Source organism: Butyrivibrio sp. FCS014 (assembly GCF_000526935.1).
Taxonomy (GTDB): domain Bacteria; phylum Bacillota; class Clostridia; order Lachnospirales; family Lachnospiraceae; genus Butyrivibrio.
This window is the reverse complement of the sequence record NZ_JAHA01000006.1, coordinates 57,517-288,202: the sequence shown is the minus strand read 5'-3', so window position 1 is coordinate 288,202 and position 230,686 is coordinate 57,517. Positions and strand designations below refer to the sequence as shown.

General features: G+C 47.2%; 174 protein-coding genes, 9 tRNA genes, 3 rRNA genes, 1 pseudogene, 2 riboswitches and 1 other annotated feature (2 of these 190 running past the window's edge). Of the genes and pseudogenes, 26 read left to right on the top strand and 161 right to left on the bottom strand.

The genetic code is table 11. The features are described from left to right. The 83 genes and pseudogenes from glnA to T456_RS0104595 form a co-directional block, all read right to left on the bottom strand. A protein-coding gene (gene glnA / locus T456_RS0105015; protein WP_024865201.1) for a type I glutamate--ammonia ligase crosses the window boundary here: on the bottom strand, positions 1 to 1,254 show its 5' portion. Its footprint begins 84 nt before the window's first position; 1,254 of the gene's 1,338 nt are visible here — the first part of the coding sequence; the start codon lies at positions 1,252 to 1,254; its stop codon lies beyond the left edge, outside the window. 136 nt (positions 1,255 to 1,390) lie between these two features. Continuing rightward, positions 1,391 to 3,169 carry an ammonium transporter gene (locus tag T456_RS0105010; protein ID WP_024865200.1) on the bottom strand — a complete coding sequence of 593 codons (1,779 nt, stop codon included), beginning with the start codon at positions 3,167 to 3,169 and terminating at the stop codon, positions 1,391 to 1,393. A 127-nt stretch (positions 3,170 to 3,296) separates the two neighbouring features. Continuing rightward, on the bottom strand, positions 3,297 to 4,781 hold the full coding sequence (locus tag T456_RS0105005) for a glutamate synthase subunit beta (RefSeq protein WP_024865199.1): 1,485 nt from the start codon (positions 4,779 to 4,781) through the stop codon (positions 3,297 to 3,299). Positions 4,782 to 4,803: 22 nt separating this feature from the next. Next, complete coding sequence (gene gltB / locus T456_RS0105000) at positions 4,804 to 9,315, bottom strand: glutamate synthase large subunit (RefSeq protein ID WP_024865198.1); 4,512 nt, start codon at positions 9,313 to 9,315, stop codon at positions 4,804 to 4,806. A 40-nt stretch (positions 9,316 to 9,355) separates the two neighbouring features. Further along, on the bottom strand, positions 9,356 to 11,446 hold the full coding sequence (locus T456_RS0104995; protein ID WP_024865197.1) for a glutamine synthetase III family protein: 2,091 nt from the start codon (positions 11,444 to 11,446) through the stop codon (positions 9,356 to 9,358). 56 nt (positions 11,447 to 11,502) lie between these two features. Further along, positions 11,503 to 13,158, bottom strand: coding sequence for an asparagine synthase B (gene asnB / locus T456_RS0104990; protein WP_024865196.1), 1,656 nt, complete (start codon positions 13,156 to 13,158; stop codon positions 11,503 to 11,505). 277 nt (positions 13,159 to 13,435) lie between these two features. Further along, on the bottom strand, positions 13,436 to 14,029 hold the full coding sequence (locus T456_RS19200) for a hypothetical protein (RefSeq protein WP_024865195.1): 594 nt from the start codon (positions 14,027 to 14,029) through the stop codon (positions 13,436 to 13,438). A gap of 54 nt (positions 14,030 to 14,083) precedes the next feature. Beyond that, positions 14,084 to 14,158: riboswitch (cyclic di-GMP riboswitch) on the bottom strand. Between the two features lie 48 nt (positions 14,159 to 14,206). Then, positions 14,207 to 15,427, bottom strand: a complete 1,221-nt coding sequence (locus T456_RS0104980) for an LL-diaminopimelate aminotransferase (protein ID WP_024865194.1) — start codon at positions 15,425 to 15,427, stop codon at positions 14,207 to 14,209. A 135-nt stretch (positions 15,428 to 15,562) separates the two neighbouring features. Continuing rightward, positions 15,563 to 15,997 (bottom strand): D-aminoacyl-tRNA deacylase, encoded by a 435-nt coding sequence (gene dtd / locus T456_RS0104975; protein WP_024865193.1) that lies wholly within the window; start codon positions 15,995 to 15,997, stop codon positions 15,563 to 15,565. 620 nt (positions 15,998 to 16,617) lie between these two features. After that, positions 16,618 to 21,663 (bottom strand): aminotransferase class I/II-fold pyridoxal phosphate-dependent enzyme, encoded by a 5,046-nt coding sequence (locus T456_RS0104965; protein WP_024865192.1) that lies wholly within the window; start codon positions 21,661 to 21,663, stop codon positions 16,618 to 16,620. Beyond that, the gene (locus tag T456_RS0104960) at positions 21,660 to 22,526 is read right to left on the bottom strand and encodes an ACP S-malonyltransferase (RefSeq protein ID WP_024865191.1); all 867 of its coding nucleotides are present in this window, start codon (positions 22,524 to 22,526) and stop codon (positions 21,660 to 21,662) included. Before T456_RS0104960 ends, T456_RS0104965 begins: the two co-directional genes overlap by 4 nt. Before the next feature lies 1 nt (position 22,527). Then, positions 22,528 to 23,226 (bottom strand): thioesterase II family protein, encoded by a 699-nt coding sequence (locus T456_RS0104955; RefSeq protein WP_024865190.1) that lies wholly within the window; start codon positions 23,224 to 23,226, stop codon positions 22,528 to 22,530. Further along, the gene (locus tag T456_RS0104950; RefSeq protein ID WP_024865189.1) at positions 23,204 to 24,742 is read right to left on the bottom strand and encodes an acetyl-CoA carboxylase carboxyltransferase subunit alpha/beta; all 1,539 of its coding nucleotides are present in this window, start codon (positions 24,740 to 24,742) and stop codon (positions 23,204 to 23,206) included. The genes T456_RS0104955 and T456_RS0104950 overlap by 23 nt, the downstream gene beginning before the upstream one ends. 825 nt (positions 24,743 to 25,567) lie before the next feature. Then, a complete protein-coding gene (locus T456_RS21070; protein WP_024865188.1) occupies positions 25,568 to 27,769 on the bottom strand; it encodes an AAA family ATPase in 2,202 nt (733 codons plus the stop codon). After that, positions 27,762 to 28,292, bottom strand: coding sequence for a GNAT family N-acetyltransferase (locus tag T456_RS0104940; RefSeq protein WP_024865187.1), 531 nt, complete (start codon positions 28,290 to 28,292; stop codon positions 27,762 to 27,764). The genes T456_RS21070 and T456_RS0104940 overlap by 8 nt, the downstream gene beginning before the upstream one ends. Positions 28,293 to 28,304: 12 nt before the next feature. Then, entirely contained in the window at positions 28,305 to 31,151 is a 2,847-nt protein-coding gene (locus T456_RS0104935; RefSeq protein ID WP_024865186.1) for a hypothetical protein, read from the bottom strand. Positions 31,152 to 31,206: 55 nt separating this feature from the next. Next, positions 31,207 to 32,892 (bottom strand): hypothetical protein, encoded by a 1,686-nt coding sequence (locus T456_RS22335; protein ID WP_024865185.1) that lies wholly within the window; start codon positions 32,890 to 32,892, stop codon positions 31,207 to 31,209. 3 nt (positions 32,893 to 32,895) lie between these two features. Further along, positions 32,896 to 33,810 (bottom strand): GNAT family N-acetyltransferase, encoded by a 915-nt coding sequence (locus T456_RS0104925; RefSeq protein WP_155838023.1) that lies wholly within the window; start codon positions 33,808 to 33,810, stop codon positions 32,896 to 32,898. 284 nt (positions 33,811 to 34,094) lie between these two features. Continuing rightward, positions 34,095 to 35,228 carry a hypothetical protein gene (locus tag T456_RS0104920; RefSeq protein ID WP_024865183.1) on the bottom strand — a complete coding sequence of 378 codons (1,134 nt, stop codon included), beginning with the start codon at positions 35,226 to 35,228 and terminating at the stop codon, positions 34,095 to 34,097. 175 nt (positions 35,229 to 35,403) lie between these two features. Beyond that, positions 35,404 to 35,706, bottom strand: coding sequence for a LiaI-LiaF-like domain-containing protein (locus tag T456_RS0104915; protein ID WP_024865182.1), 303 nt, complete (start codon positions 35,704 to 35,706; stop codon positions 35,404 to 35,406). 1 nt (position 35,707) lies between these two features. Beyond that, positions 35,708 to 36,307, bottom strand: coding sequence for a hypothetical protein (locus T456_RS21065; RefSeq protein ID WP_024865181.1), 600 nt, complete (start codon positions 36,305 to 36,307; stop codon positions 35,708 to 35,710). A 17-nt stretch (positions 36,308 to 36,324) separates the two neighbouring features. Beyond that, positions 36,325 to 36,750 carry a hypothetical protein gene (locus T456_RS0104905; RefSeq protein WP_024865180.1) on the bottom strand — a complete coding sequence of 142 codons (426 nt, stop codon included), beginning with the start codon at positions 36,748 to 36,750 and terminating at the stop codon, positions 36,325 to 36,327. Beyond that, positions 36,747 to 37,271: an RNA polymerase sigma factor gene (locus T456_RS0104900; protein WP_024865179.1), complete on the bottom strand. Its 525-nt coding sequence runs from the start codon at positions 37,269 to 37,271 to the stop codon at positions 36,747 to 36,749. Before T456_RS0104900 ends, T456_RS0104905 begins: the two co-directional genes overlap by 4 nt. 352 nt (positions 37,272 to 37,623) lie before the next feature. Beyond that, positions 37,624 to 38,091: an HIT family protein gene (locus T456_RS0104890; RefSeq protein WP_024865177.1), complete on the bottom strand. Its 468-nt coding sequence runs from the start codon at positions 38,089 to 38,091 to the stop codon at positions 37,624 to 37,626. A 16-nt stretch (positions 38,092 to 38,107) separates the two neighbouring features. Further along, complete coding sequence (locus T456_RS0104885) at positions 38,108 to 38,590, bottom strand: GNAT family N-acetyltransferase (protein WP_024865176.1); 483 nt, start codon at positions 38,588 to 38,590, stop codon at positions 38,108 to 38,110. A 132-nt stretch (positions 38,591 to 38,722) separates the two neighbouring features. After that, positions 38,723 to 39,913 (bottom strand): elongation factor Tu, encoded by a 1,191-nt coding sequence (tuf, locus tag T456_RS0104880; RefSeq protein WP_024865175.1) that lies wholly within the window; start codon positions 39,911 to 39,913, stop codon positions 38,723 to 38,725. A 138-nt stretch (positions 39,914 to 40,051) separates the two neighbouring features. Continuing rightward, positions 40,052 to 42,169, bottom strand: a complete 2,118-nt coding sequence (fusA, locus tag T456_RS0104875) for an elongation factor G (protein WP_024865174.1) — start codon at positions 42,167 to 42,169, stop codon at positions 40,052 to 40,054. A 55-nt stretch (positions 42,170 to 42,224) separates the two neighbouring features. Next, positions 42,225 to 42,695, bottom strand: a complete 471-nt coding sequence (gene rpsG / locus T456_RS0104870) for a 30S ribosomal protein S7 (RefSeq protein ID WP_013281752.1) — start codon at positions 42,693 to 42,695, stop codon at positions 42,225 to 42,227. A 151-nt stretch (positions 42,696 to 42,846) separates the two neighbouring features. Further along, on the bottom strand, positions 42,847 to 43,269 hold the full coding sequence (gene rpsL / locus T456_RS0104865) for a 30S ribosomal protein S12 (protein ID WP_022770014.1): 423 nt from the start codon (positions 43,267 to 43,269) through the stop codon (positions 42,847 to 42,849). Positions 43,270 to 43,391: 122 nt separating this feature from the next. Then, positions 43,392 to 47,120 (bottom strand): DNA-directed RNA polymerase subunit beta', encoded by a 3,729-nt coding sequence (rpoC, locus tag T456_RS0104860; protein ID WP_051464980.1) that lies wholly within the window; start codon positions 47,118 to 47,120, stop codon positions 43,392 to 43,394. A gap of 60 nt (positions 47,121 to 47,180) precedes the next feature. Next, positions 47,181 to 51,056, bottom strand: a complete 3,876-nt coding sequence (gene rpoB / locus T456_RS0104855; RefSeq protein WP_024865172.1) for a DNA-directed RNA polymerase subunit beta — start codon at positions 51,054 to 51,056, stop codon at positions 47,181 to 47,183. A 306-nt stretch (positions 51,057 to 51,362) separates the two neighbouring features. Continuing rightward, on the bottom strand, positions 51,363 to 51,740 hold the full coding sequence (gene rplL / locus T456_RS0104850; protein WP_024865171.1) for a 50S ribosomal protein L7/L12: 378 nt from the start codon (positions 51,738 to 51,740) through the stop codon (positions 51,363 to 51,365). Positions 51,741 to 51,799: 59 nt separating this feature from the next. After that, a complete protein-coding gene (rplJ, locus tag T456_RS0104845) occupies positions 51,800 to 52,402 on the bottom strand; it encodes a 50S ribosomal protein L10 (protein WP_024865170.1) in 603 nt (200 codons plus the stop codon). A gap of 23 nt (positions 52,403 to 52,425) precedes the next feature. Continuing rightward, positions 52,426 to 52,556 (bottom strand) — a sequence feature (ribosomal protein L10 leader region). A gap of 48 nt (positions 52,557 to 52,604) precedes the next feature. Beyond that, positions 52,605 to 53,840, bottom strand: coding sequence for a CapA family protein (locus T456_RS0104840; protein WP_197026857.1), 1,236 nt, complete (start codon positions 53,838 to 53,840; stop codon positions 52,605 to 52,607). A gap of 158 nt (positions 53,841 to 53,998) precedes the next feature. Next, positions 53,999 to 54,688 (bottom strand): 50S ribosomal protein L1, encoded by a 690-nt coding sequence (gene rplA, locus T456_RS0104835; protein ID WP_024865168.1) that lies wholly within the window; start codon positions 54,686 to 54,688, stop codon positions 53,999 to 54,001. Positions 54,689 to 54,702: 14 nt separating this feature from the next. Next, the gene (rplK, locus tag T456_RS0104830; protein WP_022765113.1) at positions 54,703 to 55,128 is read right to left on the bottom strand and encodes a 50S ribosomal protein L11; all 426 of its coding nucleotides are present in this window, start codon (positions 55,126 to 55,128) and stop codon (positions 54,703 to 54,705) included. 125 nt (positions 55,129 to 55,253) lie between these two features. After that, complete coding sequence (gene nusG, locus T456_RS19185; protein WP_024865167.1) at positions 55,254 to 55,910, bottom strand: transcription termination/antitermination protein NusG; 657 nt, start codon at positions 55,908 to 55,910, stop codon at positions 55,254 to 55,256. A gap of 11 nt (positions 55,911 to 55,921) precedes the next feature. After that, positions 55,922 to 56,122, bottom strand: coding sequence for a preprotein translocase subunit SecE (secE, locus tag T456_RS0104820; protein ID WP_024865166.1), 201 nt, complete (start codon positions 56,120 to 56,122; stop codon positions 55,922 to 55,924). Positions 56,123 to 56,154: 32 nt separating this feature from the next. Beyond that, positions 56,155 to 56,304: a 50S ribosomal protein L33 gene (gene rpmG / locus T456_RS0104815; RefSeq protein ID WP_024865165.1), complete on the bottom strand. Its 150-nt coding sequence runs from the start codon at positions 56,302 to 56,304 to the stop codon at positions 56,155 to 56,157. A 125-nt stretch (positions 56,305 to 56,429) separates the two neighbouring features. Then, positions 56,430 to 58,139 carry a SpoIIE family protein phosphatase gene (locus T456_RS19180; RefSeq protein ID WP_024865164.1) on the bottom strand — a complete coding sequence of 570 codons (1,710 nt, stop codon included), beginning with the start codon at positions 58,137 to 58,139 and terminating at the stop codon, positions 56,430 to 56,432. Continuing rightward, entirely contained in the window at positions 58,120 to 58,299 is a 180-nt protein-coding gene (locus tag T456_RS0104805; RefSeq protein WP_024865163.1) for a hypothetical protein, read from the bottom strand. The genes T456_RS19180 and T456_RS0104805 overlap by 20 nt, the downstream gene beginning before the upstream one ends. Before the next feature lie 135 nt (positions 58,300 to 58,434). Next, positions 58,435 to 61,056 carry a hypothetical protein gene (locus tag T456_RS0104800; protein WP_024865162.1) on the bottom strand — a complete coding sequence of 874 codons (2,622 nt, stop codon included), beginning with the start codon at positions 61,054 to 61,056 and terminating at the stop codon, positions 58,435 to 58,437. 10 nt (positions 61,057 to 61,066) lie between these two features. Then, entirely contained in the window at positions 61,067 to 61,942 is an 876-nt protein-coding gene (locus tag T456_RS0104795; RefSeq protein ID WP_024865161.1) for a GNAT family N-acetyltransferase, read from the bottom strand. Continuing rightward, the gene (locus tag T456_RS22330) at positions 61,942 to 67,083 is read right to left on the bottom strand and encodes a hypothetical protein (RefSeq protein ID WP_024865160.1); all 5,142 of its coding nucleotides are present in this window, start codon (positions 67,081 to 67,083) and stop codon (positions 61,942 to 61,944) included. The genes T456_RS0104795 and T456_RS22330 overlap by 1 nt, the downstream gene beginning before the upstream one ends. A 166-nt stretch (positions 67,084 to 67,249) precedes the next feature. After that, positions 67,250 to 69,694: an ATP-binding protein gene (locus T456_RS0104785; protein WP_024865159.1), complete on the bottom strand. Its 2,445-nt coding sequence runs from the start codon at positions 69,692 to 69,694 to the stop codon at positions 67,250 to 67,252. A 12-nt stretch (positions 69,695 to 69,706) separates the two neighbouring features. Beyond that, positions 69,707 to 69,943: a hypothetical protein gene (locus tag T456_RS0104780; protein WP_024865158.1), complete on the bottom strand. Its 237-nt coding sequence runs from the start codon at positions 69,941 to 69,943 to the stop codon at positions 69,707 to 69,709. 23 nt (positions 69,944 to 69,966) lie between these two features. Further along, positions 69,967 to 70,656: an SH3 domain-containing protein gene (locus tag T456_RS0104775; RefSeq protein ID WP_024865157.1), complete on the bottom strand. Its 690-nt coding sequence runs from the start codon at positions 70,654 to 70,656 to the stop codon at positions 69,967 to 69,969. Positions 70,657 to 70,665: 9 nt separating this feature from the next. After that, entirely contained in the window at positions 70,666 to 71,544 is an 879-nt protein-coding gene (locus T456_RS0104770) for a sensor histidine kinase (RefSeq protein ID WP_035801198.1), read from the bottom strand. Between the two features lie 16 nt (positions 71,545 to 71,560). Next, positions 71,561 to 72,217: a cell division ATP-binding protein FtsE gene (locus T456_RS19175; protein ID WP_051464972.1), complete on the bottom strand. Its 657-nt coding sequence runs from the start codon at positions 72,215 to 72,217 to the stop codon at positions 71,561 to 71,563. After that, a complete protein-coding gene (locus T456_RS0104760; RefSeq protein WP_024865155.1) occupies positions 72,214 to 72,513 on the bottom strand; it encodes an STAS domain-containing protein in 300 nt (99 codons plus the stop codon). The genes T456_RS19175 and T456_RS0104760 overlap by 4 nt, the downstream gene beginning before the upstream one ends. Positions 72,514 to 72,531: 18 nt before the next feature. Next, a complete protein-coding gene (locus T456_RS0104755) occupies positions 72,532 to 73,590 on the bottom strand; it encodes a phage tail protein (protein ID WP_024865154.1) in 1,059 nt (352 codons plus the stop codon). 21 nt (positions 73,591 to 73,611) lie between these two features. After that, complete coding sequence (locus tag T456_RS0104750) at positions 73,612 to 75,708, bottom strand: baseplate J/gp47 family protein (protein ID WP_024865153.1); 2,097 nt, start codon at positions 75,706 to 75,708, stop codon at positions 73,612 to 73,614. 11 nt (positions 75,709 to 75,719) lie between these two features. Then, the gene (locus tag T456_RS0104745) at positions 75,720 to 78,782 is read right to left on the bottom strand and encodes a hypothetical protein (RefSeq protein WP_024865152.1); all 3,063 of its coding nucleotides are present in this window, start codon (positions 78,780 to 78,782) and stop codon (positions 75,720 to 75,722) included. Further along, entirely contained in the window at positions 78,782 to 79,237 is a 456-nt protein-coding gene (locus T456_RS0104740; RefSeq protein ID WP_024865151.1) for a GPW/gp25 family protein, read from the bottom strand. The genes T456_RS0104745 and T456_RS0104740 overlap by 1 nt, the downstream gene beginning before the upstream one ends. Before the next feature lie 18 nt (positions 79,238 to 79,255). Then, positions 79,256 to 80,068 carry a phage baseplate assembly protein V gene (locus T456_RS0104735; RefSeq protein ID WP_024865150.1) on the bottom strand — a complete coding sequence of 271 codons (813 nt, stop codon included), beginning with the start codon at positions 80,066 to 80,068 and terminating at the stop codon, positions 79,256 to 79,258. A 19-nt stretch (positions 80,069 to 80,087) separates the two neighbouring features. Continuing rightward, on the bottom strand, positions 80,088 to 81,254 hold the full coding sequence (locus tag T456_RS0104730) for a phage late control D family protein (protein WP_024865149.1): 1,167 nt from the start codon (positions 81,252 to 81,254) through the stop codon (positions 80,088 to 80,090). A gap of 13 nt (positions 81,255 to 81,267) precedes the next feature. Then, positions 81,268 to 82,170, bottom strand: coding sequence for a CIS tube protein (locus tag T456_RS0104725; RefSeq protein WP_024865148.1), 903 nt, complete (start codon positions 82,168 to 82,170; stop codon positions 81,268 to 81,270). Positions 82,171 to 82,184: 14 nt separating this feature from the next. Then, complete coding sequence (locus T456_RS0104720; protein WP_024865147.1) at positions 82,185 to 83,117, bottom strand: CIS tube protein; 933 nt, start codon at positions 83,115 to 83,117, stop codon at positions 82,185 to 82,187. Positions 83,118 to 83,134: 17 nt separating this feature from the next. Next, positions 83,135 to 85,603, bottom strand: a complete 2,469-nt coding sequence (locus T456_RS0104715; RefSeq protein WP_024865146.1) for a hypothetical protein — start codon at positions 85,601 to 85,603, stop codon at positions 83,135 to 83,137. A gap of 17 nt (positions 85,604 to 85,620) precedes the next feature. Then, positions 85,621 to 88,284 carry a hypothetical protein gene (locus tag T456_RS0104710; protein ID WP_024865145.1) on the bottom strand — a complete coding sequence of 888 codons (2,664 nt, stop codon included), beginning with the start codon at positions 88,282 to 88,284 and terminating at the stop codon, positions 85,621 to 85,623. A gap of 35 nt (positions 88,285 to 88,319) precedes the next feature. Next, a pseudogene (locus T456_RS22725) lies at positions 88,320 to 88,517 on the bottom strand (DUF6760 family protein); the annotation flags it as partial. Between the two features lie 11 nt (positions 88,518 to 88,528). Beyond that, positions 88,529 to 88,891, bottom strand: a complete 363-nt coding sequence (locus T456_RS0104700) for a hypothetical protein (protein WP_024865144.1) — start codon at positions 88,889 to 88,891, stop codon at positions 88,529 to 88,531. 94 nt (positions 88,892 to 88,985) lie between these two features. Continuing rightward, positions 88,986 to 89,486: a phage tail protein gene (locus tag T456_RS0104695; protein ID WP_024865143.1), complete on the bottom strand. Its 501-nt coding sequence runs from the start codon at positions 89,484 to 89,486 to the stop codon at positions 88,986 to 88,988. A 59-nt stretch (positions 89,487 to 89,545) separates the two neighbouring features. Next, positions 89,546 to 91,249 (bottom strand): phage tail sheath subtilisin-like domain-containing protein, encoded by a 1,704-nt coding sequence (locus tag T456_RS0104690; protein ID WP_024865142.1) that lies wholly within the window; start codon positions 91,247 to 91,249, stop codon positions 89,546 to 89,548. 25 nt (positions 91,250 to 91,274) lie between these two features. After that, complete coding sequence (locus T456_RS0104685) at positions 91,275 to 91,664, bottom strand: DUF4280 domain-containing protein (RefSeq protein WP_024865141.1); 390 nt, start codon at positions 91,662 to 91,664, stop codon at positions 91,275 to 91,277. Next, a complete protein-coding gene (locus tag T456_RS0104680; protein ID WP_024865140.1) occupies positions 91,661 to 92,473 on the bottom strand; it encodes a hypothetical protein in 813 nt (270 codons plus the stop codon). Before T456_RS0104680 ends, T456_RS0104685 begins: the two co-directional genes overlap by 4 nt. A gap of 10 nt (positions 92,474 to 92,483) precedes the next feature. Next, positions 92,484 to 93,074, bottom strand: a complete 591-nt coding sequence (locus tag T456_RS0104675) for a DUF4255 domain-containing protein (protein ID WP_024865139.1) — start codon at positions 93,072 to 93,074, stop codon at positions 92,484 to 92,486. An 11-nt stretch (positions 93,075 to 93,085) separates the two neighbouring features. After that, on the bottom strand, positions 93,086 to 96,184 hold the full coding sequence (locus T456_RS21060; protein ID WP_024865138.1) for a hypothetical protein: 3,099 nt from the start codon (positions 96,182 to 96,184) through the stop codon (positions 93,086 to 93,088). A 2-nt stretch (positions 96,185 to 96,186) separates the two neighbouring features. After that, entirely contained in the window at positions 96,187 to 98,247 is a 2,061-nt protein-coding gene (locus T456_RS0104665) for a TolC family protein (protein WP_024865137.1), read from the bottom strand. Further along, positions 98,240 to 99,475 carry a hypothetical protein gene (locus tag T456_RS0104660; protein ID WP_024865136.1) on the bottom strand — a complete coding sequence of 412 codons (1,236 nt, stop codon included), beginning with the start codon at positions 99,473 to 99,475 and terminating at the stop codon, positions 98,240 to 98,242. The genes T456_RS0104665 and T456_RS0104660 overlap by 8 nt, the downstream gene beginning before the upstream one ends. A gap of 15 nt (positions 99,476 to 99,490) precedes the next feature. After that, positions 99,491 to 101,932, bottom strand: coding sequence for a hypothetical protein (locus tag T456_RS0104655; protein ID WP_155838022.1), 2,442 nt, complete (start codon positions 101,930 to 101,932; stop codon positions 99,491 to 99,493). A gap of 14 nt (positions 101,933 to 101,946) precedes the next feature. Beyond that, positions 101,947 to 102,792 (bottom strand): hypothetical protein, encoded by an 846-nt coding sequence (locus tag T456_RS0104650; protein ID WP_024865134.1) that lies wholly within the window; start codon positions 102,790 to 102,792, stop codon positions 101,947 to 101,949. Between the two features lie 11 nt (positions 102,793 to 102,803). After that, the gene (locus tag T456_RS0104645; protein ID WP_024865133.1) at positions 102,804 to 104,660 is read right to left on the bottom strand and encodes a hypothetical protein; all 1,857 of its coding nucleotides are present in this window, start codon (positions 104,658 to 104,660) and stop codon (positions 102,804 to 102,806) included. Between the two features lie 165 nt (positions 104,661 to 104,825). Beyond that, a complete protein-coding gene (locus tag T456_RS0104640) occupies positions 104,826 to 105,902 on the bottom strand; it encodes a hypothetical protein (RefSeq protein ID WP_024865132.1) in 1,077 nt (358 codons plus the stop codon). Positions 105,903 to 105,913: 11 nt separating this feature from the next. After that, positions 105,914 to 106,456, bottom strand: coding sequence for a hypothetical protein (locus T456_RS0104635; protein ID WP_024865131.1), 543 nt, complete (start codon positions 106,454 to 106,456; stop codon positions 105,914 to 105,916). Between the two features lie 43 nt (positions 106,457 to 106,499). After that, a complete protein-coding gene (locus T456_RS0104630) occupies positions 106,500 to 109,397 on the bottom strand; it encodes a hypothetical protein (protein WP_024865130.1) in 2,898 nt (965 codons plus the stop codon). Positions 109,398 to 109,422: 25 nt separating this feature from the next. After that, positions 109,423 to 110,280: a GNAT family N-acetyltransferase gene (locus tag T456_RS0104625; protein WP_081748986.1), complete on the bottom strand. Its 858-nt coding sequence runs from the start codon at positions 110,278 to 110,280 to the stop codon at positions 109,423 to 109,425. A gap of 24 nt (positions 110,281 to 110,304) precedes the next feature. Then, a complete protein-coding gene (locus T456_RS0104620) occupies positions 110,305 to 111,156 on the bottom strand; it encodes a hypothetical protein (RefSeq protein ID WP_024865128.1) in 852 nt (283 codons plus the stop codon). A gap of 12 nt (positions 111,157 to 111,168) precedes the next feature. Continuing rightward, a complete protein-coding gene (locus T456_RS0104615; protein ID WP_024865127.1) occupies positions 111,169 to 112,857 on the bottom strand; it encodes a PP2C family protein-serine/threonine phosphatase in 1,689 nt (562 codons plus the stop codon). 9 nt (positions 112,858 to 112,866) lie between these two features. Beyond that, positions 112,867 to 116,127, bottom strand: coding sequence for a hypothetical protein (locus T456_RS0104610; protein WP_024865126.1), 3,261 nt, complete (start codon positions 116,125 to 116,127; stop codon positions 112,867 to 112,869). An 11-nt stretch (positions 116,128 to 116,138) separates the two neighbouring features. Continuing rightward, positions 116,139 to 117,110, bottom strand: a complete 972-nt coding sequence (locus tag T456_RS0104605; RefSeq protein ID WP_024865125.1) for a GNAT family N-acetyltransferase — start codon at positions 117,108 to 117,110, stop codon at positions 116,139 to 116,141. A gap of 103 nt (positions 117,111 to 117,213) precedes the next feature. Beyond that, positions 117,214 to 118,266, bottom strand: a complete 1,053-nt coding sequence (locus T456_RS0104600; RefSeq protein WP_024865124.1) for a bifunctional glycosyltransferase family 2/GtrA family protein — start codon at positions 118,264 to 118,266, stop codon at positions 117,214 to 117,216. A 1-nt stretch (position 118,267) separates the two neighbouring features. Then, positions 118,268 to 120,109, bottom strand: a complete 1,842-nt coding sequence (locus T456_RS0104595; protein WP_024865123.1) for a hypothetical protein — start codon at positions 120,107 to 120,109, stop codon at positions 118,268 to 118,270. Between the two features lie 239 nt (positions 120,110 to 120,348). Between T456_RS0104595 and fliD the strand changes: the two genes are divergently transcribed. Further along, entirely contained in the window at positions 120,349 to 121,650 is a 1,302-nt protein-coding gene (fliD, locus tag T456_RS0104590) for a flagellar filament capping protein FliD (RefSeq protein ID WP_024865122.1), read from the top strand. 136 nt (positions 121,651 to 121,786) lie between these two features. Here fliD and glf read toward each other — a convergent pair whose 3' ends face one another. From glf to T456_RS0104530, 12 genes are all read right to left on the bottom strand, one after another. After that, a complete protein-coding gene (gene glf / locus T456_RS0104585; RefSeq protein ID WP_024865121.1) occupies positions 121,787 to 122,959 on the bottom strand; it encodes a UDP-galactopyranose mutase in 1,173 nt (390 codons plus the stop codon). A gap of 107 nt (positions 122,960 to 123,066) precedes the next feature. Further along, a complete protein-coding gene (locus T456_RS0104580; protein WP_022765107.1) occupies positions 123,067 to 123,402 on the bottom strand; it encodes a hypothetical protein in 336 nt (111 codons plus the stop codon). A 375-nt stretch (positions 123,403 to 123,777) separates the two neighbouring features. Beyond that, positions 123,778 to 124,416 (bottom strand): hypothetical protein, encoded by a 639-nt coding sequence (locus tag T456_RS0104575; protein WP_024865120.1) that lies wholly within the window; start codon positions 124,414 to 124,416, stop codon positions 123,778 to 123,780. 6 nt (positions 124,417 to 124,422) lie between these two features. After that, positions 124,423 to 125,910 carry a glycosyltransferase family 2 protein gene (locus T456_RS0104570; protein ID WP_024865119.1) on the bottom strand — a complete coding sequence of 496 codons (1,488 nt, stop codon included), beginning with the start codon at positions 125,908 to 125,910 and terminating at the stop codon, positions 124,423 to 124,425. Positions 125,911 to 125,934: 24 nt separating this feature from the next. Beyond that, on the bottom strand, positions 125,935 to 126,813 hold the full coding sequence (locus T456_RS0104565) for an NAD-dependent epimerase/dehydratase family protein (protein WP_024865118.1): 879 nt from the start codon (positions 126,811 to 126,813) through the stop codon (positions 125,935 to 125,937). Beyond that, positions 126,806 to 127,825 (bottom strand): tetratricopeptide repeat-containing glycosyltransferase family 2 protein, encoded by a 1,020-nt coding sequence (locus T456_RS0104560; RefSeq protein ID WP_024865117.1) that lies wholly within the window; start codon positions 127,823 to 127,825, stop codon positions 126,806 to 126,808. Before T456_RS0104560 ends, T456_RS0104565 begins: the two co-directional genes overlap by 8 nt. Before the next feature lie 27 nt (positions 127,826 to 127,852). Next, positions 127,853 to 128,935 carry a GGDEF domain-containing protein gene (locus T456_RS0104555; RefSeq protein ID WP_024865116.1) on the bottom strand — a complete coding sequence of 361 codons (1,083 nt, stop codon included), beginning with the start codon at positions 128,933 to 128,935 and terminating at the stop codon, positions 127,853 to 127,855. Between the two features lie 75 nt (positions 128,936 to 129,010). Next, positions 129,011 to 130,153: a peptide chain release factor 2 gene (prfB, locus tag T456_RS0104550; protein WP_024865115.1), complete on the bottom strand. Its 1,143-nt coding sequence runs from the start codon at positions 130,151 to 130,153 to the stop codon at positions 129,011 to 129,013. Between the two features lie 18 nt (positions 130,154 to 130,171). Beyond that, positions 130,172 to 132,739 (bottom strand): preprotein translocase subunit SecA, encoded by a 2,568-nt coding sequence (gene secA, locus T456_RS0104545; protein WP_024865114.1) that lies wholly within the window; start codon positions 132,737 to 132,739, stop codon positions 130,172 to 130,174. A gap of 185 nt (positions 132,740 to 132,924) precedes the next feature. Beyond that, complete coding sequence (gene buk / locus T456_RS0104540; RefSeq protein ID WP_035801190.1) at positions 132,925 to 133,989, bottom strand: butyrate kinase; 1,065 nt, start codon at positions 133,987 to 133,989, stop codon at positions 132,925 to 132,927. A 59-nt stretch (positions 133,990 to 134,048) separates the two neighbouring features. Continuing rightward, a complete protein-coding gene (gene ptb / locus T456_RS0104535) occupies positions 134,049 to 134,960 on the bottom strand; it encodes a phosphate butyryltransferase (protein WP_024865112.1) in 912 nt (303 codons plus the stop codon). 150 nt (positions 134,961 to 135,110) lie between these two features. Then, entirely contained in the window at positions 135,111 to 137,804 is a 2,694-nt protein-coding gene (locus tag T456_RS0104530) for a glycoside hydrolase family 31 protein (RefSeq protein ID WP_024865111.1), read from the bottom strand. 133 nt (positions 137,805 to 137,937) lie between these two features. On the opposite strand from T456_RS0104530, the gene T456_RS0104525 reads away from it, so the two are divergent. From T456_RS0104525 to T456_RS0104495, 7 genes are all read left to right on the top strand, one after another. Further along, entirely contained in the window at positions 137,938 to 139,923 is a 1,986-nt protein-coding gene (locus T456_RS0104525) for an alpha-glucosidase (RefSeq protein WP_024865110.1), read from the top strand. A gap of 18 nt (positions 139,924 to 139,941) precedes the next feature. Then, entirely contained in the window at positions 139,942 to 141,417 is a 1,476-nt protein-coding gene (locus tag T456_RS0104520; RefSeq protein ID WP_024865109.1) for an MFS transporter, read from the top strand. Between the two features lie 27 nt (positions 141,418 to 141,444). Then, entirely contained in the window at positions 141,445 to 142,131 is a 687-nt protein-coding gene (locus tag T456_RS0104515; RefSeq protein WP_024865108.1) for a transaldolase family protein, read from the top strand. Between the two features lie 104 nt (positions 142,132 to 142,235). Further along, positions 142,236 to 143,093 carry an NAD(P)-dependent oxidoreductase gene (locus T456_RS0104510; RefSeq protein WP_024865107.1) on the top strand — a complete coding sequence of 286 codons (858 nt, stop codon included), beginning with the start codon at positions 142,236 to 142,238 and terminating at the stop codon, positions 143,091 to 143,093. After that, entirely contained in the window at positions 143,086 to 143,829 is a 744-nt protein-coding gene (locus T456_RS0104505) for a sulfite exporter TauE/SafE family protein (RefSeq protein WP_024865106.1), read from the top strand. The genes T456_RS0104510 and T456_RS0104505 overlap by 8 nt, the downstream gene beginning before the upstream one ends. A gap of 27 nt (positions 143,830 to 143,856) precedes the next feature. Beyond that, on the top strand, positions 143,857 to 145,200 hold the full coding sequence (locus tag T456_RS0104500; RefSeq protein ID WP_024865105.1) for an L-fucose/L-arabinose isomerase family protein: 1,344 nt from the start codon (positions 143,857 to 143,859) through the stop codon (positions 145,198 to 145,200). 4 nt (positions 145,201 to 145,204) lie between these two features. Further along, a complete protein-coding gene (locus T456_RS0104495; RefSeq protein WP_024865104.1) occupies positions 145,205 to 146,353 on the top strand; it encodes an ROK family transcriptional regulator in 1,149 nt (382 codons plus the stop codon). 65 nt (positions 146,354 to 146,418) lie between these two features. On the opposite strand, the gene T456_RS0104490 is transcribed toward T456_RS0104495, so the two are convergent. Together T456_RS0104490 and T456_RS21055 are read right to left on the bottom strand one after the other, a co-directional pair. Then, entirely contained in the window at positions 146,419 to 146,925 is a 507-nt protein-coding gene (locus T456_RS0104490; RefSeq protein WP_051464969.1) for an acyl-CoA thioesterase, read from the bottom strand. 143 nt (positions 146,926 to 147,068) lie between these two features. Next, entirely contained in the window at positions 147,069 to 148,091 is a 1,023-nt protein-coding gene (locus T456_RS21055; RefSeq protein ID WP_024865102.1) for a glycosyltransferase family 2 protein, read from the bottom strand. A 177-nt stretch (positions 148,092 to 148,268) separates the two neighbouring features. Between T456_RS21055 and T456_RS22325 the strand changes: the two genes are divergently transcribed. Continuing rightward, complete coding sequence (locus tag T456_RS22325) at positions 148,269 to 148,424, top strand: hypothetical protein (RefSeq protein ID WP_155838020.1); 156 nt, start codon at positions 148,269 to 148,271, stop codon at positions 148,422 to 148,424. A 55-nt stretch (positions 148,425 to 148,479) separates the two neighbouring features. Here the strand turns inward: T456_RS22325 and T456_RS0104475 are convergent, their stop codons facing one another. From T456_RS0104475 to T456_RS0104465, 3 genes are read right to left on the bottom strand one after another with little or no spacing between them, the layout of a single operon-like run. Beyond that, positions 148,480 to 150,780, bottom strand: coding sequence for a hydratase (locus T456_RS0104475; RefSeq protein WP_024865101.1), 2,301 nt, complete (start codon positions 150,778 to 150,780; stop codon positions 148,480 to 148,482). Between the two features lie 47 nt (positions 150,781 to 150,827). Continuing rightward, on the bottom strand, positions 150,828 to 151,319 hold the full coding sequence (locus T456_RS0104470) for a prepilin peptidase (RefSeq protein ID WP_024865100.1): 492 nt from the start codon (positions 151,317 to 151,319) through the stop codon (positions 150,828 to 150,830). After that, a complete protein-coding gene (locus tag T456_RS0104465; protein ID WP_024865099.1) occupies positions 151,316 to 151,807 on the bottom strand; it encodes a Crp/Fnr family transcriptional regulator in 492 nt (163 codons plus the stop codon). The genes T456_RS0104470 and T456_RS0104465 overlap by 4 nt, the downstream gene beginning before the upstream one ends. Before the next feature lie 74 nt (positions 151,808 to 151,881). Between T456_RS0104465 and T456_RS0104460 the strand changes: the two genes are divergently transcribed. Next, positions 151,882 to 152,712: a TrmH family RNA methyltransferase gene (locus tag T456_RS0104460; RefSeq protein WP_024865098.1), complete on the top strand. Its 831-nt coding sequence runs from the start codon at positions 151,882 to 151,884 to the stop codon at positions 152,710 to 152,712. 1 nt (position 152,713) lies between these two features. Here T456_RS0104460 and T456_RS21050 read toward each other — a convergent pair whose 3' ends face one another. From T456_RS21050 to T456_RS0104435, 5 genes are all read right to left on the bottom strand, one after another. Beyond that, the gene (locus tag T456_RS21050; RefSeq protein ID WP_024865097.1) at positions 152,714 to 155,314 is read right to left on the bottom strand and encodes a SpoIIE family protein phosphatase; all 2,601 of its coding nucleotides are present in this window, start codon (positions 155,312 to 155,314) and stop codon (positions 152,714 to 152,716) included. A 52-nt stretch (positions 155,315 to 155,366) separates the two neighbouring features. Beyond that, a complete protein-coding gene (locus T456_RS21045) occupies positions 155,367 to 157,136 on the bottom strand; it encodes a PP2C family protein-serine/threonine phosphatase (protein WP_024865096.1) in 1,770 nt (589 codons plus the stop codon). 20 nt (positions 157,137 to 157,156) lie between these two features. Then, positions 157,157 to 158,020: a hypothetical protein gene (locus T456_RS0104445; RefSeq protein ID WP_024865095.1), complete on the bottom strand. Its 864-nt coding sequence runs from the start codon at positions 158,018 to 158,020 to the stop codon at positions 157,157 to 157,159. Positions 158,021 to 158,042: 22 nt separating this feature from the next. Continuing rightward, positions 158,043 to 158,345 carry an STAS domain-containing protein gene (locus tag T456_RS0104440; RefSeq protein ID WP_197026855.1) on the bottom strand — a complete coding sequence of 101 codons (303 nt, stop codon included), beginning with the start codon at positions 158,343 to 158,345 and terminating at the stop codon, positions 158,043 to 158,045. 211 nt (positions 158,346 to 158,556) lie between these two features. Beyond that, positions 158,557 to 159,222 (bottom strand): sugar O-acetyltransferase, encoded by a 666-nt coding sequence (locus T456_RS0104435; protein ID WP_024865093.1) that lies wholly within the window; start codon positions 159,220 to 159,222, stop codon positions 158,557 to 158,559. A gap of 194 nt (positions 159,223 to 159,416) precedes the next feature. Between T456_RS0104435 and T456_RS0104430 the strand changes: the two genes are divergently transcribed. Further along, a complete protein-coding gene (locus T456_RS0104430; protein WP_024865092.1) occupies positions 159,417 to 161,177 on the top strand; it encodes a glycosyl hydrolase family 28-related protein in 1,761 nt (586 codons plus the stop codon). Between the two features lie 17 nt (positions 161,178 to 161,194). Here T456_RS0104430 and T456_RS0104425 read toward each other — a convergent pair whose 3' ends face one another. The 3 genes from T456_RS0104425 to T456_RS0104415 form a co-directional block, all read right to left on the bottom strand. Next, positions 161,195 to 162,109: an AEC family transporter gene (locus T456_RS0104425; RefSeq protein ID WP_081748984.1), complete on the bottom strand. Its 915-nt coding sequence runs from the start codon at positions 162,107 to 162,109 to the stop codon at positions 161,195 to 161,197. A 264-nt stretch (positions 162,110 to 162,373) separates the two neighbouring features. Continuing rightward, entirely contained in the window at positions 162,374 to 163,894 is a 1,521-nt protein-coding gene (locus tag T456_RS0104420) for a GGDEF domain-containing protein (protein ID WP_024865090.1), read from the bottom strand. Continuing rightward, a complete protein-coding gene (locus T456_RS0104415; protein WP_024865089.1) occupies positions 163,891 to 164,958 on the bottom strand; it encodes a substrate-binding domain-containing protein in 1,068 nt (355 codons plus the stop codon). Before T456_RS0104415 ends, T456_RS0104420 begins: the two co-directional genes overlap by 4 nt. Positions 164,959 to 165,078: 120 nt before the next feature. Here T456_RS0104415 and T456_RS0104410 point away from each other — a divergent pair, with 120 nt between their 5' ends. Together T456_RS0104410 and T456_RS0104405 are read left to right on the top strand one after the other, a co-directional pair. Continuing rightward, on the top strand, positions 165,079 to 165,321 hold the full coding sequence (locus tag T456_RS0104410; protein ID WP_024865088.1) for a hypothetical protein: 243 nt from the start codon (positions 165,079 to 165,081) through the stop codon (positions 165,319 to 165,321). 84 nt (positions 165,322 to 165,405) lie between these two features. Next, positions 165,406 to 166,719: a serpin family protein gene (locus tag T456_RS0104405; RefSeq protein ID WP_024865087.1), complete on the top strand. Its 1,314-nt coding sequence runs from the start codon at positions 165,406 to 165,408 to the stop codon at positions 166,717 to 166,719. Positions 166,720 to 166,741: 22 nt separating this feature from the next. On the opposite strand, the gene T456_RS0104400 is transcribed toward T456_RS0104405, so the two are convergent. The 28 genes from T456_RS0104400 to T456_RS0104255 form a co-directional block, all read right to left on the bottom strand. Further along, a complete protein-coding gene (locus tag T456_RS0104400) occupies positions 166,742 to 167,080 on the bottom strand; it encodes a hypothetical protein (protein WP_024865086.1) in 339 nt (112 codons plus the stop codon). An 85-nt stretch (positions 167,081 to 167,165) separates the two neighbouring features. Continuing rightward, positions 167,166 to 168,503: an ATP-binding protein gene (locus T456_RS0104395; RefSeq protein WP_024865085.1), complete on the bottom strand. Its 1,338-nt coding sequence runs from the start codon at positions 168,501 to 168,503 to the stop codon at positions 167,166 to 167,168. Positions 168,504 to 168,676: 173 nt separating this feature from the next. Further along, positions 168,677 to 169,552, bottom strand: coding sequence for an LD-carboxypeptidase (locus T456_RS0104390; protein WP_024865084.1), 876 nt, complete (start codon positions 169,550 to 169,552; stop codon positions 168,677 to 168,679). Continuing rightward, positions 169,549 to 169,950, bottom strand: a complete 402-nt coding sequence (locus T456_RS0104385; protein ID WP_024865083.1) for a DUF3795 domain-containing protein — start codon at positions 169,948 to 169,950, stop codon at positions 169,549 to 169,551. Before T456_RS0104385 ends, T456_RS0104390 begins: the two co-directional genes overlap by 4 nt. 30 nt (positions 169,951 to 169,980) lie before the next feature. Then, a complete protein-coding gene (locus T456_RS0104380; RefSeq protein WP_024865082.1) occupies positions 169,981 to 170,451 on the bottom strand; it encodes a GNAT family N-acetyltransferase in 471 nt (156 codons plus the stop codon). A gap of 269 nt (positions 170,452 to 170,720) precedes the next feature. After that, positions 170,721 to 171,020: a hypothetical protein gene (locus T456_RS0104375; protein WP_024865081.1), complete on the bottom strand. Its 300-nt coding sequence runs from the start codon at positions 171,018 to 171,020 to the stop codon at positions 170,721 to 170,723. A 139-nt stretch (positions 171,021 to 171,159) separates the two neighbouring features. Continuing rightward, a complete protein-coding gene (locus T456_RS0104365) occupies positions 171,160 to 171,639 on the bottom strand; it encodes a DNA-deoxyinosine glycosylase (RefSeq protein WP_024865080.1) in 480 nt (159 codons plus the stop codon). A gap of 414 nt (positions 171,640 to 172,053) precedes the next feature. Next, positions 172,054 to 172,139, bottom strand: a tRNA-Leu gene (locus T456_RS0104355). Positions 172,140 to 172,190: 51 nt separating this feature from the next. Then, positions 172,191 to 172,263: transfer RNA gene (locus T456_RS0104350), tRNA-Val, on the bottom strand. A gap of 60 nt (positions 172,264 to 172,323) precedes the next feature. Next, a tRNA-Ile gene (locus tag T456_RS0104345) sits at positions 172,324 to 172,397 on the bottom strand. Positions 172,398 to 172,404: 7 nt separating this feature from the next. Next, positions 172,405 to 172,476, bottom strand: a tRNA-Glu gene (locus T456_RS0104340). 128 nt (positions 172,477 to 172,604) lie between these two features. After that, positions 172,605 to 172,677: transfer RNA gene (locus tag T456_RS0104335), tRNA-Asn, on the bottom strand. A gap of 73 nt (positions 172,678 to 172,750) precedes the next feature. Then, a 23S ribosomal RNA gene (locus tag T456_RS0104330) occupies positions 172,751 to 175,617 on the bottom strand. A gap of 235 nt (positions 175,618 to 175,852) precedes the next feature. Continuing rightward, positions 175,853 to 175,925: transfer RNA gene (locus T456_RS0104325), tRNA-Ala, on the bottom strand. Between the two features lie 74 nt (positions 175,926 to 175,999). Then, positions 176,000 to 176,073 (bottom strand) — tRNA-Ile (locus T456_RS0104320). Between the two features lie 17 nt (positions 176,074 to 176,090). Beyond that, a 5S ribosomal RNA gene (rrf, locus tag T456_RS0104315) occupies positions 176,091 to 176,208 on the bottom strand. Positions 176,209 to 176,273: 65 nt separating this feature from the next. Further along, a 16S ribosomal RNA gene (locus T456_RS0104310) occupies positions 176,274 to 177,818 on the bottom strand. The 16S, 23S and 5S rRNA genes sit together here with 9 tRNA genes alongside, the layout of an rRNA operon. A gap of 165 nt (positions 177,819 to 177,983) precedes the next feature. After that, a tRNA-Ser gene (locus T456_RS0104305) sits at positions 177,984 to 178,072 on the bottom strand. Positions 178,073 to 178,127: 55 nt separating this feature from the next. Then, positions 178,128 to 178,213: transfer RNA gene (locus T456_RS0104300), tRNA-Ser, on the bottom strand. A 135-nt stretch (positions 178,214 to 178,348) separates the two neighbouring features. Beyond that, positions 178,349 to 179,422: a glycosyltransferase family 4 protein gene (locus T456_RS0104295; RefSeq protein WP_024865079.1), complete on the bottom strand. Its 1,074-nt coding sequence runs from the start codon at positions 179,420 to 179,422 to the stop codon at positions 178,349 to 178,351. A 22-nt stretch (positions 179,423 to 179,444) separates the two neighbouring features. Then, positions 179,445 to 180,158, bottom strand: coding sequence for a 2-C-methyl-D-erythritol 4-phosphate cytidylyltransferase (gene ispD / locus T456_RS0104290; protein WP_024865078.1), 714 nt, complete (start codon positions 180,156 to 180,158; stop codon positions 179,445 to 179,447). Positions 180,159 to 180,174: 16 nt separating this feature from the next. Next, on the bottom strand, positions 180,175 to 181,269 hold the full coding sequence (tsaD, locus tag T456_RS0104285; RefSeq protein WP_051464979.1) for a tRNA (adenosine(37)-N6)-threonylcarbamoyltransferase complex transferase subunit TsaD: 1,095 nt from the start codon (positions 181,267 to 181,269) through the stop codon (positions 180,175 to 180,177). A gap of 53 nt (positions 181,270 to 181,322) precedes the next feature. Next, entirely contained in the window at positions 181,323 to 182,207 is an 885-nt protein-coding gene (locus tag T456_RS0104280; protein ID WP_024865076.1) for a ChbG/HpnK family deacetylase, read from the bottom strand. Between the two features lie 3 nt (positions 182,208 to 182,210). After that, complete coding sequence (locus T456_RS21040; RefSeq protein ID WP_024865075.1) at positions 182,211 to 182,795, bottom strand: DUF6715 family protein; 585 nt, start codon at positions 182,793 to 182,795, stop codon at positions 182,211 to 182,213. Positions 182,796 to 182,822: 27 nt separating this feature from the next. After that, on the bottom strand, positions 182,823 to 183,749 hold the full coding sequence (locus T456_RS0104270) for a ribonuclease Z (RefSeq protein WP_024865074.1): 927 nt from the start codon (positions 183,747 to 183,749) through the stop codon (positions 182,823 to 182,825). A gap of 3 nt (positions 183,750 to 183,752) precedes the next feature. Continuing rightward, positions 183,753 to 184,991 carry a tRNA (adenosine(37)-N6)-threonylcarbamoyltransferase complex dimerization subunit type 1 TsaB gene (gene tsaB / locus T456_RS21860; RefSeq protein ID WP_024865073.1) on the bottom strand — a complete coding sequence of 413 codons (1,239 nt, stop codon included), beginning with the start codon at positions 184,989 to 184,991 and terminating at the stop codon, positions 183,753 to 183,755. 9 nt (positions 184,992 to 185,000) lie between these two features. After that, positions 185,001 to 185,438 (bottom strand): tRNA (adenosine(37)-N6)-threonylcarbamoyltransferase complex ATPase subunit type 1 TsaE, encoded by a 438-nt coding sequence (tsaE, locus tag T456_RS0104260; protein WP_035801183.1) that lies wholly within the window; start codon positions 185,436 to 185,438, stop codon positions 185,001 to 185,003. Positions 185,439 to 185,592: 154 nt separating this feature from the next. Beyond that, a complete protein-coding gene (locus T456_RS0104255; RefSeq protein ID WP_024865071.1) occupies positions 185,593 to 186,384 on the bottom strand; it encodes an ECF transporter S component in 792 nt (263 codons plus the stop codon). Between the two features lie 157 nt (positions 186,385 to 186,541). After that, a riboswitch (FMN riboswitch) is annotated at positions 186,542 to 186,659 on the bottom strand. Positions 186,660 to 186,776: 117 nt separating this feature from the next. Here T456_RS0104255 and T456_RS0104250 point away from each other — a divergent pair. Further along, on the top strand, positions 186,777 to 187,862 hold the full coding sequence (locus tag T456_RS0104250; protein ID WP_024865070.1) for an HD-GYP domain-containing protein: 1,086 nt from the start codon (positions 186,777 to 186,779) through the stop codon (positions 187,860 to 187,862). A gap of 95 nt (positions 187,863 to 187,957) precedes the next feature. Here T456_RS0104250 and T456_RS0104245 read toward each other — a convergent pair whose 3' ends face one another. The 11 genes from T456_RS0104245 to T456_RS0104195 all read right to left on the bottom strand — a co-directional run bounded on the left by T456_RS0104245 (position 187,958) and on the right by T456_RS0104195 (position 201,438). Further along, positions 187,958 to 189,250 (bottom strand): UDP-N-acetylglucosamine 1-carboxyvinyltransferase, encoded by a 1,293-nt coding sequence (locus tag T456_RS0104245; protein ID WP_024865069.1) that lies wholly within the window; start codon positions 189,248 to 189,250, stop codon positions 187,958 to 187,960. A gap of 63 nt (positions 189,251 to 189,313) precedes the next feature. After that, positions 189,314 to 190,903, bottom strand: coding sequence for a M23 family metallopeptidase (locus T456_RS0104240; RefSeq protein ID WP_024865068.1), 1,590 nt, complete (start codon positions 190,901 to 190,903; stop codon positions 189,314 to 189,316). Next, on the bottom strand, positions 190,904 to 191,353 hold the full coding sequence (locus T456_RS0104235) for a hypothetical protein (protein WP_155838019.1): 450 nt from the start codon (positions 191,351 to 191,353) through the stop codon (positions 190,904 to 190,906). Positions 191,354 to 191,639: 286 nt separating this feature from the next. Further along, complete coding sequence (locus tag T456_RS0104230; protein ID WP_024865066.1) at positions 191,640 to 192,293, bottom strand: GTP pyrophosphokinase; 654 nt, start codon at positions 192,291 to 192,293, stop codon at positions 191,640 to 191,642. Continuing rightward, positions 192,293 to 193,228, bottom strand: coding sequence for a glycosyltransferase family 2 protein (locus T456_RS0104225; protein ID WP_024865065.1), 936 nt, complete (start codon positions 193,226 to 193,228; stop codon positions 192,293 to 192,295). Before T456_RS0104225 ends, T456_RS0104230 begins: the two co-directional genes overlap by 1 nt. Before the next feature lie 68 nt (positions 193,229 to 193,296). Further along, complete coding sequence (locus T456_RS0104220; protein WP_024865064.1) at positions 193,297 to 194,670, bottom strand: LCP family protein; 1,374 nt, start codon at positions 194,668 to 194,670, stop codon at positions 193,297 to 193,299. A gap of 81 nt (positions 194,671 to 194,751) precedes the next feature. Continuing rightward, entirely contained in the window at positions 194,752 to 196,230 is a 1,479-nt protein-coding gene (locus tag T456_RS0104215) for an AAA family ATPase (RefSeq protein ID WP_024865063.1), read from the bottom strand. Positions 196,231 to 196,243: 13 nt separating this feature from the next. Then, complete coding sequence (locus T456_RS19140; RefSeq protein WP_035801181.1) at positions 196,244 to 197,596, bottom strand: vWA domain-containing protein; 1,353 nt, start codon at positions 197,594 to 197,596, stop codon at positions 196,244 to 196,246. A gap of 55 nt (positions 197,597 to 197,651) precedes the next feature. Continuing rightward, entirely contained in the window at positions 197,652 to 198,593 is a 942-nt protein-coding gene (locus T456_RS19135) for a leucine-rich repeat protein (protein WP_024865062.1), read from the bottom strand. Positions 198,594 to 198,595: 2 nt separating this feature from the next. Next, positions 198,596 to 199,792 carry a DUF362 domain-containing protein gene (locus T456_RS0104200; protein WP_024865061.1) on the bottom strand — a complete coding sequence of 399 codons (1,197 nt, stop codon included), beginning with the start codon at positions 199,790 to 199,792 and terminating at the stop codon, positions 198,596 to 198,598. 11 nt (positions 199,793 to 199,803) lie between these two features. Next, positions 199,804 to 201,438, bottom strand: coding sequence for a class I adenylate-forming enzyme family protein (locus T456_RS0104195; protein ID WP_024865060.1), 1,635 nt, complete (start codon positions 201,436 to 201,438; stop codon positions 199,804 to 199,806). Positions 201,439 to 201,597: 159 nt separating this feature from the next. Here T456_RS0104195 and T456_RS0104190 point away from each other — a divergent pair, with 159 nt between their 5' ends. Beyond that, positions 201,598 to 201,990, top strand: coding sequence for a pyridoxamine 5'-phosphate oxidase family protein (locus T456_RS0104190; RefSeq protein WP_024865059.1), 393 nt, complete (start codon positions 201,598 to 201,600; stop codon positions 201,988 to 201,990). 77 nt (positions 201,991 to 202,067) lie between these two features. Here the strand turns inward: T456_RS0104190 and T456_RS0104185 are convergent, their stop codons facing one another. After that, the gene (locus T456_RS0104185) at positions 202,068 to 204,140 is read right to left on the bottom strand and encodes a M13 family metallopeptidase (protein ID WP_024865058.1); all 2,073 of its coding nucleotides are present in this window, start codon (positions 204,138 to 204,140) and stop codon (positions 202,068 to 202,070) included. A 133-nt stretch (positions 204,141 to 204,273) separates the two neighbouring features. After that, positions 204,274 to 205,140 (bottom strand): GBS Bsp-like repeat-containing protein, encoded by an 867-nt coding sequence (locus T456_RS0104180; protein WP_024865057.1) that lies wholly within the window; start codon positions 205,138 to 205,140, stop codon positions 204,274 to 204,276. Positions 205,141 to 205,379: 239 nt separating this feature from the next. Here T456_RS0104180 and T456_RS0104175 point away from each other — a divergent pair, with 239 nt between their 5' ends. From T456_RS0104175 to T456_RS0104145, 7 genes are all read left to right on the top strand, one after another. Beyond that, the gene (locus T456_RS0104175; protein WP_024864352.1) at positions 205,380 to 206,852 is read left to right on the top strand and encodes an ISLre2 family transposase; all 1,473 of its coding nucleotides are present in this window, start codon (positions 205,380 to 205,382) and stop codon (positions 206,850 to 206,852) included. 295 nt (positions 206,853 to 207,147) lie between these two features. Further along, positions 207,148 to 207,810, top strand: a complete 663-nt coding sequence (locus T456_RS0104170) for a DUF4230 domain-containing protein (RefSeq protein ID WP_024865056.1) — start codon at positions 207,148 to 207,150, stop codon at positions 207,808 to 207,810. Then, positions 207,807 to 208,529, top strand: a complete 723-nt coding sequence (locus tag T456_RS0104165; protein ID WP_024865055.1) for a hypothetical protein — start codon at positions 207,807 to 207,809, stop codon at positions 208,527 to 208,529. The genes T456_RS0104170 and T456_RS0104165 overlap by 4 nt, the downstream gene beginning before the upstream one ends. Positions 208,530 to 208,621: 92 nt before the next feature. Continuing rightward, positions 208,622 to 210,358 (top strand): indolepyruvate ferredoxin oxidoreductase subunit alpha, encoded by a 1,737-nt coding sequence (gene iorA, locus T456_RS0104160; protein ID WP_024865054.1) that lies wholly within the window; start codon positions 208,622 to 208,624, stop codon positions 210,356 to 210,358. A 145-nt stretch (positions 210,359 to 210,503) separates the two neighbouring features. Further along, entirely contained in the window at positions 210,504 to 211,079 is a 576-nt protein-coding gene (locus tag T456_RS0104155) for an indolepyruvate oxidoreductase subunit beta (RefSeq protein WP_024865053.1), read from the top strand. 35 nt (positions 211,080 to 211,114) lie between these two features. Continuing rightward, complete coding sequence (locus tag T456_RS0104150; protein ID WP_024865052.1) at positions 211,115 to 212,416, top strand: phenylacetate--CoA ligase family protein; 1,302 nt, start codon at positions 211,115 to 211,117, stop codon at positions 212,414 to 212,416. Beyond that, the gene (locus tag T456_RS0104145; protein ID WP_024865051.1) at positions 212,413 to 212,847 is read left to right on the top strand and encodes an acetolactate synthase; all 435 of its coding nucleotides are present in this window, start codon (positions 212,413 to 212,415) and stop codon (positions 212,845 to 212,847) included. The genes T456_RS0104150 and T456_RS0104145 overlap by 4 nt, the downstream gene beginning before the upstream one ends. A gap of 201 nt (positions 212,848 to 213,048) precedes the next feature. On the opposite strand, the gene T456_RS0104140 is transcribed toward T456_RS0104145, so the two are convergent. The 5 genes from T456_RS0104140 to T456_RS0104120 all read right to left on the bottom strand — a co-directional run bounded on the left by T456_RS0104140 (position 213,049) and on the right by T456_RS0104120 (position 218,848). Further along, entirely contained in the window at positions 213,049 to 214,596 is a 1,548-nt protein-coding gene (locus T456_RS0104140) for a sodium:solute symporter family protein (RefSeq protein WP_024865050.1), read from the bottom strand. A 183-nt stretch (positions 214,597 to 214,779) separates the two neighbouring features. Beyond that, positions 214,780 to 215,688 (bottom strand): diacylglycerol/lipid kinase family protein, encoded by a 909-nt coding sequence (locus T456_RS0104135; RefSeq protein WP_024865049.1) that lies wholly within the window; start codon positions 215,686 to 215,688, stop codon positions 214,780 to 214,782. Positions 215,689 to 215,732: 44 nt separating this feature from the next. Next, a complete protein-coding gene (locus T456_RS0104130; RefSeq protein WP_024865048.1) occupies positions 215,733 to 216,224 on the bottom strand; it encodes a dihydrofolate reductase in 492 nt (163 codons plus the stop codon). Positions 216,225 to 216,320: 96 nt separating this feature from the next. Beyond that, positions 216,321 to 217,172 carry a thymidylate synthase gene (gene thyA, locus T456_RS0104125; protein ID WP_024865047.1) on the bottom strand — a complete coding sequence of 284 codons (852 nt, stop codon included), beginning with the start codon at positions 217,170 to 217,172 and terminating at the stop codon, positions 216,321 to 216,323. Between the two features lie 74 nt (positions 217,173 to 217,246). Further along, a complete protein-coding gene (locus tag T456_RS0104120; protein ID WP_024865046.1) occupies positions 217,247 to 218,848 on the bottom strand; it encodes an MBL fold metallo-hydrolase RNA specificity domain-containing protein in 1,602 nt (533 codons plus the stop codon). 163 nt (positions 218,849 to 219,011) lie between these two features. On the opposite strand from T456_RS0104120, the gene T456_RS0104115 reads away from it, so the two are divergent. Both T456_RS0104115 and T456_RS0104110 read left to right on the top strand, forming a co-directional pair. Beyond that, complete coding sequence (locus tag T456_RS0104115; protein WP_051464967.1) at positions 219,012 to 220,166, top strand: DUF3048 domain-containing protein; 1,155 nt, start codon at positions 219,012 to 219,014, stop codon at positions 220,164 to 220,166. Positions 220,167 to 220,194: 28 nt separating this feature from the next. Continuing rightward, complete coding sequence (locus tag T456_RS0104110) at positions 220,195 to 221,007, top strand: TraX family protein (protein WP_024865044.1); 813 nt, start codon at positions 220,195 to 220,197, stop codon at positions 221,005 to 221,007. Here the strand turns inward: T456_RS0104110 and T456_RS0104105 are convergent. The 6 genes from T456_RS0104105 to T456_RS0104080 form a co-directional block, all read right to left on the bottom strand. Continuing rightward, positions 221,004 to 221,576 (bottom strand): hypothetical protein, encoded by a 573-nt coding sequence (locus T456_RS0104105; RefSeq protein ID WP_024865043.1) that lies wholly within the window; start codon positions 221,574 to 221,576, stop codon positions 221,004 to 221,006. The genes T456_RS0104110 and T456_RS0104105 overlap by 4 nt on opposite strands. Positions 221,577 to 221,715: 139 nt before the next feature. After that, a complete protein-coding gene (locus T456_RS0104100; protein WP_024865042.1) occupies positions 221,716 to 223,161 on the bottom strand; it encodes a TrkH family potassium uptake protein in 1,446 nt (481 codons plus the stop codon). A 3-nt stretch (positions 223,162 to 223,164) separates the two neighbouring features. Then, positions 223,165 to 224,526, bottom strand: coding sequence for a Trk system potassium transporter TrkA (gene trkA / locus T456_RS0104095; protein ID WP_024865041.1), 1,362 nt, complete (start codon positions 224,524 to 224,526; stop codon positions 223,165 to 223,167). A gap of 54 nt (positions 224,527 to 224,580) precedes the next feature. After that, positions 224,581 to 225,204, bottom strand: coding sequence for a hypothetical protein (locus tag T456_RS0104090; RefSeq protein WP_024865040.1), 624 nt, complete (start codon positions 225,202 to 225,204; stop codon positions 224,581 to 224,583). 90 nt (positions 225,205 to 225,294) lie between these two features. Further along, complete coding sequence (gene thrS / locus T456_RS0104085) at positions 225,295 to 227,178, bottom strand: threonine--tRNA ligase (protein WP_024865039.1); 1,884 nt, start codon at positions 227,176 to 227,178, stop codon at positions 225,295 to 225,297. 138 nt (positions 227,179 to 227,316) lie between these two features. Continuing rightward, the gene (locus tag T456_RS0104080; RefSeq protein WP_024865038.1) at positions 227,317 to 227,823 is read right to left on the bottom strand and encodes an SEC-C metal-binding domain-containing protein; all 507 of its coding nucleotides are present in this window, start codon (positions 227,821 to 227,823) and stop codon (positions 227,317 to 227,319) included. Positions 227,824 to 228,032: 209 nt separating this feature from the next. On the opposite strand from T456_RS0104080, the gene dapF reads away from it, so the two are divergent. Then, positions 228,033 to 228,944 (top strand): diaminopimelate epimerase, encoded by a 912-nt coding sequence (gene dapF / locus T456_RS0104075; protein WP_024865037.1) that lies wholly within the window; start codon positions 228,033 to 228,035, stop codon positions 228,942 to 228,944. Beyond that, positions 228,935 to 230,113, top strand: coding sequence for an alpha/beta fold hydrolase (locus T456_RS0104070; protein WP_024865036.1), 1,179 nt, complete (start codon positions 228,935 to 228,937; stop codon positions 230,111 to 230,113). Before dapF ends, T456_RS0104070 begins: the two co-directional genes overlap by 10 nt. A gap of 12 nt (positions 230,114 to 230,125) precedes the next feature. Here the strand turns inward: T456_RS0104070 and T456_RS0104065 are convergent, their stop codons facing one another. Then, positions 230,126 to 230,686: the 3' portion of a class I SAM-dependent DNA methyltransferase gene (locus T456_RS0104065; protein ID WP_024865035.1), read on the bottom strand. Its footprint extends 297 nt past the window's final position; the window shows 561 of its 858 coding nt (coding positions 298–858); its start codon lies beyond the right edge, outside the window — the gene reads right to left on this strand; its stop codon occupies positions 230,126 to 230,128.

Here is a 230,686-nt window from a genome sequence, read left to right as displayed (position 1 = left end):
GAACTTCTCATAGATTGACTCTCCGAGAACCTCCTTAACAAAAGCGTCACCCTCATAGGCACGAATAGCCTCTCCAAGGGTCATTGGCAGCGTCTCAAGACCTCTCTCCCGCAGCTGTTCGTAGGTGGCATGATTCAAGTTCTCATCAAGCTCACCGGGAGGTGTCAGCTTCTTTTCAATGCCCTCAAGACCTGCTGCCAGAAGAAGTGCTATGGCAAGATATGGATTGCATGTGGCATCGGGATTTCTTACCTCTATCCTTGTGCCCTCGCCCCTGTTGGAAGGGATGCGGATAAGGGCGCTTCTGTTGGAGGATGCCGATGACCAGGAGATGTTCACAGGAGCATCGTACCCGGGAACCAGCCTCTTGTAGGAGTTAACAAGAGGATTGGTAACAAGGGTCATTCCCCTTACATGGGCAAGAACTCCCGCAATAAAGCTTCTTGCTTCCTCTGAAAGAGCTCCCTTTTCCCCTGCGGAAAAGAGATTGCGGCCTTCCTTATCGGTTGCGATGATATTTATATGCATGCCTGAGCCGCTGATGCCTTCCGTGGGCTTGGGAAGGAATGTGGCATAGAGGCCGTGCTTTTTGGCAATGGTCTTAACGGCCATCTTAAAGGTCATGATCATATCTGCAGTGCGCTGTGCATCCTCTGCTTTAAAGTCGATCTCATGCTGCGCGGGAGCCGCCTCGTGATGGGAGGATGAGATGTCAAAGCCCATCTCCTCCAGGTTAAGGATTATGTCACGGCGGACATTCTCTCCCTGATCTGCGGGAGCAACGTCAAAGTATCCGCCCCTCTCCTTTGTATGGGTTGTGGGCTGTCCCTCATCATCATAATCAAACAGGAAGAACTCTGCCTCAGGGTTAACTTTGAAGCGAATGCCCATCCGGTCAGCCTTCTCAACCACTCTGCGAAGCACGTTTCTGGGGTCTCCCAAAAAGGGCTTTCTGTCCATGGTGTAGACATTGCAGTACATTCTGGCAACCTTTCCCGACTGGGGACGCCAGGGATAGATATCGAAGCTGTCAAGATCCGGGTAAAGATACATGTCGCTCTCGCCGCTCCTTACATACCCCTCCACAGATATGCCGTCAAATATGCACTCATTGTTAAGTGCGCTCTCAAGCTGGCTTGCAGCAATGGCGATATTCTTGGGAACGCCGAAAATATCGCAGAACTGAAGTCTTATGAAAGCTACGTCCTCCTCTTCAACAATACGGAAAATGTCTTCTTTTGTGTACTTGCCCATGATTCCTCCTTAAACCGTCGTTAAATGTCCTTTTACCCGGCAGAAACATGCTTTTTGTTTCTGCCAAGTAAAAGGGCGCCAGAAACAGCGAACAGAAATTTGTTCGAGTTCTGGCGCCCTTGCCCTAAAGGATATTTTACTCTACATCCTGAAGGGCTGCAACATCTTCTTCGCCGGTTCTTACTTTAACCACGCGGCTTACATTATATACAAAGATCTTTCCGTCTCCGATATGTCCGGTATAAAGAGCCTTCTTGGCTGCATCAATAACCTTCTGTACAGGAATCTTGGATACGATAACCTCAACCTTAACCTTGGGAAGCAGAGTTGAATCCACGGTAGCACCGCGGTATTTCTCGGTAGAACCTTTCTGTACACCGCAGCCCATTACCTGGCTCATTGTCATACCCGTTACACCAAGTTCATTGAGGGCTTTCTTCAAGGTATCAAACTTAGCCAGCTTGCAGACAATGGCAACCTTGTGCATGCCTGAGTCAAACTCTGCTGCAAGAGGAGCTTCCATTGCCACAGGAACAGCGGCATTCTTCTTGGCTTCGCTTGCTGCCTCAAACTCGCTCTCTCCAAGATCTGTGTTTTCGTTGACATCAACAGTAAGAGTGTTTGAAATATCCATGATACTGAAGCCTGCATAAGCGGAGGTAAGGCCGTGTTCTGTGGAATCAAGACCTGTGATCTCCTCTTCCTCTGTAACTCTAAGGCCGATGGTTGCTTTTATGATCATGAATGCGATTGTGATGGTAATTGCTGTCCATGCTGCTACAGTTACAAATCCAAGAAGCTGTATTCCAAGGGTGTGGAAGCCTCCACCGTAGAAAAGACCTACAACACCTGTTTCCTCATTACCGGGAGCAGAGGGTGTCGCAAAAAGACCTACAGCTATTGTTCCCCAGATACCGTTCATCATGTGAACCGCAACGGCACCTACAGGATCATCAACTCTGAGCTTATAATCAAGAAGCCATACACCGAAGCATACTAAAAGTCCTGCCACAAAGCCGATAACAATGGCACCGAAACAGTCCGTAACATCACAGGGAGCTGTGATGGCAACAAGACCTGCAAGGGAAGCGTTAAGGGACATTGAAACATCGGGCTTACCATATTTTATCCAGGTAAATACCATGGTGACACAGGTAGCTACTGCGGGAGCAACTGTTGTTGTAAGGAAGATGGATGCCAGCTGAGGACCGGTGGTTGCGGCTGCGCCGTTGAATCCATACCATCCAAACCAGAGAATGAAGCATCCAAGAGCACCGATGGCAAGGTTACTGCCGGGGAATGCGTTAACTTCAGTGATCTTTCCGTCTTTGTCTTTTGTGAACTTACCGATACGGGGGCCAAGAAGTGCTGCACCGATAAGGGCTGAGATACCGCCTACCATGTGGATTGCGCAGGAGCCTGCAAAATCGTGGAAGCCCATCTGTGAGAGCCAGCCGCCGCCCCAGATCCAGTGTGCCTCTATGGGATAGATAAGACCTGAGATCACACCTGAATAGATACAGTAGGAAAGGAACTTTGTTCTCTCAGCCATGGCACCTGATACGATGGTTGCTGTGGTTGCACAGAATACCAGGTTAAACACAAAGTTTGAAAAATCGAAATTCGCGTAGGATGTGAAGATATCAAATCCCGGCTTTCCGATAAATCCTGCAACGTCTTCCCCAAGCAAAAGGGAAAAGCCTATTAGAATGAACATTACGGTTCCTATACAAAAATCCATAAGGTTTTTCATAAGGATGTTTCCTGTGTTCTTGGCCCTTGTAAAGCCCGCCTCCACCATGGCAAAGCCGGCCTGCATCCAGAACACCAGCGCGGCTCCGATAAGGAACCAGATTGCAAAGATAGTTGTGGTTGAAGATTCAGATACTAAACTTCTGATAGCTTCTTCTGTCATAATTTTTCTCCTCCTTGGAACTTTTTTATGCAAAAAAGGCGCTACAGCCGGTCTTAAAAAACCTTGCTGCAGCGCCCTTGCTGCCAAAATAAAATTCTATTCTGATACAGAGCCAGACTCGATATCATCACATATTGCTGTACCCCATCAGGTACTCATCTATTTCACGGGCGCATTCCCTGCCCTCGGCGATGGCCCATACCACCAGCGACTGGCCGCGGTGCATATCCCCTGCGGAAAATACCTTTGGCACTCCGGTTCTGTAACTACCGGCCTCAGTCTTTACTACGCCCCGCTCAGTCAGCTCTGTTCCAAAGGCTTTGGCTGTGTATTCCTCGCAGCCCGTAAAGCCTGCTGCTATAAGAAGAAGGTCGCATTTGATCTCTTTTTCGCTTCCCTCAACTTCCGTGAGCTTTCCGTTTTTAAACTGCACCTTCACGGTCTTTATTGCGGTGAGCTTGTCGTTTTTGGTCACCAGCTCTTTTACCGTGGTCTCATATATACGGGGGTCATCTCCGAAAAAGGTAATGGCCTCCTCCTGGCCGTAATCTGTCTTAAGGACCTTGGGCCATTCGGGCCATGGATTATCAGGTCTTCTTACTGCGGGAGGTGCAGGCATCATCTCCAGCTGGGTAACTGACTTGCAGCCGTGCCTTATGCAGGTTCCGACGCAGTCATTGCCGGTATCTCCGCCGCCTACTATAACGACTTTCTTTCCCTTTGCACTGATATAGGTGCCTTCCTTAAGGCCGCTGTCCAAAAGGCTCTTGGTGGTGGACTTAAGGAAATCCACTGCGTAGAACACGCCCTTTACCTTATCGAAGTCCTTTACCCCAAGAGGTCTTGCCTTCTTGGCGCCGCAGCAAAGAGCGATGGCATCATAGTCTTTTAAGAGTTCCTTGACATCTACTGTTTTGCCCTTTGCTCCGGGATCTCCGACGTTAACTCCTGTCTCAAAAACAACTCCCTCTTCTTCCATGAGCTTTCTTCTGCGGTCAATGACCTCTTTCTGAAGCTTCATGTTGGGGATGCCATACATTAAAAGCCCGCCGATCCGGTCCTCCCTCTCGAAGACGGTAACGCTGTGCCCTCTGTGGTTGAGCTGATCCGCTACCGCAAGGCCTGAGGGACCGCTTCCTATTACCGCTACCTTTTTTCCGCTCCTGATCTTAGGAATACGGGGTTTCATAAGTCCCTGCTTAAAGGCTGATTCTATAAGATACAGCTCGTTGTTGTGGATGGTCACCGGGTCATCGTTCATGCCGCAGATGCAGGCCTTTTCGCAAAGGGCCGGGCAGACTCTTCCGGTGAACTCCGGGAAGTTACTTGTCTTTAAAAGTCTTGAAAGGGCGTGAGCGATATGATCGTGGTAGATCTCGTCGTTCCACTCGGGGATCAGATTGTGAAGCGGACACCCTGTCACCATGCCCTTAAGCTTTATGGCCGACTGACACATGGGCACTCCGCAGTTCATGCATCTTGCTCCCTGCTCCTTTCTCTTTTCCGGATCAAGGCTGGTATGAAATTCTTTAAAGCTTGATATGCGTTCCTTTACGGGGATTACGGCGTCTTCGCGTCTTGCATATTCCAAAAATCCAGTTGGCTTACCCATCTTAAATGCTCCCTTTCACCGGTTATTTTGTAATCTCGTTGAATGCCTCAAGTACTGCATTCTCATGGGATATTCCCTGTTCTTCGTATCTTCCGATGGCACTTATCACCTTCTGATAGTCGTGAGGAACGATCCTCTTAAAGTGAGGAAGATATTCTTCAAAGTTGTCCAGAACCTCTTTTGCAAGCTCTGAACCTGTCTCTTTTTCATAATCCTCAAGGATGTCCTTAAGTTCTGCTATGTCATACTTCTCGGAGAGCTCCTCCAGGGAAACCATCTCCTTGTTCATCCTTCTGTACAGGTCGTGGTGAAGATCCAGAACATAGGCGATTCCGCCGCTCATACCTGCCGCAAAGTTCTTGCCTGTATCTCCGAGGACAACCGCTCTTCCGCCTGTCATATACTCAAGACCGTGGTCTCCGCAGCCCTCAACAACAGCGATGGCACCTGAGTTTCTTACGCAGAACCTCTCACCTGCAACTCCGCAGATATAGGCTTTTCCTGAGGTGGCTCCGTAAAGAGCAACGTTACCGATGATGATGTTCTCCGATGCCTTGAACTTAGCTTTCTTTGGAGGTACCACCACGATCTTGCCGCCGGAAAGTCCCTTTCCGAGACCGTCATTGGCGTCACCTTCAAGCCTTAAGGTCATACCCTTTGGAATGAATGCTCCGAAGGACTGACCTACGCCACCCTTGCAATTCACGACAAATGTGTCATCTTCCAGTTCGCTGCCAAGGTTTTCGGTAATAACGGAGCCAAGGATTGTACCGACAGCTCTGTCGGTACTGCTCACCTCAAGCTCAGCCTCGTGCTTTTTACCTGACCTTATATAGCTGTCAAAGGCAGGTAAAAGAGCTGCCTCATCAACCGTGGTCTTAAGCTTGAAATCATAGATCTTGGCAGGATCAAAATGCCTTGATTCAATATTTGCATAATCCCTGTTAAGGATCTGAGTAAGGTTCACCATCTCAGCCCGCTTTGTGATCTGCTTGTCCTTGACCTTAAGGCAGTCAGTTCTTCCTACCATCTCATCAACGGTCTTAAATCCAAGGTTTGCCATTATCTCACGAAGCTCTTCGGCTATAAACACCATGAAGTTCATTACATATTCGGGCTTACCCTTGAAGCGCTTTCTTAAGCACTCGTTCTGGGTTGCGATTCCCACAGGACAGGTATCCTGGTTGCAAACCCTCATCATCATGCAGCCCATGGTAACAAGGGGAGCTGTTGCAAATCCGAATTCCTCTGCACCAAGGAGGCACGCGATGGCCACATCTCTGCCGCTCATAAGCTTTCCGTCGGTCTCAAGGATGACATGGTCACGAAGTCCGCTCTCGATAAGAGATCTGTGGGCCTCAGCCACACCAAGCTCCCAGGGAAGTCCGGCGTTGTGGATCGAACTCTGGGGTGCCGCTCCTGTTCCTCCGTCGTATCCCGAAACCAGGATGACCTGGGCTCCCGCCTTGGCAACACCGGATGCGATGGTGCCGACTCCTGCCTCAGATACCAGCTTTACGGATATCCTTGCTCTTCTGTTGGCGTTTTTAAGGTCGTATATGAGCTGTGCCAGGTCCTCGATGGAATAGATATCGTGGTGAGGAGGCGGGGAGATCAGTGATACGCCGGGAGTTGAAAATCTTGTCTTTGCAACCCAGGGGTAAACCTTCTTGCCGGGAAGGTGTCCGCCTTCACCGGGCTTTGCGCCCTGAGCCATCTTGATCTGGATCTCCTGTGCGCTTAAAAGGTATCTCTCCGAAACTCCGAATCTTCCGGAAGCCACCTGCTTGATGGCACTGTTCTTTATGGTTCCGAATCTCGAAGGCTCTTCGCCTCCCTCACCGGTATTGGACTTTCCGCCGAGGGTGTTCATGGCGATGGCCATGGTCTCGTGAGCTTCCTGGGATATTGAGCCGTAGCTCATGGCTCCGGTGTTAAATCTCTTTACGATCTCGCTTGCCGGTTCAACCTCGTCTAAAGCCACCGGCTCTTTTACCGGAACAAATTCCAGAAGGCCTCTTAAGGTGTGAGGCTTCTCATTGTCAACGATGTCGGTATATTCCTTGAACCTCTCATAGCTTCCCGACTGGGTTGCCTGCTGCAGGGCGATGATGGTCTGGGGATTGTAGAGATGATCCTCCTTGTCATTGCCGCTTCTTAGCTTGTGGAAGCCTGTGCTGTCAAGGGATGTATCCGTCACAAGTCCCATGGGATCGAAGGCGTGGTCATGTCTGAACTTAATGCCCTCCTCGATCTCCGCAAGGCCGATCCCGCCAACCCTGCTGACTGTGCCGGTAAAGTATGCGTCAATAACTTCTTTCGAAAGGCCGATGGCCTCGAAGATCCTTGCGGACTGATAGGACTGCAGCGTGGAGATACCCATTTTTGCTGCGGTCTTTACGATGCCGTGAAGGATCGCAAAATTGTAATCCTTGATCGCCGTGTGGTAATCCTTGTCCAGAATACCGATGTCGATAAGCTCAGCTATGCACTCGTGGGCCAGGTAGGGGTTGATGGCTCTTGCGCCGAATCCAAGAAGAGTTGCCATCTGATGTACGTCTCTGGGCTCGCCGCTCTCCAAGATAAGAGAGATGGCAGTTCTTTTCTTGGTCCTGACCAGGTGCTGCTCCACTGAGGAAACCGCCAAAAGTGAAGGGATTGCCACATGGTTTTCGTCTATTCCTCTGTCGGAGAGGATGATGATGTTACTGCCCTTGCTGTAGGCTCTGTCAACGCTGATGGACAGCTGCTCCAGCGCCTTTTTAAGGGAAGTGTTGTTGTAATAAAGAAGTGAAATGGTCTCAGCCTTAAATCCGGGCTGGTCCAGTGTCTTGATCTTAAGAAGGTCAACTCCTGTAAGGATCGGGTTATTCACCTCAAGTACCCGGCAGTTCTCGCTCTTTTCCTGAAGGAGGTTACCGTCGGAGCCGATGTATACGGTGGTATCCGTCACTATCTCCTCCCTTAAGGAGTCGATGGGCGGGTTTGTTACCTGGGCGAACAGCTGCTTGAAATAAGAGAAAAGAGGCTGATGCTTCTCGGAAAGTACTGCCAGAGGAACATCATGTCCCATGGAGGCTGTAGCCTCAATGCCGTTTTCAGCCATGGGAAGAATTCCGTTTTTCACATCCTCATAGGTGTAGCCGAAGGCCTTGTAGAGCTTGTCTCTCATCTCCTGGCTGTGGGTGGGGATCTTCTTGTTGGGAACGGAAAGCTCTCCAAGATGGAGGAGATTCCTGTCGATCCACTCGCCGTAGGGCTGCCTTGAAGCATAGTAGTTCTTGCACTCCTCATCGGAGATGATGCGCTTTTCCTTGGTATCCACCAGAAGGATCTTGCCGGGCTGAAGCCTTGACTTCTTCACGATGTGCTCAGGGGCAATATCAAGAACTCCAACTTCCGAGGAAAGGATCAGTCTGTTGTCGTCGGTGATGTAGTATCTTGAAGGACGCAGTCCGTTTCTGTCCAGGGTTGCGCCAAGTACGTCACCGTCGGTGAAAAGAATTGCCGCAGGGCCGTCCCAGGGCTCCATCATGGTAGCGTAGTAATGGTAGAAGTCTTTTTTGGTCTCCTCCATGAAGTGGTTGTGCTTCCAGGGCTCGGGAATGGTCATCATGACCGCGAGGGGAAGGTCGATGCCGTTCATATACATGAACTCCAGGGTGTTGTCCAGCATGGCTGAATCAGAGCCGCTCTTGTGGACTACAGGGAAGATCTTATCCAGGTCCCCGTCCTTCATGATAGGGGAAATAATGGTCTCCTCCCTGGCCAGCATCCTGTCGATGTTACCTCTTATGGTATTGATCTCACCGTTGTGGGCGATCATCCTGTAGGGATGGGCTCTCTCCCAGCTGGGTGTGGTATTTGTTGAAAATCTGGAATGTACCATCGCAATGGCTGTCTTGTAATCCTTGCTCTGAAGGTCACTATAGAAAGCCCTGAGCTGCTTAACAAGGAACATTCCCTTATAGACAATGGTTCTGGATGACAAAGATGTGATGTAGGTATCTTCGGAGCTCTGCTCGAACTCTCTTCTGCAGACATAGAGCATTCTGTCAAAGTCGATACCCTTCTTACACCCTTCAGGTCTTTCGATGAAGCACTGGCAGATACAGGGCATACAGTCCCTTGCCATGTCACCGAGGATCTCCGGATGAACCGGAACATCTCTCCAGCCAAGGAACTTCATGCCGCTCTTTTCACAGATGACTTCAAACATCCTCTTTGCGAAGGTTCTTTTAAGGTCATTTTGCGGAAAAAAGAACATTCCTACGCCGTAATCTCTCTCATCCCCAAGCTCTATACCGCACTTCTTTGCAGCCCCCGAAAAGAAGCTGTGGGAGATCTGCAGAAGGATACCAACACCGTCACCAACCTTGCCGCTGGCATCCTTACCTGCGCGGTGTTCAAGCTTTTCAACAATACTGAGGGCGTCGTCAAGAGCCTTTCCGTCGGCGTGGCCGTCGATATTGACAACCGCGCCTATTCCGCAGGCATCACGCTCTATGTTATCGTTGTACAGCATCTGTGTCATCGTAAAACTCTCCTAAATCAATAGTTTTATACTGCCTGTATTACTCTGAGAAAAGAAGATCTGAATATACGGGGAAGGGCCAGTACTGCTCATCCACAAGAAGCTCCAAAGCATCTGCGGACTTTCTTGCATCGTTCATGTCCGAAAGGATGGTCTTGTGATAGTAAGCAAGAGCTTTCCAGGGGTCTGCCGGAACCTTGTCCATATCCTTTGCAAGCTTCTGGCACTGCTTCATCAGGGAATCCGTCAGAACAGCAACTTCCTTGGATGTATCGGTTTCATAAGCTGTCACGCACCCTGCTGCCTTAAGGGTAGCCATTCTGTCGCACAGGTCTGCGGCATAGGAGGAAACAGCAGGAAGGATCTGACGTCTTATCATATCCAGCATTGTGTTTGCCTCGATGGCGATCTTGGCATTGTAGGTATCAGCGTGGATAAGAGCTCTTGCCTCAAGCTCGCCCTCAGTGTATACGCCGTTGCTTACATAAAGGTCTACTGCCTTCTTGTCAGCGTAGTGAGGAAGTGCATCTGCTGTGGAGATGAGGTTTGAAAGGCCTCTCTTCGTTGCCTCTTTTACCCAGGACTCATCATAACCGTTGCCGTTGAAGATGATTCTCTGGTGTTCAGTGAAGGTCTTCTTGATGAGCTTCTGAAGGTCTGCGTTGAAGTTCTTGGACTTCTCAAGCTTGTCGGCGAATTCCTTAAGTTCCTGAGCCATGATGGTGTTAAGAGCGATGTTGGGACCGGAGATTGACTGGGCGCTTCCCAGCATACGGAACTCGAATTTGTTTCCGGTGAAAGCCATGGGTGAAGTTCTGTTTCTGTCTGTATTGTCCTGAGGGATCGAAGGAAGTACGTCGATTCCGATCTCGATCTTTTTCTTGCCGCCATCCTTGTAGGGCTTGCCCTTGATGATGGAATCCACAACTGCCTCAAGCTCATCTCCAAGGAAGATTGAGATGATTGCAGGCGGTGCCTCCTGGGCTCCCAGTCTGTGGTCGTTTCCGGCTGATGCTACGGTGCAGCGAAGGGTGTCCTGATACTCATCAACGCCCTTTACAAAGGCTGCCAGGAAAAGCAGGAACTGTGCGTTCTGACTGGGTGTGCTGCCGGGCTTAAGAAGGTTCTTTCCGGTGTCTGTTCCAATGGACCAGTTGTCATGCTTACCTGAACCGTTAACCCCGGCGAAGGGCTTCTCGTGAAGCAGGCATACAAAGCCGTGTCTGTCGGCAACCTTCTTCATGGTGTCCATGGCGATCTGGTTGGAATCAGAAGCAGTGTTGGCATCTGAGTAAACAGGAGCCATCTCATGCTGTGAAGGTGCAACCTCGTTGTGCTTGGTCTTTGAAAGAACACCAAGCTTCCAGAGCTCGTTATCAAGGTCTTCCATGTAAGCCGCAACTCTTGGCTTGATAGCGCCAAAGTAGTGATCCTCAAGTTCCTGTCCTTTGGGAGGCTTGTTGCCGAACAGCGTTCTTCCGGTCATGATAAGATCTTCACGCTCCTTATAGAGCTTCTTGTCCACAAGGAAGTACTCCTGCTCGGGGCCGCACTGAGCGGTAACACGCTTTGTCTCTGTATCTCCGAAGAGCCTGAGAACTCTTATGGACTGCTTGCTTACCGCATCCATGGAGCGAAGCAGCGGTGTCTTTTTATCAAGAGCCTCTCCCGAATAGGAAAGGAAGATTGTAGGAATATAGAGGGAATTGTCTTTTACAAAAGCAAAGGATGTGGGATCCCAGGCTGTGTAGCCTCTTGCCTCGAAGGTGGCGCGAAGGCCTCCTGAAGGGAATGAAGAGGCATCAGGCTCGCCCCTCACCAGCTCTTTTCCCGAGAAATCCATGGCGATCTTACCGCCGCCAACGGGATCGATGAAGCTGTCGTGCTTCTCTGCTGTAACGCCTGTCATGGGCTGGAACCAGTGTGTGTAGTGAGTTGCACCCTTTTCAACTGCCCACTGCTTCATGGCCTCTGCTATCTCATTTGCAGTTGCAAGCTCCAGCGGCGATCCGTCTGTGATGCACTGCTTCCATGCCTTGAAGGATGCGCTTGAGAGACGCTCCTTCATGGTCTCTTCATTAAATACGTAGCTTCCGAAAAGTTCCGGTAAATGTGTTGCCTCGTTTTTCATACTGTTCTCCTCCTTTGCACCTTTTCTGTGCTTTCTTATTTATTCGAATTCATGATTTACGAGATCTTTTTTTGCCTTTCAGCCTCTGTCTCCTCAAGCTGTGCGCCGGAGTCGCCGTAGTTTGAAAGGACTCTTGCGGAAGGATCGTTAACATCGCATCCCTCCCACTCTTTATTGGGCATCCAGAAATCCTTGATCATTGCTGCCTGCCCCGGGTAGAACTCTTCGAAGATCTCTCTGTAAAGAAGGCTCTCCTTGGTGAAAGGTGTGCAATAGGTGTATTTCTTTCTGTGCTCCTCATATTCTTTATCGCTGTATTTTTGTTCCGCATAGGCTTTGAGATCATCCACCATGCTGTGTCCTACTGCGTCGGAGAAGGCTGCCTTCTGCCTCCAGAGGATGTTGTCCGGCAGAAGGTGGTCCTTCTCGAATGCGTGTCTAAGGAGGTATTTTCCCATATTGTATTTGTTGAGCTTTATTTCCGGGTCGATGCTCATTACATATTTGACAAAAGAGACATCTCCGAAGGGAACTCTTGCTTCTAAGCTGTTGGCGCTGATGCATCTGTCCGCCCGAAGGACATCGTACATGTAGAGCTCATCCACTCTCTTTTTTGCCTCTTTCTGGAAAGCCTTAGCATCCGGTGCAAAGTCTGTATACTTGTAACCGAAGAGCTCATCGGAGATCTCGCCGGTCATCAGGACTCTCACATCCGTGTTCTCGTGGATGGCCTTGCAGCAGAGGTACATTCCCATGCTGGCCCTTATGGTGGTGATGTCCCAGGTTCCAAGGAGTTTTATGACATTGGGAAGTTCCGCTATCACCTGCTCCGGTGTCATATAAACCTCTGTATGATCGGAACCTATGAAATCTGCCACCTCTTTGGCGAACTTAAGATCTATGGCGTCCTTTTCCATTCCTATGGCGAAGGTGCGGATTCTTTTCCCCGGTTTTCCTGTCTTTCTGGCCTTCTCATCCAGGATTCTCTGACTTATGGCACATACAAGGCTGGAATCAAGTCCGCCTGATAAGAGGAATCCAAGAGGTGCATCCGCATCCATTCTGGCTTCTACACTACTTACGAATCTGTCACGGATCTGTCTGCAGGCTTCCTCCACATCTGATGTGCTGTAGCTTTCAGGCTCTGTCAGGTTTTCGTATCTTGTAAAGTGTCCGTCTCTGTAGAAATGTCCCGGAGGGAAAGGCTTTATCTCTTTGCATACCCCTTCAAGGTTGCAGGCCTCTGAGGCGAACATTATGTGGCCGCTCTCGTCATATCCGTAGAACAGAGGTCTTATTCCCATGGGATCTCTTCCCGCCAGAAGCTCATTTGTTCTGTGATCGTATATGATGCAGGCGAACTCGCTTCCCAAAAGTTCCCACATGGCATCTCCGTACTCATGGTAGAGAGGAAGGATGACCTCGCAGTCGGAATCACTCTTGAAGGTGTAGCCTTTTCTTTTCAGCTCCTTCTTCATCTTCCTGAATCCGTAGATCTCTCCGTTGCAGACCACCTTATCTTCTTCCAGTTCAAAGGGCTGCATTCCCTCGGGGTGAAGTCCCATGATGGCCAGCCTGTGGAAGCCAAGGTAACCTATAGGGGTTTCCACCATCCTTGACATGTCCGGTCCCCTGGGGATGGTCCTGTCAAAGAAGGGACGAAGCTGATTCTCTGAAATTGACTTGGATGTGGTTCCCAGAATTGAGCACATATTGTTCTCCTATGCAGTAAGTATTTGAAACAGATTGCCACTTGCGGTATTCACGCGCCGGAGCGTTGTTTTTGTATCTACCCCTTACACGCCGGGACGCATTTTGCCTTTGTATGCAAGGCATACAAAAAGGCGCTGGTGGAAAGAGCAGACTCACTCGTCTGTTCTTCCATCAACGCCCTTGTTGATCAATTTGAATACCTGTATACAATTTTGCTTTTTCAAATAATATTACTATATGTTGTATCTTGTCAACAGTTTTTTTCAATAAATCTTTTTATCCAGGGAAACTTAAGTTGTTGGTAATAGATGCATCCGGCATTGTTCGAAGGTATGATCCGCCTGCAACATAGGGACTATGCACTTCATATACCGGGGGATTATCGTAAACAAACGGAGTAACATTATCAAGTATTTCTATATTGCCGTCCAGTGCTCCATCAAGTCCGTCAAGAACACCGAAGGACAGCATTCCTATAGCAGCTACCTTGGCGAACTCTCTTCCGTTCTTCAATGCCCTGTCATAATCCTGTGTGCAGATGGCGCCAACTGTATCGACTCCTCTGATTGCTGTATTGGCCACTCCCTTGGTGATATTTACCGCACATCCCCAGGTGGTATCAAGTACCTCCAGAGCTCCTTCCTTAGCCTTGGCAGAGTCTTTCGTAACAGCTCCGGCAACAACGCCGACCGTTCCATCCGCAAGGGATCCGATCACGCGTCCTGTATTTGCAGTGACAGCATAAGCGCCTTCACCGACCTCCTGAATAAACTCACTTCCAACCAGCTTGCCTACTGCATAAACGCCTCCACCGATCACACCACCTACTGCTTTTCCTGCAAATGTTCCAAGGCTCCTAAGAAAACCCATTTTATTTTCCCTCCAAAGAAAAAAGATATTACTGCAGCCAGTAATATCTCTCAAAGGTGCAACTGGCTGCCATCATCAGGCCCTATAGCTTTGCGTCACACGATTTCCCGTGCTTTGCCAAAATATATTATCGACAGTATATTTCCTACAGGCATTACTGTCAACACAGTTCAAATGTTATTTATAGAGTTTTAATATTCTCTCCATGGCTTTTACGGTGTTCTCCTTTGAGCCAAAGCCCGTTAGTCTGAAGTAGTGCTCACCGCCGGGGCCAAAGCCCGATCCGGGAGTGCCAACCACATTGGCCTTGTCAAGAAGCTCATCAAAGAACTCCCAGCTGGTCATATCTCCCGGAGTCTTAAGCCAGATGTAGGGTGCATTTACGCCGCCATACACCTCGAATCCCGCCTCCTTAAGGCCGTCACGGATGTAGCCTGCGTTCCACATGTAGTAAGCGATCTGCTGCTTCACCTGCTCTTTTCCCGCTTCTGAGTAGATGGCTTCGCCTGCTCTCTGGATGATATAGGGAGCGCCGTTGTACTTGGTACCGTGCCTTCTAGCCCAAAGGGGCCACAGTTTTTCTCCGTCGGTCTCAAGCTCTTTTGGTATTACAGTAAATCCAAGGCGCAGCCCGGTGAATCCCGCTGTCTTGGAAAATGACCTGAATTCGATAGCGCACTTTTTGGCACCCTCACACTCATAGATGCTGTGGGGAATACCGGGTTCCGAAATATATGACTCGTAGGCTGCGTCAAAGAGGATTATGGATCCATGCTCATTGGCGTAGTCAACGAACTTCTGAAGCTGCTCCTTTGTGGCTACTGCTCCTGTGGGGTTGTTGGGAAAGCACAGGTAGATAAGATCAGGGACTTCTTCAGGAAGCTCCGGGACAAAAGCTGATTCTTTTCCGCAGGTCATATAAACTACGCCCTTGTATCTGTCGGCCTCGGAATCGAACTCCCCGGTCCTTCCGGCCATTACGTTGGAGTCCACGTAGACAGGGTAAACGGGGTCACACACGGCGATGACATTGTCCAGACCGAAGATTTCCTGGATGTTGCCGCAGTCGCACTTCGCCCCGTCGGAGACAAAGATCTCATCCGGCGAGATATCGCAGCCCCTTGATCTGTAGTCATTTTCCGCTATGGCATTGCGAAGGAACTCGTAGCCAAGGTCCGGCGCGTAGCCTCTGAAGGTCGACTCTTCTCCCATCTCTTTGACGGCACTGTCTAAGGCCGCTATCACAGCAGGGGCTATCGGCCTTGTGACATCACCGATGCCAAGCCTTATGATTTCTGCCTCCGGATGGGCTTTCTGATATTCTGCCACCTTCTGCCCTATCCTTGAAAAGAGATAGCTCCCCGGGAGTTTCAAATAATTTCTGTTGATCTTAGCCATAGATTTCTATCCTCCGAATGTTTCCTTTTTATAACAGAAAAAGACAAAGGTGTCCCTGCACAATTTGCAGACGCCTTTGTCTTTACTGATGCTCATAATACTTCAGCAGGAACGCTATGTCAAGAATGTTCCTGCTCAGATATCCAGCACTATGGTCACCGGACCGTCGTTGACGGACTCAACCTTCATGTCAGCGCCAAAGACACCGGTGCCGACTTCGAATCCGCGGTCCCTGCACTCGGAGACCACAAGCTCATAGAGGGGCTCTGAAATCTCAGGCCTTGCGGCCTCTGTAAAGCCCGGCCTTCTTGAGCTGCAGTCGGCGTAAAGAGTGAACTGGCTCACAATAAGGAGCTGTGCCCCCGCATCCTTCGGGGAGATATTCATCTTCCCGTTCTCATCCTCAAATATCCTAAGGCCGCAGATCTTGTCGGCAATCTTTTTAGCCTTCTCCTGCGTGTCATCAACATGTACTCCGAGAAGTACAAGGAATCCCTTGTCAATCCTGGAATATTCCTTGCCGTCTATGGTTACTGATGCTGACAAAACCCTTGTGATCACTGCTCTCATGTAAAATCTCCCTCCTAAGTCAAGATTCAGGGCTTCTTTGATAGTCCCAGCTCGATTCAGCAAAATCTAATTCCTATGCCTTAACATCTGTGAACTCATTGTATATTTTATCAAAGCTCTTACGGCTTCGATAGATAGACTCTTTAAAAAGCAGCCTTTTGTTGATGTTATCGATTCTCCTTTTCTATTGTGCCATGCTTAATCTATATCTCACTGTTGATTTACTTATTTCTGTTGATTTACTTATTTCTCTTGATTTCAACAGTGCATTTTCTTTGCATTCCCTGTTGGATTTGCGCTATTCACGTTTTTCAACAGGGAATTTTAGCAGTATCTCCCTGTTGAATTTTCCATATTCACTATTCTCAACAGATAAACGTATCTATTTGCGCCTGTTGAAATCTTGATTTCATGATTTCCAACAGGATATTGCACAGTTTTCTCACTGTTGAAATTGATAATATTAGCATTTCCAACAGAGTCATCAGCATTATCCTCCTGTTGGAATTGTCCAATCTGGTATTTCCAACAGGGAACTCCAAATTAAAAATCCCTGTTGTAATCAATAAAAGTCACAAGTCCAACAGACTCTTCGCTATCGCTTGTATATGCCAGCAGAACTACAGCATTCTCGAAAGTACATCCACGGTGTATCTCATCTCTTCCTCGGTGTGCTCGCTGGAGATGAAGAACCTAAGTCTTGCCTCCTCCTCGGAAACAGCAGGGTATACGATGGGCATTACATTGATTCCCTTCCTATACAGCTTCTGGGAGATCTCCATGCACTTGTTGGAATCCTTGATGATGCAGGGAACTACCGCAGTGCCTTCCGCAAGGCCTGTATCAAGTCCCTTCTCCTTCATAAGATTCAGGAAATATTTGCTGTTGTGCTCAAGCTTCTTAACAAGCTCGGGAGTGCTCTTTAAGATGTTCAAAGCTCCCAGCGCCGCTCCTGCATTGGAGGGTGATATTCCAACGCTGAACATGAAACCGTCCGAAGTATACTTCAAAAGCTCCACTATCTCTTTGGAACCTGAGATGTATCCGCCGCAGCTGGCCAGGGACTTACTCATGGTTCCCATCCACAGGTCAACGTCCTTTCTGTCAACGCCAAAGTAGCTTCCGACGCCTCTTCCGCAATCGCCTATGGTTCCGAGGGAATGAGCTTCATCCACCATCAAAAGAGCTCCGTACTGCTTTTTAAGTCTGATGAGCTCGGGAAGGTTACAGATGTCTCCATCCATGCTGTAAACCCCCTCAACCACGATGAGCACGCGCCTGTAGTATTTCCGTACTCTCTTAAGGGCGTCCTCGAGAGATGCCATGTCGTTGTGCTTGAAGCTCATGCGCTTTGCCCCGGAGAGCCTGCAGCCTGTGATGATACTGTTGTGAGAGAGGCTGTCGTGGAGGATGAGGTCCTCGGTGGATACAACGGTGCTAATGGCGCTGACATTGGTGGTGTAGCCGCCGATGTAGACAATGGTGTCCTCAGTTCCAAGGAACTCCGTAATGGCATTCTCAAGCTTCCTGTGAAGGTCTATCTCACCCGAGATCATGCGGCTTCCTGATACGGAGGTTCCATACTTCTCCACGGCATCCTGGGCTGCCTTTATGACCTCCTTGTTTCCGTTAAGTCCCACATAGTTGTAGGTTGAATAATTGATCTTATCGCCGTCGTCAGTCTTTATGATGTCCCTGGGAACAGCGTAGTTTACCTTATAGTAAGGGTTATTTCCGGCGACATTCTCAAGTCTTTGATGGATTGCCTTGTATTCAGCAAATTCAGAAATGCTGCTCTCCTGGGCCACCTCTCCGGAGGATTCTGCCACCGCTTTAGAGGACGCCGCTTCTACGGAGGAGTCTGACTTCGCTGCTGACAAAGCTTCCCCGAACGGCGCTGCCTCCTGATCCGGAGCCATCTTTCTGACTACCTTTGCGGTCCCCACGGCAACCTTCTCGGCTATGGCAAGATTCGGCGGCACAACTATTCCGGAAGCAGCCTCCCCGGCCACTCCGCCTGCCTTTTCTATAATATCCACCAGATCGCTGATGGTGGTCTCCTCTCCTGAAGCTGCCGCAATGAGCCCCTTTATCTGATCCTTGTCAAAAGAGAATGTGGCTGTGAGGTCAGTTACCAGCTCCGTCATCATGATCGAATCGATGCCAAGGTCAAGCTGAAGCTTGTCCTCGTCATGAAGAGTGTCCACTGGATAAGCCGTCACCTTTGACAGGGCGCTGCAGACAATATCCCTGATGCTTGCAGCTGCGCCGCCTGCACCTGCGCCATGACCTGCCGCACTTGCGTCGCCCATAGCCGCGCCGTAAGTTACTGCACCGCCTGCCCCTTCGCCGGCAAATCCGCCAGTAGCTGCGCCGCCCATAGCTGCGCCGCCCGCACCTGCGCCGGCGCTCCTCTTTGCAGGCGTTATAAAGTAGCTCTCGCCCTTTTCAACTTCCGCGTTGAGCACCGAGATATCCTGCTGCCCGGCGGACTTTAGTATCACATGGCAGTTGGTACCGCCAAATCCAAAGGAGCTCACTCCCGCAACGGCAGGGGCCTTTCCGTCCTCTTTTCCAAGGTCTGTAAGTTTATCCGCAACCCTGATATTATCAACGGTCTTGATATAGGGATTCTTCTTCACATAGTTAAGGCTCTTGGGAATCTGACCCTTCGAAAGTACCAGCGCAGCCTTGATGAAGCCTGCGATACCTGCCGCAGACTCAAGGTGGCCGATATTGGTCTTAACAGAGCCTACATACAGCTCTTTTCCCGACTTCTCAAGATCCTGGCCAAAGACAGCGCCGATGGAATTAAGCTCAATGGGGTCGCCAAGCTTGGTGCCGGTGCCGTGAAGCTCGATATAATCGACATCCCCGGGACGAAGGTTTGCCCTTGAGAGGGCCTTGCCGATAACCTCCTCCTGTGCCTTTCCGTTTGGCGCGGTAAGGCCGTTGCTTCTGGCATCCTGGTTCACCGCAGAGCCCGCAATTACAGCATAGATCCTGTCCCCGTCCTTAACGGCGTCGGAATATTTCTTGAGAAGTACAACTCCGCAGCCCTCGCCTCTTACATAGCCGTTGGCGGACTCGTCGCAGGTCTTGCACTTGGAGTCAGGTGAGAGCATGTTGGCGTTTTCAAATGCCCTGGAAATTGCCGGCTCCAGAAGAATGTTAACGCCGCCGCAGATGGCCTGAGTGCACTCGCCGTTTCTAATGGCGTTTGCGCCCATATGAACCGCCACCAGTGAAGATGAGCAGGCCGTATCAATGGCGATGCTGGGTCCGTTTAAGTTAAAGATATAGGAAAGCCTGTTGGCTATGATGCTTGTGGAATTGCCTGTGCTGAAGTACAGGTCCTTGTCCTCCTCCCCGAAAAGGGAAGCGTAGTCATGATTGGACAGGCCGATGTAAACTCCCGTGCTGCTGCCGTCAAAGTCCGCCTCGGTCCTTCCGCTGTCCAGCATAAGCTCCGAAACCGTCCTCAAAAGTATCCTCTGCTGAGGATCCATTTTGATGGCCTCCTTGGGGGTTATACCGTACTTTCTGCAGTCAAACTTGTCGATGTCCCTGATATAGCCGGCCTTAAGCCTTCCAAGGTCCTCATCCCCGGTAAGCCTTACCCTCTCATCATCGGGGTAATCAATGGCATCTGTGCCGGATTCCAGCATCTCCCAGAACTTTGCAGGGCTGTCGCTCTCTCCCGGGAAGTGGCAGGCCATGGACACAACAGCAATATCCCCGTCAAAAGAGCCTTCTGCTCCGCGCTTCTTATCGTCAGCCTTTTCCCTAACAACCAAAGGCGCCTTAGCTGCCTCTTTTACCTTGTCCTTAAGATAGCCCATGAGCTTATTAAGTGTGGGATAGCTCCAGAGAATGTCCACAGACAGGGAAACTCCGAACTCCTTCTCGATATCGCTGAACATCTTCTCGATGCCGATGGAATCGATGCCAAGCTCCGCGAAGGGCCTGTCGTAGTCGGCCTCTGTAAGCTTCTCTTCCATTGAATCGGAAATGATGGCAATGAGCCTGTTCTTTAAGTCATTCTTCTCATCCTCATATTTTCTGGTAAGAAGGTAGTATCTGACTTTACCGCTGGCGGTCTTTGGAAGCTCGGGAAGGAACACCACCTTCTCGCAGGGAATGTGGAGCTTTTTAAGAACAGCATTATGAACTTCCGCAGAAAGAGCTTCCTCTGACGGATCCTGGCTCTCAACGGCGATGTAGAGCTTCTCTGTGTCCGTTGCTTCGTCGTGGACCTGGAAGGCAGCAATAGGACGCTCTCTTAAGGCTTCCACACTGCTTCTTACCGCCATCTCGATGTCGGCGGAAAAATAGTTTCTTCCGTTTACGATGATCATCTCCTTGCGGCGTCCGCTGATGAAGATCTCACCGTTATACATAAATCCGATATCCCCGGTATCAAGGTCACCGTTCGGGCGAAGGATGCCCTTGGTGGCCTCGGGATTTTTGTAATAGCCTGCGGTGACGTTGTCGCCGTGGACCATGATATTTCCTATGTATCCGTCCTCAAGGACGTTGTAGTCATCGTCGCAGATAAATACTTCGTTGCAGCTGATAAGACGTCCGCATCCCATGATGAGTCTGGCGCCTTCCGCCTTCTCTTTTCCCAGAATCCTGTCTCCAATGGCGGCATCCGCAGCTACGTAGATGGTCTGGCGCTCCTCCTTGGGGTGGCCGAGAGATACGGTAACTGTGGCCTCAGCAAGACCGTAGGCGGGAATGACGGCGCTCTCCTTAAAACCGTAGGGAGAGAGGGTCTTCCAGAACATCTCACAGCTTCCGGCGGATATGCCTTCTCCGGCGCTCACTGCTCCCTTAAAGCTGCTAAAATCAACGCCCTCATAGTCCTTCTCGTTAAAAGTCTTCATGATAAGGTTCATGGCAAAGTTGGGCATGGGTGAAAAAGTAGCACCGCGGCTTGTTACGGTCTTTGCCCAGATTGAAGGGGTCCTCAGGAACGTGGTGGGTTTCATGCAGATCTGATCGCAGCCAAGGGCGATGGGACACATATGCATTGCAAGGATAGCAAAGTCATGGGACAGCGGAAGCCAGTTAAATACGTTATCATCGTGCCCCAGGTCTATCCTTCCTGCGGTAGCAAAGGCATTGGCCACAACGTTTTTATTGGAAAGAAGAACGCCCTTGGGGTTTCCGGTAGAGCCCGATGAAAACTGCAGAACCGCCGTATCCTCCTCAGTTATCTTGATGTCGTCAAAGGCCGTAAGATCCGGCATTTCGCCGCTCTTATCCTCATACTCCGAAGGGATGATGACGGTCTGGCTCATGGCCTGTGACAGGGCAGCCCCCAGCATCATGTCCGAGTATATGTACTTGATCCCAAACTGCTGGCAAAGTCCGGCAAGGGCAGGAATATGCTGCTTGATATCAGCATTTATAGGGTAAAGAGCCGGAACCGCCCCTATAAGTATCGCTCCCCAGAAGCCCATGAAGGTATACAAAGGCTCAACGGCCTGGATCAGTATGAGATCACCCTTTCCGATCCCCGCCTGTGTGTAGCTTTTTGCGACCGCAGAGGCGTGGCAAAAGAGCTCTCTATAGCTCATGTTTATATCGTTCTCCGCAAGGTACAGGTTGTACTGCTTATCCTCGCCGGCTCTGTTTATCAGTAGATCTCTTACTATCATCCCTGTCTCCCTCTCAGCGCTCTTGCGAATTTGATGTTGTCTATCATATCTATCATTGTGTGTCCGCCATCAACCTGGACAAAATCGTAGCTGTCCATGTCAATAAGGCTCTCAATACTCTCAATCCATCTGACCGGCTTTACTATCTGTTCTCCAAGTATTGCCGGAACATTTTCCTGATACAGCAAAGGCTCAACCGATGACATGACCTTTACTTCATTTCCTTTGTCAAAAGAGAAGTCTGAAATAATCTTCTTAAACTCGTCGCAGGCAGTCTTCATATATCTTGAGTGGAAGGCACCGCTGACCTTGAGCTTTACGGTCCTAAGGCCTTTTTCCGCAATTTTCTTTTCTGCCTCTGCAATCGGCTCTTCCGGTCCGGAGATCACGATCTGGAAAGGAGAATTGTAGTTGGCAATATCTATCTCGTCAGATGCCACGGCCCTTATGGCCTCCATTATCTCATCGAAGTTTCTTCCCATGACCGCCAGCATTGATCCGCCGTCAGCCGTGGCCATTATCCGGCCTCTTTGCCTAACAAGATCAAGACCCTTTTCAAGGTCCATGTATCCGCCTGCTGTAAGGGCGCAGAGCTCTCCGAGGCTGTGGCCTATTACAAAGTCGGGAGTCCCCTCTTTATCTGTCAGTTCCCTGTAATACAGGCAGGAGGTAAGATACCCTATAGGCTGCGCATATTCGGTCTTCCCGGTATCCTCAGGCCTGTCCTTTATAATATCTGTAACGGAAAAGCCAAGAATCTCATCGGCCATCTTAAGTTCTTTCTGATTGCGGGCAAGCAGCTCCAGCTCTGCCCTTCCGAATTTCTTTCCCTGTCCGGGAAAAACATATGTCTTTTTACCCATCTCATCTCTCCTGCAAACTGTCTCGTATCCTTATAATTGTGTTTATAACGTTATCGTTGGAAGTCATAAATAGATGCGGGCCGTCAAACAGATACTCCCTTGCGCCCATGGCCGCATACGCTGACCAGTCATAGACCGATCTTCCAAGGAGACTGTCCTCCTTCCCCATAAAGTGGGATAGGGGGCACTTAAGCCGGGCCTTGAATCCGGCCTTTTCCTTTATCATCAGCTCAAGGTCCTTTTCAAGGATCGTCTTAAGATACTGGCTGTAGGAATTGTCTAAGGTTAAAAGCTCAAGATTGGAGCTCTTTTCCTCCACCTGTCGGATGTCATATTCCGATGCGCTCCTTGCGGGATCAACGGCTGCATAGATGACGTGGCCCGGGAGCCTGTCCCCTTCCTTTTCAAGCCTCTCATAGGCATTGTCGCAAAGAAATGCCCCCATGCTTACGCCGCAAAGAAGGTAGGGGCCGCAGTCCGCGGTCTTTTCCCTGATAAAGGAAACAAGATCCGAAAGTACCTCCTCGTAGCTGCCGTAAAAGTCTTCGCCGGCTCTTTTCCCGTGTCCTGCCATCTCGTAAAAAAAGACATCGCCATCTTCCGAGAGTCTCTTGATCATCCGGCCGTAGGAGAGCCCATCCCCTCCCGCGTGGGGCACCAGTACCACGGCAGGTTTTCTAGTAGCTTCTGAATTTGTCATATCTTCTCTCCACTATCTCCTCCCGGGACAAATGCCCATATCTGTCAAAAAAGTCTTCAAGCTCCGCGGACATCTGATTGCAGATCTCATCAAGATTGTCTGCGGTAACAGGTTCCGGCTCGGGAATTATCCTGTCTATGACCTTCTTCTCATAAAGTGAGGACGCGCACATGCCCATGGCATCGGCAGCCTCCTTTTTCTTCTCGCTGTCCTTCCAGACTATGCTGGCGTAGCCCTCAGGAGTAATGACAGAGTACACGGAGTGCTCCAGCATCCACACCTCGTTGGCGATGGCAAAGGCCAGGGCTCCGCCGCTTCCCGCCTCTCCCACGATCACGGAAAGAGTGAGGGTCTTAAGCTCCGATGCGCATCCCAGCATCTTTGCGATGATATCCGCCTGCCCCATTTCTTCTGCGCCTCTTCCGCAGGCTGCACCCATGGTATCTACAAAGAATACCACGGGAATATCGAATTTCTCCGCAAGCTTCATGAGCCTTATGGCTTTGTGATGACCTGAAGGAGATGCCATTCCCCAGTTTCTTCGAATAGCCTCCTGAATATCCTGTTTGCCCTTCTGCTGACCTATGGAGATCACAGGTCTTCCCTTAAAGAAGCCGATTCCGCCAACCACCGCAGGGTCATCTCCTGAAACTCTGTCTCCATGAAGCTGTGTAAAGTCGGTAAAAAGCTTGCACATATACTCAAGTGCCGTGGGCCTTGTGATCTTCCTTGCAAGCTTGACATTCTTCCAGGCTTCGCTGAAGGCATAGGCCTCCGGATCCTCGGATGGATTAGCCAGGTGATATCCGCCACCGGCAGCCGGCTTTTTAGCTGCATTCCTTCGTCCGGCCTTTCCAAAAACATCAAGAAGATTTGTAAGGTAATCCCTCATCCTTAGATTTGATACCACCTCATCCACGAACCCATGCTCCTTGTGGAAGCGGGCAGTCTGAAAGCCCTCAGGGAGCTTCTCTCCGGTGGTCTGCTCAATTACTCTCTGCCCCGCAAAGCCAATAAGTGCGCCCTCCTCGGCAATAATGATGTCCGCCAAAGTAGCAAAGCTTGCAGTCACGCCTCCAAAGGTGGGATTGGTGAGGACCGAAATATAAAGAAGTCCCTCCTTCCCATGTCTGACACAGGCCTGAGAGGTCTTCTGCATCTGCAAAAGAGATGCCATCCCCTCCTGAACTCTCGCGCCTCCCGAAGCACAGAACAGCACAACCGGGAGCCTCTCCTTCGTAGCATGCTCAAAGAGCCTCGTGATCTTCTCCCCCACATAATAGCCCATACTTGCACGCAAAAAACGGGCATCCATTATGCCGATCGCGACATCATGCCCGCCTATAGCCGCCCTTCCCGTAAGTACGGCCTCATACAATTCATATCTCTTGCGATGCCTCTCAATCTTCGCCCTGTACTCATCGTCAACAACGACTCTCCCGGTATCGATATCGTCCTCATAGGCCGCAAAAGACCCTTCATCAGTTATGGAATTCAATCTCTCATACGTATTCATGTCAGCATTATAACATGCCGGCCCCCTCAATGGGGCATGTTTCCTACTGACTTGCCGCTGCCCTTTTAAGTTTTCAAAAAGCCTCCCCGGCGCCGGTCTTACAGGGCCGCCCCGCCCCGCGTCCGCAGCCTGTAACGCAGAAAAAATTGCAAATCTTCGCGGATGTTTTTGCACCGGTTAATGGCACCCCAAAGCAGGGCTTCGTTTCTGCGGATCAAACTCCCTTCGAAAGCTCACAGGAGGCCGCAGCCAAGGTTATTTCCCGCTGGTGAGGATAGCGAGGAATGCCCATTTTCCGGCGGCCTTAGGCAGATTTTCAATGTGCGCCCGAAGGTTGTCTGACGAAGATCGGCGTGGTCATTTTCATTGAAAAAGTCATGGCTTGCGTACGCAAGCCCGGGAAAAAAAGGACTCTTCTTTCCAAGCTCGCTTGAGAAAGAAGAGTCTTTTTTATTCCCGATGCATGGCGCGCTGATAAGCGCCATGCATGACATGACGTGTTATGAAAATCGCCGATCGAGGAGTTTCCTTCGGGCGCACATAATAAAAGAAAATCTGCAAGGCCGTCTTGGAAAATGCGCGTGACGAGATCCCGAGGCAGCGGGAATAACTTGGCAGAAGGCCCCTGTGGCTTTGAAGGTCAGACAAAGATCCGCAGACAGAAACGAAGCACAGCTTTGGGGCACTCATTAGCCCTGGCGCAAAAACATGACGCTCAGATTTGCAGCTTTTTTCTGCTACCCGGCTGCGGGCGCGGGGCGGGGCGGCCGGTCAGAAGAGCGGCGCCAGGGAGGCGTCTTGCGTGATGGAAGGGGCAGCGGCGAATCAGTCCTGAAGGTAGCCCATGAGGGGGCCGAATTCGCCGGTGTTGATAAGGCGACCGAGTTTCTGATATTCGTACTGCATGGCTCTGGCTATGTGGCGCATGGAGAGAGGAGCGCCTTCGGCGCCGGCCATGTAGGCAGCGCTGTAGAGGATGGCCTTGATGTTGCTGCCGGAGAGGTCGAATTGGGCGGCCAGGAGGCGGAAATCAAGGTCTTTGTCCAGTTCAGTCTCGGGTGGAAGGATTGTGCTCCACAGCTGGTAACGCTGCTCCTCATCGGGGCTCTTTAGGTTAACGGAGTAGGTGATCCTTCTGATGAAGGCGTTGTCGAAGTTCTGGTAGTAGTTGGTGGCCAGAATGGACATTCCGTCGTACTCCTCGATTTTCTGAAGGAGGAAGGCGGTTTCGGAGTTGGAGTATTTGTCGTTGGAGCCTGAGATCTCTGTTCGTTTTGAAAAGAGGGCATCCGCCTCGTCGAAGAACAGTATCACATTTGCGCCCTTTGCTGCGTCAAAGATAGAAGAAAGATTCTTTTCCGTCTCTCCGATGTATTTGGAGAAGATCCTTGATATATCCACTCTGTAGAGAGGAAGGGACAGTTCTTTGGAAACCACCTGGGCGGCCATGGTCTTGCCGGTGCCGGGAGGCCCGTACAGGAGCACGCTGACTCCGTTTCCGTAGGCATTTTTCTTTTTGAGTCCCCACTTCTCTCCCAGTCTGTTCTTTATGCGATAGCGGTCACAGGCAGTCTTAAGTACTTTGGCCTGATCGGGAGTGATCTTAAGATCCTCCCATCCGTAAACCGCATTGACATGGCTTGCCAGGGACGAGAAGTTGACTCTGCTCTGCTTGCCAATGGCCTTAAGGCACAGGTCCTTTGTTATCACCCCGGTATTTTCAAGCCTTGCCATTGCCCTTGTCTGCAGGCAGATATTCATGATGCTGCCGTAGCTCATCTCATAGCAATCTGACAGATCTGCAAGGGAAAGGTCATCCCCTGCCTCATACTCTTTATCATGAAAAAGAAAATGCTCCCACATTTTGCATCTTAGCTCAGCCGAAGGAAGCGGCATTTTAAGCACCGCAGCAGCCCTTGAGGAAAGCTCCGGAGGTTCCTCATTTTCTCCGAATACAAATATCTTTCCAAGGTCCTTTTCATCCAAAAGTTCCTCTGACATGGAATCGTTCGTGTGATTCTTGGCTTCCCTGTCCGGCACATACAGCACTGCAATTATTCCGCCAAAAAGCTTTGCCCTCACCTTAATCGCCATAAGAGTAAGCTCTTTTTCCTCCCTGCTCATCTGCGAAAACTTCGAGAAATCAAGGACAGAAAGGCTGCTCTTTTTGTCTGTTGCAGCCTTAAACAAAATATGCAGGGGCGCCTTTTTGTCATCGCTTTCGATATACAAAAGCCCATCGCCCTCCAGGGAAAGTTCGTGATCAAGAAGGCTCTTTTCCCTGTCAAAGAAAACAGGAACAGACTCATTCTCCCGGTAGATTTCCACGGCCTTAGATCCGCTCTCATCCTCCCTGAAATTTCCCGACAGAATGTCACGTATAAGGGGATTCAGGAAAAGAGCCTGTGAAAGCCCCTCTTCTTTTTGCTTTGGGAAAAAGAATCTTTCAAGAGTATCCGAAAGTCTTATGGGATAAGTAAGAGCCATGTCTTCGGGCTTTGTGAACCTTTTTACCATGGCAAAATAAAGCCCTGTCGTAGGGCGGGGCGAAGAGATCTCATCCTGAAGGAAGCCGTAAATCCTCTCATAGGTCCTGTCAACGCATACCGAAAGAGCCATGATCACGGCAAAAATCTCATTGCGATCAAGAGAGAAGGTATCTCTGATGTACTTTACTCTGAGCATGGGAAGAATGCCGGCGCTGTCCTGCTGCTCATTGGTCTTTCCGGTGGCTTCATACCTTGAATCTATATAATCAAAGGCAGACCTTACCATCTCTGAAAGCACCGGGTCATACATGTCTTTTTGCCTGATGGCAGGCGGATTGTCGTAGAGGCCTCTAAGCTCGGACTCTGTTATCACAAGCCCGCTTGAATAGAGCTTCCTGGCGGTATGAAGTCCCTTTCTTTCAAGGAAGCTCTCGATCACCATATCCAGAAGCTTAAAATAATCAGACAGCTCCTCCGAGGAAGAGCTGTAGGGCATATCTATCTTGTTTTGATCAAAGTATTCCGGGTATTCATACATGGTCCCGCACCTTATCCTCCCTTAGCATTTTGATCATGGCAGAGGCACTCCACACCTCTTTTTCCTCATCAACCAGCGCAAAATCCGAAAAAGCGTTGGCAATAAGGAAGCTCTCGTAGGCGGTCCTTAGATCCTCCGGAAGCCTGTAGAGAGTCTTATAGAGGATGGTGTCCTCCTTTTCCTCCTCATCCCAGTTAAAAAGAGCCGACGCCACTGCCGGCACCCTTTGAAGAAGCCTTGATGCATAGCCCCTCCTTCGAAGCTCCGGCAAAGTATATATGCTGACGATATTGAGGTCCCCGTTTCCTTCCGGCTGAATTACCAGTACGGAGGCTGCCGCTATATCTTTTCCCTCTTTAAGAGCCTGACTGCAGCCGTCTTCATCCTCAGAAAGAACACAGGCAAAGCCCCAGAATCCAAGCTCGGTCTTATCCTCATTTCCCTTATATTCATCGTAAATATAAGGTATCATCATATGTTTGTAGTTATTCAGGTCCTTCTTATAGATTGGTCTGATTTCCATGATAAGCTCCGATCACCCGGGATTATAAAAGTTTCCAAGTTCGTCAAAAAATCTGTTGCCCTGTACCAAAGCATATCCGTTCATGATATTGTCCAGTTTTCCGGCGATGAATCCGAAGAATTCTTCATTTTTATGAGCAGATACCGTAGCATTAACGTACATGACCAGCATCTTCCAGAATTCCCGTATGGCAAATTCTTTAAGATCCGTAGGCAACACATCCGGTCCGTACTGGGCAGAAAGCCGGGAATAAATAGAATTCATGACCATTGTTGTAATATCGGGATGAGCCAGTATGCTCTTTATAAAATAGCTGTCAAACCATCTTATTGCTCCCTCGGTTCCTTTATCTGTTCCTGCCTCAAGTTCATTCACAACTTCAAGGGAGAGCCCTTCAGTCTTTTTATCCTGGGTGCTGATCTGATTCATGACAGTACTGATGCCGCCGAAGATTCTTTCGAATATCAGCTGCTGATATATGGCCCCGGCCGAGGACCCGGAACTGTATGCCGGTTCACTCTCCTCAAATGACTGCTCTTTGTAGGCAAGATTCATGGCATAATCAATGTCCTGCTGCGTATATGTCTTCCTCTCCAGCATATATCTGTGAGAGGCCTCAAATTCGAGTGCAAGCTCACTGTACCTGTTAATACCGGCAAGCTCCTTTTTCTGATCTGCGCTCCTTTCATTCTCGGGGATGGCGGAGAGTTCTGCCTTTCTGATAAGATCCCCCGTCGCCCTTTCAATGTCATAATTGTAGGTCTGCATATATGCTTCAAACAAAGATGGCGTTATAGTAATTACTTTTTCTTTTCCATTAATTCTGGTCCTTAAGGTTATGTTCCTGGTGAACATCCTGTTAGCCACATTGCCCAGGTCCCCTCCTGCAGAAAAGAAGCTGCTGCCTACCCTCTCACGATAGATGTTGTCCAGAAGATTGACCGCTCTCTGAAGCTGGGAAAGAGTATTCATGACCTGCGTGTTGATCCTGGCATCACCTTTGAGATATGTATAATAAAGATCCGACAGCTTATCCAGTTCGTCGCTGACATTTGCTCTGGCATCCAGTATCTCGCTGTCTGTCAGAAGTTCAAACGCATTTGCCTCTCCCTCTTTCTTTTGCTCGCTGAATCGATCCTGTATATTTTCAATCGCAAGGTCCAGATAATAGGAGCCTATGACTGACATGTTACCCACAAGCTCCTTCATTTCAGAAGGCAGATTCATGCGGTCTTCCTCTGTCAAAATACTGTCAAGTGCAATTGTAAGCGTCTCTGCATCTTTTTTCAGGGCTTCACTTATAGCCCCCAGATTTGTAGCGGTATCTACTTTGATATCTGTACTTCCGGTATATTCATAGGAACTGACAGTTCCCTGGCCGCCTTTGTTCCTCCTAAGATTCTCTCCCAATTCTGCGGGGATCAAAGTCGTCTTAGTGAAGGCGGCATTATCAACGGATCTCATATACCTGTCCGCATCCTGACGGGTCACTCTCTTATTGCCAAATCCCTGATAAGACATATCGCTCTGACCGGCGATCCTTGCCAGATGATTTTTGACCCTGGCATTGCTGTAGGTTTCAATAGCACCAAATCCTACTTTTCCGGCATTTGCAATAGGAGAAAATCTGACTTCCGACTCCCTGAAAACATCATCGCTGCTTTCAAGGATCTGGCCTGAATTTACCGTCATATCCCGCACAAAGGTCGTACAGTTTCGCTTGTAATAACTGTATCCGCCTTCTGCATAGTGCTCAGAGTCCTTAAGAATGCGGCCTACCTGAGCCATGGTTGCCGGGTATCTCTTACTGATGGAATATGCATGCCCCTTGTCACTGCGAAGCTGTCCCGGAACAATGGCATCCATAGTCATCTGAGCGCCGGTGCCTCCCCAGTCGGAGAATCCGCCTGCTGGGTAAAATCCGTATTGAAGTGCGTATCTTTCGTTTCTCTTTGTTATGTTGCTGTATCTGGTATAGCTGATCCCCAGTGACACGTGGCCCATCTCGGTGCCCTTCATACTGTTGGCGCTTCCGGTGGTGGGCTGTTCAACATATATGGTAACTTCCGGAGGAGCCGGCTCTTTCTGGCCATCCCGGTTTATCTCAGCTCGTCCCGCCGTAAGATATGACCATACAGTGGGGACTCTTCTTTCATCACTTAGTATATCCTCGGCGGATTCATTAGCAGATCTGTTAAAAACAGCGCCGTTCCACCCGGGGATATTGTCATAGTTCTTGGCCTCCTGCATCTTTTCCCTGGCCTTTGCAAGGGAATTGTTGGAGCTGACATACTTGTAGATGGCAACAGGGGAAGTCGCGATATTAACGGCCAATTTACCAACCTTGGAAAAAATGCTGCTTGCCCTGTTCCAGAATTTACTCAAAAATCCCTGCTTTTGCTCTGCCTGAGGCACTACAGCAAAATTCCACCCTCGCACCTCATTCATGGAGCTCTGGATACGCCCAAGCTCTGTTGCTGCGCTTCTTACCGCATTGGCCTCATCTCTTTTGCCTGTCATATCAAGGGTCTCTATCTTCTGATTCACCCTGGTAACAGCGTTTTGGACCATGTCGGCAGCTTTCCCCACAGCCTCGTTCCTGCTCTGCTCATCCTCTATTTCCGGGCCCTCTTCCGTATTCTGCTCATTCTCAATCTCAGAATCTATCTCATCCAAAACAGACGTGTCAACAAAGCCCCCCTGGTCGAGGATATCCTCCTCTTCTTCCTGGAGCGCCTCATTGCCGATCCTGGGTAAAAAGATCCCTCTTCCGGATGAGCCGGCATTATCGGATATTTTAAAGTTGTCGTCAATCTTCTGATTGCTTCTTTCTTCTACTGCCGGTACTACAGGTGGCATACACAGTTCCTCATTACAAAAAACGAATAATCGTTAATAGCAATATTATACTGCCTTATATCGGCGAAAGCCCAAGCTTTTGCCTTTCCGCATTATAAAGATTCTTAACATCTGTTCCGGGGCCGTAAAGCTGCCTGCCCTCACCATTGTTTTCATAAAGCTCGCTCTTGACATTTATAAGAGATACCAGCTTAGGATCCTCACTGACTATTTTCGATATGTCATCCATGGACTTATCAAAGTTCTTAACGCCTTCAAGCCCCAATTTCTTTATGACAATTGTAACGCCTGTAATGTAGGTGCTTACAGCCATTAAGGTATTGACCTTAGCCCTAAGTTCCTTTATCCTCTCTTCGTCATATTTCAGCTTAACATCCTTATCTTTGCTCTCAATTATACTCAGGTACTCTTTACTGTAGAATTCAGCTTCCATGCCGATATACGCCATAGAAAAATTACGAAGATATTTGTGTCCGAACAGTTCACCGAAATTTGTAAAATTCATACGGCTAAGGTCGAAGTTTTCTACAGTATCAAATACATGCTCCATGGACCTTACATGGGAAAGCTTTTTTTCTTTCTCCATCTTCTGGTCATAGGGAGTTTTCAGATTATGATACAGCTCAATCATCGTCCTGTCTGAATATCCATTGATAAACGCCATATTTGAAGCGGTCCTTCTGGCTTGCCTGCTCGCACCATGGGACGCAATTCCGGTTTTCTCATCCTCTCTTCTCTGAGCCTGCTCAATAAGCTCAACCTTGGAGTCTATGGCAAAGTTATAGTCTCTCATGATATTGTTGATCTTACCCTTGATAGCAGTTTCCTTAGCCTGTGCTTTTTCCTTTTGGCGCCTCTCATAATTCTTTTTAAGCTTTTCATTGCCGGGCTTGTCAAGGTCCTCGATCCTTATTCTGATTTTTTCTTTCTTCTCCTGCTTTTCTTCTGTTTCCTTCTGCCCCTCTTCTTTCTTCTTAGGGCTCTCCTCTTTTTTCTTCTGTTTTTCTTCTTTTTCCTTAGGTTTTTCCTCTTTTTTGACGTCTTCCCTTTTGGAGTTTTCTTCTATTTTACTGACTATCTTTCTGGTGCTTACGGACCCAAGAAGATCTAAAAAGGTATCTCCTTCCTGAATCAGATCTGCTCTTTCTTCAATCTCGTAGAGCTCGTCAAGTTCTTGCTTGAGTCTGTCCATTGCAGCAGATACGGCATCATATCTGTTTCTTCTCCAGAAGCATATCGGCTTTCCTCTTTTCACATAATATTTACAGGAGTTGTAAGCTTTTAAGCATAACCTCTGAATTTCTTCAAACTGTTTTATGAAATTCTCATCTTCCTTACTAACCGGTAGATTAACATTATGTCTTAAATAACTTTCATATACCCTGATGTCATGCTTGACATCTCTCATATACCCGCTGTCACCGCACCATTTTTCTTCATTTACCAGAAGGAAGTTCTGATCCCTTCTTTTTCTCAGCGTAAGCTCTTTTCCCTGTCGCTCTGATAGCTTCAGTTCATCTCTGTACTCCAGGAGTTCATCAATCTTAAGGATCTCCTGCTGCGCGCTCTCAACGTTATAATATCTCTCATCAAGCCCCGGGATATTATCCTTTGCAAACCTTACCGGAGCTCTCATTTGTTCTTTTTTATCTATCTCGTAAAAGTCTTTTTTTAAGTCTTCTTTTTCCTTATTGTTCAGTTCCCTAAGGTTCAGTTCCTTAAACTCCTGTCCACCGCTCATAGTTTATCCCTCATAATCTTCCATCTCTTCCTTACGTTTCCGGAAGCTGTCAACACTTGCCGTATAGTAGCAGACTTCATATGTATCGCCTTCAAGCTTCATCTGCTCCAAAACTTTTCCGGCAGCACTGCTGCGGAGCATGACTTCCACCAGATCTCCGGCCATTAAGCTGTCCTGAAAACGATGTAACACTGCCCGTATCAGTTCCTCCGCGTCCTCATAATTCATAGGGATAAGTCCCAGGGTGTACCAGGTTCTTCCGGATTTCATCACAAGAAATGCGCCGTTACACTCACCCTTTTCAACCCTGAGTACACTGACTGCCTTGTCTGAAGCCATAAGCATGTCCCTAACCGGGTAAACGAAGTTCAAGCCGTATTGTTTCTCGAGCTTCTCTGCATAGACATCAAGGTCGGAATCAGAAAGGTCCCCGATAGAAACCAGCTCTTTTAACCCGGAGGATAATTCATTTTTCTTTTCATCCTCCTTAAGTCTCTTTTCCAGCTGTTTTACGTTGCTTCTAAAGACGCTTTCCCCTTCCTCAACGAAGGAAAATACATCGTTTACAAAAAATCCCTCGCTGTCCCAGTCAGCTCCGTTGTCTTCATATTCGCTGCTTATTCTTGCAGCCACCTCGGTAAGGCCTCTTCCCAGTGCCTCCTCGAAGGCCAGGATCATCAGGCTGCTTGCGCATCCCTGCCCGCGATATTCCGGGAGGGTGTACATCCAGTCAATGACCAGTCTGTCCTTTTCCCGAGTACAGATCATCAGTGCTGCGGGAACATCTTCCTCTTCCTGCTCATCCACCATTCCCAGGGCAAAGGCTCCGGGCAGAGCCAGCATATCCAGCCTTTCATATGGATCCAGTTCCCAAAACGCTTTTATGTTACTTTTGTTTATACGAATTGTTACCATCATACGTCTCCTCGGTGATATGATTTTTTTCGTTTATAAAACCCCTTTGAAATTAAAAAAGCCTTGATATATCTATGTTTTAATTGTATCTATCACATTTCTCAAAGTCCACTTTTCAGAGGTGCTTTTTCGAAAATTAAGAATCTTTTTATATTTTTTCCCGATAATCCGCCCGGCCCCGGGGACGGAGTCGAGGGACCATTTTGGGGCGCGCAAACACAAAAAAGAGGGCGTTTCTTCAAACGTCCTCTTTACTCCTTAAGGCTCCGGGCTGTCGCCTTCTTTGCTTACCGCTCACCAACATATTCAAAGCTCATTCCTTCGTCATGGGACACATACAGTCCCTGTGGGTGCTTGTCCAGTTCCTCGCTGTAATAGTCCCCGGACCATGGGCTCTGGCCCGCAAGAAGGTAGATTTCTCCTCCCTCTGCCCAGACCTTCTCGGGTATGGTAAAGGGATTGTATATTGTTCCATCCGACAGTTTGACCTTAGCGGAAGGATAGTTTACCTGGACAAAAGACATACCGCCGTTATCGGACCTGAACAAAAGGCCATCGTCTCCGCCGTTATAGGTAAGGCAGGCAAAACCCAGATTTGAGTCATCAATGAATTCGATCCACTTTGCTTCGCCTCCTCTTCCGAGAAAAGGATTTGGGTTTACCAGAGTTGTTTTATTCTTTTTGTAAGCATAAAGCGAATAGTAACTGCTCCCCGCAGCCCTGTCCACCGGCACCAGACCGTAGGTTATCCCGTCCTGTGTGGTGTACGAACAATCAGGTTCAATGGAGGGAAAAAAGTCATCATCTCCATTATCTGTAAACTCAAGCGTTCCGTACGCATCGTCCTTTACAGGATAGTCTGCGGAAGTGAGTTTTTCATCCACAAAGTCATACAGCCCTTCGTAAAGGGAATCCCTGTTGTAGCCGTCCTTCAAATAAGGCGACGGATCAAAGCTTTCTTCAATGGATGGCATCATTACGATGATCTCACTGTAAAGCCAGGGTGCCTTTTCATAAGGAACTTCCTCAATACATTCTTCAAGCCAGTCGCATATGTCCTCGCAAAACCAGGAAAGATCCTGGGATCCGTTTTCATCAATCTTTGGCACCTTTACAATGCCCAGCGCGTTGTCAGAGCACTCTTTTTCCTCCCATGACAAAGACCTTTGGATTTTCTCCGGATATGTGTCCTCCGTTATCTTTACAAAATAACTTAAATAGCGGTGTTCTTCTTTCTTCTTCTGCTCAATCTCCCTGGCCTTTTCTTCATCAACTACATCATGTATTTCACTGCTGTTATCCGCTTTCCCATTCGGATCACTTTCTTTGTGTCTGATAAACTGAATCATCACTGCCAGCCCCAAAACAACGGTCAGACAAGCCACCAGTGCCACAACTAATACTCTATTTCTTTCTTTCATACATTCCTCTCCTTGTTATCCCCATATATCAGAGTATTCCAGGAAAAGAATATTTGCAATAGCCCGTAGATGGCCCACCGCTTGCCCGCCTATGGTCCCTGGGGATGGAGTCATTCCACCCCAAAAAGAGCTGCAGCACTAACCTGGTGTTGCAGCTCCCGGCACACTATTTTATTCAGAACAGCTGTCCGCTTGCCAGATACTGAAACATCAGATCTGCGCCGGCCATGCCCATGGCAAAAAACGCCAGGATAAACATCAATACTATTGCACCTTTGTCATAGACAAGCTTATCGGGACGAAGGTTTGATAACAGCACTTCCACTCCCAGCCCCACAAGTATCAGGGGCCACAGCTTAAAGATCACATCGTAGCTTATTACATTCACGAATAAGTGAAGTATGAACATAACTCCAAAGGCGATGAACACAATACCTGTCGTTACTGTCCCGACTCTGTGTATTCTTGCAGTCTCCATATCATGCCTCCTTTGAATTAAGGCTCTTATCCTCTATCTGCGCAATATCAGCCGGTGCCTTTACTTCCACTTCGCCGGTGCTATCCAGCTCTTTTTTCTTGCCCACGATCATGCGGATACCAATGACAACAAGCAGGATGGAAATTATAACCTGAGGGATATTGCTTACAGCAGGATATATGTCTTCCCAGTAATCTCCGGGGATCAGCCGATAGATCATATCGGAGAAGTAATCCCAAAGCTGGGCAGCTCCGATAACGATGAGAATAGCTGCGATCCACTTCTTTGCGTTTTTGCTTGAAAGACTATTCCACTTAAGATCCGAGAACTCTTCCCATACATATCTGTCTTCCATGGCTGCAAAGCTCTGATCATCCATTCCCGCATAGTTTCTTGCGTGGAAAAATCCGTAAAACCAAACCACGGCAGTGATCGGAATCAGGAAATCCAAACCGCCGGCTATAACAAGCGGTGAGAAAGACAAGAAGAAAATAAGCATAAGGGTGAATCCGTTTTTCATAAATCCCATATACATCTCAGCTGCTCCGGGCAGGAATGAGAATATAAAAGTAAAAAATTTGTTTTTCTTCATCTGTTTCATTTTAAATACCTCCAACCTTACTCAAACAAATTCTGAATCTGTGACTGTATGTAAGTTTCTGCTTTCTCCAGATCTAAGGCGCCGGAGCGTCTACTTAAAACCTCTTCTCTGGTCTTAACGGATCTGCTTTCAAGAACTTCATCTCTTGATATAACATTCTTCTCCGCAACAACCTCTTCTCTGGATGTAACCTTAACGCCTGTATCAGGAATAAAAGGAACTATGCACACAAGAGCGATTGCCGCAGCTACCGCGAATCCAACTCTTAGACAGTACTGACTGAATTCAACCGTCTTCCTGCGATTTTTGCGTTCAACGAAAGATATAACATTTCTCTCAATACCGGCCGGCGCCTGAACAAGCTCTTTTCCCTCTATATCCATGATCAGTTTATTAAGCTCATCATCGCTTAAGTACGGTATTATCTTATCTTTTTCACTCATGCAAGCAGGTCCTCCTTCCTTATGGTTTTCTTTAGCATTTCTCTGGCCCTGTAGATATGGGACTGTACGGTTTTTAGCGGAACTCCGATTCTCATCGATATCTCTTTTGCCGTAAGGCCCTCTTCAAAATGAAGCTTGGCAGGTGTCCTGTAGGGCTCTGAAAGCCCGTCGCAGCTGTTTCTGAAAGCCTCCATGATGTCTGCTGTCACATATTGCTCAAGTGGGCCGTCCCGGCTAAGTGCCTCGCCCTGGGGCAGTTCATCATTGGAAGTGGCTACAGCCCGCCTCTCGGCTGCCCGCATGTAATCAATGCATTTATTGCTTGCGATCCTGCACAGCCAGGCCTTTTCCGAAGAACCGTCGAACTCATTTATATGCTCATAGGCCGAAATAAAGGTCTCCTGCGTGATATCCTCCGCGGCAAAATAATCACCGGTCAGCTTAAGACATACCGAGAAAACCAGATTCTTGTATGTGCTCATCAGCTCTATTAACTTGTCCTTAGAATCTGTTTTCCCCATGTTTTTTTCCTTTATTTCGCTCTCCTCATATAATATAACGAATCAGGCACATAAAAGTCTGCAAAAAAATAACGACTTTCGGAAAAAAATTCCAAAAGTCGCATAATAAATCTCTGAAAAACCTTCTAATTATCACAATCGGATCGGAATAGAACAATGTTCCTTCTTTTTCCAATACACAAAGCTCATATCCTAAAAGCTTCTTTAATACTATACAAGCCATTAAATGTCACTCCCAAGCAGGTATCATCTCAATCTTCTGATTATTCCACATCTCCATAAGCAAGGCTTTATGTTCCTTGTACCATGCTTCTATAAACGGATTTATTCCTTTTAGTTTTTGGGGGGATTGTTATAAGATTGAAAACAGGTATTCTTTCATTTTCCGATAAATGATTTGTCTGTCATCGTCAGAAACCCTGCTGCATTTTTTCAGTGCATAATGATGAGCAAATTCCTCATCTGTGTAGGTATTATCGCCGATTACAACCGGTTTACTGTATCTTGGGCGACAATGTAAATGCACATGAGGATTTGGATCATCATCCTTGTAGAAGTTATTGAGCAAGCAGGTCCAATTACATAAATCCGCTCCAAGTGCAATCTTTAAGCAACCTTCTATCCTTCTGATAATGAGCTGAAGATCAGTCCATTCTTCACCACTAAGTTCTGACAAAGTGCCGGCATGTCTCTTTAACACAAGTATGCATCGTCCGATATAATCCTGCTCATCAGCAAGATATGCAGCCCAGTACTCATCATCAAACAGTAAATATTTTCTATCTTCATCAGATAAATTGCACCATTCACAGTTACTCATAAAACAACATCATTTTCTATAACTTCAAAGCCCCAATTATCTCTTCTCCGTCCATCTCCCCGGTCTCAACAAATCCAAAAGACGCATAAAGCTCTTTTGCCACCTTATTCTCCGGTTCATATGAAAGCCAACAGTACTCAGCCTTCCCACAAGGAAATGTCTTAATGAATTCAAGAGCAAGTTCTATTGCTTTTCTGCCATAGCCCTTTTGCTGATATCTCCTGTCTATCATCAGACGCCATATATTATAGTTATTGTCTGCTATAGCAGGCGCATCATCCCAATAATCATCTTTGTCATATCCGATCATAACAAATCCAACAAGTGTATCATCTTCATAAATTCCAAAAGGAAACGCGTAGCCATTATTGGTGACAGTTGTATAAGCCTCAATGATACTAACCTCATTAGAAGCAACGAATTCTCTCTGGTCGTCATTAACAGATAGTTTTAAAATATCCCAAACATTTTTACCATTTATCTTCTCAAGTCTTAACATCTGGTGCTCTCCCTATGCAATTTGGGCTTCCCATATTAATTATCAATATGCCCTTTATTGTACGTAAAAAGGGTTCCAAGCACAAGGCTTGAAACCCTTTATAAATTCAGTGATCATGCGATCTGATAAGAATTACTCAACGATTGTAGCAACCTTACCTGATCCAACTGTACGTCCACCCTCACGGATAGCGAACTTAAGACCCTGCTCCATAGCGATGGGGTGAATAAGCTCGATAGACATTGTTACGTGGTCACCAGGCATGCACATCTCAACACCATCGGGAAGGTTGCAGACACCTGTAACGTCAGTTGTTCTGAAATAGAACTGAGGTCTGTAGTTTGTGAAGAAAGGTGTATGACGGCCACCCTCGTCCTTAGTAAGAACGTAAACCTCAGCAGTAAACTTTGTGTGGCATGTTACTGTGCCGGGCTTTGTAACAACCTGTCCTCTCTGGATGCCATCACGATCAACACCACGGAGAAGAAGACCAACGTTATCACCAGCCTCGCAGTAATCCATAGTCTTTCTGAACATCTCGATACCGGTACATACAGACTTAGAAGTCTCTTCCTTGATACCAACGATTTCGATTTCGTCGTTGAGGTTAAGGTGACCTCTCTCTACTCTACCAGTAGCAACTGTTCCACGACCTGTGATTGTGAATACGTCCTCAACAGGCATAAGGAAAGGCTTATCTGTCTCACGAGTAGGTTCAGGGATATAGCTATCAACTGTATCCATGAGCTCGATGATCTTATCACCCCACTCAGACTTAGGATCCTCAAGAGCCTTAAGAGCTGAACCACGGATGATAGGTGTGTCATCTCCAGGGAACTCATACTCTGTAAGAAGGTCTCTGATCTCCATCTCAACGAGGTCAAGAAGCTCGGGATCGTCAACCATATCGCACTTGTTCATGAATACGATGATGTAAGGAACACCTACCTGACGAGCAAGAAGAACGTGCTCTTTGGTCTGAGCCATAACACCATCAGTAGCAGCAACAACAAGGATAGAACCATCCATCTGAGCTGCACCTGTGATCATGTTCTTAACGTAGTCAGCGTGGCCGGGGCAGTCAACGTGTGCATAGTGTCTGTTAGCTGTCTCGTACTCGATGTGAGCTGAGTTAATTGTGATACCACGCTCCTTCTCTTCAGGAGCCTTATCGATCTGATCGAATGCAACAGCAGGGCTGAATCCTCTGTCAGCGAGAACTGCTGTGATAGCAGCTGTAAGAGTTGTTTTACCATGGTCAACGTGTCCGATGGTACCAATGTTAACATGGGGTTTGGTTCTGTCAAACTTAGCTTTTGCCATTTCTAAATATCCTCCTTAGTGAAATGTTCATCAACATTTTCATTCATAATTTAACCGACTATATCGATTATATTAAAAGTTCACCTTTAAATCAAGCACAAACTTAGATTTTTAGGGACTTTTCTTAGATTTTGGTCATCAGTTGCCCTTGTTTGAAAGGACTTTATCCTGAACGTTCTTGGGAACAGGTGCATATTTCTCGAAGAACATTGAATAGTTACCACGTCCCTGTGTTCTGGAACGAAGGTCTGTAGCATAACCAAACATCTCTGCAAGCGGCACATGTGCTCTAACGATCTTACCGCCGCCAAGGTCATCCATACCTTCAACCTGTCCACGACGAGAGTTAACGTCACCGATAACATCTCCCATGTACTCTTCAGGCATAGTAACCTCAACCTTCATGATGGGCTCAAGAAGAACAGGAGCACCCTTCTGCATAGCATCCTTGAATGCCATAGATCCGGCAATGTGGAATGCCATCTCTGAAGAGTCTACCTCGTGGTATGATCCGTCGTATACAGTAGCGTGTACACCTACAACAGGATATCCACCAAGTGTTCCGGCCTTCATAGCCTCTTCGATACCTTCGCTGATAGGCTGGATGAATTCCTTAGGAATAGCACCACCGACAACTTCGCTATCGAATGCATAAAGGTTATCTCCGTTGGCATCCATGGGCTCGAAACGAACTTTACAGTGTCCGTACTGACCACGTCCACCGGACTGCTTAGCATATTTGGACTCTACGTCTACTGCCTTTGTAATAGCCTCTCTGTAAGCAACCTGAGGTGCACCAACGTTAGCCTCAACCTTGTACTCTCTGAGAAGTCTGTCAACGATGATATCAAGGTGAAGCTCACCCATACCAGCGATGATAGTCTGACCTGTCTCAGGGTTTGTATGAGCTCTGAATGTAGGATCCTCTTCAGCAAGCTTCATAAGAGCCTCATCCAGCTTCTGCTGACCGGCCTTGGTCTTAGGCTCGATAGCAAGCTCAATAACGGGATCAGGGAACTCCATAGACTCAAGAATAACAGGATTCTTCTCGTCACAGAGTGTATCACCTGTTACTGTGTTCTTAAGACCTACAGCAGCAGCGATATCGCCTGAATATACCTTATCAAGATCTGAACGCTTATTAGCATGCATCTGAAGGATACGTCCAAGACGCTCCTTGCTGTCCTTTGTGCTGTTAAGCACGTAAGAACCTGAATTTGCAGTTCCACGATATACACGGAAGAATGCAAGCTTTCCTACGAAAGGATCGCTGACAATCTTGAATGCAAGAGCTGCAAAAGGACCGTCGTCTGTTGACTCAACTTCGATCTCATTGCCATCCATATCTGTACCCTTACAAGCAGGGATATCAAGAGGTGAAGGCATGAACTCGATTACTGCATCAATAAGCTTCTGGATTCCTCTGTTTCTGTGAGCTGATCCACAGCATACAGGGAATGCCTTACACTCGCAAGTTGCCTTACGAAGTGCTGCCTTAAGTTCAGCAACTGTGGGCTCCTCACCCTCAAGGTACTTCATCATAAGGTCTTCATCAAGATCGCAGATCTTCTCAACGAGCTCGCCATGATAAAGCTCAGCATCGTCTTTAAGATCAGCAGGGATCTCACCAATGGTAACATCCTCGCCCTTATCATCGTTGTAGATGTAAGCCTGCATCTCGAAAAGGTCGATGATACCCTGGAACTGATCTTCAGCTCCGATAGGGATCTCGATCATAATTGCATTTTTCTTAAGTCTGTTACGGATCTGCTCAACAGCTCCGTAATAGTTAGCGCCAATGATATCCATCTTGTTGATGAATGCCATACGAGGAACGTTAAATCCGTCAGCCTGACGCCATACGTTCTCAGACTGAGGCTCAACGCCTTCCTTAGCACTGAATACACCAACTGCACCATCAAGTACGCGCAGTGAACGCTCAACCTCAACGGTAAAGTCTACGTGGCCGGGGGTATCAATGATGTTGATACGGTGCTCTAAAGCGCCGGGCTTAGCCTTTCCGTTTTCCTGAAGTGTCCAGTGGCAAGTTGTTGCTGCAGATGTGATTGTGATACCACGCTCCTGCTCCTGTTCCATCCAGTCCATGGTAGCAGTTCCTTCGTAGGTCTCACCAATCTTGTAGTTAACACCGGTATAGTAAAGAATACGCTCTGTAAGAGTAGTCTTACCAGCATCAATATGAGCCATGATACCGATGTTCCTGGTTCTCTCCAATGGGTATTGTCTATCAGCCAAAGGTTCTTCCTCCTATAAATAATTAAACCCTAGTCAACTCACACAAATGTATAGATTAGAATCTGTAGTGTGAGAATGCCTTGTTTGCTTCTGCCATCTTGTGCATATCTTCTTTTCTCTTTACGGCTGCACCTGTATTGTTGTATGCATCCATAATCTCAGAAGCGAGTCTGTCTACCATAGTCTTCTCGCCTCTTGCGCGTGAGAAATTAACAAGCCAGCGAAGTGCAAGAGCCTGACGTCTGTCGGGTCTAACCTCGATAGGAACCTGATATGTGGCTCCACCAATACGTCTAGCCTTAACTTCGAGAGCGGGCATGATGTTATTCATAGCTCCCTCGAATACTTCAAGAGCAGGCTTTCCAGCCTTCTCCTCTACCTGTGCGAATGCTCCGTATACGATCTTCTGAGCTACACCCTTCTTGCCATCAAGCATAACTGTGTTGACAAGCTTTGTAACAACCTTGTTATCGTATAAAGGATCCGCTAATACGTCACGTTTAACAATATGTCCTTTACGCGGCACGGTTCTTCCCTCCTTTAGAATTGCAATGATGGTAATAAATCACTGCTTACTACAATCATCGGTACTCACTAATTTAGTGTACGTGCGGTATCTTACTTCTTTTATATAGAATAGAACACCAACACTTTAAAAAATTAGATCTGTTGTTAAATTACTTCTTGGCTGCTTTAGGTCTCTTAGCGCCATACTTAGAACGAGCCTGTTTTCTGTCGGCTACGCCTGCTGTATCAAGAGTACCTCTGATGATGTGATACCTTGTACCAGGCAGATCCTTAACTCTTCCGCCACGGATGAGAACAACGCTGTGCTCCTGAAGGTTGTGTCCCTCGCCAGGAATGTAGCTTGTTACCTCAATACCGTTAGAAAGACGTACTCTGGCAATCTTTCTCAGAGCAGAGTTAGGCTTCTTAGGGGTAGCAGTCTTAACAGCTGTACATACGCCACGCTTCTGAGGAGAAGCTGTTGCAGTTGCCTTCTTGTGAAGAGAGTTGAAGCCCTTCTGAAGAGCAGGTGCAGTAGACTTCTTAACAGATGTCTGACGACCCTTTCTAACTAACTGGTTAAATGTTGGCATTCTTCTTACCTCCTATTTTAATATATGCATAAGACAAAGGGGCATAGTTCACCCCTTTGTCAATACACGCAATTAAGAATTATAAATTCAATACCTGTGATTGTCAACTAAAAATTTTATTATCAGTTTTCGGCATCGCCATCGATGTCTTCATCATCTTCAGCAACAGTCACTTCTGTGTTATCTTCAAAGTCATCATCGAAGTCTCTTCTCCTTTTCTTGAGGATGAGCTTCTCGGGATCCTTGAAGTTTGCATCGGTATTAAGAGCTGTGTTTCTATATCTCTTCATACCTGTTCCGGCAGGAATCAGCTTACCGATGATAACATTTTCCTTAAGTCCGATAAGAGGATCAACCTTACCCTTGATAGCTGCATCTGTAAGAACCTTTGTGGTCTCCTGGAATGATGCTGCTGAAAGGAAGGAGTTTGTAGCAAGGGCTGCCTTGGTGATACCAAGGATTACCTGCTTACCTTCAGCGGGCTTCTTGCCTTCTGATGTAAGAGCCTCGTTGCAATCCTCGAAGTCGAGAACATCAACAAGTGTTCCGGGAAGGAAATCTGTATCTCCGCTCTCATCTACTCTTACCTTCTTGAGCATCTGACGAACAATCACCTCGATGTGCTTGTCGCAGATATCAACGCCCTGCAGACGGTAAACTCTCTGAACCTCTCTTAAGAGATAATCCTGAACGGAACGGATACCTTTGATCTTAAGAAGATCATGAGGGTTAACGGAACCTTCAGTCAGCTCATCACCGGCCTCAATGCTTGCTCCGTCTGTTACCTTGATTCTGGAACCGTAAGGAATAAGGTATGCCTTTGATTCGCCTGTCTCATCGTTGGTAACAATAACTTCTCTCTTCTTCTTGGTATCTCTTATCTCAACCTGTCCATCCAGCTCGGAGATGATGGCAAGTCCCTTAGGCTTTCTTGCCTCGAAAAGCTCCTCTACACGGGGAAGACCCTGTGTGATATCGCCACCGGCAACACCACCGGTATGGAAGGTTCTCATTGTAAGCTGTGTACCGGGCTCACCGATTGACTGAGCAGCGATGATTCCTACTGCCTCACCAACCTGTACTGCTTCGCCGGTTGCCATGTTTGCGCCGTAGCACTTTGCGCAGATTCCGTTGTGTGAACGGCATGTAAGGATTGTCCTGATCTTAACTGCCTCGATGGGGCCGCCCTTACTGTTAACACCTACGGAAAGGATCTTAGCTGCGCGGGAAGGTGTGATCATGTGGTTCTTCTTAACGATCACATTTCCGTCCTTATCCTTGATTGTATCGCAAGCATATCTGCCTGTGATTCTATCCTTAAGAGGCTCGATAGTCTCTTTTCCGTCCATGAATGCCTTTACGGTCATTCCTGGCTTAACTTCCTTGTCTGCACAGCAGTCAACCTCACGGATGATAAGTTCCTGTGATACGTCAACCATTCGACGTGTCAGGTATCCTGAGTCCGCTGTACGAAGAGCTGTATCGGAAAGTCCTTTACGAGCTCCGTGAGCTGACATGAAGTACTCCAGAACGTCAAGACCTTCACGGAAGTTTGATTTGATAGGAAGCTCGATGGTACGACCTGTTGTATCCGCCATAAGTCCACGCATACCGGCCAGCTGCTTGATCTGCTGGTTACTACCACGGGCACCGGAGTCAGCCTTCATGTAGATGTTGTTGTACTTATCAAGTCCTGCAAGAAGCACATCAGTAAGCTTCTTATCGGTATCCATCCAGGTATCTACTACTGCACGATAACGCTCTTCGTCTGTGATAAGACCACGGCGATAGTTTGCTGCGATCCTGTCAACAGTTGCCTGAGCCTCATCCAGCATCTCCTGCTTCTGAGGAGGCACTGTCATGTCCGCGATTGAAACGGTCATGGCTGCTCTTGTTGAATAGTGATAACCTGTAGCCTTGATGTTATCAAGAACTTCTGCTGTTGCGAAAGTTCCGTGTGTATTGATCATAGCTGTAACAATCTGCTTGAGCTGCTTCTTGCCAACCATGAAGTCTACTTCAAGTTTGAACTCATTTTCAGGCTGAGTTCTGTCTACAAATCCAAGATCCTGAGGAATGATCTCATTGAACAGGAATCTTCCCAGAGTAGACTCAACAATACCGGAAGTTACTTCTCCGTCTGCGTTTGTCTTCTCCATTCTGATCTTGATCCTGGTCTGAAGTGTAAGGTATCCGTTCTCGTAAGCAAGGATAGCCTCGTCAACGCTCTTGAAGTACTTGCCCTCGCCGATGGCGCCGGGTCTCTCCTGTGTCAGATAGTAGATACCAAGTACCATATCCTGTGTAGGAACGTTTACAGGGCCACCGTCTGAAGGCTTCAACAGGTTGTTAGGTGAGAGCATCAGGAATCTGCACTCAGCCTGAGCCTCTACTGAAAGAGGAAGGTGTACAGCCATCTGGTCACCGTCGAAGTCCGCGTTGAAAGGTGTACATGCAAGAGGGTGAAGCTTGATAGCCTTACCTTCTACAAGAATGGGCTCGAAAGCCTGGATACCAAGTCTGTGCAGTGTAGGAGCACGGTTCAGCATAACGGGATGCTCTTTGATAACATCCTCAAGTACGTCCCAAACCTGCTCATCGAGACGCTCAACAAGCTTCTTGGCATTCTTAATATTCTGTGAGATTCCTCTGGAAACAAGCTCCTTCATAACGAAAGGCTTGAAAAGCTCGATAGCCATCTCCTTAGGAAGTCCGCACTGATAAATCTTAAGCTCGGGTCCTACTACGATAACGGAACGTCCTGAGTAGTCTACACGCTTTCCGAGAAGGTTCTGACGGAAACGTCCTGACTTACCCTTAAGCATATCTGAAAGTGACTTCAGAGCTCTGTTTCCGGGACCTGTTACAGGTCTTCCTCTTCTGCCGTTATCGATAAGGGCATCAACAGCCTCCTGAAGCATTCTCTTCTCGTTACGAACGATGATATCAGGAGCACCCAGATCAAGGAGTCTCTTAAGTCTGTTGTTTCTGTTGATGATTCTTCTGTAAAGATCATTAAGATCTGATGTTGCAAATCTTCCGCCATCCAGCTGAACCATGGGACGAAGATCCGGAGGAATTACAGGGATACAATCCATGATCATCCATGCAGGATCGTTTCCTGACTCTCTGAAGGCTTCTACAACCTCAAGTCTCTTGATGATTCTTGCTCTCTTCTGTCCGCTGGAAGTATCAAGGCCTTCCTTGAGTTCCTTGTACTCAGCTTCAAGATCTATTGCCTGGAGCAGTTCCTTGATGGACTCAGCGCCCATACCTGCACGGAACTTGGTTCCGAACTGCTCTCTTGCATCCTGGAACTCTTTCTCGGAAAGAACCTGCTTGTACTCAAGAGATGTCTCGCCGGGATCAAGTACTATATATGATGCAAAGTAAAGAACTTTCTCAAGCATACGTGGTGAAAGGTCCAGTATAAGTCCCATTCTGCTGGGTATGCCCTTGAAATACCAGATGTGAGAAACAGGAGCTGCAAGCTCGATGTAGCCCATTCTCTCACGACGTACGCTGCTCTTTGTGATCTCTACGCCACATCTGTCGCAGACAACGCCCTTATATCTGATCTTCTTGTATTTACCGCAGTGACACTCCCAATCCTTGGTGGGTCCGAAAATCCTCTCGCAGAAAAGACCGTCTCTCTCGGGCTTGAGTGTTCTGTAGTTGATTGTCTCAGGCTTTGTTACTTCGCCTCTGTTTTCTTCGTCAACCTTGTGTGCCCAGCTTCTGATCTTTTCGGGAGAAGCAAGTCCAATCTTGATTGAGTCGAAGGTCATAGGCTGATAAGTCTGCTGCTGAGAAGGTCTTCCGCTTGAAGCTTCATTTATTGCTTTATTCATAGTTGAATCAGACATTCTTAACCTCTTTTCTATATGTAGTCGTCAATTAACGGTTAATAATTACATATCTTCATTGAAATCATCGAAATCGTCGTCTGACGCCTCGTCAGCATAATCATTTGCACCCTCTACTTCAGATACAAACTCGCCGCTCTCTTCGTCTATCCTCTGCTGAGTGAATCCGGCAGCTCCAAGTGATTCCTGCTTGTAATCTCTTCCTGATGTATCGCCTTCGATTTCATAGCGGTAATCAGGCTCCGTATAATCTACGCTCTCCATAATTTCTACTTCAGTGTTATCCTCACGAAGAACCTTGATATCAAGACCCAGTGACTGGAGCTCTTTCAAAAGAACCTTGAAGGACTCGGGAACGCCGGGTTCAGGGATGTTATCTCCCTTGATGATTGCTTCGTAGGTCTTAACACGTCCGATAACATCATCAGACTTAACTGTAAGGATTTCCTGAAGTGTATAGGCTGCGCCATATGCCTCCAGAGCCCAAACTTCCATCTCTCCAAAACGCTGTCCACCGAACTGAGCTTTACCACCCAGAGGCTGCTGTGTTACCAGTGAGTAAGGGCCGGTTGAACGAGCGTGGATCTTATCGTCAACCAGGTGATGAAGTTTGAGGTAGTGCATGTGTCCGATTGTTGTAGGGCTATCGAACTTCTGACCTGTTCTACCGTCTCTGAGCTGAACCTTTCCGTCTGACTTGATGGGAACGCCCTTCCAGAGCTCTCTGTGATCTCTGTTCTCATAGAGGTAATCCATGATCTCAGGATGAACAAGGTCTTTATATTTTGCCTCGAAATCTTCCCAGGAGCTGTTTACATAATCATTGGCCATTTCCAATGTATCCTGGATATCGATCTCGTTAGCACCGTCGAAAATAGGTGTTGCAATGTTAAATCCAAGGGCCTTGGCAGCAAGAGAAAGGTGAATCTCAAGCACCTGTCCGATATTCATACGGGAAGGCACGCCCAGAGGATTAAGCACGATATCAAGAGGTCTTCCGTTAGGAAGGTAAGGCATATCCTCGATAGGAAGTACTCTTGAAACGACACCCTTGTTACCGTGACGGCCGGCCATCTTATCACCTACAGAAATCTTTCTCTTCTGAGCGATGTAGATGCGAACTGCCTGGTTAACACCGGGTGAAAGCTCATCTCCGTTCTCTCTTGTGAATACCTTGGCATCAACAACGATACCGTACTCACCGTGAGGAACCTTAAGGGATGTATCCCTTACTTCTCTTGCCTTCTCACCGAAGATTGCTCTAAGGAGTCTCTCCTCTGCGGTAAGCTCTGTCTCTCCCTTAGGAGTAACCTTACCTACAAGGATGTCACCGGCACGAACCTCAGCACCGATACGGATGATTCCGCGATCGTCAAGGTCCTTAAGAGCGTCATCGCCGACACCGGGAACATCACGAGTGATCTCCTCAGGTCCCAGCTTGGTCTCACGGGCCTCTGCCTCGTACTCTTCTATATGAACTGATGTAAATACGTCATCTCTTACGAGTCTCTCTGAAAGAAGTACAGCGTCCTCGTAGTTGTAACCTTCCCATGTCATGAATCCGATGAGAGGGTTCTTACCAAGTCCAAGTTCTCCCTGTGATGTGGAAGGACCATCTGCGATAACCTGTCCTGCCTCAACGTGGTCGCCCTTGAATACGATAGGTCTCTGATTGTAGCAGTTACTCTGGTTTGATCTCTGGAACTTGATCAGATGGAACTCTTCCTTATCTCCATCGTCATAAGTCATCTGAATGAGCTTGCTGTCTACAAAATCAACTGTTCCGGCTTTTCTTGCAACTACGCATACACCTGAGTCAACAGCTGCCTTGCGCTCCATACCTGTACCAACCGCAGGAGCTTCTGTTGTTAAAAGAGGCACCGCCTGACGCTGCATGTTTGATCCCATCAGCGCACGGTTAGCATCATCGTTCTCAAGGAACGGGATAAGAGCTGTAGCTACAGAGAATACCATACGAGGAGACACGTCCATATACTCGAACATTGTCTTGGGATACTCGGAAGTCTCATCCTTGTAACGACCGGAAACGGTATTTCTCTTGAAGTATCCTTCATCATCAAGAGGAGTGTTAGCCTGAGCTACATGGTAGTTATCCTCTTCGTCTGCTGTAAGATACTCAACCTCGTCAGTAACCCTGGGATTCTCGGGATCTGACATATCAACCTTTCTGTAAGGAGCCTCAACGAAGCCGTAATCATTAACTCTGGCATAGCTTGCAAGAGAGTTGATCAGACCGATGTTAGGACCTTCAGGGGTCTCAATAGGACACATACGTCCATAGTGTGTATAGTGAACATCTCGCACCTCGAATCCGGCTCTGTCTCTTGAAAGACCTCCGGGACCGAGAGCTGAAAGACGTCTCTTGTGAGTAAGCTCACCAAGAGGGTTGTTCTGATCCATGAACTGTGACAGCTGTGATGATCCAAAGAACTCCTTAACAGCAGCCTGTACAGGCTTGATGTTGATAAGAGTCTGAGGAGAAACCTCCTCTGTATCATGGGTTGTCATTCTCTCACGAACAACTCTCTCAAGTCTGGAAAGACCGATACGATACTGATTCTGAAGGAGCTCACCTACGCAGCGGATACGTCTGTTGCCCAGGTGGTCGATATCATCATCGTTACCGATTCCATACTCAAGGTGGATATTATAGTTAATGGAAGCAATGATGTCTTCCTTAGTAATATGCTTGGGAATAAGCTCATGAACGCGCTTCTTAATGGTCTCTGCAAGACCTTCGGGATCGTTCTTAACTGTGTACTCCTCAAGGATCTCCTTAAGTACAGGATAGTAAACGTCCTCGTTGATTCCAAGCTCGGCAGGATCGCACTCGATGAAGTGTGTGATATCTACCATCATATTGGAAAGAACCTTAACGTTTCTCTCTTCTTCCTGAAGGATTACATAAGGAATAGCGCAGTTCTGGATCTCGGTAGCAAGGGCTCTGTCAACCTTTGTACCTGCAGCTGCGATCATCTCGCCAGTTGTCTCATCAACAACGTCCTCAGCAAGAACATGTCCCTTGATACGATTCTTGAAGTGAAGCTTCTTATTGAACTTATATCTTCCAACCTTTGCAAGGTCATATCTTCTGGGGTCGAAGAACATGGCATTGATAAGGTTCTCAGCACTCTCAACGCTTAAAGGCTCACCGGGACGTATTTTTCTGTACAGCTCAAGAAGACCGCTCTGGTAATCGGTTGATGAATCCTTGGAGAAACTTCCCTGGATCTTAGGCTCATCGCCGAAGAGCTCGAGAATTTCCTCGTTGGTTCCAATACCAAGGGCCCTTACAAGTACAGTTACAGGAACCTTTCTGGTCCTGTCTACTCTTGCGTAGAACACGTCGTTAGGATCGGTCTCATACTCAAGCCATGCACCTCTGTTAGGAATAACGGTACATGCCATAAGTTCCTTACCGATCTTATCGTATGTAATATCGTAATAAATTCCGGGTGAACGTACCAACTGGCTGACGATAACACGCTCAGCGCCGTTGATAACAAAGGTACCGGTTGCAGTCATCAAAGGAAGATCTCCCATGAATATCTCGTGCTCTGTGATCTCATCCTTTTCCTTGTTATGGAGACGAACCTTAACCTTTAAAGGTGCCGCAAATGTTGCATCTCTCTCTTTGCACTTCTCAATCGTGTTCTTGTTTTTGTCGATCTCATCCTCGCAAAGTTTGAAATCAACAAATTCCAGACTGAGCTTGCCACTGTAATCCTCAATTGGAGAGATATCGTCGAAGACTTCCTTTAAGCCTTCGTCAAGGAACCACTGATAGGAATTCTTCTGAACTTCGATCAGGTTCGGCATCTCCAGGACTTCCTTCTGGCGCTGGAAACTCATACGCAAGTTTTTACCCGCACCGGTAGGATGTAATCTGTTTTTTTCCATTGACATTCACCCCGTTCTTTTATTTTTTCTGTGGTAAATTGCGGGTCCTCTTAAAAAAGTGCGCAAAAAGACCCACTGCACCACAATAGTGCATTTTCCATTGTACTGCTAACATTTTTACATGTCAAGAGTTTTTTCCGCAAAATTCGGAATCGCTTCGCAATCACCCAAAGCAAACTCGAAATTGCTTCGCAATTCCTCATTTTGCGCTTCGCGCAAAATGCCAAAATAAAAGAAGCCAGACTTGCAAGCAAGCTTGCGTCTGACTTCTTGTTATTTTGTCGCTTTGCTTTGAAGGTTAAAAAATTACTTAAGAGTAACCTTAGCGCCCTCAGCCTCAACCTTAGCCTTGATATCATCAGCCTCAGCCTTAGAAGCGTTCTCCTTGATCATCTTAGGAGCTCCGTCTACGAGATCCTTTGCTTCCTTAAGTCCAAGACCTGTGATCTCACGAACAACCTTGATAACCTTAACCTTGTTAGGACCAACCTCTGTAAGCTCTACGTTGAACTCTGTCTTCTCCTCACCAGCTGCTGCTGCGCCAGCGCCTGCTGCTGCAACTACTACGCCTGCTGCTGCGGATACACCGAACTCTTCCTCGCAAGCCTTTACAAGATCGTTAAGCTCAAGAACTGTAAGCTCTTTGATAGCATCGATAAATTCTGCTGTTGTTAACTTTGCCATTATATTTTCCTCCATATAATTTTTCAAATCATTTTATAGTTATTGTCCGTACAGTCAGATTACTCTGCTGCAGGTGCCTCAGCGGGTGCCTCTGCTGTCTCAGCAGGAGCTGCCTCCTCGGCTACAGGTGCTGCAGCCTCTTCAGCTGCGGGTGCTTCTTCTGCTGCAGGAGCTGCCTCGCCGCCTTTCTCTGCGATCTGATTAAGAACGCGAGCAAGATTAGCGATAGGTGACTGCATAGAACCAAGCAATCTTGAAAGAAGAACTTCCTTTGAAGGGATAGTTGCGATCTCGGTCATAGCCTCAGCATCGTAAAACTTACCTTCAATAACACCACCCTTAATCTCAAGAGCCTTTGCCTTCTTAGCAAACTCATAGAGTACACGAGCAGGTGCTGCAGGATCTGTTGTTGATACAGCCATTGCTGAAGGTCCGTTAAGAAGATCCTTGAGCTGTTCAAAATCAGTTCCCTGGAAAGCGAAGTTCATCATTGTGTTCTTGTACACCTTGTATGTTACGCCTTCTTCACGAAGCTTCTTACGAAGCTCTGTGTCCTGCGCAACAGTAAGTCCGCGGTGATCTACAAGTACGAGTGCCTGCGCATCTTTGATCTTCTCAGAGATCTCATTTACTACAGGCTGCTTCAATTCAACCTTTGCCATTTTTTTACCTCCTTATAGAATTTACCGCCGAAAAAAAACCTCTCGAAGACATCGAGAGGCAAAAAGTCTTATCAAAAAACTTTCCTCGGCAGGCGCTTGCGCTTTACGTTCCCGTGAGAACTCCTGCTGTCTTCGGCATGGTCATCTTCAGACGACCTTGTATAAATTATCATATTACAATGATATTGTCAACAGTTTTTTATCATTTTGGGCTGATATATCCGTTAGAATCTATATTGATCCCGGGAGAGATACTTCCCATATAGTTCAGTATCCTTGCCGCATCTTCGCCGGAGGCCTCATACACTGTGCTTCCGCTCTGCACCGCAGGCACAAACTGAAGGTTTACCGAGCCGTTCCTGTGAAGGGTGGTAAGTATCATGCAGGTATCCAGAGTCTTGGAATTAAAGATGAAATTCCCCATACTGAACACCACCGGAACGCCGCTCACGTAATCAATCTTCTGAAGCACGTGGGGATGTGAACCGATTATCAGGTTCGCTCCGGCCTCAGCTATCTCTTTTGCCTGAAGGTTCTGATAGTAGTCGATCTCATCGGTGCTCTCGGTTCCCCAATGGATGAACACAACAACGTAGGCGTTTCTGTCTCTGGCCTCCCTGATCTTCTCAAGAAGCAGGGCGTCGTTTAAACATCTGAAAACCCCGGGGCTATTCTCTGTGGCGCCCTTGGTATCGGGATTATCAAGTCGCTCGATCTGGGTGGCACAGATAATTGCTATCTTAAGCCCACTGTCCGTCACATAGTACACGGGATGCGAAGCCTCTTCTATATCATTACCCGCTCCGGCATAGGCAACCCCCGCATTATCCAGTGCGGCAAAAGAGTCAACGAGGGCCTTTTGACCGTAGTCGTAGGCATGATTGTTGGCAAGTCCGACAATATCAACCCCCATGGTGTTGAGAATCGATGCGGTTTCGGGCTTTGCCCTGAAGGTGTAGGTCTTTCCTTCCGTCGGGGCACCGCCGTTGGAGTATGCAAATTCATTGTTTACCATCATGATGTCAGCACCGCGCATCTTATCGAGAAGGCTCTGGCCGATGACGCCCTCCGCTGTATTGCCGGCTCTTTTGAAGGAATAGCCTGCAGCGTAGTTGTCGTCAAAGAGTATATCTCCCGCAAATCCTATGGTTATGCTGTCAGGATCGGAGGCGCTGATGATGTGGGTATAGTCTTCGTCGCCTTCATGGATAACCGGCATCTGCGGCCCGGATGTACTCTCGGTTTCAGGAACAGCTGCATTCATGGCAACTCCTGCCTCAGGTATCGCTTCCCATTTACCGGCAAAACTCATGGCATGCTCGAGTTCAGCCTTGTCTTCCCCATTAATATGGCGGGCATAAAGAAGAAGGCCCGGAATACCAATTGCCAAAACGATAAAAAAAGTCAATAAGAAAGCCACTACCTGTGGCTTTGACATAAATCCTCTGATATCCACATTGTCGGACCAGTGATGGTCATCATAGTATTTCCTCATATACAAAGTATAACACAATATATAGTGGTTTTCCACTTTTGCAGATACAAGAAAAGCGGACCACCTTCCGGTGATCCGCCCTGTTCACATTACATTTGAAATTAATACTTGTTAGCAAGAACCTTTACGCCAGGGCCCATTGTTGTTGCAAGAGTGATGCTCTTGAGGTACTGACCCTTAACTGATGAAGGCTTAGCCTTTGTGATAGCATCCATAAGTGCCTGGAAGTTCTGAGCAAGCTGCTCCTCTGTGAAAGATGCCTTTCCAACAGGAACGTGGATGATGTTAGCCTTGTCAAGTCTGTACTCGATCTTACCGGCTTTGATATCAGCGATGGCCTTAGCTACATCCATAGTAACTGTGCCAGCCTTAGGGTTAGGCATAAGACCCTTAGGTCCGAGAACCTTACCGAGACGTCCTACAACGCCCATCATGTCAGGTGTTGCAACTACAACGTCGAAATCAAGCCATCCTTCGTTCTGGATCTTGGGAATGAGCTCCTCGCCGCCAACATGGTCTGCACCTGCAGCCTGTGCCTCGTCAAGCTTTGTTCCCTTAGCAAATACAAGAACCTTAACTTCCTTACCTGTTCCGTTAGGAAGAACAACAGCGCCTCTGATCTGCTGATCAGCGTGACGTCCGTCGCAACCGGTTCTGATGTGTACTTCTACAGTCTCGTCAAACTTTGCAGTAGCTGACTTCTTAACAAGAGAAATAGCTTCTGCAGCTTCATACTGCTGAGTCTTATCGATAAGCTTAGCAGCTTCTACGTATTTCTTTCCGTGTTTCATCTCTCATTCCTCCATCAGTCTTCTACAACAATACCCATGCTGCGTGCTGTTCCGGCGATCATGCTCATAGCGCCTTCGATATCAACAGCGTTAAGGTCGGGCATCTTTGTCTCTGCAATCTTTCTTACATCTTCCTTAGAAACGGTTGCAACCTTTGTCTTGTTAGGCACACCTGATCCCTTCTGGATCTTAGCTGCCTTCTTAAGAAGAACTGCTGCAGGCGGAGTCTTTGTAATGAATGTGAAACTTCTGTCTGCATAAACTGTGATAACAACAGGGATGATAACGTCACCCTTATCTGCTGTCTGTGCGTTGAACTGCTTTGTGAATTCAACGATGTTTACACCATGCTGACCAAGTGCGGGTCCAACAGGTGGTGCTGGTGTTGCTTTACCAGCCTGGATCTGTAACTTAATATATCCTTCGACTTTCTTTGCCATAATGGCACCTCCTGAAAATATGTGGTCGGACGCAATTCCCATAGGGATTTGCTCCCACTCAGCGGTTACGTGCCTGCTTAGCAGGCTATATATCTAAGCACTTACGCGCCTAAATACCAATATAATTATGAATCAATCTTTCTTACTTCTGCGAAGCTGATCTCAACGGGAGTCTCACGTCCAAACAGATCAACATTGATGATAGCTGTCTGCTTGCCAAGATCCATCCTCTGAACAACTCCTGTAGTATCCTTCCAGACACCGGCAACAACTGCGATCTCATCGCCAACGCCAAAGTCTGCAGTGATAACGCTCTTGGTGTTGATGCCAAGATTCTTGATCTCTGCATCTGTAAGGGGAACCGGCTTGCTTCCCGGTCCAACGAATCCTGTAACGCCTCTTGTATTACGAACAACGTACCAGGTCTCATCGTTCATGTCCATGTTTACAAGAACATATCCGGGGAACATCTTTCTCTGAACATTCTTACGGGCACCGTTCTTGACTTCAACCACATCCTGAAGAGGAACTCTTACCTCAAGGATCTGATTCTGAAGATGTCTGTTCTCAATGGTCTTCTCAAGATTGGCTTTTACCTTGTTCTCATATCCGGAATATGTATGGACAACGTACCAATGAATATTCTCATTGTCACCTGATTCCTCTGCAGCTGTAGCTTCTGCTTCAACAGGAGCATCTGTTTCTGATAATACCTCATCAGACACTACCTCGGCAGAATTCTCGGCAGCCTGCTCGAGATTCATTTCCATTTCTTCTGACATATTATCTCCTTTTATCTAAAGAAACCGGATGTAAGGAAGTTCATTCCTGTCTCAAACCCGATATCCAGTAAAGCGATCAGCGCACAAGTAATAGCAGAAACAACAACCACAGCAGTAGTCTGCTTGATAATGTCCTCTCTTGTGGGCCAAATGATCTTATTGAATTCTGCCTTTACACCCTTGAAAAAGGTGCTCATCTTGCTCTCATTCATATTAGAATGTACCTCCTGATCAGGAACAAAAATTACTTGGTTTCCTTATGTACAGTATGCTTCTTGCAGAAAGGGCAGTACTTCTTCATTTCGATACGGTCGGGATGTGTCTTCTTATCCTTGGTTGTATCATAGTTACGGTTCTTGCAATCTGTGCATGCTAATGTGATTCTTGTACGCATTATTTCACCTCCGTGCGTAATTATATTAGATTTAACTAATACTCAATTTTTGGCATAAAAAAAAGACATGTGTTTCTTGTCGCTTGTCTACTATAACATAGGCAATTTGTTGCGTCAATACATTTTTATCCATAATAGGTAATATTTAGCATTGTAATATCATCAAACTGAAGGGCACCGTCTTCAAACCGATCAATCTCCTGCTTTACGAAAGTGATCAGCTCTTCCGGGTTCTCATTTTCACGTTTGTTGAGGACTTCCAAAATCCTGTCTTTGCCAAAAAACTCTTCTTTGGAATTCTGCGCCTCGGGAACACCGTCGGTATACAGAAACAGCTTATCTCCCTTGTTGAGAGTGAAGGTATAATCCTCGTACTTAAGCCCTCCGAAGGCACCGATCACCACCCCGTGAGGATCTGTGAAAAGTTCGTATCTGCCGTCCTTACCGGAAACATAAGGATACTCGTGTCCGGCATTTGCAGCAATAACTTCACCGGTACTTAAGGTAAGGATTCCAAGCCATACGGTGACAAACATTTCATTAATATTGTCCTCGCAGATAGCGTCATTTACAAAGCTGAGTATCTCGGAAGGCTTTCCGCCCTGAAGCGTCCTGTTCTTAAGCAGGGTCTTGGAATTCATCATGAAAAGAGCTGCCGGCACACCCTTACCGGATACATCGGCAATCACCATGCAAAGATGGTCTTCATCTATCATAAAGAAGTCATAGAAATCTCCTCCCACTTCCTTGGCGGGAGTCATAAGAGCATAGATATCAAATCTTGTTTCATCGGCAAAATCATCAAAATTGGAAGGAAGGGCTGACAGCTGTATGCTCTTTGCCAGTTCCAGCTCCGCTGCCATTCTCTCTTCTTTGGCTGCGGATTCTCTGATCTTCTTCATGGCATTGGACACATCGTCTTCCATCTCCACCATGGTATCCCAAAGTTCCTCAATCTCATCATTGGTGCTGATATTGAGATCCTGAAAGACCTTTGTATTTGCCCCCTCACCGTTTTTATCAAGGGCAGTGTACTGCCTTGCAGCCTGAGCCAGGGAATTTATCGGATTGATAAGCCTCTTGTTGGCTTCTGTGTTAGCTCTGAATGCAAGGAAAAGAATCAGCACAAGCATTATGGGAATATAGATGGAAAGGAACAGAAGGATCTGTTTTACGAAAGCGTTGATGCTGATGGTTATGGATATATATCCTATAAGATTTCCTTCAGTATCGTAGATACCTTCGTAATTGGTAGCTTCGAAACCGTTGGCCTTACCATAGGTAACGTGCATATACCAGTCAGAACGCATGATCTTGTTAATGGTATCCAGGGAATCAATGGTACCGACTTTATTGTTGATATACTGCCCGGGAAGATAGGCCTTTTCTCCCACGTTTCCGTCCAGGACAAATACCAGGCTTTCTTTATCCTCATCAAAAAAAGTAAAGGTGATATTACCGATTTTTGTTGCTTCACGGCATTTGACAAGTATCTCTCTTGCAGCAAGAAAATCGTCATCTATGATAGGTATAAGGTAGCTTTTAAACTCATCGGAAAACCTGTCCGCTTTAATATCGTCGGGGACTGAATAATATACCTCTTTTACCTCTTTATATATCTGTTCCACGTACTCCTGTCCGATAAGAGAGTACGCGTAGTCCCCCTCATGAAGCATCTCTCTTTTATAGTTCTGGAGAGTAGGGAAAATAAACAGAACACCTTCAACTACCGCAGTCATAATAATGAAAACTAGCGCGCCAAAGAGGATGGCGTTTCTCGCCACCCTCTTAAGTGATTTCCTCTTAGTTGTTGTCTTACTTCTTTGCGGATCCATAGATTGTTCCGTTTCCTGTATCTTTCTCATCGTCGCTGTAACCTAAATCAAGTTTGATGCCGCCTGTAGTCTTCTTAAGTTCTTCGTCCTTAACTGCTACCTTACCTGCATCCTCAACCTTATTGATTGTTGTCTCCTTAATGTTCTTCTCGTCCTTCATTTTATTGTCCTCCTGCTGATTTTATTATACTACTTAACGCTGATGCAATAAGTATGTTTTCATCTCTTCTTTGCTTATATATACGAAAGAAGTATAACCTGTGGCAGAAAAAATGAAGTTTTTTAAAATTATGTCTCATTCATCCAGTTTCATCTTGGATTTTCTACGAAGAGGTGCCTCCTTGTTCTTTCTGACTAAGGGATCACCCTCCAGATTCACATCTTCCTTCAACCTGTTAAAGGAGTTTGTAACTCTCTTCATCTTCTTCTTGTCGGTTTCCTTAATTTCAACTTCTATAGGAGGCTCATGCTCAAGATCATCCTCATCATCAAGCCTTTCCTCTCTCAGGACAGGGCCGTATTCTCCAAGACCAAGAAGCATGTTGCCGGCCATTTCGTTTCTGACTGTAAGAGCAGAAAGCTCTCCAAGGTGGACAATCAGAGTCTTCCTTGCGGCAGTTTCCTTTTTTTCAAAAAAGCTTGCTGCTGAAGCGTTACCGTTTTTGCCCTCCAAAAGAGCTGCCACCTTAAGCTGCTCGTTTCCTTCAAGGAGGTTGATATCAAGAACTCCGTCCCTGGCAGCCGCCTTAAGTCTCCTTGTGCGGATCATCTCCATGTGATCGGAAAGAGCCTTAAATCTGGCGTTATCCACGATTTCATTGTTCTTTAAAGTCAGAAGCTCCTGGGCACTTTTCCCTGCTTTCATCAGGGCATCAAAGGTGCTGTTGGCAATTCCTTTCTGAGTCTTAAGCCTTGCCAGGGCATATCTTCTTGCCCGCAGCTTTGAGAATTCTTCAGCAAGTTCAGCCCTGTCCTTTAGCGACAGTGCGCTGTAACCGTCTTTACTCAGCTTGTCGTAGAGATTTTTGGTGGTCTCCTGAACCTCAAGGATCGTATTCTCATACAGTGCGATCGCTTCGTTTCCGGACAGTGCCTGTTCAAAAGCCGCCCTCACCTCATCGAGGGATTTATTCATCAGATCAACCTTGTCCAGAGTCAGAAGATCGAACTGCTTTGAAGCATCCTGAGAATTCAAAAGAGCTCTCAATACTCCGATATTGGGATCCTGTGCAAACTTCTCAAACAGTGCATTTCTTACATCCGCAAAGGTCCTTGTGCGCATGGAAAGAACAAAAATGTCTCTCTCCACAACATTTTCGACATTATCGTTATTGTTATTACCGTTTGCTCTGTTTTTGCGCTTCTTTTCAGCCTCCTGGTATCTCTGCTGACGAAGTACCTGATTTCCGTTGGGGTCAAGCTCCCCTTCTCCGGCAAGATGTTTCAGGGCATTGATAACACCTGCAGCCCTGTCCATAAGATCAAGCTGCTGCTGGCGTCTCTTATCCAGATATTTGGTGACTCTGCCTTTCATCTCAGGGCGAAGAAGAAGGTCTGCCTTTCTTCTCTCTTCGATATCGGCCGCATCGGAAAGTTCTTTATCTATATCACTTATTGCCAGAGCTATCTTGTTGCCGCTCTCGCACAGCTGGTCAAACAGCGCCTTGTTACCGTCTCCCTCTACCTTGCTTCTGCTGTTCTTATTGAGGGCATTTATGCTTCCCGCAATGTTATAACTGTCCTTAAAGACCTTTTTCTGAGGCTTGTCAGGATCGGGATCATCCTTGGAGATAAGCTTCTTGGACTGATTGTCCCAGTATTCATCAGCTCCTGTGATCTGCTCGGTTTTTGCATTCTTCTTAATACCGGTAAGAAGGGCCTTTGTCTGGCCGCCGGTCTTTCTTATGTGAGCATTATCCAGATTCTCCAGGTCAATAAGTGACCCGTCATTCTTAAAATTCACTCCGTAATGCTCGAAGGCATATCTCATGTCCTTATCAATGGATTTATATACGTACTTTGCAACCTCAAGGTTATCTCTCGGAACAAGTTCCTTATCCTTGGACATCTTCAAAAAAGCTCTGGTGATCTCATCTTCGCTGCCCTTCTTTTCAAAAAGCATTGCCACAGCCTTATACTTGTCCTTGAGAAGTTTCAGCTCATCTATCTTCTGCGGAACTGCATGCTCAGAAAGAAGATTCTCAGGGATGGAGCCAAAGGAGTACAGAGCATCCAAAGCTGCATCCTTTATGGCCTCCACCGGATTTGCCATAGCTTTTTTTATAAAGGCTGTAAAGGCTTCGATGGAAGCTCGTGTCATCTGGACGTTTCCTGTCAGCTCATCACCGCCGGATATCACAAGAGGCGGCGCAAGAGAGAGTATCTCTTTTTCATACTTTGTAAAAAGAGGATCAACCGCAGCACCCTGCTTTGCGTCTTCCATGATGGCTTTTTGGGAAAGCTCTATATACCCAAGCCTGATGGTACTTTTCATGATGTCGAAGGCATAGGTACCGGGCTTCTCTGACAGTTTGAGCCCGTAAATAGGTTCCTGATGGTTGGCCTGATTAAGGTAATTAAGCTTATTGTTCCAAAGATTCTCAAAGCCTGTAGCCAGTTTTCTTCTTCTGTAACGGTCCTTATAGCCAAGATTCTGGTTATGGATAACAGCCTCTTCGGGGCGCACATAGTTGGAGGGGGTTATCTGCTGCCCCTCTGATTTGTGACCCCATTTCTCCGTATAGTCCCGGTAAAACTGTTGCTGAAGATCCACTTCGCTTTGAATGAAGCTGTCCTCATAGTCAACTCTGCCTTCCGCAAAGTCAGAACTGATACGCTGATTTCTGTCCTGTATAAGAACATTGTCCTTAAAAACGGAGGCCTGTCTTCTTTTTTGTTCTTCAAAACGAGGTATCATAATGCCCCTCCTAAATAGTTGACAGATTCAGTGTTGCTCTGACCTCATGGCTTCCTCTTATACCGAGAGTTCCCTCAAGAAGCCTTGATACATGGCCTTCCGGAAAATATCCGGTCATGATGACTTTGTCATCGATCTCTTTCCGGATGACACGGCACAGACCGCTCAAAAGATACAGCGGCGCCTTCAGGGTTGTGGTCCCCACAAAAAACAAAGTAAGATCCAACGATCCCGGTTCCGGGAATCTTTTTATATCCTCAGTGGCGGGTATAACTGAAATGCTGGGGCTCTGAACAATAAGTGCGCCCCTGGGCTGCTCGGATTCAAGATATACCATGCTGTAGGGAAGGATATCTCCTCTTCCCGGCAGATTAAAATCATAAAAAGAAAAGCTTTTATCGATCATCTTAAAAAGCCTTTCTTTCTTATCTTCCGGCAGATATTTCATGCGGATTATGCCCCTTGGATCATAGGAGGCAACCGCACACTTTTTTATGTCCTCAGCTTTGAATCTGAAAAAGGAAAGATCCATTCTGTCTTCCGTAAAGCCAAAACGCCTGGACATATGGGTAAGGACCTCATATTCTCCGGGAATATAGTCCATGGCAACTTTCCCGTAGCCGCTGTCTCTAAGCTCCAGGAATAATGTCATGAGCATCTGATCCATTACCCCGCTCCCCCTTAGATAAGGGGCAATGTAAAGGTAACGGATCTGAGCCGTATCCGCCCTGTCCTCTGTTATAATGCACCCGACGGCTTCATCTGACTCACTTATTCCGTAGAAGTGAAAGCCCTCATGCAAAATGGACTCTTTTTTAAGAACATCCGGAATAAGTAAGTCGAAAGCCTGTAGATTACCGGGTAATATCTCTTCTAAGTAAGCCATTAAAATGTATCCCCTGAATCATCTTTTCTCTGAAGCTGCGGCAGGAACAGTATGAGAAGGCATGCAACTGCACTTAAGATCGCTATGAAGAACAGCCATGCGCGAACACTGCCCCTGAAGGCAAATATATCGGTAAGTCTAAGCCTTACTGCATCATTGGACTGAACAAGAGTGCCATCCGTTACTTCTGTAACGGGTGTATCAGCTGATGCCAGAAGCTTATCAGCAGTAATGACAACTGTGTACTCCGATGCATGGGTCATGGGGAATCTTGCATAGCCAAGATCATCAACTGTAGTGTTTCCCTCAACTGTCGCTGTCCTTGCATTCGCATCGTAGTGATAAAGAGTTGCATACTTTCCGCTGTTTGATGCTCCCACCGGAACAATGATGGTAGCTGTAAATCCAAAGTCTCCCTCATGATTGATTGAGAACTCCACATGAGGATATGAGCCGGAAAGCTGATTTATTACGCTGGAAGGAATAGCCTTGCTTCCGAGTTTTACGCCAAGATCTATATTTGTTGCCGGAGCATTTGCAACATCGGAGGAAGTGATCTCCCACTTCACACCTTCAGCCATACGAAGCCTTGTGGTAACATCCCTTTCCTTCATGGCGGAGATGAGTTCTCCCGATACATCGGTGGTACCGCTCATCTCTACTTCAAGCTGTGCTCCTTTATCGGCAACCTTAACTTCGTGAGAGATCCTGTTCCAGCCGGAAGTCTCTATCTCGCCGATCTTGACATTGCCTGTAGCTTCAGCGATATACGGATCTCTGTTTATTGTGGTGCCCGCGATCCTTTCAGCCGTAGTCTCTTTTGCCGGAGTCTTGGAAGGAATATTGCCGGGAGTCTTGGATGAAGGGCCGGAACCTGCTATTCCGTTAGGTGCGGGAGCAAGTCCGCTTCTGCCTGCGCCTGAACCCGAACCGCCGCCGGAGCCTGAACCTGAGCCTGCTGCTTTGGATGCAGCTGTAAGTTCATCGGTTCCCTTGAGCTCCTGCTGCTTGACATTGCTTATATTGCCCGCTCTGTCAACGGCTGCAAAGTAGAGCATGTAGCTCTTGTTGGCTTCAAGATCCTTAACTTCGTAAGTAGCATTAGCCTCTTTTCCGTCAGTATTGCTTACTTCTATGAAGCCTCCCATATCCATCATGTAGTTCTTGTCGGGAGGTGTCATATTATCGGATGTCTTTTCCCTGACAACTATCTTGAATCTGTTGATTCCGGAGAGGTCGTCAGTTCCCGCAAAGGCAACCTGGGCTCCTGAAGTGCCTGTTCTTACGGCCTTGTTGCTTGTGAGCTTGGGTGCTACTGTGTCGTATACGACAGCGCCTGTGGAGAGGTAAGTGTAATTGCCTGCTCCGTCGGTTATCCTTGCGTATACGTAATTCTTCTTTTCCTTGAGTGTGGTCTCCGGACGTGAGCTGTCGGAGTAGGTTCTCCAGCTTGAGCTCCTGTCTCTTATACCGGCTTCCACCTCGGCTGTGGAAGAATAATAAGTGTCACCGATGTAGTATTCAATCTTCTCGACTTCCATGCCCTCACTGCTTGCTGTTATGGCAACTTTCTGAGGTTTGTTGACATACATAACACTGGTGTCGGAAGTCTGGAATGTCTTGCTGGAATAATCTCCGATCTTTATCTCTCCAGTTGCCTTTGCTGTTGAGCAGGCAAGCTTTCCGGAGGAGACAAATGTGCTGTTTCCGGCCTTGTCGTAGATAATCGCGTAGATATAGTTCTTTTTATTCTCTACGAGAGTGGGCTTGCTTCCATCGCTGTAGGTCTTCCACTGAGTGGACTCAGGTGTCGGAGGAACAGCAGCCTTAAGGGCAGCTACGTCCTCATAATAGGTGTCGGTAATAAGGTACCTGATGTAATCCACACCTGAGAGGGCGTCCTCACCTGTAATCGTGATCGACTCAGCGCTGTCAAAGGACTTTGCAAGATCATCCGAGGATACAAAAGAGCTGCTGGTGTAGTCGCCAACCTTGATCTTGCCGGTGGCGGGAGTTTTGTCGATGTTGATCTCAAGATTCTTAATATCTGTATTATCAGCTGTAGAGCTGGATGTCCTTGGTCTTAACGTTACAGATACAAGATTCTCCCCTTCATCTTTTACAAGATAGCTGGTTTTAAACTGTGTACTTCCATATTCCGCAATGTCATAGTTATCTGCTGTAATGCTTACGTCTGAATTAAACCAGGGTTCTCTGTCGAACTTGCCGTTAAACTTGAGAATAGGATTGTCATAAATATTTATTCCTGTTACTTCAACCTCTGTAGGCGTTTCGCTATCAGCCTGAGATTCATGAAGCAGATGCAGTTTAAATGACTGATTCATTGCTATTGTAGTTCTGGTGTATTTACCGCCTACTATACCTTCTGTAGTTGTTGAACCGTCATTCTCTTCTACATTGACAATCCTATAACCATTGGCGCTTAATTCCACAGATTTAACATAATAATCTGATTTGGTGGGCTTTCCGTTATATAGAATTTCAGGTGCTGCGACCGTAAGTCCGGTGATGGTTTGCTTGATGATGTGTCCTCCGGTCGAAGAGTTTCGTATGTAAACCGCCACTGTCTGATTTTCGCCGACTGTATCATAGTCAATGGATTCCCCAAAATCAGCTGCAATGAGACTAATGGAATATCCTGCATCCTGAACCTTTATGTTTACCTGATTCAGATATACGGAATCCTCGGTCTTCTCGCGATTATTAAAAAGAAGGACCTTCTGTGGTACAACTACTCCGATTTTTCTTTCTCCTATGTAGCCGCCTGAAGCCTTACCCTTCACGGTAACCAAATAAGTTGTACCGTCTTCAGATATGTTTGCAGGTTCTGTAATATCAGGATTTATAAGCGCATAATGAGTATCGAGAACAAGGTCCTCCTGTGTTGTGCCATCTACATATTTAAGAGATATGGCAGGACTGTAATCTGTAGATAAAATCTTTGTATAATCTATGCAATCCTCACCTGAAGCAGCGGATGAATATTTGTATTCAGGTGCAATAGTCACCTGAACCTTTTCATCACTGATATCAATACCCACCTTCAATTTAACTGAAGTTTCAATTTCTCTTCCTATGTTGTTTCCGCCCTTCACCTTAAGGTACAGGCTCTTGTTATCACTTTCCTGTGCATCAGTAATATGGAGCGAAGCATCATAAGTGTTCCCATCTTCGCTTATGTCATAGTTGTTACTTTCATAAGCTCTGATATATACTCCTCTCTCATATCTTTCCTGATTATCTCCCCAGGTTGTTCCGTTTTCGCTGAACTGAAGAGTAGGTTCCTCTACATATACAGGAATTTCCTTTGTTCCGGTATAGCTTCCTTTTCCTGTAAGAGTAATGTGGTAAGTTTCTTTTGCCTTAAGATTGTCTGAGGGCAGATCATTACTTACGGTATAGTCTTCACCGGCAGTAAGCTCATATGTTTGTCCACCCAAAGCCGCGCTGACCGTAATGGGATCGTTAAAGCTGCTTTCCTTTGAATTGATATAATTTATGGTTGTCCCGTCATCAGAGGTTATATTCTGTTTAAAGGGTCCATATGTCATGAAGGAAGATGTAAGCGGCACCGGAGAAATATTAACCGTAATCGTCCTCTTGTAGGCATTAGTAGTGCCTGATTTTCTCATATAGAAAGTAGCATTGTTATTACCAATATCGCTAAGTTCTACGGTACCCGCTTCACTGCTTCCGTTTGGTGCAGGAACTCCCGGAAACATCTCATAGCCACTTGGCGCAGATACTTCGGTCCGGATGTACATCACACCATCCTCCTCAGGACCTGTATATACCATATTTGGAATATCACTGTAAGGTACGTCAATACCGACAGTTATTGATCCGGAAAAATTACCTGTTCCATGGTAAGTCAGTGAATAGGATTTGCCTGCTTCCGGATAATCATTGCTGCTCCAGAGGCTGCTGCCTATTGTATAGTCAGTATCCGGTACAAGTGGAATACTGTTAAAAAACATGCTCAGAGGATCGCGGAAGACTTCATCCGCAACAAAAGAGTTTACATAATCAATGCTGTACTGTTCACTGCCGGCAGTCAGACCTGTTTTCAGATTCTTTATTACACTGTCCTCGGCTATGGAAGCTTTGCCGATGGTAACCGTGTAAGTCGTGCTTACATCAAGCTCCCCATGAACCGATGAATCCTCAACCTGCCAGTAACCCAGTTTTGTACTAAGTGTCAGATTATATGTATCTGCATCCTTTCCATACGCAGCATGAGTATTATATCCGGCACTTGCTCCATCGATTGTCATCGGAAGTAGTGCCAAATACTGATACCCGTCCTCCACTACAGGTGTCTTGGCCAGATAGAACTCATTGTCAAAGGTCATCAGTTCCTGATTCCCTCCGTTATAGGTCAAAGCACCTGCAGAAGGTACGATTGCATAAAAATGTTCAAACATCGCCTTAAGGTCATTCGGATTAACAGTCGGTGCATCGCCCACCAGCGCCCGAAGGATCTTCGGGGCGCAGTAGATACACTTGCCGTTTTCATCAAATTCGCAAGCTTCGCTTTCGTCATCTATAACTTCTTCGCCGTTCTCGTAGTGGAACTTGGTGTGGCTTGTGCCATCTTCGTTTGGTCTGTAGTAATAAACGATTTCCTCAGCTTCTTCGTCGTCGCTTTCTTCTGAGGCGGGTTTCGTCTCACTGTAGCCGCAGCCCTCTGTAAGACAGGTGCGTTCAAGGGTGTTCTCGTCAATGCTCACCCAATCTGAGAAATTGTGATCTTCCCTTTCATAGGCATCACAGCCTTCGTAGGTGCAATATCTGTAATGACCGTCGCTCCTGTATTCCACATCTCCATAGATATGCTCGGTATGATAACTGCCCTGGTTTGGATCAGGGTCAGGGTCACCAGCAGGGTCAGGATCCGGATCGTCCGCAGGATCAGGATCCGGATCGGCTTCAGGATCAGGGTCACCGGTAGGATCAGGGTCGCCGGTAGGATCTGTTATTACAGGCGGATCATCCGCATATGCAAAAATGGATCCTATTCCCGTGGCCGTACTTAAAAGACACAGGATCAGCATCCCGATAAATACTCTCTTTGCACCCGCTTTAAGATTATTAAACTTTTTCCTCAGATTTACTTTCATAACGTTCCCCTCATAATCTTTCCGGAAAATGACCAATAAGCCGCCGGGTTCCCGGCAGCCTTAAATTTCAGTCCAAAAGTGTATATCCCTTCGTAAATATATCGGCATTTTCAACCTAAATCTTTATACGAATCTGCCGGTGAAAAAGGCAGATAAATCCTCACTTTTATGCAAGTCCGACTTCCTCGGCGTAGGGTTCGAAATCCGACTTGGTAAATACCTTTCCTACCTTAACAAACTCATACTTTATGGCGTTAAGATAATGCCTCATGCATACCTGACCGTTGGCGGTAGGATCTGCTGCCGCAAGGAAGGCTGCATTGAGGATACAGTTCTTGATATTACCACCGGCAAACTCAAACTTCTCAGCCAGGAATCTGATATCCACATCGTCTCCAAGAGGTGTATCCTTGGGGATCGTGGTCCTCCAGAGCATCTCTCTGGTGTCCACATTCGGGAACTGGAACTCTACGATGTATTTCATACGTCTGAAGAACGCAGGGTCAATGTTGTGCTTGTAGTTGGTGGCCAGAACGCACACGCCGTCGTAAGCTTCCATCTCCTGAAGCAAAAGAGCCGTCTTGTTGTTGGCGGAAGCCTGGTTGGAGCCGCCGTCATCGGAACGCTTTGCAAAGATGGTATCGCACTCGTCGAAGAACAGTACGACGTTACATTTTTTGGCCTCTCTGAATATCATTGAAAGGGATTTCTCGGTTTCACCCACGTACTTATCTACAACCTTGGAAATATCTACTCTGTACAGCTCAAGGTTAAGCTCATGTGCAATAACCTGGGCCATCATGGATTTACCGGTACCGGGAGCACCGAACAAAAGAACCGTAAGGCCGCGGCCGTAAGGGTACTTCCTGGTGTAGTTCCAAGACTCGTAGACCTGCTTTCTGTAGGTCATCTGCTCGATGGCATGGGTGATGGTCTCCCTCTGGTCATCGTTCATAACGATATCGTCAAAGCCGAACTTGGCCTCTACTCTTGTGGCCTTCTGGGACAGCTCGGAACTCATCTGGGCGTTACATCCCTTAAAGAGGCTGGCCCTGGATATCTTTTCCTCATTGTCCATGTTTGAGAGGGATTTAGCCTTTATCAGGGCATCATGGATCTTACCTGCGGTAAAGATGAACTTGGTGGACATCTCAAGAAGGTCCACGTCCTCCGCAAGATCAAAGCTCTTTGCAAAGTACTCCCAGCAGGTAAGTCTTTCACCGGTGTCGGGAGCGGGAAGCTCGAGGTCGGTAAACTGGCTCTTGGTGACCTCTCTGAAGTCGATAAAGAGCTTACTCATGGCAAATACCAGGATGTCTTTTTCCGTGAGCTTGGAGAAAGCCAGGTCCATGTATCCGAAGAACTTCTCCTTTTCCTCTTCCCTGAAGGTCAGCTCTGTAAGACAGCAACAGGCCTTGGCGAGGATACACTCTCTTGTAACGGACCAGAGAGCCCTCTCAACGAACTGGAAGTCGTAGTTGAATAGTTTTTTACAGTTGATGGTGATGGCCTTAAGGCCCTTCTCTTTGCAGAAGTGCTTAACAAAGAATCTTCTGCCGCTTCCATCATCGCCGTAGTAATAAAAGATCCTGACGCCGTCATTGTAGGAAATCCTCATGGCATCCAGCCTTCCCTGGTTTGCCATAACGGGATCCAGTTCCTTGTCATCCGTGAGCATGCTGATAAAGCGGCTGTAATTCTCATCAAGAAGCAGAGGATCACGGCCAAACAGGAAATCGATCATTCTCTTGTCAGGGGAAACAACTGTTGAAAAGGGCATGCTGCCCTGCACCTGCAAAGGAAGCACCGGAAGGAGCTGCTCAAGGCAGGCTGACATGTCGCCGTAGGCTCCGGTTATGGAATAGGCTGAACCGAAGAATACCTTTGCGGCTGACTCTATTGTGGGAGCCGAAAGGGCTCCGTTCTCGTTTATGATATGGAAAACGCCGGCATAGTCCGTCTGTGTTGAAGACAGGATTCCGCAGGCAAAACAAAACTTTGTAAAGGGTTCGAAATTAAGTCTCTTGCAGAGCTCATAGAAGGGGAGACTGATGCCGTTTTGAACGGTAGCCTCAGCCCTCGCGTCAATTATCTTAAGTCTCTCTATAACAGGGATCTTGGTGTCTTCTTCAATGACATCCCAGACTCTGGACTCTTCCACTACCTCTTCATCCACCGGATTGTCGGCGGCAAAGCTTCCAAGGAGCGCCATCAGGTCGTTGTCGATCTCATCATCATCATCGTCATCGCTGCTTGATGAACCTGAATCGCCGCTGCCAAACAGGGAGAACAGATCATCCTCATCATCTCCGCCTTTGCCGGAGTCACTGTTTTCCTCGGTCAAAAGAGCCGTGGCTGTCCCCGAAGTTTCTTCAGAAACCCCCAGTCTTTCCTTGTAGGAAGCGGACAGTCTGTTCTTACAGGCATCTCCCGCCAGCTCAATATCCGGATAAAGCACGTTTTTATAGCCTCCTTCGCCGTTGGCAAAGGTGACCTTCATCTTGGATATGTAGGCATCAAGACATCCGTTTACGCAGTCAAAGATATACTGCATGTACTCATTATAGCTCTTAAATGGCTTGTCCCTTGAACCGTCTTCGTAGCTTCCCATCTATGCACCTCATCACAGCCCGGATTTAAAAACAGCACCCTTGTCAAAGACACTTTTAGCAGTATTTATTCCTGTCTGTTTGGTTATGTCAAAGACACCGGTTGTGCTCTCGTTTATGAATTCCATGGGCTTTCTGATATCGTAAAGATATGTTTCTTCCTCCTCGTCATCATTTACGGGAGGATTCTTTCTTCTTTCTTCATCCCTTATGTTTTTCTTTGAAAGCTTATCGTCGAGGTAGTCTCTCATTACCCCTTCCTCCAAACAAAAAACTAACTGTTGAATGCAGCTGACAGCTCTTCTTCGGGCATCTCCACCTCTTCAACAAGGTTTTCGGGGAATTCCTCCGCTGTCATTTCGGTAATATCCAGATATTCCGTTGCACAGTATCCTCTGTAGCCGTCCTCGGATTCAATATAGCACCACTCATTACCGGGCTTTAGGATATAGCCTGCAGAGCCGATCCTAAGCTGATACTCTGCCTTCGATTCGGTGGTCGGCTGTCTTCTTACGTTAAGGACATGTATGGTGGTGGCAACCTTAAACTTGAAATAGCGAACGCCGGGTTCTTCAGTTTCTTCCTCTGCAGCCTGGGCGGTATCCTCCGCTTCCTGCTCCGTCTCTTTTGCCTCATCGGCATCTTGAGTAGCGGCGTCATCCTGAGTCTCGTCCAGAGTGATCTGGTCCTGGGGAATTTCAATTATCTCCACCTCAGGCTCCTCTTCCTTGACCACCACTTCAGCCTCAACCGGCTCCGCTTCAGCAACATCCTCATCCATTGCCAGCTCTTCGTCGGTAAGTGTAGCGGTTATGGTCTGGTCAAGAACAGCGGTCTTTGCTCCGATGGAATCCCTGGTCTTGTCGAGAGCCGAGCTCTTTCCGGCAAATCCCAGCATTGCGCCCACGGCAACAACAAAAAAGAATACGAATAAGAAGATGAATACCCTCTGATTTTTTTTCATGACTCCTCCTTATGTGGTGGGCAGCTGGATGTATATGCCCATTCCGTTGCCCTGAGGGCTTCTGGCGTAGATGGTTCCGCCGTAGTGCTCAACAATGGCCTTTGCCTGGGTAAGTCCGAGGCCGTTTCCGCTTATGCGGTTGGAGCCCTGGAAGTTAAGTTCAAAGATATGCTTGGTCTCGTTCTCGGGAAGTCCTTTTCCGGTATCCTTAAGAACTATGAAAATATCGTCTTCAATAGCTGATATGGTGATGACAAGGGTTCCTTCCCTCTGCATGTACTTGATGGAATTATCGATGATATTCCTGAACATGATGAGGATCCTCTTTGCCGAGGCGTTGACCATAAGTCTGTCGGAGGCGCTGGATATGTTGATCCTAAGTCCTGCCTTCTTGGCTTCGTCTGCCAGTTCACTGATGGCTTTTTTGGCCACTTCTATGATATCGATGGTAGCCTTGTCGTCATCGTCATCGGGAGGAAGAAGGGACTCGTATTCGTTCTCGCTGCTTTTAACCTGCTCTGAAAGTTCGCTGGTTCTGGCAGCTGTTTCACTGAGTTCCTTTTTGGTCTTTTCAAGGTTTTCGGTCAGCTCCTCAATGCTCTCCTGTCTCTTTTCCAGCTCCTTATCCTTGGCCTTTATAAGGGTCTCATAATCCATCTCAAGCTTGTTCTTCTCGGCATTGAGGATTCCGATCTCCTGCTGAAGGTGCTCAGCCCCCGTATAATCGTTGTGGGCCTGGTAGCACTGATAGGCAAAGTTGGTGATGGAAAGTGAAAAGCATAAGAATACAATAATGATCAGCGTCACGCTGAAAAAGAAGAATCCTACGATAGTGAGTGCATAGAACACACACGATAAGATCAGTGAAACAATCTGTTTCCTCGACATTTTCCAAAATCCCCCTCTAACAGTTAATGTTGTCTAAATCTATCCGGCGTCTTCCTTCTGAAAGAGCTGCTTCTATGTCATGGCTTGCCATCACAATCGTGATGCCCTGAGCGTTTACAACGTCAAGAAGCCTATTTATCTCCATTGATGATGTGGGATCAAGATTTCCGGTGGGCTCGTCCACCAGAAGCACCTTCGGATTATTGATGATGGCCCTGGCAAGGCACACCTTCTGCTGTTCTCCTCCTGAGATCTCCTTGGGAAATCGCTTGTGAAGGTTATCTATCCCCAGCATGGTAAGTACGTTGACAATCTTCTTCTCGGCCCCTGCGTATGAACCTCCCGTAGCCAGGATGGCCATGACAAGATTGTCATATACGCTCTTGTTCTGGATCAGCTTGAAATCCTGAAAGATAACCCCTATCCCTCTTCTGTAAAAAGGGATATCCCTTGCGGGAATCTTTCCGATGTCTCTTCCGTCAACCATAATGGTCCCGGAATCAGGCTCCACTTCCTTAAGAAGCATCCTAATAAGCGTGGTCTTCCCGGATCCGCTTTCCCCCGTTAGGACCACAAACTCCCCGTCTTCGATCTCCTCCGAAAAATCTCTGTAAACAAGAGTCCTTCCGTCTTCTGTTACATAGCTTTTAGTCACATGAGAAAAAAGAATCATTGCACACTCAGAACTTTCTGAAGTCCGGTCACCCTAAGAACTTCAACAACAGACTCTGAAGCATTTATTATCAGGAATTTACCACCCTTGGAGCCGGCAGTCTTCTGACCTATGAGCAGTGCCCTCAACCCTGCACTTGAGATGTAAGGAACATCCTGCATATTCAGTATTACGCTGGGGCACTTCTGGAACGCTTTCAGGATCTCATTCTGGAGTTCCGGTGAAGCATTGGCATCCACTTTTCCATGGACATTCAACTGAAGCTTATCAGCGCTTCTGGTTTCATCAATCGTCATTTCTTTTTCTCCATAAACTTACTTTAGTGTTATAGCACCATCGTAGAGAGCTTCCTCATCAAGCACAACGTGCTTCTCTGTAGGAATTGTAGCGTTGAGGTCGAGATAGCTGTTGCCGTCCATAACTGCCTCTTTTTCCATCTGAAGGAGCCTTATCCTGGTCCTTATGGGCTTGAACTGATCCAGAAGGAATGTGAGCTGGTGCCTTAATTCCTCCGTCAGCTTCCTGTTGATGAGGATCGTGACATCGAAGACTCCGCCCTCCTGAAGTCTGTTCTCAAGAAGGATCGCATCATTGCCAAGGACGATCTGAAGTATCCTCTCAATGACCCATTTCGTGCCCTTCATCCTGTTGAGCTGGTATGCCTCTTTGACAATGGTTCTAAGGACGTCTTCGGGAAGGAAGCCGCCTTTTAAGTCAATTCCAAACCATGAACCATACATCTCAAGAAGTTCAGCTGAGCACTTGTCAAGATCCAGCATCTCGTAGAGCTTCTCGTTCTGATCACTGATGTCGTTGTAGATGCTTGAGAAGATAGACATGTATCTGTGGAAGAATCCACCGCGCTGTCTGTAAATTTCAGGGAATGCTCCCATGAAATTATCTCCTCTTGCTCCGACTCTGATCTTTCCGATGGAAGCCTTTCCGGTTCCCAGCATCTCTACGGCCACAAACAGAAATCTTCCCGTGATGTCATACAGAAGAAAATCATCGGTATTTACAAGTCTTTTGGCTCCCAGATTTGTTAAAAGGGAGATCTTGTCCATTGCATTTACCGTCTCATCACAAAGATATTCATCAAGGTCTAGACTCTGTCCTTCTCCCACTACAATATCTAGCGTATTAAATGCTATAACATAAATATAACACACCATTTCTTCAGGCAAAAGGAGGTCACAGGAAAGACGTCCCCATTCGGAGAAGTCTACTACACCGTCTATAGGCTTAAGGAAAGCAAAATGGTCCCTCTGGGACTCATCAACCACAAGGGTATTGTCGTTTTCCAGGGTAAAGCCTCCTATACAGCCCTGTTTTATTCTGTTATTCCTAATTGAATACCAAATATCATTAGCCATTATCCATCAGCTCCGGTGTGTTTATTTGTCAGATGTGACCAGTTCTATTATTATTTCTCCCAGGTAACACAGGCAGTCGAATCTGGGATATATGTCATATTCCCTCATCTGCGCCAGTTTGCCGTTTTCCGAGTGAAGCGACAGGTCATATACATATTCTACGCAGGAAAGATCCTCTATGGCGTGGAACACATCCTCAAACATGAGCTTATCCCCAAAGTTGTGCTCCGAATCTATATAGTCTATCTTGCTGCGTATCCTTTCCTCTATCTGGCTGCGGCAGTCTGTAAAATGCTTCTTGACGTAAACCGTGCATTTAACTCCTATTGCCGCAAAGGAAGGCTTGATTATCTTAAAATCTGCTGTGAGAAGGTGTCTTTCCTTGAGCCTTTGTTCTATCTTATCGGTATAAATCCTGGAAAGCTTAGGAAATCTGTCATCGGAATCCGGAAGCACCACCACGTTTACCAGGTTTGTATTGTCATTCATAAAGGCTCTGGCCTTCTTGATGCAAAGCCCCGGGGTGGTCTTTACGATATACTCGTAATCCGATGCAGTGACTGCCCTGTAGGGGGTCCTCACATCCTTGATGAACCTGTCCTTGACCTGATCAAGGCTCTCCCTGAAGGCTCCTCCCGTTCCCGGGCCCGGATTGTAGAATCCGTCCGGAACAGCGTCGTTGTCGATAAAAAGCATGTTGCCCTCACTGATATTTCCTCTGGGGCCGCTGTTCTCGGCAACACTTCCCATGAACAGATCCGCATCTATGAAATCTCCGGGATCTTCGATTATGATCCTTCCCTCTCCCTCGAGAAGATGATAGTAAAGTGCTCCCTCACCCTTCTTCTCAGGTCTTACAAAGTCATAAATATATCCGTCATGGCTCTTTCTCCTGGCAATCAGGAAGAAGGACTCATGAACGATATTGCTGCTGGGTATATCGATCTCCTGATCATCGTATCCGATGACCTTGCCGACGTTGTATCGTCTCATCACATCTTCGCTGTAGATTATGACTCTGACGCAGTCCTTAGTCTTTATGGGAGCGTATCCAAAGCTCTCCTTGTCAAAGGAGAACGTCACTCTTCCATCATGGTGGTCCTCATAAATACAGAATCTTCCGCTCTGTCCGGGGCCCGACGCAAGTTCATATCTTCTGTAGGAAGATCCCTTCTCCTCTTTTCCGAAGACCAGATAATAGACCTGTTCGCTGCCCAGTGGCGAAGTTACTGTAACGGCATCATTTTTTCCGAAAGTCTGGGAAAATGCCTTCGTATCCTTCTGCCATACCTCAAACAAAAAGCCGTAAACATTGGTGACCCTGGGCACGATATCGTACTCGGCCCTTGTAAGTGTAGCCCTGATACAGTAGCCCTCTACGGGGGTATCTCCAAACTTTGCAAGGCCGCTCTTTGGAAGGGAGAACCTTATCTCTCCGCTCTGGAGGAAGGCACAGGTAAAGTCTCTTACATTGATCTCGGTAAATCCGGTATCCGTAAAGCATTCCCACTTAAGGTCCGCAAAGATATGCTCGGTTCTGTCCTCGGTCTTATTCCTGGTGGCCTTCTCAATGACCTTCACGTAGAAGATCAGCTCTTTTAACGATGATGGGTCATTATCAAATACAAAGTATACGCTGTTGCCCTTCTTTGGCTGCTCGCCAAAGATCCTGGCGGGGACACTGATCTCTCTGTCCAGCACAAAGCTGACATCCCTGTATTCATCCCCTTCCCCTGCAAAAACTCCAAGGAGCCTTGATACACCTACATTCACCTCTTTGTTGGTCTCGAATATGAGGTCTCCAAGGTGAAATCTCTCCCCTGCCTTTAGATGAGTCTTTTCCGCAATATGATCTGAGGATAAAAGAACCTTCGAACACTTTCCACGCTGCGGAAGAAAACCTGCCATCTTAAGCAGAGCCATTTTTGCCCTGTAGCTTAAAGTCACGATCTCCGCGCCCTGAAGAGCAGAGAAGGCTGTCAGGTTTTCCAGAATGGTTATTCCGGGATCCGATGCGTTATAGTTGGTCCACTCTGAGGATCTGATGGGGAGTTCTCGGTAGACGTCCTCCATCCTCTCCTCATAGGTCCTGTTTTTCAGTTCTTCAACTCTTAGCATACTTTTGTACCTTACTTATTAGTAATAATAACTTTATGCTGTCCGTTTCTCGGCACCATAAAGGGTGTAACTTCTATTTCTCTTGTATCCATCTCGTGCTCACCGAAGGAATCGATATAATGACCTATCATGGTGATCCTCTGGATAACGGTGCGACTCCTTAGAACTCCAAGCCTCATAAGTATCTGGGATTCCTTGGGAAGACTTCCGATCTCCCAGCCGTCGTTGTCGGCACTCTTTACGGGGTTTAAATACTCCGAAAGAACCGTCTTGACCTCGTTCTGAACCTCAAAGGAATCATCCATATCCATGACAAGAGCCCAGACACATACGGAAATGTCCACAAATATCGGCTCCACCATATGGAGGTTATCCTGGGAAATGGTGACTTCGCAGTTCTTTAGCATCTCCCTCTGAAGCCTTGCGGATATCCTGTGAAAAGAGAAAGCTCCGTCAGCAAAGTCCTTCATAAGAAGAACAACTGAGATGTCGCTGGGATTGAAGCTGCCATCTATCCGCTCTCCCACTACGATCCTGGCTCTGTCTATACTGTCGGAAAACTCAAGACAGAATCTCTCGTAATCCCTCTCGGAAACCAGCTTGTATCTTGAGTTCATGATACCTGCACATCTAAGAAGCGCGTGATCTATGGTCTCAAGATTGGTTCCTCCGTGAGATCTTATGGGATTAAATACTGTGTCAATATAAGGTGCCGATCCGATTATTCCAACGATCTCGCCTTCGCTTAAGTTTCCGTCCTCGCCGTCGGTGGATCGAATCTTTGCCTTGAAGGCTACATCGTCGGTAACCCTTGGCATATCGCATTTGGCGCCGTCGGAGAACATGATATTGCCTGTCATCCTGTCTATGCGGTAACATCTTCTGTCCGGTGCATCGGCAAAATTGTCAACTTCCTTCCAGAGTACGTAAAAGGCGGATATTCTTCCGAGGAAATCATATTCGGCTCTTACCATTTCAGGATTCTCTTCAAGAAGCCTGTCCATCTCCTCTTTTCTGGTATAGCCTATCTCATTGACCCAAACTTCTGCATCCAGAATATTGTCAGCCCCAAGAGGCATCCTCAGGTTCGGAACAATGTCGTCTATATAGTAATCTCTCTCTTCGGAGGTCTGTACATTGGTAACAACCACTGCATTCAGGCACAGCCTTGCTATCCTTGGAAGGAACGCATCCTTATCGTCCTTCTGGGATTTGGCGCGAAGTATACGTATCCAGTACAGTTTGTTGCCTTCAAGGGTTTTCTCTGCCATATCCGCAGGGGGCATGAACATCACTGTTCCGGATCTTGTGAAGTTCTCGGTAAGGTCCGTAAACCTCATCTCCGAAAAGCCGTTTGCGGTGCTGTATTCCATCCTTACCTTTACGCCGCTCTGATTGTTGATGTCCGAAAGCTGGAAATAAATGCTCACAGGGCCTTCGGTCATCTTTCTGTCAAGGCCTATATAAACCGCATCCTCGTAATAATCAATTCCTGAAAGAATCGTAAAGGGCTCATTATCATATAACTTTGCGGTGATATCTTCCTTCTTGGTTCCGCCTATTCTCTCTATCCTGGCAGGGTTTGTGAATTTTCCCTCATAGGAATAGGAGATCTTAAGTCCTACTATGGTGGGATAGGTGTGAATTGCCGGACGCATATAGCAGTTCGCCGACTTAACTATCCTCATTCTGAGGCACCTGCCGCTGTAGGGGCCGGACTCCGATCTTGACCAGTCCTCGGGGCAGATAAAGCTTAAGCTGTAGTCGCCCTCTTCGCAGCTTTCAAACATTCCCGTATATTCCGTATCGCACTTTATCTTTTTCCAGCCTATGCCGTTGAAATACTCTAAGGTCACTTCATCAACCTTAGCCTGTGCGGGATTGTCATAGGGGGTCTTTCTGGGCTTTCTCTTTATTATGGCAAGCTCAGCTTCTTCCTCCTCGGCACTTATACGAAGATTGTTCTCGTGATAGTTGGTCTTAAACTTCAGGGTTATCCTTGATCCTGCCTTGGCAAAACAGGGATCGTGCCCTATATAGCACTCGTTAAATACCGCCAGTTCCTCTGAAAAAGGATTGAACTTTCCGGTATCCAGTTCCTGCATTCCGTCTCCCACATATTCGGGGATTTTGGACTCGCCGCCTGCAGAAAGGCTTATTCCCTCAATCTCAAGGGAGTCTGTCATAATCTTACGGCTTTCAAGGATTACTACCGCGTATTCCTTTTCGCCTATGGTTACCTTCTGCTGCTTGTCCTTCTTTATCAGCATGAAGGTCTTTCCGTCCTCAAGGAGCTTCACTTTATCAAATGTCCTGAAACCCTTCCTGGAGTAATACTTGAAGACAAGATCTTTCTTTTTAATTCTGTCTATAACTTCCTCAGCGCCCTCAAGCCTTATATAAATAGGCTCATCTATTCCGTCAAAGAGCCTCTGCTCGTAGATGGTAAAGACGCTCACTCCCACATTGCTCTTTTCGCCAAACAGAGTAAAAGGAGGCACAATATAGGAGGGTTCAAGCTCCTCGGCCTCTTCTTCCTCAGAAGGTAAAAGCTCTTCTGTAAAATCCTCATCATCCAGGGTGTAACTGATGTCACCTGTGATGATGTCAGGGGTCTTTATATCTCCGAATATGGGAGATATGGTGCCGTTCTCTGCATCGGTGGCAAAGACGCTTCTTATCTGGGCATCGGTGACATAGAGGTTTCTCTCTGTCTCGAATACCACAAATCCCGATTCGGTGGTGTCTGAGTCAGCCGTAAGTCTTGTCCCTTTAGGCACCTGGGTTCCCATCAGTCCCGCCTGTCCGTAATTGAAGATAACCATACTGGCTGCAGGCTGTGCAGGGCGCAGGGTGGCGTCAAGCATGTTCACGAACTCCATGTGATAGCGCTCGGGCATCTGGCTCATGAGCATGTTGTTCTCAACGGTCTGCCTTGCAAAGACCTGAGCTATCACGGAACCGGCGTCGGGATTTTCCCTGTCGAATTTCCACTCGGGAGTATAGCTCTTTCTGAGTTTCTCTATTTTGTTCTCGATGTCCTCAACACTTTGAGGTCTGAAAGCATTAGTCATCAGTAGTCTTCTTCCGTATCAATTATTTCCGGTTCATAGTACTCTTCTGTATCATCAGGCTCCGGTTCAGCATTCAGGTAGAAGGGAAATACCAGATTGTCTCTCTGGTTGTTAGCTGCCAGGGTGTAGTCCACATTGATCATTATGTATCCCTGCTGTGCCTGCATATCCGTTGATATGTTAACCTCACTGACCCTTGGCTCCTGCCGAAGGATTGCACTGGTCAGATCTCTTCGCATGATGGTCAGCTCGGTAAGTGAAGTATCCATGAAAACATAGGATGCTGTTTCTGTTCCGAATCCGGGTCTTGTGATTCGCTCTGTGACTTGCGTCATCAGGATTATGTATATTGATTCTTTAACACTCTGGGACCCGCTTGACATCTTGAATCTGCCTGTGGCGGGATCAATCTGTGGCGGAAAGGCCACACCCGTGCCCAAAAATGATTGTTCCATGTATTTCCTCCGTGCTCATCATCCAAGCTTTATAGGTGTTCCGTCAACAGCCACCGGACCGCTGCTCTTGAGGTTCAGCGTTGAATTGCCCTGAACGGTGGCGTTTCCGCCCTCTATGGTGAGCCTGCTGTTGGCCTTGATCTCTGCCGTGTCGTTCTCCGAAATCTTAAGCTTGTTGGACTCCAGGGTCACAGTTCCGTTACTGCCGTTCATGATAAGCTTTATGTTATCTCCCACCTTGATGGTGAGCTTTTGCTTGGCCCAGATCTCCATCTGACCGTTTTCGGTCTTCATCTCGATCTTGTTTTCGCTGTCCTTATCCGAGATAAGGATCTTTTTCTTCTCGTTATCGATCTCCACCTTGTGAAGGGACTGTGAGGTATGGACCGTTATCTTGTCGTTTTCTCCGTCTCCCTCGGGATTGTCGATGATGGTAATGGTATTGCCGTTCCTTGTGGTTATTCTCTTTATCTTGTTCTTCTCATCAAAGGCTCCCTTGACGAAGGAAGAATTGTTCTTTGGTACAGCCCCTATGATAAAGGCTCTCTCGATATTACCCTGCTCGAAGACCACCAGTACCTGATCCCCGATCTCGGGAACAAAGTAATCTCCCCACTTGGTGCCGCCGTATGGGAATGCCATTCTCGCCCACACCAGCCTGTTCTCACTGTAATCCCTGGTGTTGATGTCAACCTGGACGAACCCCTGTCTGTCCTGGTCGTAGTTCTTGACTACCTGGGCAACCATGACACCGCTTATTCGATTTTCGCCCATCTGGGTCTTTTCCATCTGACGCCTTGCAACGTCATCCACATAATCAAAAATCGGCATTGTCTCCTCCAAAATCCCTTTACAGGGTTGATGCCTTGCCCTCAATAATTGTGTAATACTTGCCCCCAGCCATAAACTCATGGGTCACATCGGTGATGTAATAATTGTTGGAAACAGCATCACCGAAATTCTTCAGGGTGATAAATCTTCCGGGAACAAATTCGGGCATTCCCCTCAGCATCATCCTAAGATGCCCCAGTCTGTAGGATATGTCCTCCAGAATATACTCAGCTCTGTTCTCCGCATCCTGCTGGGTTTCTATGCTGGAATCTATATATACATAGGCCTGGGATGAGATAAGGGGTTTCGCCTTGGATCCCAGGGAAAACTTATTTGCATTTTTCTTTTTGGACTCTATTCTGGTTCCTTTTCCGATATCCAGGGTCCTTACCTTGACTTCTCCCACAACTCCGGTGATATCGTAGCCCACATTATATGAAACAATGGCGTATCCGGGCTTTATTTCCGCCAGGGGCTGGGTGTTGAGCTTTGCTTTTCTGAAAGCCACATTTCCGCCCAGGGTAAAGAACTCGTAATTAAACTTCTTGGCTACTCTCACCACAAAGTCGTAGTCACTTTCCGCAACCATCTCTATCCTGATATCTGTATTTCCGCCTCCGGGAGCTGAGGGTCCAACTCCTCCTCCGGGTTTATCAGGGGTATCCGCTATGGTTATGTCCTTTATGGTACCGTTTTCCTTAAGCTTTTGATATACCTGCTGATCCAGTATCTCTTTTACCGCGTCCGAATAGTAATTGGCCTGAAGTCTCTTGGTGTAATTATTGGCCATCATTATGCCCTTTACATCCATGGCTGTTATCATGATGCCGGCTTCCGAGGGAGCCTCAAAGTCATATCTGAAGTCTACTGCGGCTATATATCCCTTAAACACCTCTGTGACTGAGGAGGCATGCCCCATATAAATCGTCACATCCGTTCCCAGGGAAATGAATTTCTTAAGTTCCTTGCTTCTGAAATACCCGTTGTTGGTATCATAGGTATTTACCAGAAGGAACGTCGCCATGGAGGCCTTAAGATCACTGGTGAGACTCACGGTTATATCGACGGCATTGACCTTATGCTTCTTGTGCTCCTCGATATCCTGCCCGCCAAGCTCCACTATGGCCACAGGTTTATAAAAGCCCTCATATTTTGTATATAGTTGATCAAGATCGATAGAAGCCATCCCTTAAGTTCCTTTAGATCGATATTTTAGGCGCAAGGCCGGCAGCGGGGTTCGCCATGCTGTAAAAATCCGTCTGATATTCCTGCTGCCAGATGTCTGTATTGGCACCTGCGGTCTCACTGTCATAGAGAACCATACCAAGTGTAACAAAGGCTCTGCAGGGCTCACCGTTTACGTTGAACATCACGTACTGGGCATTGACCGTATTCAATATTCCCTCGTAAACCATGTCGCCCCAGATAAAACGAAGAAGCCTTCGCTGTTCATTTCGAACTATAGCCGTCAGTGCCTCTACTTCCGGCTGTATCGAAGTGTAGTTGCCCTTAATACCTGTTTTTATAGCTCTTCCAACGCCCTGAGTGACATTGGTAAGGTTCAGGTTGAACTTATCATAATAAAAGGCATCCTGAGGATTGGACTTATCCAGAACCAGCTTAACACTCATCTCAATACGTGTGTTGGCGGCAGCCATGGTGGAACCGCCTCTTATGTGGTTAGGATCCTGTTCAACTTTCTGTCCGTTCCTTTTCTTTTTTATGTTTTCCAGGTCTTCATCGGTACGGTACTTCTGAATAGGCAGCTCCTCACCACCATAGCCGTTGATATAGAGCTCATCGGGATTAAACTGCACGGTAAACCTGTATCTTTTAATATCGCCGTATAGCTCAAAACCCTTGTCCGCAGTAAGTCCCGTCAAAGATGAGGCAAAACTGCTTACGGCATCAAGATTAAAGCTGCCTATATCACCGATGGAAAACTTATTGGCTGTCGGTTTAGGGGCTTCCTGCTTCTTGATCTTGACGTCTGTGACGTCCGCAATCTCCAGAACGGCTTTTTCCGTAAAGCCTGCAAGAGAATCGGCTGCGTTTTTGGCAGAGGCCGCAAGACCTGTTACTTCTTCCTGATTTAAAGGCATATATCTCTCCTAAATCAAATTCCCAGATTGATAAAGTTATTGTTTGTTATTTTGTCAAAGCCGGTTGCTGTTGCTGATACACCTTCAAATCCCGCTTTCTTCTCCTTGAAAACTCTCTGGAAGGCGTCGTCCCAATACTGCTCATCATACTTAAGATCCTGATTGGCCTTATCCTGGGTAAGCTCAAGGTGCATCTCTCCTCTGATGGGATGTCCCTGAGGATTGAACATTGTAAATCTGTTTCCAACGTCGGTGATGGTGCCTCGAAATGCCATGTTGGCCCAGTAGAATACCACCTGCTGGGTAGCCGATGAGGATAAAAGACTCATTATGGCATCCATCTTCTTTCTTACGGAGTAAGTGTTTCCTCCGTGCTGAAGGGTATCCATACCCTTATTTGCCAGGCTTGTAAGGTTGGCGTTTGAAACCTCATTAAGCCCGAAGGCATTCATATTGTCACAGTCATCAAATATAAGGTCAAAAGAGAGTTTGCTCTTACCGGAGAATTTGTACACATCCAGTTTGTCTATTCCCTCTTCGCCTCTTCTTGACTGTACCTTACCGTTTACAGAGTAAAGATTTATGGTTGCGGGATTGTACTGAACCGGAAATTTTACAAAACTTGGGTGCTCTTTATCCAGTTCACCGATTTTATCCGCCGAGTTGATTCCCGGGGTAAAAGTATCCGCAATACTCTTCCCAAGATCCACAAGGCCGTCTTTTATGGTCCCCCCAAGACTCTTTTTGATGGTCTTAAGAAGATCCTTCTGCATTGAATTAAGGGCCTTCATCTCTGTTTCAAAATCCGTCTCCGACTCGGCCTGTGTTGAACTTTTTCTGCTAAGATCCGTGAGATAAATATACAGGATAGCCTTATCGGCGGCTCCGTCAGTAAACAAACCCTTCGCACTTTTTCCTGCATTTGCAAGTGCTCCGCTTGCTGCCATAGTCTATCCTCCTTTCCTTAATAACCGCGCCTCATTTTCTCGTTGCGCATCTGTCTTTCAATTTTATTCATTACCTGGCCTGTAAGAGAATTCATCTTGCTCTTTATCTCGTTCTCCACAAGCTGCTCCACATCCCTTGCGGACAGGCTTACCTGTCTGGTGTTTGTGGTCTCCACGCTGGTCTGGTTCACCACGTGGTTTTCTGTTACGCTTTGGGTCTGTACCGTCCTGTTTATCTGTTTCTGGAGATTTGTCTCCATTTCACTGAGCTGTTCGTTGAGTTCCTCGGTCGTTAGGCTCTCACTCTGTCTGTGAATTGTCTCGACCCGGGGCATCTTGCCCTGTTCTCTTCTCATAGCCGGAGTTGCTTTTTCTTCTCTGGCTCTTTTTACTGACTGAAGAAATGCCTCAGTCTCAGCATCTCTGGGTCGTACAGTCGTGCTCTGGCCTTCCGGTGATGTCTCCTGCGCGGGGATGTTATGTATAAGCTCACCCGTTCCCTGAGCCTTACCTGCAGCCTGTCTTCGAATCACCTCCGAAGGGGTCATTCCCCTCTCTCTTGCCGCAGCCGGAGCCTTCTCTTCCTCTCTGGCTCTTTTTACTGACTGAAGGAACTCCGCAGTTTCCGCATCCACGGGAGGAGTCACTGCGGTCTGAGCCGTCTCCGGAGCTTCCGCCGCCTGGATGTCATATATCAGTTCTCCCACCTCAGCAGGTCTTATGTAATTATTGTTCACAACACTGGTGTCTCCCTGGTAGTACTGTTCAAGGAGCTGGTAGATCTCCATGGACTCATCGGGGATGATGGTTCGAAGCTCTGTAAGGATCTGACTCCTTCGCTGCTGCCTTCTGACCTGTCTCTCCGCAAGCCTTTCCTTGAGCTTCTCGGGATCTGTCAGGGCAAGTGCCGCGTCTTCTCTGGTTTGGGACATGCCCGGTACCGGCTCGCTTCCCTGCTCCCTGGTCCGTGTCTCTTCCAAAAGCTTTACAAATTCAAGCCGTCTTCTCTCGTTCTGAACATTTATGGCATTGACGGTCTCTGTAAGTTTTTGAACTTCCTCCTCCGTCATCTCGCCGGTCTGGCTTGTCTCCAGGATCTCTATCTCGTTTTGCACGAGGCGGCTGTTCTCCTCCTCATAATTCTCGGAGAGTTCAGACCTGGTCACAAACTCTGTTGTCGCGCCGCCCACAAGACGAAGGAACGTCTGATCCGATGCCTTAAAGAAGGTATCTTCAAATCTGTAGAAGGTCTCATTGTTGGTATAGAACCTGTCAAAAGCTGTATGGAACAGATTTTTGACCATGTCCATGAGAACTGCCGAAGTAAGCTCGTTTCTTACGCTGCTTGTGAGGTTCTCCTCGTTTTCAATGGACTCCTCATAGGTATTTTCGTTGAGAAAGGTGAGGTTCGTGGTTCCAACTCCGGCCTTTTGCCTTAATACGGACAAAAGAACCTGCTGCGCCGTGTAGCTCTGATCTGCAATGGAGAATTCCCTTGCATCCACCTCGTTGGACTCCACAGTCCTGTTGAAGTTGGAGACTATCTGGTAAATGGCACCGGTCTGCAGCCTTCTCATTATGGTGTTGTAGAGGAAATTGCTCTCCTCGTTGGTCACGCTCTGCTGCGAGCTTAAAGAAGTCTGTGACTGGCTGATATTCTCAGTGACGGACCCTCCGTTTATCTCAGTCCTGTTTTGCTGATTGTTTACAGTCTCATTTACAGTGGTCTGTGAAGTGCTCTCCCGTGAAACACTGTTGTCCACAAGATTCTCCACGATGTTTTCGACTTCCTGTGAGATATCAGTCTCCTGCCTTACACTCATCTCAGCCTGAGTGAGATTTGTCTCGTCGTAATGCTGATCTATCTGAGTCTCATTAACTTCTCCCGTCTGCTCGAAGTTTGAGACAATGTCCCTGATCTCTCTGGTGCGAAGCCTGTCATATACTGCTTCCGAAAGATTTTCGGTCCTTGATGTTTCTTTTTCCAATCTCTCGGAAGAGGCGGTCCTTAAGTTCCTGGTCTGGATCTCCTCTATAAGTTCCCTCAGTTCTCCGCCTCTTTCCAGGTAGAGATTGATGAGAGTGTTGGTGTTTCTGGTTTCATCGGCGATCCTGTAGAAAGCCTTCATGAACCTTCTGTCATCCCTGACCCCGAGCTTGTAGAGTGCGTCCGTGATAAACACTCTGTCCTGATAGGTAAGGTTTACATCTGCCGAAGTAACGATCCTGTTGAGGACGTTGTTGAGAATATTTACCTTGTTGATATTTGTCTCGTTCCTCCGGGACTGGGAAAAAATGCTTGTGATCCCCTCACCCTCCTGAATGTAGATCTCCGGAGGTGTGGCCGCTATATGTAAAAGATCCTCCTCCCCGATATGTGTCTCCATCAGGGAGTAGTTGCCTTTTATCCTGTGATAAAACGCCTCGGGATCTCTTATGTATGTACTTTTTGCCTTCACCTCAATGGGTGCGGAAATAGTAAGCATCTGTTATCTCATGTCCTTTATTTCTTAAGATTATCCGCCATAAGTGCACGGCGTGTAGGTGGCCAGGTTACCGGAGTTGCCTTCTCCGAATCCTTGGGAGAGGAAACCGCGTATTTGGCCTTGGGGCCTTCTGATATGCCGTAAGGCGGCCGCGCCTGGGCTTTCTCGGAATCCTTGGGCGAAGTAACTGCGTATTTAGCCTTGGCGCCCTCGCTTATGCTGTAGGGATCCCTGGCTTCGGCACTCTCTGCATCAATAGGTGATTCTATGGCATGCTTTACTTTTGCTCCGTCCTTTATGCTGTAAGGATTTCTTGCCGCAGCCTTCTCAGAGTCGTTGACAGGGCTCTGGGCATGCTTTGCTGTTGCTCCGTCTTTGATGCTGTAAGGTTCTCTTGCCTCTGCCCTCTCTGAATCATTTGAAGGAACCTGGGCATGCTTTGCTGTTGCTCCATCTTTGATGCTGTAGGGATCTCTTGCAACTGCCCTCTTGGAATCATTGGAGGGAACCTGCGCATGCTTTGCTGTTGCCCCGTCCTTTATGCTGTAAGGATCTCTTGATACTGCCTTTTCGCTGTCCACCGGTGATGTGGTTGCATGCTTGGCTGTTGCTCCATCCTTGATGCTGTAGGGATCTCTTACAACTGCCTTTTCACCGTCTCTGGGTGAAGTCTGGGCATATTTTGCAGTTCCTTTATCATCTTTATACGAATAAGCCGGCTTATTGATACTCTCGCTGTCGCTTCTTACAACTTTCTTTTTGCCGCCCTCTGCAGTCACAGAGTATGTGGAGCCCGACTTGTCAATGGAAGACTGCTTTGCATGCCTTACATTGGCGCCGTCTTTTATGCTGTAAGGAGTTCTTTCCTTTGCCCTCTTGGAATCATTGGAGGGAACCTGCGCATGCTTGGCTGTTGCTCCTTCCTTGATACTGTAAGGATCTCTTGCTGCCGGTGTTTCGGCATCCTTGGGCGAAGTCTTGGCATATTTAGTGGTTGCCTTATCAGTTGCATAGGAATAAGCGGGCTTGTTGATCTTCTCACTGTCGGTTCTTTTAACTGTCTTTACGCCGTCCTCTGTGGTTACGGTGTAGGTTTTACCTGCTTTATCTATACTGGATTGTGTGGCGTGCTTTGTGGTTGCACCATCCTTAATGCTGTAAGCCGTCCTTACTTCAGCCCTGTCAGAATCATTTGGAGCTACCTTTGCATGTTTATTCGTAGTCTTATCAGTCGCATAGGAATAAGCGGGCTTGTTGATAGTCTCCTCATCAGTTCTTTTAATTTTCTTTACGCCGTCTTCTGTGGTTATGGTGTAGGTCTTGTTTGCCTTGTCTATCGGGGACGGAGTGGCATGTTTTACGGTTGCTCCATTCTCGATTTTGTAAGCCTCTCTTACCACAGCCTTATCAGAACTATTAGTAGCAAGCTGGCCTCTGAGTTTCTTGGTTTTATCCCTTTTCATGCTGTAAGCACCGGCATTAAAGTCAGAGGTATCGCTTTCTTTTCTCTTTACGGTTCTGACACCATCCGTGGTTGTAACGTCATAAACAGAATCCTTATCATTTGCAGCCTGTTTGGCCCACTTGGTTTTGACATTATTGCCTGTTCCGTCCCATGGCTCTTTATTGATTTTGGCTTGATCGTCTCTTTTCAGATGTTTAAGGCCATCTTCTCCCTTAACCTCTTTGTAGATGGGTGTATTGGCATTCTTATCTATAAAGGCCGTTGCGGCGTACTTAGGCGTACTCTTATCCTTATTCAGTTCGTACTGAGGTCTGGTAAGGTCATGCTTCTTGTTTCTTACAAGAGTCGGCTTTCCGTCTACTTCCTCCACTTCATATGGCTTGTTCTTCTCATCCTGATCGATAAGTGAAAGCTTTCCTCTGTGGGTGGTCTTATCCTCCGGATCAAAGGATGACTTGAACTTGTAAGCAGCCTTATCCTTCATCTGCATATGAAGAAAGCCTTCTTTGTCAGGTTTCCACTCGTACCAGTAAGTGCTGGCAGCCTTGTCATCATTAGGTGAAAATGCTGCATATCTGTTGATGTATCCGGGGCCGTCCTTGTCCTTGTAATTCTCGGGATTCCACTCTTCCTGCTCGGAGAAGGACTGGAAACCGTTGTTGATAACGCCAAGCTCTCTGTAGGCTATGGTGGTGGTTTCAGTAAGAAGTCCCGACTTTTCAGCGTTCAGTTCTCCATATTCCTTGCTCATTACGGTGCAGCCCTTGAAGGTATACACTCTTGCAGGCCAGGCGGGAGCGGAAGCTGTAAGTCCTGCCCTTGCCTTGTGCCTGTAAACGTAAAGCACAAGGGGAAGTATCAGTTCCGTACCAAGAGCCAGGGGATCCAGGAATCTCTCTGTTCCTATATATCTTTCTATCTGGAAGGTAAAGGGCTTGGAGATTGGCTTTCTCTTTAAGTGGATATAATCGTTGACTCCGCCCTCTCTTATGTATTCAAACTCGTTTTCCTTGGTGAATGCCCTTACCGTTTTTATAGGCAGGAAATACAGACCTTCAACTTCCATTACAAAGTTAAAGGCCGGTATGGGATTGTAAATGGCATCGAAATCGGTATTGGCAAGGACTGCTGCCTCGCCGCCGTTATAGGCATCATCCGATTTGGCATTCAGATTCCATTTATCTTTTTCATCTCTGTAAATATACCGTCTTGGCATAGGCACTACCTCATGGCTTCAGGGAAAAAAGCCATCTACATTTTTGATCTTGTAGCTTTCATATCAAGGATACTCTTTTCCTTGGTCTTCTTTGAGGGACTAAGACTCTTGTTGATGGAAGATATCTCGCTGCACCACCTTCGCCTGGATGCATGGTCAAGGGCCATGACTTCGTCCTGACTCCAGTGGAAGTAATATGAGATAAAACTCATCTCCCTGTACAGGTCATCCTTTGGATAAAGCCTTAACCCTCCTGTGTAAAATTTAGCGGTACCTCAAAGGCTCTTCCGCAATCAGGGCAAATGCACTGCATTGTGGGAGGCTCCACATCGTTGATCCTCTGATACATATCCTGAAGATATGCAAGGTCTGCGGTAAAGAGCTGCTCTATGGTTGTAGCTGTAACAGACTCCATACCCTCAAGCTCTGTTACGACTTTGCTTAAGATAACTATGGTCAGATAAGAGGGGTTGGCCAATACTCTGGGGTCCCTTGTGGCTGATATCTCATCTCCGGCCGTTGCAAGCCTCATTCTGCCTCTTCTGTGCAGCTCCCCCTGAGAATCCATATATCCCTTTGGTAATGTGAACTCATAAATTGTTTCCATACTTCCCTCCTGGTTGATTTGTGGTATCTGTATTATTTACTTTAAAGGGTACAGGAGCCTAAGCTCCTGCGCCCGAAAAATAAACAATATTGAATTAGTTGGGGATTACCAGCTCTTCGTATGCAATCTCAACTGTCTCAATGGCAACATCACTGTTCTTTGCATCAAGATCGGGAGCTGTATACTTGGTTACCCATGCATTGGTCAGTGTCCACTGTCTTGCACCTACAGATGACTCTACAAGTGCTGTGGGAGCACCGGAGTTAATATCGATGAGCTCGATGGTAACGTTCTGACGAGGGATCTGGCCACGCATCTCGCTGACACACTCCATAACCCATGTCTTGAAGGGACTTGAAATGATATATCCCATCTTGAGAGTTACGTTTCCGTGTTTAACAAGTCCGGGCATCTTTACGGGTGCCAGTGAACCTGAGTTACCCTGTCTGAATTCAATAACATCTACAGTTGCCTCAATGCCTGTAACCTCTGAGAAAGCTGCAGTTCCTGCGACAGAATCAACCGTCACCAGGAAGTTCATTTTGGTTAACGGATAAGCTGATTGTTTACCGTTATCATATGCTCCAGTAGCCATATTCTATGACTCCTTTCTTAGTTAAGTATTGTATTCGGATCCTTCTTTAAGTCTGCGGTTTATTCTTCTCCGCCACCGCCGCCGGCTTCTGATGTATGCTGAGTAACTCTGAAGATTACGAACTCAGCAGGACGGCTGGGTGCGATACCTACGTTACAGATAAGTCTGCCACTCATGATATCGTCTCTTGTCATTGTAGAAGGTCCAATCTCTACGAAATAGCTGTCAGCAGCTGACTCGCCTGCCAGCATTCCGTTTCTCCAAAGTCCGTCAAGGAAGTTGGAGATTGTGAGATTAACTCGCTGCCAAAGAGTAGGATCGTTGGGTTCGAATACAACCCAGTTGGTATTTGCCTTGATACTCTCTTCGACGAAGATAAAGAGTCTTCGAACATTGACATACTTGAATGCACTGTTGCTGGAAGCTGTTCTTGCACCCCAGATGCGGATTCCCTGTCCGGGAAGATTCCTGATGAGGTTGATGCCCTCGGGATTTAAGATATCCTGCTCATCCTTGGTGTAGTTTACAGAAAGGCCTGTACAGAAAACAACTTCGTTAGCGGGTGCCTTATGTACGCCGCGGTCGATATCTGTTCTGGAATAAACACCCATAACAGCTCCTGAAGGCGGAATGAAATCTGCCTTGTTGGAGGCTCTGTCAAATACCTGGATCCAGGGGTGATACATAGCGGCATAGGTGGAATCAACCATCTGTCTGTAGCCGATAAGATCAGCTGTCTTGTACATGTCCTTAGGCATATCCAGTACGGCGAATCTGCTTCTTGTATTGGAGCAGTGAGAAACAAGTGCAACAACTACTTCGGGAATTGTGATTCCGGGAATAGCCATCATGCTTACAATGTTGTTCTCAATAAATGCCTGAAGACCTGTTCTCTTTCCGGGGCCGTTATCCTCACCGATGAAGGTTCCTGCGTCGATCTTTGAAGCTGATCCGTCGCTGCCGCCATCAAGGAAGAATACACCGTCGGTAACATCCTCACCAAGAATTGCGGAAACGGGATTTCCTGCTTCTTTCATGGGAGTAACATCAACCTTTATGATGTCGCTGCCTGCAAGTCTTGATCCGATAAACTTAGGAGACTGTGTATTAACGGAAAGCTCTCCGTAGTTCTCAACATCATCGCCGTAGCGGATTGAGATATCAGTGGTTACAAGGTAAACAACTGACTTAGGGATGATATCGGTATCAACTGCAGAATCGGGAAGTTCCTCATCGAAAACAACCTCTCTGTCGATGATGGTCTTGATCTTTGTGTAGGTTCCTTCAAACTCTACAAGATCGCCCTCTCTGAAGCCCTCGGTTGATTTTGCAATAAATCCTGTATCTGTCTTTTCTACAAGCTGCATCTTTCTCTTCTTGTTGGTAGAAAGATTAACCTGTATCTTGTTGCCCCACGCTCCGGGGCTTGAGGCTGTAATTGTCAGGAAGCCTTTTTTAGCTGTAGCGGGCTTTGCATCCTTTGGAGCAACACGCATTACATAGCATCTTGTTCCGCCGTTATCAAAGAACTGCTGTACACTGTTAGCCAGATGTCTGTACTCGCCGTAAGCAAACTCTGAAAGGAAGCCGCCAAACTGCTGCTTGAAGCTTCTCATGTTTGTTACAAGAAGAGGTGCGCCCTCGATGGGTCCTTTCTCTGCAAGTCCGACAAATCCTGCTGTACTGGTGCCTACGCCTTCAATACTCCGTGGGGAGTTATCATATTCTTCAACGTATACGCCCGGTGATAAATACTCTGCCATATACTTTACCTCTTTTCTTTATGATTTACTGTGCTGTAACCTTAACCTGTCCGGGAACCGTGATGGAAACCTGTCCTGCGTATGCGCAGACGAGTTTGCAGTCATTGGAAAGACACGGCTTGCCTCCTACAAGGATCTTCGGTTTTGTGGGAATCCATGTTCCTGCGGGTGCCGGTATACAGGGCTGGGGAGTAAGAACTCCAAGAGCCGCTGCAGTGGCCGCTGCCACCTGAGGATTAGCCAGGGACGTACACATCCCGAATGGTCCTATATTTGCCATGGGCTGGGCATCCTGAATGGTTGCTGCGGGTTTCCCCTCGGTCAGCACTTTCTGCTGACTGGTAACCTTTATAGGTGCCGGGGCTGTACCCATGGTGCACATTGCCGTTCCCGAAACTGCTACCAGGTTGCTCATGTTTCACTGTCCTCGCTTTGTTCTTCGGTTATAGGTATTACTTTAGCTGCATCCTTTAAAAGATCCATATGGCCTGCATCAAGATGAAAATCTGTTGCCTTGAAATACTCATCCTCGCCAACCTTAAAATGTATCAGGTAAGGAAGATGATCTGAATCATCTCTGACCTTTAAGGAAAAATCTCCGCCGGGTCCGGCTCTGCCGTAGATGATCCTGTAAATCTTGTCGTTCAGCTTGTGCTCGGTCTCAAAAGGTTCTTTTAAGACGATACTGAGCGGGGCATCCTGCTCCTTTACTTCAAAACAGTCGTAGCGCTCTCCTGTCTCTGATAAAAGTGCATAACGGATACTGTCTAATCTGCATCCGCCCCCAGGTCGCATCGGGAGAAGAGTCATTCTGGTAACATTCTTCTTCTCGGTGACGCTGTGGAACAATCCTATCGGGCGCTCAAGATTGATTGCCTCGATATACTGAAGCTTAGAAAGGGTTCCACTGATTTCAAGTACCGATCCTCCTATGCGATTTTTCTCCGATGGCATCAGGAAAACATCTAACATGGGAAGTCTTGGATCCAGCTCCTCATAGTTCACAAACACCTGCGTCTTATCGTATCCGGGAGCGTCAATCTGCATAAGAAAGTCTTCCCTGCCTATATTCACGAATACGAAAATACCCGGACCTTTGTACATGGGCTGAAGTCTGTTTCCATCGAGGAAAAAGCTGGCTCCTCTTTCTTCAACCTCTCTTCCGGTGGTGGTATCTACCAGACGAAGTGCAAGTGATAATTGGGCTCTGATCACTACTGTCACTTTTTAGTTTTTACCCCCTTTCTTCACCTGTTACTCCAATTTCGAAGCTCGCATCGGATACACGAGGTGTATCGATGGTCTCTGCGCTGGACAGGTATACGGGAGCCGCCCTGTAAAACAGACTCATCTGATATGGCTTGTTGATGGCCTGCCACACCCTTACCTTTTCCTCCAGACTTATCTTCGCCTGAGACAGTACTATCGGAGGTTCCTGCGTATCGAGCCAGGTTTGGAGCTCATTGGGAAGGACGGAACTGTTATCGTTCACTATCTGCGCTATTTTCCCAATGATTTTTTGCATATCCAGATCTTTTAGGCCCATCTGGCCTGATCCGTTGATAAAAACCATATAGTATAGAGCATATGGTCTTGGCGGTTTGGTAATCTGTGCCCTGCCCTTCTGAATGTATCTGGGGCCTGTTACCTCGACATCTTCTCTGATGTCGTAGAGATAAACTCCTACGAGGTAGTCAACGTCCTGCGAAAGGGGAGAAGATACCTCGATGTTGTTAGGTGAAGGTATCGGTTCCGGGCACATTTTCTTTCGCAGTGTCTCTACAATAAACTGACTTACGTCTGATATAATCGGATATTCTGCCATTTCTCTTTCCTCTATTCTTTGAAGAAATCTGAAAGTGCTTCTGTGTATTCTTCTACTGCCGTCTGCTTGGGGGCTGTAAGACATATCGCATAATCTGTCTTGTATGCGTATTCCGCTTCGCATCCGAAGTAGGTCTGAGCATCGTCCTCCGAAATATATACTCTTCCGGAGTAGACTATCTTATTGGCCATTTTCTCAGCCTCAGAGTCTGTGCTCTGTTTGTACATCTGATCGGATCCCCGCTTGAAGATATATATTCTGGATCCCTTGGTCATTGTGGCTGTAGCCTTTGAATCATCGTAGAAATATCTGTAATCCGTGCAGTTGGAAATGGTTTCCATATTGATGTATTCTACGGATTTGCTCTGTGTGTACTGTGAATATGTAAACTTGTTATTTGTAGCTACCAGCTTGTTTACTATCTTCTTGGTAAGAGATTCGGCGGGAACAATTCCCATTCTGGAGAGTCTTGATACTGTGGCTCCTGCCACTGCCAGTTCATTCTCGTCCATATCGTCAAGGCTCTTTCCGAAGAGAGATTCAAGTTGAGCCAAAAGAGCATCCGAATCGGGATTTGCCTTGTCTTCATTAAGGGAATCCTTAGCTGCCTTTATTCCTGCAAGTGTACTTGCAGAAGCTCCGGAATCGGCTGCCTTTTTCATTAGCTCATCCAGTTCCTCCTCTGCTCCGACCCCTGCCAGAGCATCGGCAATTCCTGAAAGATCTGCATTCTGGTCATCGGCAAGTTTTGCAAGTGCCTTATCAACCAGTTTGTCTGTCATCTTATCAAGATCACTTCCGGAACCTGAACCGCTTCCGGTTCCTGTGCCTGTACCACCGGCTCCGCCCGTTCCCGAGCCTGAACCGCTGCCTGAGCCACCTGCTCCTGATCCTGAACCGCTTCCTGAGCCACTGCCTGAGCCTGAACCTCCGGCTCCGCCTGCTCCTGATCCCAAGCCGCTTCCTGAGCCACTGCCTGAGCCTGAACCTCCGGCTCCGCCTGCTCCTGATCCTGAGCCGCTTCCTGAGCCTGAACCTCCGGCTCCGCCTGCTCCTGATCCCAAGCCGCTTCCCGAGCCACCTGCTCCGCCTGCTCCTGATCCCGAGCCGCTTCCTGAGCCACTGCCTGAGCCTGAACCTCCGGCTCCGCCTGAGGTATCATCTCCCAGGCCCATCGCCAGGATACCGTTTGCTTCACGGTCTATATCCTGATCAACCGCCGCTATAAGCGCATCGTACTTGGCTGCACCGGCAAGGTCATTGTTATCAAGGCAGTTGTCTCTCTTTTCCTGAAGTTCTTCCTTCTTTTCAAGGAGCTCATCCAGCTTTGATTTCAGTGAATCATCGGAATCAACTATCTTATCCGCTTCTTCCTTAAGCCAGGATATAAAGGCCTGAACGGAAGATGTGGAATAGGTCTTATACTCGTCGGAAGGTATGCTGTCAAGCCAGCCTTCCGCTTCCGCCGTTTTCTCTTTTACATAGGCAAGGGCATCTGCGGCATCAGTTCTCTGGCGGTATGCCTCGATGAGATACTGCATCATTGCCCTGTCGACTTCCTCATCGGTCTTTTGCTGTTCCAGAGCGTTTTTCTTTGCTCCCTCGGAAGAAGCTGCCGCATACTCGGGACCTGCTCCCGCCTGAGCTGAAGTCTGATATCTGCTTGTTGCCATTGGAAGAAGTGAAGATGAAAGAAGGTTCCTCTCTCCTTCCTTGTCGCTTATTATGTCTTCCTTGATGTTGGTGGCGTGCTTGAGGAAATCTATAGGGCCGCCAACACCTGCGGATGTAGTCTGGTCAATTACCTGTGTACTGTAATCGTAGATCACATGCCCCAAAAGATCGTCTGTATCAACTAAAGCCTTGCCCCTGTAGGTATTTGCACTGTCAGCACACTTACCCATTGCCTGTCCGATGGCATCCACCATAGCTGCGTCTACTGCGAAGGGATACTCTGAAGGGGACAGATCCGGAACAAAGTCATCATTGTCTTCGTTGGCCTCGTCACGTCTTGTGTTCTTATCCAGTTCATACTGATCAAGAACCGTCCACCATCCACTGGAGGATGTTGTTATTCCAAGAGATCTCAACCATGCATCCACAAAGGCACTGGCGCTGTTAGTGGATGAAGCAAAGTCGTGCTTAAGGGAATCCTCAAGCTCTACCTGATAATCGGGTTGGGATGACAGGTCCGCTTCAGATGAGGAGTCCTTAAAGTTTCCGTAAGGTGTATAGTAGGAGCCGCTGGAAAGATCAAGAAGCTTGCTAAGAAGGTTATCATCAAGCTCTGAGAGCCTTTCCATGATAAGAAGCCTTCTTCTTGCATCCACCTTGCTCATGAGGTCATAGACAATGGCGGCCTCTTCATCCTGTCCTGCTGCTTTAAGTGCTATATAAGCCGAATTCAGCCTGGCCAGTGTATCGTCACATCTGTTGGTATCGGCATCTCTGAGGTCCAGGGCAAAGAAGGTTGAAAGCAGCTGATAATAGTAAACATCACTTCTGATATTGCCTGTATCCTTGGAGCTCTTATTCTCCAGGAAGTCCTCCTGAGATATTGAGCTGGCACTGGACATGGTGTACTGACTTCTGATGGGATCCAGCTCCGGAAGTCCCGACAGATCGTAAGGGTCAGGCACATCAAAGGGATTTACCCCTGCCATGGTCTTGGCGTCCTTCATGATGCCGTCGGCTCCGACGTAGTAGGTTACGTACAGAGGATTGATGGTATCTATACTCTCGGGAAGTCCGTCTGTGGAGATTCCCTTGATACCGTTATCTATGTTTCCAATCTCAAACCACTGACCGTCAGCAAGTTCGGATTTATAATAGATATTCTCCTGTGCCGACTGAGCCGCAGATTCTTTTGCCTTCTCATAGATATCGTCGGTAAGGGCATCCTTGTGGACGATATAGGTTCCTATGAAAAGAACTGAATTCTCAACAGTGGTCCTTGACGCAAAGGTCTGATAAGTAATGGCTTTATCCGGATCGAAGAGCGCCCTGGTGGGCAGGCTCTTACCAAAGACCACAGCCAGCACTGCTGCCGTAAGTACCATGGCCAGCAGCCTCTTTATGAACTTTTCCGAAATCTGTTTAGAAAACTTCATTACTACTCATCCTCTCGAATAACTGCGGAGTTTGCCGAATCAAATCTTGCCGTCTCCCAAAGCTCTCCTGCTTCGTCATAGAACTCGATCTTAAGATCATCCACGGATGTCATCAGAAGTTCTATATATACCAGGCTCTTATCAATAGGAGTTAATTCATCTTTGCCAAGTGTCTTTCCGTCCTCGGTCTTGATCTTGAAGGAAGCTGCCTCTATTCCTTCACTGTTCATGGTGAATTTAAGTTCTACCATTCCGGTAGATTCGTTCTGGCTTATCTCATAGCTTCCGATCTGTCCGGGAAGGTCTCTTTTTATCTCAAATCCTGTTCTGATCTTTAATGGTCCCGATTCAACGCTTGGATCTATCTCACAGTCGTCGACAAAATCATCACCGTCGTATAGTCTTATCTTGGCCTCTTCCACCGCGTCGAAGGTCAGCATCAGGTGCCTTAGCTTCTTATCTGCCGGTGTTCTTGAACCAACCATCTGATTGTTGACCCACAGCTCATAATCGCTGATGGAAATATCAAAATCCTCAGGTATCTGAAGGGTCAGCTCAAATTCCTGCTTCTGAACAATGGGGCGAAGTGTGTAATAAGCCTCTGCGGTATTCTCTTCGATATAGCTTTCACCTACAACCGCGGTGTGCATATCTGCATCGGTACCGGAAAGAAGAGCACTGATACCGCCGCAGGTAAGTCTGTCAAAAGCAAACAGTGTGTTGGTGTAAAGCTTCATGGAATCCAGCATGTTGTTCTGGAGTTCCTCATAGCTCTCCATTGCTGAATCATATTCGTCAAAGGAAAGCTCCCCTTTTCTGTTCCTTAAGGCGTCCTTTTTGAGGTTTTCCTCAGCGACCGCCACATCCGTAAGATACTGTTTGTAGGAGTTCCTGACGGATATGTAGTTGTTAAAGGTATCAATAACGCTCTGATCCAGGTCTTCCTGAGCGCCCTTCTTGTCGTTTACCGCCTGAGCGTAATCAAGAACGTTGCTCTGAAGTACCGTGGGGTCATCCTCTATATATCTGGTTCCGTCCATATCTCCCTTAAACCAGAGTTTGGGGAGTTTAATGAAAAGGCAGATCCTTTTCTTACCCTTCCAGTAGCTGTCTATCTTGGTAAGGAAGGCCTTGTACTGCTTGGAAAAAGCCTTTTTGTTAACATCACCGCCGGCCAGTGCTGCGCTTACATAGGACTCGATCATGTTGTAATCGCCGCCGTAATGCTTCTTCATAAGTTTGGCATTGGTGGTAAGCTCAATCCTTGCTGTGGTTTCTGCCACACAGGCCTCGTAATAGGTCTCATCTCTGTCTTCTGTATATTCTATAAGCGCATCCAGCATGGAACGCTCTATTGTCGCTTCAAGGTAGGGCTTTTCAAAGATGTACATGGTCGATACGTCAAAGCCCACCATTTTGGACATCTTCTTTAAATCCGCTTCCAGGGTTCTTCTGTCGGAGGCCACCTTGTTGTTCAGGGACTCCACCTTCTTTTCAAGCTTTTCAACATCTGCCTTGTTAGCCTGCCCAAGCCTCAGTCTTGCCTGATTCTGGGCCAGTCCCTCTTTGGTGGATTCAAGTCTCTTTTCGTTAAAGGCTATTGTGTCCTGAAGTACCACTATTTCCAGGTACAGATTGTTGACTTTTTCATTGATGGCAAATATCTTGTCCTGAACCTTGTGCTGCGCCACTCTGATCTCGTAGGAAAGAGCTGTGGGCTTGTACTGGAATTCGGATGCCTCAGCCAGATTGGGCTCTGTGGGAAATTTAAAACTAAGAAGCGGAGACCATCTGAACTGCTTCATGCTCTTTTCTTTGAGTGCCAGGGACTTAACCGCGCTCTCATAGGCCGCCTGTTTGCTTTCCACCGCTATCTCAGCCGAATCATACTCTGTTGAATTCTGAACGGCCAGAGCCCGGCAGGCATCAAGGGTGAGCTTCTTTCTGGCGGGTACCGCTGCCTGAACACCATAAGGCGCAAAAACAGGCGCGATCATCAAAGCTATGGCAAGGACTGCCACGGCTCTTTTTCCCATATTGAGTTTTGAATTAAACTCAAGCACTTTCATCTCCTGCACCCGTTATGTAATAAAATTCAAAGTTCCGATCAGCTCCCGGTGTTACGAAGTTGTAAAGCACATCACCCCTCTGGAAGGAATAGATGTATACAACATAGTCTCTGTCAAAGCTCTTTACCTCGGCTACATCCGAGAAGGTCTGATCTATATCCATATCAACCCTTCCTGAAAGGATTGTTTCGGACTCGTTCATCTTGTTGATGGCTATGGCTTCCGGAAGGATTACATTGGAGTTTCCCTCGTAAACCGGGGCTCCGAATACTTCCTCCAGCTCCTCTAAGCTGTCCATGCTCTCATTTCCGTAGGGAAAAGAATTTGAGAGGACATATACGCTGTCCACCTTCTCCTCGTCATCCAGAGCTTCCGCATCAGCCTCGGCGTGGTACAAAGCCCCTACTGCGTCCATTACCGCAACCGACTCTGTAGTGGTTGTATATAAGGTCCTGTGTCCCTTGTAGGCATCTGACACCTCCTGAACGCTCTTTCCCAAGAGCTCGGAAAAAACAATCTCATCGGCGGCAAAGGTTCCGCTGTAGATCACATTCTCACCTGTATCATAGAGAACGCCCGTACCGTTCTTTTTGCCCTGAGCAAACTCTCCGTCATACTCAGAGGTTCCGTCTTCCCTGTACAGGATTCCGTTTCCCTCAAAGAGGTTTTCGTGGAAAGAACCTTTGTATTTCTGTGCTCCGCTTTCAAAATTCAGAACGCCCTGTCCTTCATATTTATTTCGGTCAAAGTTTCCGGTGTAAACAACGTTTCCCTCTTTGCTAAACAGGGTCCCGCTTCCGGTCACATATCCCTTTTCAACATTTCCGTCATAGGCAAGATAGCCGCTCTTTCCTGTGATCCTTACATGTCCCTTCGCTGTGCGAAGTCTTACGGAGTTGTACTTGTAGGTGGTAACTCCGTCTGCCGAAAACTTCTTAAAAAGTGAGGTCTCCGATGAGATGTACCAGATACTTACAACACCCACGATGATCACCAGTGCGTACAGGAGTCTCTTTGAGAGCATCCAGTTGCCGATGGTATAGTAATCATCCTTGTTTCTGGGCTTGACTCTGAGGAGACTGGCAAAGAAATCTCTGATCTTTGCAACTATCTTGGTCTTTATGAAGTTCCAGTTTGTATAGAGCTTAAACTTTGTAACAAGCCCGGTCATTCTGGACTTGATAGTCTGTATCAGAATATTGAGCAAGTCGCCTCCGCCCATAAGTCAATCCTCCGATTAAAGATCCAAAATCCTGTGACTGTCACCCTCAGCACTTTCATTGAGGTATCGGTCACTTTCAAATACATAGAACTTCACCAGAAGATCATCCGGTGCGTCCTTCAGAATATCGGAAAACTTGGTTCTTGCAATGTAGAAATCCTTCTCGTAGAACAGCTCCAAAGCTTCGTTGTACTTGTCCAGTGTTGCCAGACGCTGCTTTCTTACTGCGCTTTGGCAGGCATCAAGTACTTCATAGAGCTTAACCATCTTTCCGTAGGCATCCTCTCCGGCGTAGCCGATAAATCTGAGGGGAGAGGTGATATTTTCTCTGTCTTTGATATCCTCGGTTATTACAAGGTCCAGATTATGCTTTGTTGCAAAAATGCTTATCCTGGATATAAGATCCCTGTTTGCGGAGCGAAGGTAGGTTGTGGCCTCATCCTCGCTTCCGATAACCGCAAATCTGCAGGTGTCGTAGAACAAAACCATGGAAACGGTGGTTGCACGGGTACTGTCTGAATTTCCTTCAAGAAGATTTACAAAGGAACGAACCGTCTCTTTTTCATCCTCCATGAACAGAACCTGCATCCTGGCAAGATCGGGAGCCTTGCCGATGATTATGGTGTTGTGCTCCTTCTGGTACTCACCGATGCTGTCGATCAGGGAATCAAGTCTTGCGGTTCTGTTGTGACCCCTCAGCTCAATTCCAAAGGTTCCGATTGTTCCTGAAACATCTACCGCATCTCCGTTTGCCACTTCAACAATGGATTTCCTGGAGAGTATCTTCTCTACATTCTTGGGGGCAAATCTGTAATATGCCTCCAGGATCCTCATCTTGGTGTACTCGATGTTGTCCACCTTCTGATGTATCTGAGCTACCGCATCCCACATGTCCTTGATGTCACTTCCAAGGGTAACGGGGCGCTGCGGCATGCTTCTTCCAAGGGCCGTCTCGGTAAGGGCATGCTCCAGAAGAGTTATGTCCCTAAGATGCAGGTACCATGCCAGAACCACCAGAGCACTGGCAAGTGCGAAAGCGCACAGGAATGTGATGAAAACTGCTCTGTTGTCCACGAATACCGACTTGTGATCTGTGGTATCATTGATGATCCCCACCAGTGCGTACTTGGGATTGAGATCATCAAAGGTAGCGGCTATTGCTCTGTAATCCTGTCCTGCAAGCTTAAAATCAACGGCTGCGTATTTATTGCCTCTGTATATTCTCTCATCCAGCGTGCCAAGGTCCTGTCCGTAGATCTCGGATAAGAGCTGTCTGTTTCTTCCGCTGGCACTTACACATACATATTCATCTTTTAAGTTATATACGAATACGTCATAGAAAATGTCAGCATTTCCTTCTCTTTTTATAAAATTTACGATGCCTTTTTTAAGCTGCCTGTATCTTGCCGAATCGTAAAAAGAGCTGTCGGCATAATTTATATCGTTTCCGAGGTTTATCTCGTCCTCCAGGCCTATCATAGACAGTACGGCGAATCTTGAATGCTCTTTTTCCCTGGCTGAATAGTAGCCTGTGCAAACCGCTATCACTCCTCCAAGAGTAATGGCAAACACCAGCGCCTCAGCAATGAACAGGTAGTAAAAAGACCTGTTTCTGTTGGTGAGGGTCCTTACCAGAAGGTAGAGGATTATGAACCACACAATAAGGCATGCAATATACCAGATTATGTACTGTGAATAGAGGCCAAAGAGCTGTCCCACTGAAAGCCTTAAGGAACTTACAGCGCTTCTGATAACAGGGTCAACTTCGAACACTCCCGTTGCTCCGTCCCTGTCCGTCCTTACATGGAGGTCTCCGGACCTGTAAACCGCATCCGCAAAGAATCTGCTGCCTGTGGCGGTCTTGGCTCTCTGCACATCGAGCCTTAAGTCACCCGAGGCGGCGTCCCCGGGGTCTTTTAAGATTCCGTAGTCAGCCACATAGACCTTGGCTGAAAGTGCATCGGTTGTGATTGTTGTTATATAAAGGCCGCCGTCCTCTGCGGAAATCGCTGAAACCTTCTCTCCGGTGTCTATGGAGAACATTGCGGACTGAGTCTGAAGCTTCAGGTTCTTGTCAAAGCAAACGATCCTGTAGACGGGAGTTGAAATGATCCCTTTACCGTTTGGATCCTCCTCTTCCTTGAAGTTCCCCAAAACCCCGTAGATGTTCTCACCGTTTGAGGTAAGGCCAAGGACGAGACGCCCGCCGGCATCCCTTGAATCAAACATCCTCGACACTCTGCCTTTGGTGTCCAGTCTGAAGATAATGCCCTTGTCTTTGGCATTCTGGGCAAAAAAGATATCGGCTCCGTTCACCGTATACTCGGAATAGGACGTGCATTCTACGTCAACGGATACCCTGCTCATCAGAAAGTAAAAGATAAACAGCGATATGGTAAAACTGAGTATATACAGAACTATTATTATCCTGCTTCGCATCGACAATCTGTTCATCACTTAGTCCCATCTCCCTACTGCAATAGACTCTCTGTACCGATCTTCTTGAATGTGTTAAATAAAAGCCGCAGCCATGAATTACCTCCAAGCAGGAATCTTGAAATGATTATGCTTAGGGCTATGACTGCCAGAATAAGGCTTATCCAGAACAGAACACCTATGATGGTGTCCGAATTCCTTTTTACCCAGAGCTTAAACAGGAACCACGGGGTGATCTTCTTGTTGGTTACCGCCGCGATGGTGATGTCCCTGTACAGATCGGTAAATCTGTGGTAGCTTCCGTTGGCCACCTTCTTATCAAGAAGGTAGTAACTGGTGGCCTTCTGTCCTGCCTTTGGTTTCAACAAAAGCAGCAGAGTTCTGGCGCAAAGGTCGGTACACTCCTTCTCGGTAATAGAATCATCAAGATCCTTCAGGTCCATCTCGTAGCCAAAAAAGACAGATCTGTCCCCCGAAAGGTTCAGCATGCCGTTCCTTAAAAGCAAATATAAAATTGGATAGGGGAGATCTGCCGTGATACATGCAAGAATTGTACTGATACATACATCCTCACACTGAGCCAGTGTCAGAGAATCCCCCTCATAAAAGTCAAATAGCGGCCTTTCCTTGTGATACGGAAAAACTAATACGTGCTGCTCGCCGCAGGCAAAGGAGTCAACAATAGTCTCCTTACCGTTTCTTCCGGAGAATTCCAACAGTTCCAGCACCCTTCGCACAACGTCGTGCTGATGGATCACAAGAACGGTATACAGAATTCCTCCGGATGAATTAAGGTCACGGCAGATATAGCAGTCATTTACCTCACCGATACTCTTGGTGGCAACAGGCATAAGCCGCATTTTACCGGAATCATACGTCATCTTTGTTCCCCTCAGAGATTGATATCCGGAATCTTAACTATAGGTTCCTTTTCCTGTTCTTCTATGCTGCCTGCATCGCCTTCCGAAGCTGTGGATTTGACGATGGCATAAGCATAAGTACATACCATAGGCATATCGGAGCAATAAATCCTGATCTCGTATACGCCTTCTTTGGAAGGTGCGGTATAAACGCCGTCAGTGGATATTTCGCCGCTTCCGGGAGCCGTAAGCTCATAAGTTATGCTGCAGGCTTCCATATTGTTGAACTGAACGCCGAAGTAGTAGTTCTCTCTGGGTCTCATGACTACGGTAGGTGTCTTGGCTGAAATTGACTTGCCATAGTAATCGGCGGCCTCAAGTTCCTCACCTGAAGGGAATTTAATGGCTACCCATCTGTAGGTGAGAACCAAAAAGTCCACATCCCTTAGAAGCCTTGCCGCAACAACAAAGCTGCCCTTGTCGTTAAGTACCCTTACCGCTGTCTCGGCGTCAGCAAGCTGCTGATTCTGTCTTGAGAACAGCTCGGGGTTGCCGTAAACAGTGCTCTTGGCACTTGCTCCCAGGGCCTGATCCTGTGATATATATTCATATCCTATCGATACATAAACGTTGCCTGATCCAAGACCGTGAGTGATCTCTCCGGAATATCTGATATCCCCGGCTCTTGCATCTCTTCCGAGAGGAATCTCCAGAACTCCGGTAGCTACATTCTTGAGCTCTGAAGGAGGAGCAGCCTCAACAACAGGCATTCTGGAAACTTCCGCTCCTGCAGGCTCTGTCTTTGCCGAAATATCCACATCCTTCACAAAGAACTCAAGATAATCATTCCTGATACCAACCTGTGAAGGCAGATCGATGTACTGGTTCTTGGCTACTTCTCTGATATTCTCAATAACATAAGCACTGTCAGTTCTCATAAGGTCCACTTCCGCCAGCTTGATGGCTGAAGGAGTAACAGCGGTCCTCATCTCCAGAGACAGTTTGCCTGTTTCTCTTCTTATAAGAGAAGTCGGACTCTCGTCTGAAAGCCTTACCTTCATGGCAAAGCTGTTCTCAGCGTTTATGGCCTTGTCATTCTCGAAGGCAGCGGCCGATCCGCTCCTTAAGATCACATTGGACTCGATTCCTGCCTGATCCTGTACGGACATCCAGAAATCCTTGGTGTAGACTTCTCCCTCATCCAGTTCTACGTCATCTATTGCTATATCTATCTGCTGTGTGCCTTCGGGGGATGTAAAATTAGGTATATCCAGGGTTCCTTTATATGAAACAGCAGCACTTGCGCCGGTGAGTTTATGGATCTCAAGCCTTGCCTTTACATTTCTGCCTTTGCAGACAATGGTAGGCATGGTTATAAAGCCCTCATAGTTCTGGCCACTGAAAATGCTCTCTTTCTGGAGGAACTCCGACTCGATATCAAAGCCCTCATCAAATTCCTCCTCATCTATAAGGAAGATCTCAAAGCCTTCACTGATACGGTTATACTCATACTCCTTGTCGGATTCCTTGTGGGATACCGCGTATACAGAGTGAATGTCCTTCTCTTTATAGCGCACGCAAAGCGCTGCCCTGTCCGAAGTAAGGTTATCAAACCCTTCAATGGAAGAGAGCTTTTTAACAAGGGAAGAATCGATAATGATCTCCCTTCCGCTTCCGTCAATAACGACACCGCTCTCGATCAGGATCGACAGGTCATCAAGGTTTACAACTCCGCATCCGCAGACAATTCCCGAACCGTACATAAGACTGTTAAGGAACCTCACTTTTTCGATGTGATAGCTCTGCTCTGCCTGAAAGTCAGCAGTTGTAAGCATCTTTCCCGGATAATATCTGTTTCTTTCAAATGGATATGCCTGATTACTAGCCATTTCTTTAAGAACCCCCTTAGAAGAATCCAAAGTGCAAAAAGCACAACATATAGTGCTCCATATAATATAATATCACAGAAACGTACCCCGCTTTGAAATTTTCATTCATAAAATCGCTATTTTATGGGTGTAAAATTATAAATTTTTCATAAACTCAGAGCCGGCTCACAGGCCGGCTCTTTTTACAAATTCTTCATAATTTTCTTCCTTACTCTGTACAACAACGCTTATATCAAGGCTTTTACCGCCTCCCACAGCATCATATTCCGTTTTAAGGAGCTCCTCAAAGGCTTTAAGAGCTCTCTCCCCCGGGTTATGGGACGACAACAGAAATGTATCTTTATCCAGTCTGAAAGCCATGCTGTTTTCCGGTTTGCAGCTTCTTATTGCTTCGGCGGTATTTTGCGGATCCCCGCCTCTTATGAACACAAAAGAACCGTCCCTGTAGCCTTTATCTTTAAAATGCTTCTTCAGAAAATCAATGAACTGCATGTTGTACATCTGTGTATCTTCATCGAGATACCTGTATCTCTTTTGAATGATGAAGAATGTAAGGAAAAGAGATATGGCAGCGCACAGCGGCTCTATGTAAAACGCGGTAGCCGGGATCAGCTCAAAAACATAGGCCAGGATCCAGGGAATAATAAAGACCTCCAGCTTGAGGAACAAAGGCCTGTCCTGCTCTGCCTTATGGACCCGTACTATCTTGTAGGCCTGCAGGATATACCATATAACCGTTGCTACGGAGACAATAAAGTACACCCCAAGCCACGATACGGTCATCCAGGCAATTGGTCTGCTGACGCCAGTAACATCTTCGGCGCCCTCGATCTCTACTCTTCCGATCAGATAAATGCCAATAACACTCACAACCGCCAGTACTATATAAGGAATATAGAAGTACTTGTATCTGCGCTTTATTCCGTCCATACTTCCGTTTATGTAATAATCCACAAACAGAACCCACATCTGAACACAGAACACCAGCACTATCTGCGGGATAATGGACAATAGCATAGGCCAGTATTTAAAGCCCTGTCCTATGGCATAATATCTTCCGGCACTGGCGGCAATTTCAGCCAGGCAGTATATTATCTCCACAATGCACAGGAACCTGAAAAATTCATCTTCCTTCCTTTTACTGGTGCGAAGCCTTCTGTTAATGGTAAGTAGCAGCAGAATAGCCACACCGGACACTGCAGCCGTCACCATACATATGATCATTCTGGTTGTAATAGACATATTCTAAGTCCTCACTGATCTCTTGCAGGGTTTAACGCATCCTTCACAAACTCAATGTCCGTCTCACCATCCAGGATCTTAATAAGAAGATCCGCATGGGCACCGGCAACAGCGTAGGCATTTGTCATTACGATGTTCATCTCTTCATAAAGCTCTTCCCCTGTCATGTTGATGCTCACAGGAGCAGCCAGATGGAAGGAGAGGAATTTTCTGTCCATATCAAGTCGCCAGGCTCCGCAGGGAATCGCTGCATTGATGTAGCTCATAGCCTCAAACAGCTCCGGGAAGTGGTCGCTCTCCACCTCCTCCGCAATGGTTATCGTTCCGCAAAGATGCTGGATCTCATCCTCATCGGAAGCGGGGTGAAGGAAATAGAATTCCCCCAGGGCCTCACCATCGGGAGTACCAAGGTCATCAAAAAGGATGCTGAGTATCACAGGCTCGCTGTCACTTTCCGGCTCCCGGATCATAGCCGGCTCAAGTGCTTCCTGAAATTCCCCCTGAATCCTTTCAAGTATCCTGCGTCTTTCCTCTAAAAGATTGCTTATGTTCATGAGTTTTCCTCCTTGGATCATGTGATCGTCAAAAAAGTTCCCGTTATCTTCCGGACATCTTCCTTATGAGCATCTCCTTGTCAGGCTTACCCTTCTCCTCATTAAAGGGAAGGCCAAAGCTCTTGACCATCTGTATATAGCCTTCTTTCTCGTCATTGTCAGCATAATCTTTTTTGACAAAGAGTTTATTGTGTATAAGTTCCGCATACTTAACCGCAATGGCATTCATGGCGGTAAACATATCCGCATAGCCTGCTGCCGCAGCCAGCTTTCTCCTTAGCTGATCCTTGAAGGCTTCGGGATCGTGCACCTTCCTTCCAAGCCGGGTCATCTTGTCCTTAACCTTCTCAAAGAATCCCTCAAAGCCAAAGTAGTCATCAAAGGTCTTCGTCCTTATGTCTGACATCCGTTTCTTTTCCCGGATGATTCCTATCAGGGTAAGTCCTATTCCAACCGGAGCCAGGAATACGCCAAGTCCGGGCACTGCAACACTTACCAGGGAAACCGTGCTGGTTAATGTATTAAGGGCGGCTGATTTGGCCTTGTTGTCCGAAAGCCTCTTTGCAAGCTTTATCATGTTCTTTTCATATCTGGTCTCTTTGGTTTCGGGGTTATTCTTGTGTTTTTCTGCCAGATATTTGGAAGCCTTCGTGGCATTGCGGTGATCAAGCATGGATGAAACAGTGGAGTAGCCGTTAATGGCCACCGATACTCCACTGGTGACAATACCCGTTACCTGAAGGGCCGACGAGGCAGTGAACTCAGCTGCTTCTGTAACGCCTGCTGCTTTTTCAACAAAGAACTTTCCCTGCTCTACTCCCTCCCATACGCTCTTAGCGCCTTCGGCCAGGGAATTTACCGCAGATACCACCTTCTGAGCAATGTCTCCGGCGTGCATATTGCCTGCGTTTTCAACGATGTCAAACACCGCAAGAAGCATGGCGGAAGCCTGGCCCACAGCACCGGTCAGGGCCCCTATACCGCCCTGGGTCACCAGATCCATTTTGGCAAGACCTGAATCTCCAAGGCCCCACTTTAACATGGACATTTTCCCTAAAGCTGCTCCCACGCCCTGGGAGACCGTGGTAAGGTTTTCAAGGCCTTCATCGGACCCGCCTACGCTTACGGGATTTAAGTCCTCTATGCCGTCCAGCTTATAGTCTTTGGCGATATTCCCGACTTCATTGTCGGCTTCCACAAGCTTTTGAAGCGCCCTCTGTGCCTCTTCCTTAAGCAGCACCAGCCTGTCGTTTATTTGTTGCTTTTCTTCTGTTCCGCTTGTCTTGCGGAGCCTGGTCTCCTCGTTCTGAATACTGTTTAAGTAGTTGTAGCTCTTTTTAAGGAGCATCTTTCTGTTAAAGGCTGCAACCGTAAGCTTTTCCTTGCCGGACAGCTTCTCCTTCTCTATACTCTTAAGGGCTTCATAGGCCTTCTTTTCCTCTTCGGATTCCACGGCGATATCCCTGCCGTCCTTTATCATGTCCTTATATTCCTTGTTGGCCCTCATGGCATCGGAGAGCTTGCTCATGTAGGTGTAACCACCGGCTGCCCAGGAAGTGACTTTCAGCTTAGTGGCTTTCATCTTATCCCTGAAGGCATCCAGATCCGGAACATAGGACTGGGACTGCCATACAGCAAGGGTACTTGGATCCTTCCTCTGCCCCTTTTCTATGAGGTAATAGATAAACAGCCTCTCCCTCCTGGACTTTCTGAAGAGCTCGCTTATGATGTCTCCGTGCTCATTCCGAAGGGCCTTGATAACAGTTCCCAGCATTCCGCCGTTATAGGCGTTTCTTACAAACCACTGGTCTATCCTGTCGATTGCCTCAAGCTGACTCTCGGTAAGTCCCTGATCTATCTCACTTGCCGGCAGCTCTTTTTCTTCCTTCTGCTCATCCTGCGAGATTACGTACTCCCGGGTCATCTTCGTGATCTCATCGGTATCCTTTTTCTTGTTCTTTTCAAGCTCGTCGATAAGGGCGACCTGCCTTCGCAAAAGGTCGTACTGCCTTATGACATAGGGCATCTCCTCCCCCTGATGGATGAGCTTATATTTTGCGATATCCCCTTCATAGGGCATAAGAAGCCGCAGCTTATCCCTTACATGGGCCCGCTCATCGATGATCTCATCCTTTCCCAGGGCAGCGCCCCATCTTACATAGGCACTTCCAAGGTTGCCTATGCTCTTGTCGATGCGTTTTTTCTCTGCCTTTGTGGGATTATCGATGGCATAGGCTCTGGTATTTGAAGGCAGATGAACATTCATGCCCGCAAGAAGGTTCTCAAAAAGGCCGTTCATGGAATCCCGGATCACCATGGCAGTGTTCTTGCGCACCTTACCAACTTCCGTATATATATGTCCCCTGTGGGTGTCGTAGTAGGAATTGGCATATTCCGAAACCAGAAGCACCGCGGAAACAATATCGTCTGTGGAAGATGTTTTATCCTCCAGGACACTTTTTAGTTTCTCCATGGACTCGAAGAGCCTGTTAAAGAAAGGCGAACCCTTCTCGTTTGCGGTTCCTTTAAGTCTTTCGAACTGTCCGTTTTCTCCGTAAAAAGAGCTGTTAAGCCCCTTAAAGGTCGCATCAAGAGCCCTCTCACTCAGCATTGTCCTGCCGGATTCAACCTGCATCGAAGCAAGTGCCGGCCTTTTTCTTGAAAACCTTGAAAAGGCGGGGTCCATCCTCTTATAGTCAGCAGTGACAAAGCCATCGGTCTCACCGATCTCTACCTCCGTAAACTCATCCAGCTCAAGAGTCTGTTCCTGCTGCTCATCCAAAAGGTCCTTTACGCTTTTCTGCAAAGGAGCGGATTCTCTTCCCTTTATCTGCTCTTTCAGTTCTTCTGAGACATCCTCAAGCTTAAGGTTCTGCTCAAGGCTCTCAATCTCCTGCTTGGCATTTACCAGGGATTCTTGTAATTCCTTACGAGGGTCCATCCAATATCCTCCTTATCACACGTTCTCACAGATACAAAACCAGCTCAATGGCCCGGTACTCTTTGTCAGCCTTGCCAAAGAGATTAGCAAATTCACTGTGCCTGTCATCCCCGACAGACTGGAAAACCACCTCTTCTATACCGGGATCCATGGTCACATTCACTCCAAGCTTTACAGCAAGGGCGGTAAACACTTCTCTCTTGTCACACTCAGGATCAAGAAAGATATTGTTTACCATCACCTTTTTTCCCTCTCTATATGCTTTTGCCGCTCCGATGATCTCTCCTTCGTCATTAAGATAAAAGCCTGATAGATCTTCATCAAATTCACTTCTTATCTTAAAAAGCCCAAGGTCCTCTCTTTCATTTAAGCGGCCAATCCTCTCATCCTTTGGTCCCCCAAGCTTTACCACCTTTTCAAGGGAGTCTCTCATCTTTGGTACAAGCCTTGAAAACTTTCCTCCAAGGAGTCTTCCAACACCGTAGTACAGGATCTTCTCATCTATTACCACAGGAACGAAGCCCTGCTTAGTCGCGAAGTTATAGCCGGAAAGAAGCTCTGCCGAATCACCTGAAACGTCCCTGTAAACAACATACTTCACTCCTGCGCTTTTAAGGATCTCAAGAGATTTCTCCAGCAGCTCTTTTCCATAGCCCTCTCCCCTGAACTTCTCATAGATAAAGAAGTTCTCCAGATTCACTGCCCCGGGCAGATCGTCGGAAAGAGTATATATGGCAAGTCCCATAAGCTTCTTGTCACCCTCATCCACGATCCCGTAGGCATAGAGCCTCTCTTTGCCTATATATTGGCTCCCGGCGGGAAAGAACTTTGCAAGAGCATCTTCCGGGAGTGCTATTCTCATGCAGGTAGTAGTTGATGGCATGGTATTTGCTCCTTTCCTGTGTTGTTATTTCTCGTTTCTTACACCGCTTATAACGGTCTTTCCCTTCGCTCCCGGGAAAAGATAATCCGTAAGCTTCCTGGTCTTGCCGTCATGTCGCCTTAGAAGCACTTTTGTGTCACCCGGATATTTTGATGCCGCAGCATTTACGGAATACCTCATCATCTCCAGCATGTACTTGTCCGCGTCCATTCCCTGGGCAAACAAAAGAACCGGCATCAGAACCCCGCTTTTTGTCTTCCGAACAAGGAACAAAGAGCTGACCTTTTCATCAGTGATGACGCAGCAGGATACATCCGTTTCAAACCACTCCGGCGGAAGGGCCGGAAGGTCCTCCTCAAGGCCGCATCTACCGCTGAACATGCAGTTGGTAACTCCTCTTTTAAACTGTAAAAGATCCAGCTCCGAAATGGCTTTCACGTAGGAAGGAGATGTCTTTTTCTTTGCAAACTTAAGTCCCGTAACATCGTCCAGGGGCTGTATAAGATCAACGCTCTCCTTCTCCTTAAGCACAAATCCGTTGTCGGAAAGGATCTTCTGCAGATTTGCGGGAAGCATGGACATCTCAAAAACTGTTCTGCACACGCCTTCCTCATCCATTCTCTTTTTATACTCATCAAGCATGGCTCCGGAATCAGCGCCATCACCCAGGATAAAAAGCTCAAGCTGAGCCTCGATATTGTCTTCACTGGAGAGATTCTTAAGACTCCAGGCAAGAACGGACTTTATATCCTCGTCCTCGTCGCATTCCTCTAAAGCCCCATAGCAGTCCCTGTCAAGGTTATCGGAAAGCTCCGCCCCAAGGACCTGTGCGTATTTTTCATCTCTTCCGTTTTCTATGTCTCTTATCCTGCTCATGGCCGCCACCTATCACCTTACTTCCAGATACACCATGGTAATGTCATCAAACTGATCATGTCCGTTCTCAAATCTGTTCACTTCATCCCACATGTCTGAAATGACTCCGTTCCCTTCTCTGCCCGCATCACTGTTGAGCGCCTTAAGGATACGATCTGCGCCAAACATCTCCTCCTGCGGGTTGGTAGCATCGGTGAGTCCGTCAGTATACAAAAACAGCGCATCCCCGGAGGAAAGAGTGATCTGCCTTTGAGTAAAGCCTATATCACTCTGAGCACCTATCATAAGATCATGCTCTTCCATTATGTAGTCGTATTTTCCTGTTTCATGCCTGTATACTACCGGGTCCTCATGTCCGGCATTCACATAGGTAAAGCTATGGTCTTTTTCCGAATAAACCCCCACAAAAGAAGTCACGAACATCATCTCATCGTTTCTCTCACAGAGGAAATTATTAATCTTGAAAAGAGCTGTGGCCAGATCATCTTTGTATTCAAGGACGGTAGTCTTGATGACGGATTTTGAAACTGCCATAAACAGCGCCGCAGGAACGCCCTTTCCGGAAACATCCGAAATAACTACTGCGGTCTTTCCATCCCCCACGTCAAAGTAATCATAGAAATCCCCGCCTACTTCTCTGGCAGGCCTCATAAAGGAGCTGACGGAAAAAGACTCTTTATTAAAGGATCCGTCCGGGAGCATTGAGGCCTGTATCCTGGCGCCCACCTCCAGCTCCGTTGCTGTTCTCTCACGCTCTCTGGTGACTTCCTGCAGATCCTCCATATAGTCATGGATCCTGGTCTCCATAAGAGCCATGGCATCTCCAAGGTCTCGTAGTTCATCATTGCTCTTAAGGCCAAGGTCCTGGAAAAATGTGGGGCCTTCGATCTTATCTTCCTGCTCGGAATAGCCTGCTGCCGCTCTGGACATTTTTCCGATCGGCGCCACCACAGCCCGCTTTATGAACTGCCAGGCAATAAGCCAGAAAATAAGGAGGATAACGATCATAACCGGTGCAAAAAACACCTCGAAAATTTCGGAAACCCTATTCTGGCTTTCCCCATCATCCACAAGGAACACATACCCCACTAACCTGTTTGGATCATCAGGACTATAGAAAGGCGCAAGAACATAATTCTCAAGCTTTTCTCCCATGAGTACCGATCCCATGTAGGAATCCTCAGTTCCTATGATGCTGTCCCCCGTTTCATAAGTGCCTTTTCTGAGGTCGATCACCGATCCGAAGGGTCTTTCTTCTGAAGAAGCTGCCACGATAAAGACCCTCTCTATGCCGGGAGCTTCAACCATAAGATCCGCCTCAGTAAGTTCTCCGGATTCCACAACGTAAGAAAGGTCCCGTCTGACACGATCATAGTAGGGATCCGGTGTGATTCTGGAAGCTGCAGCTACCACGTCTTTGTCCTTAAGGCTCTCCAAAGTATCCTTTTCAGTCCCGGAAGCTGCTTCTGTGGCCGCTTCAAAGAGTCTGACGGTCTTTTCCTGGTCCAGCAGCTGTGCCGCAGTCCTGCCTATGCTGTACATATCCTTTACACATATAATAATGTTCGAGGTCTTATCCGCAAAAGAAGCTACCCGAATAGTCAGATATGCCAGAATAGCTATCAGTATCACTATGACTATGGAGGTTTTCATCCCCAGGGAAAATCTGAATTTTCTTCTTCCGGTCTTCTCTTTTTTCATTTATTCTTTTCAGGCTCCAACCCGTCCGCTGATCATGGTGCTGTACGAAGAAAGATCCTGCTTAAGTCCGTGCATTCGCTTGATCTTTCTGTGTTCGTTGGTGTTCTTAAGTCTCGTCTGTCTTTCTTCCTGAGTAAGGAACTCCTTGAAGTACGGATCTGACATAAGGTAATTCTCATCCTCCGTTGCGAAATAACTCATTCCGGGATCCCATGCTATTTCATTGATGTCTTTGATCTGATTAAAATCACCCGCCTCAAGGAAGAAGCTTCTAAGCTTGCTTTTTTCCGGATACTTCTTTGCAAGTATCTTCTCTGCCATGTCCCGGCACTTTTCTATATCTGTTATCTGCTGCTCAAGCCTTTGTTTGAATGCAGCAATCTTATCCTCTGCCCACCCAAGGTCGTGAAGGGCATATTTCACATCGGTATCAAATCTATCTCTCATGCTAACGATATCAAGATATGCCTTTTTGTCCATATGAAGCATAGTGGGAACTTCCATGTAATTGGGATCCTCTTTATCATCTTTCTGGTCGCCATATTCTTGTTTCTTTTCATCATCAAGAATTCGCAGCACCTTCAGCTTTACTGCAGCCAGGAGTTCTTCTTTTTCCTTAGGGGGCATGGTATCCAGCTGAAGCTTTAAGTTATAGATGACGATCCTGAGTCTGTGCTCCATGTATCCTGTATCTTTATTCAAAACCTTCTTCTCATGGGAATTATCAGTCACGTCAATCTGATCCAGATTGCTGTGAAGAAGCATTGCATTCACAAGAACATCAATTTTTTCCTCTTTTTTAAGTTCATCAAGGCTCGTGATGCTGGTATCCTCTTTATACTTAATGTGTTTTGCGATAGCCTTGCACCGACTAATGATCTTGTCTGTTAATTTTTCGGGAACAGGACTTCCGTCAAGCATTTTCGAGGCTCTTATCATCTCTGTGGTATCTTTGTCTTTGTCATTAAGATAAATAATTCCCACTTTTGTCTCATTATAAAGATACTTATCAATGACGTTATGTCCCTGCTCTACACCTTTTTCATCACAGATATACAACGTATCCTTGTGCAAAGTATTCTTTTTGAGCGTCATCCCGTTATAGTCATAAACGGTTCTCTTTTCTCCCTCCACCTCAATGGTTCTCTTGGGAAGTTCATCTGCGCTCTTTATTCCAAGTTCCTTTAAAGTAATGGTTTTGTATTGGTAACGTCCCTTTTTAACGTTATCTCTATGAGTTTCTTCATACTCACATCCTACTCTCGGCATGGGAGATAGCATGTTCTCAAACAGATTCAGATTTGCTCCTCCAAGAAGCCTTGCATTGTAATAGGCCGCCTCAGGGCTGTTTCTGGCAATTTTCCTTATAACAGGCGGAAGCATACCGTTCTTTACGCTTGGTCCGTCAGGGTTCTCCTTGTCCTTGAAGGCATCCTTGAGATCCATGACTCCAAAGGACATATCATGGTCGTAGGACCCAATGGTATCGATCACAATGTCCTGGGTAAGAGGCTTATTCTCGTCATAATTTGTAAGGTCAGGCTGAGTCTTGCACTTAAAGTTTCTCCAGTGCCTGTCAGTCTGCAAAACAGAGGTATCAAACATCTGAAGTCTTACAAGCTGCCTGATGGCCGTTGGCGAATAATGGATCTTCCTTCCGTTCTTCTCCGCTATTTCAACGAGCTTTAACATCTCAACTCCGGGAGCCTCCACGGATATTGTGCCTGAAACGTCAGTAGCCTCCTTGTTTCCCGCCAGCTTAATATTTATGACCGCGCTCTCCGAGGAGGTTACCACATCATTAAATCCAAAGAGATTGGCCATTCGATAGGTAGCAGTATTATTCTTAGCCATGACTTCATCGTTGGAGGCATTGCTTCTGTCCGTCTGCTGTCCGTAAGCCTCAATTTCCTTACCCAGTGTAACGGTAAAGAATCTGCTGATCCTGTTATTGCCACCCTCTTTATTTTTCGGATCTGCATCCTTTGACATTCTCTTTAAGATGTCGAAAAGTGCCTTATCCTTACTAAGATTAAGGCCTAAAGGGTTATCCTTGGACTTGGCCATCTTAACAAGCCACTGATACTCATCCATAGGCTCGAAAACCTTGTGAGCCTTAATCTGGGCTTCCAGGGCAGCCTGGGCAAGTTTCACGCCCTCCTTCTTTGCCTTGGCAAGGTTTGCCTTAAGAGCTATAAGAGTAGCCTTTGACTCCTCGGCACGGGCATTGTACTCCGTAAGGCTCTGAAACACTTTATCAAAGTCATGCCCAAGGAAGGAAAGATATCTCTTGTTTAACGCTCTGGAATCCTTGACGCTTTCGGAAACAGAGGCAAGCTTATCCTTCATTTTGTTAAGGAACTCCTGACCGTAGTCATAGTCCTTTTCGTCAATCTTTCCGTTTAGTCTGGCCTCTTCCTTCTTGGAATCCCCCATGTGCTGCTTGCTGTTTCCAAGCTGACGGAGTCTTCGGTCAACAAATCCCTTAAGATCATCTCCTACAGGTTTAAGATTCTGCTTGAAGTAATACCATCCTTCTTTTCCGTTGACAGTGAGCCTGACCCTGTATACATCAGTGGAATTGCCCTCTACCTGGAGCTCGGCAGTACCTATTACCTTCAGTGAATTTGATTTGGCAAGAAGATCTCTTGGAGTCTGAACATCTGTAAGATCCTCCGCTTTATACTTCTGGTCCGCTATGTTGGCGACAACCACCGAAAGAAGCTCTCTCTCTTTTTCGAGAGCCAGTTTCATAGCTTCTACTCTGCGATAACGCCTTTTAGTCCAGGCATACTTGGGGGTCTTGGTATCAAGGTAATACTGGCAGGCATTGATGGCTGCCTCATATCCCTTTAAGTGCCTTTGTTTAAGCACATCAGCGTCGACTCTGCCGTTTATCTTCGGAATATCTCCCTCAAGCAGGGAATTAAGACCGTTTACCATTCTTATGATGGTATCCATCTCAGCGCTGTTACCGAACGCCTTTGTGGTCTTAGCCATAGTTGCAGCCTGGGTTCTTGCAAACTCCTTTGTAGCATTGACTCTGTCCTCAAAGCTGATGGCGTTGTTCTGCATCTGCTTGCTGTCAACTGTTTCTATCCCCATTCCAAGAAGTTTGTCCTGAAGAGTCTGTCCTCTGTCAAAAAGAGTCTGAGGATGAGCGTTCGCATCCTCCTGCTTTATATTGGTGAAGCTCATCTGATCCTCGGTGTAATCCAGAGGATTGTATGTAGATACATTTTCTTTTTTTACGTTGTATTTGAAATCCATAATGTCCCCTCTTATCTCACTTCGACGTCAACAACCGTATATCCCCCTTCGGGAATATCCTTCGGCCTGAACATGTCTTTTACTTCGTAAGCACCGCCTTCCGCAAAGTCCTCATCCTCCGATTGATTACTAAGATAATCGGAATCCGCCTGCATCATATAGGCGCTCTCCTCCAATTTTGAGGGAAGAACCTGTCTTATGAATTCAATTGTACTGTCGGAATCTGCAGTGACTCTGATAACATCTTTGGCACTGAATACTCTTGCGCCTTCTCTTATTGCACTGCCAAGAAGATGAGATATGGTCATAGGCTCATCCCCCTCTGACCAGAGGGCTACGGGATAGATCACGTTCTCTCCCCTGTGGACCAGGAAATATCCGTTGATCCTGCCTTTACTCATACTCACTAAAGAAACGTCTTTATCCAGGAACTTTCTTCCGCTCACGACATCATAGAGCATGCCGTGGCCTTCACCGGTCGCCCTGCCAACCGCATCCGCAAAAGCTTTGTTGGAAATTTCAAAAAATGGTTTGATATCGGGGTATTTCTGATCAATGGTAGCTACCTTGCGGGCAAAGGGACTCTCATAGAGCTGCCTTGCGGTAACATTCCATTCTCCCATAAGAGTTTTTCTCCAGCCAAATCCCCACTCAAGGAAATACAGCTGAAGAGCTTCAAAGTCTTCTTCCTGGGGCAGTCTTGCGCAGACTCTTTTCACCTTGAGAAATTCCGCAGTTTCAAAGACCTTCTCCATTAAAGAAGCCCCAAAGCCAAAACCTCTGTACTCTTCATCAACATAGAGCCACTCTATTGTTATGGACTCTTCCGCCTGCTGGGTAAAGATAAGTATCCCCACTCCGAGGCTTCTCTCCACAACTCCCAGGGCCGCAGCATTGGGAAGCCCCAAAAGCCCCAGCATATTCTTAGGTGCTACACCTGAGAAAAATACAGCATCATTCTTGTTAACCTGAACAACCTTCATATCGTTCTCCTCATATTGCAGTAAACATCAGTCTTTTTTAACAAAACGTTCTATACAATATTTTACGATGAAATGTAATCCGGGTCACAAGTTTATACTTTTTTTATTTATAGACTACTTCCCTTTGCATATAGAAGCTAAAGAGGAACAACAGACAGTCCACCGGTATTTTCACAACTGTTTCGGGCACAGCCGGAAGCACTCCGCAGATGGCACTGACAAGCCCGCCACTGGCCAGCATAATGAACACCGCCAGCATAAAGTACTTCACCGCAGCTTTCTTCCTGCTTCCTTTTCCCTTAAACACCACCCTGTAATTTATCGAGAAATTATAGATTGCCGAGATCACCCTGGCCAGTATGGTGGAGAGCATGATATAGCCGATGACCACCGGCACCTTCCTGAAAACCGCGCAGAATATGGTGAACAGCACAATATCCACAAGGGCCGAGGACAGGGACGAGAACAGGAACTTAAAGAATATGGCGTAGATCCTGATGGAATCCTTGACGGGATTAAAGTGGCTGGACTTATTCTCCTCAAGGTAGATGGTCTTAATTGGCACCTCCACGATTTTTATGCCAAGCTCTTTTGTATCAAGGAGCATGTTGGTCTCAAACTCAAACCTCTCCCCTTTTTCCGTCAAAAGAGCCTTCATAAACTCCGAAGAGATTCCCCTAAGCCCCGTCTGGGTATCGCTGATAGACATGCCCGTAAGAAGCTTCATAACCCTGCTGGTGGTCTTGTTTCCGAACACCGACCTTGCAGGGATACCCGACTGGTCAAAGTCCCTCACCCCAAGGATCAGAGCCTTGGGATTTTCCTTAAGAGCCTCCATGCACTTTTTGATATCCTCAGGGGAGTGCTGTCCGTCTGAATCTGCGGTAACAACTCCCGTAAGAAGCGGATACTCGGTCAGGCAATAGTTAAAAGCAGTCTTCAAGCCTCTGCCCTTTCCCATGTTCACCGCATGGACCAGCACCTTTGCTCCAAGAGTTCTTACCTTATCAAAGATCTCCCCGTATTTACCCGGAAAAGAGCCGTCATCAACCACCACCACAGGGCCAATCCCCGCGGCGTTTAAGTCTTCCATGAGCTTTATGAGTTTTTCATCCGGCTCGTATGCCGGGATTATAACAGGGATCATGTTCTCCATATCAATAATTTACTCCATTTACGCTGTATACTTGCCCCGCTTTGTATTCCCCGTCCTTAAGGATCTCTCCAAAGAGATTGTCTGCCTCTTTCCTTGGATCCTCCACATAGAAATACTCAGCGTGGCTTTCCTTCATCTTCCTTATTATAGAATCTTTGTCGTCATCAGAGGACCACACGTCATATACCAGCGCCGCAGGACAGGCCTCCTTGCTGATGTAAGCGTTATGAACATAGGAATTATTCTCTGGGTCTCTGAATATCAAAATACGCTTTCCCCAGTACTGCCTGCCCCTCACCGAAGCGGCGATGCTCCTGCCCTCGTCGGTTACCATGTAATATACGTAGTCCGTATCCTCCTGAAGGCTGTTCCTGTAGTCAAAAAGATGTGTATATACGCCGCTGTAGTCCGCTGTAAGGAATATGAAAGCCGCCCATATTCCGGCTACAGCCATAATGCTCGATGTTCCCTTCTCAAAGCCCCGTTCAAAAGAGATTCCAAAGAGAAGATATGCTGTTCCCAGAGTAAAGGGTGCGCAGTATCTTGCAATGGACAGCGACATGGCATAGGCATCAAGATACTGATCCTCTGTCCCGAATATGGAAATATGGGCCAGGAATATAATGCCGTAGGCGATGGCTCCGGTGACGGCAGAGAATATAAGGAGCTTTCTCATCTCTTTTCCCGTGATGAGCTTCCTTGCTCCAAGGGCGATGATAGCCGCAAATATCAGCACAATTGCGCATCCCGCCGAGATATCAAGGGTAATGTTCCTATCGCCGTGCATGGGCCAGAAAAGAAAGGCCTCAATGAAATATTTCATCTTATCAAAGGTATTGTCGGGAGCGGTGAAATTCCCGGAGGTGGCCATTCTGATCCCGGCACCGGTAAGCTTTGCCACTCTCCTGTTTAAAAGGCACAGAAGAAGCCAGCTGCCGTACACCGCTGCCCCAAAGGCTCCCGCAAAGAAAATGCCTTTCTCCTTTTTGGCAACAATTATATAGAAGACAAGGGCAAACAAAGCCCATTCGATCCCGACGGATTTGGTAAGAAGGAGCACCGATACATACAGGGCTATTCTCATATAATAGTAGGCCCTGTCAGTACCCTCACGATCGAATATGGCAAGAAGCAGTGCTCCGTATACAATCCCCATGGTGATGTCCGCAGGAGTTCCGTAGTAGATCATGCCGTTGAACACGCCGCTAAAGAGCATAAGGACAGCAAACATAAGGACTGACAGAAAAAGGCCCGCCGCTTTGGAGAGCTTTGCCGATGCCTCTTTTACCTTGGAAAGAAGAGGCAGAAGGAATACGGCGTTAAGGGCAAAATAACCTGTAAACTGAAGGCTCTCTTTGTATTCTGCAGGACTAAGCTGCAGGAAGAGCCATTTGGCCAGAGAGGTGACAGGCGGATAATCCCCGAATTCAGGAGAGGCATTGCCGTACTTCCCCGGGAAACCACCCATAAAAAACAGCTGCTTGGCATCGGAGGACCAGTAGTTGATATCATCCCACCAGGTAAACACCCTGTCTCCGGTCATGAAGCCCACAAAAAGAACTGCTGCCACAAACATCAGCATCTCCGGGGAGAATATGTTCCTTAAGTAACCGGGGATCTTCCATGCTTCCTTCTTATAGAAGAGGTCCGCAGAAACATAGCCTATGTATATCAAAGAGGCTGCGCCCACAAGCTGCAGGTGCCCCGCATACGCAAAGGCGTACAGCACCAGCAAAAGAGCCGCCGCGCAAACCGAAGCAGTTTCTGTAACATTTCTTTTAAATCTGTCGGAAGCTCTTGCCGACAGCAATAAATATGCCGATATAGTAAATAGAAACACCATAATAGACTTTTTCCTTATTTTTGATACAAGAATTATGATAATATAACGGACCCGGGGTTGCAATTTATAAATAAATCATAAACTCTCGGAAATTTGTAATAAATCAATTGACATTTGATTTTGATTTAGTATGATGTAGGTAACTAAACGTGGCTTTATTTGCCCTCGTACGACTGATACCAATGGAATGGTAGAAGATATAACGCGTACGGATATCACGGAAGAAAGGAGGGGCATATATGGCAGGCATTTCTTTAAATGGCGCTTACAACCATTTCATACAAGACTATGTATCCAAAGATGTGACACAGGCCGACGCTCATCGTAAAGATGAGTTACGCGACGTGTACAAATCTATCGCCAGGATCAACAAGAAGTCCCCTCTTTATCTACTCACGGATGATGACGCTTCACGCAATGATGCGATTGATATAAAAGAGAAAGCTCGTCAGCTTCAGGGTGATATTATGAAGCTCGGCGGACAGGCTGATCGATCCTCACTCAATCATTCTTCTGCTTTTACAACCGACGAAGACAAAGTTCAGGCATCCTATATTGGCGACTCTCCGGATCAGGATATCGGCAATTTAGGTTTTGATATCGAAGTTTCTTCACTGGCACAAAGCCAGGTGAACAGAGGCAGGTTCCTTCCCAAGGATTCCTCTTCACTTCCCGCTGAGAACTATGCATTTGACGTAAGGGTCAATGAGCAGGAATATGAGTTCCAGTTCGGAATCTACAATACCGACAGGAACATTGACATACAGCAGAAGCTTGAAAAGCTGATCAATAAAGCAGGAATAGGCATCAGCGCCTCCGTAATAGAGGAAGGCAACCGTTCTGCGATAGAGATCACTTCCACCCACACCGGACTTAAGACCGGGCAGACCAGCCAGTTTGAGATCTATGAATCCTCCAGCGGTCTTGCAACCGGAAGTGTTGAATATCTTGGACTTAACATGGTAGCCGCTCCTGCAGCCAATGCTCACTTTACTTTAAACGGTGAGGAGAAGGTTGCGGTATCCAATCATTTCACCGTAGGCGGCAAGTTCGATATCAACCTTAAATCCGTTACCGATTCCGCAAGTCCCATACATGTAGGTATCAAGCGCGATAACGAAGCTCTTATCGGACATGTATCCTCTCTGGTGGAAGCCTACAACAAATTTGTTGAGGATGCCGGCGGTATAGAAGATGCCAAGTTCAAGAGCTCCAAGCTCAAATCAGAGCTTATAGGTCTTGCGCAGCAGCATCTGGCTCATGCAGAAGATATCGGAATCAAACTTGAAGGAAACGGAACCCTTTCCATAGATGAGGAGCTCTTAAAGCAGGCAGTTGAAAGCAGTGCAAGTTCAGCTTCTCTCGATCCGGTCAACAAATTTGCTTCAGCACTTATAGATAAGGCAAAAGATATATCCGTTGACCCCATGAAATATGTTGACAGGCCTGTCGTGAATTATAGAAATCCTGACAGCCGCGACACAAATAACCCGTATATCACAAGCGAATACTCAGGCATGATGTTCAACAACTATTGCTGAGTATGGCGCTTCAGCCGATCTGCTGCAGCAGAAACGGCTTGAATTGATATAGTTGCCGATGAGCGTTTCGGCAACAGGAATGCCCCGAGCGTAATCCGCCCGGGGCATTCTTCATGTTTTATGTTATCAGTGTCACTTAAGTTCTGCTCATATCAAGGGCCGCTCTTATAACCTGATCCATGTTGTAGTACTTGTACTGTCCAAGTCTTCCTCCAAAGAGAATATCGGGATACTCCTTAGCCAGCTCTGTATATTTCTCGTAAAGGCTGTTGTTGGCCTCATCGTTCATGGGATAATAGGGCTCATCACCTATCTTCCAGGTGGCAGGATACTCGTAGGTAATGATGGTTCCGTTTCCCTTTCCGAATTCAAAGTGCTTATGCTCGATGATCCTTGTATAGGGAACCTCCCTCTCAGTGTAGTTGACCACGGCATTGCCCTGGAAATTATCGGTATCAGGCAGCTCTTTTGTCTTGAATTTAAGTGATCTGTATTCAAGGGTTCCCAGCTGATATCCGAAGAACTCATCTATCATGCCCGTGAACAGTATCTTGTCAAAGCTGTCGCCGTTTACGGATTCGAAAGGTCTTGCAGGGAGCTTGCCTTCCATCTTCACAAAATCATAGTAGTCTGTACCGGTCTTGACAGTGATGCTTCCCTTATCGCTGGTTAAGATTTTCTCCACTACAGCGGTGTATCCGCCCTCGGGAATTCCCTGATAGCGATCGTTGAAATAATTGTTGTCGTAAACAAATCTCATGGGAAGTCTCTTGATGATAAAGGCCGGAAGGTCCTTGCAGTCTCTTCCCCACTGTTTCTCCGTATAGCCCTTTACCAGCTTCTCATAGATATCTCTTCCCGCAAGGCTAAGGGCCTGCTCCTCAAGATTCTCAGGTTCAAAAGAGTCTGTGTTCTTCTCTGCCATGATCCGTGAAACCTCAGCGGATGCCTGATCATCTATGATCTTCTTTGCTTCCTCAGGGGTCTTAATTCCCCACATCTTGCTGAAGGTATTCATATTAAAAGGAAGATTATAGAGCTCATCCTTGTAAACAGCCACGGGACTGTTGATGTAATTATTGAACTCGCAGAAACGGTTTATATAATCCCAAACCTCTCTGTCCGAGGTATGGAAAATATGGGCTCCGTACATGTGAACATTAATGCCCATCCGCTCTTTAGTATAAATATTGCCGCCTATATGATCTCTCTTGTCGATAACAAGAACGCTTTTTCCCTTGTCTGCCATCTCCCGGGCGAATACCGCTCCGAACAGACCTGCTCCAACTACCAGATAATCGTATTTCATTATTTTTCCTCCAAAAAAGGCTTTGCGGAATCCATTATATCAAATCCGCAAAGCCTTTTCATTTCATTTTTCAGATTTAGGAAAAATCATTTCCTGTCACAGGTCTATCAGTCTGCCTGGTACTTATCAAGCTGAGAGAAGTCTCCCATCATGTCAAGGATCTTCTTACGTCCGGCCTTGTTGAGCTTAACGTACTGCTGCATTACACGGTTCTCAACGATCTTCTTGCCAAGGTCTGTACCCTGCTCAAGTGTTGAGAAATCCACAGGATTAAGATTAAGACGATCACACATTTTGATAACTGTACCGTAAGCCATTCCCTCAATTCCCCTATCTAATGCTGTAACAAGTGTACTGTATGGAATAGACATATCTATTGCAAACTGTCTAACACTTTTATACTGTGAAAGGATTTCTCTTTTTAAAATTTCAGCCTTTGTCATGTTGCTACCTCCTGTTTTATTTTTTTCTTGTGAAAATTCTTTCCCTTTTGCAGATAATAGAATAACACATAGACGATTTTTCGTCATTCACTTTTTAGGGGAATTTTCGAATAAAATTTTAGACGGATTGACCACTGTTTTTTGGCATTTTCACGAAAATGCATCAGGTAACAAGAATTTGCGAAAGTGTTCACACTTTTTTCACAATTCGTTGTTAGAATAAAAGACTTTTTAGCGATAACAAAAAACCTTTCGATATATACTGGATTTCGTAAATTTTTGGAAAATATACGAAAAAACAAACAGCACCGAAGTGCTGTTTATCATCTGTTTATGCGTGATATTTAGTAAGGCCGTGAAACCATGCACGCTCTTTTATTGCTCTTTGGCAATTCTATTGTTCAAAAATGCTATAACCTCATTGTAGTTTTCTTTCGGAATACTATAAACTTTATGAACATTTCCCTCACATTGTACGTCTATAGAGCCCATTTTAGGCTTAACTGCCACCACATTTGCATAGCGGACCGTTTCTATTTTGAGGTCCCTGGCTGTGGCAAATTCCAATCTCTTTTCGTATATACGAAGAACCCCTTCCTTCAGGCCGCTGGTTCCGTTAAAGACATAGATGGGGTCATCGTCCTCGATGGCAACATCAAGTCCCCTTCTGCCTTCTTCCGACACCACTGAGGGCTTAGTCAGTGAAACATAATTAAGATCTGCATCGCTGACACCCTCTTCCGAATCCGGAGTTTTGCGGATATTCACCTCTATAAGGCCCGAAAGGGAATTGTAATTGGCTGCGATGGCATAGCTCGAGGAAACCAGAAGAGGCATAAGCTTGTCCCTGATCTTATACCTGAACCTGATCATATGGAAGCCTTCATTCAATATAAAAGAGATCGTCTCCATGGGTTTAGCCTCATAGAGCTCTCTGTCGTCCACAAAGACCAGCATTTTCTCATTGCTGTCCCTGTTGAAATTTGTCTGGATCTGGATAAGGTAATTCTTCATGTATCATCACTCCTGCGTAGAGTATAATATCCGGATACCGCCTATCTTAAGGCACTCTGCAATCCTTCCGTCGCTGACATATTCTTTGTCTGCCAGAGCTATATCAAAAGTATGCGGCTTCCAGGGAAGCCTTACGGTATTTATCTCTCCCCATACCACTTCATCCGCCATGTTTCTTGCCACACTGGCCTCTATGGAGCTTCTGCACACTCCGGCAACAAATGCCAGAGGACAGTGCTGCTTGATATAGGAGGCTGTAGCTCCCATACCGCAGGTAAAATCAATTATCCTGATGGGAACATCAAATCTACCTGCCACCTCAATGGCTTCATCCGCGGCTTCAAACCATGGCTCGCAGAATCCCCAGATATCAAAGCCCCATTTGTCGATAAACTTATTGCGGCTCTGCTCCATCAGGTCATTATTTCCGCCAAAGCCGCTTCCTCCCTGATGGTAGATAAAGCTGTTAAGGCACAGGTACTGCTTAAAGCCCGCCCTTGCTATGCGGAATCCCAGGTCATCATCTTCAAAGTAAGCCGGTGAAAAGAACTCGTCGAAGACCTTTAGGTCCGGTGCCACCGCCTTTATGGCATCCCTTGATACCAGCATGGCATACCCCGTAAGCCTGAACCTTTTTGCATAGGGATTTACCATGGGAACGCTTCTTGAAGCAGCATATTTCATCACTGCCTCTTTTCCCGAGCCGTATTGTGACAGTTCGGCCTTTGGAATCTCCTGCAAAAGAGCACTGTTGGAGCAGGCTCCCGTAGCTCCCACATTCCTGTCCTCATATAGTCCCATTCTAAGGAAGAACAGAGCATTGGGGGTAAGAACGGTATCATTATTCAAAAAGAAAATATCGTTGCCGGGATCGCAGGCCGCCGCACCGATGTTGCAGCCCCTGGAAAATCCCAGGTTCTCATCGTTCTCTATAAGTACGAAGTTATAGGAAGCACTTTCCCTCCTGCTTCTTAAGAATTCCGAAATGCCTTCCTCAGTGGAGGCATTGTCCACCACCACAACCTCGAAACTGCCCTTTGGCATGGTCTCTTCTATGGAATCAAGACATTCCTTCATGATCTCAAGGTCATTGTAGGACAGGATCATGATGCTGACATTGCGGACCCTCAAAGCCGGATTACTCTTAAGCTCTTCCAGTGCATCGCTTATAACTTCCGCATCCTCACTTTCGGTGCAATAGAAAAGAGCCATCTCCATGCAAAGATAGGACTTATCTATGTTGATATTGATGTAATAAAGCCCCAGCATGTAAAAGAGCTCATACTCTTTCTGATTGTAGGAAAGGCCTTTGGCTATGGCATCAAACTCCGCGCAGCTGTCCTCAAGCGATTCCCAGAGGGTGGCTTCATAAACGCACAGTTTTGAAGCCTCCTTCGGAGCCATACTGTCCATGTGAAGGAGCTGTTCCTGAAACTCATATAAAGCTTCCCGTAGTTCACCACCGGCTATCAGTTCACCAAGTCTTTCCAGCATAAAAGTCTCTTTTCCAAGCCTATATCAATATTTTAGCACACTATCGCGAAATGAAACAAACGGGGTCCACCCCGTATCCTCCCTAAGCTTCTCTACGGAAGGATCAAGATATACAAAGGGTTTTTCCACTTCTCCGAAATGAAGAAGCCCCCTGTCAGCCCCCAGAATATCCGCAGCTTCCTCCACATAGTCCTTAAGAGGTTTGGCTTCACCTCTGGCCACATCATAGACTCTGCCGTTTTTCCCCTTTTCTCCAATGAGCCTTAAAGCCTGCGCTGCATCCTCTGCATCAAGATAATCCCAGTTCTGCTCACAGGAACTTAAGTAGAAGACCTTCCCCTGTCTTAAATTTTTTACAAGATCCGGCAGCATCCTGCCATCAGGCTCATATTTGCCAATAAGGCTAAAGAGCCTTGCCCAGACAAAGTCCAGGTTATTCTGCGCTGCCTCTTTTGCCAGAAGCTCATAAGCCATGGCCTTGTGCTTACCGTATTCGGTGATGGGATCAACCTCCGCCTGAGATCCGATGCCTATAAACTTAAGGCTGCCGGTGCCCCTCTTCTTAAGGTTTTCATTAAGCTCCAGCGCACACTTAAGGGCTGCCATCGCCCCATTCACGTTTCGCATCTGGATTTTCTCATCGTTCCTGTCACCGCCCCAGGCCAGATGAAAGAATTTCACCTCTCCCTCGATATCCTCGGGAAGCCTGCAGATAAGCTGTTCATATTCCTCCATATCAAGAAAGACCTTGTGGATATTAAGGTCTTTCAGTCTTTCGTTATGTGATGATGTCCTTCGTCCGATGGCGTAAACCTCATAATCCTGCTCAGCAAGATGTTCCACCAGATTTGCACCGGCAAACCCGAAAGCTCCGGTGACAATGGCGACTTTTTTCTCAGGCATCTTCAATCTCCCCGGCTTCTCTCTCGTAGTCCGCAGCCTGTTCTTCGTTCCCAAGCTTTCTGTAGCACTTTGCGAGGGCAAGACGCGGCATCACACCGCTCCTTCTGGCGTCAAGGATACTTCCGCACTCATAAGCTGCATTGTAGTACCAGACAATGGCCTCATCCAGGTCGTCTACGGCAAAATAGTAATCCCCCAGTTCATAGCACATCTCAGCGGACATCTCGGTTATGGCATCCTTAAGGGTGTACTTTAAAAGCGCCGCAACATCCTTCTCCAAAATAGCTATGTGAGCCAGAACGCAGCTGGCTTCCTTTATCTCGTCAAGACTCCTCTCGGTATCCAGAACCGCCCCGGCAAAAAAGTCTTTGGCCTTTATAAAGTCCTCGTCATCCCCCGCCATAAAAAGCTCTCTGGCGTACATGCCGTGAAGCCGCTTTGACAGTCGCCTTCCCTCCTTCACCGTCTTACGGAAAGCTTCGAGATCTCTTTTCCCATGGTTCTCTGAAGGCCTGTGAATGATCTCAATATCGCTGTTAACAACAACCGGGTCCAGAATAACCTGCTCGTGAATGGGATCCTCCCACACAAAGTTTCTGACCCGCTTAAATAGCTTGGGTCGAAGCTCCCGGTCAAAGTTGTATACCGTTCTGAAGGAGAGCTGATTGGTGTAATACATCTGCACGATATCTATGTCCAGCTCCTCGATGTCTTTTTTCAGCTGAATGAACCTTAGGCGATTCTCCTCATCCAGCTCCTCGTCGGCATCTGCAGAATAGATGTAGTCGCAGCTTGCAAGGGAAAAGGCGTAGTTTCTGGCTTTGCTGAAGTCATCCACCCATTTAAAGTACTCGACCTTTGCCCCGAATTCCTTGGCGATTTCCACGGTTTTGTCCGTGGAGCCGGTGTCCACCACTATCATCTCATCCACGATGCCCTTAAGGCTCTCAAGGCACTTTTTCAGATTCTTTTCCTCATTTTTCACTATCATGCACAGGCTAACTGTAATCATTGCTACCTCCATGAAAAAGAGACTTCGTCATACCACCACAACGTTGTTGCGGCCCTTGTTCCTGGCCTTTTCAAGAGCATTGACCACGTTCTGAATTGTCTTGCTGTAATCGCCGTTGTATCTGGAAACTCCCACGGAAATCGTAAAGGGAACCGGGGTATCCTCGGCGCTCTCAATATCTCGTCTGAACTGCTCCATTCTGGCGCAGGCATTATTCACATCGCAGTTTTTGAGGATGACAACAAACTCCTGCCCGCCGTAGCGGATTACATAATCATCCTCATGGGTCTCCTTGGACAGCTTCTGGCCCATGTAAAGCAGGGTCAAGTCGCCTGTGTAGTGACCGTTTTCCTCGTTTATCTTCTTGAAATTATCGATATCCAGCATGGCTATTGCCGCCGGAGCCTCGGTATCCTTGATGGCATTCTTGGAGACTATTCTCTCCAGAAGGTGTCTGTTGTAAACCTGGGTCAGCGGATCGGTAACCATTGCCAGTTCCAGCTTTTGCTTCATCCTGTAGTGGCTCAGGAAGAACAGCACCAGAATAAAATGAGTGAAGATGACAAAGATTGCGCCGCAGACTTCCACCACCAGCACAAATATAAGACTGTCATAGTAAAAGAAATATCGGCCTATGAGTATCTCTGCAATGAAAAGCACCGAAGAAATAGCCACCTCATGAGGCTTGGCGGAAAAGCCTATAACCATCCACATAAGGTTCATAATGATAAAGCTCTCTGCCGCATGGCCGTTGTCCCCGAGCTGGTACATTACAAGAAGCGCTGATATCACAATGCCATGTGCCAGGAAGTAGTCAAAAAAGACGATGGCTCCGCGGTCCCTTACTATATTTGATCCGATGACGTAAATGATGAAGAATACCAGTATGGACAGTCTCGGCATCAGGGTAGGTGCAAAGGACCTGTTAAAAGCGTAGTCATTCAGAATAAAGAATATAAACAAAAAAGAGCCGGTGACCAGACTAAGCTCGACATACTTCTGGTAGTAGTCGCACTTAGACGCATAAAAGTCAGCAAGCTCTTCCTTATTCATTGTCTTGTAGTCTTTATAAAGTTCGTATATCGCTTTGATTGCATCAATCGTCTTCATACTCGTACAATCCCCCTACTTACCATTGTACACGACAAACGGTAATAAAGACAGAGGTAATTGTTATAACGACGATTATTCCTCGGTTGTGTCTCCTACGGGTTTTCCGCCTGTAGCAAGCCATTTGAGGTAGGCATTGATGAAGGGATCAAGGTCGCCATCAAGGACGCCGTCGGCATTGGAGGCTTTGAAGCCTGTTCTGGTGTCATTTACCATGGTGTAGGGCTGAAGGACATAGGAGCGGATCTGGCTGCCCCATGCATTATCCATGACATCGCCACGGATTCCGGCAAGCTTGGCTGCCTGCTCTTCCTGCTTCATGACAAAGAGTTTGGCTTTCAGCATCTGCATAGCCTTGTCCTTGTTCTGGAACTGTGAACGCTCATTCTGGCAGGCAACTACAACACCTGTGGGAATATGTGTGATACGTACCGCAGATGAAGTCTTGTTGATGTGCTGTCCGCCGGCACCACTTGATCTGTAAGTATCGATACGAAGGTCATCTGGATTGATGTCGATATCAAGGTCCTCTTCGATATCAGGCATAACGTCACAGGATACGAAGGATGTCTGTCTCTTAGCCTGTGCATTGAAAGGGCTGATTCTTACAAGTCTGTGAACGCCGTGCTCTGACTTAAGAAGGCCGTAGGCATTGGTTCCTGAAATCTGGAAGGTTACCGACTTGATACCGGCCTCATCTCCATCAAGAAGATCGAGGGTCTCAACTGAGAATCCCTTTCTCTCGGCCCATCTGGTGTACATACGGTAGAGCATGCTTGCCCAGTCGCAGGCCTCTGTTCCGCCCGCTCCGGCGTTGAGTCTTAAGATAACGTCATATTTGTCATAGGGTCCGTTAAGCAGGTTGCTGATACGGATATCCTCAAGAGTCTTCTCGAAGTCATCGAGTTCCTGTCTGATCTCTGCAGCCATGTCCTCATCATCCACACCCTCAGCATTCTGCATGTCGATAAGATCGATGATGTCGCTGTACTGAGCATTCAGGTGCTCAATGTTCTCAACAAGGTCCTGCATGTTCTTGAGGTCCTTGGTCTTCTTATTGGCCTTCTCGGCGTTGTCCCAGAATCCGGGCTCCTCCATCTCACGGGAGAGCTCCTCAATGATCTTCTTCTTGGAATCCAGGTCAAGGGAAGCCGTAACCTCTTTAAGTGTATCCTGAAGGTTCTGAATCTCAACCTTCATCTGATCTAAAACTACCATTTATTATCTCCTTAAAACTTATGCCTGCCTGCCGTGGCAGTTCTTGTACTTCTTGCCGGATCCGCAAGGACAGGGATCATTGGGATAAACCTTGGCCTCTGCTCTCTTGATGGGAGTCTTGGCTACGGTATCATCCTTGTTTGTTCCGGTAACCTTTGCAACCTGCTCACGCTCTACTCTCTCTTCGATATGAACGTGGAACAGAAGTCTTACAGTATCTTCCTCGATGTTCCTTGTCATATCGTCGAACATCTCGAAACCTGCAAGCTTGTACTCAAGCTTGGGATCTCTCTGGGCATAGGACTGAAGACCGATACCCTGACGCAGCTGATCCATATCATCGATGTGGTCCATCCACTTTCTGTCGATGACTTTAAGAAGGATAACACGCTCAATCTCACGGATTGTTTCAGGCTCGGGGAACTCTGCCTCTTTTGCCTCATAGAGCTTAACAGCCTCTTCTTTGAGCTGCTGTGTAAGCCCTGCCTTGGTGAGGTTGTCGATACGTCCCCTTGTAATCTTCTTAAGAGGTACTGTAGGAAGAAGCAGCTCATTGAGCTCCTGAAGATTCCAGTTGTCGGGATCATTCTCCTCACCCACAACGGTCTCCACGGAGGATTCTACTATATCTGTGATCATCTTGTAGATGGAATCTCTCATGGAGTCTCCGTCCAGAACCTTCTTACGCTCTGCATAGATGATCTCTCTCTGCTCGTTGTTGACCTGGTCATACTCAAGCAGGTTCTTACGAATTGCATAGTTGTTGGACTCGATCTTCTTCTGGGCCGATTCAATGGCTCTTGACAGGGATGAATGCTCGATCTCCTGTCCCTCAGGGATCTTGACCGCATTGAAGATGGCGGTAAGTCTCTCGGAACCAAAGAGTCTCATCAGGTTGTCTTCCAGTGAAAGATAGAACTTGGACTCACCGGGATCTCCCTGACGACCGGAACGACCACGGAGCTGATTGTCGATACGTCTTGACTCATGTCTCTCGGTACCGATGATCTTAAGTCCGCCGGCCTCTCTGGCCTCGTCATCAAGCTTGATATCTGTACCACGGCCGGCCATGTTGGTGGCGATGGTAACGGCGCCGTGCTTACCGGCTTCTGCTACGATCTGAGCTTCCAGTTCGTGGAACTTGGCATTCAGAACCTGATGCTGGATACCGCGCTTTTTAAGCATACGGCTAAGTTCCTCGGAAGCCTCGATGGTGATGGTACCAACCAGAACAGGCTGTCCCTTTGCATGAGACTCAACAACCGCATCACAGATGGCATTGAGCTTCTCTTTTCTGGTCTTGTACATTGCATCCTGATGATCTATACGGATTACAGGCTTGTTGGTAGGGATAACGATTACATCCATGCCGTATATATCACGGAACTCCTGCTCCTCTGTAAGAGCTGTACCGGTCATACCACACTTGTTCTCGAACTTGTTGAAGAAGTTCTGGAAGGTAATGGTAGCAAGAGTCTTGGACTCTCTCTTTACCTTAACGTGTTCCTTGGCCTCGATAGCCTGATGGAGACCGTCTGAATAACGACGTCCCGGCATTACACGGCCTGTAAACTCATCTACGATAAGAACCTCATCATCCTTAACGATGTAGTCATGATCCTTCTGCATAAGGTTGTTGGCACGAAGGGCAAGGATGATATTGTGCTGGATCTCAAGGTTCTCGGGATCAGCAAGGTTCTCGATCCTGAAGAATCTCTCAACCTTGGCAACACCCTGCTCGGTAAGGTTAACGATCTTATCCTTCTCATTGACAATGAAGTCACCTGTCTCTTCTCTCTCAACGCCCATGATGGCATCCATCTTGGACAGGTCTTCCATATCCTCACCTCTTGTCATCTGCTTGGCAAGAATATCGCAGGCCTCATAGAGCTTGGTTGACTTGTCACTCTGTCCGGAAATAATAAGAGGGGTACGGGCTTCGTCGATGAGAATCGAGTCAACCTCATCGATGATACAGAAGTGCAGTCCGCGAAGAACGCACTGCTCTTTGTAGATAGCCATGTTGTCCCTAAGGTAATCAAATCCCAGCTCATTGTTGGTTACATAGGTGATGTCGCAGTTATAAGCCGCTTTCCTCTCCTCACTGGTCATGCTGTTAAGAACGCATCCAACTGAAAGGCCCAGGAACCTGTGAATCTGTCCCATCTGATCAGCATCACGCTTAGCCAGGTAGTCATTGACTGTAACTACGTGAACGCCCTTTCCTGCCAGCGCCTCCAGATATGAAGGAAGTGTAGCCACAAGAGTCTTACCTTCACCGGTTCTCATCTCAGCGATACGTCCCTGATGAAGAATGATACCGCCTATGATCTGTACCCTGAAATGCTCCATTCCGAGAACTCTCACACTCGCTTCCCTGACAACCGCATAGGCCTCAGGCAGGATGTCATCAAGAGTTTCGCCATCAGCAAGCCTCTTCTTAAACTCATCTGTCTTGGCACGAAGCTGCTCATCGGAAAGAGCCTGCATCTGAGGTCTCATAGCCTCAATAGCATCAACGGTACCCTTGATCCTCTTAAGCTCTCTCTCGGAATGTGTTCCGATAATCTTATCTAATATACTCATTTCTTTCTCCTAAAAAAGGGCATACTCCACCCTTTGTATTAAGCAAAGTCCAAAGCACATTGTAGCAGATTTACCCTATATTATCAAGAAGGCCCCCGATGGGCATCGGGGGCCTCAGCCTGTAGACAAAGGGCTTCGATTCATATCGAAGCCCCTAAGGTTAAATTTTTATACACTTGTTGAAATCAGTAGGTCTGGGCTTTCTCCTCGCCGTTAAGTACGCGAAGTGCGCCCTGGGCAAGTGCCAGAAGCTCGTCCTCTCCGGGATAAACAGTTACCGGAGCAATCCAGTCCACTCTGTCCTTGATGGCATCGGTGATAACCTGGCCGTAAGCAATTCCGCCGGTAAGGATGATCTGGTCAACCTTGCCCTTGAGAACTGTTGCGCAGGCGCCGATGTTCTTGCAGATCTGGTAAATGAAGGCGTCACGGACAAGAATTGCCTTCTCGTTGCCCTCTTCGCACATCTTGTTAACTTCTCTCATGTCGTTGGTTCCAAGGTATGCGTTAAGTCCGCCGTAGCCAACGATCTTTTTCTTCATCTCTTCGTAGGTGTACTTACCGGAGAAACACATGTCAACCAGAGCCTTGGCAGGAATGCCGTTTGCTCTCTCGGGAGAGAAAGCGCCGTCACCGTTGAGGGCTGCGTAAACGTCCACCATCTTGCCGTTCTTGTGAACACCTGTTGATGTACCGCCACCCATATGAACAACAATTACGCTGATCTCGTCGTATTTTTTGCCGATCTCCTTAGCGTATCTTCTGGCAACAGCCTTCTGGTTAAGGGGATGATCGATGGAAACACGCTCGATCTCGGGAACACCGGAAATACGTGCCACAGGCTCCATCTCATCTACAACAACGGGATCTACAATGTATGAGGGAACGCCGATCTCATCACCGATTTCTCTTGCAAGGATGCCGCCAAGATTGGAAGCGTGCTGTCCCTGAACGCCCTTGCGAAGGTCCTCTAAAAGAGCGTCTGTGCACTCATAGGTGCCGCCGGGAATGGGACGAAGGAGTCCGCCTCTTCCAACAATGACGTTGAAGCTCTTGATATCGATGTTCTCTTTCTTTAGGAAATCAAGGATGATGTTCTTTCTGAAATCCTTCTGATCGATTATGGATGCATAGGACTCGATCTCCTCTGTGCTGTGTCTTAAGGTCTCTTCCTTGGTGAGGGTCTCATCCTCAAAAATACCAACCTTTGTGGAAGTTGAACCGGGATTGATGATCAAACTTTTTATCATGATATACACCTTCCTTTCATTAAAATGAAGTTAGAATAGGGAAATCAAAGATTCCCGGATTATTTCTCGTTTGCAACAACAGCTGCAAGAGCAATGGAATTAACCTTTACTTCTACGGAATCGGATCTGGAAGTAAGGATTACGGGAGCCTTGGTTCCTGTAAGGATATTGCCGTTCTTAACCTGTGCAAGACGGACAATGGTCTTATATGTAAGGTTTCCTGCGTGGATATCAGGGAAAAGAAGGATATCGGCATCGCCGACGATCTTTCTGTCAAGAGCTCCTGCCTTGTGCTTGGCAGCCTCAGGATCAATGGCAAGATCCATTGAAAGAGGTCCGTCAACTATGCAGTTCTTGATCTCACCCTCTTCGTTGAGTCTTGTGAGCTCTGCTGCCTCAACGGTAACGGGCATCTTGGGATTGACAACCTCAACAGCTGCAAGAGGAGCTACCTTAGGGCACTCAACGCCGCAGGCTCTTGCAACATCTACTGTATATTCAATGATGACTTTTTTATCCTCAAGTGTGGGATATGGCATGAAGGCAACGTCGGTAAGGAACAGGAGACGATCGATGCCGGGGATCTCAAATACGCAGACATGTGAAAGAGGACGGCCTGTACGAAGTCCAACCTCCTTATCAAGTACGCTCTTAAGGAAATCCTTGGACTCAAGGGCACCCTTCATATAGATGTCAGCCTTGCCGTCATGTACAAGAGATACAGCTGTGCGGGCAGCCTCGATTGTGTCCTTAACATCGATGATCTCGTAGTCAGCGGGATTCATGTCGAGTGTACCCATGATCTCAACGATCTTGTCCCTGTCGCCAACAAGAATGGGATCTACAATCCCTCTCTCCTTAGCTACCTTAACAGCCTCAAGGACATGTGAGTCCTGAGCCACAGCAACAGACATCTTCTTCACAGATGCTGTCTTAAGTTTTGCCAGAATGTCATCAAAATTCTTACTCATTGCAGAACAACCTCCATAATTTAATTGTTGCGCCTTAGCGCATCACAAGTGCGCGGTCCCTTGGCCGCCATATGATAAAATTTTAACACTATACTAAGATAATCGCAAGGACTAACATGGCGAAGTTGAAGTTAGTAATGGAACTCACACTCACATCCCCAGCAGGTCCCTGGCCTCGAAGGACACCTTCAGCTTATAGTCGCAGCGGGGATTCTTATATTTGATGAGAACAGCCCTCTTGGACATGTTGTAGTACCAGCCCCGGTCAGCCTCATCAAACTGCCTCTTATTAAGGAAGTGCGGCAGCACAGAAACGCCCTCATCCGTGCCGCCAAAAGCAGAAGCGCCTTCAAAAGCAGCCTCGCCGCCAGCCGGGCAGCCGTCGCCGCCTTCTCCCGCGTCATCCAGGAACGTTCCGTTGCTCTCCGCAACCTTCACCCAGACCTTCACCGGGGAGCGGTCCTTCTTCACCATCTCGATCAGCATATCCTCAACGGGATTCTCGTAGTTACCTTCCGTCCTGAAATCCACATCCACGCTGTCATAGCCGTACATGGTGATCTCAGTCCTGCAGAAGTTCCCTTCCTTATATGAATTTGTCACGCCGTCGTCCTCATACAGCGTATAGCTGCTGATGGCTAAGGGGTCCTCGGAAAACGGCACCAGATACAGATGAAGCCCCGTAACCTTGTCCTTCTCCAGGTTCATTGGCTGGTTCAGGGCAAAGGGAACAATAGCCCCTTCCCTTATAAACATGGGCACAGAGTCAAGATCCGCATGGACCGGTCCAAGCTGTCCGCCCTCATGGCGCATGAAATTGTTGTTCATGTCGTACCAGACAGTTCCTTTTGGCAGATACACAGCCCTGGAATCGGCGCCCTCTTCCATCACGGGAGCCACCAGGATATCCCGTCCGAACATGAACTCATCATCAATATCGTAAACATTGGCATCCTTCTGGAACTCATAGACAAGAGGCCGCATAATGGGTGCTCCCGTCTTTGAAGCCTCGTACTCCAGAGAATAAAGATAAGGCGACATCCTGTACCTGAACTTTATCAGCTCACGTATGATATCCGTAACCTCAGGATACATCCAGGGTTCCGTCACTGTATTGTCATCGGAAGCCGAGTGAATTGAAAACCTCGCCTGGAAAATCCCCTGCTCAACCCATCTTACAAACAGCTCCATCCCGGGCACCGCGCCGGCAAAGCCGCCGATATCCGAACCCTCGTTGGGCTGGCCCGAAAGCCCCATCCCGAGGATCGTGGGAAGGTTCCCCCTAAGGCTCTCCCAGCTTGTGAAATTATCGCCGCACCAGGTCTGGGCGTAGCGCTGGATTCCCGAAGAACCGGCTCTGCACACGGAATACGGCCTCACCTCGGGATCATGTTCCATAATGGCTTCGTTGCTGAGCTTGCACATAAGTGTAGCCATTATAGGCTTCAAAGCCCCGATCCGTCCCCCTTTTCCGTCAAAAGAGACAGCGGCATCCCCGTCAAGGATTCCGTCATACTCGCAGTTATCATTCCAAATGGAGTCGGCCCCAAGTCCAACAAGGCGCTCTGTCAGCAGCTTCTTCCAAAGCTCTCTTGCCGCAGGATTTGTGAAATCCCAGTAGGCTCCGTCGCCGCCCCACCATTTTCCGATGGCGATCCCTTCGGAGCCATCAGCACCTTGAGTCTTAGCGGCCCCGGCAGATTCAGCGCAGTCTCCGCCACTGCCTGCTCCGCTGCCGCTCTCTTTTACAAACACCCCGGCCTTCTCAAATTCCGCAAACTCAGGATGGGTCAAAAGAACTCCCGGCTTCACGTTAGGCACATTGGGAGCCCCGGCATCAGCCATGGCCTCAAAGTACCCGGCGGGATTCCTGAACCTGTCCCTGTTCCAGCAAAAGACACATCGCTTCCCGTCAACGGTGGTGTATCCGGAAGACAGGTGGAATCCGTCAATGGGGATGTCCTCCTGATGAACGGTATCCACAAACTTAAGAAGGAACTCGTCGCAGTCCCTCGGAAGCTCCGCATAGTACATGGAAGATCCCTGGTACCCTAGAGCACGCTTTGGAAGCAGCGCCGGCCTTCCAGTCAGCAGAGTGTAATTGTCGATTATCCTTGAGATCCTGCTGCCCCCAAGAATAAACATATCTATGTCGCCACCGTCGCATCTGAAATAATTGTACCTTGGCCAGTAGTTGGATTTCTCGCATCCCATATTAAATTCGGATTCATGAAAATTGTGGTAGAACACACCGACTGCGCAGGATGACTCCCGCTCCAGCTTTATATAGAAAGGAATATGCTTGTATAGCGTATCCGCGCGGTATGGGTCGTAGCCAAAAGAGTCTGTGGCCCTCTCCCTTAGATATCTCTTATTCTTATTCAAAGGCCCGGTCTTCTCCCCAAAGCCGTAGAATACATCTTCTTCGTCCATGCGGGCATAGGAAACAAGACGCCTGTTGGCATCCCTGACAAATCCCGAAAGCCCTTCCGTGGAATACAGTACATTGCCGTTTTTATCCTCAACTTCAAGTTCAAAGGGATCACAGCAGACCTTAAGCTGGAGCTTTCCTGTGTTAAAAAAGATCCTGTCTTCCATCTGAGCTACGGCCGGCTCTACCGGTTCAATGCGCTTCCTTTCTCCCTCAAACAAAGGATCCAGCCTGTCCTGCCAGGCCGTTGTCATAAGGACATAGGACTCCTCGGGAAATTCCCTATCAAAGCTTGCCCTTATGCGGATTATTTCATCGGTCAAAAAATACAGCTTTATATCCGCAGCGTCTCCCTTAAGAAGATACGCTCCGTCTTCATTGGTAAAGCTCTCTATCTTCCTTAATATTTCCATATCATAACCCTCCGCATCCATTATAGCACCATCATCTCTGCCTTCCAAAAGTAGTATTTGTCACCATTGACTTCCCGTACGGGCATGCTATAATACCTAATTAGTTAAAGCTTTTAATTAATTGGGAAATGGGGTGGTTACAATAAAGCTTGAACAGTTACGGCAGGCGGAGCTTGCTGTAGGTATTGGGGAAAATCATTTCAGCATGAGCCGCGGCAGCTTCGATTACAAGCAGAAGGTGTCCGGCAAAACAAGGCTTAAGAAAATCTCTGTTGAGGAGAAGGAGGGGTGTACTCTCCTTACCTTTGAACATCCGAAGACCAGGGAATTACACAGGTTGGAAATTTCTGTGGAAGAAGGCGGCAGGATCCGTCTTGCTTACATAGAGGATTCCGAAAGGGACACAGCCTATAACCGCTTCTGGATCTCTTTTCCCGCCAATCCGAAGGAACACATCTACGGCTGCGGTGAGACTTATTCCAAATTTGACCTTAAGGGCGAGAAGGTCCGCATCTTTGTTGCGGAGCACCAGAATGCAAGGCGCATTACAAACAAGATAGTAAGGGAGAAGTTTTTGGGCAAGCACCCAGGCAGAACTCTTCCCTTCGGGAAATACGAATCCTACTACGCTCAGCCCACATATGTATCCAGCGACAGGTTTTACCTGCATGCGGACATAGATGCCTTTGCAATCTTTGATTTCAGCAAGGGTGATGTGACCACGATCTATACGCAGGAGCCGCCGGTTCTTTTTACGGAAAGTGCTGACAGCTTCGAGGAGCTCTCCGGGAAGCTTGCTTCTCTTCTGGGACACCAGGGCACGCTCCCTGACTGGGTCTACGACGGAGCAATCCTTGCGGTGCAGGAGGGAACTGAACGGATAGACGAGAAGATAGCGCGATGCGAAAAGGCGGGCACGAAGATCTGCGGCATCTGGTCTCAGGACTGGTGCGGCTGCAGAAAGACGGGCTTTGGCTATCAGGTCATGTGGAACTGGGCCTGGGATAAAGACCTCTATCACAACCTGTACCTTAAGATCACCGAATGGAAAGAGAAGGGAATCCGCTTTCTTGGCTACATCAATCCCTTCATCGCCATAGAAAAAGAGCTGTACAAAGAGGCTTCCGAAAAAGGCTACTGCGTCAAGGACAAAGAGGGCAAGGACTACCTTGTGACCATCACCACCTTCCCTGCTGCCATGGTGGACTTCACCAATCCCGAAGCCTACAACTGGTACAAGAACCTCATTAAAGAGAACATGATAGGTCTTGGCATGGGCGGATGGATGGCGGATTTCGGAGAGTATCTCCCTGTGGACTGCGTGCTTTTCAGCGGCGAGGATCCCGAGAAGATCCACAACAGATGGCCCGCCATCTGGGCACGGATGAACAAGGAAGCCATCGCCGAGTGCGGCAAGGAGGATGAGGTTTTCTTCTTCACAAGAGCCGGACACACAGGCACCATCAGCGCGAGTACCCTGATGTGGACCGGAGACCAGCATGTTGACTGGTCCGTGGATGACGGCCTTCCGTCAGTCATCCCGGCTACGCTGTCACTGGCCATGAGTGGATATGGGGTTACCCACTCGGACGTTGGCGGCTACACCACCATAATGCACATGAGACGGTCAAAAGAGCTGCTTATGCGCTGGGAGGAGATGAATATCTTTTCACCTCTCTTCAGAAGCCACGAGGGCAATCAGCCGGTTAACAACGTGCAGTTTGATGACGATGAGGAGCTGATCCGCCACATTTCCTGGGCTTCAAGAATGCATGCGGCCCTGAAGCCTTACCTGAAGAGACTTATCCTGGACAACGCAAACAGATCACTTCCGGTTATGCGCCCTCTCTTTTACCACTATGACGAAAGCAGGGCTTACACCGAGACAACGGAATATCTTCTGGGAAAAGATATCCTGGTTGCACCTGTTCTTCAGGAAAAGGCCGTAAGCAGAGAGGTCTATCTTCCAAACGATAAATGGGTGCATCTCTTTACGGGGCTGGAATATAAAGGCGGCATCTTTAAGATAGAGGCGCCCCTTGGCTGCCCGCCGGTCTTCATCAGACGAAGCAGCGAATATTTCGAAGAGCTTTCAGAACTTTCAAAAATCAAACTTTAATGTATTGGGGAAAAAAGAATGACTAAAAATGAAGGTAAAAACACTTTATGGAACAGGGCAAGCTACGGCTTTGCCGACATCTACGGCGGAGGCGCTTTCGTTGTTATCAGCACCTTCTACACCGTATTTCTGACAAAAGCGCTTGGAATGCCCACGGCCATGGCCGGAACCATTCCTCTTATCGGTAAGATCTGGGATGCCGTAACTGACCCTCTTATGGGCAATATCGCAGACCGCACCAGCTCAAAGCTCGGCGCAAAGCGCTTCTGGATGCTGGTGGGAAGCATCATCTCAGCTCTCACCTTTGTTATCATGTGGATTCCCTACACTGCAGGCGGATCCGTTACCGGTCAGTACATCTTCTACGTTCTGATGTACATGCTGTTTTCAACAGGCTTCACCATTGTAATGGTTCCCTATAACGGCCTTTTGCCGGACATGATCGATGACTACACAGTAAGGGCCAGATTCTCCAGTGCCCGTATGATCTTCTCGGCATTCGGCGCCATCATCGCAGGCCTTATACCAACCATCATGATCAGGGACAACACCAACAAGTCCCAGTATCTTACTGTGTCTGTTCTCTTTGCCGTTATCTTTCTTGTGGCAATTCTCCTGACGGTTCTTGGAACCTGGGAGAAGCAGAAGGAAGTAAACAAGACCTCGGTAAAAGAGACTTTCACACAGTCCTTTACAGTTTTCAAGAGCCACTCCTTCCGCCTGTTCATCGGCATCTTCATCTTCGGCCAGGCAGCTGCTGACTTTATTACCGGTCTTGCGGTCTACTACATCGACGATGTGCTCAATGCCTACGGCGGCGGAAACTTCACCAAGCTCATGGGCGTCATACTGATATCTCAGTTCATCGGTATGATCCTCTTCGGACCGATCATGGCCAGAACTTCCAAGAAGTTCCCCATTTTATTCGGTACCCCTTTCAGGATGGTGGCCACCCTTGCCATGCTGTTCTTCTCCTATGAAGGCGCACCTTTCGTTGTGATCCTGGCCCTCTCCTTTGTGATAGGCCTCTCCATGGCAGGGGTTTCCACCAGTATTTACGCCATTCTTTCTGATCTGGTGGACGTCGACGAGCTCATAACTTCCATGAGCCGCCCCGGCATCTGCTCAGGTATGGCTACTTTCACCAGAAAGATCGCAGCAGGTCTTTCTTCAGCCACCATCGGCGTTCTTCTTTCAATGGTTGGCTACAACGAGACCCTGGCAAACACAGGCATGCGCCAGGCAGCTTCCACCCAGAGAGGCATCGCCCTGATCTATGTATTTGCACAGATCGTACTTCTGGCCTTAACTCTCCTGTTTGCTTTCGTATTCCCGGTAACCAAGAAGGAATTCGACATTGTCCGCAAGGAAGTAGCAAGAAGAAAAGGCGAAGACAGTTCAAAGATCACCCCTGAGGAGATCAAGGTATGTGAGAAGGTCACAGGATTTTCTTACGACAAGCTTTGGAACAGAGATAACGCAGTTAAAATCTAACTTTTTATATATGGAGGAAAAGAAATCATGAAGTACTTTTTAGACAGCGCAAAAATGGACGAGATCAAGGAGGCCTATAACACCTTCGGCATTGACGGTGTTACCACCAATCCAAGGCACATTCAGGCATCGGGCAAGCCCTTCCTTACAGCCATACAGGACATCGCTGACTGGATCAAGGAAGAAGGCCTTGAGGGCTACGAGAAATTCCCGGTTTCCGTGGAAATCAATCCCCACATCGATGATGCCGACGAGATGGTAGCAGAGGCAAAAAAGATATCGGCCATCTCCAAAAACTTTGTAATCAAGATCCCTGCTACAGAGGCAGGAGTTACTGCTGCCAGAAGGCTTGAGAAGGAGGGAGTAAGAACAAACGTAACTCTTATCTTTGCTCCTTCTCAGGCTCTCCTCCCGGCCAAGAACGGCTCCCTTTTCGTTTCACCCTTCATCGGCTGGAAAGAAGCCAACGGTGAGGACTGCAGACAGTACATTCAGGATATCGTAACTATCTACAAGAACTACGGCTTCTACGGCAAGACACAGATCATCTGCGCCGCAGTAAGAACTCCCAAGCAGTTCGTTGACTGCGCAGTGGCAGGCGCCGACATCGTAACCGCAGGCCTTGCAGTTTACAAGGATTCCATGAAGCACGCCTACACCCGTCAGGGCATCGAGACCTTCCAGGATGCCTGGGACAATACCGTTGGAAACTGACGTTTCCAACGGTATTCGGGGAAACATCAGATTTGCTTCGCAAAAGTTTCCCCTCACTCTTGAATCATATTCGTACGGAGTTTGCAAAAAAGGAGATAACAAACATGAAGATTGGTTTTGTGGGACTTGGCATTATGGGCGAGTCCATGAGCGAAAACATAGTAAAGAAGCACGACGACAAGGTATACGTCTTTGATTTTGTAAAAGAAAAAGTGGATAAACTGGCAGCCATCGGAGCAGTGCCCTGTGAGAGCTCCAGAGAGGTTGCGGAAAATGTTGATGTCTTCATCTCAATGGTTCCCAAGTCTGAGCACTCAAGAGCTGTTTATGATGAGATCATCCCCGTTCTTAAGGAGGGCAAGACCTGCATAGACATGAGCACCATCGATCCCAGCGTATCCGTGGAGATTGCCAATAAGGTAAAGGCCACCGGCGCTGAGTTTATCGATGCTCCTGTTGTTAAGAGCAAACCTGCAGCCATCGCAGGAAAGCTTGGCATCTATGTAGGTGGATCCGAGGAAGTTTACGAGAAGATGCGCCCCATCCTTTTGTACATGGGCGAGAACGTTATCCGCATGGGTGACAACGGCAAGGGCCTTGTCATGAAGATCTGCCACAACGCCCTGGTTTCCCAGATCCAGAACGGCGTCAACGAGACCATGACCCTTGCAAAGAAGAACGGCATCGACATTCCTCTCTATGCACAGGCCATCTCCTACGGCGGAGCCGGCAACTGGTATCTGGATTCCAAGAAAGAGGTTCTGGAAAAAGAGGATTTCACCACCGCCTTCTCCATCGAAAACGAGCACAAGGATGTTCACATCTGCTTAAACCTTGCCAAAGAGTGCGGCTTTTCAATGCCCGGTGAGGAGAATGCCGCAAGGGTATACGACAAAGCTATGGAAATGGGAATCGGCAAAGAGGACTTCTCTGCAACCATAAAGGTAGTTCGCGGTGAATAATGACTTTTACTTTTTTCTGGTAATACTGCTTACAAATATCATACAGGGGATTACGGGCTTTGCGGGGACTATCCTGGCAATGCCCTTCTCCCTTAAGCTGGTGGGAATGGACGTGGCTGTCCCGGTACTTAACCTTTTGGGACTCTTGTCAGGAGTCTACGTCTTTGCCGGGAACCGGAAGTTTGTTGACAAAAAGGTCCTTAAGCATGTGCTTCTTATCATGGGCGTAACGGTCCTGGTTGGCATTTTCGTGAGGCATCTTCTTTCCGGCAAGCCGCAGCTTCTCTACTATACCCTGGGAGTTATCGTTCTTGCCATTTCGGTCACGGGACTTTTAAAAACCTTCGGCTTTAATCTCAAAACCGAAGATACCTCAAAGTCCTCCACTGTGCTGCCTGAAGTCCTTCTTGCAGCAGCCGGACTGGTCCACGGAATGTTCGTCTGCGGAGGCCCGCTCCTTATCGGCTACCTTGCCAAAAAGCTTCCGGAGAAATCAGCTTTCAGGGCCACTATATCCACTATCTGGATCTTCCTCAACGGAATCATCCTTATATCCCAGATAGTAACCGGCATGTGGACACCGCAGCTGGTAAAGACGGCTCTTTTCTCCCTGCCCTTTCTCTTCACCGGCATGTTCATCGGCGGAGTAATGTACAAGGGAATGAGCCAGCGTTTTTTCATCATACTTACCTATGTACTTTTATTTATTGCAGGGCTTTCCCTGTTTTTCAAGTAAAAAGAAACATCTAACGGAGATACCATTATGAAAGAATTTCAGATTGCATACGTACCTATCGGAGTTCCCACCTTCCACCTGGAAAGTGCCAAAATACAGTTCGACGGATCAGTCAGACTCTTAAAGAGCCTTTGCGATAATGTGGCAGTGCCTGATGATATGCTGCTGTCCATAGACAAGCTTAAGGCTTTTCTTGATACCATCTCACCTGACCTTATTGTTCTTCAGAACATTACCTTTGCCAATGCGGCCTACGCTTCTGAGGTGCTCCACGCCTTTACCAACGTTCCGATCATTCTCTGGACACTTAGGGAGCCTGTTATCGACGGCGGACGCCTCAGGCTTAATTCCCTGACGGGAGCCTACTCTGCTGCCAACGCCATAAAGGCTTTCAGAAAAGAAAAGTTTGAATACATCTTCGGTGCTCCCACGGAAGAAAAGGTTGAAAAGAAGCTCTCTGCCACCATTCGTGCAGCAAAGCTTAAACATGACATGAAGGATCTCAAAGTCTGTGCCATAGGTCACACTCCTCAGGGCTTTGGCTTTGGAAGAGCGTTAGATCTTGAGATGCTCGAGAAGTTCGGTGTCCGCCTTGAGTCCATTGAGGCAAGGGAGCTTATCGACAAGGCAAAGGCTTTCTCTGACGAGGAGTGCGAAGAGTTCCTTGAAGATGCTAAAGGGCGCTGCGTCGGTCTTGATAAGACCCCGGAGAAAAACACCAAAGACTTTGCAAGGCTCTACAAGGCCTATAAGGAGTATGTCACAGAAAACAATATCGGTGCCATTGCCTCCCGCTGCTGGCCTGACTTTTTTACCTCCTTCGGAACTCCCGTGTGCGCTGTACTTGCCATGCTCAATGACCTTGGAGTTGCGGCAAGCTGCGAGGCTGATGCCTACGGTGCCCTTTCCATGTACCTTGGAATGCAGCTGACAGGTGCTCCCACCTTCTTTGGTGATCCCGTGTCCATGGACGAGGAGGAAAACACCATCTCCTTCTGGCACTGCGGAACTGCTGCCTGCTCACTGGCAAGAGAAGATACAGGTGCAGTCATCGGCGAGCACTGCAACAGGCACATCGGACCCACCCTGGAATTTGGCTGTAAGGCTGCACCCCATGCCACCATCTTCAGAATCGGTAGAACTCCCGAGGGACAGTTCAGGTTCCTTTTAGCCTCCGGTGAAATTCTCGATAAGCCAAAGCAGTTCCTTGGAACTTCACTGGTGATCCGCACCACAGCCAACGCGGAGAAAATAATCTATGATACTGTAGAAGCAGGATGGGAGCCTCACTACGTTGTCATCTACGGCGATGTGGCTGATGAGCTTGAGATCCTGGCAAACATGCTTGGCATGGAAGTTTGCAGGTACTGAGAATATGAACAGCGGCATAAACATGGAGCGGGTCAAAAAAGAGAACCGCTCTCTGATACTCAAATACATAAACGACAAGGGGCCGGTATCCAGAGTGGACATCGCGGAAGCCACCGGCCTTACCGCCGCCTCGGTGACTCAGATTACCACTGCCCTCATCAAGGAAAAACTCCTTCTTGAGGTGGGAGTAAGTCCCGAGAATACAGGAACCGCCGGCAGGAAAAAGATCCTTCTTGACTTTAATCCGGATGCAGCCTGGATAATCTCCGTCAACATCGAGTCGGAGACCACCACCGTTGCCATCTGCAACAGCAAGGGGGACCTGGTGGGAGGCCGCATCAGACAGATCCCCACGGACAAAAAAGCAGGTTCTCAAAAGTTCCTGTTTCTTGTGGCGGACATATGCATAAACCTTGCAACAGACCTTAAGCCAAGGCAGAGGAAGCATCTTACCTGCATCAGCGTTGGAATCCCCGGTATCGTAGACAAGGAAAACGGTATTTCCGTTCACGCCTACGGCATATGGAAAGAGCCTGTGGAGGTAGCAAAGATCATTACTGAGAGGACCTCTCTTCCGGTGATCCTTGATAACAACGTAAATGCCTTCTCCACTGCGGAGATTCTCTTTGGCACAGGACGGAACTTTGACAGCCTTCTTGTTATCAAGTGGGGCCCCGGTGTTGGAAGTACCATCGTCGTCAATAAAAAAGTCTACGAAGGACGCCACGGCAAGACCGCTGAGCTTGGTCACTTCATCGTTGAAAAGGGCGGGAAAAAATGCAGCTGCGGAAGGCGGGGGTGCCTGGAAACACTGCTGTCCTACAAGGAGCTGCAAAAGACAGCCCGTTTCCTTCCGGAAAACTTCGGGAAGGTTTACGAAGAATCAAAGGGCGCTGTAAGAAAGAGTTTCGATAATGCGATAGATCTTTTTGCAAGGAGCATTGTAAATACAGGAACCATCATAGCCCCCAACAGGATCGTGCTGTCGGGAAGCCTTTTTGGAAGCGCCGTTGTAAGAGACAAGCTCATTGAATGCTGCAAGGAGTATGACCCTGCCTACAACGAAAACAGAATCTGCTACACCGCACTCTCCGACAAAGAGAGCTACATCGGCCCTGTTGCCGTATATCTTGAAAGATACCTCTATACATAAAAAGAACCTCTATGCCGCCGGCAATTCCGGTTGCATAGAGGTTTTATTATCTCTATGAAATTGGTCTAGAAGCCCTCCATCCTGCGCTGTCTTCTCAGCTCGCGTCTTCTCTCGGCGCCTTCCCACTCCGCCTTCTCGCTTTCGGTGCGAACGTTAAGTCCGTAGGGAACAAGCACAGGTGTGTTGTCGTCATCTATACATACTTCAGTAAGGTACGCTCTGTTGAGCACATGTCTCATTCCGTTCCTTCTGTCTTCCACGTAGGTATCTACCCTGACCTCCATTGAGGTCTTGCCCACATGAGTGATCTTGCCGATGATAACGATTATGTCATCCAGCTTGGCACCCTGCTTGAACTGCATGTTGTCGATGGCTGCCGTGGTAACGGGATTTCCCGAATGCCTTACCGCAACGATACCGGCCACTTCATCTATCCAGGACATGAGCAGTCCGCCAAAGAGCCTGTCCTCGCTGTTGATATCCGAGTACTTGATCACCTTGGTCCACTCAGTGATGGAATCCTCCACGTTCTTATTGGCGATCTGGTGATCCACATGAAAAACTTTTCCCATATAGTTACCTCCGAAAGAGATTTAAATATACTACCATTTTACCCTAAACCTTCCCCCTTTGCCACTCAAAAACCTCACCCTCCCCTTTGCCATCCTTCCCTGCGACACAGCCCTGCATTCCGGGCGCGGGGCGGGGCGGCCGGTCAGTTGGTCCGTTTGTCGTAGGAAGTGATGACAAAGCGGGTAAAGAGGATTATCGGGGCAATAGGGTGTTTAGCGCAGAAATGGAGGAGCTTTCCTGCCTTTCCGGGAATGTCCACTTTGGTATCCACGATCTTCTTCCTGATATCCTCACGGAGGAACACTCTTCTTACTCTTGCCACTGTATCTTTTTCCGGGCAGCGAAGCTCGCTCCGCAGGACCACCAGGAGCATTATCACAAACTCCCTATCCATCTGGTGATCGGCGTTTATGATCTTCTTGTCTTTAAGGATCTCGCGGAAGGTCTTGTCCGAGCGCTCAAGGTTTGAAAGGAGCTTGGGATTATAGCCGTGGGACATGGAATCGAAAACCGTTCTGTAGTGATAGAAATATCCGCCCTCCATGATCACAAGCCTCTTGCAGTCGCAAAGGCAGGGCAGGGTTATATTTACGTCCTCTCCCATGATGATGGAGGGGTCGCAGTATTTGATGTTGTCCAGGATAAGGTTTCTGGAGATGAGCTTCATGCAGCGGGACATGGTGACGGGCCTGACTTCATTTCCCATGAGGTTCTTCTTGACCTCCTCGAGGTCGGCTCCCGTGTACACTCCGGGCTTAAGCCCCTGGGTCTCTTTCCTTCGCTCCCCCGCTTTCTCAACGATGTAGTTGGAGGATACGATCTGTCCTCCGGTAAAAGAGCTGTCGTAGTGCTTATAGAGCTCCTCAAGCATATCCGTATCTACCCAGTCATCGCTGTCTATAAGGCATATAATGTCGGTCTTTGCATCTGTAACGCCTGCGATCCACGCAGAGGTAAGTCCCCCGTTCTCCTTATGGATGACCCGGACTCTTTTATCCTTCTCCCCATAGGAATCGCACATTACGGGACTTACGCCGTCTGTGGAACCATCGTCCACTAAAAGAACCTCAAAATCCTTGAAGGTCTGTCCCAGCACCGACTCCATGCACTGTTCAAGATATTTTGCTGTATTGTAAACCGTGATAACCACACTGATAACGGCCATAACCAGTCTCCTTAGATGTAAATATCACTTAATTATAGTATACATGCGGCTTTATGGCAAAATCAGGCAAAATTAATAAAAACTTTATATTGTCGTAAGGGAATCTAAAGATTTATAGGTTATGATAGACCAAATGGCGAAATCGTTTAAATTGTTTGAAAATATGGAGATGATCCTATGGATATAAATACAAATATGAACAATAAGAAAGTGATAGATACCATCAATTACAACGGCAAATACGTGGATGTGGATGTCGTCAAAAAGAAAGCCGCCTATGCTATAGCAATGCTGATTGCCATGGCATCAGCGCTGGTCCTGTTCTTCTTGTAAAAAAATAAGCTGCGAAACCGGTTCTTTCCGGCCTCGCAGCTCTTATTTTTTTGCTTTAAAGTCCCTTTTTCTCTCTGTTGTAGTTTATAAGGCATCCCGCCTGGACGATCTTACGCTCATCCTCTGTCATGGGAGTGGTGAAAAGAGATATCTCTTTTACCGTATCACCTATAACGTAGGCCTTTATGCTCTCTGTGGAATTCTCCGCGAGGGCTTTTTTGATGCCGGGAACATAGATGTAGCTGCCGATATCGAACATGTCGGGAGCTTCTTTCATCTGGAAGGGAACCATTCCCCAGTTCATAACGTTGGAGCGGTAACGCTTTGTGGCGTACTCCTCGCAGATATTTGCAAGACCGCCGATAACTCTCTGGCAGGAAGCTGCCTGCTCACGGGCTGAGCCGTCGCCGGGCTTCTTGGCGTAAACCATGGAACCGATCTCGGTCTCTGCTGCCTTTACATCCTCATTTCCGGGGATAGTCCTTATCTTGTCAAATACAGCCTCAAGCTCGGGGCAAACCTTTGTAACGTCTTCTCCCGCAACTCTTGCCTTCTCAACCTTATCAACCTCCTTGGATCTTCCAACGTACTCGGGATCTCTTCTTGAAAGAGTGAACTCAGCAAGTCCCAGAGGATTTGATCTGAAGGATGAGGTCTCGCCTGAAGGGATGAGCTCATCGGTGGTGGTTACAGGGTCAAGGATCTTGGAGCAGACCTTAAGAAGGATATTGTCGGTAAGTCTGCTCATTGCAGGCCAGGGCTTGATGTTGGGACCGCTGACCAGATCCTCGTTTGTATCAGCCTTGCCAAAACCGTAGTAGCAACGGGCTTTGTAGGAGCTGTCATCAAACTTATACTCAGGAATATCTCCCCAGCAATCCAGTGTCTCTGCGGAGGTAAGGATACCGCCGTTAACGCTGGTTGCAGCAATGGATCTTGCATCCATAAGGGCAACCGCAGACATCTGGCCGTTACCGGGCTTTGAGCCCTCACGGTTCGGGAAGTTACGGGTCGTGTGACGGATTGAAAGACCGTCATGCATAGGTGTATCTCCTGCGCCGAAGCAAGGTCCGCAGAAGGCTGTTCTTACGATAACGCCTGAAGCCATAAGGTCTGTGATAAGGCCCTTCTTGGCCAGGTCCATAAATACGGGCTGGGATGAAGGATAAACAGCCAGGTTGAACTGATCGCAGCCTGTGTTCTTACCCTTGAGGGCGTGGGCTGCTTCAACAACGTTGCTGTAGTTTCCGCCGGCGCAGCCTGCGATGATTCCCTGCTGAACCATAAGTCCCCTGTCTGTTACTTTGTTAAGAAGATGGAATTCTGCTTTGCCCTGGGAAACCTTAGCTGCCTCTTTTTCCACATCCGCAAGGATGTCCTTCATGTTGGCGTTAAACTCGTCGATGGTGAAGGCATTGCTGGGATGGAAAGGAAGGGCGATCATGGGCTTAATGGTGGACAGATCAATCTCGATGACACCGTCGTAGTAAGCCACATCAGCAGGATTAAGCTCTTTGTAATCCTCTCCTCTTCCGTGTTCTTCAAGGTATTTCTTAGTATCTTCATCTGTCCTCCAGATTGAGGAGAGACAGGTGGTCTCAGTTGTCATAACGTCAACGCCGTTACGATAGTCTGTGTCCATGGATGCAACGCCGGGTCCTACGAACTCCATTACCTTGTTCTTAACATAGCCGTTCTTGAATACTGCGCCGCAGATAGCGATGGCGATGTCGTGAGGTCCAACGAAGGGCTGAGGCTTGCCGGTAAGATAAACCGCAACAACGCCGGGACGTGCCACATCGTAAGTATCCTCGAGAAGCTGCTTAACCAGCTCTCCGCCGCCTTCTCCAATGGCCATGGTTCCAAGGGCTCCGTATCTTGTGTGAGAGTCAGAGCCAAGGATCATCTTGCCGCAGCCGGCCATCATCTCTCTCATATACTGGTGAATGACCGCAATGTGAGGAGGTACATAGATTCCGCCGTACTTCTTGGCAGCGGAAAGTCCAAACATGTGATCATCATCGTTAATGGTTCCACCCACCGCGCAAAGTGAGTTGTGGCAGTTGGTGAGAACGTAGGGAATGGGGAACTTCTCCATTCCTGAAGCTCTGGCGGTCTGAACGATACCAACGAAGGTGATATCGTGGGATGCCATCGCATCAAACTTTATCTTAAGCTGCTCCATGTTGCCTGAGGTGTTGTGTGCCTCCAGGATAGAGTATGCTATTGTGCCTTTGATTGCCTCTTCTTTGGTCACATTCTTGCCAAACTCTGAAGAAAGCCTTGCCTCTTCCCCCTCGGGAACCAGGTCCTTCCCGTTTACAAGATATGCGCCTTTGTCGTACAACTTGATCATAAATCGGTCTCCTTCACAAATGGTTTCCAGTCACAGTTAAATCAATATTACACGATTGTATACAATAATGCAATTATGGTTCCCAGGAAAAGAAACGGTGCCATGGGAAGTCCATCTTTCACCGTCAGCTTTTTTGCCAGGATCATTATCACCGAGTAGATTGCGCTGATGACAATGCCTGCAATAAGAGCCGTGGCTATCTTATCGCTTCCAAGATAAAGCCCCATAAGAGCTGCCATTTTAACGTCCCCGGCTCCAAGCTTGCCCCTTACGATGATATAGCACAAAAGAAAAGCTCCTCCGGCGATCAGTGCTCCGACGATTCCCTTTATTATCAGGTCATAGGCTTCTTCTTTGCCGGCAAAAAGAGCTATCGCCATAAGCATGGGCCAGATAAGGGCCACCGGCCCGAGTACCTTATTGGGGATCCGCCTCTCTTTTTTGTCCGTATAGGCAAGAAAAGCCATGGTACCCAGAATAATGAGTGCCATGGCTGTTTTGATTATCTCAATTGTCAAACTCTCTGATAATGCAGTCATACCTTATAGTTTATCTTCCCCTTGGCTTCCTTCATGGGATCCTTCATATTGGTGGCATTGTACTTGGCAAACTGTTTGGAGAAATATCCGGAAAAGCCCTTAAGATAGGCATTGTTCTTGGAATCCTCCAGGTCCTTGACATACATGTCCATTCCGTACTTAAGTCCGTACATGGACTCTGCCATATGCTGCATTATCCTGTAGACGTCCGAATGATTTTTCAGGATAAACTCATCGATGTCGGCTTCCGTAATTCTCATAAGCAGCATATCGGAATAGGCCACAACGGTGTAGATTGAAGGTTTGCCTCCGGTTAAAAGGCCCATTTCCCCGAAGTACTCATCCTTGGACTTGATACCCAGAATTGCCTCGTTCTCAGTCTCATACCCGGTATAGATCTCGGCATTGCCCGACACGATCTTATACATGTCCATGTTGGCTTCGCCTTCTCTAATTATCACAGTACCTTCGGGAACCTTGATCATCATATGCTATGCCCTCCTGCAAGGTGCGGGTTAACGCTACACTTATAATAATAACATAAATTATGCTACAATGATTTATCATGAACATCAGACAAATCAGTGATCTTAACACACCGGAACTTTATATTTACACCGGGATTTCAGAGAGGCAGCTTCTGACCATCAACGAACCCAATCCCGGGATCTTTATAGCCGAGAGCTTTAAGGTGCTGGAAAGAGCCCTTACTGCTGGATTTAAGCCCATTTCTGCCCTTGTGGAAAAGAGCTGTCTGCCCACCCTTAAAGAGCTCCTTGAAAAAAAGGCTGACCTTCCCGGGGACTTTCCTGTCTACGAAGCCTCGGAGGAAGTCCTTGATAAGATGACAGGGTATCATCTCACCGGCGGCTGCCTTTGCGCCATGGAGAGAAAAGAGCTCTACAGTCCGGAGGATATCCTTAAAAATTCAAGACGCATCGCATTTCTTGAGAACATAATGAATCCCACCAACGTCGGGGCCATCTTCCGCTCTGCGGCTGCCCTTGGCATGGATGCGATCCTTCTTACCAGGTCCTGCTCCGATCCGCTGTACCGCCGCTCCATCAGAGTCAGCATGGGCACGGTGTTCCAGATTCCCTGGGCCTTTATAGATTCAAAGGAAGTTTCCTGGCCGGGTGATGGCATAGGACTTCTTCATGACCATGGCTTTAAACTGGCCTCCATGGCTCTTCGGAATGAGTCTGTGGATATAAACGATCCTGTCCTTAAGAGTGAAGAAAAGCTTGTGGTGGCTCTTGGTTCTGAGGGCGAGGGTCTCCTTGCGGAAACCATTTCAAAAAGCGACTACGTCATCAAGATACCCATGTTCCACGACGTGGATTCTCTCAACGTAGCCGCCGCAAGTGCGCTTGTCTTCTGGGAGCTTAAGTAAGTTACCCGATCTTCTTTTCAAGGGTAAGCACGTTCCATCCGTCCCTGCGCTCATAGGCCATGTTATCCACATGATTCTTGACCATATAAACGCCCAGGCCTCCGATCTGACGCTCCCTCAAAGACAGCGTCCTGTCGGGATCCTCCTGCAGCATGGGATCGTAGGGAATTCCCTCATCCATAAAGGTGATCCTTACCGTCTGACAGGATGCATCATATGAATATATGACTGTCACCTTCCGGTCCACAGTGGGATAAGCGTAGCTTGCAATGTTATTAAATATCTCATCCACTACCATATGGATCTTCAAAACATCCTTGCGTGTACACTCAGGGATGTTTTCAAGTTCATCCTCGATAAAGGAATAAACCTCTTCTATATTGTCTACATCGGCGGGAACACGAAGTCTCTTTTCCCCGTCCTTTTCTTTGGGCCCTGCGTATCTGACGATGAGCATTGTCAGGTCGTCAAACTGCGGCGCATCACCCTCAAATTTCTTAACATCTTCGGTGATATGGGCAAGAAGGTCAACGTTGGAGTCGTCCTTGTGATGGTTTATCGAGGAGATCATTCCTTCCATCTTAAAGGCATCGCCGTCACCGTTGGTGGCTTCGGGAAGGCCATCCGAGTACATGAAGAAGGCATCCCCTTTATCCAGGTGGACGATATCATCCTCATACTCCATGTCCTCCATGGCTCCAAGCACCACGCCGTTTTCCCGCTTAAAGAGCTCAAAATCACCGCGCCCATGCTGTATCAGCGGATACTCATGGCCGCCGTTGGACTCGATGATATCACCGGTGGAGATGGTAAGGATCCCCAGCCACACCGTAACAAACATCAGCTCACTGTTTCCTTCATTGAGGCTGTTGTTGACATCAGCCAGGATCTGCGCAGGTGTTCCGCCCATCTTGGCTCTGTTCTTGATCATGGTCTTTGAAACCACCATGAAAAGTGCAGCAGGAACGCCTTTTCCCGATACGTCTCCAACAACCATGCACAGATGATCGTTATCTAAAAGGAAAGCATCATAGAAATCTCCGCCCACTTCCTTTGCAGGATTCATGCTGGCAAAAAGGTCAAACTCGTGTCTGTCCGGGAACAGCGGGAAATTGCTTGGCAGCATGTCCTCCTGGATCCTGGTGGCGATATCAAGCTCCGCGCTTATCCTCTCCTTCTCGGTGGTCATTTCCATGACCTCATCTATGTAGTGCCTTGTCTTCTCGGACAGATTTCCGAAGGCATTGGCCAGAACCTCGATCTCGTCGCCGGTCCTGTAGGCATCCTCCATCTCAAACTCCAGGTTGTCCCCGGTGAGGGCTTCCACCTTCCTGGTCATAAGAAGGATTGGTTTAAGCAGTCTTCCCGAGAAAGCAACAGCCACGATCACGGCGTTCACCACAAGAAGCACCACCACCAATAGTGAAAGCCAGCTGGAAGTCCTGAAGCTGTCTGCATACTTGCTTATTCCGCTTTGGGATACCGTATCAAGCTTTGTCAAAAGAGCCTGTGTAGGCCTGTAGATTTCCTCCTCCGAAACAAAAAAGATAGCTGCACCACGAAGGACATCTACAAAGGCGTAGGCCGCATAGTAGTTTAATCCGTTTACGGTCACGGGATCAAAGCCGTCTTTTCCTGAGGCAGCCGCCTCAAATATCTTCCTTAGCTGCTCATTGTCACCGTCCTTGATATTGGCTGTAAGTCCCTCATCAATTGCCAGTTCGCCTATGGTATAAGGTGAGTAGATGATCTGACCGTTTTCATTAACAAGAATTGAAAAAGCCGTTTTCCCACGGGATACCTTTGACAGCTCCTGCCTTATGGTATCAAGCTTTGTGGAGCCCTCCAGAACGCAGATCAGCTCGCCGGTGTCGTCATAGACGGGAAGTCCGAAAGCTATCTCATCAACTCCGTAGAAATAGCTGTGCATTGCCGCAGTAAAAAAGATATCCCTGTTTTCCACAGCCCCCTTGTACCAGTCTCTCGTTGTGGCGTCATATTCCCTGATACTGCCATCTTTTTCGTACTTGGAATCGGAAAGCCTGTCCATAGCTAGGGTGTAGCCTGAGGGCAGAGAAATGTAGCAGTCAAGAAGAAGGCTCTCATTCTGGCTGACAATCTCCTTCATCATAGGCTCCAGGTTGGCAAGCCTTCGGACCTTTGACAGCTCTTTTTCATCTTCGGGATCTGCCCATTTGGCAGTAAGAAGCTGCAAAGAGTACTCCCCGGCGTCTTTCATTAAAGGAGGATGAACCTGAGCCTCGGAGTAGTTTTCCGGATGATCGTAGATGTCTTTTACCTGCTTTGAAAGAATGGACAACTCATGGTAAAAGACCCAGAACTCATAGCCCACATAGTCTGCAGCGTAATTGGCATTTCCAAGCATCCGTTCCCTGGTCATATCCATCATGGATTTCTCTGACATCTCTTTTACTGCCTGGTTGGTGTCGATGCCGGTGCGCTGTGACATCTGAGACAGTGACCGAAGCTGCAATATAGCCACGACAGCAAAGGCGGTAATTGCAGTTACCACCAGCATGATGCAGAGCATGAATATTTTATTCTGAAGTCCCTTGGGGGCTCTTCTGCGGAATACTCCCATCTTGTGCTCCTTCTGCAGAGGCTTCCTTATCAGTTAATTCTTCTTTGCCGGTTCATTCTTCCTTGCCGTAATATGTGACAGCCAGCATGGTCAGGTCGTCAAACTGCGGCGCCCCATCCACAAACTCATCTATCTTCCGTTTTACATGGGCAAGGATATCTTCAGGCTTCTTACCGGTTGCTTCATTAAGTGCTTCCAAAAGCCTTTCGGTGTAGAAGCGCTCGCCCCGAAGGTCCGTAGCTTCGGTGACGCCGTCGGTGTAGATAAATATGGTATCTCCTTTTTCCAGGGTAAAAGAGTCTTCGCTGTATTTCATGTTCTTTTTACCCCCAAGGACAAAGGAGTGCTTGGTCCTGATAAAAGTGAACTCTCCGTCGCTGCCTTTTTTCACCGGATTCTCATGACCGGCATTGGCCTGTGTAACCTCTCCCGTGGAAAGGGTGATGACCGCCAGCCATACTGTTACAAACATCTTCTCCTTGTTGCCTTCAAAGAGCATGTTGTTGACATCAAACAGTATCTGGGCGGGGGTTCCGCCGGCCAGGGCCCTGGCCCTTATGGTCTTCATGGCATTTACCATGAAAAGAGCGGCAGGTATTCCCTTTCCGGACACGTCAGCCATGACAATGCACAGGTGATCCTCGTCCATCATAAAGACATCATAAAAGTCTCCCCCGATTTCCTTGGCGGGAGTCATGGATGCATAAAGATCAAATTCTTTTCTGTCGGGGAAAAGCGGGAAATTCTTGGGAAGCATATCAGACTGGATACGACTGGCCACATTAAGCTCCGATTCTATCCTCTCCCTCTCGGCTGTGGCCTGGGTGATGTCATCCTCGAACCTGTCTATATCCTGCTCCATTTTGTCCATGGTGCGGGCCAGATCATCGAACTCGTATCCCGCATTGAGATCCAGATTGGCAAAATGTGTCTTCCATCTGTAGCCTGCCAGATGGTCGTCAACATATCTTTGGGCTGCATCGCTTATGATCATTATGGGATTCATGACAAGGGTCTGCATGCGCCTGTGATAGAGACGTCCCATCACAATAACCACCAACAGGATCGCTATCAGGGACAATCCAACGAAGGATAAGGTGTTGCCAAGAATCCTGGTATAGAATGCATCGGTCTCCACAAATACCACAACTTCCCTGTCGAAATATTCAACAGGCTCATACCAGATAAATACTACATTGCTGGCATCAACCTGCATGTAACGGTACAGGTTCTTTGCAAGGGACCATCTTTCCTGCTCAATGTGAATAAGGTCTTCATCCTGGAAGTTTCGCCACATGACGTAGTCCACTCTGGTGGCGGTATCGGAACCGAATTTTTCCACGTCACACAGAAGTGCTGCAATATGGGTCCTCCTGTCGAAGACCATAAGTGATGTTCCGTTAAGATTCTGATTGTTGTTGTTAAAGGCGTACATTATGTCCGCCACAAACTGATAGTCCTCTCTCTTTGCAAGAGGAGGATCATACTCGTTGTACCATTTATAACTAAGGAGCTGTCCCTCAAGGTCAGCAGCGTCATTGACAAACATTTCAGCTCTGAAGGCATCGGGATCCGTGCGCTCCTGCTCAAGGACCGCATCCACAAGCTGTGAGATATCTACCTGAGAAGTGATGGTGTCCTCAATGGTCTTTGCAGTATCTACGTTGTCGCTGTAGCGGCCTCTTACGACGTTATAGAAAAACACAATGGCAACCGCAAGCATGATAATAGTCCCCAGCAGCATATAATTTGCCGCTGTGGCCACTGTAAGCTTTCTGCTTAGGGATTTAATTTTCTGCTGATTACTGCTGCGTTTTACCATTAGAATTTCCGTCTATGCTCTTACTCTGTTCTGCTGCCTGCGTAGATAGGTATTCCAAAGCCTCTCGGGAGAAGCTTTTCCGATAAAAGAAGCGACTGCTGGTTGTGTCTGTCCAGCTCAATCCTTACATCAGGGCTGTATTTCTTTTCCATGGAGATTACAAACCTGCCCATAAGATAGGGAAGTGTCTTCTTAAAACTTTGGTCGAGACATACCATCAGCTGTATGGCTATAACTCCTGATGGTCTTTGATGGAAAAGAAGCAATCCGTTTATGGCGCCGTCAATTATGGAAACACAGGACACATCATTCTCGAACCATCCCATATCCAGGTCTGAAAGATCATCGCAAAGTCCCACCATGCCCTGCATCACGCATTTGGTCACACCTTTCCTGAAAGATCTCATTGTGACCTGTTCAAGGGGAAGGATTGTGTCAGGAATCCCGGCCTTTTTGATCTTCTGTAAAAAAGGCATGTCAGAAAGCTCCGAAAGTTTGACCAGCACTACGTCACTTTCCGAAAGTCTCATGTTAAAGCCTGCCTCTTTAAGCATCTCCTTAAGCTGCCTGCCTTCCTTTACGGGAATGAAGGCATGGGAACGTACTACTCCGTCGGATTTTATCCTGTCCGTGTAGTCATCCATCATATAGGAAAATGCATCCTCATTGTCACTTCTTATAAAGACGATATTGCTCTCGGTATCGGCATCTTCATTTATATTCTTTAAAGTCCAGACCATCCCTGCCCGGGGCATGGACGTAGCCTCGTCCACCACAGCAATGGCCCTGTAATAGGCTCTTCCTATATTCTCTGAAACATCCTCTCCGAGGTAATCGGCGTATTCTTCCCGGTTATCCTCATCAATGTCTACGATTCTATACATTTCCACCTCCGCAGGTTCTTTTTCAGATGATTGTCAGAACGTCAACAAATCCTGTCATTTCGAAAACTTCCATGATCTCCTCGTTGACATTTTTAATGGTGAGCTTCCCATTCTTGTCATCCATCTCCTGCTGAGCCTCAAGGATTACCCTCAGTCCTGCGCTGGTGAGATATTCAAGCTTTGCAAAATCAAGGTTGATCTCCTCAAGCTCTGATATGGGAGTAATTATGGCCTCCGACAGCTGGGGCGCTGTCTTGGTATCAAGCATTCCCTCAAGAGCCGCATCCAAAGTGCTTCCGTTTCTGTCAATTTTAATATCAAGCATTCTTAGGTCCTCCTACCAGGTAAATGCAAAACCGCCGAGTCTGACAGGGCTCTAATTCCTAATCAGATTCGACGGTCATCTGTCCCCATCTAACACTATTAGTATATCATCATTATCGGTTTACCAAACATTAACATTCCATTAAATCACAACAGCACAAAGAAAAAGGCCCGGAGCCTTACCTTGCTCCGGGCGAACTTATCCGTTTTTCTTATGGTGCCGTCGGATACTTCACAGAATCGTTCTCCTCTTTCTCGATCCTTTGGATATCCTCCCGGGCCTCGTCATCTATATCTCTTCCCGCGAACTGTTTGTTGCGGTCCTCCTCCGTGATCTTTCTGATGACCTTACAGGGATTTCCGGCTGCAATGGTCCAGGCAGGAATATCCTTCAAAACCACTGATCCTGCCCCTATAACTGCATTATCTCCAATGGTCACACCGGGGCATATAACAACATTGCCGCCTATCCACACATTGTTTCCTATGGTGACGTCTATTCCATACTCATACCTTGAATTTCTTGTGGCAGGGTGGACCGGGTGCCCGGCAGTATAGATCGAAACGTTGGGCGCGATCTGCACATTATCACCGATCCTGATCATTCCTACATCCAGCATGGTACAGTTATAGTTTGCAAAAAAGTTCTTTCCCACTTCAATGTGAGTGCCGTAGTCGCAGTAAAAAGGCGGGTTCACGAAGGTGTCCTCATAGGACTTTCCAAACAGCTTATTGATGATCCCGGTTATAGCAGCAAAATCCGATCTGTCCGCGGTATTGAGCTCCTGGGTGAGCTTCCTGGCGATCTTCTGCTCCTCAAACACCTCGTCGTCGGAAATATAAACCAGCTCCTTGTCTCTTCTTTCAACATTGCTCATTTTCATAGTGTTTACTCTCTCCTGTAGTTCTTTTCCCGGGGGTTCAAGGCCCCATATGAATGCAGTTAATTTATATCATTATAATATAAAATAGACACCCGCAGATGAAAATGCCACCTGTAAAGAGACATGTTTTTTCTCTATTCTTGATGTATATGTCAAAAATTCTTCCCTAAGGAGAACAATGCACTTTTATGTTAAAAAAGAAATATATGATACTTTCGGGACTGGCAATGCTGGCAGGAATCCTAACAGGATGCGGGAATAATAAGATGGAGATCAGGGATTATCACACAGATATTTTTGGACAGAACGTTTTCATATTCACTCCGGAGGATGATACCGCCGGGATTCAGGATGCATTGGATAAGATCTATGCAACACAGGAAACCGCTCAGTTTGATGACAACAGATACGCGGTATATTTCATGCCGGGAGAATATGACGTTTCAGCCAACGTCGGCTTCTATACTCAGCTTGCCGGCCTTGGCGCTCTTCCAACGGACACGAAGGTTGCCTCGGTAAATACCTATGCCGAATGGCTCACAAATCCTCAGGGGCTTCACAATGCCACCTGCAATTTCTGGCGCGGCATCGAAAATATTGAAATGCAGTCGGATACGGTATGGGCGGTGTCTCAGGCCACCGATATGCGAAGGGTTCAGGTGGACGGAAACCTCACCCTTCATGACAATTACGGCTGGGCCAGCGGCGGATTTCTTGCGGATTCCAGGGTGACAGGTTATGTGGATTCCGGGACCCAGCAGCAATGGCTTTCAAGAAACAACAGCTACAGCTCCTGGATGGGACAAAACTGGAACATTGTGATGCTGGGTGATGATACGGCCGGCGTACCTGAAAAGACCTGGCCTGAAGCCTCCTACACTGCAATTGAAGAAACAAAGACAGTAAGAGAAAAGCCGTTTCTTGTTTATGACAAGAAAGACGGTTTCGGGGTTTTCGTTCCGGACTGGAAAAAGGACAGCTCCTCCTATGGATGGGGCGGCGAAACACCTGAAGGAAAAGTCCTTCCTCTCAAGGATTTTTATGTGGCAAAAGAGGATACGGATACAGCCGCTACGCTTAATCAGGCCCTTTCGGAAGGGAAGAACATTCTTTTTACCCCGGGAATATATGAGCTTGATGAAGCCATCACTGTAAAAAATTCCGGCACGATCCTGCTGGGAATGGGACTTGCAACCCTGCGCTCCACCGCAGACAACGGCTGCATCGTAACGGAAAACGCCGATGATCTTATCCTGGCCGGACTTCTTATGGATGCGGGAACTACCGAATCTGAAAAGCTTGTATCTATCGGTGCCAAAGAAAATGCCGCACCTTCCCTTATTGCGGATATGTATTTCAGAGTCGGCGGCATCGCATCAAGCGGACCCTGCAAAGCAAAAAACTGCATCACTGTAGACCTTGATAACGTCGTTGGCGACAACCTCTGGGTATGGAGAGCAGACCACGGCGACAATGTGGGCTGGGATCTCAACACCTGCAAAAACGGCATCATAATAAACGGCGCCAACGTCACCATGTACGCGCTGATGGTTGAGCACTTTAATGAATATCAGACCATGTGGAACGGAGAAGACGGAACCTGCATCATGTATCAGAGCGAGGTTCCCTACGATGTCCCTGACAAGGGACAGTGGATAAATCCCGACGGAAAGAGATTCGGATACGCCTCCTTTAAGGTAGCGGAAGATGTCACCTCTTTTGACGCATCGGGACTTGGAATATATCTGTACAATAGGGATAATGCAATCCCAATGTACTGCGCCATGGAAGTTCCCGACATCACGGGAGTCCATGTTCACCATGTCATAACCGCATATCTTAACGGTTTCCCCGGAATGAAATGCGTCATCAACGAGGCCGGAAACTCCATCCTCGCTGCGGGACAGACCGCTAAGATCATCGATTACGAAAACGGACAGTGGAGGTAATGGGGGTTACCCATCTGTCAGAACACCAGAAGCGCCACCAAAGGGATTGTGATAACCGACAGCACCGTTGACAGTGCCACCCCTTTGGAGGCCAGTGTGTAATTGCCTCCGTACTGCTGTGCAACCATCGCTGTCATGGAGCCTATAGGCGTTGCCAGCATTATATAGCAGACATGAAGAAGCATCTCATCGTGAATGAACAACCTAAGGAGCACTATTCCCAGAATCGGGAGTCCCACAAGCTTGATCAGAGAGAATATAAGGAGCCTTAAGTCGTTTACCACATCTTTTATATCAAAGTGAACCATGGACTGCCCGATGACCATCATGCTAAGGGGCGCCGCAAGGCTGCTTAAGTGCCTTGCCGAGATTCTCAGGACCTCCGGCATATGGATCCCCGATACATAGATGACTATGGCAAGGGCACTGGAAATTACCCCGACATTGATCATCCTTCCAAGGTTCTCTCCCTTCTTAAAGGGACTCTCCCCTTTCATAGCCGCAATTCCATAGGTGTACATCAGGAAGTTATAGGGAAACTGAAACAGTGTTCCGTACAGAACAGCCTCAGGCCCGTAAGCCGCCTGAATAATGGGAAGCCCCATAAATCCTATGTTTGAAAATATCGCCATTACCCGGTATACGTTTCTGTCCTTATCCGGTACTCTCACCAGCGGCAGAAGCACAAAGGAAAATCCTATCAGAAACACGTATATCAGTATCGACAGCAAAAAGCCACTAAGCAGCTCTTTTCCCCTGATGGTACTCTCATAATTCATTCCCGCAGACAAGATCATAGCCGGCGTTGCCACATTTACCACCAGCCATGACAGATTCTTTGAAAACGAATCTGTGATAAAGCCCTTCTTTCCGCAGAAGAATCCAAGGCCCATCAGTATGAACAGCACTATCATTTGTTGAACCAAAACCATTGCTCTGAAAATCTCCTCTATTGTTTTTACCGGAATGGTCCCTAGGGACTTAAGTCAAGGGGCCATTTTTCATACCCCTCTATAGTACAGTATGACAAATCGAGCAGGCTCGATTCTGCACACAGACATTCCGCACTTCGTGCTCCATGTCCTTACGACCGGCAAATGAATTTGTATGCAAGCATCCATTCGCTTGCCGGTCTTGTGCAACAAAAAGAGAACCGTAATCTCTACGATTCTCTCATTCTCTCTGCCTTGAACGCATTATTGTTGCTGCTTATCTTCATCAAATTCTCTTGTTCTTGCTCCCATACTCTTTAATTCCTTTTTGCGGTCATACATCATATGGTCTGCCCTTTCAAACAGATCATGAAGCTGCTCATCACTCGGCTGAAGTGTTGTATAGCCGATAGAAACAACAACATCACCGTTTCCTATGTTTTCTTCTACCTGCCTGTTAAAGTCGGCAATCACTTCGTCCCTTGTATCGTATCCTTTTCCTGACAAAAGAACTACAAACTCATCACCACCGGTTCTGTAAACCGAACCATGACTGAAAACATTGCAGATAAGAGAACATGCATCTTTGATAAGCTCGTCACCGGCAGCATGTCCTTGCGTGTCATTTACATATTTAAGGCCGTTTATATCACATACTACAAGTGCCAGTTTATCAGCAGCTCCCTCACGTATCCAACTGTTTAACTGGGCTTCAGTCTCCATGTAGGCATGTTTATTTCTGACTCCCGTCATTGAATCGGTATTTGCCATGCTCTTGAAGACTTTGCTGTTTTCTTTTTCTTCTTCCAGCTTCTCTTTAGCAACACGCCTTATCATGTAGTACAATACAGTGGAAAACATAGAAGCTAATGCAAGCAGGAATAATATCTGCCTGCGATTAGTAGCAAGACTCTTTTCCCTTATCTCCTGAAACTGATCCTCAATAACGCTTTCGCGAATCATTACCACCAGTTCCCATCCGGTATCTGCCACAGGTTCATAGCATATAGTATCAACTACATCACCTATGGTAAAAGTCAGCGTTCCCCTTTTGGCATTTGCAAAATCATCGCGAAATGAATTCCACTTATCTTCTGAAACATTCCCGCTTGTGGCATCGAAAATATTTTTTGTTCCAATAAGCTGTCCAAGCTCTGTTTCCGATATATTGCTGCCATTTTCGGAATACAGCGCAAAATGCGTACTTTCCTGATCATCGAAAGCAAGCAGATCAACTATGTCGTTAATATCTATCTGAACGAAGCATGCTTTAAACTGCTTGCCCATAATCTTTATATCTATCGGTATAGCAAGACACAGATCCTTGGATGAGCCATAGCGGAAAACAGTGCTTATCATTTTATCGTCCAAAGTCTTTTTCGCAAGGAAAGGATGCCTGCTGCCGCCGGTATAGGTGGTATACTGCGTATAAACTATATCATCCTCATCTACCAGCGCAAAACGGTTAAGAGACAAAAGACTCTTCATCCTGCCGATAGCAGCTCGAAGATCCTCCTGGGATTCTATCTTTTCATCATCTATGACGCTTACAGCCTTTTCCATGTAGTCAAAATTATTGTTGATCAGGTTTGTAATTGTCTTGGCTCGTCTGTCTGCCATCGATTCAAGGTAGAAAGCACTCACAGCCGAAACAGCCTCATTCGTAGATGAAATAGCCTGCTTAGAAGCCCAATAAGTATTGGCGATTACCGTTACCATGATAAGAACAGATCCAATCGCCGCAGTTACAGCCACTGCCTTTTCACTAAGCTTCTTACCCTTCATTGAGAAACGTCTCCATACAGGATTTCAAGCATTGGTGCCGCATCTTCCTGATAAATAATAGTTGTACTTTCATCAGTCTTATCCGGGAAAAGAGCTCCCGGCAAATTGCCATCTGCAATTTTGACCGCAACCTGCAAAGTGTCAAATCCAATGGAATAGCAGTCCTGAACTCCCAGGCAATAGATAATACCATCTCTGAGATAATGAAGTGCCTCCTGATCATGGTCCATTCCAACAATCACTGCCTTACTTCCAAGCTCAGTAACCGCTCTGGCTGTTCCAACAGGATTACTCATATTGCAGCATACAAAGCCAGCAATATCAGGATTGTCCTTTAACATCTGCATGGTCAGGTCGTATGCCAGATCTATGGAGTCCTGATCATATTCAACTGCAACTATTTCCATATTTTTATATTTAGCAATAGTATCCTTGGCGCCCTCTGCTCTGTCTTCATGACAAGGAGCTCCGTGGCTTCCAACCAGGATACCCACCTTGCCCTTGTAGCCAAGTTTTTCGCATAGTGCTTCTGTTAAGTCTGCCCCATCCTGATAGTTATGGGTATTTCCCACGTAAGCAATCCTCTTACAATCAGGAGCTGCATCAGAGCTGGAAAATGTCATGACCTTATTGCCTGCATCAATCATCTGATCCAGTATCGGAGATATCTTCTCCTCATCTGCCACATCCACTCCGATCACATCATAGTCACCTTCCATGGCCTGCAGCAATCTTTTTGTCTGGTCTTCGTAGGAAGCCGCATCCGGAGCCATATACTCATAAGTAATAACTATGCCCTTATCAAGATATTTTTTTTGAGCATCCTCCATTCCAAGGGCAACAGCATCCCACCAGGGATGAACTATCTTATAGGTAAAGTAGAAATTGTATTTCTTCTTAGCAGGGACATAATCATCGAGGCTATGTTCAAAATCCACCACGTTTTCGGTATCCTCCGCTTCGGGCTCAGCCTCTGCAGAATATCCGCTGCTGGTACCTGCAATCACAAGAGAAAACGCCACTATCAGAAATTTGCGAAATATATTATTCATCTTTTCAGACATAGCATTCCTCCTTGCAGGCAATATTATCACTAATAATATTAATATTAGTCCACTATTAAAATAATACTATATTTCGCCAATTTGTATTCTTAAATATATATTAAAGATGTGGTAAAAAAAATGAGACAGATCCTGGGCAATATCTGTATTGTGAACTCTGTAATAGCGCTTGAAATGTGCGGATATGAAAAAATTTTATTTCAAATATGTAACCATGTTATCATTAATGTCGCTATACAGAGTGAAGGCCTTAAAAAGAAAGAGAGGATCATCTTCATGGATGACTCACAGATCGTAGAGCTCTACTTATCAAGAGATGAATCAGCCATAACGCAGACATCTCAGAAAGATTCTTTGTGCTGAATGAAGGTGCAATAGTTGTACTCATGGATCCGGACGAAGGAATCTGGAGAATATTCTTGAAGTAATAATCACAAGGGAGGAATTATGAAAAAGAAAATAATATCAGCTATACTATCATTATTAGTAGCCAACAGCGTCATTTCAGGATGTGGAAATACTGTAACACCAGGCAATACGCAGGTAACTTCTCAGGAAGAAGAAAACTCTGTTTCTGACGAGAACACTGCTGATGCCACAAACACCCCCATATCAGATATTCCGGAGGCAGATATCAACATGGACTTTAACAGCTCACTCATAGACTTTATAGAAAAATACGGCTTTGCCGACAAGAACTACATGATATCCCCCACCTCGTTCAGAGCAGCTCTGGCGCTTGCAGTTTCAGGTGCTGATAACGAAACAAAAGATGAGCTCCTGAAGGCGATGGGCTTTAGCAGCATGGATGAACTGACTTCATGGTATGAAGGCGTAACCGCTTCAGTAGATTCCTATAATGAATGGTTAAAGACTGCCCGGGATGATTTTAATGAATACCGGGATTACTACGGAGATGATGCCCAAGCTCCGGATGGTGCTTTTGACCTGGAAAATTCCATCTGGAGAAACACAAAGTCCAGCGGAGAGCTGTCCAAAAAGTACATGGAATACGTAAAAGAAACTTTTGGTGCGACCGCTGAGAATGTCCCTGAAGACAAGATCACAGATAAAGTAAACAGCTGGATCAATGAAAATACCAATGGCCTTATCCCATCCATCAGTAACGACCTGTCCTTTGCAGATCTTATCCTGGTAAATACTCTATATCTTCGCACATCATGGGTAAGTGACTTTTTTGAGTTTGCCACACAGGAAGGTGATTTCAAGACTCTTTCCGGAGAAACAGTAAAAAAAGACTTCATGAACCAGCAGGATAAATTCAGATACTACGAAGATGAGAACGGAAAGTTTGTTATTCTTCCCATGAATGGCGGGATAAACGCTGTGTTTATCCTGGGAGAAGTAGACGATGTCGTCAGCAAGATTCCTTATGCTTTGATTGAAGAAGTCGCTGTTAAGCTTCCGAAATTTGAATCAGAGACCTCATTTTCCGAGAACCAGCTTATCGATTTCTGCATGGCCCGTGGTGCCAGGCAGGCATTTACTCGAGACGCAGACTTCTCACTTATGAGCGACGAGATGCAGCTTTATATCACAGATATCATCCAGAAAACTAAGATCAAGGTAGACGAAAAAGGTATTGAAGCAGCCGCTGCCACAGCAGTCATGATGACCGAAGGCTGTGCTCTTGAAGAACCCGAAGTAAAAGATTTTACCGCTAACGCACCATTTAAATACATGATCCTGACAGACAGTGAGTCTCCTGAGCTTCTTTTCTACGGACAGCTTGTTGAGTAAATATTTAAGGGCTGAGTTTACTTTATTTTCCGGCACCATCTGATGTTTTTGCAGGGGTCCTGCCCTTTTTCTTCTCGAGAGAGCAAATCCGAACCCGGTTGATAAGATGTCTGGAAAAAGAAGGATTTCCTCCATAATACTTATGTACCACATGGAAATTCTTGCGCTTCTTATGTTTAACAAAATGTTTGATAAAAAACCTTACATTAAGCAAAATCACGCTGATAAAAGCAAATATTGTTCCGCATATATACCCAAGCTTTCCAGCAACCTTCATCATGGTTGTCTCTTCAGCTTTAAGATAGGCCTTATATTGCTCAGCTGAAGTTATCGGAAAATTGATAATTTTGTCGTTATCCATATTGCCTCCTCAAAGAATGTATGACAGTTGCATAGCCTCAGTTTTTATGAACTACCCTCACCGACTCCACGTCGGAAAGGGTAGTTCATTTAACTATTTTCTTCAGATATTCCTTCATCTTGAATGCACAGAAATATGGGAACGTATATATATCATTTGCATGTCCCACATTAAAATCTCCTAGTTTTATTCCATATGTAATATCACTGTAATTCTCATTCTTAATGAGTGTAGACAAAGACTTTGACTGGTCGCTATTGGACTTAACCTCAACAGGTATAAGATCATCCTGAGTTCTTACAAAAAAATCTTCTTCCAACGTAGAATTTTCCTTTTTGTAATAAAAAAGCCCCAATCCCTGCTTAATAAAGGCCTCTGCCACAAAATTTTCATATAAAGCACCTTTATACACTCCAAGGTTTTTATTAACTCTGAGATCTTCCTGAGCTTCCTCATCCAGCGCTGATACCAATAATCCGGTATCCGGATAGTATAGCTTAAATTTACTCTCCTCAATATTTCCCTTTAATGGCAGTTCAGGATACTGCAAGCAATTACACTCTGTTATAACGCCTGCATCAATAAGCCATTCTATACATCCTGTATATTCTCTTGATCTCGCATTTTTCCCAAGCTTATTAAATTGGAACTTCTTGTTTTCTTTGGCCAACTGAGCCGGAATACTTCTATAAACACTTATTATCTTTGTCTGATCAAGACCTTCCGCGTACTTTCTTACGTCCTCTTCATAATCAAGCCTGATCTGCTCCTGTACATCAAGTGTTCCTGAGAATGTTCCAGACTCTATATATAGCTTTACGACCTCCGGCATTCCTCCAAGCACACTGTAATCCAGGAATAAACTCTTAAAGACAGTAAGCTCATTGTCATTAAATGGCTTAATCTCAAGCATATGCGATAATATGGAATCAATCTGTTCCTGGCTATAACCTTTTGCCCAAAGAAACTCTTCAAAATCCATAGAATACATCTCATAGTCCGTTTTTGAGCCAACACTGTTACTATGAATCTTTTTATAATTTATTCCCAACGTGGAGCCACTACAGATAACATCATATTTACCGTCTATCCTAAATGACTTGAGCGTTGTTGCGACATCAGGGTTTTCCTGTATCTCATCAAAAATAATAATGGTTTTGCCCGGCACAAACTTTAAAGATGGATCAGCTAATGATATATTCTTTATTACGCTTTCCACATCATATCCATCTGCAAGGATTTGCATAAATTTTTTCTCTAAAGCAAAGTTTATATATACAACATTTTCATAATTTCCCTCGGCAAAATGCATGATTGATTCGGTTTTTCCAATCTGTCTTGCGCCTTTTACTATCAGAGGCTTATGCTCAGGATCTGCTTTCCAATTGTTTAGATAGTCATCTATCTTTCTTCTGTAATACATTTTGTCAACCTCCAAAATAATGCTATCACAAAAAAATAGGCACTTCAATCATTTTTTACACATTTTATGAGCTACTTATTGCAATCCATAACACATTTCATTATTATTGTTATGACGCCAGCATCACAGCATAAAGACGATTATTTTTACATCTGTACCACTTTTGAACCTAGTTATTGATATACATCAAATGTTTCACCATTATGTGTATCCGCATGAATACTGTATTCTTTTCCAATCATGATAGCCTTTGCATCATGCCCATGCCCTATATCTCTTGTACATGCTACGGGAAGCACCTCTGAGATATGCATTTTCAAAAGATCGTATACAGAAAGCGATAGCCCTGCCTTTTCATAGTTAGTGATAGTTCCAAGCAATACTCCTGATATTTGGTCAAACACACCTATATCGTCCAAATGGTTAAAAAGAGTCCCTATTTGTCCGGATTCTCCTCCAAGCGCCTCAATAAGCAATATCTTCCCGTTCATGTCGGGCCAGTATCTTGTTCCTGCAAGTTTGGTGAAGCAGCGGATATTGCCGCCAACAACCACGCCTTGCATCGCTGTTCCCTGCAAAAAGCTGTATTTTATATCGAACAGGTCATTATTCTTTCCGAAGATGTAATCTGAAAATCTATGCTTTTGAACATCGCCGCAGGACCAGATCAAATTTTTTACCTGATAAAGAACTCCCGGCTTTCCCGTCATCGTGTATATGGCATTGATTACAGTTGTCAGGTCACTATATCCCCAGAAAGTCTTATCCGCCTTTGCAATGGTGTCATAGTCTAAATATTTTAACACTCCATTAGCCAAATCTCCGCCGGAAATGTCGTAGATTGCATCTATCGAATCATCAGCGTAAAACCTCATAAGAGCTTCCGCCCTTTCCTTATCAGTACCACTATATTCATCTATGGTCCTGATGATATGCGGTGAAAGAGCTGTTTCAATATTCATGTTGTTAAGAACCTGTTCAAGTTCTGTTATCTGATCCTGCCACTCCGGCAGATGCCCATTTGAACAGGCTGAAATACCAATTTTCATTGTCTTTTCCCTGTTTTTATATAGCTTATCAGTTCCTCTAAATCATCAAAGTCATCATAGTCTCCCATGATTCCTTCGCGATGATAGACTATACCTGCCTTTTCGTTGCGTTCCAGGCAATCCAAAAGCTCTTCTACTCCAAATCTTCGCGCATATTCCGCAAATGCCCTTGCTTTAATCTTGTCTGCATATAAGCCTTTGCGACAATTCGCCGGTTCGCATTCATAACATCCATTCAGATTTTTATCAATACCACACCTGCGGACCTCGCACCACTCGGCATCTTTACACCAGGATAGCTCCATAAAGCCATCTCTTTTACATCCCTTACAGGTTACATTTTCAGAACACAGGCAACATGCTAATCCGCAACGCGCTATTCCAAGTTCTCTTTTCATCTTCCCTCCCAGGGTTAGTCTAAAAAAATACTATAGTTTCAACCGCATATCCTTATATTTTTGATTTCTTTCTTCAAAGCCAATCTTTTTATAAAGAGAATAACCTTCTTCTGTAGCCTTCAGGTCTATATAACACAGGCGCTTCTCCTTGGCATAGTTTACTACGTCGTTCATTAAGCGTGTACTGATGCCTTGTCCACGATACTCTTTCTCAGTGAATACGCTCAGGACTTCACCAACTGGTCCATTTTGCATAGATGGATTAGCTGGTTTTTCTATAAGCAAAAGATATGCCGTGGCAACCAGCTGTCCATCAGCTCTTGCCACAAATGCAATAAGATCTTTACCAAGCTTCCTCTTAAAATAGTCCGGCAGTTGTACTTCCATGGCATGTTGATCATCTTCGCTGATTGAACCATAATCATCCATGATATATGCAATTCGAAGCCTGGTCAGTTCTGAAATATCTTTATTGTTAGCTGTATCAAATGTTACACTCATTATTATTTCTCCGTATGTAAATGAATCCTATATTAGATTATTCTATAGTACAGGAAAGCAACAAAAAAAAGAAGCATCACTGCTTCTCTCTTACTGCCGGCGACCGGGATCGAACTTTTGTGACATCTCAGAACCCGCATGGAAAGGAGCCTTGCGGACTCACCTTCTTTTTGGGTCCAATTTCTGACCCACTTTCGTATGATAAAGGATGCGCATATTTACTAATATAAACCATTTCTCATACCTCTTACCACTAGACCCCATGCTTTTTAAATAAAGGCATCGTAATACTTGTGAAGCATCTCATCGGTAGTTTTATAAATATTCTCTCCCAGAAAATAATCTCTTAACTCCTCGATACAGAACGAAAACTCCCCAATCCTATGTTTGTTCTTAGGATCCTCAATAGACAGCTGCAAGAATTCTATAGCTTTTTCACAAAAACCTATTTTTCTTTTTTCGTTTCCCTTATTCTTCCAATTAATTGCTCTGGAAACCTCACTACCTATATTAGAAATCTGCATGCTAACAGGCATTTCAAACCATGTAGTCCTCAAATCTTTATCCATTTTTCAACAAGCTCCTTTATTTTTTCTCTAGCAACCGGATCTGCAACATCTCTTCCCACACGAGGAAATCCGTGTTCATAGCCTCCCCTTTGCATATTTGTTTTCATCTACAAGGATAAAGTATTCCCTTAGGGCAAGGTCAATACTTTTTTATAATCTTCCAAGCACTCAGAAGCTTTTCCATATTCCAGGCAGCATTGGCGGGACTTGTAGATGGAAGACATATTGCTGGTCTTTTGATTACAGGCTCCGTATACTTTTCAAAATACTTAAGTGCCGTTTTTCCATTGACATATATTGCCTTGATATCCGCTGTATTCAAGATAACGCTTAGATCGTTCTGTACTACATTAGTGATGCTGGAGTCCGACGATCCTACAATATCGCAGGACTGTATCACATCCCATAATGCAATCTTGTTCCTTATCAAAAGAGCTTTCTTTTCCTCTATTGTCTCCGGCTCTTCCTCTTCGAATACTCCGGAAATCACCTTCCAAAATCTATTCTGCTTATGCCCATAGAAAAATCCTTCTTCTCTTGATTTAACAGAGGGAAAACTTCCCAGAATAAGTATTTTTGAACTCTTATCATATATTGGTTCAATTGGATGTATAACCATAATTAAGTCTCCCCTTCCCCCATCCAACATATATGCACACATTCTTGAATCATGTTCTTACGAAACCCGCAGCAAGTGCGTGTTTCTGCAATTCCATCTATGAATACATACTATTCTACCCCTTATTATATGAATTAGGTCACTTATTGTTGCGCTCGTAACCTCAATATCACTTTCATCTATAGCATTAATCATTTCATTCTTTTTTTCCATGTTATAACCCTCTTTCAAATAATATCAATTTGAGATGCCAAATTGGCATCTCAAAATCTGTTTTCTCATTTCTTTATAGAAGTTACTTTCCTCACTCAGTACATCAGTCATCAGTACATCTATTATATCAGACCAAACGTAAATAGTACATATGTTCGATTTGAAATTAAAAAAAGAGAAGCATCTCTGCTTCTCTCTTACTGCCGGCGACCGGGATCGAACCGGTACGGGTATCACTACCCACGGGATTTTAAGTCCCGGGCGTCTGCCAGTTCCGCCACGCCGGCATTACCATATTGGTAAAAAATACGCGATATGCATGATACATATCGCGTTAGTGGGGCCTACAGGGCTCGAACCTGTGACCCTCTGCTTGTAAGGCAGATGCTCTCCCAGCTGAGCTAAGACCCCTTGTTGTAAAAATGCTGGAATTACGCGGTTCTTTAATATTTTAAAATCAAAAAACCATAGTGGAGCTTCAGGGACTTGAACCCGGGACCGACCGGTTATGAGCCGGTTGCTCTAACCAACTGAGCTAAAGCTCCTGATAAATGACTCCGACGAGAATCGAACTCGTGTTACCGCCGTGAAAGGGCGATGTCTTGACCGCTTGACCACGGAGCCAAATGCTGTGCAGTCTTGCTGCCGTTATTTCTCTAGCTCTGGCTGCTCCACTAGGCTCGAAAGGACCTCGCCAAGTGGCCATCCAGGCTACGTACTAGGCTCGTTAAAAACCTCGCCAAGTACTATCGCTCCCCCTGTCGGACTCGAACCAACGACACTTCGGTTAACAGCCGAATGCTCTACCGACTGAGCTAAGGAGGATTATACAAAAATATTTGTACCTTCAAAACCGAACACTGAAATCTCTTAGATCCGTCTCTAACCTTTGCTTTTATTGGATAAGCCCTCGACCTATTAGTACACATCAGCTGAACACGTTACCGTGCTTACACCTTGTGCCTATCTAACCTCGTACTCTCCAAGGGGTCTTACTCCATAAAGGAGGGATATCTCATCTTGAGGGGGGCTTCACGCTTAGATGCCTTCAGCGTTTATCCCTTCCGGACGTGGCTACCCAGCCTTATGCACCTGGCGGTGCAGCTGATACACCAGCGGTCCGTCCATCCCGGTCCTCTCGTACTAAGGACAGCTCCTCTCAGATATCCTACGCCCGCGCCGGATAGGGACCGAACTGTCTCACGACGTTCTGAACCCAGCTCGCGTACCGCTTTAATGGGCGAACAGCCCAACCCTTGGGACCTGCTACAGCCCCAGGATGCGATGAGCCGACATCGAGGTGCCAAACCACTCCGTCGATGTGAACTCTTGGGAGTGATAAGCCTGTTATCCCCAGGGTAGCTTTTATCCGTTGAGCGATGGCAATCCCACTTTCATACCACCGGATCACTAAGTCCTACTTTCGTATCTGTTCCACCCGTCGGTGTCACAGTCAGGCTCCCTTATGCCTTTGCACTCTGCGAATGGTTTCCGTCCATTCTGAAGGAACCTTTGAGCGCCTCCGATACCCTTTCGGAGGCGACCGCCCCAGTCAAACTCCCCGGCAGACATTGTCCCCGGACCCGATTCAGGATCCTTGGTTAGAAAACCAGCATCATAAGGGTGGTATCCCAACAGCGACTCCACTGCAACTGACGTCACAGCTTCTTAGTCTCCCACCTATCCTGTACATACAATACCGGCTCCCAGTATCAACCTGGAGTAAAGCTCCATGGGGTCTTTCCGTCCTGGCGCGGGTAACCAGCATCTTCACTGGTACTTCAATTTCACCGGGTGCATTGCCGAGACAGTGCTCAAATCATTACGCCTTTCGTGCGGGTCGGAACTTACCCGACAAGGAATTTCGCTACCTTAGGACCGTTATAGTTACGGCCGCCGTTTACTGGGGCTTAAATTCAAAGCTTCGCTTGCGCTAACCTCTCCTCTTAACCTTCCAGCACCGGGCAGGCGTCAGCCCATATACTTCACCTTTCGGTTTCGCATAGACCTGTGTTTTTGCTAAACAGTTGCTTGAGCCTCTTCTCTGCGGCCCACGTCTTAGGTGGGCTCCCCTTATCCCGAAGTTACGGGGACATTTTGCCGAGTTCCTTAACAATGCTTCTCCCGTCGGCCTTAGGATTCTCTCCTCATCCACCTGTGTCGGTTTACGGTACGGGTTATACATACGCAATAGTGGCTTTTCTTGGCAGTCATATCTAGTGCTTCGCTACTAATAGTTCGCTCCCCCTTGCGGGACCGGGCTTTCCTTTCCCGGCTCACTCCTTTTGCCTGCGTCCCCACAGTTCTGATATGCATAAGTGCAGGAATATCAACCTGCTGTCCATCGACTACGCCTTACGGCCTCGCCTTAGGTCCCGACTTCCCCAGGGCAGATCAGCTTTACCCTGGAATCCTTGGATATTCGGCCTGGAGGATTCTCACCTCCATCTCGCTACTCATTCCGGCATTCTCTCTTCTAAACGCTCCGCCGCTCCTTTCGGTACGGTTTCTTCGCCCTTTAGAATGCTCCCCTACCGATCAGCATTACCCGTAGATAATACCGATCCCCAGGCTTCGGTGTCGTGTTTCAGCCCCGGTAATTTTCGGCGCAGGACCTCTCGGCTAGTGAGCTATTACGCACTCTTTGAATGTGTGGCTGCTTCTGAGCCAACATCCTAGCTGTCTATGAAATCCCACATCCTTTTCCACTTAACACGTACTTTGGGACCTTAGCCGTGGATCTGGGCTCTTTCCCTTTTGACTGCCCAACTTATCTCGTGCAGTCTGACTCCTGTTCTTATCCTTACTGGCATTCGGAGTTTGATAATCTTTGGTAAGCGGTGAAGCCCCCGCGGATATTCAGTGCTCTACCTCCAAAAGGAATGATACAGGGCTAGCCCTAAAGCTATTTCGGGGAGAACCAGCTATCTCCGAGTTCGATTGGAATTTCTCCCCTATCCACAGCTCATCACCACCCTTTTCAACGGATGTGTGTTCGGACCTCCACAGCCTTTTACGGCCGCTTCATCCTGTCCATGGATAGATCACCCGGTTTCGGGTCTATGTATAAAGACTTGACGCCCTCTTCAGACTTGGTCTCCCTTCGGCTATTCACCTTAAGTGCTTAACCTCGCCTCCATACATAACTCGCCGGACCGTTCTACAAAAAGTACGCGATCACCCTCATATGGGGCTTTCGCAGCTTGCAGGCACAGGGTTTCAGGTTCTCTTTCACTCCCCTCCCGGGGTACTTTTCACCTTTCCCTCACGGTACTGTTTCGCTATCGGTCACTAAGTAGTATTTAGCCTTACGGGGTGGTCCCCGCTCTTTCAGACAAGGTTTCACGTGTCTCGTCCTACTCTGGATACTGCCTCGCTTCGTCATCTTTCGTATACGGGGGTTTCACCCTCTCTGCCGCTGCCTTTCCTTGCAGCTTCTACTAGACGACTCCATAGATCCTGCAGTCCGAACCCCAAGGAGCAAGCTCCCTGGTTTGGGCTCTTCCGCGTTCGCTCGCCGCTACTTACGGAATCACTTTTGTTTTCTCTTCCTCCGGCTACTTAGATGTTTCAGTTCACCGGGTTCCCTTCCTTAACCTATGGATTCAGTTAAGGATGACGGAGGTCTTCTCCGCCGGGTTGCCCCATTCAGATATCTGCGGCTCATAGCTTATTTGCAGCTCCCCGCAGCTTTTCGCAGCTTATCACGTCTTTCATCGGCTCTTAGTGCCAAGGCATCCGCCCTGCGCCCTATATAGCTTAACCATTTACTAAGCAATATAGAAACTGTCCATTATCTTTCGATAACTTTCTGTTCTCGTGTTTCATTTCTGTATAGCGTTACATAAATGAAACGAATTTTTGATCTTACGATCATTGTTAATTCTGGATCTTCGATGTCGATTCTTAATCGTAGTTAATCTTGGATTATCTTCTGATTAAAAAATCTTTCATTTCAGTATTCGGTTTTCAAGGTACAAATGCCAGCTTCGCTGGCGAGTGGAGATGGAGAGATTCGAACTCTTGACCCCCTGCTTGCAAGGCAGGTGCTCTCCCAACTGAGCTACACCCCCACGGTGCTTGATTAGTGTTTTGTATTAAAGTGGGCTTAAGTGGGCCTTTCCCCTATGACGAAAGGTTACTTAAGTGGGCTTAAGTGGACTCGAACCACCGACCTCACGCTTATCAGGCGTGCGCTCTAACCGGCTGAGCTATAAGCCCGCACTAATCTTTTTTAAATCCGGCAGCCACCTATCCTCCCATACCGTTGCCAGTATAGTACTTTCGGCCGCTTTGGTCTTAACCGTCGTGTTCGGGATGGGAACGGGTGTTACCCCAAAGCGCATCGCCACCGGAAATTTCTTGATGTCCCTCGACATCTAAACAGTAATACAACTCCCTACTTCATTCCTTTTCCTTAGAAAGGAGGTGATCCAGCCGCAGGTTCTCCTACGGCTACCTTGTTACGACTTCACCCCAGTTATCCGACCTGCCTTCGACGGCTCTCTCCTTACGGTTAAGTCACCGGCTTCGGGCATTTCCGACTCCCATGGTGTGACGGGCGGTGTGTACAAGACCCGGGAACGTATTCACCGCAGCATGCTGATCTGCGATTACTAGCGATTCCAGCTTCGTGCAGGCGGGTTGCAGCCTACAGTCCGAACTGGGTCGTTATTTTTGGGATTTGCTCACCTTCGCAGGGTCGCTTCCCTTTGTTACGACATTGTAGCACGTGTGTGGCCCAGATCATAAGGGGCATGATGATTTGACGTCATCCCCACCTTCCTCCAGGTTATCCCTGGCAGTCTCCATAGAGTTCCCATCTTACTGCTGGCTACTATGGACAAGGGTTGCGCTCGTTGCGGGACTTAACCCAACATCTCACGACACGAGCTGACGACAACCATGCACCACCTGTCTCAGATGTCCCGAAGGACTGAAAGCATTACCTCTCATTCATCTGGATCTCAAGATCTGGTAAGGTTCTTCGCGTTGCTTCGAATTAAACCACATGCTCCACCGCTTGTGCGGGTCCCCGTCAATTCCTTTGAGTTTCATTCTTGCGAACGTACTCCCCAGGTGGAATACTTACTGCGTTAGCGACGGCACTGAAAACCTATGGTTCCCAACACCTAGTATTCATCGTTTACCGCGTGGACTACCAGGGTATCTAATCCTGTTTGCTCCCCACGCCTTCGAGCCTCAACGTCAGTTGCTGTCCAGTAAGCCGCCTTCGCCACCGATGTTCCTCCTAATATCTACGCATTTCACCGCTACACTAGGAATTCCGCTTACCTCTCCAGTACTCTAGTTATACAGTTTCCAAAGCAAGCCCACGGTTGAGCCGTGGGGTTTCACTTCAGACTTGCATAACCGTCTGCGCTCCCTTTACACCCAGTAAATCCGGATAACGCTTGCCCCCTACGTATTACCGCGGCTGCTGGCACGTAGTTAGCCGGGGCTTCTTAGTCAGGTACCGTCATCTCTCTTGCGAGTCTTTCTTCCCTGCTGATAGAGCTTTACATACCGAAATACTTCTTCACTCACGCGGCGTCGCTGCATCAGAGTTTCCTCCATTGTGCAATATCCCCCACTGCTGCCTCCCGTAGGAGTTTGGGCCGTGTCTCAGTCCCAATGTGGCCGTCCGACCTCTCAGTCCGGCTACAGATCGTCGCCTTGGTAAGCCGTTACCTTACCAACTAGCTAATCTGACGCGGGCCCATCTCATACTACCGGAGTTTTTCACACTGAGTCATGCGACTCTGTGCGCTTATGCGGTATTATCAGTCGTTTCCAACTGCTATCCCCCAGTATGAGGCAGGTTGCCCACGCGTTACTCACCCGTCCGCCACTAAGATTAAACAAGATTTGACCGAAGTCTCGTCAGCGTCTAATCTCCGTTCGACTTGCATGTGTTAGGCACGCCGCCAGCGTTCATCCTGAGCCAGGATCGAACTCTCACGTTTAAAAGTTTGATTCTGTTCAGAACTTTAAGCTTGGCTTTTTGTTCTGTCCGTTATTACTTTGGTTTGTTACATTTCTGAATTATTCTCTTGGAATTTTTCAGGGTTGCATTACTGTTTATTTGTCAAGGTGCTGTAATTATGATCCTTACTGATTGCGTAAGGCAACGCAGAAGGAGGGATTTGAACCCTCGCGCCGCTATTAACGACCTGCACCCTTTCCAGGGGTGTCTCTTCAACCACTTGAGTACTTCTGCAAAATAGTTGACTAATAATTAGTATGTTATTAACAACAGCGTGTTCATAATTAAGCGGAGCGAAAGGGATTCGAACCCTTGTGGCGTTGCCGCCAAACGGTTTTCAAGACCGCCTCGTTATGACCGCTTCGATATCGCTCCGAGTCATCTGAAACTGTATCTCAGATCATATATCGCTCTGCCGAAGTGCTTGCCGCATCTCGCGCAGCGCAAAATCTATACTATCAAAGTGGGGGCTAAGTGTCAAGCATGTTTTTCAACTTTTTTTGTAAATTTTTATTGCGTGACCAAATCTTTGTAAATCCGTACTAATGACACCACTGATTTTTCTATTGAAAACTGCTCCAGCACTCGCTTTCTGGCATTTGTAGCAAGCTCTTTTCCAAATGCCTTATCTTCCACCGCTTTTTTGATAGCTTCCCTAAGAACATCCGCATCCTTAGGTTCCACCAGGTATCCCTCTTTACCATTGTTGATGATCTCAGGTATTCCGCCTACTTTAGTCGATACAACGACGCATCCGTGAAGCATTGCCTCAAGTATGGACACAGGCAGTCCCTCATAATAGGAAGGCAGCACATAGACGCCGCATTCCTCAAGATACCTGTCCTTCTCTTTCCCGGAGATCCAGCCCAGATACTCCGCAAAAGGACATTCCTCTATTATTCTTTTGTAGCGTTCCTCTTCATAAATGCCGCCCAAATACAGTCTTATCCGGGGATTTGTATCATGAAGTTCAGACACTGCCTTGATCAGCTCGTCAATTCCCTTATCGGCACATATCCTGCCAAGGAACAGGAGCTTATTAAGATCCTTCTTTTCAAAGGTCACATCAATATTATCGGCTTCATATCCGGCAGTCTTAACACCGTTGGGAAAAACAATTATCTTATCAGCCCTTGTCAGTTTTCCAAAGTATTCCTTCCAGGAAGATGTCAGAACCAGCATAACATCAGCCATATCCAGGATCTCCCGAAAATAGCTTCGTCTTTTATCACTTATCTGGTTCTCGTAATAGTTCTTGAAATCGCCACCATGCTGGTGCAGTACCACCTTCTTACCGTGCCTTTTGGCACATCTTATGAAATAGGACTTCCTCATGAAGCTGCGATCCGAAGCGGCATTCACGTGAACCACATCAAAAGAAGATACCAAAGACGCAAACTCAAGATAAGCTCCGATGGCAACAAACAGCTTTTTAACCTTGCTGCCTTCCCTCATTGTCCCAATATACTTAAGGTCGACCTCGTTTCCGAGGCCGGCCTCATAATAGCTGTTTACCATTGCCGAAATTCCGCCGTGTACGGACCTGTCCGGTCCTACCATCAGCACTTTTATCTTATCTCCCATGGGAAAAGAGCTGTCTCCTTAATTATCTCTTTCTTCTGTCAAGAATAGCCTGTGCCACCGCAATGTCTTCCGGTGTGGTTATCTTGATGTTATCGTAGGAGCCCTCAACCAGCTTAACCCTGGTATCAGTATAGTATTCAACAACCATGGCATCATCGGTGATGTTGATGCCTTTGGCCATAAGGTCTCCCTCTTCTCTGTCCAGTCTCTTATAAAGGTCAAGGATCATGCCATAGGAAAAGACCTGCGGAGTCTGGACCACCCAAACCTTATCCCTGTCAGGTGTATTATCTGCAAATCCCTTATCGTCTGCAATCTTGACAGTATCCTTGGCCGGCATTCCGACAACACAAGCTTTATGCGTCTTCACCGCATCAAGAGCCCTCATGATGATATCCCTGTCGATGAAAGGTCTCGCACCATCATGGATAAAGGCATAGTCACAATCTGCGGCTGCTGCCATAAGTCCCAGGCGCACGCTGTGATATCTGGCCATACCGCCCTCAACAACAGCTGTGACCTTGTCAAAACCATACTTCTCCACAATCTCTTTCTTTACATAATCCACGTCGCCTCTTGAGACCACCACAACAATGTCGTCCACGATGCTCTCTTCAAAGGCCTTTATTGAGTAGTAAATGAGCGGCTTCCCGCCCAGATCCAGGTACTGCTTCTTAACATCGGATTTCATCCTGCTGCCGCTTCCCGCAGCCAGCACAACTGCTACTGTCTTCATACACGCCTCCTGAAATTTATGAATTCCTTCCGTGGTATCTTCGTTCTCTGTCCCCCAGAGGAAGGTTTGGAACCGCATTCATATCAAGGCCGAAACGCACGCCCTTCATATATTCATAGTAGGCCGCAGCGCCGATCATTGCAGCATTGTCTGTGCAAAGAACCGGTGAAGGCCTGTAGTATTTGATATTATTAGCCGCACACTCTTTTTCCATGAGTGCACGAAGTCCTGAATTGGAGGCAACACCTCCGGCAATTGCCAGCTTGTCATAGCCAAATTCCCTGCAGGCTTTGATGGCATGTCCCACCAGCACTTCGGTGACAGCCTTCTGGAAGGAAGCAGCAACATCAGCCTGATCAAGCTCCTGTCCCTGCATTCTGGCCTGATTGATGAGATTCAGGACCGCAGACTTAAGTCCTGAAAAAGAGAAATCATACTCAGCCCCGGGTATCCTGGCCTGGGGGAAGGTAAACGCATCGGGATTGCCGTTTTTAGCGGCGGCATCCATCTTGGGACCGCCGGGATAGCCAAGACCTATCGCTCTTGCCACCTTATCGAAGGCTTCTCCTGCCGCATCATCTCTGGTCTGGCCAATGATCTCATACTCGCCGTAGTCCTTCACCACCACAAGATGAGAGTGTCCTCCGGATACCACAAGGCATACGAAAGGCGGCTCAAGGTCCTTGTTCTCGATGAAATTGGCGCTGATATGGCCCTCAATGTGATGAACGCCTATAAGTGGCTTATTCTTGGCAAAAGAGATAGCTTTAGCCTCAGAAACGCCCACTAAAAGTGCACCGACAAGACCGGGGCCATAGGTAACTGCCACGGCATCGATGTCATCCAGGGTAACCTTCGCTTCATCCAGAGCTGCTCTGATACAGCCATTCATTTTTTCCACATGTTTTCTGGAGGCAATCTCCGGAACAACTCCTCCATATATGGTATGGAGCGCTATCTGAGATGAAATGATGTTGGAGAGAACTTCGCGGCCGTTTCTGACAACTGCTGCCGCTGTCTCATCGCAGGAGCTTTCTATGGCAAGGATAGTAACATCATCCTTACCTGCGCTCTCGCGGTTTACATCCTCTGTGCCTTCCTTGATGGACATGAAGATCACGCCATCTTCTTCTACATTCTTATCAATCTGCATATCGTAAATCCTTATCTGCCAAACTCTATAAGAGCCTCTGCCTCTTTTTCCCTGTTATGGCTGTTCTCACTCAGGAAATCAATGTCCGACTTCGCCGTCAGCCGGAAAATCTCATCTTCCTCGGAAACGTCGCCGGGGTGGAACAACAGCTCAATATTCTCTATGCCCTTTTCCCTTGCCAGATCCTCGGCGTAGGGTAGGCACTCTTTTACATTGTTGTAGAACATATGCCCTGAGAGCATGATACCCATGAAAAGACTCTTCTCAAGCTTCAGATTCTCCAGTGCCCTCTCGTGCTTTTTGATGTTTCTTTTGACCAGAGCATTGAGAACAAGGCTCTTCACGACATTTATAGGTTTAATATCCCTGATAAACTCAAAGGATTTCCGGTATATGGAAAGTTCCTCCTTGGGGAATCTGATGTAGGAAACCGGAACATCAAGGAGCCGCAGCTCTGCCATCAGCGCATCAAAGACAATGGGAAGCATGTGGTAGTGCACGTGTCCGTCGATTCTGAAGACGCCGTCGTTCATATATGGGGCGCAGGCCTGAAGCTGTGCTCTTATCTCCCTTCGGATCTGCTTTGAGTAGCTAACCCTCACAACGGGGAGGTAGCTTATCAGAAGGAGCTTCACAAAACCGATGTTGAAGTTTCCGTCCTTATCAATGAGTTTCCGGGCTTTCTTACCGGTGAGGGGCTGTCCCGCAACGAAATTAAGGTGCACGGTGATGGCCAGGTCCTTTTTGATATCGGAAATGGCGTCCATACACTCTTTAAGATACGGGCTGTTGGGCATGATGCTTATGCCATTCAGTGCTCCGTTATAATAGCAGTCTATAATATGACGGCTCTGGACCGGTAAGAGTCCGTAGTCGTCTGCGTGAAATTCTATCAATTCTTATTCCTCAGCTTTCAGGGTCCATCCCAGGATTTTCCAGTTACCGGTAGCCACGTCCCGGCGCATTATAAATTCATAGTAGTTGGCACTGGTGCCGTTGGAACCGTGCCTTAAGGAGAACAGGCACTCAACGGTGCACATCATTCTTCCGTCAACATTTATCTCTTCAGGTTCTCTGGCCTGAGTCATTACATAGTTGGAAATCGAGTAGTCCTCAGCTTTTCTGCCTGCAACCTCAGACTTTATGCTTGAGGCAAAGTTCAGATTGTTGGTAAGAAGCTCGTCATCCATGATCCCCATCAGGATATCGATCATCTTGTTTTCCTGCTCATCGGAGTACTCCTCTTTGTAAAGAACCTGCATTGTGCGGGCATAGAGCTCAACGACCTTTCTTGCACTGGCAGGATAATCCTTTTCAAGATTGGTTGTGGTGATCTCGTCCACCACGGTAAGATTATAGGTTTCCTCCGTAGGAGTCTTGTGGTTTCTGGTAAACAAAAGATACAGCCCCAATACAATAATGGCGCCAAGCACCACCAGAATAATTGATTTGACTATTGCCGAACCGGTACTGCCTTTTTCCATATCCCCTCTTTCCGCGCAGCATGGCGCTTACTTCTCGTCTGTAAATTTAAGTTCCACATTTCGGCCATCCTTGGCCGCTATGGTATTTTCAAATATCTTCCTGGTCTCAGGCAAAAACTCCATTGGATTTACCAGTGAAGGACTGTAGTGAGTAAGCCACATCACTTTTACCCCGGCGTCCCTTGCCATCCTTGCGGCCTCGTAGAAGGTCATATGCTTGTTCTCTCTGGCCTTGGCAATCTTGTCCTCCTCGCCGTACATACCTTCGCAGATAAAAAGATCCGAGTCCTTGGCGTTTTTTACTATGCTGTCGGTAGGTCTTGAATCAGTAACGTAAGTAAGCTTGATGCCCTTGCGCTCCTGTCCCAGCACCATGTCCGGTGTAAGGGTCCTTCCGCTCTCATCAACAACGGTCTCTCCTCTTTGGAGGATTCCCCAGTAATTTCTGTCAATTCCGGCAGCGGTTGCAGCTTCCACATTGAACTTGCCCTGACGCCTTAAGGACATTGAATAGCCGTAGCAGGTCACGTTGTGATTGACCCTGAAGGCTGTGATGGTAAAGTCAGGCATTCCTTCCATGGTAAAAGATTCTTCATCTTCCTTAAGTTCCTTGAAACGGATCTCAAAGGGCAGCTCCGGAGCGATGACTCTTAAGCTGTTGACCACCTTTTCAAGGCCTCTTGGCCCCACCATCAAAAGCGGCTCTGTTCTCTCAGCGTTGCCCATGGTGAGCAGCATTCCCGGAAGTCCGCTGATGTGGTCCGCATGGTAATGGGTAAAGCACATCACGTCGATGGGCTTTGCGCTGTGGCCCCTGCGCTTCATTGCAATCTGGGTGGCCTCGCCGCAGTCGATCAGCACGCACTTTCCGTTATATCTCACCAGAAGTGATGTGAGATATCTGTTTGGAAGCGGCATCATTCCGCCGGTTCCAAGTAAGCAAACATCTATCATAAATTAATTCCTTTTCCAGTAGATTGCGGCATCATCCTTGGGGTCGTCGTAGAACCCGGGTCTTATGCCTTCGTTCTTAAATCCAAGCTTCTCATAAAGCCCTATTGCAGGTGCATTTGAAGCACGGACCTCTAAAGTATAATTCTCAATGCCTATGCCGCGGCCCCTCTCAAGGAGCTGCTTCACCATCTTGTAGGCCGTTCCGTTTCTGCGGACATCTCCCGAAACGGACACGTTTGTGACTTCGCCGTCTCCGGATACGTTTCTTACACCGCACAGTCCCACGATCCTGCCGGCCATCTCCGATACCAGATAAACGGTGTCATCCCTTGTCATGGCCTCAAGAAGCTGGCCTGCTGTCCATGCCTCTTTTCCCAGATTGGTCTTCTCAAGCTTTGCCGCATCCTCGATATCCTCGGCTGTCATCTCCCTGATCCTGACCATACCGGGAGTGCTGTGAACTTCCATCCTGCGCCTTGCCTTTTCTTTGGCGGTCTGCTCGTCTTTGCCCTCGCCCTTCTCCCTGGCTTCTCTTTCAGCCTGGGAAAGACGAAGATACTCGGGTGCAAACTCATCTGCGCTGACGGTTATGCCATCCCGGACATAAACCTTCGCCAGTGCCAAAAGAGCTGCCGCACTCTGCCTGCTCTGATGAAGAGGCGCAATGGAATAGGGAACCTTAAGTTCCTTCTCCAGAATGTCATGATAAACGGGAACCCCGTCTCCGAGAAGAATGGCGGGTTTGCCGATGCTGTTGAGCTTTTCTATTATCTCTCCCACTGAAACGGCGCACTGGCCGCAGATCGTCTGCATGTCAAAGCTGCGCTCCAGGTTCTTCTCTTCACTGACCACCGGAACGAAGGTGTAGATTCCTGTATAGACCTGATTCCTTCTGGCATCCATCATAGGGCAGATGATCTTCTCATTGCCGTAGAGGTTGTAGGCCAGTCCATCCAGTGTAGGGATGGGAATGATGGGCTTATCAAGAGCCAGTGCCAGTCCCTTTGCCGTTGCACTTCCTATACGAAGTCCGGTAAAAGAGCCGGGGCCCTTAGCCACAGCTATGGCATCAATGGTGGAGAGATCCAGGTTGACCTTCTTCCTGATGTCCTCCATCATTGGCATCAGTATCTCTGAATGTGTAGTTTTGTATTGAATCGAGAACTGCGCAAGAAGCATGTCGCCGTCAGAGACAGCTACTGTTCCCACAAGTCCCGAAGTATCTATCGCTAATATTCTCATATGATTGCCTTATCGTTTTGTCATGGTTATAAGTCTGTAATCGAAGCCCTTCTCCAGGTTCTTCTCAATCACTATCTGTGTGTAATGCTCGGGCAGAAGCTCTTCTATGAGATTTGCCCACTCCACAAAGCAGACTCCGTCTCCGTAGAAATAGTCCTCATATCCGATCTCATCCATCTCGCTGATATCGCCTATTCTGTAGACATCGAAATGGTAGAAGGGGATACGTCCCTCATCATACACCTGCAAAATGGTGAAGGTGGGACTGCTGACCGGCCCTTTTATGCCAAGTCCCGCAGCAACGCCCTGGGTCAGGACAGTCTTGCCAACTCCCAGGTCTCCTATGAGTGTGTAGACCATACCCGGCACAGCGCTTTCGCCTATTCTCTTTCCCAGCTCGAAGGTTTCCTCCGGGCTGTTAGTTTCATGTCTGGTGACAATCTCCATAGTCTTATCTCCATTCACTCATTCTTATCCGAATATATATTACCACATTATAGCCGCCTGCTACAAAAAACAACAGCCATATCGGGGCTGAACCGAAATGGCTGCTGTTTTCTTAATATAATCTACGCTTTTGAAATGTTAGGGAAACTCTTAATTATGCATCTGCTTCCTGAGTTGCTGCCTTCTTGCGAATGCCGCGGAAGCCATCAGCCTTAAGCACGGGGCTGAGCTGCTTGTAAACAAGGAAGGTGATTGCGCTGTCTGCTACGCCCTTAACAAGGTTGAAGGGTGCTACGCAAAGAGCACAGAAGGTGAACAGGTTTGTTACTGCAGGGTTGATTGCTGTTCCTGCTGCGATAAAAGAATCTACGCCGCTTCCGAAAAGTACTGCGTATGCGGGAAGCAGGAAGAATGCGTTGAGGGTAGCTCCTACGAATGCGATGCAAAGAGTACCTACAAGGCAGCTGATAAGTGCTGTGTTCCTTGTCTTCTTAAATCTGTAGATAACGGTTGCGGGAACAACGAAGGCTGCTCCAACCACAAAGTTCGCGATCTCTCCTACAAAACCTGTTGTGGTTCCCTGGATGACCACGTTAAGAAGCACCTTGATAAACTCGATCATAACGCCTACAAGAGGACCTGCTGCAAATCCACCGATAAGAGCGGGGATATCGCTGAAATCAAACTTGTAGAATGCAGGTGCGAAAGGAAGCGGGAACTCAAAGAGCATAAGCACAAAGGATATTGCTGAGAATACTCCGATGATGGCTATCTTTCTGATGCTGAAAACATCTTCTACTCTGGCGCCGGCCTCGATCTCACGCTTTCTTGCTCTCTTCTCCGCAAAGCCTGTGATCGCAAAAGCGACGGCAATGAGGAGGAGCAGCGCAATAAAGTGCCCTGCATTGTTGGAAATTACCTGGATCAGTGACTGTTTCTCTTTCATGTTTTTCTCCTTCTTTCTCATCGGGTTATGTAATTTTGATTATGAAGGAGAGATTAAGTGGGAAATCCTTGGACGTCATCGCCGCTTATGCAAAAGAGCCTTCATAAATCGGAAATGACATTTCAGCATCCTTCAAGAGAACCTCGGCAGATGCTCTTCACTTCTTCTCTCATCCAGACTTTACTGTCGGTTTTGGAATCTCACCAAATCAGCCACATATGTGGGTCGCGGACTGTACCGCCGGTTGGGAATCTCACCCTGCCCCGAAGAATTAAATTTTATACAATCATATTATTACCGGTCCACCCGTCTGTCAAGCACGAGTTTGACAACAATATTTAACGAAATTATAATTAATTAAAGAGCGCCAATCCAGCATTTATGAGGATTCCATGAAAAAAGTACTCACAAAACAGCTGATTCCGGGCATGATCCTTACAAACGACGTATATACCTACGACAAAAGGATCAAGCTCATGGACGGCGGAACGGTTCTTACTCAGAAGGATATAGCCAGACTTGCCTTCTACTCTATAATAGATGTCCTCGTTGAGGATGATCCGGCGGAAACACCGGAATACGAAAGGCCCGCAGATGCAGGTCTTACTTATTCTGAGCGTCTTAAGCAATCACAGGATTTCAAGGATTTTAAAAAAGATTTCGAGGAGTGTGCCAACAAGTTTGAGCACAGCATAAAGGATATATTGGAGCACAATAAAGAACTGGATCTGGATGAGATGATGACTCCCATCTATGCACTTTTGGGGAACGGACGCACTGCATCCAACATTTTCGATATGCTCCACAACCTGAGGGTCTATGATGATGCCACCTATACCCACTGTATCAATGTTGCTCTTATCACTAACATCCTGGCTCAGTGGCTTCGGTGGAGTTCCTCTGAAATAGAACTGGCTACTCAGGCAGGTCTTTTCCATGATGTCGGCAAACTCCTTATCCCCGGCAGCATAATCACAAAGCACGGGCAGCTTACAGATGACGAATATTCCCTCGTTAAGACTCATCCCCAGAAGGGGTATGATGCCATGAAGGATTTAAACGTCAGCAGTCATGTAAGAAATGCCGCTCTCATGCACCACGAAAGATGTGACGGAACAGGATACCCCATGAATCTTCGCGGACCCCAGATAGATAAATTTGCAAAGGCCGTGGCCATCGCCGATGTTTACGATGCCATGACCAGTGCCCGCTACTACCGCGGTCCCCTGTGCCCGTTTATAGCGATATCAATGTTTGAGGATGAAGGCTTCCAAAAATACGATCCGGAGATGATCATGGCCTTCCTTCACAACATAGTAAATACATATCTGCTCAACACGGTCAGACTCAACACAGGAGAAGTCGGAGAGATCATCTTTATAAACAGCTCTCACCTCTCCCGTCCCACCATCAAGGTGGAAAACGACTATATCGATCTTAGCAAATGCCCGGGAGTATATATCCAGGAAATTATTTGACCGGTACCTGATGACCTGCGCAGAATGACCGGAACCAGAAAGCAATCGGAAAACAATTAAAAAGCCATGGCACTTAATCATGTCATGGCTTTGTTTTATGCGTTCTTAAGTTTGAACTTCTGTACTTCCTTGTCGTCATTGACCTTCTCGATACAGGCTCCAAGTTCACGAAGCTTCACTTCAAAATCCTCATAGCCTCTCTCGATGTACTTGATATCTTCAACAGTTGAGAAGCCTTCGGCAGTAAGTGCTGCGATAACCAGCGCTGCTCCGGCTCGCAGGTCCGGAGCTGAAACCGTTGCACCGGTGTACTTGTCAACACCTTCGATGATCGCGGTGCTGCCTTCTACCTTGATGCTGGCCCCCATTCTGGTAAGCTCGTCAACATACTTGAATCTGTTCTCGAAGATACTCTCCGTCACGATGCTGACTCCACTGGCCAGTCCCAGAGCTGTGGTGATCTGAGGCTGCATATCTGTGGGATATCCCGGATAAGGAAGAGTCTTAACGTGAGTGTTCTGAAGTCTCTTGGTAGCTACAACCCTTACCTCATCATCAGACTCATGGATCTGGCATCCCATCTCCACAAGCTTGGCGCTGATGGACTCAAGGTGCTTGGGGATCACATTCTTGATGGTGACATCACCCTTTGTGGCAGCTGCTGCCATCATAAAGGTACCTGCCTCTATCTGATCCGGAATGATGGTATATTCCGTTCCATGAAGATGCTCAACGCCGCGGATACGGATTACATCAGTACCTGCGCCCTTTACATTGGCTCCCATGCTGTTAAGGAAGTTGGCTATATCTACTACATGAGGCTCCTTGGCCGCATTCTCGATTATGGTCTTACCCTCTGCCATAGCTGCTGCCATCATGATATTGATGGTGGCACCAACGCTTACAACATCAAGGTAAATGTGGGCTCCCACAAGCTTGTCAGCATTGGCATAGATAATGCCGTGCTCAGTGTTTAAAGTAGCACCAAGAGCGGTAAAGCCCTTGATATGCTGGTCGATGGGACGAAGGCCGATCTCACATCCTCCCGGAAGAACAACACCGGCACTTTTGTGCTTGCCGAGGGTTGCTCCCAAAAGATAATATGAAGCCCTTATCTTCTTGATAAATTCATTTTCAAATGTAAAATTGCGGATCTGAGAGGCATTTATCTTAACTGAATGTCTGCTGACCCTCTCTACAAAAGCTCCGTTGCTGGCAATAGCCTGAAGCATTGCATTGGTGTCGGAGGCATCCGGCATGTTATCTATAAATACAGTCTCATCTGACATGGTGGCTGCAGCAAGAATGGCCAGTGCAGCGTTCTTGGCACCGCCTATCTCAACCTCGCCCACCAGAGGTGTTCCGCCTTTTATAACGTATTTTTCCATATATTTTTCCCTTTGAACAAATATAAGTTATACCACATTAACCTCTATTTGTAAAACCGCCCGTTAATTCAGGTAGTTTAGCGGGTTCACCTGACTTCCGCCCACAAGGATCTCAAAATGCAGGTGCGGTCCGGTGGATACACCGGTGTTTCCGGAAAGCGCAATCCTCTGTCCCTGGGATACAGACTGGCCAACGGAAACCAGAACCTTGGAAAGGTGTCCGTAGCGGGTCTCCTTGCCATCGGGATGACGGATATATACACAGTAACCGTATCCGCTTCCCCATCCGGCTCTTGTAACCGTTCCCGAAGAAGATGCCACAACAGAAGTTCCCACAGGTGTGGCCCAGTCAACACCCTTATGATAGGTGCTGGCACCTTTCTTGGGCGCAGTTCTTCTTCCGAAGCCGGAACTGAGTCTTCCTCCCGAAATAGGTTTGATATATGTAGGAGGTACAATGGTACCTCTCTCTACAATCTTTGGAACTGCCTTGTAAGTGATCTCTTCCTTCTCGATCTCTCTGGACTCCTCACTGTTATCGAGGTAGGTAACCAGAGCTACAACCTTACGGTGACCTGCGGAAGGCTCCTGAAGGACCTTGGTCTGGGTGGTGTACCAGGAGTCGTTATCCACGTACTGTACCTCAGCCTCATAGTCCTCTTCATAGTACTGCTCTATCACATACTTGACCGAAAGCTCAGGCTCGGGAACCGTAACGATAAGGTTATCCTGAACTCTGATAGTGGTTCTCTCACTTTCAAGGTTCTCGTTCATGGCCACCAGGTCATCAACGGTAAGTCCGAACTTAAGAGCGATGGATCCAAGGGTATCTCCGGACTGAACCTCGTAGATCTGGTTGGTCTCCTTGTCCTTGGTCACATCATCAATGGCTGTGTTGATATCTGTAAGCTCACTGTCAGGCAGGTAGCTCTCCACAATCTCCACCTTGTCGGCAAAGTCCATGTTCATAAGGCCCAGCTTGTAGTCGGAGAAGTCCTTGTCATAAGCAAGTGGCTTGGCTTCGTCCGCCCAGCTTGTAAGGTCCTGCTGAAATCCTGCCAAAGGAAGACTGACAGCAGCCTTTTCCTCTTCCTTCTTAACCTCTTCTCTGCTAAGGACCTGAGGGGTAAGAACATTAACCTCTCTGTCTGTATCAAGCACCAGCTTGGCATCGTAGAGATTGGATGAATCGAAATTGGAGATGGCGGTGTTCAAAAGAGCCATCACTTCGTTGAGGTTTGCAAGATTAACCGAGTACTGGTTTATCTTAATGGAATATGCCCTGTTAAGGGTACTCCTCTCATTGTCCCTAAGGATCCCTGTCATATTACGGGCAACGCTTCCTACAGAATTCACCTCTCCAAAGAGAACGTTGCTGCCCTCTATATTAAGATCCGCCCTGGCCAAAACAAGTTCATCATTGTCTCCGGCTATGGCGCGTCTGGCAGCTCTGTATGCCTCGTATGCCTCATCCTTGGTGGCTGTTATCCCAACCACCTTGTCATTCAGTTTTACCGTAAAGATGTTGTCTTCGCCCTTTTCAAACTTAACAAAGCTTGGCATCAGCAGTATCCATAATACAATTACCACCAGTGCAGATTGAAGAAACCATATTTTTATCTTGTTGCGAAATACCGTATTACCAAAACCCATTTAAATAACACCTAAAAATCTAAGAATATTGAATACCAGATCAGAGAGCGCTATGAGCAGCGTGATGACAACAAGGGGAGTTACCGCCTTGTTCTTGCTCTCAACTGCATACTGCAGTGTCTCAAGTCTGTTGTCAAGCTCCTTGAAGCCCTCCTCACTCTTTTCCCGGCTCTTTTCGACAATTGCCTGTACGTTTCTGTATACCTGAACTCCCACGTCGTGGATCTTGGATTCATTGTCATCCATACGACTGTTAAGGGAATCTCTAGTCTCCTCTATGATCGCTCTGTGCTCTTTCTCGCTCTCCTTGAGCTGTTCAAGCTGTGTCCTGAACTGCTCTGCCTCCTGGCGAAGTCTCTCAGTCTCGGCAGCTTCCGCCTGGGCATTGGCCCTTATTATATCAGAAGCACTTACCTTTTCTGCAAGCTTGTCCATAAAACTGTCCATCATTTTCCCTCCCAACATATCCTATTCTCCTTACACTCACATACACTATAGCTTAGCATCTGTTATGCAAAATAGACAAGATTTTATTGCTTTATCAAATTTTATTGGTTACTTTTACTATTTGTTCACCGTGTGTTCATATTTTGTTCATAATTGTCTTGTATATTTTTATCATAGCCGTAAGGAACGCGGCAGCTAATAACGAAAGATAGATTTTTTCATAATAGGCCGGGCGCAGAAATGTGTTCGGCCACTCCTCATTAATGGACCTTTTACCCGGAAGGTCCTTTTATTTATCCGTAGATACGGAGATGATCTCCTCGTTAAGAGACAGCATTCTGGCATCCAGATTGGCTACCATCACCGCGCATTCGTGAAGCTCGGAATTGATATGGGCAGGAGCCTTTCCTTCGAACTTGTACTGGATCTTGTGCTCTAAGGATGCCCAGAAATCCATGGCAACAGTCCTTATCTGTATCTCCACCTTTACATTTACGATCCTGTCAGACAGATACACGGGAAGGGAAACTATCATGTGATAGCTCCTGTAGCCGCTCTGCTTGGGGTTCATGATATAGTCCTTAACCGTAAGGACACGGATATCCTCCTGATTGCTGATCATCTCGGCAATCCTGTAAATGTCCGAGGTAAAGGAGCAGATGATCCTTATGCCGGCGATATCATTAACATATCTTACCATGTTCTCAATGGTAGACTCGTAGCCGTTTCTCTTGAGCTTCTTGACAATACTCTCAGGCACCTTGACTCTGGCCTTAACGTGCTCTATGGGGTTGTAACGGTGCACCTCCTGAAACTCCTCATTGAGTATCTCGATCTTGGTCTGTATCTGTTTCAGAGCAGCATTATAAAGGAGGTTGACTTCCTCCCAGCTGTTTATATCGTCAGAGATCTTAATATCGTTTCCTGAAAGATCTAACTCCATCAGTGATTCCTCCAGTATTCCTTATTCATGGAGCAGGCAGCAGCAAGCTTCCTTGGAAGCAGCCTGTAATTCTTGCCGAGTTTGTACCCCACAAACCTGAATCCGCACATGATAATATATCCGGGCACCAGATATGTCTTACCTATATGTCTGAAATGAGATACGGTCTGAGACACCATCTTGCGGCCCTCACTCTCGGATCTGACCGCTCCGAAGATCTCCGGATGATCAGCCTGTGATACGCCGATATCAAAGTTCCTGTGGAACTGCTGCATAAAGCTGTAATTATGGGAGTGGATCACCCCTGCCTCAGCAACATAGCAGATAGCATATCCCTTCTGGCAGGCATTGCCGGCATATACCATATCCTCGTTGAAAAGAGTCTTTTTGGTAAAGCCGCCAAGTTTATCGAAAATATCCCTCCTGTACATTGCACATACATTGGAGCAGAAATAGGTCTTGATCCCGAGCCTTTCCACATCCTTCTGAGTCTTCTTCATGGACTCGGCAGGATAATTGAATTTCCTTGAGTATCTCTCCGCAAGATTGCAGTCGGTCTTTGGATACTGCCTTGCATAAGCTGCAGCAACGTCTTCGGTAAGAGCCTTGGCAAGGCTTGAAATAAGCACCTTATCCCTGGGAAATGCATCCTGAGTCATCATAAGGAAAAAATCCGCATCCGAAAAAGCAACACCAATGTTCCTGGTATTGCCATGATCAAACTCAGCCTTGGTTACATGCTGCACTATTATGTTGTCATATCGCTCCTGGGGGTTCTCGCCGTACCTTTCAAGCATGGCATCCCAGTACTCTTTTTCGGTATTCATAATGATGATCTTTGAAGGCGCAACAGACTGCTTCTCAAGATCATCTAACAGTCTCAGTAATGAATTATCCGGTTTATAGGTGGGAATTATCACATCTACAGTGTACATAGAAACCACCTTCCTAAAAATACGGGCCGGGCTCTTTTCTGAACCCAGCCCTCTTATATTATACAATATCAGTTGAGGTATTTGCTAACATCAGCGGCAATCTTCTCACTGAATTTCTGAACGTCGGAGGAAACCTCATATTCAGAGTCATTGAAGAGGAATCCGTGAAGCCACTTAACATTGCTCTGAAGATCAACGGGAAGTACGCAGCTTCCTGCCTTACCCATGGTACCTGTAGTTCTCATGGTCTCATAAGGGAATCCGCTGTTATCAACAACGTTGTACTTGGCAACATTCTTAAGCAGGTCAAGGATATCAGCAAGATCAAGTGATGTATAGGTCTCACCGAATGCCTTATTGGCAACATCCTCAAGCTGTGAGTAGCTCATGCCCTTTGCCTTTTCAAGGCAGGCCATAAGTACTGTTCTCTGTCTCTCAGCACGTCTGAAGTCATCGCCTGCAGTGTATCTGATACGGCAGTAAGCTGTTGCCTGAAGTCCGTTCAGTGTCTGAAGTCCTGAGCTGGTAACGGGAGTGTAGTTAAGCTTGAGCTCAGTAGCCATTGTTGACTGATAGTTGTTAAGGTGAGAGATCTCAGCATCAGTAACATCAATGGGCACACCGCCAAGGGCATCAACTACATCGGTAAGTCCTCTGAAACCGATGGTGATAAAGTCCTTGATATCCATATCAAGGTTCATGTTAAGCATTGAGATAGCCTGCTCGGGGCCGCCCTCTGCATATGCTGCATTACACTTGGTGTATGTATCGTTACTAAGGTTAAGATATGTATCACGATATACAGAGCAGAGCTTAACATCTCCTGTCTCGTTGTTGATGGAAGCAATGATAATGGAGTCGGATCTTGTATTCTTGGTAAGCTCTCCGTCTCTTGCATCAACACCGAACAGTGCGATATTGGTGTATCCCACCATCTGCTGGTTCTGTGCAACCGTCTCACTGATTGACTGTGAAATAACCTCTTCGTTCATGTTGACCTTGCCAACCTTGGTAACATCAACCTTGAAGAAAAGTGTGTATGCTACAAATACAAGTATGCAGGCAACAAGCACTTCCACAAGAAGAAGGATGATAGCCTTTGTGTTGTTCTTCTTTTTCTTACCGCCTCTTGATCCGCCGCTTCTGGAACCTCCGCCATTCCTTGATCCGCCGCCGTTTCTTGAACTGCTGCCGCCTCTGGAGGCACTGCTGCTTCTGGATGCGCTGCTCCTTGATGAACTGCTTCTTGAAGATGTATTTCTTGAAGCGCCGCTTCTTGATGATCCGGAGCTGTTTCTTGAAGAAGGTCTTCTTACCCCTCTCTCATCGTATTCATCATACTCATCATATTCATCATACCTGTCATCGCGTCTGCGAACAGGTCTGCTGTCTCCTCTGTCGTAGTACTCGTCCTCGTAGTACTCATCATTTCTGTTCGACATAATAAATCTCCTCATTCCAACAAAAAATTTTCCCCATTAAGGCCAAAATAACACCAATATATTTTGCCACAAATATGGTAATTATACAAGCATTTCTGCCAGAACCCTGAGTTCATCGCGTCTGTCGTTCAAAAGAAGCAGTTTATTGTATTCATAATAAGACTCGTTTCCGGTCTCCCTTACAAACTTAAGGCTGTGATATGCTCCGGACAGCTCGGTGATGAAGATTACCATCTCCTGGCTTCCGGTGAGGGACTCCTTGTTTCCGAAGGTTTCCTCCAGGAAATTAAAGCTGTTGGTAAGATGCCTTCCGGTATTCTTTATGGCCTCCTGCCTTGCACTCTCCCTCTTTCTGAACCAATCCTTTACTTCTTCCAAAGAGCCGCATTCCTTAGCACAGGTAAAAAGAGCCGACGATGAAAGCCTGAGAGCCTTCTCCTGCTCTCTGTCAAGAAGCCCCGCCTCAAGCTTATCCGAAAGCTCCTTCTCCAGCTCTTTTGCCCGGGAAAGGATGGTTTCGGCTGCGGCTTCTTCGGGAAGAGCCTTAATTATATCGAACAGAGTCTTCTGAACAGCCTGGTCTTTGGCGTAATCCCTGAACTCGTCCATGAGTTTATCCGTAAGAAGGCTTATGATACTGAGCTTCTCATCAAAGCTTCCCTTTCTGATGCTATCCTTATCCTCAGGGAATCTGCCCTCAAGGATATCGGGGATCTTGTAGAGCTCATTGTATCTGTGGTAGAGCTCGTAGTAGGTGGCAAAGTCTCTTGCAACCTCTTTGTCCTGGAGGTACTGCACGGTAAGATCGTAGTCCACGATAAGCCCCTTCTTCTCATGAACCTTTATGACTCTTGAAAGATCCTCCCAGCCTCTGGCGGTGACAAAAGTCCTGCCTTCAACCTCGGTCCTGATGCTGTAGAAGTTCTCCTTTTTGATCTCAAGGTAAGCCATGATGGCGCCGTGGACTGCTGCCTTGTAGGCGTAGTCCTTCCAGGCATCAAAGTCCTCTTCGATATTGATCTGCCTTACCCTGTCCAGGGTAACGATGTCAAAGTCCCTGACGGACTTGTTGTACTGGGGCGGGTTTCCTGCGGTGACAATGATGAAACCATCGGGGATCCTGTGGCTTCCGAAGGTCTTGTACTGCAGGAACTGAAGCATGGTGGGAGCCAGAGTCTCGGACACGCAGTTGATCTCATCCAGGAAAAGAATTCCCTCATGAATGCCGGATTTTTCTATCTTCTCATACACCGCACCGATTATCTCACTCATGGTGTACTCGGTCACAGAGTACTTCCTTCCTCCATAGCTCTTTTCCGAGATCATGGGAAGACCGATGGCGCTCTGTCTGGTGTGGTGAGTTATGGTGTAGGAAACAAGGTTTATGCCAAGTTCATGGGCAACCTGCTCCATAATGGCTGTCTTGCCGATTCCGGGAGGTCCCATAAGAAGGATCGGGCGCTGCCTCTCCACCGGTATCTCATACTGTCCGGCCTCATCCTTTTCAAGGTAGGCCACCACTGCATTTTTTACCTGCTCCTTAGCTTCGTTTATGTTCATCTCAAAAATCCTCTCAAATATATAGTTTAAGTGCCCAGTCCGGCACCTTCTCGTCATCGTAGTCCTGATCCTTTGGGAAAACAAAGGCCGTATCATAGCTTGTAGGCTGCGCGGGGTACTCGCCGTAGCCGTCGGTAAAGTAGATAAGACCTTTCAGGTTATCAAACTCTCCCTTTTGAAGGAGCTTTTCCACATGTTCAAACACAGGCCTGAAGTCCGTGCCGTAGCCGCCTTCCACAGTGATCCCTTCAGAGTACTTCTTCATATCCTCAACAGAGGTTATCACTTCGTCCCTCTGGACCTGATCGTCGCACTCTATCACGTGGATCCTTATCCGCTGAAAAAAGCTCTCTTTTCCCAGAAGGATCGTGGCAGTTTCATTCAGGAACCTCTGCACCAGCTCATCCTTGCAGGAGGCGGAGGTGTCTATTGCTATCACCAGGTCCCGGATCTTCCTGACCTCCCGGAACTCATTCTCCTCGATAAGCGGCATGTTGCCGTAGTGGTCAAGGCCAAAGGCGTACATTCCGTAGTCAAATGTATCAAGGTCAATGCCGCCCTCCTCCCGAAGGATTGCAAAACGGGAGAGGAACTCTTTGTAGTCAGTTCTTTTGGTGTTCTCAAACTTGAGGACCCAGGAGAGCTTTCCGATCCTGTCGGAGGCTTTTTTCCCAATGGTCTCTATCTCGGTCTGAAGACGCTTGGACTCTCTGTCCCAGTCCTTTTCCTTGCTTTCCATGAGAGTCAGGATCTTCGGAGGCTTTTGTTTTCTCTCCGGTTCATCCTCATCCCTGTCGTCATCAAGACGCAGCCAGAAGCTGTGATCGTCCAGAAAAAACTCCCGCTCCAGCTTCTCGTATTCGTATTCATCCGGCATATGCTCCGGCTCCGAAAAGTACCGGTAGAGCTTTTCTACCGTGAGAACCTTCAGCTCTTTTTCCAGAATATCATACCACCTGTCCCGGTAGTCGGAGCTGACCCTGTAGATGCAGCGGTAATCCATGTCATCAAGGATCGACTCTACCACGATGTCCGCACAAAGATCGTAGAGGCGGTTGTCCTCGTAGCGCTTTGAGGTGTACATGTGCCTGAAGATGCAGTGAAGGATCATGTGAAGATAGGTCCTGTTCAGCTTCCCCGGCTCCTCCAGAAAGAGCCTCAAAACGTAGGATGGATTGAACCTGACGTTCACCGCATCGGTGCCCACTGTGGTGGTGGACAGATCCATCTCGTAGGAAAGGGATGAGAGGGCCGCTCCCATAAATCTCATATCTATATAAAGCTCGGTTCTTGAAGCATCAAGGACTCGTAGTCCAGCCGCCTCAAGCTCCTGCCTCTTTGTCCCGGTCCTTGTGTCTTTGTCCAAGGCTGTCCTCCTCTAAAAAATCCCGGTAAGTCAGTCGCAACTTCCTGCTCTTATTTCACAGCTTAAACATCTGATCCTCTGCCAAAGTCCTGCCCGCCTCCATCAGCACTGCGCTCATCTGCGCAAAGCCCTTGTCTGCCGACAGCTTTATGGCCTCATCTATGGCCCTTCCCGGAAGCACTTCCTTATCCGGATCATCATTATTATAGGTCAAAAGAGCCTTCACCGTCCCGAGATTTTCCGGCTCATCAGGGTATTGTTCCACAAGCCTTCTAAGTATAGACTCCGCGTTTGCTCTAACATGCTCCTCGTAGGTTTTCCTGAAATCATCCGACAGCTCCACGGGATATAAAAGCCTGTCAATTGCAATGTTCTCGGAGATCTCTCCGCCGTCTATGACCGCCTTTTCAAAGAGCCTGTCGTACTGGCGATAGTCAATCGACCTTCTGTCCACACACTCCCTGTAGAACATTCCGGAGCCCGCAATGGAAAACTGAATGGTCCTGGCCATGGTGTTCTCGTTAAAGTCGTAGACATACTCCGGGAAGGTCAGCACCGATCTTACAGGGGGCTCTGCCTCAGTACCGGGATCAGTCTGCAGATTCAGGATAAATCTAAGGGTCCTGTCATTGTCCGCAAGGAAGTTCCTCACCACCTCATACCAGCCCCTTATCATTGTGATCTCCACCTCTTTGAGGCTGTCGCACTGCCTGCAGACGCCGTCATAGTAGTCGTCAATGCTGTCGAAAAGAGCTATCTTCTTAAGTTTTCTGCAATTGTGAAAGGCAAAACCGTAGAGAGTCTTAACGGTCCCAGGAAGCGAAACGCTTATCAGATCCTGCCTGCCGGAGAAGGCGTGGTTACCTATTGCCTCCACGGTATAGCCGTCAATTTCCGCAGGCACAACAAGGTCCGACGCTTTTTCGTCGAACCCTGTTATCATGGCATATTTATGTTTATCTTTTTTGTGTTCTTCAATACTGTATAAAAATGGCATACTCAATTACCTGAAACCAAATTGACCAGTTTTCCGATGGGGTTGTAGTGAACCTTCATGGCTCCCACAGGGCAGAACTCCTGGCAGCAGAAACACTTGATGCACTTGCTTCTGTCGATCTGGGGGATCTGTCCGTTTTTGCCGGTCTTGTTAGGTGCCGGCACCATGGTGATAGCCTTGGCGGGACAGGTCTCAAAACACTTCTTGCAGCCGATGCATTCGTCGCGTTTTACCAAAGGCTTGGTGTTGAAGGCAATCTTCACTCCCCAGGATTTGATGGTATTAAAAACTCCGCCTCCTTCAAAAGTAATGCTCTGATGGATAGTGGCACGCTTAAAGTCCGGTATCTTGGCATCCTCAGGCTTAAGATCTCCAAGGATCTCAACCTCTGAGATGTTCTCCGGTCCAAGGCCTCTTTCCTTTGCTACCAGCAGAGTCTGAACATCCTTTATTCCCATTCCGATAAGATGTCCGCAAACAAGATCAAGGGCGTAGGGCCTTTTGGAGGCCAGAATGCAGCCGATATGTCTTTTCTCCCCTGCTGTGGGACCGTTGCCCTCCATACCGTCTATGGCATCAACCACGTAGAGTACAGGCTTAAAGTACTCGTTGAGGTCGACCATGACGTTGGCAAAGGCCTTCTCCTCAGGGAATCTCATGTGGTACTCCGGCTTGGTGGTTCCGGGGACGGTTCCGAACATGTTCTTGACTGCGCAGCTCATGCCCATCATGGCGTGGGTCTTGAGCTTTGAAAAATTGATGATCACATCCGCATCATCAAGCCATCCCGTATAGCTGAAGGATTTAAGGGACACGGCCTCCGGAAACTCGCCGTTTTTAACCGAGAAATTCTGGTTGAGACTTACGCCGTCTCTTACCAGGTCATTAAGGCCGCAGGCCCTGTAAACATTTCCAACAAAGGCCGGTGTAAAGAGACCTCCCGGGCTGTCTCCTAAAGTAACCTGCGCTCCCCTTTCCGTCAAAAGCTCGCAGAGCCTTTTAAGAAGTGCGGGGTGGGTTGTGGCAGCCTTCTCAGGGTCCATGGCTGACACCAGATTCACCTTGATGGCAACCTTCATTCCGGGCTTTACAAAGGAAAGTCCGTCACATAAAGAAAGGCTCTCATCAAGAGCCTTTCTGATATCGTCTTCTCTATAGGTATCGCATTTTACCAGCGCGACCGGATCAAAACCTGACATACAAGAACTCCTTAGGATTGATTCTGTTTCTCAACAATCTTCTCTCCGCAGTATATCTCACGGAGCTTGGGTTTGTCTATCTTTCCGGTGGCATTTCTTATTACATTTGCAAATATGATCTTTCTGGGTCTCTTATATCTGGGAAGATCAACGCAGAACCGCTCTACCTCTTCCTCGGTGAGGGTCATTCCCTCTTTTACCTGGATAATGGCTGCTGCAATCTCGCCAAGACGTGTATCCTGAAGGCCGATAACCGCTGCATCGTGGATCTTGTCATTCTTCATAAGGAAGGTCTCAATCTGAACAGGATACAGGTTCTCACCGCCGGAGATGATAACATCCTTCTTACGGTCAACAAGGAAGATGAAGCCATCCTCGTCCTGACGGGCCATATCTCCGGTAAAGAGCCAGCCGTCCTTTAATATCTCTGCGGTAGCTTCCGGATTCTTGTAGTATTCCACCATAACACCGGGGCCCTTTACGCAGAGCTCACCGATCTCTCCCTGCTTAACGGTATTGCCCTCTTCGTCCACGATCTTGGTCTTCCAGCCGTAGCCGGGAATACCGATGGCACCTACCTTGTGGACATTCTCCATGCCAAGGTGAACGCAGCCGGGGCCTGTGGACTCGGAAAGTCCGTAGTTGGTATCGTACTTGTGGTTCGGGAAGTACTGAAGCCAGTGGCGCACCAGTGACGGCGGGATGGGCTGAGCACCGATGTGCATCAGTCTCCACTGCTTGAGGTGATAGTCCTCAAGGCGCAGCTTTCCTGAATCCAGAGCTGCCAGGATATCCTGTGCCCACGGAACAAGGAGCCATACAATTGAGCACTCCTCCTCGGAAACAGCTCTGAAGATGGCCTCGGGGGAATTGCCCTTAAGAAGCACTGCCCTTGAGCCTGTGTAAAGTGAACCGAACCAGTGCATCTTGGCGCCGGTGTGATACAGAGGCGGGATGCACAGGAAGTTATCCTCGTGGGTGGTCTCGTGATGCATGGCCTCCATCTTGGCGGACTGCATCAGAGCTGTATGAATGTGAAGGATCGCCTTGGGGAATCCTGTGGTTCCTGATGAGAAGTAGATCGCGGCGTCATCCTTGTCCTCGATAAGAACTCTGGGTGCCACCGATGAGCTGTTGGAAACCTGCTTGTAGTAGTCCTCGGAATATGAGGGGCACTGGTCTCCCACATAGAAAAGAAGCATCTCCTTCTTGATCTTCTCTGCAATATCCTCGATTCGTCCGATGAACTCCGGGCCGTAGAATAGAACGTCCGAGTCGGAAGCCTTCAGACAGTAATCGATCTCTTCCGAAGTGAAACGGAAGTTAAGAGGCACCGCTATTGCACCGGCCTTGAGGACTCCGAAGTAAATAGGCAGCCACTCCAGGCAGTTCATAAGAAGGATTGCACATTTCTGTCCCTTCTTGATGCCTCTCTCCATCAGCATATTTGCTACACGGTTGGCCTTCTCATCGAAAACCGACCAGGTGATCTGTCTTCTGTAATAGGAAGTTGAGGTGGGCTGGATCAGTTCGTATTCTTTCCAGGTAACACGCTGCTCCTCCCTGATCTCAGGGTTGATCTCCACCAGCGCAACTTCTTCCCCATAGAGTTTGCTGTTCCTCTCCAATAAATCTGTAATTGGCATTGTAACCTTCTCCCTTCGCTATGGCATGCTGTTTGATACGCCATCGCTAACATGCTTTAAAGTGATAAAGCAAATTATACATTCTTTTGTTCAAAAGGTCAAACTGTTGTAAAATATAAAAGGTTAAATAAAATCAAATTTTACACAGGAGGTTTTTATATGGAACGAGTTGAGAAGTTCTTGAAAGAAGCAAATACTTACTATCTGGCTACGGTTGATGGGGATCAGCCCAGGGTTCGCCCCTTTGGCACCATCCACAACTTCGAAGGCAAGCTCTACATCCAGACAGGTAAGGTAAAAGATGTATCAAAGCAGCTCCACGCCAATCCCAAGGCCGAGATCTGTGCTTTCCTTAACGGCGAGTGGCTCAGGGTTGCCTGCACTCTTGTGGAGGACGATCGCATCGAGGCACGCCAGTCAATGCTTGATGCATATCCCTCACTCCAGGGAATGTACAAGGCTAATGACGGCAACACCGAAGTATTCTATATGAAGGACGCAACAGCAACCTTCAGCTCATTTACAAAAGAGCCTGAAGTAGTAAAGTTCTAAAATAATAAATACGGGGTAATATCTTCGATATCACAGTGAAGATATTGCCCCGTTTTTTTGCTGTATGAAGTCTCTTTTTACCAGACTGATATCCTGTCCTTAGGTGCTATATACATTCCGTTCCACTTCTTAATTCCGTAGGTTTTATAGAATTCATCAAATTGAGAAAACGTGACATTTACCCTCAGGTAGTTCAGCGGATGAGAATTACTGAGCGCCTGATTCTCCATATATTCCGTTGTTCCTACTCTTGCCAGAAGATGTGCATTTGCTCTGAAAAACTTATCATAGTCAAAGCCGTCTATCTTTTTGGCCATCATCAGCATGCACTTAATGCCTGCCATATCCGCTATAGCCTCTGTCTGTATGAGCTGTCCCCGGTACACTGTCCCGTTGTCAAAAGCAACAACTTCATCGTAGTACTTTATAAGCTTGTCAGCTCTTTCTGAAAAGGCAGCCTCATCCTCCTGTGTCCACCAGTTTTTTACATTTCCGTCGGCATCAAATTGGGAACCTATCGTATCAAAGGCATGGGATATTTCATGTCCTATCACGCTTCCCAAAGCTCCGTATTTTTCCTCTATACTCATATCACTGCTGTAGGTGGCGTCACAGAAAAATCCCGGAATGATATTTATGGAATTGGTAACAGGATCATAAAATGCGTTGGTGTCCAGAATATTTACATTCCAAATATCTTTGTCCACCGCGGTATTGATCCTGCTCCTCATATCCTCCCAACCTGCTTCCCTGTAATCCAGGACTGCCTGAAGGTAGCTTCCGCCATCTTCTTTGGGAGTCACCCTGTACATGGAGTCATCCTCCCATTTGTCGGGATATACCGCACGGATATTTATGCGGGAAAGCTTATATTTAGCCGCCTCCCGAGTCTCGGGGCTTAGCCATTCCTCCTCATCAAGCATTGTATCGTAAGCATCTATCGCATCTTTGCAAAACTGAGTTATCTCCTGCCTGATCTCTTCATTCATATACTCTTTGACATATAATCTGGCAAAGCAGTCGGGAAACAGCCTTCTGCACACCTGATATGCTATATCCTCATCGGGGCTGCTTTCTTCAATTCCCCTGAATTCATTGTTCAGCTCCTGATACTTTCTGTAAGCCTCCTCGTCTATAAAGGTCATGAAACCTCGAAGAGAAGTGGTCAGGATATATGCCTTTATTCCGGGAAGATTTTCCTCTTTATAAAGCTCATTCAAACCCTTGAGCCACTTAGGCTCCTCCACGTTTATCAGCTTTGAATCAGCAACACCGTTTCTCTCAAGATAAGCCACCAGCGGATAATCGGGACACATTTCCTTAAGATCCTCTATGGTCACGGGATTTATAGCTTTCTGAATCGCTGAAGCATCACTGCGTTCAAAAAGAGTCTTCTCATAAGCTGCAATCTTCCCTTCGAATTCATCGAAGTCCTTAAGTATGGCCGCAATCTCTTTTTCATCGTATCCGACTCTTGAAAGCATATACGTATTCTGACCCTTTATCATGGTCTGCAGACGCTTTCCGTTTTCCGTAAGAGTGGAATACTCCGCCGAGTTATCCAGAGAAAGTGGAGTTGAAGTCAGGTTCAATTCATAAAGGGATGAATCCTCTGCGTTATAACCAACATCCGTGCCAACAAAGCTAACACCATAATCATGGTATAAATCCGACAGGATAAACTCAGACATTTCATCAATAGTCTCAACTTTCCCCAGCGCCTCCACAAAGGGAATCAGGGGTTCTATCCCCACTTCATTCCTGGCATCCCAGTCGAGCCACATCTCATAATATGCCCGAATCCTGGCGGCATCCTCTCCTGTCAGGGATTTGTCACTAAGGATTTTCTTGCACCGCTGCTTCACAATTTCCCCGGCTTCCATCAAAGGCTGTTCCTGAGCATATCCCGGGCGAAGAGTCGCGTCCTTTAACCAGTCCCGGTTAGCAGCAAGATAAAAATCATCCTTAATACTTACTTTGGTGTCATCCGTGACCATTCCCATGATATTACTGTTGATCCAGGGTTTCATAACCTCCGGATCCATGGGAAGTTCTTCATTTGTCTGCGCCTTTGCCCCGCATCCTGAAAGAGAGGAACAGGCCAGTATTACAGTTGTAAAAAGAGCTATCATCTTTCTGATGATTTTCATATATTACAGTTATTCCTTTTCATACAATTAGTTGTCGTACAGATTGATATGTATCGGCATCTTATAAGGCTTCCTGTCTATAAATATCATCTCCACTATACACAATATTGAAAGCACTGTCACCGTGTTCGCCTTATCTCTTCCAGGTAGGCTGCAGGCAAACCGCATCAAGGGTCCCGTCATCATTCCAGTAAACATCGACCATGTAGGTTCCGTCGTCCTTCCACTGCCACATACTGGGCTGGTAGTAGAAGCAGTCGAAACCGTGCTCCGCAAGGCACCTCTCTGCATCAGCCGCAGGCTGTCCGTTGTACAATCCCCACAGTCTGAAGTTCGTTCCATAGGGAATATCCGACGCGTAGAACTTAATGTATATCAGATATATCCTGTTATGATCGTAGTTCATCTCAAATACCCACCACAGATCGTTCTCGGGACAATATCTGAATATGCCGCTCTCCTCAGAAGTTGCTATCTCGGTAAAGCCCGGCATTCCACGGAATGCGCTGGGATCCTTGCCATAGAACTGTGCGAAGTCCACCGGTGTGTTTCTCACATCGGGAAATTTCGAAGTATCTATGTTCTTGCTGTCATCAATTGTGATGGGGTTCAGGGCATAGCCTGTGTAATTTCCTGCATTATCGTAAGCATAAATGTGTGTAACGTAGCTCCCCTGCTCTTTCTTGTGATCCTTGATGTCCACATGGCATATATATCTGCTGCCATAGTACTCACCCTCATACCAGATGATATCGTCCTGCCCGTTCTTCTCTGTCCAAGTTGGGAAAAGAACCTTCGACACCCCGCCGACGTCTCTGACAAAGCAGGACACATCATACCCCGATCCGGAAACATTGCTTATCACTGCATTTGTCAAATAAGGCGGTGTTGTGTCACCCCCATTGTCCCGGGCATATGCACGGACAGGTAAAAGAGCCGAAATAAACATGATCATTACGACTGCCATAAGCGCATTTCCTATTCTGTTTTTTGCTTTCATCTCTGAATCCTCCTCTCTTTGAAAACACACACATTTATTGTAATTATTGTATGGTTTGGCCATGTGGGAGTACATCACAAAAGCTGCAAAAAACAGTGTGTAAAATAACAATTTTTCGAGAATTACGGTGCCGACGCTAGCGTAAAGTTTTTGTAGGATTAATTGAAAAAGGGGATTTCCTTCGTGATATAGTTATTTACGGTGTCCAAGCCAAAATAACCAAACGGAGGAGTCCCCTTGTGTTAAATAGTATACAGCATTTTATTGAGAATGGAGTACCAAATCTTCAGAAGGCATCAAAAGATTTTTCAGAGGATCCGAGAGACTTTGCAGGTTTCATATACAAGGTCAGGAATGAAGCGCTTCAGATGGCGTTGGATTACATTTCTGAAACCCTTACAACCTGCAACCAGATATTAAAAGACAGTCCTGTGAGAAAGGAAAGATGGGAAGTGGTAAGGACTGACGAGAAGTCTCTTATCACCTCAATTGGAAAGGTTATGTTTTCCAAGACACTGTTTAAGAACAAGGTGACTGGAGAACGCAGATATCTACTGGATGACATGCTTTCATTTGACCCTCATGAAAGGATGTCAGAAGATGCCATAGCACAGCTCTTATCAGAGAGCGTTCAGACCTCTTATCGTAAAGGTGGACAAGCAGCAAGCATCCTTGATGAGGTCAGCAAAGAGACTGTAAAGGATAAGATACATGCTCTCGAGTTCCCCAAGGAACAGAAAAGAAGAGGCAGAAAACGCAAGGTTGAGTATCTGTATATAGAGGCTGATGAAGATCATGTGTCGCTTCAGTTCCAGAAGGAAAAGGGGGATCTCCAGGTCAACCAGTATGGAAGAAAACTCAATGGAATGATAAACAAGCTTATCTATGTTCATGAGGGCATTGAAAAGGATGCTCCCAAGAGTACAAGACATCACCTTGTTAATGCCCATTTCTTCTGTGGTTCTTATGAAGGCAAAGCAAACAGTGAACTCTGGGATGAAGTCTACACATATATTGACAACAACTATGACATAAGCAGCATAAAGAGGATATACCTAGGAGCAGATGGTGGAGCCTGGATTAAGGCTGGGGGAAAAAGGATAAGTGGCATCACATATGTGATGGACGAGTTCCACCTCAAAAAATACCTGATAAAGATGACAAACCATTTGATGGATAGTGCTGATGATGCCAGAAAGCTTCTCTGTGAAATGATCAAGGATGGAAGTAAGGAAGATTTCCTGTCTGTGGTAGATATGCTTGAATATCATGCCTCAAACGACAAGGAAATGAAACGTGTGCAAGAAGGCGCTGATTATATACTTGATAACTGGTCTGCAGCCAAGACAAGGCTTAGATACAGGAGGATTCCTGGATGTAGTACTGAAGGTCATGTCAGTCATGTCCTGTCAAAAAGAATGAGCATGACTCCAATGGGCTGGAGTCGAAAAGGCGCTGATAAGATGGCAAGACTCAGTGCCTATACATGGAACAAAAGGGATATGCTGGAACTTGTGCGTTACCAGAAGACAGTAATGCCTAAGGCTGCTGGGGCAGAAGAAGTAGAGACTGTAGTAGCGCATGTAAGAGAAAAACAGTATTCCCATCCGGCGTGGGGAAAGTATGTCGATAGCATACAGGTAGAGCTTAGTTCAGAGCTGAAGAAGTGGATGAGCATCGGAATGCATAACTACATCTGGAAACTGTTCTAAAAGGAAGCCAGAGGCTGACGCCTCTGCCTTTGAATAAAGTGCGCCAGAGCGCACACCTATCCTTGATCTGCTTGACTACAGACCAAGGATTAGAATGACAGCCTTGAACTGTCCTCCAACCAGGCGCTATAATGAGTAAGGTTTGAACATCTGAACTGATCACAGGGGCAATCTACCCTTTCGAATCCTACAGTAAATTTACGCCGTCGGTGCCGACTTATTATATCCATGAGGATTACGTTATGTTGTATAATAACTGTATATTTCTGTATTCTGATGATCGGGGGAATGATTCATGAATGAACTAAAGAAACCACAGAACATCGTCTACCTTGCAGTGATCGGAGCAGCTTTTTTGCTGTCCCTGATACTGTGTCTGACCTTTATTTCCAAAAGAGAACCTGCTTCCGATGAGGCTGCGGAAACGGCAACGGTTGTGAAGAAAGAGGACAAGGTCCTTGTCACCGTAAACGTCGAGACAGTAGAAGACGGCCTTCGGGACATGGGGACTTTGATAACCCAGGAGTACTACTTCTCCCAGGTGGAAAAATATACCAAGTCCAAAAAGATAGCCTGGGTCTTCGACTCAACTTCTGAGATAGCCTACGGCTACGATGGAACCGTCACAGCGGGGATTGATTTTACAAAGATCGAACTGGAAAAGGACGAGGAGAATAAGACCGTCAAGGTCACAATCCCCCCTTCGGAGATTCAAAATGTTGATATCGACACCTCCTCCTTCAGGGTGTATTCGGAAAAAGACTCTCTGTGGAATCCCATGAAGCTTGAGGATTACAACCTCTCACTTCAGGAGTTTGAAAAAGCGGCAGAGAAAAAAGCCCTGGACAGCGGAATCCTTGAGCGCTCCGACGAGCAGGCAAAGCTTCTTATCAACGGATTTATCAGGAACTATTCCGCCCTTTCCGATTATGATATTGAAATGGAGGTAAAGAGATGACTTTAAATCTGAAAAAAGCTATGATGATCGCCCTGGTACTGCTTGTTGCGGTGATTTCCGTAACCGTGGTGGCTCCCTGGGCCAGTTCCTCCAAAACCCACACAAAATCTATTGAGCAAACCGAAAACATGACAGGAGATGTGCTCACCCTTTCAGGAATTTCCGCAGGAACCTCTGCCACACTCTCACTGCTTCCGGGAGATATCTGTACTCCCATCGCAGAGCAGATGGCTGAGCTATCCAAGTATTTCCTTATAATCCTGAGTGCGCTTTATCTTGAGAAATACCTTGTAACCATCGCAGGGATCATAACCTTCTATTTTCTGATCCCCTTAGCCTGTATCCTCTTTTGCATATACATTCTCACCGATGGCAAAAAATGGCGTGAAATTGCCGGTAAACTTGCCCTTATAGGACTCATCATCTTTATCCTGGTCCCTGTCAGCAGCAAGCTCTCAGCTCTTGTTTATCAGTCACAGCAGAGCCGCATAAACAATGCCATTGAAGAGTACAACGGGCTGGAGATCGAAGGCGATGAAGGAGGCGGCATCATAAGTGAGCTTACCACCATCACCAACAAGACCGTTGACAGCGTAACAAGCTTCCTTAGCAGTCTCGTGGAGTCCCTTGCGGTGATGATCGTGGCCAGCTGCCTCATTCCGATTCTGGTATTTATTCTCCTTGCCTGGATAGTAAAAACCATCTTTGCAAGTACTTGATTTTAATGGTGTTTTCATATATTCTAATATAAGATGCGCTTTATCACTTTAAAGCGTTGGATTTTTCAAGTAATATGGTAGGAGGTTATTTCATGAACGACGCTAATAACAAGCAGCTCATGCTGGGCAATAAGGCTGTTGCCCGGGGGCTTTACGAAGCCGGTGTCTGCTTTATCTCCAGCTATCCCGGAACCCCCAGTACCGAGGTCACCGAGGAAGCTGCCAAATATGATGAGATTTACTGCGAGTGGGCTCCCAACGAGAAGGTGGCCATGGAATCCGCATTCGGCGCAAGTCTTGCAGGCCGCAGAAGCTTCTGCGCCCAGAAGCACGTAGGTTTAAATGTTGCCGCTGATCCACTCTACACCATGTCCTACACAGGCGTTAATGCCGGAATGGTAATTGTTGTGGCCGACGATGCAGGCATGCATTCCTCTCAGAATGAGCAGGACTCAAGGCACCATGCCATCGCAGCCAAGGTTCCAATGATCGAGCCCTCCGATTCCGCAGAGGCTCTTGAATTCACAAAGCTTGCTTACGAGATTTCCGAGAAGTTCGACACTCCCGTGCTCCTTAAGATGTGCACCAGAGTTGCCCACTCTCAGTCAATAGTAGAAACCGGTGACCGCAGTGTTCCGGATTTCCCTTATGAGAAGAACATCGGCAAATATGTCATGATGCCCGGCAACGCCAAGAGACGCCACCCCATCGTTGAGGAGCGCACCAGAAAGCTCATCGAATACGCCGAGAACTGCCCTCTCAACAGAGTTGAAATGGGCGGTACTAAGATCGGTATCATAACAGGATCCACCTCTTATCAGTATGTTAAGGAAGTTTTCGGAGACTCCGTTTCAGTTCTCAAGATCGGTATGACCAATCCCCTTCCGGAGAAACTGATCAAAGACTTCGCTTCCAAAGTAGATAAGCTCTTTGTGGTTGAGGAGCTTGATCCCATAATCGAGAATCATGTAAAGGCCCTTGGTCTTACCGTTACCGGAAAAGAGCTGCTTCCCATCTGCGACGAGTTCTCCCAGAAGCTCATTGCAAAGGCATTTGGAAAGGAAGCCGAAGACTCTTTTGCCCTGGAAGATCAGATTCCCAACAGGCCTCCCGTTATGTGTGCGGGCTGCCCTCACAGAGGACTGTTCTACACCCTTAAGAAGAATAACTGCACCGTACTTGGTGATATCGGATGCTACACCCTTGGCGCGGTTCCGCCCCTTGGAGCCATCGAGATGACTCTTTGCATGGGTGCATCCATCGGCGCTCTTCACGGCTTCAATAAGGTCAGAGGCGCAGAGAGCGAGAAGAAGACTGTTGCTGTCATCGGAGATTCAACCTTTATGCACTCCGGAATGACAGGTCTTGCCAACGTGGCATACAACCAGTCCAATTCAACCATTATTATCGTAGATAACTCCATCACAGGTATGACAGGTCATCAGCAGAATCCCACAACAGGCTACAACATCAAGGGAGATCCTGCCGGAAAGATCGATCTCGAGGCACTTTGCAAGGCAATGGGCTTTGAGAGAGTCAGAGTTGTTGATCCCTATAACCTTGAGGAGTGCGACAAGGTACTTAATGAGGAACTTGCAGTAGAAGCACCTTCAGTAATCATTTCAAGACGTCCCTGCGCTCTTCTTAAGTATGTTAAGCACAATCCGCCTCTTAATGTTAACACTGACAAGTGTGTTGGCTGCAAATCCTGCATGAGGATCGGCTGCCCTGCCATCTCCATAAAGAACGGCAAGGCCACCATCGACAGCACACTGTGCGTTGGCTGTAACGTATGCAGCCAGCTGTGTCCCGTAGGTGCCTTCGAATAAAGCTTGCGCTTTATTCAAAGGCTTTCGGGGCGACAATTTAATTTGCTTGCGCAAAAGGTCGCCCCTCACACTTGTATCATTTTCTCACGCAGTCAACAGCTAAGTGTTGACTGCTGATTATACTTTATTTAGGAGGCGTGAAGCAATGGAGACTAAGAATATTATGATCGTGGGCGTTGGAGGACAGGGCTCACTTCTTGCAAGTAAACTTTTAGGTCACCTTCTTTTGTCACAGGGGTATGACGTTAAGGTTTCCGAAGTACACGGCATGAGCCAGAGAGGCGGAAGCGTTGTCACCTACGTTCGCTACGGTGACAAGGTCTTTTCCCCGGTCATTGACAGGGGCGAGGCAGACTACATCGTCTCCTTCGAGCTTTTGGAGGCCGCAAGATGGCTTCCCTTCCTTAAGAAGGACGGACAGATCGTTACCAACACCCAGCAGATAGACCCCATGCCGGTTATCACGGGAGCTGCAGAGTATCCCGAGAACCTGGTTGAGAAGCTTAAGGCCACAGGTGCAAAGGTTGACGCCCTTGACTGTCTGTCACTGGCCGAGGAAGCAGGCTCTTCAAAGGCAGTTAACATCGTACTTCTGGGAAGACTCTCCCACTACTTTGACCTGCCTGAGGAAGCCTGGATGAAATCACTTGAAGCTAATGTTCCCGCCAAGTTCCTTGAGATGAACAAAAAGGCCTTTGAGCTTGGTAAGAACTTTGCCTGATACCGTCGTGTTTTTTATGTTGGAGGAGAATAACTATGGAGAGGTATTATCAACCGGAGATCGAGTGTGCCTCCCTTGAGAAGATCAGGGAGATACAATCCGAAAAGCTGGTAAAACAGGTTAAGCACGTCTGGGACAACGTTCCCTACTATCGCAAAAAAATGGAGGCAAAGGGTGTTACTCCCGACGACATCAAGTCGGTTGACGACCTTCACAAGCTTCCCTTCCTTTCTAAGGCTGACCTTAGAGAGAGCTATCCCTACGGACTTTTAGGTGTTCCAAAGAGTGACGTTGTCCGCATACATTCAACGTCAGGAACCACCGGCAAAAGAGTCATCGCCTACTATACACAGCACGACATAGATCTCTGGGAAGACTGCTGCGCAAGAGCCATCACTGCTGCAGGCGGAACAGAGGATGACGTATGCCAGGTATCCTACGGATTCGGACTTTTCACCGGAGGCGCAGGACTCAACGGCGGATCACACAAGGTTGGCTGTATGACAGTGCCCATCAGCTCCGGTAACACCGATCGTCAGATCATGTTCATCAACGACCTTCAGGCAACAATCCTTTGCTGTACTCCCAGCTACGCAGCTTATCTTGGCGAGCGTATGCAGGAACTTGGCTACGGTCCCGACGATATTCCTCTTAAGGCAGGAATCTTTGGCGCTGAGGCCTGGAGTGAGGAGATGCGTCACTCCATCGAGAAGACCATGGGAATCAAAGCCTTTGATATCTACGGACTTACAGAGCTGTCCGGCCCCGGTGTTGCCTTTGAGTGCTCAGCGCAGAGAGGCATGCACGTAAACGAGGATCACTTCATCGTGGAGATCATCGATCCCGAGACCGAGGAGGTTCTTCCCGAGGGAAGCCAGGGCGAGCTGGTATTCACAGCGGTTGATAAGGAAGCCTTCCCCATGATCCGCTATCGTACAAGAGATATCTGCAGGGTATCGAGAGAAAAATGCTCCTGCGGAAGAACCCTTATCAGAATGGCCAAACCCATGGGAAGAAGCGACGACATGCTCATCATCCGCGGCGTAAACGTATTCCCCAGCGAGATCGAGACTGTGCTTCTCAACAACGGCTATGCCGCCAACTACCAGATTGTGGTTGACCGTGTAAACAACACTGATACACTGGATGTACAGGTTGAGATGACACCTGAGATGTTCAACGATAACGTAGGTGAAGTTGAGCAGAGACAAAAGAAGCTTGAGGCTGACCTTAAGTCCATGCTGGGCATCAAGGCCAAGGTTTCACTTCTGGCACCCAAGTCCATCACAAGATCTGAGGGCAAGGCTGTCAGGGTTATCGATAGGAGGAAAATATGAGCATACAGCAGATATCCGTATTTCTTGAAAACAAGCCCGGAACCCTCAAGAAAATGACCGGTGTCCTGGCAGAGAATAAGATAGACCTTAGAGCCACGTCCCTTGCTGAGACCAAGGACTTTGGCATAGCAAGACTCATTGTTGATGATGCCATCAGCGCCATCAACACTCTTAAGGAGCATGACTTTGTTGCAAGCCTTACTCCCGTTCTTGCAATTGAGATCCCTGACGAGGCAGGCGGCCTTGATAAGCTCCTTGAGGCCTTCGACAACGAAAACGTCAACATCGAGTACATGTACGCCTTCTCCGGAGGCAAGAGCGTAAACAGCGCCTACATGATCTTCCGCGTAGCCGACACCAAGGCTGCCGAAGCAAGACTTGTTGGCAAAGGCGTCAAGATTCTGACCCAGGAAGACATCGCCAACATCTAACGCACCGGATGGTCCCTTGACTCCATCCCCAGGGACCAAAATAGTACAACAATATATAAGAGCACAGGAAGAAGCCCCCTGCCGGTTCCGGCAAGGGGCTTCTCTTTAGGGATAATACTAACAGGATGGGAAAGTGTATGAGTTAACGGGCTAAGATGAGCACGGGCGAAACGTCCCGCAGCCCACTTAATACCCGATAACTTACTCAGTATCGTCTGAAAGCGATGTACTCTGATGAACCATAACTTCCTTGTCATAGCATGCAAATGCGCCGTCCACAAGTTCCTTGTCGGGCTTCCTGGTAAACAGGGAAACCACAGGTACGATAACAAGGCCTGCGATCATGCAGAAAGCACCTGCATTGATGGGTGACTGTAAAAGTGCGGGGAAGCTTGAACGAACAAGCATATTTGCAAGCATTACAACTGTTGAGAATACGAAGCTGCACCATACGCCGGCCTTGCTGGTTCCTCTCCAGTAAAGACCATACAGGAACGGTGCAAGGAACGCTCCTGCAAGAGCACCCCAGGATACACCCATGAGCTGAGCGATGAAGGTCACATTCTGCTTGTACTGTATGATGGCGATGACAACAGAGATAGCAACGAATACTACTATCAGAGCCCTCATGATAAGGAGCTGTTTCTTTTCATCCATATCCTTGTAAACATGGCCCTTAAGAAGATCAAGGGTAAGAGTTGAACTGCTGGTAAGTACCAGTGAGGACAGGGTCGACATGGAAGCCGACAGCACCAGAACAACCACAACAGCAATAAGAAGATCCGGCAGTCCCGAGAGCATTGTAGGCACGATGGAGTCGTATCCGCCGGCTGCAATATCGATCTTATCGGAAAAGAGCCTTCCAAAACCGCCAAGGAAATAGCATCCGCCTGCAACAACAAAGGCAAAGAAAGTTGAAACAATGGTTCCCTTGGAGATGGCTTTCTCACTCTTTATTGCGTAGAATTTCTGGACCATCTGAGGAAGTCCCCAGGTTCCGAGGGATGTAAGGATAACTACACCAAGAAGGTTAAGGGGATCCGGGCCAAAGAAAGATGCGAAGATACCGGGTGTAGAAGCAACGCTCTCATCACTGATCCTTGCAAGTCCGTCAAGAGCTGCCATAAATCCGCCCTGGCTGTTAAGCACGGATAAAATAACCGCGCAGATACCGATCAGCATGATGATACCCTGAATGAAATCATTGATAGCGGTAGCCATATAGCCGCCTGCGATAACATAGATTCCGGTAAGGACTGCCATTACAATAACGCAGATAGAATAGTCGATGTTGAATGCCATTCCGAACAGTCTGGAAAGACCGTTATAAAGTGATGCCGTATAAGGTATCAGGAATATGAAAGTGATGATGGATGCTGCAATCTTAAGAGATCTGCCTCCGAATCTTGAGGCAAAGAACTGGGGCATTGTCGCCGAGTTAAGATGCTGAGTCATGATCCTTGTTCTTCTTCCCAGGATAACCCAGGCAAGGAGCGAACCGATAAGGGCGTTTCCTATTCCGACCCATGTTGCGGCTATTCCGTATTTCCAGCCGAACTGTCCGGCGTAACCAACGAAGATAACTGCGGAAAAATAGCTTGTTCCATAGGCAAAAGCTGTAACCCAGGGACCTACCGATCTTCCTCCCAGAACGAAACCGTTAACATCAGTGGAATTCTTGCGGCAGATAAAGCCGATGGTCAGCATCAGACCGAAGAATACCAAAAGCATTAAGATCTTGATAATCATGTTTTTCCCCTCCAACAAAATGTTCTTTCCATACTTTATCACTTTAAACCGACAAATGTCAACGGTTTAAAGCGATAAAGTGCATAAATATTTAAAAATCCCCCAAAAGGTGGCTTTGGATGTTTCCTCAGCCCTCTTTGGGGGATTTAATAAACATCAGAAAAGTTCCTGAAAAACCCGTTCTTACTTCCTGGTCATTATGGTGATTGCTTTGTTCACAACAGTGATATTGGTCTCTCTGGCTGATCCTCCGAATTCTCCGTCAATGGTCCACTCGGTCTCCTCATCGGAAATAAAGTTGGCATAATGCACCTGTTTAAAGGTAATGTATGGGTTACCCGCTTCCTTGTTGGCAAGCGCCGTGATGATGGCTCCAAACTCCGACAGATTCTTGGGAGCCTTTATGAGAAGCAGCTCCATCCTGCCGTCATTCTGCTGCACATCCGTATCTCCGAAAAGATTCATTCCGCCTACGGAAGCGGAATTACTCATAGCTCCGAAGATATAATCACCCTCTTCATCGATGCCCTCCGACTCAATCCTCATATGGCAGCTGTAGCCGATATTCTGGGGAAGTTCAGCAATGGCGCTGATAACATATGCCGCATATCCAAGAACATTCTTAAGTTCCTGGTCCGTTGCATAACTCACCTTTGAAAAAGCCCCGAAGGCCGCCACATAGTTGAAGTATCTGTCGTTCATCTTCCCCACATCATAGGCGTAGGGCTTGCCGTGGACGGACACGTCGATTGCCCTTATCCTCTGGGAAGGAATCCCGATACCCCTGGCAAAATCATTGGTGCTTCCCGCGGGAATATAGGCCAGAAGCGGCTTCCTCTTCATATCCATCAAGGCACTCATGACATGATTTAAGGTCCCGTCACCGCCGCTGCAAAGCACAAGTTCGACCTCGCCCTCGTACTTTGCAAGTATCTTTTCCGAAGAAAAATCCGTGCCCGGGATTATGGGGTACATTATGGGCTCATAGCCTTCATGAGCAAGGGCTGTAGCCATATCCAGCGCATCATTGGCGCCCCGTCCTGTTCCCGCTATTTTGTTAATAAGAATAAGTGCCTTCTTCTGTTCTGCCATAGCCAATCATCCTGCCTGATATAAAAATGTCTTTTCCCCGGGATTTATACACGCTTTTTGTAAGTCCTGTAGGTATAGGTAAGATCGAAGTATACCTGCTCCTCGCTCTCATCCACCATCTCCCACTCCGGAAGTTTGTCCAGGTTGGGAAAATAGCTGTCGGCGTCATAAGCTTTATCGATAAAAGTCACGATACAGGTGTCGCAGTCATCAAGGAACTCCTTATAGACACTTGCTCCGCCGATGATGAATACGCTGTCGGGATCTTCATCCTTAACAAGCTCCAGAAGCTCCTCTTTGTTGTGGGCAACCTCTGCGTTTTTTACCTCGTAGTCCTTTTTCGTGGATAAAATAATGTTGCGTCTCTTCGGAAGTACCACCTGCTGCGGGAAGGTCTCAAGAGTCTTCCTTCCGTAAACAATGGTTCCTCCCATGGTTATGTTTCTGAAATTCTTCTGGTCCGCGGGGATGCTCACAAGGAGCTGTCCCTTGTTTCCTATGGCCCAGTTGCTGTCAACGGCTACAATTGCCTGCATAAATATCCTCCAATATTTAACTATTTGCTCCGCCGGGGAGCGATACGGATTGCTGCGTTATATGAGCGATGCGGCTTGTTCTCGCCTTCTCATCGCTTAGATGGCAATAGGTATGTCTTTTATCTGCTCGCCTGCTACCTCGTAGCCCTCAAGGGATACGTCGTCTCTTGTGAACTTATAGAAGTCCTTTACGTCCGGATTAAGGTGGAACTTAGGTGCCGGAAGAGGCTTTCTCTCAATAAGCTCCTTGATAAGAGGAATGTGGCGGTCATAGATGTGCGCATCGGCAATGACGTGCACCAGCTCTCCGACATTCATATCGCAAACCTGTGCGATCATATGAACCAGAACCGCATACTGAACCACGTTCCAGTTGTTGGCTGCAAGAACATCCTGGGATCTCTGATTCAGGATGGCATTGAGGGTCAGCTTATCCTCCCCGGGCTTCTGTGTGACATTATAGGTCACGGAATAAGCACAGGGGTAAAGATGCATCTGGGAAAGATCGGAGAATACATAGGTATTGGTCATGATACGGCGGGAGAAAGGGTTGTTCTTAAGGTCGTAAAGAACCCTGTCCATCTGGTCAAACTCTCCCTCCTTGTACAGGCTCTTTTGTCCGATCTGATAACCGTAGGCCTTGCCGATGGATCCGGTCTCATCTGCCCACTCGTCCCAGATGTGGCTGTTAAGGTCGTTGATATTGTTGCTCTTCTTCTGGTAGATCCATAATACCTCGTCGGTAGCGCTCTTAAGGGCGGTCTTCCTCAGGGTCATGATGGGAAATTCCTTCGAGAGGTCATACCTGTTCACAACGCCGAATTTCTTGACGGTATAGGCAGGTGTGCCGTCCGGCCAGTGAGGCCTTACCTTCTCCCCCTCCGTTGATGTACCGTTTTCCAGAATGTCACGGCACATGTCAATAAAGATCTCGTCTGCTCTTGCCATACTCTCTCCTCCTGCGTTTTCTGTGTTTACTCATTCCCAAAAATTTTCTATTCGCGCTTCCCCGGCCGGCCCCGTTACTTCGACCACTTGTCGCACAGGGAATTTATCTGATCGGCGAACTTCGCCTTGTCCTTGTTGGAAATACCCTCCGACTTGGCTATGATGCCCATAAGTCTTGCTCCGGCAGCCTTAAGCCGCGCATAAACGTCGGAAACCAGTGTAGATTCTTTTTTCTTGACAGGAATCGGTACACCTTCCTTAATGAAGGTTCCCGAAATAATATCAAATTCGGTCCCGCTGTAGGGAGCATAGGTGGTAAAGCCGTGTTCCTCAGAAAGGCACCGGGCAAAAGAGGTACATACGCTGTCCTCTCCGTGAACGATGAAAACTCTCTTTGGCTTTTCCTTAAAGCCTTCGATCCACTCGATAAGGCCGTTCTTGTCGGCGTGTCCCGAAAGTCCTTCGAGCTTACTTATCTCGGCCTTTACATCGATGGTCTCACCAAAGAGCTTGATCTGCTCCGCTCCGTCAATGATGGCACGTCCTGTGGTTCCAACCGACTGATAGCCAACAAAAAGGATGGTGCTCTCAGGGCGCCACAGATTGTGCTTTAAGTGATGTCTTATACGTCCCGCCTCGCACATTCCCGATGCGGAAATAATAACCTTGGGCTCGGGATCCTCGTTGATGGCCCTCGACTCCTCGGTGGTGATGGTAAGGTTAAGTCCCGGGAAGGTTATGGGATTGATTCGCTTTTTGATCAGCTCCATAGCCTCTTCATCGTAGCATTCGTACTGATTGCGCTGGAAAATCTCCGTGGCCTCCACCGCCAGAGGACTGTCCACAAATACCGGGAAATTGGGAAAAGCGGGAACCAGTCCCTCTTTCTTGATCTTCCTTATAAAGTAGAGCATCTCCTGGGTTCTTCCAACGGCAAAGGAAGGGATTACCACGTTTCCGCCCCTGGCAAAGGTTCTGTTTAGGATCTCCGCCAGGTCTTTTACATAATCAGGAGGCATCTCGGAATGAAGCCTGTCTCCGTAAGTGGATTCCATGACAACATAGTCTGCGGAATCGGTCATCTGCGGGTCCTTTATAAGGGGCTGGTCCTTGTTGCCTATATCTCCGGAGAACACCAGCTTTTTGGTGACATTCTTCTCGGTAAGCCACACCTCAATGCTGGAAGATCCAAGAAGATGTCCTATGTCGGTAAACCTTATCTTAATGCCCTCGCAAACTTCAACCTCATCTCCGTAAACGCAGGGCACGATGCATCTGATGGTATTCTCAGCGTCTTCCATGGTATAGGAAGGCTCCATCATTGCGATCTCCTTATTCCTTTTGCCCTTGCGGTTTCTCCACTCGGCTTCCTGCATCTGAATGTGGGCACAGTCTCTGAGCATGATGCTGCAAAGATCTGCAGTTGCGTCCGTGGCATAGATCTTGCCCCTGAATCCCTTGGAATATAAAAGCGGAAGATTTCCCGAATGGTCCACATGCGCATGTGTCAGGAACACGTAGTCTATTTCCGGCGCGGATACAGGCAGCGGAACGTTCTCAAAATAGTTTCTGCCCTGCTCCATACCGTAGTCAACAAGAATGTTCTTGCCGGCAGCCTCGATAAAATGGCAGCTTCCGGTTACTTCGTGATCGGCACCGATAAACATCAGTTTCATAAGAACCGCCTCCTGCATGGTCCAAAGAAATCATCCCACGGGATGGATTCCTTAAGACACTTCGTCATTATGATTAATTATATCATGAATTTATCGTGGAAAAAGCACTGCTTATTTGGTAAAATATATGGGATTGATTTAACTAAATAAGGAGATTATGAAAATGTTTGGTAAAAAATATGGTAAAAGAGCTTTCGCAGGTATTCTTACTGCAGCTTTAATAATGTCTGTAACTGCTTGCGGTTCCACACCTGAAGCAGAGGAGACATCAGTACCCGCAGCATCTTTTGAGCCCATCGAGTCCGCACCTGAAGTTGAGGTTACCGAGGAGCCTGCTGTGGAAGAAGACACCGATGAGCCCTACGTTCTTCCCGAGGGAATGTACTTCAGCGAGGTGACCGGCGAGCCTATCAGCGAAGAGATCAAGGACCAGCGCCCCATCGCAGTAATGGTTGACAACGAGAAGACAGCGCTTCCTCACTACGGCACATCTGAGGCCGATGTAGTATACGAGATCATGAACAGCACAGCCAATGACCGTATCACAAGACTTATGTGCATAGTAAAGGATTGGGGCAAGATCGAGCAGATGGGCAGTGTCAGAAGTACACGTCCCACCAATATCCTTCTTGCAGCTGAGTGGAACGCAGTTCTTTGTCACGACGGAGGCCCTTACTACAACGATCAGTATTTCTCACAGCCCTGGGCATCACATTTCTCAGGAACCTTCTCCCGTGTCAACAACGGTAAGGCAAGAGAGTTCACAGAGTACATCGTAAGCGGCGACCTTGAGTCCAACTTCTCATCCAAGGAAGGCAACTCAGCATATTCAACAACCTACAACGAGTATGCTAATGCCGGAAGCCACTTCAACTTTGTAAATTACGGCGACGAGATCTTCCTCGACCAGAAGTATTCAAGATCCTACACAGCCAAGAAGATCGTTCTTCCTTTCACTCATAACGGTTCACACCTGATTATGAACGAGGAGACAAACGAGTATGAGTACTATGAGTACAACGATCGTCATGAGGATGCAGAGGACGACATGCCTTTAAGCTTCAAGAATGTCATCCTTCAGAACTGCTCTTTTGCACAGCTTGATGACCACGGATATCTCATTTACAACTGCATCGGATCCGGCAACGGCTGGTACATCACCAACGGCGTAGCCAAGGACATCACCTGGGTTAAGTCCGGCGAGACCGATGTTACAAGATTCTACGACGAGAACGGCGATGAACTCCAGATCAACACAGGCAAGACCTACATAAGCCTTATTCCCTCCGACACATGGGACAAGGTAATCTTCGAATAATTACGACTTACGGATCAGAGGTTGATGTATGCCTTTAAACATTGACAGGTTCAAGAGAATAAACGGTCATACATTAAAGATAATCGCATGTATCACCATGCTCATAGATCACATCACAGCCGGGATCCTTCTCCCTGTTATCAGGAAGGGTATGTATCCCGACAGTATTACCTTTGATCAGATGAAGATGGTTTACAATATTCTCAGAGGGATCGGCAGGACTTCTTTCCCTATTTTCTGCTTCCTTCTGGTAGAAGGCTTTATCCATACAAAAAGCAGGCTAAGATACGCTCTTAGCCTGTTTATTTTTGGCCTTATTTCCGAGATTCCCTTCGATATTACCTTCTATGCCAAAGAAGACGTATTTAACATAAGCATTCCCGAGATAATGGCCGCCAACAAGGAACATCTTTCCGAGCACTGCAACGTGTATTTCACGCTCCTTATCGGCCTTATGGTCATTTGGTGCTGCGACAGGATACAAAGGTTCATTCGGGAAAAGAACCTTCATATCGCCTTCTTTTTTGTCATGAGCGCCATCCCCGTCACCGCCGGTATCCTCCTTGCTGAAAAGCTCCACACCGACTATCACGGCTACGGTGTGTTCCTTATTGCTGTTTTATATCTTCTCAAGATCTATGAGCCTGTTAACATCTTTGCAGGCTACATATTCTTCTTAAACCTCGGAACCGAATATCTGGCTCTTCCGGGTTTCATTCTGCTTCTTCTCTACAACAAAAAAAGAGGGCGAAAGCTTGGAAAGCTTAAGTACGCTTTCTATGCCTTCTACCCTGTACATATCATTGCTATTTACTTCTTCAGGTGCATCCTGTTTGGTTAATTCTCCACTGTATTATATACAAACAGTGTCTCCATGGCTTTCTGAGCACCCTGTATGTCTGTAGTTGAAATGGTGTAATCCCTGATAACATTGGTATTAAATGCTACAAGTCCGTTCTCACCGGCTGTTACTGATGCATACTGTCTGTATCCGGTGTCCTTGCTTCCTGTGAGCACGTATACCGTATCTCCCGGAGTAACATCCAGCTTCACACTCACCATTGCAGATGAAGGAAGAATGGTCTTCCTGGAAAACTTCACTTCATAGGTTCCGGGATAAAACTCATCCTCACACTTGGTAACTGTTCCGCCTACTGTCATAAAGCCATTAAGTGTTGTGACCGTAACCTGCTGAGACAGCCTTGTATCAGAAAGCCCTAAGCCTATTGCCTCATGAGCTGCACCTTTATTATTTAAATAATCCCTGAGGACATCCTCGGATCTTGCAAGGAATTCATCACTCATCCCGATGATATTATAAGAATGGTGGGCAATTCCCAGCGCTGCTGTCATAAGCAAAACTATTGCTGCGGCAAAAGAAATAATGAACCTTTTTCCGTTTGTAAACATCTTAAATCTCACTATCCAATAAACTATTTTTCACAAAGCAAGGTATAGTTTATCACAAATTTGACACAATTTGCAATGCGGAATTTAGATATTTTTTATTTTTGTTTATATTTATTTTAGAATTGGGCAGATGCCTTTTTTACCGTCTCCAGGTCTTGGGCTGAAGCACAATGAACATGGGAAGAAGCTCAAGTCTTCCTGCCAGCATGTCAAACATCAGGACAATCTTGGAGAAATATGAGAACTGTGAATAGTTGCCCATGGGGCCAACCATGCTAAGTCCGGGTCCGATGTTGTTCATGGTGGCAATTACAGAGGTGATGGTTGTCGGGAAGTCAAAATTGTCCAGCGAAACCAGGATCGTTGATACGATGAAAGTGATCACATAAAGTCCAAGGTATGCTGACACAGATTTAACCGTGGTTCCCTCTACAGTGTGACCGTCCATGTAAACTCTCTTAACAGCCTTGGGATGAACCAGGAAATTAAGTTCATTGCGGGCATTTCTTATAACAATAAGAAGTCTTGAGAATTTGAACCCGCCGCCGGTGGAACCTGCGCAGGCACCCACTGTCATAAGTACGCACAAAAGAACCTTCGAGAACATGGGCCACTGATCAAAGTCCAGGGTTCCGAATCCTGTTGTGGTCATAATGGAAGTTACGGCAAACAGTGCATGGTGGAAGGAATTAAAGGCTGAGCCTGCAAGTCCCGATCTGTACACGTTAAGTCCGATAAGGGCCGATGCCACAAGGATTGTTCCAAAGTAGTACTTGACCTCATCTATTGCAAAAGCCTCTTTGGGCTTTCTGTGGATCAGGAAATAGTAAACGGTAAAGTTAACGCCGCACATAGCCATGAACACAATGATGATGCCCTGTGTCAGCATGGAATATCCGCCGATTCCCTCGTTGGTAACAGCAAATCCGCCGGTTCCAACTGTTGAGAAGGAAATGGTGAAAGCCTCGTACAATGAAAGACCAGAAGCCCAAAGGCACACAACCTCAAGAAGGGTTATGGCTACATAGATAAGGTAGAGGATCTTCGCTGTGTCTTTTACCTTGGGAACGATCTTACCAACTACCGGTCCCGGGCTCTCCGCTCTCATAAGATGCATGCTGTAGCCGTCAGCCATGGGAACAACCGCAATAAGGAATACAAGAACTCCCATACCGCCGATCCAATGGGTGAAGGTTCTCCAGAACTGAACGCTCTTCTCGATCTGGTCCACTGAAGTTAAGATACTTCCTCCTGTGGTGGTAAAACCTGAAACGGTCTCAAAGAGCGCGTCTATGTAGTTGGGAATGGTTCCCGTGATCACGAAGGGCACTGCGCCGATCATACTCATCACGATCCAGGCTACCGCTGTTATGGTAAAGCCCTCCCTGGCGAACATGATCTTGGATTCCGGCTTCTTGTGGGAGCCGATAATTCCCACTATGCTGCAAAGTGCGATCAGTGCAAGAAAAGAAAAGGCACTGTCAAATTCTCTGTATATCAAGGCTACTATAAGCGGAAGCACCAGAAGTACTCCCATAACCCTCAGCAGTCTGAATAACACATATCTGACCATTGAGTAATTCATTTTTTACTTCTCCAGTATGTCATTTATATCTTTTAAGCCCGGCAGCATGGTAACTACAATCACGGAATCTCTGTCCCTGATCATGGTATCTCCGCTGGGGGATATGATCTCACCGTAGTGATTGATGCAGGCAATAAGAACGCCTTTTTTGAGTTTGAGTTCGGAAAGAGGTTTGCCGATAACGGGGCTGCCGCTGCGAACAATAAACTCCAGAGCCTCCGCTCTGTCATCATTGAGCTTGTAAAGAGTCTCAATGTTACTGTCCTTGGATGCGGACATTCCGCGGACGAACTCAACAATTCTCTCGGCGGTAATGTTCTTGGGATAGATGATGCTTCCGATTCCCAAAGATCCGATTATATCGCCGTAGTTAACCCTGTGCACCTTGGTGATAAGCTTGGCCTTGGGGTTAATGCTCTTTACATACATGGAGAGCATGATGTTCTCTTCATCCAGGTTTGTGAGAGCCACAAAAGAATCGGTTCTGGTCACGCCTTCTTCAAGAAGCATGTCCTTGTCTGTTCCGTCTCCGTTAATAACAAGGGCCTGAGGAAGAAGATCAGTGAGATCTTTGCATCTTACGGGATCCTTGTCAAATATTGTAACCTTTATGCCAAGAGAAATAAGCTGCATTGCCAGGTAATATCCGGTCTCACCGCCGCCTATGATCATTGAAGAATGAACCTTGGCTGTGGGAAGTCCCAGCTTCTTGAAGAAATTCAGAGTTCCCTTGCTGGAGCCGCAGATGGTGATCTCGTCTCCCGCTCTTAAGATAAAGCTTCCGTCAGGGATAAATACTTCATTTCCTCTGGAAACTACAGCAATGACAACCTGTTTCTTGAGATCTGAAGGAATATCCTTAAGGGCATGGTCACAAAGTCTTGAATTCTCATCTATAACAAGCCTTACAAGCTCTGCTCTTCCTCTTGCAAAGGTCTCAATTTTGGTGGCGGAAGGAAGCTTAAGAAGTCTTGAAGCTTCGCTGGCTGCCGCCTCCTCAGGATTGATTACCATGGAAAGTCCAAGTTCTTCTTTGATGAAGTTGATCTCCTTCTTGTAGACAGGATTACGAACTCTCGCTATGGTATGACAGTTACCGGCTTTCTTGGCTATAAGACAGCACAAAAGATTCAGTTCATCTGAATTGGTAACCGCTATCATGAGCTCCGCAGAATCGATGCCTGCGTCCTTCATGATGGAATAGCTGGCGCCGTTGCCAACGATTCCCTTTACATCCAGGTTGTTGACAGCTGCCTGTACCACCTGGGATTTCTCTTCGATCACGGTAATATCATGACCTTCCTTGCTAAGCTGCTGTGTAAGGGCAAGCCCCACATTTCCACAGCCAACAACTATGATCCTCATAACATGCCTCCGAAATTTATATCATAAACATTATAGTCTTAAAGGATTCAACCTTCAATTCACATGTATTGTATCCGCACTTTTTTCAAACTGTTCTTCGCAGTCATCGTCTTCCGCCCTCTGATAGGTGACGGTGAAGACCTTGTATTTGGAGATAAGCATATACACCGTCTGATGTATCGTCTCCTCTCCCTCGGCCCTGTAGGAGGACCGGATCTTAAATCCCGGATATCCGTCCACTTCTATATCGTCAAAAGACTCTACTGCAAAGCCAACGTCCTGACCGTACTTACTGTTAAAAGCAGCTGACAGGGTCTCTTCATAAATCTCTTTTGTAAGGAGCGTGGGCTCGTCCGTTATTCTGTTTCCGGGCACATTGAAGCTCTCTTCCTGCCTCTGCCTGTTGGTAAAAGTCACATCCTTGCCGTTGTCGTAGAAGCTGTACTTGATGGTGGAGGACTCCATGGGGTAGTTCCTGTTGATGAATACTCCGCTCTCCGGCCCCGGCACAAACTCCGAAGGTATCACAAAGCTGCACCAGCCGGCTTCCGGAAGATCCTCCTGTGCCCTTACTTTCACCGCATCTGTGGTCAAAAGAGCTGTCGACATCGCCACAGCAGCGGCAAGAGCCACAGCCGTGATCATCTTAAGTTTATCCGTAACAATACTTTTCTTCATTAGTTCTTTTGCAAACTCCGATATTGCTTTATTACTATAAAAGGCACAGGTCAGTAGACTTTCCTGTGCCTTTATATTTGTTTCTTTAGATCAGGCCTCGTAGCTGTCGATAAGCTCAAGTGAATGCTCTTCATTCATCTTTTTGCACATCTTTACAAGCTCATCAAGAGGTACATTCTGAATCTGCTTGTTGGAGCCGCGAACATTGATGGATACAGTGTTCTCAGCAGCTTCTCTGTCACCGATAACAAGAATGTATGGATCCTTGTAGTTCTTGTACTTCTTGATCTTCTCCTTCATGTTGTTGTCGGAGTAATCAGCCTCTACGCGGATTCCTGCATCCATGAGAGCCTTCTCAACCTTCTTGGCATACTCATTGTGCTCCACTCTGATGGGAACAATGCCAACCTGGTAAGGTGAAAGCCAGAAGGGGAATACTCCCTTGAAGTTCTCAATGATGATACCTATGAATCTCTCTAAAGATCCGTAAATAGCTCTGTGGATAACTACAGGCATCTGCATTGTGCCGTCCTGAGCCTGGTATGTAAGTCCAAAGTTATGAGGAAGCTGGAAGTCAAGCTGTACAGTTCCGCACTGCCACTCTCTTCCAAGGGCATCCTTGATCTGAAGGTCGATCTTGGGACCATAGAAAGCACCATCGCCCTCATTGATCTCATATCCGCCCTCACCGTACTTCTCATCAAGGATCTCCTTGAGAGCAGCCTCGGCTCTGTTCCAAACCTCGATATCTCCCATGAAGTCCTCAGGTCTTGTTGAGAACTCTGCTCTGTAGGTTACACCGAATGTTGAGTAGATCTCGTCAGCGATTGCGATTACATCTGCAATCTCCTCTTTGATCTGTGACTCCATTACGAATGTATGGTCATCATCCTGACGGAACTCCTGTACACGGAAAAGACCGTTCATCTGTCCGGACTTCTCCTTGCGGTGAAGCACATCGTACTCACTGTATCTGATAGGAAGCTCCTTGTAGGAGTGGTTAGTTCTCTTGTAGGTCATCATGGCATTGGGGCAGTTCATGGGCTTTGCAGCCATGGTGTCCTCAAGCTCACGGTTGTAGATCATGGAACCTGCAACGATCTTAACGGGCTTGGGCTCTTCAAAAGCATCGTTGTAGTTCTCAAATACCTCAGGAATCTCGGCATCAGCCTTAACCATTCCCTCAAGACCGGGGACCATGAACATGTTGTTTACATAGTGTGCCCAGTGTCCGCTGATAAGCCAAAGCTTCTTGTTGTTGATAAGGGGAGCTGCGATCTCTGTGTATCCGTGTCTCTCCTGTACCTCTCTTGAGTACTTAAGGAGTGCCTGATACATCTTCCATCCTCTGGGAAGCCAGTAAGGCATTCCGGGAGCTGTCTCATCAAACATGAAAAGATCCAGCTGAGGACCGATCTTCTTGTGGTCTCTCTCCATAGCTTCCTGGATCATCTTGATGTGCTGCTTGAGCTCATCCTTGGTCTGGAAAGCATATACATAAATTCTTGAGAGCTGGTCTCTCTTCTCATCACCTCTCCAGTAAGCACCTGAAACGCTCTTGATCTGATAAGAAACGTTCATGAGCTCCTGAGAATTGTCTACGTGAGGTCCTCTGCAGAGATCTACGAAATCCTCACCTGTATAGTAAACTGTCAGTGTCTCGTCTTCGGGAAGATCATTGATAAGTTCAACCTTGAACTTCTGATCTTTGAAGATATCAAGGGCCTCAGCTCTTGAAACCTCTTTTCTTGTCCAGTCCTCTCTTCTCTTGATGATCTCTCTCATCTTGTCTTCGATGGTCTTGAAATCATCCTGGGTCACTGCCTTGGGCAGTACGAAATCGTAGTAGCAGCCGTCATCGATCTGGGGTCCGATAGCAATCTGCACTTCCTTGCCATAGAGCTCAAATACGGCCTTTGCCAGGATGTGAGCCAGTGAGTGACGATAAACTTCTTTGAATTGTTCTTTTTCCATTTCATTTCTCCTTTCGGCAATCCCAACCGGGGAGAGCCTTTCTTTATTGTTTTTTATATTTGTTCCCGCAGCTTACACCAACCAAGTGCTATGCTACCGGGTACATTCAGAATTAATGCTCTGCAGCGGTAATGGTATTTACTGCGCTCTGCCGTGGCACTTCTTGTACTTCTTGCCGCTTCCGCAAGGGCAGGGATCATTGGGATATACTTTTGCTTCTTTTCTGATGGTATGTGAATTCTTCTCTTCCTTATAAAGCTCTTTTCTCTTAGCCTCATCAAAGATGGGTTCCCACTCGGGAAGATTGTAAAGCCAGTCTGCACCGGCACCAACCATGTTCTTGTAGAGAAGCTCCTTGTCAAAACCAAGGTTAACCTCTGTATCCTCTTCCATCTCCTCGATGGGGTTCTGCTCCTTAAGGCTGTCGTTGATTCCGTCAAGGAATCCAACCATTGTCATAAGGTCAACGCCATACTTCTCAGCAAGCTCCTTAACAGTTCCCTTAACTGTCTCGTCGGGATTCTTTAAAAGCTCTGCGTAAATGTCCTTTTCCTTCTGGAAATAATCTGTCCAAAGTCTCTGAAGATCGCCTTTATTGGCTGTCTCTGAATATGCGGTGTTACGCCATTTTTCTAATAATGCCATAGTTTTTACTCCTGTTTCGTTGAAAAAATTAAGCGTATGAAGCTTAATTGACTACATACATTCAATATTCTAATATATCTTCTCTAATCTGTAAACTTTAGCCGTGCGCAGTGGTGTTTATCAAAACAGACTTTGTGCGCCATTAGGTTGTGTGCTATTATATATGCAAAATTCAATGCTACACATATTGGGGAGGAATTCGTATGAAGATCAATTTCACTAAAATGCAGGGCTGCGGCAATGATTACGTTTATATAGACGGAGGTCAGGTGCAGGTTCCTTCTGAGAAAAAGGCCGACCTGGCAAGGTTCGTATCAAACAGAAACTTTGGCATAGGATCGGACGGGCTGATCTTCATCAACCCCGTGGATGACCCGGACATCGATTTTGAGATGGAGATGTACAATGCAGACGGATCCCGCTCAGAGATGTGCGGAAACGGCATAAGATGCGTTGCCAAGTATGTCTTTGACCACAATCTTACAGACAGGACCCAGCTTACCATAGTCAGTGCTTGCAAGAAAAAATACATCGACCTGACTCTTGGTGAGGATGGCCTTGTAAAAAGCGTGAAAGTTGATATGGGTGCACCGGTTCTTGCTGCCCCCGAAGTTCCCGTAAGTCTTCCCAATTCCATTCCTTTTGATGAAGCTGAAAGCGATCCTGCAGGAATTCCTGCAAATTCAGTCATAAATGAGCCCATCACCGTTCTCGACAGAAAATGGCACATGACCTGCGTGTCCATGGGCAATCCCCATGCCGTAGTTTTCCTGCCGGAAGACATGGACCTGGCTTCATTTGATATCGAAGCTTACGGCCCTCATTTTGAAAATCATGAGTACTTCCCCAACAGGACCAACACCGAATTCGTTAAGATCGATGACAGGAACAACGTCCATATGAGAGTCTGGGAGCGCGGCACCGGCGAAACTCTGGCCTGCGGCACAGGCTGCTGCGCCACAGCTGTAGCCTGCATCTTAAACGGCCTTACCGACAACGAGATCACCGTCCACGTTCTTGGGGGTGACATCAAATGCAGCTGGGACGGAACCGCTAGTTCCCCCGTGATCATGGAAGGCCCTGCAGTTACTGTATTTGAAGGAGTACTGGAATGGGACTGAGACGCTATTCTCTAATCAATAATAAAAGAAAGCTCAAGACAGCTGTGATCCTTGCTGCACTTACAGCATTTCTGTCAGGCTGCGGTGCAGATTCAGCCCAAACCACCACGGAGGCGAATATGAACAACTCACTTACAGGCGTTAAAGTTAACGCAAGTGTTCGCAAGACAGGCCAGTATCCCGAGAATTTCGTACTGACCTTCAGCAATGATATAGAGGGAAAAGAGCTGTCGGCTTCGCAGTTTTCCATGAAGGGGAAGGCCGGCATGTGGGGAAGCAATGATACGAGAGACTTCTCCTGTGATTTTGAAAGCGCTGAAATTAAAGGAAATACCCTTACTTTAACGCCTCATGAATTTCCCGAGAAATTCTTCTATGTGAAGAATTATGAAGTCACCTGCAGCGATAACCCTGAATTTGGCTTCACCGAAAAAGATGTCACCGATGTGGCAACACCTATAGCAGATGATTTTGAAACTGTCTCCTATAAAGGCGATGCCTCTTTTGACTACAGACTGTATCGTCCCTCAGAGGAAAGCAAAATGCCCATCGTCATTGTTTTCCACGGATTCGGGGACACCAGCAATCTTCTGACTTATCGCACCGCAGTTGAATGGGCCGAGCCGGAAAACCAGGCCGTGCGCCCCTGCTACGTTCTCGCTCCCGTGATCGGGGATTCATCTTACTTCCAGGTTTCTTCAAGGGGTAAGGTTTTGGATTCGGTAAAAGATATAGTGGATACCATGATAAGTGAAGGCAAAGTAGACAGTTCAAGGGTTTACGTCATGGGAAACTCCTTCGGAGGTCTCTCCACCCTTGAAATTTGCGAAAAGTATCCGGATTTTTTTGCTGCGGCCATGGCACTTTGCCCGGCAACCACATATGCCCAGACCGCTGCCGCCAATCTTCCGAAAATGGCTGAGGTTCCCATCTGGTTTGCCCATGCCGAACATGATAACACGATTCCCGTCACCGCCAGCAGGGAAGCCGTAGACCTCTTAAACAGCTCCGGTGCAAAAGAGGTTAAATACACCGAGTACACCGATGATCAGATGAATGCGGCCGGTGCCGATGGTTCTCCCGATTCCACCTACAGCTACCATCACGTGGAGCTGGCAGTAATGGAGGATGAAGCATACATGGAGTGGCTTTTCAGTCACAGCAAGTAACTCTCAATATTTTTATTTTCCACACTCACGAGCGATCACATAAATCCTCTCGCTGTCATCAGTAGGGGGCTCGTGGGTGTCTGCATCTACGGCCTCAATAAATTCAAGGCCCGCCTTTTTAACAAACTCTTTCATCTCAGACAGCTCATACCCTCTCTGGTAGTGAGTTTCCACAGATCTTCTGAAGATCTCATCCTCATCATCACACCTTGCGAAGATGGTCAGATCGTATTCATTGATGTGGTCTTCGTCGTTGTAATAATTATCCCAGATAAAGCTGCAGTCCTCGCGGTTCTCAGCTATTGTGGCATCACCGATGATGTCGCGGTACTTGTGGACCGTATTGAAATCAAATATAAAAAGACCCTTCGGATAGAGGAAGTTGTTCACAAGACGGAAGGTCTCAAGCACGTCCTCATCCTCAGTAAGATAATTGATGCTGTCGCATACGCTTACAATGGTCCCTGCGGTGCAGTAAAGATCGAGCTCTCTCATATCCTGCTGAAGGAACATGATATCCCGCCCGGCCTCGGCAGCCTTGCGCCTTGCTATATCAAGCATCTCAAAAGAAAG

Bases quoted from the DNA above. Each gene is read 5' to 3' on its own strand.
- T456_RS0104465 (WP_024865099.1), bottom strand. From the start codon at position 151,807: ATGATGATCAAGGTTCCCGAAGGTACTGTGATAATTAGAGAAGGCGAA.
- rplL (WP_024865171.1), bottom strand. From the start codon at position 51,740: ATGGCAAAGTTAACAACAGCAGAATTTATCGATGCTATCAAAGAGCTT.
- T456_RS0104385 (WP_024865083.1), bottom strand. From the start codon at position 169,950: ATGAAAAGAGAACTTGGAATAGCGCGTTGCGGATTAGCATGTTGCCTG.
- T456_RS0104685 (WP_024865141.1), bottom strand. From the start codon at position 91,664: ATGAGCAACCTGGTAGCAGTTTCGGGAACGGCAATGTGCACCATGGGT.
- T456_RS0104980 (WP_024865194.1), bottom strand. From the start codon at position 15,427: ATGGCTAAGATCAACAGAAATTATTTGAAACTCCCGGGGAGCTATCTC.
- T456_RS0104605 (WP_024865125.1), bottom strand. From the start codon at position 117,110: ATGAAGGTTGTTCAGGTTAACAAGAATGATGCTGTATTTTTCTCAGGT.
- T456_RS0104490 (WP_051464969.1), bottom strand. From the start codon at position 146,925: ATGGGAAAAGTTTTTCATGTGGATCACCAGATCGCCAATAAGAACGTG.
- rplJ (WP_024865170.1), bottom strand. From the start codon at position 52,402: ATGGCAAAGGTTGAATTGAAGCAGCCTGTAGTAAATGAGATCTCTGAG.
- T456_RS0104620 (WP_024865128.1), bottom strand. From the start codon at position 111,156: ATGAGCAGGATAAGAGACATAGAAAACGGAAGAGATGAAAAATACGCA.
- T456_RS0104235 (WP_155838019.1), bottom strand. From the start codon at position 191,353: ATGATGGACAGTTTTATGGACAAGCTTGCAGAAAAGGTAAGTGCTTCT.
- T456_RS0104140 (WP_024865050.1), bottom strand. From the start codon at position 214,596: ATGATTATCAAGATCTTAATGCTTTTGGTATTCTTCGGTCTGATGCTG.
- T456_RS21055 (WP_024865102.1), bottom strand. From the start codon at position 148,091: ATGGCCGTTATCAGTGTGGTTATCACGGTTTACAATACAGCAAAATAT.
- T456_RS0104230 (WP_024865066.1), bottom strand. From the start codon at position 192,293: ATGGAGTTAGATCTTTCAGGAAACGATATTAAGATCTCTGACGATATA.
- T456_RS0104070 (WP_024865036.1), top strand. From the start codon at position 228,935: ATGGGACTGAGACGCTATTCTCTAATCAATAATAAAAGAAAGCTCAAG.
- T456_RS0104570 (WP_024865119.1), bottom strand. From the start codon at position 125,910: ATGCTGGAAAGACTTGGTGAACTGATAGCCGGTGGTGAACTACGGGAA.
- T456_RS0104800 (WP_024865162.1), bottom strand. From the start codon at position 61,056: ATGATACCTCGTTTTGAAGAACAAAAAAGAAGACAGGCCTCCGTTTTT.
- T456_RS0104445 (WP_024865095.1), bottom strand. From the start codon at position 158,020: ATGTATAGAATCGTAGACATTGATGAGGATAACCGGGAAGAATACGCC.
- T456_RS0104935 (WP_024865186.1), bottom strand. From the start codon at position 31,151: ATGCCACCTGTAGTACCGGCAGTAGAAGAAAGAAGCAATCAGAAGATT.
- T456_RS0104225 (WP_024865065.1), bottom strand. From the start codon at position 193,228: ATGTACACTGTAGATGTGATAATTCCCACCTATAAACCGGATAATTCA.
- T456_RS0104435 (WP_024865093.1), bottom strand. From the start codon at position 159,222: ATGAGCAATGTTGAAAGAAGAGACAAGGAGCTGGTTTATATTTCCGAC.
- T456_RS0104960 (WP_024865191.1), bottom strand. From the start codon at position 22,526: ATGGGTAAAAAGACATATGTTTTTCCCGGACAGGGAAAGAAATTCGGA.
- T456_RS0104135 (WP_024865049.1), bottom strand. From the start codon at position 215,688: ATGGCAGAACAGAAGAAGGCACTTATTCTTATTAACAAAATAGCGGGA.
- T456_RS0104430 (WP_024865092.1), top strand. From the start codon at position 159,417: ATGTTAAAAAAGAAATATATGATACTTTCGGGACTGGCAATGCTGGCA.
- thrS (WP_024865039.1), bottom strand. From the start codon at position 227,178: ATGGAAAAAGAACAATTCAAAGAAGTTTATCGTCACTCACTGGCTCAC.
- T456_RS0104495 (WP_024865104.1), top strand. From the start codon at position 145,205: ATGAACAGCGGCATAAACATGGAGCGGGTCAAAAAAGAGAACCGCTCT.
- T456_RS0104515 (WP_024865108.1), top strand. From the start codon at position 141,445: ATGAAGTACTTTTTAGACAGCGCAAAAATGGACGAGATCAAGGAGGCC.
- T456_RS0104440 (WP_197026855.1), bottom strand. From the start codon at position 158,345: ATGCTTGATATTAAAATTGACAGAAACGGAAGCACTTTGGATGCGGCT.
- T456_RS0104775 (WP_024865157.1), bottom strand. From the start codon at position 70,656: ATGAAAAAAAATCAGAGGGTATTCATCTTCTTATTCGTATTCTTTTTT.
- T456_RS0104510 (WP_024865107.1), top strand. From the start codon at position 142,236: ATGAAGATTGGTTTTGTGGGACTTGGCATTATGGGCGAGTCCATGAGC.
- T456_RS21065 (WP_024865181.1), bottom strand. From the start codon at position 36,307: ATGAAACAGATGAAGAAAAACAAATTTTTTACTTTTATATTCTCATTC.
- T456_RS0104215 (WP_024865063.1), bottom strand. From the start codon at position 196,230: ATGAACATAAACGAAGCTAAGGAGCAGGTAAAAAATGCAGTGGTGGCC.
- T456_RS0104185 (WP_024865058.1), bottom strand. From the start codon at position 204,140: ATGAAAATCATCAGAAAGATGATAGCTCTTTTTACAACTGTAATACTG.
- T456_RS0104650 (WP_024865134.1), bottom strand. From the start codon at position 102,792: ATGACGTATGATTCCGGTAAAATGCGGCTTATGCCTGTTGCCACCAAG.
- T456_RS22325 (WP_155838020.1), top strand. From the start codon at position 148,269: ATGGATATAAATACAAATATGAACAATAAGAAAGTGATAGATACCATC.
- T456_RS0104270 (WP_024865074.1), bottom strand. From the start codon at position 183,749: ATGATAGATGTTTGCTTACTTGGAACCGGCGGAATGATGCCGCTTCCA.
- T456_RS0104520 (WP_024865109.1), top strand. From the start codon at position 139,942: ATGACTAAAAATGAAGGTAAAAACACTTTATGGAACAGGGCAAGCTAC.
- T456_RS0104195 (WP_024865060.1), bottom strand. From the start codon at position 201,438: ATGCCAATTACAGATTTATTGGAGAGGAACAGCAAACTCTATGGGGAA.
- T456_RS0104760 (WP_024865155.1), bottom strand. From the start codon at position 72,513: ATGACGATTGATGAAACCAGAAGCGCTGATAAGCTTCAGTTGAATGTC.
- prfB (WP_024865115.1), bottom strand. From the start codon at position 130,153: ATGGTAGTTTTAGATCAGATGAAGGTTGAGATTCAGAACCTTCAGGAT.
- T456_RS21060 (WP_024865138.1), bottom strand. From the start codon at position 96,184: ATGAAGTTTTCTAAACAGATTTCGGAAAAGTTCATAAAGAGGCTGCTG.
- T456_RS0104715 (WP_024865146.1), bottom strand. From the start codon at position 85,603: ATGCTTACTATTTCCGCACCCATTGAGGTGAAGGCAAAAAGTACATAC.
- T456_RS0104425 (WP_081748984.1), bottom strand. From the start codon at position 162,109: ATGGTTTTGGTTCAACAAATGATAGTGCTGTTCATACTGATGGGCCTT.
- T456_RS0104675 (WP_024865139.1), bottom strand. From the start codon at position 93,074: ATGGCAGAATATCCGATTATATCAGACGTAAGTCAGTTTATTGTAGAG.
- T456_RS0104995 (WP_024865197.1), bottom strand. From the start codon at position 11,446: ATGAAAAACGAGGCAACACATTTACCGGAACTTTTCGGAAGCTACGTA.
- T456_RS0104915 (WP_024865182.1), bottom strand. From the start codon at position 35,706: ATGGAGACTGCAAGAATACACAGAGTCGGGACAGTAACGACAGGTATT.
- T456_RS0104475 (WP_024865101.1), bottom strand. From the start codon at position 150,780: ATGATCAAGTTGTACGACAAAGGCGCATATCTTGTAAACGGGAAGGAC.
- T456_RS0104595 (WP_024865123.1), bottom strand. From the start codon at position 120,109: ATGGTGTTTCTATTTACTATATCGGCATATTTATTGCTGTCGGCAAGA.
- tsaE (WP_035801183.1), bottom strand. From the start codon at position 185,438: ATGGAGATTGTCACCAGACATGAAACTAACAGCCCGGAGGAAACCTTC.
- T456_RS0104750 (WP_024865153.1), bottom strand. From the start codon at position 75,708: ATGCTAAGAGTTGAAGAACTGAAAAACAGGACCTATGAGGAGAGGATG.
- T456_RS0104565 (WP_024865118.1), bottom strand. From the start codon at position 126,813: ATGCCTGAGAAAAAAGTCGCCATTGTCACCGGAGCTTTCGGGTTTGCC.
- T456_RS0104645 (WP_024865133.1), bottom strand. From the start codon at position 104,660: ATGGCTAGTAATCAGGCATATCCATTTGAAAGAAACAGATATTATCCG.
- T456_RS0105005 (WP_024865199.1), bottom strand. From the start codon at position 4,781: ATGGGTAAGCCAACTGGATTTTTGGAATATGCAAGACGCGAAGACGCC.
- T456_RS0104700 (WP_024865144.1), bottom strand. From the start codon at position 88,891: ATGGAAACAATTTATGAGTTCACATTACCAAAGGGATATATGGATTCT.
- T456_RS0104165 (WP_024865055.1), top strand. From the start codon at position 207,807: ATGACTTTAAATCTGAAAAAAGCTATGATGATCGCCCTGGTACTGCTT.
- asnB (WP_024865196.1), bottom strand. From the start codon at position 13,158: ATGTGCTCAATTCTGGGAACCACATCCAAGTCAATTTCAGAGAATCAG.
- buk (WP_035801190.1), bottom strand. From the start codon at position 133,989: ATGATAAAAAGTTTGATCATCAATCCCGGTTCAACTTCCACAAAGGTT.
- T456_RS0104400 (WP_024865086.1), bottom strand. From the start codon at position 167,080: ATGGATAACGACAAAATTATCAATTTTCCGATAACTTCAGCTGAGCAA.
- T456_RS0104120 (WP_024865046.1), bottom strand. From the start codon at position 218,848: ATGAAACTGATGTTTATCGGTGCCGATCACGAAGTAACCGGAAGCTGC.
- T456_RS0104720 (WP_024865147.1), bottom strand. From the start codon at position 83,117: ATGGCAGCAAGCGGAGCACTTGCAAATGCAGGAAAAAGTGCGAAGGGT.
- secE (WP_024865166.1), bottom strand. From the start codon at position 56,122: ATGAATGAGAGCAAGATGAGCACCTTTTTCAAGGGTGTAAAGGCAGAA.
- rplK (WP_022765113.1), bottom strand. From the start codon at position 55,128: ATGGCAAAGAAAGTCGAAGGATATATTAAGTTACAGATCCAGGCTGGT.
- T456_RS0104220 (WP_024865064.1), bottom strand. From the start codon at position 194,670: ATGTCGAACAGAAATGATGAGTACTACGAGGACGAGTACTACGACAGA.
- T456_RS0104905 (WP_024865180.1), bottom strand. From the start codon at position 36,750: ATGAGTGAAAAAGATAAGATAATACCGTACTTAAGCGATGATGAGCTT.
- T456_RS19180 (WP_024865164.1), bottom strand. From the start codon at position 58,139: ATGGATCCGCAAAGAAGTAAGACAACAACTAAGAGGAAATCACTTAAG.
- T456_RS21040 (WP_024865075.1), bottom strand. From the start codon at position 182,795: ATGGAAAAAGGCAGTACCGGTTCGGCAATAGTCAAATCAATTATTCTG.
- T456_RS0104580 (WP_022765107.1), bottom strand. From the start codon at position 123,402: ATGACAAAGGCTGAAATTTTAAAAAGAGAAATCCTTTCACAGTATAAA.
- T456_RS21045 (WP_024865096.1), bottom strand. From the start codon at position 157,136: ATGGTAAAACGCAGCAGTAATCAGCAGAAAATTAAATCCCTAAGCAGA.
- T456_RS0104755 (WP_024865154.1), bottom strand. From the start codon at position 73,590: ATGGCTAATGATATTTGGTATTCAATTAGGAATAACAGAATAAAACAG.
- T456_RS0104950 (WP_024865189.1), bottom strand. From the start codon at position 24,742: ATGAATACGTATGAGAGATTGAATTCCATAACTGATGAAGGGTCTTTT.
- T456_RS0104925 (WP_155838023.1), bottom strand. From the start codon at position 33,810: ATGATGGTAACAATTCGTATAAACAAAAGTAACATAAAAGCGTTTTGG.
- tsaB (WP_024865073.1), bottom strand. From the start codon at position 184,991: ATGAGAATATTAGCGATAGATACTTCGGGACTTGTGGGAACAGTAGCT.
- T456_RS0104410 (WP_024865088.1), top strand. From the start codon at position 165,079: ATGAGACAGATCCTGGGCAATATCTGTATTGTGAACTCTGTAATAGCG.
- T456_RS0104295 (WP_024865079.1), bottom strand. From the start codon at position 179,422: ATGGGAGATAAGATAAAAGTGCTGATGGTAGGACCGGACAGGTCCGTA.
- nusG (WP_024865167.1), bottom strand. From the start codon at position 55,910: ATGTCAGAAGAAATGGAAATGAATCTCGAGCAGGCTGCCGAGAATTCT.
- T456_RS0104610 (WP_024865126.1), bottom strand. From the start codon at position 116,127: ATGGATTTCAAATACAACGTAAAAAAAGAAAATGTATCTACATACAAT.
- T456_RS0104170 (WP_024865056.1), top strand. From the start codon at position 207,148: ATGAATGAACTAAAGAAACCACAGAACATCGTCTACCTTGCAGTGATC.
- T456_RS0105010 (WP_024865200.1), bottom strand. From the start codon at position 3,169: ATGACAGAAGAAGCTATCAGAAGTTTAGTATCTGAATCTTCAACCACA.
- T456_RS0104390 (WP_024865084.1), bottom strand. From the start codon at position 169,552: ATGAAAATTGGTATTTCAGCCTGTTCAAATGGGCATCTGCCGGAGTGG.
- T456_RS22330 (WP_024865160.1), bottom strand. From the start codon at position 67,083: ATGAAAGTAAATCTGAGGAAAAAGTTTAATAATCTTAAAGCGGGTGCA.
- T456_RS0104380 (WP_024865082.1), bottom strand. From the start codon at position 170,451: ATGAGTGTAACATTTGATACAGCTAACAATAAAGATATTTCAGAACTG.
- T456_RS0104710 (WP_024865145.1), bottom strand. From the start codon at position 88,284: ATGCCAAGACGGTATATTTACAGAGATGAAAAAGATAAATGGAATCTG.
- thyA (WP_024865047.1), bottom strand. From the start codon at position 217,172: ATGGCAAGAGCAGACGAGATCTTTATTGACATGTGCCGTGACATTCTG.
- T456_RS0104100 (WP_024865042.1), bottom strand. From the start codon at position 223,161: ATGAATTACTCAATGGTCAGATATGTGTTATTCAGACTGCTGAGGGTT.
- T456_RS19175 (WP_051464972.1), bottom strand. From the start codon at position 72,217: ATGATTCTTTTTTCTCATGTGACTAAAAGCTATGTAACAGAAGACGGA.
- T456_RS0104885 (WP_024865176.1), bottom strand. From the start codon at position 38,590: ATGTTAAGACTTGAGAAGATAAATGGTAAAAATGTTTGGGATATTTTA.
- T456_RS0104635 (WP_024865131.1), bottom strand. From the start codon at position 106,456: ATGAACATAAGCAATCTTTTAGAGGAAAGACGCAGGATACTTGAAAGG.
- T456_RS0104080 (WP_024865038.1), bottom strand. From the start codon at position 227,823: ATGGCATTATTAGAAAAATGGCGTAACACCGCATATTCAGAGACAGCC.
- dtd (WP_024865193.1), bottom strand. From the start codon at position 15,997: ATGAGAGCAGTGATCACAAGGGTTTTGTCAGCATCAGTAACCATAGAC.
- rpoC (WP_051464980.1), bottom strand. From the start codon at position 47,120: ATGAATAAAGCAATAAATGAAGCTTCAAGCGGAAGACCTTCTCAGCAG.
- gltB (WP_024865198.1), bottom strand. From the start codon at position 9,315: ATGACACAGATGCTGTACAACGATAACATAGAGCGTGATGCCTGCGGA.
- T456_RS0104630 (WP_024865130.1), bottom strand. From the start codon at position 109,397: ATGGACCCTCGTAAGGAATTACAAGAATCCCTGGTAAATGCCAAGCAG.
- T456_RS0104660 (WP_024865136.1), bottom strand. From the start codon at position 99,475: ATGGGCGGAGGCGACTTGCTCAATATTCTGATACAGACTATCAAGTCC.
- T456_RS0104600 (WP_024865124.1), bottom strand. From the start codon at position 118,266: ATGGAGAACATGATCCCTGTTATAATCCCGGCATACGAGCCGGATGAA.
- glf (WP_024865121.1), bottom strand. From the start codon at position 122,959: ATGAAATACGATTATCTGGTAGTTGGAGCAGGTCTGTTCGGAGCGGTA.
- trkA (WP_024865041.1), bottom strand. From the start codon at position 224,526: ATGAGGATCATAGTTGTTGGCTGTGGAAATGTGGGGCTTGCCCTTACA.
- T456_RS0104805 (WP_024865163.1), bottom strand. From the start codon at position 58,299: ATGAAGGACGAGAAGAACATTAAGGAGACAACAATCAATAAGGTTGAG.
- T456_RS0104770 (WP_035801198.1), bottom strand. From the start codon at position 71,544: ATGTCGAGGAAACAGATTGTTTCACTGATCTTATCGTGTGTGTTCTAT.
- T456_RS0104920 (WP_024865183.1), bottom strand. From the start codon at position 35,228: ATGAAAGAAAGAAATAGAGTATTAGTTGTGGCACTGGTGGCTTGTCTG.
- T456_RS0104365 (WP_024865080.1), bottom strand. From the start codon at position 171,639: ATGGTTATACATCCAATTGAACCAATATATGATAAGAGTTCAAAAATA.
- T456_RS0104695 (WP_024865143.1), bottom strand. From the start codon at position 89,486: ATGGCTACTGGAGCATATGATAACGGTAAACAATCAGCTTATCCGTTA.
- tsaD (WP_051464979.1), bottom strand. From the start codon at position 181,269: ATGTCCATCAAGGAAGGCACAGAGGATGTAAACCGCGAGAGCGCAGGT.
- T456_RS0104575 (WP_024865120.1), bottom strand. From the start codon at position 124,416: ATGAAGAATTACCTTATCCAGATCCAGACAAATTTCAACAGGGACAGC.
- T456_RS0104415 (WP_024865089.1), bottom strand. From the start codon at position 164,958: ATGTCTGAAAAGATGAATAATATATTTCGCAAATTTCTGATAGTGGCG.
- T456_RS0104890 (WP_024865177.1), bottom strand. From the start codon at position 38,091: ATGAGTAACTGTGAATGGTGCAATTTATCTGATGAAGATAGAAAATAT.
- T456_RS0104625 (WP_081748986.1), bottom strand. From the start codon at position 110,280: ATGCCATCAACTACTACCTGCATGAGAATAGCACTCCCGGAAGATGCT.
- T456_RS0104615 (WP_024865127.1), bottom strand. From the start codon at position 112,857: ATGAAAAAAGAGAAGACCGGAAGAAGAAAATTCAGATTTTCCCTGGGG.
- T456_RS0104725 (WP_024865148.1), bottom strand. From the start codon at position 82,170: ATGCCTTTAAATCAGGAAGAAGTAACAGGTCTTGCGGCCTCTGCCAAA.
- rpsL (WP_022770014.1), bottom strand. From the start codon at position 43,269: ATGCCAACATTTAACCAGTTAGTTAGAAAGGGTCGTCAGACATCTGTT.
- T456_RS0104530 (WP_024865111.1), bottom strand. From the start codon at position 137,804: ATGGAAATATTAAGGAAGATAGAGAGCTTTACCAATGAAGACGGAGCG.
- T456_RS0104255 (WP_024865071.1), bottom strand. From the start codon at position 186,384: ATGAAAGAGAAACAGTCACTGATCCAGGTAATTTCCAACAATGCAGGG.
- T456_RS0104840 (WP_197026857.1), bottom strand. From the start codon at position 53,840: ATGTCAAAGCCACAGGTAGTGGCTTTCTTATTGACTTTTTTTATCGTT.
- ptb (WP_024865112.1), bottom strand. From the start codon at position 134,960: ATGAGTAAGAATTTTGATGACATTCTGGCAAAACTTAAGACAGCATCT.
- T456_RS0104795 (WP_024865161.1), bottom strand. From the start codon at position 61,942: ATGGCTTACTTAGAAGAGATATTACCCGGTAATCTACAGGCTTTCGAC.
- fliD (WP_024865122.1), top strand. From the start codon at position 120,349: ATGGCAGGCATTTCTTTAAATGGCGCTTACAACCATTTCATACAAGAC.
- T456_RS0104420 (WP_024865090.1), bottom strand. From the start codon at position 163,894: ATGAAGGGTAAGAAGCTTAGTGAAAAGGCAGTGGCTGTAACTGCGGCG.
- T456_RS0104150 (WP_024865052.1), top strand. From the start codon at position 211,115: ATGGAGAGGTATTATCAACCGGAGATCGAGTGTGCCTCCCTTGAGAAG.
- T456_RS21070 (WP_024865188.1), bottom strand. From the start codon at position 27,769: ATGTATGAATACCCGGAATACTTTGATCAAAACAAGATAGATATGCCC.
- T456_RS0104560 (WP_024865117.1), bottom strand. From the start codon at position 127,825: ATGATTACAGTTAGCCTGTGCATGATAGTGAAAAATGAGGAAAAGAAT.
- rplA (WP_024865168.1), bottom strand. From the start codon at position 54,688: ATGAAACACGGAAAGAAATACGTAGAAGCTGCTAAGCTTATCGATAAG.
- T456_RS0104250 (WP_024865070.1), top strand. From the start codon at position 186,777: ATGAAAAAAGTACTCACAAAACAGCTGATTCCGGGCATGATCCTTACA.
- T456_RS0104090 (WP_024865040.1), bottom strand. From the start codon at position 225,204: ATGAAGAAAAGTATTGTTACGGATAAACTTAAGATGATCACGGCTGTG.
- iorA (WP_024865054.1), top strand. From the start codon at position 208,622: ATGAACGACGCTAATAACAAGCAGCTCATGCTGGGCAATAAGGCTGTT.
- T456_RS0104690 (WP_024865142.1), bottom strand. From the start codon at position 91,249: ATGGCAGAGTATTTATCACCGGGCGTATACGTTGAAGAATATGATAAC.
- T456_RS0104735 (WP_024865150.1), bottom strand. From the start codon at position 80,068: ATGCCGATTTTTGATTATGTGGATGACGTTGCAAGGCGTCAGATGGAA.
- T456_RS0104245 (WP_024865069.1), bottom strand. From the start codon at position 189,250: ATGGAAAAATACGTTATAAAAGGCGGAACACCTCTGGTGGGCGAGGTT.
- T456_RS0104745 (WP_024865152.1), bottom strand. From the start codon at position 78,782: ATGACTAATGCTTTCAGACCTCAAAGTGTTGAGGACATCGAGAACAAA.
- T456_RS0104375 (WP_024865081.1), bottom strand. From the start codon at position 171,020: ATGGATAAAGATTTGAGGACTACATGGTTTGAAATGCCTGTTAGCATG.
- T456_RS0104940 (WP_024865187.1), bottom strand. From the start codon at position 28,292: ATGGAAATCAGACCAATCTATAAGAAGGACCTGAATAACTACAAACAT.
- T456_RS0104955 (WP_024865190.1), bottom strand. From the start codon at position 23,226: ATGACAAATTCAGAAGCTACTAGAAAACCTGCCGTGGTACTGGTGCCC.
- T456_RS0104405 (WP_024865087.1), top strand. From the start codon at position 165,406: ATGAAAAAGAAAATAATATCAGCTATACTATCATTATTAGTAGCCAAC.
- T456_RS0104115 (WP_051464967.1), top strand. From the start codon at position 219,012: ATGTTTGGTAAAAAATATGGTAAAAGAGCTTTCGCAGGTATTCTTACT.
- T456_RS0104730 (WP_024865149.1), bottom strand. From the start codon at position 81,254: ATGGCTTCTATCGATCTTGATCAACTATATACAAAATATGAGGGCTTT.
- T456_RS0104110 (WP_024865044.1), top strand. From the start codon at position 220,195: ATGCCTTTAAACATTGACAGGTTCAAGAGAATAAACGGTCATACATTA.
- T456_RS0104200 (WP_024865061.1), bottom strand. From the start codon at position 199,792: ATGTCAGGTTTTGATCCGGTCGCGCTGGTAAAATGCGATACCTATAGA.
- T456_RS19135 (WP_024865062.1), bottom strand. From the start codon at position 198,593: ATGCCATTTTTATACAGTATTGAAGAACACAAAAAAGATAAACATAAA.
- T456_RS0104500 (WP_024865105.1), top strand. From the start codon at position 143,857: ATGAAAGAATTTCAGATTGCATACGTACCTATCGGAGTTCCCACCTTC.
- T456_RS22335 (WP_024865185.1), bottom strand. From the start codon at position 32,892: ATGAGCGGTGGACAGGAGTTTAAGGAACTGAACCTTAGGGAACTGAAC.
- T456_RS0104470 (WP_024865100.1), bottom strand. From the start codon at position 151,319: ATGACTGCATTATCAGAGAGTTTGACAATTGAGATAATCAAAACAGCC.
- T456_RS0104130 (WP_024865048.1), bottom strand. From the start codon at position 216,224: ATGCAGGCAATTGTAGCCGTTGACAGCAACTGGGCCATAGGAAACAAG.
- T456_RS19200 (WP_024865195.1), bottom strand. From the start codon at position 14,029: ATGGGTTTTCTTAGGAGCCTTGGAACATTTGCAGGAAAAGCAGTAGGT.
- T456_RS0104900 (WP_024865179.1), bottom strand. From the start codon at position 37,271: ATGGGGAAAACAGATTCTAAGGACAAGTTAATAGAGCTGATGAGCACA.
- tuf (WP_024865175.1), bottom strand. From the start codon at position 39,913: ATGGCAAAAGCTAAGTTTGACAGAACCAAACCCCATGTTAACATTGGT.
- ispD (WP_024865078.1), bottom strand. From the start codon at position 180,158: ATGAAGACAGTAGCAGTTGTGCTGGCTGCGGGAAGCGGCAGCAGGATG.
- T456_RS0104190 (WP_024865059.1), top strand. From the start codon at position 201,598: ATGGAACGAGTTGAGAAGTTCTTGAAAGAAGCAAATACTTACTATCTG.
- secA (WP_024865114.1), bottom strand. From the start codon at position 132,739: ATGAGTATATTAGATAAGATTATCGGAACACATTCCGAGAGAGAGCTT.
- T456_RS0104785 (WP_024865159.1), bottom strand. From the start codon at position 69,694: ATGGGAAGCTACGAAGACGGTTCAAGGGACAAGCCATTTAAGAGCTAT.
- T456_RS0104240 (WP_024865068.1), bottom strand. From the start codon at position 190,903: ATGGGTTTTGGTAATACGGTATTTCGCAACAAGATAAAAATATGGTTT.
- T456_RS0104780 (WP_024865158.1), bottom strand. From the start codon at position 69,943: ATGAGAGACTACCTCGACGATAAGCTTTCAAAGAAAAACATAAGGGAT.
- T456_RS0104105 (WP_024865043.1), bottom strand. From the start codon at position 221,576: ATGTTTACAAACGGAAAAAGGTTCATTATTTCTTTTGCCGCAGCAATA.
- T456_RS0104145 (WP_024865051.1), top strand. From the start codon at position 212,413: ATGAGCATACAGCAGATATCCGTATTTCTTGAAAACAAGCCCGGAACC.
- T456_RS0104965 (WP_024865192.1), bottom strand. From the start codon at position 21,663: ATGATAGTAAGAGATCTACTGATAAACAGAGCCGGCGAGGATAAGCAG.
- T456_RS21050 (WP_024865097.1), bottom strand. From the start codon at position 155,314: ATGGGAGTATTCCGCAGAAGAGCCCCCAAGGGACTTCAGAATAAAATA.
- rpoB (WP_024865172.1), bottom strand. From the start codon at position 51,056: ATGGAAAAAAACAGATTACATCCTACCGGTGCGGGTAAAAACTTGCGT.
- T456_RS0104180 (WP_024865057.1), bottom strand. From the start codon at position 205,140: ATGAAAGCAAAAAACAGAATAGGAAATGCGCTTATGGCAGTCGTAATG.
- T456_RS0104155 (WP_024865053.1), top strand. From the start codon at position 210,504: ATGGAGACTAAGAATATTATGATCGTGGGCGTTGGAGGACAGGGCTCA.
- T456_RS0104555 (WP_024865116.1), bottom strand. From the start codon at position 128,935: ATGAAGACGATTGATGCAATCAAAGCGATATACGAACTTTATAAAGAC.
- rpmG (WP_024865165.1), bottom strand. From the start codon at position 56,304: ATGCGTACAAGAATCACATTAGCATGCACAGATTGCAAGAACCGTAAC.
- T456_RS0104740 (WP_024865151.1), bottom strand. From the start codon at position 79,237: ATGGAACAATCATTTTTGGGCACGGGTGTGGCCTTTCCGCCACAGATT.
- T456_RS0104640 (WP_024865132.1), bottom strand. From the start codon at position 105,902: ATGTCTATTACAACCAGAATGATCATATGTATGGTGACGGCTGCAGTG.
- T456_RS0104395 (WP_024865085.1), bottom strand. From the start codon at position 168,503: ATGTATTACAGAAGAAAGATAGATGACTATCTAAACAATTGGAAAGCA.